The organism is Elstera cyanobacteriorum (assembly GCF_002251735.1).
Taxonomy (GTDB): Bacteria; Pseudomonadota; Alphaproteobacteria; order Elsterales; family Elsteraceae; genus Elstera; species Elstera cyanobacteriorum.
Genome location: NZ_NOXS01000033.1, coordinates 52900 through 277437, shown reverse-complemented (window position 1 = coordinate 277437; position 224538 = coordinate 52900). Strand labels below are relative to the sequence as shown.

Here is a 224538-nt window from a genome sequence, read left to right as displayed (position 1 = left end):
GCCCTCGCCATTAAAATCAACGGCGAAGTGAAGGACCTGACCACTACTCTCACTACCGACGTTAAGCTTGAGATCATTACGCTCAAGTCGCCCGACGCTTTGGAGCTGATCCGCCACGACTGCAGCCACATCATGGCGCAGGCGGTGCAGGAACTGTTCCCCGGCACGCAGGTGACCTTTGGCCCGGCGACGGAAACCGGCTTCTATTACGATTTCCATCGGAAAGAGCCGTTTTCGACCGAAGACCTCGCCGGGATCGAAGCCCGCATGCGCGAGATCGTGAAGCGCGATTTGCCCTTCGTCCGCGAAGTTTGGAGCCGCGATAAGGCCGTCGCTTACTTCACCGAGAAGGGCGAGAGCTTTAAGGCCGAATGGATCGGCGAGATCGACGCCAACGAAGATATCTCCATCTATCGCCAAGGCGATGCGTGGCTGGATCTCTGTTACGGCCCGCATCTCCCGTCCACCGGCAAGATCGGCCAGGCCTTCAAGCTGACCAAAGTGTCGGGCGCCTATTGGCGCGGCGACGCCAGCAAGCCGCAGTTGCAGCGCATCTATGGCACGGCGTGGCGCACTCAGGATGAGCTAGACCAATATTTGTTCCAGCTTGCCGAGGCCGAAAAGCGCGATCACCGCAAGCTTGGACGCGAAATGAACCTCTTCCATCAGCAGGAAGAGGCGGCGGGCATGGTCTTCTGGCACCCCAAGGGCTGGACGCTGTTCCGCACGCTGGAAAACTTTATCCGCGGACGGCTCGACCAGAACGGTTATGTGGAGGTGAAAACCCCGCAGCTTGTCGATAGCTCGCTGTTCAAGGCTTCCGGCCATTGGGACATGTACGGCGACAATATGTTCAAGGTCGAAGTCGATGCGGGCGAGCGCCTGTTCGGCATTAAACCGATGAACTGCCCGGCGCACGTGCAGGTCTTCCGGCAAGGGCTGAAGTCCTACCGCGATCTGCCGATCCGTATGGCGGAATTCGGCGCCTGCCATCGCAACGAATCCTCGGGCTCGCTGCACGGCATTATGCGCGTCCGCGCCTTCACCCAGGACGATGCGCATATCTTCTGCCGTGAAGACCAGATTACCTCGGAATCGCTTGAGTACTGCAAGCTCCAACTGGGCGTTTACCGCGATCTAGGCTTCGGTCTGGATCAGGTCAGCGTCAAGCTGGCCCTGCGCCCCGATGTGCGCGCTGGGACCGATGAGACCTGGGACCGGGCCGAACAAGGGCTGCGCGACGCGCTGAACGCCGCCGGTCTGCCGTTCGAAGAACTGCCGAACGAAGGCGCCTTCTACGGCCCGAAGGTGGAATTCCACCTGACCGACGCCATCGGGCGAACGTGGCAGTGCGGCACCTTGCAGCTCGATTTCGTGCTGCCGGAGCGGCTGGACGCCACCTATATCGGCGAGGATAGCGCCCGGCACCGCCCCGTGATGCTGCACCGGGCGATCTTGGGCAGCCTGGAGCGCTTCATCGGCATTCTGATCGAACATTATGCCGGTAAGCTGCCGCTGTGGCTGGCCCCCCTCCAAGTCGTCGTCGCCAATATCACCGGCGATGCCGAACCCTATGCCCAGGAAGTCGCCGACGCCTGCCGCAAGGCGGGGCTGAAGGTCGAACTCGACGCGCGCAACGAAAAGATCAACTACAAGGTGCGCGAACATTCGCTGGCGAAAGTGCCGGTGATGCTGGTCGTTGGGCGGCGCGAGGCGGAAAATCGGACCGTTGCCATTCGGCGCATGGATGGGGAGACGCAGGAAGTTCTTGAACTTGCGGCAGCCCTGACTAGACTAACAGAAGAAGCCCAGGTTCCGGCGGCGTAAGCCGCCGGGGCCTTTTCGGCTATCACATCGATGGCGTTTACAGGAGTGAGTCATAGCTAGGATACCTCAAGACATGGTGCCGACCCGCGACGGGCCCCGCATCAATGACGAAATCAACTCGATGCAGGTGCGCCTCGTTGCCGCCGATGGCGAGATGGTTGGCGTTGTATCGCTGCGCGAGGCGCTGGAACGGGCCGAAGACGCCGGGATGGACCTGGTGGAAGTCGCGGCGCAAGCCGTGCCGCCCGTCTGTAAGATTCTGGACTACGGCAAGTTTAAGTTCGAAGAACAGAAGCGTAAGGCCGAAGCCCGCAAGAAGCAGAAGATCATCGAAGTGAAGGAAATTAAACTTCGCCCGATGATCGACGACAATGATTACGCCGTCAAAATGCGGGCGATGGTAAAATTCATCGAGGAAGGCGACAAGGTAAAGGTTACCCTGCGCTTCCGCGGCCGTGAATTGGCGCATCAGGAACTGGGGATGCAAGTCCTTATCCGTGTGCGCGACGATCTTGAGGCCATCGCCAAGGTAGAACAGATGCCCAAGATGGAAGGCCGTCAGATGATTATGGTAATGGCGCCGCGGTAACGGCGCCTTTTCCTTTTATGCTGACCGCTTATGGTCTTGTCGGGAACCGGCTTGCCGCGCTTCCCGACCTTCCCGCCGACAGCCGCCTAGCCCGCTGGATCGACCTTCGCACTCCCACGCTGGAGGAGGAACAGGCGGTCGAAGCCTTGGTCGGCGTCGCCATTCCCACCGCCGAAGACCGCCGCCCGGTGGAAGAATCCGCCCGGCTGTACCGCGACAATGGCGCGCTGGTCATGACCGCCGTGGTCATTACCGGCGTTAGCGAGGGGCGGCCTATCCGCTCCCGCGTGACCTTCGTGTTGACCGCGACCACCTTGGTCAGCGTCCGCTATATCGATCCGCTGCCCTTCCGCCAATTCATCGACCGCGCCCAACATCTGCCGACCGACGAAGCGGCGGCGGACACTTTGCTCGTTGGGCTGCTCGAAGCCATTCTGGAACGCGCCGCCGATGTGTTGGAACAGGTGGCTGCCGATCTCGATGATGTCTCGCTGCGGCTGTTCTTTAAGGACGAAGATACGAACCGCCGCCGCCCATCCGAAGAGCAGATGCAAGCCCTGCTGCGCCGCCTGGGGCGCAAACGCCGCATCGGCACCCTGCTGCGCGAAAGCTTGCTGAGCTTTGAGCGGCTGATCCCTTTCCTGGCCGAACATACCGGCCCGCGCCTGACCACCGACTGCCACACGCGCCTTAATTTAGTGCTGCGCGATATTCGGTCCCTCACGACCTTCGAAGGGCAGATGTCGGAAGAAATCACCTATCTGCACGAAGCGACCCTGGGGCTAATTACCCTGGCGCAAAACCAGATCGTGAAGGTCTTTTCCATCGTCGCCGTGCTGTTCCTGCCGCCGACGCTTGTGGGGGCGATCTACGGCATGAACTTCGACGGCATGCCGGAGCTTAAATGGGCCTGGGGCTATCCCTTCTCGCTGCTGCTGATGTTGATTTCGGCCCTCGTCCCCTATTGGTGGTTGCGCCGCAAAGGGTGGCTGTAGCGGCGTTTTAGGCTATGGTGGGGGCCTCCTTCGCCCTAATGGTGCCGTCATGCCCTTTGATCTGAACCCCGCGCTCGTCATTCCGCTGGTGCTGCTGATCCTTCTGCTGCCGATGATGATCTTCCAAGTGCCGCAGAACGAAGTGCGGACCATCGCGCGCTTTGGCAAATTCGTGCGCACCGCCCAGGCGGGGCTGAACATCAAACTGCCGCCCCCTTTCGAAGTGGTCGATCGAAAGATCAACTTCCGCGTCTATTCCATCGCCGTCGAACAGCAGATCCGCTCGAAGGATAATCTGTTCATGACCCTGGCTGCGAACGTGCAGACCGCCGTTACCAATAAACCCGAAGCCATCGTCGCGGCGGCCTATACGGTCGATCGGGTCGAAGAGATGCTGGCGGGCTTCGTGATGGATGCCATGCGCTCCGTCACCGGCAATAAGACCAGCGCTGAACTGTACGAAGAAAGCCACGGATTGGGCCAGCAGATCGAAGCCCAAGTAGCGGAACGGTTTGCGAGCTTCGGTTATCAGATTCAGAACATCACCGTCGGCGCGCCCCATGTGTCGGAGGAGGTGCAGCGGTCCTTCGATAAGGTCGCCAGCGCCGCGCGGGAACAGGAAGCCGCCCAGTTCGAAGCCCATGCTACGCTGATCCGCCGCCGGGGCGAGGCAGAGGCAGACGCCGCTTATATGATCCGCCAAGCCCAAGGGATTTCCGAAGCGCGCGCCCTCATCTTCAACGGCTATGTCGCCCTGCTGCGCGACAATGCCGAAACCCTACATGCGGCCCGCGTGAACCCAGAAAAACTGATGGAGCAATTGGTCGAGTTCAACCGGCTGGATGCTATCGTCCATGCCGCTGGCAAAGGCAAGCTGGTGGTGATGGACGTTGCTGCCCCCAGCCGGGTCGCGAGCCAAATTGCCGCCCAGGAAGTGACGGCAACCGAGAAGCCAAGCCGGGTGCCGTCGGCGGGGTGATCACACCCCGCGGTCAGCAAAAACCTCCTTCGCTGCGAACATGCCGTTGAGCGCAGCGGGGAAACCGGCATAAAGCGCCATTTGGAAGATCACCTCGGTAATCTCCGCGCGGCTTAGTCCGACGTTCAAGCCGCCGTGCAAATGCACTTTAAGCTGCGGCGTGGCCGTGCCCATCGCGGTCAGCGCGGCGATGGTCGCAATCTCCCGATCTCGCAGGCTTAGGCCGGGGCGGCTGTAGATTTCGCCAAAGCCGAACTGGATGATGGCCGTCGCCAAATCCGGGGCAATATCGGCCAGCGCGGCGATAACAGCCTCTCCGGCGGCGCCGTCAATTTCGGTCAACCGGGCGAGGCCGAGGGGATAGCGATAGTCCTGGGCATGGGTCGGGGTCATGGCCGATCTCCTGTTCGGCAAGCGCGGCGGTATAATCCGCGATCTTGCGGTCCAGAACGGTCAGGCAGTCGGTAAGATCGGCGATCTTGGCCGCAACCTCGGCGCGGTGCGCGATCAGCATCTCCCGCCGCGCCGCCGAGGTTCCCGGCCCCGCCGCCCGCAGGCGGGCATAGGCCAGCATCTTCTGGATCGACATCCCAGTGGTCTTCAACCGCCCGAGGAACCCGAGCCAGACCAAGATGCCGCTATCATAATCGCGCCGCTGGCCGCTGTCCCGATCTGCGCGGGGCAGTAGGCCGATGCGTTCATAATAGCGCAGGGTATGCACCGACAGACCACAGCGCGCGGCAAGTTCCCCGATTTTCATCGACCGTCCTTCCGTTCAACGCTGCTGTCGATAGCGCTTAGAGCGCGCTCTAGATCAAGCGCTTTATGCGGCAGCGGGCGATAAAGGTCTGGCCCGCTCGATCCGCGCCCGCTCCTCCGGGGAATGCAGCGCTAACCAAAGGTCGGTGCGGCGCTGAACATTCAGCCAGAAGTCGGCCGAATTGCCGAAGACCCGTGCGAGGATGAGAGCGGTCGGCGCCGTTACGCTGCGACGATTATGGCATAATTCGTTCACATGCTTGCGGGGCACGCCCATTGCCGCAGCCAAGGCGGTTTGCGTCAGCCCGAGGGGCACCATACACTCTTCCACCAGAATTTCGCCGACCGATGCCGGCTTGCGCGCTGTCGTCAGCATGGCCCTTCACCGATAGCTATGATTGTCTAAGTAGAGGTCCGAAGCCTCGCCCCTGTCGCTGTTCCATCGAAAGATCAGCCGCCATTGCTGATTCACCCGAATGGAGTGATCGCCGTCGAGGATTCCCCTCAGTCTCTCGAAATGATTAATCGGCGGCACCCGCAGATCCTGATCGGTTGTCGCATCGTCAATCATCTGAAGCTTGCGAAACAGCCGGTTCTCAAGGTCGGATGGAATGGCACGCACGCGGATATCTTCCACAAAGAATGCCCGCAGCCACCCATCCCGAAATCCGACAATCATCTAACGCCCCACTAGATAGCCTATTGTACCACCCAATGGGACACACCCCAATTACTTCTTCTTCCGCGCCTTCAGTAGGCTTTCCAGAATTTGCACAGCGTTCAGCCCGCCGCCCTTGCGGGTATTGTCGGTGACGCACCAGAAGCTGATGCCATGCGGCACGGTTTTATCGTCGCGAATGCGGGAGACGAAGACCAAATCATCGCCCGCCGATTCGACCGGGGTGACATAGCCTTCGTCGGCCCGGTGGTCGATGACCGAGAGGCCCGGGGTTTTCTTCCAGAGATCGCGCGCGGCGGTCGCCGTTAGGGCCCCCTCGAACTCCACCGTCACTGCGGCGGCCTGCCCGATGAACACCGGCACGCGGACGCAGGTGGCCGTTAGGGCGATGTCGGGGCCAACGAGCTTGCGGGTTTCCCCCGCCAGGGTCGCCTCTTCCTCGGTATACCCATCGCTTTCGAAGGCCCCGACCTGGGGAATGACGTTGAAGGCGATCTGCTTCGGAAAATGTTCCTTGGTCGGAAGATCATTCACATAAACGCCGCGCGTTTGGGTGAACAGCTCGTCCATCGCTTGCCGCCCCGCGCCGGAAACCGGCTGGTAGGAGGAGACGACAACGCGCTTGATCGGCACCGCTGCCTGTAGGGGCTTCAGCACACAGGCAAGCAGAATGGCGAGGGCGGAGGGATTAGCGCAGATATTCTTTTTCATCTGCCCCAGGGCGGCGTCATTCACCCCCGGCACCACCAGCGGCACGCCGGGTTCCAGGCGGAAAGCGTCGGAACAATCGATCACCATCGCCCCGGCCTCCACCGCGCGCTTCACTTCCTTCTTCGCCGTGCGGGCGTCGATGGCGAAAAACGCATAATCGATCCCAGCAAAGTCGAAGCCATTCAACGCCTGGACGGTCAGATCATCATCCTCGCCGAAGGAAACCTCGCTACCGACCGATCGGTCGGAGGCCAGCGCGACGACATTAGCAGCGGGCACCAGATCGGCTTCCGCCAAGCTGACCAAAATTTCCCGCCCCACCGATCCGGTCGCCCCGACCACGGCCAGTTTCACGCTCATCGCATTTTCCTTTCGGCTACTCTTGGCGACAGGAGGTAAGCCGATTAGGGGGGAAATACAAGACGGACTGCCAGCCGACAGCCGAGCGACCGATGAGCATTAACCGCTTCCCTCTTGCCCCGCCGTCACGTCATCGCCACAGTGTGACCCTAAACTGAAGGAAGTGTTACGCTTCGTTCACGGCAGCAACAGAGAGAAAACCCCCCGATGCGCTCTGCCCACGGTATTTTCGTGTTTCTGCGGTCTATGGTCGATAATCCCACGCGGATCGGCGCCGTTCTCCCCTCCTCCTCCGCGCTCGCCCGCTTGATGGCAAAGCAGATTCGCCTGTCGCCCGGCGAGGCGATTGTGGAAATTGGCGCGGGTACCGGCGTCGTGACGGCGGCGCTGCTGGAAGCCGGGGTGCCGCGCGACGCGCTTTATGTCGTCGAACTCGACCCACGCCTCGCCGAGTATCTGCGCAAGCGCTTCCCCGGCGTCGAAATCCTCCAGGGCGATGCCGCAAAACTACCCGAGCTGCTGCCCGCCCACCGCGTTGGGCGTATCGCCTCGGTCGTCTCCAGCCTGCCGATCCGCCCGATGCCGAAAAGCGTGCAGAAATCCATCGTGGAAGCCGCTTTCGCGGTCATGAAGCCGCAGGGCAACTTCATTCAATATACCTATCCGCCGTTCAGCCCGCTGCGCGACCCCAGCCTGAACATTCGCGGCACGCGCCTTGGGCGTATTTGGGCGAATGTTCCGCCCGCCGCCGTCTGGCGGTTTCAGAAGACCCACTGATTTTTCAGAGGATTATCCGAAGGGGGACCGCTAGGGTCGGCCCCCCTTCAGATACTGTGACGCAGGATAAGGCGTCGTAGAGACTTCACGTTAACTTTGGTTGATTTCAGAAAAGTTAACGTTCTGCCGAAATCTGTGACGAATTCGAGGCAAAGGCCGGACGGGGCAGCATGCAGGTTCTCATTACCGGCGGAACGGGGTTTCTGGGGTTGACCCTGGCGGAACGCTTGGCTGGGCAGGGGGTGCGGACCGTGCTGCTCGGCCTTAGCCCGCCGCCGCCGGGGGCGATTGCCCGGTTGGCCACCCTGCCCGGGCCGGTGGTGCCGCTGCCCGGCGATATTCGGGACGAGGCACGCCTTGGCAGTCTGTTGCGCGATTACGGCATCACCCACATCGTCCATATGGCCGCCATCTCTGCTGGGCCAGAGCGCGAACGCCATGATGCGCGCGAGATCCTGGATGTCGCCGTCCTGGGGGCACTGGCCGTCCTAACGGCAGCGCAGCGGCATCTGGTGCGCCGGGTGGTGCTGGTCAGTAGCGCCAACGTGTTCGGCGCCCTGGCCTATGGCAGCACCCCCCTGCGGGAAGATGGGTTCCTGCGCCCCGATACGCTGTCCGCCATCGGCAAGGCGGCGCAGGAAGCGATGCTGGAGCGGTTGGCGCAACTCTCCGGCCTCGATGCGGTCACGGCGCGGCTCAGCGATCTGTTCGGCCCGTTGGAATATGATACCGGCCACCGCGATGCCCTCTCCGCCCCCTGGCAGTGCTGGGCCGCCGCCCGGGCGGGCAAGCCGATCCTGCTGCCGCGCCCCGGCCTTAACGACTGGCTCTATGCCCCCGATGCGGCCGTGGCGTTGGAAGCGCTACTGACGGCCCCGCGCCTCACCCATCGGCTGTACCATGTGGCCCCCGGCGCGCGCTGGAGCCTTGCCGACTGGTGCGCCCGCCTTGCCCCGGCCTTCCCAGGCCTGACTTGGGATTTGACCGCCGATCCTGCCGCCGAGACCATCCGTCTGCCCTTGCTGGCTGACCGGGCGCCGCTCGACGCGCGGCGGTTGACGCAGGAAACCGGCTTCCGCCCCACCTTCGACCTGGAGGCCGCCGCCGAGGATTTCCTCGCGCGCGTCTCGGTGGGGGGCTAGGCATGCTGCGGCTCTTCGTCGCCCTACCGCTGCCGCCGGAAGTTCGGATGCGCCTCTCGCTTCTATCCGGCGGTATTCCGGGCGCGCGGTGGATGCCGCCGGAGAGCTATCACATCACCTTGCGCTTTATTGGCGAGGTAGATGGCGGCACCGCCCAGGATATTGCGACGGCCCTGGCGCGGATCAGCGCCGATCCCCTCGACCTTGGCTTGAGCGGTCTTGAGACCTTCGGCCAGGGGGAGGCAGCGCGCGTGCTGTGGGTAGGGGTAGAGCGGCATCCGGCGCTGCTGGACCTTCGCGACCGGGTGGAGGCGGCCTTGCGCCTTGTCGGCATTGCCCCCGATCCGCAGAAATATATTCCGCACGTTACCCTGGCGCGGTTGAAGAAACCGCCGGTCGGCGCACTAATGCGCCAGATCGCTGCCCAATCGCCGCTTCGGCTGCCGCCAGTGGCCTTCCGCCGCTTCATCCTCTATTCCAGTTGGTCGCAGGCCGAGGGGCCTTTCTATCGCGAAGAGGCCGTCTATCCGTTGGGGGAAACCGAAGATGATTTCTGATTGGCGCTTCCGGCGGGGCGATCCCATCGTGGTTCTAACCGGGGCGGGTATTTCGCGCGAAAGCGGCCTCGATACTTTCCGCGATATCGGCGGGGTATGGAGCAAGGTAAAGCTGGAAGACGTGGCAACCCCCGAAGGCTATGCCCGCGATCCGCAGCAGGTGCAGGATTTCTACAACGCCCGCCGCGCCCAACTGACCGAGGCTGCCATTCAGCCCAACGCCGCCCACCGCGCCCTCGCCGCGCTGGAAGCCGAGTGGCGCGGCCCGGTGTTTTTGGTAACACAGAATATCGACGATCTGCACGAACGGGCGGGCAGCCGCAGCCTTCTGCATATGCACGGCGAACTGCGCCGGGTGCGCTGCACCGCCTGCGGTGATAATCGGGAGGAGGCGGGCGCGGTGACGATTGCCGACGTTTGCCCGAAATGTAGCGCCATCGGCACCCGGCGGCCCGATATCGTCTGGTTCGGCGAAATGCCCTATGGCATGGACCGGATTTATGAAGCCTTGGTTGACTGCGAGCTGTTCATCTCGATCGGCACCTCTGGCACTGTCTACCCAGCGGCGGGCTTTGTTACCGAAGCGCGCGCCCACGGGGCCTATTGCCTGGAATTGAACCTAGAGCCGTCCCACGGCGCCAGCATGTTCCATCGCGTGCTGAACGGCCCGGCGACCGAGCTTGTGCCGCGCCTGGTCGAGGCGCTGCTTGACCGCCAGTGACCTTCCGGGTCTGCTGGCCGCCGTGCGCGGCTGCGCGGCCTGTGCCGATTTGCCCCTGGGGCCGCGCCCCGTCGTGCAGCTTGGCCCGGCGGCGCGGCTGCTGATCATCGGACAAGCCCCCGGCACCAAGGTTCATGCCACCGGTCTGCCCTTCAACGATCCCAGCGGCGACACACTGCGCCGCTGGCTGGGGATGGACCGCGCGACCTTCTATGACCCGGCCCAAGTGGCGCTGACGCCGATGGGCTTCTGCTACCCCGGCAAGCTCGGCAGCGGCGACGCCCCGCCGCGCACGGCTTGCGCGCCGCTATGGCACGCGCGGCTGCACGCTCATTTGACCGATCTGCGGGTAACGATCCTGCTCGGGCGCTATGCCCTCTCGGCCTATCTGCCGGAGCGCGCCAAACTGTCCGTCACCGAAGCAGTGCGCACCGGGCCGCAGCCTCATCCACACTATGGGTTACTCTGGCCGCTGCCGCACCCCAGTCCACGCAACCGGCGTTGGCTGCGGGAGAACCCGTGGGTGGAGGCGACGGTGATCCCCGCCCTACGCGCTGCGCTGGGCCGAAACGCCTAAGGCTTTAGAGCAAATCCCGAGCGGGTGGACCACCCGCGACGACGTATTTGCCGAAAAAACAGAAGTTTAGAGCGTTTGACGTGAGCCGTAGCGAACGAAAAACGCTCTAAACAAAAACCCCGGCACCGTGCGGCACCGGGGTTAATCATTCGACCGGATCGGCTGTTTAGTTCAACCGGCTCGGCAGATCGGCAATCGCTTGATCGATCAAGCGGGTCGCGCCAGCGCCGCCCGCATTGTTCCACAGCAGCTTGCCCGTGGCTTCAATCGCGATGCGGATGGTTTCAGCCTTCACTTCCGCCAAGGCCGAGGCTTCGGCCTGGGCGATCTTTTCCAGCGCAGCCTTTTGGCGACGCGCCAGGGTCGCTTCCAGTTCCGACTGAAGCTCGGCGCGCAGCCGCTCCGCCCCTGCCTGGGCATCCGCCGTCAAGCGGGTCGCTTCGGCCTTGGCCTTTTCCGATTCGCTTTTGGCTTTTGCCAGCAGGTCTTCGGCTTCTTTGCGCAGGCTTGCGGCTTCGTCGATCTGGCGCTTCACGGCCTCGGCATGCTTATCCAGCATGCTCGACAGCGCGCCCCACATCTTCTTACCCGCGAGGGCGACGAAAACGACGAAACCGATTGCAACCCAATTCGAAGGGTCCGCCAGGAACCCGCCGTGATGTTCGGTGGCCATTAGGCGTGACCTCCCTGCGTTCCGGCAACTGCCGCCTGGGCGTCACTGTCCGAAACCGGCACGTTCAGCAGCTTCGCCGCCGCCGCTTGCGCAACTTCGGTCGCGACCGAGCGGACATTGGCGAGCGCTGCCGCCTTTGCCGATGCGATCCGCGCTTCCGCTGCCGCCGTTTCCGCCGACAGTTTCTGCACCAACTCGCTTTCGCGCTGCTTGGCTTCCGCCGAAACGGTATCCTGCACCGCTTTCAGCTGCGCGGCAGCCGAGGCTTTGACCTCGGCAAATTGTTTTTCGACAGCGGCCTGAAGCTCTTCGGCGCTCGCCCGGGCTGCCTTGGCAGCGGCGATGTCACCGTCGATGCGGCTGCTGCGGGCGTCCAGAATGCGGCTAAGCCGGGGCAGAGCCACTTTCGCCATCAGCACAAGCAGAAGGCCGAAAGTGATCGCCAGCCAGAAAAGCTGCATCGGGAAAACGCCGGGGTTCAGTTGTGGCATTGGAGCCCCCGAAGTTGGGTTTCCCGATCAAGAAATCTCGATCTTGGATAGACAGACGGGGCGCGCCGCAGACGACACGCCCCGACCAGCAACGATTAGGCTTACGAGAACAGGATCAGGAAGGCGATCAGCAGCGCGAACAGCGCCACGGCTTCCGTCAGCGCGAAGCCAAGGATACCGACGCCGCGCAGGTTCGATTCCACCGCCGGGTTGCGGGCGATCGAAGCAATCAGCGTCGAGAAGATGTTGCCAAGGCCGATGCCGACGCCGAACAGGGCGATAACGGCCAGACCGGCACCGATGAACTTGGCGGCTTGAGCGTCCATGTTAGGTTCCTTCGCGGTAACTTTAGGTGGTGGTGATTGAACAGCGTCTCGAGATCGGGACCGGGCTTAGTGCAGCTCGATCGCGTCCTTGAGATAGAGGCAGGTCAGGATGCTGAAGACATAGGCTTGCAGCAGCGCAACCAGAATTTCGAACCCGGTCAGGGCGACGATCAGCGCGAGCGGCGCCAAACCGCCGATGATGCCCAGCGACACGGCGAACCCGCCGAACACCTTCAGCATCGTGTGACCCGCCATCATGTTGGCGAAAAGACGGATCGACAGGCTGACCGGACGGGCGAAGTACGACAAAACTTCGATGGGGATGACGATGGGGGCCATCCACCAGGGCGTTCCGGCGGGCAAGAAGAAGGCGAAGAAGTGCAGCCCGTGGCGGGCCAGGGCGATGATGGTCACGGTCACAAACACCGTCGCCGCCAGCCCGAAGGTGACGATGATATGGCTGGTGTAGGTGAAGGTGAACGGCACCATGCCGATCAGGTTGCCGAGCAGCACGAATAGAAACAGCGAGAAGACGAAGGGGAAATATTTCATCCCTTCATGCCCAGCGTTTTCACGCACCATATTGGCGACGAAGCCGTGCACCATTTCCGCCAGCGCCTGAAGGCGGCCGGGGATCAGGGACTGGCGCGCGGTCGCGGCGATCATCAGGCCGGTGGCGAGGATCACGGCCACGACCATGAACAGCGCCGAATTGTTGAACGGCACATTGAAGCCGGCCAGCGAGAGATCTGGACCGATCGGATGGACTTCAAACTGCGCCAGCGGGCCTGCCATGCTGCCTATTCCTCTCGCTTCGGCGGCGTCTGCGAAGCCTTGCTGCGGTAACCGACCGCCGCATCCTGCCCTTGCAGAAACCGATACACATTCAAAAACCCAGCCGCCGCGCCCATCATGAAGCAGACGATCAAGCCCCAGGGTTTGGTGCCGAACCAAATGTCGATCCCATACCCAAGACCGGCCCCGACCAGCACGCCAGACACAAGATCGACCCCGACCCGCGCCCCAACGCCTAAGTCGGCCCTACCTTTCCGTTTTCCGGCGGGTTTCCCCTGCCGTTCAGCTTCCAGCGATGCGAGGCGCTGCGCGAAATCATCGTCGCGCTTGCCTCCCCCCTCTGTCGGCCCGGTCATAGGCACGGCCCTTCTTGATCGCCCGTCCAACGTGAACCGGCAAATTGCGGCGCACCATAAAAAGGCCCCTGCCCCCTGTCAAGAATTAGGGGCACGGATTCCGGCGGTTTGATTAAGATTTTGGCCAGCGGCGATGAAACCACAGCCATTGCGCCGGATTGGCACGGATCCAGCTTTCCAGTAGCCCATTGATCCGGGTCATAAATTGCACCTGCGGGCTGTCGGTCGCGGCGGGATTGACCAAACTGCTCGGTTCGATCAACGGCATGATCATCAAGCGAAAGCGCGCCCCGCCCAGGCGAACCGGTTGGGCCGCCAGCAGCACCGCGTCGAACTTCAGCGCCAGATCGGCAACGGCGGAGGCGGTCATGGCCGGACGGCCGAAGAAGGGCACGGCAATGCCGTCATTCATCTTCTGATCGACCAGCAGGCCCAAATGCCCGCCCTTCTTCAGCGCTTTCAGCAGCAGCCGCGCCCCCGCCGCGCCCTTCGGCACCAGATCCGGCCCGGCAAGGCGGCGGGCGTGACGAATGACCGCATCCACTCGGGGATTGTTCGGCGCGCGATACACATTGGTCAGCGGCACCCCCGCCCATCCGGCAGCGGCGGGCATGATTTCCCAATTGGCGATATGGCCGGAAAAGGCGATGCCGCAGCGGCCATCGTCGCGGAAGGCTTCGAGATGCGCCATCCCGACAATCTCCACCCGCTCGTTCAGAATACGGTCGAGATGGGGATATTCGAACAGGGTCCGCCCAAGATTATCCCAGGCGGCGCGCAGCACGCGGCGGCGCTCCCCGGCGGGCATCTCAGGAAAGGCCAAGCGCAGATTGGCATCGCCGACGCGGTTCACCGGCAATAGCGGCCCGATACGGCGGGCAAGAAACCCACCGAGGCCGGAGGCGACATCGAGCGGCAGCGCCCGCAGCAGTCCAAACAGCCCCCAGGCGATCCCGGCTTCCAGCGGGTCGCGCAGCCAGCGGCGCAGCAAGGGGCGGCTCATCGCAACCGCTCCAGTACCGGGGCCAGCACGCTGTCGAGCGCGTCGGGCGCCTCGAAGACCAGCCGAACCGGCAGAACCTCTATCCCGCTCCGGTCTTCCGGCAGCAAGCGGGCGAAATCCTTGGCCGTTGTCACTAATGCGGCCCCCGCAGCGGCGGCATCCCGGCGCAGGGCATCAAGGTCGGTTGCCGCATAGGGGCGATGATCAGCGAAGGCGCGGGTTCCAGCAATCTCCACCCCGATCCCGGCCAGCGTGTCGAAAAACTTCTGCGGGCGCCCGATCCCAGCAAAGGCGAAGACCCGCCGCCCGCGCCACGCCAGTGCCCCGTCGGGCACGAGCTGCGCCGTCAGCAGGGGTATCCCCACAGGGAGATGGGCGGCCAGGCCGCAGCGATCGGCCCCAATGCGGATCACGGCTTGCGCCCGCGCCACCCCCGCCGCCACCGGCTCGCGCAACGGCCCGGCTGGCAACACCCGGCCATTGCCGAAGCCCGCCCCGCCATCGACGACGATTAAGGAGACGTGTTTGCGCACGGCGGGGTTCTGAAAGCCATCGTCCATCACGATCACCTGGGCCCCCGCCGCCCGCGCGGCCTGCGCCCCCGCCGCCCGGTCCTTGGCAACGATGGTTGGCGCGGTCGCCGCCAGCAGCAGAGGTTCGTCCCCCACCTCGGCGGCGGAATGTTCCGCTGGATCGACCCAGACCGGCCCCGGCAGACTGCCGCCATAGCCGCGCGTCAGGGCAAAGGCCGTAAGGCCCTTCGCTTGAAGGTACGCCAGGATCGCCAACACAACCGGGGTTTTGCCCTGACCGCCGACCGTCAGATTGCCGACGCAGATCACCGGGCACCCAGGATCAACCCCCTCGGTCGCGGCCAAGCGTCGCGCCGTGACCGTCGCGACCCGGCTCGCAACCGGCTGTAAGAGGCGCGGTAACAGCCCATCGCGCAACCAAAAGCGGGGGGCGTTCACGCCTCCTCCTCCGTCCCCGTCAACGGGGCGCCGGGCGGCGTTGCAGGGAGGCCGAAATGAGCGTCGGCAGCCGCCATCTGGTCATTCATCGCCACCTCCAGCGCCGCACTGGCCGCCTCCACCGTCAGATCGGTCACATCCAGCGGCTGGCCAACCGTCAGATAAATCCGGTTGAACGGCAAAGCGATGACGAACCGGTCCCACGATCCAGCCACCCAGCGGCGTTTGACGGCATAGGTCACCGGAAGGATCGGCACCCGCCCGAGTTTAGCGACATGGATGATGCCCGGCTTCACCCGCTGGCGCGGCCCCTTCGGCCCATCCGGGGTGATGCCGATGGTATCGCCCCCGCGCAGCAGCCGGATCATCGCATAAAGCGCTTCCTTCCCGCCGCGCCGCGACGATCCCGGCACCCATTCCACCCCGAAGGGCCGAACGGCGCGGGCGATCAACTCGCCGTCATTATGCTGGGAAATCAGCATATGGATTTTCCGCCCGGTCGGCACCCAATGGTAGGGCATCAGCAGAATGCGGCTATGCCAGAACGCCAAAATAAAGGGGCGGGCTTCTGTGAAAAACGGCTCGGATTCGGTCGGACAAATCCGTTCGACCCGGCTGGTCGCCCAAACGAAGCGGATATAAGTATAGGCGATGAAGACGATCAGCCGCTTCCCGAAGTCAGACTTGATGAGCTTCTTCAGCATGGCGGCAGCTCCCGGAAAAACGCGCGACTCGGGCTGTGAATGAGAGTGTGCAGGCTCATTCGTCGCTCGGTGTTGAGGGCGGGGCCGGACGCGGTTCAAACTCAAGCGGCGGTCCCGGTGGCGGGGCGAGATGACCGAAATAGCCATCCGCCGCGGTCAACTGCGCAATCATTGCGGCCTCAATCCGTTCGCGCGCCGTCTCGATGCTGAGATCGGTCACCGAAACGGGCGCCCCGGCGTGCAGCAGAATCCGATTAAACGGCAGCGGCACGACAAACCGGTCCCAGGAACCGAGAATTTTGCGATGTTTCACCGCGTAGGTGATCGGCACCACCGGCACCCGCGCCGTAATCGCGGCATAAGCCACGCCGAATTTCGCCCGCTGACGCGGCCCCTTCGGCCCATCCGGGGTGATGGCGACGATCTTACCGGCCTGGAGTAGCCGCACCATCTCCTGCAAAGCCTCGCGCCCGCCGCGACGGGACGAGCCGGCAATGGCTTCGATCCCAAAGGGCCGCACGATCCTGGCCGCGATTTCGCCGTCGCGATGCTGCGAGACCATCACATAGACCCAGGCCCCCGTCTGCGGCCAATGGTAGGGCATCAACAGAATGCGCCCGTGCCAGAAGGCCGCAATGAAGGGGCGCCCAGCGGTCAGTAGCGCTTCGGCCGCCGGGTCCATCTGCCGTTCGACCCGGCTGGTCAGCCAGACGAGGCGGATATAGGCAATCGCCAGCAGCGCGGCGAACTGCTGGGACCAAACGGATCGGACGAGCCGCCCCAAACTCATGCCGGGGCTTCCGCAAATTGCAGGGCGTGTAGCCGGGCATATAGACCATCCTGAGTCAACAGCCCGGCATGGGCGCCATATTCGGCCACCTTACCCTTATCCAGCACATAGATGAGGTCGGCATCGACCACGGTCGAGAGACGATGGGCGATCACCAGCACGGTGCGCCCGTGCATCAGCCGGTCAAGCGCCGCCTGCACCAGCCGTTCGGATTCGGTATCGAGGGCGCTGGTCGCCTCGTCGAGCAGCAGGATCGGCGCGTTCTTCAGCATCGCCCGGGCGATGGACAGGCGTTGGCGCTGCCCGCCGGAGAGTTTTACCCCGAACTCGCCCACGACCGTATCGTACCCCTGGGGCAGATCGAGAATGAACTCATGGGCCGCCGCATCCTTGGCGGCTTGGATAATCTCGGCCTCGCTGGCGTCCGGGCGGCCATAGGCGATATTGGCGCGCACGCTATCGTCGAACAGGCTAACTTCCTGGCTAACAAGCCCGACGGCCCCGCGCAACGACGCCAGCGTGACATCGCGGATCGGTTGACCGTCGATGCGGATATCGCCCGCCGTCACCTCGTAAAAACGCGGAATAAGATTGAGGACCGTCGATTTCCCCGCGCCGGACGGGCCGACCAGCGCCACCTTCTTGCCTGCCGGGATCAATAGATCAAGACCGTCGAGCTGCGGCGCCTCGGGGTCAGTGTAATGGAAGCGCACGCCGGTAAAGCGAATCTCGCCCTGGGTTACCTGCAAGGGCTTGGCGCCGGGCGCATCGGCAATCGCCGGGGGCGTGTCGATCAGCGCAAAAACGCGGTCCGCCGCCGCCAGGCCTTCCTGCATCGCCACATTCAGATTGGCGAGGCGCTTAATCGGCTCATAGGCCAGCAGCAGCGCCGTAATGAAGCTGAAGAAGGTGCCAGTCGTACGCGTCCCGTCAATCACCTGACTGCCGCCGTAGAGGATGACGGCGACGATGGCGACCCCGCCGAAGGTTTCCATCACCGGGCTGGAAATCGCGCGCACGCGCGAGGCTTTGGCGATCAGCCGGTGCAGCCGGTCGATCAGGCTTTGGGCGCGCCCCGTCTCATAGCCTTCCATCGCGTAGGATTTAACGTGGCGGGCGCCCATGAACACTTGTTCCAACAGGGTCGTGAACTGCCCCATTTCCGTTTGGGTATTGGCCGAAACCTTGCGCATGCGCTTCCCAAGGCGCGCAATCGGCAGAATTGCGGTGGGAAAGCCGACGAAGGCCACCAGTGTCAGTACCCAATCCTGCCGGATCATCACCGCGACCAGAAAGATCACCCCCAGCGCATCCTTACCCAAACCGGTGAGGGTGGAGGAAACGAGGTTGCGCATCAGCCCAACATCGTTGGTAAACCGGCTGACCAGCGTGCCGGTCGGATGGGCGTGGAAAAACGCCAGATCGGCATGGACGAGGTGGGCGAACAGCCGCTGCTGGATATCGGAGATGATCCGCTGGCCCGTGGTATTCATCACCACCGATTCGCCGTAGCTCGCCACCCCTTTGATCAGGAAGGTCGCCAAGATCAACCCGCCGATCTGCCACAGCAGGCCTCGGTCTTTATCCGTGAAAACCCCATCCAGCACCGGGCGGATGAGTTCCGCCAAGGCCGCCGTTGTGGCCGCCACCAGCGCCATCATCAGCCCAGCCAGCAGGAACCGCGGCCAATAGGGGCGGACATGCTCGCGCATCAAACGCATCAGCAGCGCGCGGCTGGGGGGCGGCACGGATCGGTCGGCGGACATCACAACTCACTTTTAAAAGCCCGGCAGGCTTACCATAGTTTGCCGAAAGCGCAAAACCGGCAGCTTTTGCCTTGAAAGCCGGGGTTTCCCGGCAGAAATAGCCCCTGTGCCGGAATGGGTATTGCGCCGAGATTTGCAAGAGGCTAAAGGCTGCCCCCAAGCGTTACAACCATTCGCCTACAAACAAATTGCATCAATTCATGACATTAAAAGAAATAAATGCTATGCATTTAGGCCTGTCTGCCGCAGGGAGGGTCGCCATGCGTCCTGCATCACTTGCCGCAATGGGCCTAACCGGCGCGCTGATGCTGCTTCTACCCCTCTCGGCAATTGCCCGGGATGTTGCGGTTGGCCTGCGCCTAGCCCCACCCTATGTTCAAGCGACGGCTAACGGTATTCTTGGGATCGAGCACGACATCATCGCCGCCGCCCTGGCCGAGCGGGGGCATCGCTTGGTGCCAAAGCTCTATCCCTTCGCCCGGCTGGTCATGACCTTTAATCAAAACGAAGCCATTGACGCTGCTGCCCCCGTGATTGCCAGCCTGCCGGTCAAGGGAACGCTAAGCGCCTCTTACCTGACCTACCACAATATCGGCCTGTCCCTTGCCAATGCGACGGTTCGGGCCGATCAGATTGCCGATCTTAGCAGGCCATCAATCGTGGCTTTCCAAAATGCCCGCGTGCTGTTGGGGCCAGAGTTTGCGGCGGTCGTCGCCCAGAACCCGATGTATCGGGAGGAGGCGAACCAGCAGAACCAAGTGCGGGTGCTGTTCAACGCGCGGACCGATCTGATTATCGGCGAGCGGCGCATCTTACAGTATTTCATTGCTAATCCCGAACCGGACGTGGACACAAAGCTGCCTGTGCGCGAGCACCTGCTGTTCACGCCCATCAACTATAGCGTCGTCTTCCGCGATCCGGCGCTGGCCCAGGATTTTAACGAAGGGCTGGCGGCGATCAAAGCCTCGGGCCTGTATGACGCGATTCTCCAGAAATACTGAACCGCCCCCCTTGAGCCGACCCGGCGCCCCCCTATAGTGTCGCGCCATGCGTATTCTTTTCGTCTCCAGCGGGCTTGATCCGCGCACCGGGGGAACGGCCACGGCGGCGGTTTCCGTTTGTCTTGCCGCCCGCCGGGCAGGGCTGGAGGTCGATCTTCTCTACCCGGTCGAACGGGGGGTGGAGCCGCTGATCGGCGCCACCGTTGCCCAGCTTGCCGGGGCGGGGGTGACGGTGCGGGCGTTCCCCTTCGCCGGATCGCGCCGCGCCGTGCGCTGGGGCATCAGCCCCGAACTCAACGCTTGGCTGTTCAAACACGCGGGCTATTACGATTTGATCCACACCCATTCCTGCTGGGTCTGGACCTCGGTAGCCGCCGTGCGCGCCGCCAAAGCGGTCGGCAAGCCCGTGGTGCTGATGCCGCACGAAAGCCTAACGCGCTTCGACATTAACAACGCCTCCTCCACCCTGTTGCGCTGGGCGAAATGGCTGCTGCGCGACTGGTATGTGCGCAAGGCCGACCGGATTATCGTCTCCTCCGACCTCGAGGCGCGCGATTCGCTGCTGGCCGACTATCCGCGCACGGAGATCGTGCCCCATCCGGTGTTCGACGAGACCGACCCGCAGCCGCTGCGCCGCCTGCAAGGGCCGGAGCCGGATTGGTCGCCGCTGACGGTCGGGTTCCTCGGGCGCTTCCACCCCAAAAAGAACCTGTCGCTGCTGATCGATGCCGTCGCCGAAGCCCCCGGCGTGCGCCTGCACATCGCGGGCGGCGGCGCGCTTGAAGACGAATTACGCGCCCGCGTTGCCCGCCGCAAGATCGAGGATCGCGTCAGCTTCCTGGGATTTATTGGCGGGGAGGAGAAAGCGACCTTCCTGCGCACCATCGACCTGCTGGCCGTGCCCTCGCAGTTCGAATGTTTCGGCCTCGTCGCCACCGAAGCCTTGGTGCAGGGCACGCCGGTGCTGCTCTCCCCCACCGTTGGCGTGGCGGATGATATTGCCGCTGCCGGTGCCGGAATCATCATCCCCCCCCGCCCAGACGCCATCGCCACCGCCCTGCGCGACCTCGACCAAAACCGCGAACGGCTGCACGCGATGGCGGGAAAAGCCTTTGAAACGGCGCTGGGGCTGTATTCGTTCGCGGCGCATGGGGCGCGGTTGCGGGCGGTGTATGAGGATGTCACCTGATTGATTTTTAGCGAAAGTTTCTCTACCGCTTTTTAAAACCATCGGTGGTGGAGGAAGCGGATGCGGTGTGCAGTCATGGGGGCCTTTCTTGCGGCCCTGCTTACTGGGTCCGCCGCCGCTGATTCGCTAGACGATGCTTGGCAGCGCTATCTGAGTGCTGTCGGGCAAGAGCGGTTGCGCGGGGCCGCCGAGCAAACCAAACTGCAAGAGTTTGTCGCCCAAAACTATGGCCCTGCACTGCAGAGAGTCGCTGAGACGATTGAGGCGACGGCGGGCGCAACCGAATTGCGGCGGCGGGACGAGCTCGCCCGTGCGGCCATCGCCTGGGCCCGCCCGCGCGAGGATGCCCTGGGCGATCTCGTTCTTTCCCGCGCCTACCGCCAAGGCTTGGGGGTGGAGGCTAATCTCTTTGAAAGCCTGCGCCTGCTGCGCCGCCCGTATCAGGCCCAGCTTCCCGAGGGGCTGGACATCCTGATCGTCGCCCTCGACCAAGGGACGGGCCTGCCCCAGAATACAGCCGGGGCAATGGCTGCTGCGGCCCGGTTCCTTCCGGCCTTCCGCAAGGCGGATCAGCCGCCGGTGGCGCTGTCGTTCCAACTCCTCATGAAACCGATTGAAACGCTGCGGAGCTTTGGCGTTCCTGCCTTTCTCGATTTTAAGAACGTCGGCTGGATTGGTTCTCCATCCCTGCGTTCACTGTATGGAAAGATTCTCATTATCAATCAGGGAATCGCACCCGGTTTTGTGGATTTTGCTGGTTTTCTTGTTGATGCCACCCTTTTGCAAAACTCTATGGCGCAGGTCAGGGTCGATACGACCTCTATCGGCGGCGATTTCGGTTTAATCATCCGTACATATGCCGCCACCCGCTGTATGACCGGCCTTGCGGCCGACGAAGCAGCATTATTTGCCCCGAACAATAGCTCGAGTTTCCACCCAATCCAGAGTGCAGGCTTTATCAGTTGCAGCCTGACCGGCAAGCTCCCCATGCGCCCGCCGACGGAAGGGCTGGCAATGCTGGAGACCCATAAGAAGGCTCTCGGCAGCGATTACGATCTTCTGGCCGCTGGGGCGGCCCGCTTTGGGTATGGGCGCGCCATCGACCTTAAAGCCGCCCTCGATCATCTTGACCAAGCCATTCTCAAAAGTCCGGGCGATGCGTCGCCGAAGGCCCTACGCGGGCAGATCTTCGATCTCCCCAGCCCGCTGCAAGACCGTGACCGAGCACGCGCCGATTTAGCTCAAGGTGGCGCTGCCTGCCTGGATAAATTCCTTCAACATCAGAAGGACATGGATGCCAAATACGCTCAAGATCGGCTGAAGTGGCAAACGAAAATCTCGATAAATCCCCGACTTTTCTACAAAATCGGCTGGTCTCCGCTGACCGGGGTGATTGATGGCGACCTCCGCAGCGCAATGGCCGAATGCGCGCAAACCGCCCTGCTGCGCGCCGCCGAGCTTGGATCGGCGGAAGCCGCCTATGCCGTCACCCGCCTGCCCGACGATGCGCCAGGGATAACGCCGCTTACCAAGGAAAAGCGCCAAGCCCTATTGGAACAGGCCGTCGATGGGGATGTGGCGGAGGCCTATGCCGATTTGGCCAATTTTTACCAAAACCGGGTCGTTGTCTTCGCGATGGTTACCTCGAAAGCGGGGGAGCCGCCGCCATCGCGGGAGACGATTTGTTCTTATTGGCAGGTGCCTGAATATTGCCTGCCCCGCCCTATTCTTCCGCTGCTGGAAAAAGGTGCCGAGCGCGGCAGCCCAACCGCCCAAGCCACGCTCGGCGCCCATCTCCTCAAAGGCTCCCCCGAAGAAATCGAGCTTGGCTGGCGCTTACTGCAACAGGCCGCCGAAACCCGCGATCCACTGCTCCTCTATGCCTTTGCGTATCAAGCCCTCTCTCCCAAAGCCCCCGAATCCGTGCGAGCGGCAGGCCTCGACGCGCTGACCGCCGCCGCTGATCTCAATGTCTCCTATGCTCAATTCGATCTTGCGAAGCGCGAACTGGCCCGCGATCAAACCCCCGCCGAACAGCGGCGCAGCCTGATGCGCCTTTATGCCGCCGCCCAAGCCGGGCATTCGACCGCCCGCACCACCTTGGCCGACGCCTTCGATAAAGGCATCGGCATCGGCGCCCCTAGCGCCTGGCTGGGAACCCTGTGGCGGAAGGGAGAGTTGCCCTAGGTAATGTAGCGGCAGTGTCCCATCGACTTCGGGAGTAGGGGCCCTTTTTTGCCAAACCTAACGGTAGATAGAGTATGAAGGAGCATTCAAAATATGAAAAAGAACACAAAAAGAACAAACGTCATCAGCAAAGTATTTAAAAATAAATCCATTCCATTTCTTTTTTTCCTGCTGCCATTTTCAATACAAACTTACAACCATGAATCTCAAGCACAATCTGAGGCAGATACTGACCTGATTTGGATGAACTTGCAGGGAAAGTACCGTGATCCAGCAAATGATCGAATTAAGATGATTACCGAAATAGAAAATCTTGTTGAAAATGGCTATGCGCCAGCGACAATATTTCTTGCACGTATTTACGGCCAGAAAAAGGATGGCAGACTTTCTGGTAAACTCAATGATCTAATTGCGAAAGCACTACCAAAAATCCGTGAGGGTATCCGGCAAGGTAATCATCAAGCTCATTTGGCGCTGTCATTAGCCTATCGATTTGGATATGGCGTTGAGAAAAACGATCTTGAGAAAACAAGATTGTTGGAGGTTCCGCTCAAAGTAGGTAACCCACAAGCACTTGAATGGCTTATATCTGATTTCGCTAAAGGGAGTGGCGTACCTCAATCTCTAAGCCTCGCTCTTGACATCACGTATCAATATCTAGAATATTTGACAAAATATGACTTCGATCCACAACTTGGACTTCTATCATTGCTGTTCCGCGATTTTCCCGCGTGGGATGATGCCGATAAAGAAAAAATATATTATATTATGGATAATTACGATCCAAAAGAAAGAACCATCTACTCTATAAAGAAATTTATCCACGCAAAAAAAAATAACCACTCAAGCGCAGTCATTTACAATAACATAGATTTATCTGTTTTTACCATCTTATCAGGAGGTGATCTTAGTAATTATCCATCAGAGGGCTTCTCAGAATTCAACAAAATAGAAACCCATCAGTTTGAGATATATAACTGCGGGAAAAAATTTCCCCTCAGCTTGCATCACTATATGAGAGAAATACCAATTGATACGAAAGACAAACAACTTTTAGCCGCTCGCATATCATGCCATCTTGACGCAGATAGCCCGTTATTCTCTCCAGATGAATTCGAATTCCACTTCAACAGACACAAACAACAGCTTGCCCATTATGCCCATTGGGTAAGAGGTTTACAAAAATTATATCATCCACAAAATGATGAAGACAAAAAACTGGCTCACCAGCATCTAAAACAAGGCATTTTAAATGAAGATAATCCAATCGAGAAAATTAAATATTATTTGATCGCAAAGATTTTAGATGACTCAGGCGAGCTAGAGGAGGCAAAAACGTATTATCTTAAAAGTGGAGAAGCCTGCTTCACGAACGTAATTGCTGCAAAAGATGGGAAGTACAGGATTAGGCTGGGAGCCGCTGCGGATCCCTCAGAGGGAGTGATTGAATATTACTATGAGCCAGGACTGAACCCTATGACTGGCTTTTTTACAATGGACACCGATATAGCAGCAGCGCAATGTGCAGAAATGGCCTTATCCCGCGCCCTCGAACTCGGCGAAGCTAAAGCAGGTCTATATTTAGCGCTTCTCCCGACAGAGGCCAAAGGCACATTAAAAAGAACACCTGAACAAAAAATGAAACTCTTGGAGAAAGCTGTCAATGCAGGTGTCATGGAAGCCTATGCTCCTTTCGCTCTTATAAAAATTAAATCTGGTGATATGTCGTTGTCTGAACGTTTGACATTATACGATCAGCTGAAATTTTCAGCGGAGGCCGGTGACTTACCCTCAAAACATGCTCTGTATTCCCTTATCTCAGATTCTGATGTGTTCGACGCTGGCAAGAGTGGGCTTGCGATATTGCGGGAGGCAGCCGAAAAAAGGCATAGGCAAAGCCAATTATTGCTGGGCAAAAAATTAGTCTCGGAAGAAAATAAAATAATGCAAGAAGAAGGCCTGCATTGGCTCGAAAAATCTCTGGCCAATGGAGATGTAGAGGCCGGTTTTGAAATAGCAGTTTTTGAAAGAAATAATAATGCCAACAGAAACGAAGCTCAGATCCTTCAGAGATTATACCTGGCGGCTCAGCAGGGTGTGCTAGGAGCCCGCCAGGCCCTGGCGGAAGCTATTGAGAACGGAGATGGGCTTGAAGCGCCCAGCCCGTGGTTGGCATCCATATGGCGCACGGGGAAGCTCCCCTAACCCTTACCAAGTTTTCACCCCCGCCTTGGCGCGCCTGTGCTAGACAGCGGTTCTTAGGTCTGACTTTCAGGTGACAGCGCCATGCGCGTTCTGGTGTTTTTGCATGATGCCTTTGGCGGTCGGGGCGGCATTGCCAAGTTCAACCGCGATCTGCTGGGCGCGCTCTGTGCCCATCCGGCGGTGACGGAAGTGGTGGCCCTGCCGCGCGTCATCGTCGATCCGGTCGGCCCGCTGCCGGAAAAACTGACCTATTGGACCTGGACGCGCCACGGTAAGGCGACCTTTTTGGCGGGCGAACTGCTGGCGCTGACCGATCCGCGCTGGTTCGATCTCGTCATCTGCGGCCATGTGAATCTCCTGCCGCTGATGCGGTTGCTGGAGGTGCGCAAGCGCGCGCCGATGGGCCTGATCCTGCACGGTGTCGAGGCGTGGCAGCCGGTCGGCGGCGCGGAAACGCGGCGGCAGATTGGGCGGCTCGATTGGTTCTTGGCCGTCAGCCAGTTCACCAAAGATAAGTTTCTGGACTGGACCGGCCTGCCCGAGCCGAAAGGGCTGGTGGTGCCGAATGCGGTCGATATTGCCGCCTTCACCCCCGGCCCGAAGCGTGCCGATCTGCTGACCCGCTATGGCCTCGCCAATAAGCGCGTGCTGATGGGTATGGGGCGGCTTGAGGCGCGGGAACGCTATAAGGGCTTCGATGAGGTCATGGAGGCGATGCCCGATCTGCTGACCCGCCACCCCGATCTGGCCTATCTGATCTGCGGCGAAGGCACCGACCGCCCCCGGCTGGAGCAAAAGGCCCGCGACCTTGGCATTGCCGATAAGGTCGTCTTCGCGGGCTATGTGCCGGAGGAGGAGAAGGTCGATACCTACCGGCTGGCCGATGTCTTCCTGCTGGCGGGTTGGGGCGAGGGCTTTGGGATTGTGATTATCGAGGCGCTGGCCTGCGGGATTCCGGCTATCGCCTCCAACCTCGACGCCAGTGCGGAAGCGGTGCTGGACGGGCAGTTCGGCCCGGTAGTGAACCCGAAAGACCCGGCGGATTTGATCCGGGGGATCGAAACCGCGCTGGCGCAAGGCCGGGGCGAACCGCCGCAGGGACTCGAAACCTTCTCGGCAGAGGCGTATAACCAGCGCGTGCATCAGATGATTCTCGATCCGCTGGCCCGCCGCCTGGGAGAGTCGCTATGAGCCTAAAGCTCGCCTATTTCGTTACGCATCCGATCCAATACCAAGCCCCGTTGCTGCGCCGCGTCGCGGCACTGCCGGGGCTCGACTTTAAAGTGTTCTTTGGGTCGGATTTTTCGGCGCGCGCCTTCGTCGATCCCGACTTTGGTCGGGCGATCCAGTGGGACGTGCCGTTGCTGGACGGCTATGCCCATGAGGTGCTGGACCAATGGGGCGCGCCGCTGGCCGCCAATGAAATTCCCACCGTCTGGCGGCCTTTCTCCAAGGGGCTTGCCCAGAAACTTCGGGCTGGAAAGTTCGACGCCCTGTGGATTCATGGCTATAACCGCGCCTCGCACTGGGTCGCGGCGGCAACGGCCAAGATGCTGGGCATCAAAGTGCTGATGCGCGACGAATCCACCGAAATTTCGGCGGAACGGTCGGCGGTCAAGCAGATCGTGAAGCAGGTTTTCTTCACCAGCATCGATAAGGTGGTGGATCGCTGGCTGACAATTGGCGACCTGAATGCCGCCTATTATCGCGGTTTCGGCATTGCGCCGCATAAGCTGATCCCCGTGCCCTATGCGGTGGATAACGCCTATTTCCAAAGCAAAATCGCTGCCCTCTCCCCGCAGCGCGAGGTACTGCGCGCGAGCTTGGGGTTAGAGCCGGGCCGCCCGATCATTCTGTTCGCCGCGAAACTGATCGACCGCAAGCAGCCGCTGCCGCTGCTGGGGGCTTTCGCCGAACTGGTGCATGACGATGACGCGCGCAAACCCTATCTGCTGTACGCGGGCGATGGGCCGCAGCGCGGCGCGCTGGAAAAGACCATCGCGCTCTCGGGTCTCGGCGAATCGGTAAAAGTCCTGGGCTTCAAGGGGCAGGCCGATCTCGCCGCCCTCTATGATCTCTGCGATATTTTCGTTCTGCCCTCGGAACGGGAAGCCTGGGGGTTGGTGGTGAACGAGGCGATGAACGCCGGGCGCGCCATCGTCTGTTCCGACCGGATCGGCGCGGCACCCGATTTGGTAGTGCCGGGCCTCAACGGCCATATCTACCCCTTCGGCAATGATACCGCGCTGACGGCGGCCCTGCGCGACTGTCTGGTTGATCCTGAACGGCTGGCGGCGATGGGGCAGGCCAGCCTCGACCGCATCAATCAGTGGAGCTTCGATCAGGATCTCGACGGCCTGTGCCGCGCCCTGCGCGAAACCACCGGCGTGGAGATTCGCCCGTGAGCATCCCGGTTCTGGTGACGGGCGGTGCCGGGTATATCGGCAGCCATACGTGCAAGGCGCTGGCCCAAGCGGGCTATCTGCCGATCAGCTACGATAATCTGTCGCGCGGCTTCCGCGATGCCGTGCGCTATGGGCCGCTGGTGGTGGGCGATATCGCCGACCGGGCGACGCTCGACGCGGCTTTGGCCGAGCATAAGCCTATCGCCATTCTGCATTTCGCCGCCGTCGCCTATGTCGGCGAAAGCATGGCCGATCCGGTGCTATATTATCGCAACAATACCGCTGGCGCCTTGAGCCTGATCGAAGCCGCCCTGGCGGCGGGGATCGATAAGCTGGTGTTTTCCTCCACCTGCGCCACCTATGGCGTGCCGAAGACCCTGCCGATCGACGAGGACACGCCGCAACAGCCGATCAACCCCTATGGGCGGTCGAAGCGGATGGTGGAGCAGATGTTGCAGGATATTGGTGCGGTCTCGCCGCTGCGCTCGGTTGCGCTGCGCTATTTCAACGCCTGCGGCACCGATCCTGACGGCGAGATTGGCGAAAACCACGACCCGGAAACCCATTTGCTGCCGCTGGCGATCAATGCCGCCCTGGGCCTAGGCCCGCAGTTGCAGGTTTTCGGCACGGATTACCCGACGCCGGACGGCACCTGCATCCGCGACTATATCCATGTGACCGATCTTGCCGATGCCCATCTGCGGGCGCTGACCTATCTGGAAAACGGCGGCGCGACGACGGCGATTAACCTTGGAACCGGGTCGGGCTTTTCGATTCGGGAGATTCTGACGGCGGTGGAACGGGTGCTCGGCAGCCCCGTGCCGCATCAGGTTTCCCCCCGCCGTCCCGGCGACCCGCCAAGCCTAGTGGCCTTGGCGGAGAAAGCGCGCGACGTGTTGGGCTGGGAAGCCAAACATTCTGATATCGAAACTATCGTGCGCACGGCAGCGGCTTGGGCGCGCCGCCAGCATAATCGGTGATCCGCATGCGCGACCAGCAATCGGTGTTGATCGGCCATCCCGGCGCGGCCCATTTCATTTACGAACTCGTCGCGGCGGTTGAAGGCCTGGGGTTTAATTCCCGCTTCGAAACCGGCTTCTACTACGATCCCCAGGGGTTTTGGGGCAAACTGCTGGCCGTGGTCCCGGACAGCTACCGCAGCAAGATCGAGCGGGAGTTGAAGCGCCGCAGCTTCCAGGGCATCGACCCAGCCCGCGTGCTGACCCACGCCTTCCCCGAACTCGCCTATGTCGCCGCCGCGCGCCTCGCCAACCATCGGCCCGCCGTACCGAAGGCGGTGATGGCGTGGCGCAATGGCTGCATCGACGAAGCGATTGCCAATCGCATCCGCCGGGAAAAACCGCGCCTCTTTATCGGGCACGATACGTCTGCCTTGCGCAGCTTCGAAGCGGCGCGGCAGGTCGGCACCGTGACGGTGCTCAATCAGATGATCGGCCACCTCGCGGTCGGCGACCGGATTTTGAAGGAAGAAGCCGCCCTCCATCCCGATTGGGCCGACTCGCTGCACGCAGGCGCCCCGCAGGCCGAAATCGAGCAATGTCTGGCCGAAGCGCGGCTGGCCGACGCGATCCTCTCGCCGTCGGATTATGTAACCCAGACGCTGATCGAGGTCGGAGTCGCGCCAGAGCGCATTCACCTGCAGCCCTTCGGCGTGCGGGTGGACCGTTTCAAACCCGCCGACACCCCGCGCACCGATGGCATCTTCCGGCTGATTTACGTCGGCCAGATCAGCCAGCGCAAAGGGCTGAAGTATGTGCTGGAGGCGGTGAAGCAGATCGGCGACCGCTCCATCGAACTCGTGCTCGTCGGCGGTCTCGTCGGCGAAGGGCGCGGGCTGAAGCCCTATGAGAGCTGGTTCCGCCACGTCCGCAATGTACCGCATCACGAAGTTGAACGGCTGTTCCAGTCGGCGGACGTGTTCGTCTACCCCAGCCTGCACGAAGGCTCGGCCCTGGCGATTTTCGAAGGCATGGCAACGGGCTTGCCGGTCATCACCACGGTCAATTCCGGTTCGATGGTCCGCGACGGGATCGAAGGCAAGATCGTCCCGATCCGCTCGGTCGAGGCGATTGCCGAGGCGATCCTAGCACTAAAGCAAGACGCCGACCTGCGCGGCGCCCTAGGGCGCGCCGCCCGCGTCCGTGCCCTGGGGTTCACCTGGGGCCATTATCGCGACCGGCTGGGGCCTGTGCTGGATCGGCTGTTGGGAATCGCCTAATCGCGCTCTATTCCAGCGGCGTAATGCTTTGAACGATGAACCCGGCGCTGGTTGGAAATTTTGCGGCAGCGCGCAGATGGGCTTCGTTCACGCTGGGGGCGTTGATTTCGACATAGCGGGTTTCCGCCCACCCATCGTCATAGCGCTTATGCCGCTCGCCGCGATTCACGGCTTCGGCAACTTCGGCATTATAAACGGCGATCTCGAAACGGGGCATGGTGAGTGTCCTAGTATGATCGTGCCTGGATTACGCCCGCGCCGGGCGGGTAGCGGTCAGCATATAATTAACGGCGAGCGAGGGGGTCAGCGCCCAATCGCCGGTGAGCGGGCGGTAGGCAACCCCAGCAACATCGGTAACGGTCAAGCCCGATGCGCGCAGCGGCGCCGCCAGTTCCGAGGGTTTACGGAACTTGCGCCAGGAATGGGTGCCGCGCGGCAGCATCCGCAGCAGATATTCCGCCCCCAGGATGGCAAGGCCAAAGGCCTGCGGCGTGCGGTTGAGGGTGGAGAGGATCAGCAGCCCCCCCGGCGCGACCAGCCCTGCGCAGGTGGCAAGGAAAGCCGCCGGGTCGGCCACATGCTCCACAATTTCAAGCGCTGTTACGATATCGAATTGATGCCCTTCGGCCAGCAGGTCTTCCGCCGTGGTCGCGCGGTAATCGATGCTCAGCCCTGCCGCCGCCGCATGGGTACGCGCCACCGCGATGCTCGGCGCGGCCGCATCAATCGCGGTCACGGTGCCGCCGAGCCGCGCCAAAGGTTCCGCAACCAACCCGCCGCCACAGCCGATATCCAGCATCTGGCGCCCCGCAAACGGGCGCAAACTATTCGTTTCTACACCGAAATGAGCGAGAAATTGTGTACGGATATAGCCGACGCGGACCGGGTTTAAGGCGTGCAGGGGGCGCATCGGCCCATCGGTGTCCCACCAGCTCTCCGCCAAAGCGGCGAACTGCGCCACCTCCTGCGGATCGACACTCGAGGCGGCACTGGGGCCAGAGGGGCGGGCGGGGTTCATCCTAAAATTCCTCTTGACGATGGGGGGACAGCGCTTGGCCTCGCTCCCGTCCCAGAGTATGTATAGCCGCCCTGGCGCTGGCAACCCCGCCGCCCGGTTTCGGCAGCGGGGTCGGCAGCCCTCAAGAAGAAAGGAAACAGGCGGCGATGGCCCGTATCGTCATGAAGTTCGGCGGCACGTCGGTGGCCGATCTCGATCGTATCCGCAATGTGGCCCAGCGCGTGAAGCGCGAGGTCGAGGCTGGCAATCAGGTTGCCGTCGTCGTGTCGGCGATGGCAGGCACAACCAACCAGCTCGTTGCCTGGGTCAATGGCATCGCCAAACTGCACGATACGAAGGAATATGACGCCGTTGTTGCGTCTGGCGAACAAGTGACCGCCGGTCTAACCGCGCTGGCCTTGCAAGAAATCGGCGTGCCCGCCCGCTCCTGGCTGGGGTGGCAGATTCCCATTCATACCGACGATACCCACGGCAAAGCGCGCATCACCGATATTCCGGGCGATAATCTGAATGCCGCCTTCGACCGGGGCGAAGTGGCCGTAATCGCCGGCTTCCAGGGCGTAACCGAGGATGGGCGCATCACGACGCTCGGGCGCGGCGGGTCCGATACCTCGGCGGTCGCGATTGCCGCCGCCGTGAAGGCCGACCGCTGCGACATTTATACGGATGTGGACGGTGTCTATACGACCGATCCCCGGATCGTGACGAAGGCGCGGAAGCTGGATAAGATCAGCTACGAAGAAATGTTCGAAATGGCGTCGCTGGGGGCGAAGGTGCTCCAGCCGCGCTCGGTCGAAATGGCGATGAAACATCGGGTGCGCGTGCAAGTTCTGTCGAGCTTCGCCGACCTGCCCGGAACCCTTGTTGTAGATGAGGACGAGATCGTGGAACAGCATCTGGTCAGCGGTATTGCCTATAGCCGGGACGAAGCGAAGATCACTCTGGCCAAGGTTGCGGACCGTCCGGGCGTCGCGGCGGCGATTTTCGGCCCGCTGGCGGATGCGGCGGTGAACGTCGATATGATCGTCCAGAACGTCTCGGCGGACGGCAAAACCACCGATCTGACCTTCACCATCGGCCGCACCGATCTGGAGCGCGCGCTGCAAGTGCTGCGCGATGCAAAGGAAGCCATTCAATATTCCGAACTCATTCCCGATCCCGCCGTGGCAAAAGTATCGGTGGTCGGCGTCGGCATGCGCAGCCATGCTGGCGTGGCGCTGAAGATGTTCGAAACCCTGGCGACCAAAAATATCAACATCCAGGTCATCAGCACCTCGGAAATCAAAGTGTCGGTGCTGATTTCCGAAGAATATACCGAACTCGCGCTACGGGCGCTGCATACCGCTTTCGGGCTTGATGCGGCTGCGTAACAAGCTACGGTTGACGGAATGCAGGACGGTCGTGCCCCTTCGCTAAGCCTCCCCTCCCCAGCGCTTGCGGCGCTGTGGGAACGGGGCTGTGCATTCCTGGGCACGCCGTTTGCCATTTTGGGCGGGGCAATGACCTGGGTGTCGGAACGCACCCTGGTCGCCGCGATTTCGGAAGCAGGGGGCTTTGGGGTTCTTGCCTCCGGTTCGATGCCGCCGGAGGTTCTGCGCGCCGAAATCCGGGCAACCCGGGCGCGGACCGGCCAGCCCTTCGGCGTTAATCTAATCGTTATGCATCCGCAACTATCGGCCTTGGCCGATGTGTGCTTAGACGAGAAAGTGTCGCATATCGTGCTGGCGGGGGGGATTCCGCCCGCCGATGTGATTCGCCAAATCAAGGCGGGCGGGGCCAAGGTTATGGCCTTTTCCCCCACGCAGCCGCTGGGGCGCAAGCTGGTGCGGCAGGGGGTCGATGCGCTGATCATCGAAGGGTCGGAGGCCGGGGGCCATATCGGCGCCGTCTCGACCTCGGTGCTAGCGCAGGAGATTTTGCCCTTCATTACCGATGTGCCGGTCTTTGTCGCGGGCGGCATCGGGCGCGGCGAATCGATGCTGGCCTACCTCGAGATGGGCGCGGCAGGGGTGCAGCTTGGCACCCGTTTTGTTTGCGCAACGGAAAGCGTTGCCCATCCCAACTTCAAAAAAGCCTTTCTGCGCGCCGCCGCGCGTGACGCGCAGCCATCGGTGCAGGTCGATCCGCGCTTTCCGGTGATCCCCGTGCGCGCCATCGTCAATCACGCCACGCGGGCCTTCCAAGAGCGGCAGCGGCAAGTGATCGCCGAGGTCGATGCCGGGCGGCTCGACCAGAAGCAAGCCCAGCTCGACATTGAACATTTCTGGGCCGGGGCTTTGCGCCGGGCCGTGGTGGACGGCGATATCGAAACCGGGTCGCTGATGGCCGGGCAAAGCGTTGGTTTCGTTACGCAGGAACAGCCGACCGCGACAATCATCGCCGATCTGATCGCGCAAGCCGACGCGGCCTTAGCCGCCCGGTCCCAGCGCCGCGCGGTGGGAGGCTAAGCCATGCAGACGCCCCCATCCGCTGGCTGGAGTGGGGCGCGCCGCCTGTTGCGGCGCCTGCGCGATCTGATGGCCGCTGGCACGACGGCGGAAGAGCGGCTGAACCAAACCGTCCGCCTGATCGCTTCCGACATGGTGGCCGAAGTTTGCTCGGTCTACGTCATGCGCGCGGGCGAAGTGCTGGAGCTTTTTGCCACCGAAGGCTTGAACCCCGAGGCAGTGCATAACACCCGCATGCGGGTCGGCGAAGGGCTGATCGGCGATATTGCCGCCCATGCCCGCGCGATTGCCGCGTCGGATGCTTGGGCGCATCCCAACTTCTCCTACCGGCCCGAAACCGGCGAAGACCTGTTCCGCTCGCTGATGGGCGTGCCGATCATGCGCGGCGGCCGCGTCGCCGGGGTGCTGGCCGTCCAGAACAAGGCCCAGCGGCTTTATACCGATGAAGAGCTGGAGACGCTGGAAACCGTGGCGATGGTTCTGGCGGAACTCATTGCCTCCGGCGATCTCATTAACCCGTCCGAACCGATCCTGGCCGATGCTACCGCCATTGTGCCGCGCCGCCTGGATGGGTTGCGGTTGAATGCGGGCCTTGCCATCGGCACCGCCCTATTGCACGCCCCGCGCGTCACCATCCGCCAGATGGTCGCAGAAAACCCGGCGGAGGAACTGGAGCGGCTGAAAACCGCCGTTGCGGCCATGCACAGCCAGCTCGATACGCTAATGACGACGACCGACATCAGCGGCGAACTGCAAGACGTGATGGAAAGCTACCGCATGTTCGCCCAGGATCGAGGCTGGCTGGCCCGTATCCGCGAGGCGATCAACAGCGGGCTAACGGCAGAAGCGGCGGTCCAGAAGGTCCAGAACGATATGCGCGCCCGCATGCGCGAAGTGACGGACCCTTATTTGCGCGAACGGCTACTGGATCTTGAAGACCTGACCGCGCGGCTGCTGACGCATCTCTCTGGGGCGGTGTTCGACTCATCCGAAATGCCCGCCGATGCCATCGTCTTTGCCCGCGCGATGGGACCGGCGGAACTGCTGGACTATGACCGCACGAAGCTGAAGGGGCTGGTGCTGGAAGAAGGCTCCGCCACCTCCCACGTCGCGATCGTCGCCCGCGCGCTCGATATTCCCGTGCTGGGGCGCGTTACGGAAGTGCTCGACCGGGTGGAAACCGGCGATCAAGTCGTCGTCGATGGCGACAATGGTCAGGTTTTCCTGCGACCGGGGCAGGATGTTCTGGATGCCGTGCGCCATTCGATGCAGGTCAAGGCCGACCTGCGCCAGCGCTACGCCGCCATTCGGCATATGCCGTCAATGACCCATGACGGTCAGCAGGTCAGCCTGCTGCTGAATGCCGGGCTGCTGATCGATTTGCAGCATCTCGACGAGACCGGGGCGGATGGCATCGGCCTCTATCGCACCGAAATCCCCTTTATGGTCCGCTCCTCCTATCCGGATGTCGCGACGCAGACCGAGCTTTATAAGAAAATCCTCGACGCTGCCGATGGGCGCCCCGTCACCTTCCGCACGCTCGATATCGGCGGCGATAAAACGCTGCCCTATTTCGACGCGGGCGAGGACGAGAACCCGGCGATGGGCTGGCGCGCCATCCGCATCGGTCTTGATCGCCCGCTGATGCTGCGCCAGCAGCTCCGCGCGATGATTCTGGCGGCGGCGGGGCGCGAATTGCGGGTGATGTTCCCGATGATCGCGACCATCGCCGAATTTCGCGCCGCCCGCGCCCTGCTGGACCAAGAGTTGACCCGTGCGGAAGATCGCGGCGAGCCTTTGCCCGACCGGGTGAAGGTTGGCGCCATGCTGGAAGTACCAAGCCTGATGTGGCAGATGCCGCAACTCTTGGCCCGGGTCGATTTCCTATCGGTTGGCTCCAACGATATGATGCAGTTCCTGTTCGCCTGGGATCGCGGCAGCCCGCGCCTGTCGGACCGCTACGACACGCTGGCGCCGGGGGCATTGGCCTTCTTTGACGATCTGGTGCGCAAAGCGCGGAGTGCGTCGGTTCCGCTCACTCTATGCGGCGAGATGGCCGGGCGGCCGCTGGAAGCGATGGCACTGATCGGTCTTGGCTTCCGCGCTCTGTCGATGAGCGCCGGGTCGATCGGTCCCGTGAAGATGATGACCCGCTCGCTCGACGTGCGGCAGTTCCGCCCCTTGCTCGATCAGACCATGCATCGGCCAGTCGAAACGTTACGCACGGTCCTGCGCAGCTACGCCCGGGATCGCGGCGTCGCCCTTTAACCCAACCCCGCTGTGGCAGATTGGACTCAATCCGCCTGAACAGCGTTAACAGCACGTGTTAAATTCTCCCCCGCCGCGCCTGCTGCTGATACAGTCGGCGGTGCATAAGTCGCTGAACAGGACTACGGTACCATCGTGTCGCCCCAATCTTCCTCCCCCGCGCCCCACGCGGGCGAAAGCCATAGCTCGCTAGGTCAGGCCCTGCGCGTCGCCCGCGAAGCGCACGGCGTTAGCCTGGACGAAGCCGCCGCCGCGCTGCGCATTAAGGCTGCCTATTTGCACGGGCTGGAAACCGGCCAGTATGACCAGCTTCCCGGCACCGCCTATGCCATCGGCTTTGTGCGGACCTACGCCGATTACCTGGGCCTCAACGGGGCCGATCTCGTCCAGCGTTTCAAAGCCGAAACGACCGGGGGCCAGGGACCGCGCACGACGCTGACCTTCCCCTCCCCCGCGCCGCGCGGTCGGGTGCCGGGCATCGGGCCGCTGCTGATCGCCCTGATCGTCGCCGCGCTGATTGCCGGGGTCTGGTTCTTCTGGCGCACCGAAGCGCAAAACCTGCTCTCCAGCGTGCCGGAAGTCCCGGAGCGGCTGAGAAGCCTGGTCCAAGGCAGCCCGGCCCCCGAGGCCCCGACCCCACCGCAGACGGCAACGAGCGCCCAAATTCTGCCGCCGCCCGTCGCGGGCAGCCCGGCCCCGGCTGCCGGAAGCACGATTACCATGCCGCCGACCGTGACCGCCGCCCCTGCGCCGCAGGTTGCCGCCGCCGTTCCAGCGCCCCCCGTGCCGCCGCAACCGCCCCTCCCGGCCCCGGCGGAACCCGTTCGGCATCTGGCGCCAATCCCGCCCCCGCCCGTTGCCGCGGCGCCGGAAGATCAGCCGCCGCCGCCGCCCGAAGATACGAAGCCCGCCGCCAGCGGCCCGATTGCCGCGCCGCCTGCCCCACCACCCGTGGCCGCCCCGCCCGCCGATGGCCGCGTGTTCGGCGCCGTTAATGATCCCGTTCGGGTGATCATCCGCTCGAAGGGCGAAAGCTGGGTGCAGGTGCGCGATGGCGACAATCAAGCGGTCATGACCCGGGTGTTGCGCGCGGGCGATCAGTACCGCGTGCCGAACCGTCCCGGCCTGACGCTGATGACCGGCAATGCCGGGGCGTTGGAAGTGACCGTAGACGGCGCGCCCGCCCCCGCCCTCGGCCCCATCGGCATGGTGCGCCGCGCCGTTCCGCTCGACCCGGAACGGTTAAAGCAAGGCACGCTGGAATAGCTGAATTCCGGCATCCGATCTGGACCTTGGCGGGCGGCAGGACTATCTGTCGCCCATCTGCTTTCTGAAACGAGACGATCATGAGCCACCGCCCCTATCGCGACATTCACCGCCGCAAGTCCCGCACGGTCATGGTCGGATCGGTCGCCGTCGGCGGCGACGCGCCAATTTCCGTGCAGACGATGACCAATACGCTGACGGCAGACGCCGCCGCGACAATCGCCCAGATCCGCCGGGTGGAGGAAGCTGGCGCCGATATCGTCCGCGTCTCCTGCCCCGATGTGGAATCGACCGCTGCGCTGAAAGAGATTGTGACAGCGGCGCGCATCCCCATCGTTGCCGATATTCACTTTCACTATAAGCGCGCCATCGAAGCCGCCGAAGCCGGGGCCGCTTGCCTGCGCATCAACCCCGGCAATATCGGCAGCGAGGAGAAAGTGCGCGAGGTGATTCGCGCCGCCAAGGATCACGGCTGTTCGATGCGGATTGGCGTGAACGCTGGCAGTCTCGAAAAAGACCTGCTGGAGCGCTATGGCGAGCCCTGCCCGGAAGCGATGGTGGAAAGCGCGCTGAACCACGCCCGCATTCTGGAAGACAATGACTTCACCAACTTCAAAATCAGCGTCAAAGCGTCGGACGTGTTCCTGGCCGTCGCTGCCTATCAGGCGCTGGCGGAAGCTTGCGATTACCCGCTGCACGTCGGCGTGACCGAGGCGGGGGGCTTGCGCGCCGGGACGGTCAAATCCTCCATCGGGATGGGAATGCTCCTGTGGTCCGGCATCGGCGATACCATCCGCGTCTCGCTGTCGGCGGAGCCGGAGGAAGAGGTGAAGGTCGGCTTCGAGATGCTGAAGTCGCTCAACCTGCGGCACCGGGGCGTCAATATCATTTCCTGCCCGTCCTGCGCCCGGCAGCAGTTCAACGTTATCGAGACGGTGGCGGCGCTGGAAGCGCGCGTCGCCCATATCACCACACCGATGAGCGTTTCGGTGATCGGCTGCGTCGTCAACGGCCCCGGCGAAGCGCGGGAAACCGATATCGGCTTCACCGGCGGCGGTTCCGGCACCCATCAGGTCTATCTGGCCGGGGTGCCGCATCACCGCTTCAAAGACCCGGATATCATCGAGCATCTGGCCGAGTTGATCGAACGCAAAGCGGCGGAGATCGAAGCGGCAAAGACGGCACAAGCCGCCAGCTAACCGCCCATGCCCGCGCCGGATAGTCTGCCCACCAGCGTGATGGTTGCAGTCGGCGGCACGGAATACCCGGTTGCCCTGCGCCGTAACGCCCGCGCCCGGCGGGTATCGCTGCGCTTTGACGCCGCCGCCGTCCGCTTTGCCCTAACGCTGCCGCCGCGCCTGCCACTGCCGCGCGCTTTGGCCTTCCTCGACGCCCATCACGGCTGGATGCAGGCCTGCCTCACAAAGGCCGCTGCACGCCAGCAGAGCGGGCTGGTGGCCTTAGCCCCGGGGGCGGAGTTTCCGTTACGCGGCGTGCCGCACGTCATTCACCACGACCCGAAAGGCCTGCGCCAGCCCCGAGCGGCGGATGGCATTCTGTGGGTCGGCGGCCCTCAGGAGCGGGTAACGGCCCGGGTTGGCGCCTGGCTGCGCGCCGAGGCCGCGCGCGATCTAACCCAAGCCGCCACCGCCTTTGCTTTTCAGCTTGGCAAAAGCGTAACATCAGTTACAGTTCGCGATACCAGAAGCCGGTGGGGCAGTTGCACGGCGCGGGGCGGCCTGAATTTTTCATGGCGGCTGATCTTCGCACCGGAAACCGTTCTCAGCTATGTCGCGGCCCATGAGGCGGCGCATCTGGTGGAAATGAACCATAGCCCCCGCTTTTGGGCGCTCGTCGCCCAGCTTCACCCCGACCCCGCCTCGGCCCGGCAGTGGCTGAAGACCTACGGAACAGGATTACACCGTTATGGATAGGCCCGCCGCGTCCGATTGGACGCTTCCCCTCAGCCGCCGCGCGATGACGATCTTGGTGACGATCCTGGCCGCCATGGGCGCCGTTTCGACCTCGATTTATGTGCCATCGCTGCCCGACCTCGCCCCGGCGCTGAACACCGATCCGGCCTTGGTGCAGGTGACGATGACCGCCTTCCTGATGGGCTTTGCGATCATGCAGCTCGTCTATGGGCCGCTGTCGGACGTGAAAGGGCGGCGACTGGCACTGCTGATCGGCCTGAGCGTCTTCGTGGTCGGCAACCTTATCTGTGCGACGGCAAGCAGCATCGAACAATTGATCCTGGGCCGGGTGGTCCAGGCCTTAGGCGCCTGCGTCGGCCCCGTCGTCTCCCGCGCAGTCGTGCGCGACGCCTTTGGGATTGCGGGCGCGGCCACGGTCATGGCGAGCGTTGCCGCCGGGATTTCCCTGGCCCCCGCCATCGGACCGACCTTGGGCGGCATTCTTCACACCGCCTTCGGCTGGCAGGCGAATTTTGCGCTGCTAACCCTACTGGGGACCGGGCTGCTCTACACGATCTGGCGCTATCTGCCGGAAACCAACCAGCAGAAGGGCGTCCACGTCTTCAATCTCGGCGTCATGCGCAGCAGCTATCGGGCGCTGTTGGGGAACCGGGTCTTCATGACCTATAACCTCGCCATCTCGCTCGGCTTTGCCGCGATGTTCGCCTATATCACCGGCTCCCCCTTTCTGTTCATTCAGCATTTCCATCTGTCCCCGGCGGAGTTTGGGTTGCTGACGATGTTCAACGCCGTCGGTTTCATGTCTGGCAGCTTGATCGCCCGGCGCAAGGCCGAGGTTTGGAGCAATATCCGGCTGGCGCAACTCGGGACCATGATCTCGGTTCTCGGCGGCGGCTGGCTGTTGGCTCAGGCGGTGACGGAGATTCTGACCGTGCCCGGCGTGATCAGCGGTATCTTCACCTTCCTGCTGGGGTTGGGGATTCTGATTCCCGCCGCTTTTGCCGGGTCGATTGCCGCCGCGCCCCATCTGGCCGGGGCCGGATCGGGCTTGGTCGGCTTTTGCCAGATGGGTGCTTCAGCCGTGCTGTCCTACCTCGTCGCCCACGTCAACCGGGCCGATCAAGTGCCGCTGATGACGATTATTGCGGTTGCGGCCTTGATCAGCCTGTTCGCCGCGCTCGCCCTTGGGCGCGAAGAGGCGCCGGTGCCGGTGCCGAAATCCGGCGCGTAACACAGGATTATCCCTTGTTTCCCGCGTCTGTCGGTCGCTAAGTCTATCCATCATGCGTCTTGTCCTAGGGATTGAAAGCAGTTGCGACGAAACCGCCGCCGCCGTGGTGGCGGAGGATCGGCGCATTCTGTCCAATATCGTTCTGTCGCAGCTTGAGGATCACCGCGCTTATGGCGGCGTGGTGCCGGAGATTGCGGCGCGCGCCCACCTCGATCATATCGAGCGGGTGGTGTCGGAGGCGATGGCGACCGCCGAGGTTGGCTTTGCCGATCTCGCCGGGGTGGCCGCGACGACCGGGCCGGGGCTGATCGGCGGCGTCATCGTCGGTGCGACGGTCGGCAAGAGCCTGGCCCTGGTCCACGACAAGCCATTTATCGCCGTCAATCATCTGGAAGGCCATGCGCTGACGTGTCGGCTGACCGATAACGTGCCCTTCCCCTTCCTGCTGCTGTTGGTCTCCGGCGGGCACAGCCAGTTTCTGTCGGTCGCGGGCGTCGGCCAGTATCGGCGCCTCGGCGGCACCATCGACGATGCCGTGGGCGAGGCCTTCGACAAGACCGCCAAAATGCTCGGCCTCGGTTTCCCCGGTGGTCCCGCCGTCGAACAGGCGGCCCTCAGCGGCGATGCCGCGCGCTTTGCGCTGCCGCGCCCACTACTCGGTCGCCCGGGGGCCGATCTCTCGCTCTCCGGCCTCAAGACCGCCGTGCGCCTTGCTGCGGAAAAATTACCCGCCCCCGTCAGCGCGCAGGATTTATCCGACCTCGCCGCCAGTTTCCAAGCGGCGGTGGGGGATCTGCTGGCCGACCGGCTGAAGCATGCGCTGGCCGATTTTTTGGCGGAGCACCCTGGCGGCAAGCATGTGGTGATCGCGGGCGGTGTCGCGGCGAATAAAGCGCTGCGGGCGCGCCTTCAAACAACCGTTGCAACCGCGGGACTAGAGCTTGTGGCACCGCCGCTGAAACTCTGCACCGATAATGGCGCGATGATCGCATGGGCTGGGCTGGAGCGGCTGCGGCGCGGCGAAAGCCACGGGTTCGACGCCCCCTGCCGTCCGCGCTGGCCACTGGACGCTGCCGCATGACCGACGCCCCCGCTTTTGGCGTTGTCGGTGCCGGTGCCTGGGGCACCGCCCTAGCCCAAACCCTTGCCCGCACGGGCCGCCCCGTCCGCCTCTGGGCGCGCGATCTGACGATGGTGAAAATCCTGACGGCGCGGCGGGAGAATACCCGCTACCTACCGGGGATTCCGCTGCTGGAGGGGATCGAATTCACCGACCGCCTGTCGGAAGTGGCGGAGGCGACGGACGCGATCCTCCTCGTCACCCCATCGCACGGCCTAGCGTCGGTCTGCCGCCATCTGTCGCCATTCCTAGACCCGCACCACGGCGTGCCGCTGGTGGTGGCGGCAAAGGGGCTGGATGCCGAGTCTGACCGCCCGCTGTCCGATCTGGTGAAAGACCTGATCCCGGCCCATCCGGTCGCCGTTCTCTCCGGGCCGAATTTCGCGAAGGAAGTCGCGGTGGGCCTGCCCGCCGCCACGGTGATCGCCGCCCGCGATGTCGCCCTGGCGTCCCGCCTTGCCGATCTGTTCAGCACGGCGAACTTCCGGCCCTATGCCTCCTCCGACCCCTTGGGCGTCGAACTCTGCGGCGCCTTCAAGAATGTGCTGGCGATTGCCTGCGGCATCGCCCAGGGTCGGCACTTGGGCGACAATGCCCGCGCCGCCTTGATCACGCGCGGTATGGCGGAACTTACCCGCCTCGGCAAGGTGATGGAGGTCCAGACGGAAACGCTGATCGGCCTATCTGGCCTCGGCGACATCGTCCTGACCTGTAACGGTTTACAGTCGCGCAATTATACACTGGGCATCGCCTTGGGCGAGGGGTTGAAGCTTCAGGATATTCTGGCGCAACGCCGCTCGGTCGCCGAGGGGGTCTATGCCGCCGCCGCCCTACACCGCATGGCGCTGAAGGCCGGGGTTGACATGCCAATCGTCGCTGCGGTCGATTCGATCCTAACGGGCCATGCTGGGGTAGAAGATGTGATCGCCGGACTGCTGGCCCGCCCATTGCGCCGCGAGACCTAAGGAAGAGAGCGATGGCCCATTGGCTGATGAAATCCGAACCTTTCAAATATTCCTGGGATCAAATGCAGGCCGATGGTCGCACCCATTGGGATGGTGTGCGCAATTATCAGGCCAGCAATAACCTCAAAGCCATGCGCCTTGGCGACGAATGCTTCTTTTATCATTCGAACGAGGGGTTGGCGATTGTCGGTATCGTCGAGATTGTGAAAGAATATTATCCCGACCCGTCCGATGCCAGCGGGCGGTTCGGCATGGTCGATGTCGCCCCGAGGCGGAGCGTGCCGCATCCGGTTACCCTGGCGGCGATCAAGGCCGAACCCGCTTTGGCCGATCTGCCGCTGGTGCGCCAGTCGCGCCTATCGGTCAGCCCGGTACCTGACGACGCCTGGGCGCTATTGTGCAAAATGGGCGGGCTGTAAAGCCTTTGTTGCGGTGCGGTCATACCTTTGTCATGAGTCGGTGATAAGCATGCCTCGCTATTGTCGCAGAGCCGTCGCGGGCTGTCGCAAGGTGAGGGTTGAACCATGCAGAAGCTGCACTCCTTTATCGGTCTTGTGGGCCGCGTTCGGGATCGGGCGCGCCATGTCAGCGATAGCCGCCGGTTCCGCCAGTGGCATCGCGAACGCCAAACGCGCCGCGCCGCCTAAAGCCGTTCGCCGCGCCCCCGCTTGGGGAACGACGGCGTGAGCTATTGCGCCATCGCGAACGGCCACCCGGTCCACGGGCCATTCCATGATCAGGACCACGGCGTCCCCGTCACCGACGAGCGGGCGTTGTTCGAACGCCTTTGCCTCGAAATCGCCCAAGCAGGCCTATCGTGGGAAACCGCGCTGAAGCGCCGCGACGGGATGCGGGCGGCCTTTGACGGTTATGATGTGGATGTGATCGCCGCCTATGGCCCCGCCGATGTTGCCCGACTGATGGGCGATGCCCGCATTATCCGCAACCGTCTGAAAATCGACGCTACTATCCACAACGCCCGCACCGTCCAAACCTTCCGGGCCGAGGGCGGTTTTGCCGCGTGGTTGGGGCGCCACGCCTGCGCCCCAGACGGGCCAACAGATCGGGCCGGCTGGGTTAAGCTGTTCAAACGGCATTTCCGCTTTACCGGCGGCGAAATCGTCAGTGAATTCCTAATGGGCCTGTCGATCTTGCCCGGCGCCCATGCCCCCGGTTGCCCGATTGGCGACGCGCTGTACGCCGAACTCGCCACCCTCCCCCCCGGTCATCCCCGTCTTCCGCCCTGGCCCATTAAGCGGGTCGATAGCTAAAAAGCTCGGTAAACCAAAGGCTTGCCCCTTGACGGGGGATCGTAACACGGGCACGGTAAAACCGCAGCGAGGGCACGGGCCCAAAGGGAGAGACCCGGGTGACAAAATCAGAATTAATCCTGCGACTGGCAGCCCTCAATCCGCATCTCTATCAGCGGGACGTGGAGAGGATCGTTTCGACGATTTTCGACGAGATTACCGAGGCGCTGGCCAATGGCCATCGTGTGGAACTGCGCGGCTTCGGCGCTTTTTCGGTGAAGCGGCGCGACGCCCGCATTGGCCGCAACCCGCGCACCGGCACGGCGGTGGAGGTGGCGGAAAAATATGTTCCGTTCTTTAAGACCGGCAAACAGTTACGCGATCGGCTGAATGGCGGCGTCGATACCCCCGAAGACGATGACGACGAGGATTAAGCCCCGCGCAGGCGGGATATACAGGGCGGCGCCATGCCGCGCCTGATCCGCCTGCTGTCGCTTGGCATTACACTGCCGGTCACGCTGGCTGTGGTGATTTTCGCCATTGCCAATCGCGGCCCTGTGAGCGTGGATTTCTGGCCCTTCGCCCTGGCCGTTGATGTGCCGGTCTATGGGCTGGCGCTCGGCACGCTGGCCATCGGCTGCCTGCTGGGGGCGCTCTTGACCTGGGTGCCGCTGCTGTTAACCCGCCGCGCGCTGGCGGCGTCGCGGCAGAAGCTTGTGAAACTAGAAGCCGATTTAGCCCAAGCATCGGCGGAGAAAGCCTGATCGTGACTGCCCCCCAGTGGTTTGACGCCGATGCCGTTCGCGCCCGCCTGACCTTCCCCGCCCTGGTTGACCGTTTGGCGGAGGCGTTCGCCGATCCGGCGATGACCGTTCCCATGCGGCACCATCACACGGTTCCCGTGCCGGACGCGCCGGACGCGACGCTGCTGCTTATGCCCGCGTGGCGCCACGGCAAGCACCTGGGGCTAAAGTCGGTCACGGTTTTCCCAGGCAACGGGCGCCGCAGCCTGCCTGCCATCATGGGCGTTTATCTGCTGATGTCGGGCGAAACCGGCGCGCCGATTGCGCTGTTGGACGGGCCGATGCTGACCGTGCGCCGCACGGCGGCAGCCTCCGCCCTCGCCGCACGGTTCCTGGCCCGTAAGGATGCGCACCGCCTGACCGTCATCGGCACCGGCGCGCTGGCCCCGCATCTGGCCGAAGCCCATGCCAGCGTGCGCCCGATCCGTCATATTACCATTGCGGGACGGACGCTCGATAAGGCGCAGCAGGTCGCGGCCCAGCTTGCGCCGCTTGGCCTGACAGTCGAGGCCACCACCGATATCGCCGACGCCGTGCGCCGGGCCGACGTCATTTCGTGCGCGACCTTGGCGCAAGAGCCGGTGGTGCGGGGCGATTGGCTCTCCCCCGGCGCCCATCTCGACCTCGTTGGCGGCTTCACCCCGACGATGCGCGAGACCGACGACCGCGCCATTACGCGGGCGGAACTCTATTGCGATACCCGCGCTGGGGCGCTGCACGAGGCGGGCGATCTGGTTCAGCCGCTAAAATCTGGCCTGATCAGCGAAGCCTCGGTACGCGGCGATCTGTTCGAATTGGTGCGCGGCCAGGCGCTTGGCCGCCGCGATGACACGGCGATCACCCTGTTCAAATCGGTCGGCACGGCGATTGAAGATTTGGCCGCCGCCGAACTGGCGGTCGGGCCTTAGGGTTCGGGGCGTAACCGCCCCGACCTGTGTCACTCAATCCAACTGCAACAGAATTGCCTTGAGATAGGCCGATTCCGGCAAGAACGGATGCACGGGATGATCCGCCCCTGCGCCCGCCTGCCGCAGAATGCGCCCGGAGCGCCCGGCTTTCGCCAGCCCCGCACGCATTTCATTGGTGAAGGCTTCCATATCGACGGCATGGGAGCAGGAGGCAACCAGCAGGCTGCCCCCGGGCGCGACGACCGAAGCCGCCGCCCGGATCATCTTACGATAACCGCGCAGCCCGACGTTGAGATCCTTCTTGGATTTCACGAAGGCGGGCGGATCGGCGATGACCAGATCGAAGCGTTCCTTATCCCCGGCGAGTTGATCCATGACGAAGACGCCGTCGCCCTGCATGGCAGAGACATTCTTCACGCCGTTGAGTTCAGCCGCCGCCAGCCCCCGGTCCAACGCTGGGCGGGAACGATCGACCAACACAATCTGCGTCGCCCCGGCCAGCCCCGCTTGCACGCCGAAGCCGCCCGCATAGGTGTAAACGTCCAGCACACGCCCGCCCCCGGCCATCCGCGCGGCGGCGGCGCGATTATCGCGCTGATCGTAGAACCAGCCGGTCTTTTGCCCTTCCAGCACATCGACCAGGAAGCGCCCGCCGTTTTCGAGAATCTCGACCGGCTGGGTCAGATCGACCCCATCCTCGGCAAAGGCGGTTTCGGAGCCAAGCTCCAGCCCTTCCAAAGTCCGGGACGGGCTGTCATTCCGCAGCACGATGGCGCGCGGCTGCACAACCTCGCGCAACGCCGCCAGCAGCGGGGCGCGCAGCGCTTCCATCATCGCGGTATTGAGCTGCACCGACAGAATATCGCCGTAGCGGTCGACCACAAGGCCGGGGAACCCGTCCGCTTCGGCATGGATCAGCCGATAATGCGGCGTCGGGAACAGGCGCTGGCGCAGGTCGAGCGCCCGGCGCAACCGGGTTGCCAGCAAACCGGTATCGACCGTCACGCGCGGGTCGCGGCTCATCACCCGCGCCGCAATCAGCGTATGCGGGTTAAAGCCGAAGGTGCCAAGGGCCGTCCCCTGGGCATCTTCCACGCGCACCAAGCCGCCGGGCGGCAGGGCTTTAACGGCCGGGGTCATCTGGATTTCATTGGAGTAAATCCAAGGATGGCCGTTGCGCACGCGGCGCTCGCGCCCCTCTTGCAGCCGGACCAGCGGCAGATCGGTCATGCCGGTCACCCGCGACGCTGCGAGGCGAGCGGCTGGGCGAACTGCGGCTCAACGTCCCAGGGGAAGAAAATCCAGGTATCCTGGCTCACTTCCGTCACATAGGTATCGACCATCGGACGGCCCGAGGGCTTGGCGTAAACGGTGGCGAAATGCGCCTTCGGCATCAGTTCGCGCACGGCTTTCGCCGTATAGCCGGTATCGACCAGATCATCGATGATCAGCCAGCCTTCGCCATCGCCAATATCGGCCTGGGCGATATTCTTCAGAATGCGGATCTCGCCGCGCGTGTGATCGTCCGAATAGCTTTTGATGCAGATGGTATCGACGACGCGCAGGTCAAGCTCGCGGGCGATAATCGCCGCCGGAACCAGACCGCCGCGGGCGATGGCGATAATGCCCTTCCAGCTATGGCCGTCGATCAGGCGCCAGGCCAGCGCCTTGGCATTGCGATGCAGTTCTTCCCAGGAAACGGGGAAGGTTTTGGCGGGCGTCTTCGCGTCGGCCATAGACAGGCTCCTTCGGCGGTGATCACAGCGTCCTAGTTCCGGCACAAGGCCAATAGGACCACGAAAATGAAGGCGCCTCTCTACCCGATTCCGCCCGCGCCGACAATCACCCGCGCCCGCAGCCGCCGCAGATCAGCTATCGAGGCCGGGATCTTTCAGCAATCGGCACCCGGCGATGCGCCAGCTACCATCTTTCTGCCGTTCCATAAAATAGACCGCCAGGACTGAATCGCCCTTGCGGTCGGTCAAATGAACGAATTGGGCTACAGTTCCTTCGACCGTCTTCAGCGCCCCGAACCAGACCGATCCGGGCCGATAGACCGGCGCATAGGCTTCGCGCACCGCCGCCAGAAACCGGCTGGCCGAGCCAAATTGGGTTTGCAGGCTAGGGGTGGCAAAGCCAAAAGCCGTCGCCGCATCATCCTTGGCGAAAGCATCGAGCTGCGCCTGAATAATGCCGCGAATGGCGTCGCGATCACCGTCGATCAAGGATTGCGCACGGCTTGCCGGGCTGATGGCCAGCCCAAGCAAAAACACCAGGGCCGCCACCAGCGGCCGGAGAGGCGAGACAACCATAGCAGCCTCCTCATGAGGGCTCAGGACTCATGAGGATAGCGCGTTTTCCGCCGCCCGCCAGGGGCAAAGCGGTTAGCGAACGAAAAGCTGAACTTCGTTGCTGTCTGCGGTCGCCGAATTGCTGGACGAGAGCGACAGGCGGTTCGGCGGCAGCCCCATATCGGTCAGCGAGCGCATAACTTGTTCGGCACTGCGCCGGGCCTGGCTGGCCGCCAAAGCCGCAGGACCCGCGCCGCCGCGCGTCGGGCTGACGGCGACGAGATCAAAGGCCACATCCGGGCGGCGTTCCAGCGCCTGCGACACGGCATTGTACAGCGCTTGTTCGTACGCAACATTCGGGCGATCAAAGCGGATCACCACCAGCGGGCGGCGACCGTCCGGGCGGGTCACGGCAGAAGCGGGCGAGGTCAGCCCCGAGGGCGAGGGCGCGGCGACCGGGGCGCCGAGGCCTGCCTGCTGAATGCGGCCCGACAAGGCGCCGCCAATCGGCTGACCGTTTTTCACCGCAACCGACAGCGCAGTGAGATTGCGCCGTTCGTTGGCGATATAGGTGGTCTGGCGGGCCACATCGTCCGAAATATCGGACAGCAGCCGGTCCAGTGCCACCTGGGAGCGGTTGGCATCGTCGAGTAGCTTGGCCAGCGACTGATGGTCTTCATCCAGTGCCCCGGAGATGCCGAAGGCCGCGCGCGTCGCATCGATGATGAAGGACGCCCGGCTGGCATCGCCCGCGACGAGGCCGGACAGCGTATTGAGCCGCCCAACATCCTCGTTCAAGCGGTCCAGCGTCGTCTGCGCTTGCTCAAGCTGCTGGGTCAGGATCGGATTGCCCGGCGTCGTCCCCACCTGCAAGCGCGCATTCATCGCGGCGACCAGCGCGTAATAGAGTTGGCCGTTTTCCATATTGCCGTTGCGGATGGCGGTCAGAACCGACTGTCGATCATCGAGCTGGCCGGTCAGGCGGGTTAGATCGGCCCGCAGTTGCGCCGCCTTTTCCCCAACGGGGGTGGAGGCGGGAACGGCCACCGTCGGCGCGGGCGGCAGAGTCGCGGGAACCCGGCTGCTCGTCTGCACCGATACCGGCTGAGACGCGCCCGACGGGCCGCCCAGGCTGCTACAGCCGGAAACAGCGGTGATGAGCGTGACGGAAAGCAACGCAAACGCGGCTTTGCGGAACGGATGAGCAGCCAGAAACACGGGCATGTGGTCGGAGCACCTTCCCCGGACAGATACACACAGTGCCCCCTAAACGATCCTGACCCTCTTCCGCCCCACACCCGAAACCGGCATGCGCAAACGGAAAAGGCACCAAATTCGATAAGACGGAAGGCACCTTAATGGCTGGCGATACTATCGGAAGGTTTTGCCTATTCCAAGCCCCCGTCGCGCTGCAACGGGCGGAATCCGCCCGGATTCGGCGGTTTTACGGCATAGGCCCCGGCGGCGCGTCACAGATTTGAAACGATTGGCAGAACCATTCATTTTCCGCTTGCACACCCTGCAGCCTATCGCTAAGTTCCGCCACCTCAGCGCGACGCGCCCGTAGCTCAACTGGATAGAGCACCAGACTACGAATCTGGGGGTTGGAGGTTCAAGTCCTTCCGGGCGCGCCATCTGAGCTTCTAAAAAACCCGCCCTTCGGCGGGTTTTTTCGGTTTAGCGCTTCAGTCGCTCGGGGAAATACAGCATCAGCTTTTCGACTTTCGGGGTCGAAACATGCGCGATATAGGGGCTGTGCGGATTGCGCGCTGCATAGTCATGGTGTTCCGGTTCAGCCTCGTAAAAAGCTTCGAGCGGCTCCAGGCTGGTCATAATCGGACCGGAGTAGATCTTCGCCGCATCAAGCTGGCGGATATAGGCGCGCGCCACCGCCTGTTCCTCAGGCGTATGATAGAAAATCGCCGACCGGTACTGGCGCCCGACGTCATTGCCCTGGCGGTCCTTCTGGGTCGGATCGTGGGCGACGCCGAAGAACAGCTTCAAAAGCTGACCATAGGAAAGCTTCGCCGCGTCATAGGTGATTTTAATCACTTCGGCGTGATTGGTGCGGCCGGAGCAAACGGTCCGGTAATCGGCCGTCAGCGAACTATCGCCCGCATAGCCCGGCTTGACGTCCGTCACCCCATCAAGCGCCGTAAAGACGGCTTCCGTACACCAAAAGCAACCGCCCGCCAGCACGGCGACGCGCACCCCCTCCGAGGGGGCGCAGTCCTGGACCGGGTCGGGCAGGGACCAGGGATCAATCAGCAAGGGCATTCGTCTCTCCAGCTATCGTGCTTAGAAGATGGGCGCCCGCGCGCCCCCCGTAAAGGGGCGGGGACGGGCGCAATTTCCCTGCCCCGATCCCGGCAATTCTAGTGTAAGCTTTGGGTTAAATGTTTCGCATATATGGACCGCCATGACCGCGACTGTCCCGCCTCCGCCGCTTCTTTTCGACCAGCAGGACACAAGCGACATTCCTTTCGTCGGCGCGTTGCTCGATTCGATGGAAACCGCTGCCTGCCTGATCGACACGGACGAGCGGATCATCGGCTGGAACCGCTGCTACGAGGCGTTTTTTCCCGAGCATGAAGGCCAACTGAAGCGCGGCTGGTCCTATATCGACAATATGCGCAACTATTTTCGCGCCAATGCCGAGATTACCGACGCCAAACTTTTCGAAGAAACCGTCGAGGCTGGGGTGGTGCGCCACCGCAATATGCGCGACCCGTCCCTGTTCCAAAAGCGCAATGGCCGCTGGCTGAACAGCCGGATCTATTGGTTCGCCGACGGGTCATGCCTAAAGACTTGGCAGGACGTGACGCGCCAGCATAACCGGACGGCGACCGATCTGTTTATGGAGGGCACCGACCGGGGGGTCGTTCTCTTCGATGCGAACGGCAATTTTGAAAAAGCCAACCGGGTAATGGGCGATATTTTCCCGCGCGCGGTCGATCTCTTTCACCCCGGCACCACCTATCTCGATCATCTGCGCACCTATGCCGAAACCACCTTGGCGCCGCACGAGGCTGAAACGGTGGCCCGGCTGATCAACCGGCCGTTTCCGATCCGCACCCCCGTCGCCCGCCCGCTGCAACTGCGCCGCTTAGACGGCGGCTGGCTGGAGTTGCGCGAACGGGTGCTGTTCGACGGCAGCCTGCAAACCCTATGGCTCGATATCACGACGGCCAAGGCCCTGGAAAAGAGCAACGCCGACCTTGACCGCTTAGTGCATGAACTACGTGAAGCCCGGCAGACGGCGGAAGCGGCGAGCGCCGCCAAATCGGCCTTTCTTGCGACGATGAGCCACGAGATCCGCACGCCGATGAACGGGGTCTTGGGCATGCTCGGGCTGCTGCGCACGGTGCCGCTACCCGCCGAAGCGCTGGATTATGCCGAAACCGCCCATCAATCGGCCACGGCGCTGCTGGCGATTATCGACGATGTGCTCGACATCACCAAACTGGAAGCCGGGCGCATTACGCTGGAGCCGCTGCCGTTTCGCCCCAGTGAGTTGCTGCGCTCCATCGTCGCGCTCTTCGCCCCGCGCGTGGCGGAACGCGGCGTCACTCTGCGCTTGCAGACCGATGCCTCGCTGGAACTGGTCTACCAGAGCGACCCGACGCGCCTGCGGCAGATTCTGGTGAACCTGCTCGGCAATGCGGTCAAATTCACCCCCTCGGGCGAAATCACGATTTGCGGCTATACCGAACCCGCCGCCGATCCCGCCGCAACGCCCGATCTGGTCCGGCTGGTCTTGGAAGTGCGCGATACCGGCATCGGCATTCCGCTGGAACAGCAGGCGCTGATCTTCGACCGGTTCACCCAATCCGACCAATCGATCACCCGGCGGTTCGGCGGCACGGGCCTCGGCCTCGCCATCTCCCGCGAGTTGGCGCAATTGATGGGCGGCTATATCAGCCTCGCCAGCGCGCCCGGCGAAGGCAGCACCTTCACCGTGTCGCTTCCCGTGCCGAAGATTGATGCCGCCGCACTCGAAGCCCTGACCAACAGCCGGAAACCGGCGCCCGCCAGCGCGCTTGATCGGCCCCTGTCGATCCTGCTGGCGGAAGATAATGAGATCAACCAGCGCGTCGTGATCGCGCTGCTGCGCAAGGCGGGCCATCAGGTCTATTGCGTCGCCTCGGGCCGCGATGCCTTGGAAGCCCTGCCCGAACACGCCTTCGATCTGGTGCTCATGGATATCCATATGCCGGAGATGGATGGCTTACAGGCTACCCGGCTAATCCGGGCCAGCGGCAAGCCCTGGGCGCGCATTCCGATCATTGCGCTGACCGCCGATGCGCTGGACGAATCGCGCCAGACCCATCTAGCCGCCGGGATGAACGATACGCTGGCCAAGCCCATCGACCGCGACAAATTACTGCAAACGCTGCAACGCTGGGGCGGCAAGCCAGAGGCGCCTGCGGCCCAGGGAGCCGACGCGAAACCGGAACCGGCCCGCCCGCGCTTCGATCAGGCCCGGTTTGCCGAACTGGTCGATACCATTGGGCGCGATGCCCTGCCCGATCTGATCGACAGCGTGATCGCGGCTGTGACGGAGCGGGTGACGGATATCGCGCTCCACCGCCATACCGCCGACGTGCGCGACCTGCACGCCCCCGCCCATCAGTTGATCTCGCTGTTCGGGAATTTCGCCCTTACCCGCCTGCACGATCTCTCCCGCCGTCTTGCCAGCGCCTGCTTGGCGGGCAACCGGCTGGAGGTCGCGCAGTTGATCGGCGAGCTGGAAGCCCAGACCGCCGCCGATCTGCCGCTGCTCAGCGAGGCCGCGCAAGCGGTGACGGCTTAGGGCGGTTCCTGCTAGGAATTCAGCGGCACCACGGCGACGGCATTATAGGGCGACCCGTCGATCAGCTTGGTCGACCAGACCAGATAGACCAGCGACTGTTTTTCGGCATCGAAGAAGCGGGTGACGCGCATCGATTTGAAGATGAAGGACGTGCGTTCGCTGAACACTTCCTCCCCCTTTTTGCCGCGATCAATCTCGCCCTTGATCCGCACTGCGCCGACCGCCCGGCAGGCGATGGAAAAACGGCTGGGGTCTTCCGCTAGCCCGACCGCGCCCGACAGGCCGCCGGTATCCGCGCGCGACACATAGCAGGACACGCCGTCCACCTTTGGATCGTCGTAACGTTCGACCAGCACCTTATCGTTCGGGCCAACGAGGCGGAAGGTGGTCGAAACCTCGCCGATGCGGGTTTGGGCTTGGGCAACGCCAGAGAGCAGCAAAGCCAGGGCAACGGCGGTAAACTTGACCATAACGGTTGGACTCCATACCTTAAAATTTACGTGACCCTCGGTATAGCCGCACAGGATGGCAAAAATGCCGCTTTCCGTAACAGATGCCGAAGTTGAACGGTTGACAGAAGAATTGGCAAGTCGCCCAGGCATCAGCAAGACCGAGGTGATCCGCAAAGCGTTTCAGCATGAGACGGCGCGGGAAACCACCGCTCAGCAGGAGCAGCATTCGGACTATGTGGAACGTGTGTTGGCGTTTGCGCGGGCGCTTCGAGCGGAAGGTGATCCTGAGAACGGGCTTCCCATTACGAAGGAGTGGCGCGACTCGCTGTACGAGTAACCAGAATGTTTATCGATGCGTCGGCACTCACCGCTATTCTCGCTAAGGAACTGGGGGCTGCTTTCGTTCTTCTTTATAACGGTCGAGATTTCACTCAGACGGATCCTGTGTCTAAATAAAAAATAAAACGCTAACAGAGAGAAAGGGGGCCAAGCACCTCAATAAGGTCGAAAATGAAATGAAATTCTACATACAATACACCAGAACTTTCGTAAAAATATCGCCAATCAATAAAAGTTTCATCATGAAGGGATATTTTTTTAATTAATCCCTCTAAATCAATATGAAAATTAACCTCACTCGATTCATCAATAATGGTGCTTTTTTTATTTTTTAAAAAACGCTCATTTAATTTATTAATAATATCATCCTTCGTATCGCTATCTAAAGAAAGAAACAACTCACTTAATTTGTGCGTTTTTTTAATCTCACCAGTTTTTTTAAAAACCAAAAGCTTTAAAAGAAGCTCTGCCGAAAATGATAAACAGACTATGAAGGGGACAAGATATTGACCTTTTTCTGTATTAAGAGCTTTCTCATAAGAATGAATACCAGCATCACGAAAAGCTTCAGCAGCCCCTCGCATTGAGCCAGCTACGTCATTCGGTATATCGCCATCATTCAATCTAGACATTAATTCACGAATATTCTCAGGAACTTCCCTCATAAACTCTCCAGTTAATTTGAAAACGGGCTTTCAGAATGTACTGAAAGCCCGCCTAAAATCAACCTGTGCGTGTTCTACGACGCCAAGCTCCGCAGCACATACGGCAGAATGCCGCCGTGGCGGTAGTATTCCACCTCATCGAGTGTGTCGATCCGGCACAGGGCCTGGATCGTTTCCACCGTGCCATTGGCGCGGGTGATGGTCACGGTCAGGTCCATGCGCGGCTTCAGGCCCGCTTCGACGCCGGTGATGTCGAAGACTTCGGTACCGTCGAGGCCGAGGGTCTGGCGGCTCATGCCGTCCTTGAACTGCAGCGGCAGGATGCCCATGCCGACGAGGTTCGAGCGGTGGATACGCTCGAAGCTTTCGGCGATGACCGCCTTCACACCCAGCAGCAGGGTGCCCTTGGCCGCCCAGTCGCGGCTGGAGCCGGTGCCATATTCCTTACCGGCAACGATGACCAGCGGCGTGCCTTCGGCCTTATACTTCTGCGCGGCATCATAGATGAACATGCCTTCGCCGCTCGGCTGATAGACCGTCACGCCGCCGCTGGTGCCGGGGGCCATTTCGTTCTTCAAGCGGATATTGGCGAACGTCCCGCGCATCATGACTTCGTGGTTACCGCGACGAGCGCCGTAGCTGTTGAAGTCGATGGGACGGACCTGATGTTCCAGCAGGTAAGAACCGCCGGGGCTGTCTTTCTTAATCGACCCGGCCGGGGAGATATGGTCGGTCGTGATCGAATCGCCGAGGATCGCCAGCGGGCGCGCCTTGCGGATGTCCGACACCGCGCCGGGTTCCTTGGCCATGCCGACGAAGTAGGGCGGGTTCTGCACATAGGTGCTGCCGCCGTCCCACACATAGGTTTCGCCCGTGGTGGTTTCGATGGCGCGCCATTCGTCCGGCCCGTGGAAGACGTTGCCGTACCGCGACTTGAACATATCCGAGGTCAGGCTGGCTTCGAGCGCCGCCTGGATTTCGGCGTTCGACGGCCAAATGTCCTTGAGGTAGACCGGCTTGCCGTCCTTGCCGGTGCCGATGGCATCGGTCGTCAGGTCCAGCGTCATCGTACCGGCGAGGGCATAGGCGACGACCAGCGGCGGCGAGGCGAGGTAATTCGCCTTCACGTGCGGGCTGATGCGGCCTTCGAAGTTGCGGTTACCCGACAGAACGGCGGCGACGGTCAGATCGCCCTTTTCCACCGCCGCAGCAATCGGATCGGCCAGCGGGCCGGAGTTGCCGATACAGGTGGTGCAGCCATAGCCGACGAGGTTGAAGCCGAGCTTATCGAGATACGGGGTCAGCCCCGCTTTTTCGAGATAGTCGGTCACGACTTGGCTGCCGGGGGCGAGCGAGGATTTCACCCAGGGCTTGCGCTCCAGACCGAGTTCCACCGCCTTCTTCGCTACCAGACCGGCGGCGATCAGCACGCTCGGGTTCGAGGTATTGGTGCAGGAGGTGATGGCGGTAATCACCACATCGCCATCGGTCAGTTCGTAGTTGGAGCCTTCGACTGCCACCTTGCGCGGCGCAGGCACGCCCGCATCGGCCAGGGTCTTGCTGAAGCTGCCCTTGGCGTCGGACAGCAGCACGCGGTCCTGCGGGCGCTTCGGCCCGGCCATCGACGGCACGACGGTGCCGAGATCAAGCGCGAGGGTCGTGGTGAAGACCGGATCGGGGCTACCGGCATCGCGCCACATGCCCTGGGCCTTGGCATAGGCTTCCACCAGTTGCACGCGGGCGGGATCGCGGCCCGTGAACTCCAGGTAGCGGATGGTTTCGGCATCAATCGGGAAGAAGCCGCAGGTGGCGCCATATTCCGGGGCCATATTGGCGATGGTCGAACGGTCGGCCAGCGACAGATTATCGAGGCCAGGGCCGTAGAATTCGACGAACTTGCCGACAACGCCGAGCTTGCGCAGCATCTGGGTGACGGTCAGCACCAGATCGGTTGCCGTCGCGCCTTCCGGCAGCTTGCCGGTCAGCTTGAAGCCGACGACATCCGGCACCAGCATCGAGACCGGCTGGCCGAGCATGGCCGCTTCGGCTTCGATCCCGCCGACGCCCCACCCCAACACCGCAAGGCCATTGACCATCGTGGTGTGCGAATCGGTGCCGACGCAGGTGTCCGGGTAGGCCACGGTCTTGCCGTCTTCCGTCGCGGTCCAAACGACCTGCGCCAGATATTCGACGTTCACCTGATGGCAAATGCCGGTGCCGGGCGGCACGACGCGGAAGTTGTTGAAGGCCGACTGACCCCAGCGCAGGAAGGCATAGCGTTCGTGATTGCGCTCGAACTCCAGCTTCACGTTATCGGTAAACGCCTGCGGAGTGCCGAAATGATCGACCATCACCGAATGGTCGATGACCAGATCGACCGGCGACAGCGGGTTGATCTTCTGCGGGTCACCGCCGAGAGCCACCATCGCATCACGCATTGCCGCCAGATCGACCACGGCGGGCACGCCGGTGAAATCCTGCATCAGCACGCGCGCCGGGCGATAAGCGATTTCCTTTTCGTCGCCGGCGGGCTGCCAATCGGCCAGCGCTTTGACGTCGGCGACCGAAACGGTCCGCTCGTCCTGATAGCGCAGCAGATTTTCCAGCAGCACCTTCAGCGACATCGGCAGACGGGCCACATTGCTGTGACCGGCATCGATGAGCGCCTGGAGGCTGAAATAATCGTAGGAGGCGCCGCCGACACTAAGCGTGCGGCGGGTTTTGAGCGTGTCGATTCCGACGGCCACGGGATTTCTCCGTATTTGTTGTGGGGGCCCAGATGAACCCAACCCTTCCGAGGCCCGAGTGTACGCCGGAATGGTGACAGAACAAGACGGAAGAACTGGGGAATTCCCCTAGATTTTCTTATGAAGCCGCTGCTGACGCCAGGTCATGGCCGCCGCGAAACTCGCTAAAGTCAGGATTCCCGCGCCCGTCGCAAAAATCGCTTCATAAGCCTGCGTAGCGGCAAAAAGGGCGGCGAAGGCCTGCCCGGCGAGGGCTTGGAAGGTCGAAAAGATCAGGGTCAATTTCCGCCAAACGCCGCGATGCGCCTCCGGCCCCACAAAATCCAGGGCAACGCCAGAGGCGAGCAGCGCCGCCCCAGGGGTCGCTGCCCCAACGATCAGGCTGGAGATCACGAGCGCCGGGATCGTGTGAGAGACGAGCGGCAGGGCGACGCAGATGGCTTTCGCCGCCAGCATCAGCGTTAGGGCCGCGCCGGTGCCGATCTTATCGGCGAGCCGCCCGAGCAGCAGCGTCCCCAAGGCCGCGCCGATGCCGAACAGTACCCAAAACAGGCTGCCTACGGCAACGCCATGCCCCAAGCCGCGCGCGATAAAATCGACCCAGAAAACCGTATGGGGGATAAAGCCCATCGCATCGCCGAGATAGGCCAGGGCGAGACAATAGAGCGGCAGCGTCCAGCGCGGTCCCGGGCCGCTGGGCATGGCCGACACCGGCGGCTTTTGCGGCCAGCCCGCCCAGGCGAAGGGCCACAGCAGCAGGGCGAGCGCCGCCAGTCCCAGCCACGCAGCAACAATATCGATGCGGGTCAGCCAGGGCACCAGCGTTCCCGCCAGCACGATTCCGATGCCAATACCGCAGAAAATTAGCCCGCCGACCGTGCCGCGCCGGGAAATGGCGACTTGGCTCAAAACCGCCGACGGGCCGAGAATAAGGATCAATGCCCCAGCGATGCCGGTCAGCAAGCGCCACGGCGCCAGCCACGCGAACCCCCACTCGGGCACCCCCGCCAGCGTCGCCAGCAGCACGGCGCCGACCGCCGCGCGCATTACCGCGCGCACGCCGAACCGATCCGCCAGCCAGAGGGCCGACAGCGAGCCGATGAAATATCCGATAAGATTGGCAGCGCCGAGCCAGACGGCCTGCGGCCCGGTGAACAGGCCCGCCGCCACAAGGGCCGGGATAAGGGGGGTGAAAGCAAATCGCCCGATGCCGTGACCGACAATCAAAGCGGCAGCACCCGGCAAAGCCTGCCGGAAGGCGGAGGGGGGCGGGGTCATCGCGGCACAGATCGCGCGGGCGGGCGCGATCCGCAGGCCTTAGGCCGACGATGCGTCGTCCTTTTCCACTTTCTCAAGGAAACGCGCGGCGCGCGTTAGGGCTTCCTGGAAATGGGTAGTGCGAACGGGGGCTGCAACAGTCGAACGGGCGTGCATCAGCAGATAGCCCAGTTGATGCTTCATCATGTCGGCATTTTCCAAATGCCGCGCCAGGGTCATCAGGTAATCATAAAGTTCCTGATCCTGGTATTTTTCGTAAACCGCCGACGCCTTGCTATAGAGGTCTTCGAGCGCCTTGTTCATTATTGTTACCCTCCCAAAAAGACCGAACCGACCGGCGGCCCGGCGTAGAAGCAGGCTACTTGTGCAGCGCAGCACAAAAAGCCTGCCGCAATCCCCGCCCCCTGGCAAGGGGCTTTGACGGGCGCGTCATCCTTTCGGGTTACCCGCCGCATACCCGATTTTCGGGCGGGTCCAGCCCCCAGAATGCCCGTAAGACGTGAATAAACCATGACCGCAGGATAGAAAAACGCGCCCTAGGCTGATAGGCTTCCCAGCATGAACCGAGGATTAACCTTTGTCATGCGGGGGCTCTGGGGACTTGCCGGTGTGATCGGTGGGGCCGCCATTGGGCTTATTGCTGCCGACCGCATGGGCGCCTTCGAGCCGCCGGTCCCCGTCGCTGTCAGCCCGACCAGCTTTATCTTGCCACCCGCTGAAATCGAAGCGGCTTTTCCCTTAACCGCGCTTGCCGTTCCGCCCGTCGCCATTCCGCTAGAGTTTGGACCGACGCCGCGCCCCTTCGCCGCGCCCGAACCGCCGCCCCTGCGGGCGCCGCAGCCTGCCCCGCTCCCCGAGGCGCCAAAGCCAATTGTTGCGAAACCGGCCCCAGTGCCGAAGCCCGCCCCGGAGACGGAGAGAGTGGTCGCCGTGCCAAAAGCCGCGCCGCCCCCACCATCTCCTGCCGAAACCATTCTGATTTCTGTCGCCGACCGGCGCCTGCGCGTCACGCTGGCCGATGGCAGCGCCCGCAGTTTCCCCATCGCCGTCGGCCGGTCGCGCGATTTGATTCCCATCGGCACGACCGAAATCGTCCGCAAGCGCCGCAACCCGACTTGGGTACCGACCCCCAGCATGCGCCGCAAAGACCCGACGCTTCCCGCCGCCGTTCCGCCCGGGCCGCGCAATCCGATGGGGCTTTACGCCCTCGATCTCGGCTGGACCTATTACCGCATCCACGGCACCAACGAGCCGCAGTCGATTGGCCGGGCGGCGTCTTCCGGCTGTTTCCGCATGCTGCCGAAAGATATCGAGGCCGTCTTCGGGCTGGTCAGTACCGGCACAAAAGTGACGGTGATCGAAGGCCGCCTGCCGACCCTGCCCGATCCGGCCCCCGCCGCCCCCGTGCTGCCGGAAACCAAAGCGCTCTAAATCGAACTCAGCAGCAAGCTGGTTTCGCTGTTCGACACGCCGTCGATCTCGCGGATCTGCCGCAGCACCCGGTCGAAATCGGGTAAGGACGCTGTGCGGATTTCTGCAATCAGGTCCCAATTCCCATTGGTCGTGTGCAGCGCATAGAGTTCCGGCAATCCACGCAGGCTTTTGATGACGGCCCCGGTCGATTTCCCCACCACCTCGATCATCATAACCGCACGGATCTGATTGATATCGTGTTCGGCCCGCACCCGCAGGGTAAAGCCCAGAATCACGCCGCTATCGACCAAGCGGTCGAGCCGTTTTTGCACCGTATTCCGCGATAGGCCGAGAATGGTTGCAAGCTTCGCTACCGGGGCACGGGCATCGGCATGCAGGGCCGCGATCAAGCGATGGTCGAGGGCATCAAGCGGAATCATCAGATAAACAGTTCGCTGAAATGGCTAAAGCAATTTGCTCAAACTTTGAATATTTTGTCATCAGTCTGCGCATTGTGCGTGGATAGGGGGGCTTTCTACCCTGGGGCATCGTTCCTTGTCGGAGGCCGCCATGCCCAACGCCCAATCGCCCGCCGCCGTCGTGATGATCCGCCCCCATCACTTCACCCCCAATCCAGCGACCGCCGCCGACAATGCCTTTCAATCCGCCGGTCGCCTAGGCGATGCCGAGGCTGCCTATCGGGAAGTCTCCGCCGTCGCCGCAGCGCTGACGGCTGCCGGGGTAAAGGTGCATCTGTTCGAAGACGACACCACGGCAACGCCGGATTCGGTCTTCCCCAACAATTGGTTTTCGACCCACGCAGGCGGGCATATCGCCGTCTATCCAATGGTCGCCGAGAACCGACGGCGGGAGCGGCGCTGGGATATCATCGAGTTTCTGAAGCAGGCCTACCGCGTGCAGGATGTGATCGACTATTCCGGCCTTGCAGCGGATGGGGTGTTTCTGGAAGGCACGGGCGCGATGGTGCTGGATCACAGCGAACATGTCGCCTATGCCGCGCGTTCCCCCCGCATGTCGCCGCTGATGCTGGAACGGTTCTGCACCCATTTTCGCTTCGAACCGCTGGTGTTCGATGCCATCGACCCTAAGGGCATACCGGTCTATCACACGAATGTGCTGATGAGCATCGGCACCGGCTTTGCGCTGGTCGGCTTGGACATGATCCCCGATGATGCCCGCCGACAGGAGGTTGCCGAGCGGCTGACCGCGCGCGACCGTACTCTCATTCCGCTGACCGCCGCCCAGGTGGGCAATTTCGCCGGGAATGCGCTGGAACTGCAAACGCCGGGCGGCCCCATTCTTGCCCTCTCCGCCCGCGCCTGGGAAAGCCTGACGCCCCCGCAGCGGCACACCATAGAACGGCATGCCCGCCCGCTCCCGCTGGCAATCCCGACGCTGGAGAAGGCGGGCGGATCCATCCGTTGCATGCTGGCGGGCATTCACCTCAGCCCACGGCCTTAATCTGGCGGTGCCACCGCCTGTTTGAGCAGCCCCAGCAGTGCCGCCGCCGGTTCCGACCCTAACGACGCAACAAGGGCGCTATGCGCCTCCGTCCAGATCGCACAGCCGGAGACGAATAAAGCCCGCCCCGCTTCGGTTGCCTGGGGCTGCTTCACACGCTTGTCCGCCGGGTCGGCAACGAATGCCATCAATCCGCGCCGGGCGAGCGGCTGTAGCGCGCGCGTCAGGCTGCTGGCGTCCATCGCCAAAGCTTCCGCCAACCGCTGAACCGACCAGGATTTTCCCCGATCCCGCGCCCAACAGAGATGGCCGAGAATGGCGAATTGCGTTGCCGTCAGGTCGAGCGGCTCCAGCGCATGATCGAGCGTCTGGGTCATCCGCCGCGCCGCTTTGCGCAGATGCAGGACCAAACAATCGTTGAGGCTGCGGTAATCGGGATCAGTCATGGCCGCAGTCTGCCGCAGGATTGACGGGAAGGGAAAGCATCCGCATGATAACTGCATATACATCCAATTGCGAGTCCCGCCATGACCAGCCCCGTCTTCGCCCCGCTGCCGCCCGATGTCACCCAGTTCAGCGGCATCGAAATTCTGCAAAAGATGATGACAGGCGAACTGCCGATGCCGCCGATGGCCGAGGTGATGGGCCTGCGCGGGGTGCATGCCGAAGCGGGGCGGGTGATCTTCACCTCCACCCCGCGCGCCGAGTTTTTGAACCCGATGGGCACCGTCCACGGCGGCTATGCCATGACCCTGCTGGATACTGTCTTGGCCTGCACGGTCCATTCGACGCTTGCTGCCGGACAGAGCTATACGACCCTGGAAGTAAAAGCGAATTTCGTCCGTGCCATTCTACCCGACGCGGGCGAATTGACCATCGAGGGGACTATTCTCTCCGCCGGGCGGCGCATTGGCACGTCGGACGCCAAGATTACCGACGGCAAAGGGCGCCTGCTGGCGCATGGCAGCACCACCTGCATGATCTTTTCGGGGGAATGATCAAAAACCGTGACAAGCCCGCCGCCTGCGTATCACACAGCTTCCCGTCCGATTGCCTAACCTTTACTCTTATTTTAAGGAATCGGGGCAAGATGAGTGAATGATGGCAGGCTTCTGGCACCGGTTGGTGAACTTCTTTATGATCGAGGAGCGCGTGGCCCCGCCGCCGCGCCCGCGACCCGTCAATAATTGCTCGGCCTGCCGCCACTGGGTAGCCCCGGATAAGATTACGTCCCGCGAAGTGCCGTCGACCCGCGCCATCCAATGGGCGAAGGAAAATGGCTACGGTCGCTGCACCGCCAAAGCCACGAAGGATCAGCAGCGCGAGCGCGGTGAAACCAAGCGTTTCACCATGCCCACCGATGGCTGCGGCCAGTTCCAAAAAACCGCCGGATCGGTGATGTAGGCGCCCCCAGCCTGCAAAAAACTTTTTGCTGTTGCGCTGTCACAACAGTCGAATTTCAGCCATGATCGGCGGCAAGAGTGCAGAAGACACAGCCGAAGGGGCTTTACCGGGCGCCCGCCGCCCCTTATCTCCCCCCAAGGCGCTTCAACGACAAACAACGGTTAAAGCCATGACGAAACCCCTGCCGTCCCTTTCCCGCTCCCCTTCCCCTCTGCGGCGCGCGGTTGCCGTGGCGGGTCTGGCGCTGGCCGTTACCGGCGCGCCGATGCTGGTGCCCGCGCTGACGTCGCCCGCCTATGCGCGCAGCGCGCCGGAAAGTTTCGCCGATATGGCGGAAAAGCTGCTGCCGTCGGTGGTGAACGTCTATTCAACCCAAATCAGCAAACCCAATGCCCGCCCCGGCGGCAATGGCGCCGAACCGGATTTCCAGCTTCCCCCCGGCTCGCCCTTCGAACAATTTTTCCGCGATTTCATGAACCGCCAGCGCGGCCCGAATCAGGCGCCGCGCCGTCAGACCTCGCTGGGGTCGGGCTTCATCATCGATCCGACCGGTTATATCGTCACCAATAACCATGTGATCGACGGCGCCGACGAAATCAGCGTGAAGCTGCACGATAATACCGAACTGCCTGCCAAGCTGATTGGCCGCGATCCGAAGACCGACCTTGCCCTGCTGAAGGTCGAAACCAGCAAGCCGCTACCCGCCGTTGCCTTCGGCGATAGCGATAAGGCCCGCATCGGCGATTGGGTGATGGCGATTGGCAATCCCTTCGGCCTCGGCGGCACGGTAACGGCGGGGATTTTGTCGGCGCGCAACCGCTCGACCGGCGGCGCCTATGATGATTTCCTGCAAACCGACGCCTCGATCAATCGTGGCAACTCCGGCGGCCCGATGTTCGATATGGACGGTAAGGTTATCGGCGTAAATTCGGCCATTCTATCGCCGAACGGCGGCAGCGTCGGCATCGGCTTCGCCATCTCCTCCAACCTCGCCCGCCCGGTGATCGAGCAGATCAAGAACGGCGGCGCGGTCAAACGCGGTTGGTTGGGCGTCAAGATCCAGCGGATCGACGAGGATGTCGCCAGCGGCTTCGGTCTCGATAAGGCGCGCGGCGCGTTGGTTAGCGCCGTGACGGAGAATAGCCCGGCGGCGAAGGCCCAGTTGAAGCAGGGCGACGTTATCCTGAAGTTCGATGGGAAGGACGTGCCGGAATCCGACCGGCTGCCGCGCATCGTCGCCGATACCCCCATCGGCAAGCCCGTCGATGTCACCGTCTGGCGCAATAAGAAAGAAGTGACCCTGAAGGTTACCGTCGGCGAACTGAAAGACGATGAGGTCGCGACCGCAACCGATCCGAAGGAACCGTCGAATGCCGGTCCCGCCGTCGCCGTGCGCGGCCTCGGCCTGTCGGTTCAGGGCATCGATACCGCCGCCCGTGAAAAATTCGGGCTGTCGGAAAGCGCCAGCGGTCTTGTGATTACGGAGGTTGCGGGCGACAGCAACGCCTTTGAAAAGGGCCTGCGCCCCGGCGATTTGGTGACCGAGGTCAATCAGGAGGAAGTGAAGTCCCCAGCCGATCTGACCGCAAAAGTAACGGCGGCGCGCGACGCAAAGAAGAAGACTGTGCTGCTGACCCTGGTCAGCAAGGGCGATACCCGCTTCGTTGCCGTGCGTATCGACTGACCGTAACGCCCTTTCCGGCAAAAAAAGAGCGCGGCGGTTTCCCGTCGCGCTCTTCGCTTTTGCGCCAGCGGACTTATTTGGCCCGGTAAGCGTCGTGGCAGGCGCCGCAGGCCTTCGCCGCGTCGCCAAAGGCGGCCTTAATGCCATCGAGGTTCTTGGCATTTGCCGCGACCAGCAGCGCGCCCGATGCGGTTTCCAGCGCCTTGGCCTTGGCATCGAAGCCAGCGGCATCGGTCCAGATCGACGGCAGGGCCTTGGTATCGCCCTTATCGCTCCCGGCGGGGAAATTGGTCTTAGCAACGATGCGCTTAGCGACATCGGCAATCGCCTGCGCCGGGACGGCAGCGGTTTCCGGCCCAGCCTTCCCATCGACGACGTTTTTCACCTCGCCGAAGTTCTTGCGCAGGGTCTGGAAGTCGTTCTTACGGTTGGCGATCGCATCGCCCTGGGCCAAAGCCGCGACCGGGGCCAGCACCGCCAGCGAGACAATCGCCGCCGCAACCCGAGTAAAACCCTTCCCCATCTGCCTTTTCTCCTCAATGATCAGCACGAACCCGTCGAGCCCGCTCTCCGGCGGCTCGGTTAACAGTGTATCAGAAAATACGGCATAAATGCGCCGCCTTCCCGCTCCTTACTATCGGCCCGAAAGCCTTACAGAGGCGCTGACCCTGTGGCAGCGCCTGCCCCATGCGCAGTTTCTAGCCGGTGGAACCCTGCTCATGGCCGGGGAGGGGCCGGGGGAAGCCCCGCTGATCGACCTGCTCGACCTGCCGGAAATCCAGGCCTTTTCCCCCGTAACCCTGCCAGGGGGGCAGGCCGGATGGCGCTTCGGCGCCGGGGTAACCTGGGGGGCTATGGTCGCCGCCGATCTGCCGGATGGGCTTGCCCTGTGGCGAACTGTCGCAGATGGGTTTGTGTCAGCCCCGGTTCGCGCCGTCGCGACGCTCGGCGGTTCGCTGCAATCGGCTGCGGGCGATGCGCGGCTGGCGCTGAGGGTCTGCGGCGGGACCGTAACCTATCGCACGCGCGATGGTGCCGAACATACGGCGGCGGCGCCCCCAACGGACGCGCTTATCCTGCACCTTGACGTGCCGATACCGGATTGGTCGGCCTGGGCGGCAATTGGGGAGCGCGGCGGGCAGCGCGACCGGGCAGGCTTGGCGCTCTGGCAGGCGGGCGGGCGCTGCACCCGCCTCCGCGTCGGTCGCCGTCTCGGCCTAACCCCGCCACAGCGGCTGACGGCCTTGGAAGCGGCCTGCTTAGGGGCTGACCTTGCCGCGCTCCCGGCCCAACTGACGGCGGCGGCGGACGGCTGCCCGCTGATCACCCTTCTGGCCCGGCAGGGGGCCATGGCGCTGCCATGATCGACTTTCGCCTGAACGGCACCGCCATCACCGCGACCGCCGCCGCCGCAACCCCAGCAGCGCAGCTCTTGCGCGATCAGTTCGGCCTAACCGGGCTGAAGATCGGCTGCGGCAGCGGCGATTGCGGCGCCTGTACGATCCTGATCGACGGCGCCCCCCGGCTCGCCTGCCTCACCCCTACCGCCCGGCTGGCCGCACGCGAGGTGACGACCGTCGAGGGGCTGCCGCCCGCGCTGCTGGCGCGCATTACGGAGGCCTTGGCGCGGGCAGGCGCGATCCAATGTGGATTTTGTCTTCCGGGCCTTATGATTACCCTCGCCGCGCTGCTGCTGCAAACCCCGCCGCCGAACCCCGAGGAACGCACCGCCGCCCTCGCCGGGCATCTTTGCCGCTGTACCGGCTATACCGCCCTCGCGCAGACGGTCGCTACGCTGTTCGACGGGGAGGCCCTGCCGGAGAACCGGGAGGGCATCGGCAACACCCCCGCCCGCCGCGATGGGGCGGCGAAGGTGGCCGGGACAGCCGAGTTTGCCGCCGATACCGCCCCGCCCGGGGCCTGGGGCCTGCGCGTCCTGCGCGCGCCCGATGCCCCGGCCCGGTTTACGCTGGGCGATCTCTCGGCGTTTCGGGCGGCCCATCCGGCGCTGCTTGTGCTGACGGCGGCGGATATTCCCGGGCGCAATGGGCACGGCGTTCACCCCGACCACCGGGTCCAACCCGTTCTTGCCACAGAAACCGCCGCCTTTCCCGGGGAAGCGGTGCTGGCACTGGTCGGGCCGGAGGACGCCCTGGCGCGTGTTGCCGACGCTGATCTGCCGATCACCTGGACCCCGCTGCCCGCGCCACCGCCCGAAGTCTTCGTGGAACGGCGTGTGCATCGCGGCGATATGGGCGCGGCCCTTGCCGTCGCCCCGGTATCCATCACCCGCACCGCCACAACTAGCGCCGTCGCCCAGGCGGCGCTGGAACCAGAGGCTGGGTGGGCCGAACCCTGGGGCGACGGCGGCGTGGCGATCACCGCCACCACCCAGGCGCCTACCCTCGACCGGGAACAGCTCGCCGCTATCCTGGGATTGCCCGAGGCGAAAATCCAAATCGTCACGCCGTTCATTGGGGGCGGCTTTGGCGGCAAACTGGATCTTTCGGTACAACCCCTCCTAGCCCTCGCCGCCGTGAAAACGGGTCGGGCGGTGCGCTGGACCTATTCCCGGGCAGAAAGCCTGGCGGTCACGCCAAAGCGCCACCCCAGCCAGGGCCGCGTCCAGATCGCCGCGACCCGTGATGGCGATCTTCTCGCCATCGATCTTGCGATGGATCTGATCGGTGGCGCCTATGCCTCCTGGGGGCGGACGGTGGTGGACCGGGTGCCAATCCACGGCGGCGGCCCCTATCGCCTGCCCGCCTATCGCGGGGTCGCGCGCGGCTGGCGGACGGCGAGCGCCCCAAAAGGCGCGTTTCGCGGTTTCGGTGTGCCGCAGGCGGCCCTGTTGCTGGAACCGGCCCTAGACCAGCTCGCCGCCCGGCTGCGGATCGACCCGCTGGAGCTGCGCCGCCGCAACGCCCTCCGCCTGGGCGATACCACCGTCACCGACCAAAGGCTTACGGCGAGCGTCGGCCTTCTCGCGTGCTTGGACGCCCTGGCGCCCGCGTGGCACTACGCGCGGGCGAAGGCGGCGACGGGCCGGGCCGGGCTGCTCAAGCACGGCGTCGGCCTAGCCTGCCTGTGGTACGGCATCGGCAATACCAGCCAGTCGAACCCGTCGCACGCCACAGTGCGCCGAACTCCAGAGGGGCATTGGGAGGTGCTGACCGGCGCCGTCGATATCGGTCAGGGCAGCGATCTTGTGCTGGCGCAAATCGCCGCCGAAACCCTGGGCGTGGCGCTGGACCGCATCCGGCTGATCACTGGACCGAGCGAGGCGGTGCCGGACGGCGGCAAAACCTCCGCCTCGCGCCAGAGTTTCATCACGGGGGAAGCGGTGCGACGGGCCGCTATCGCCGCCCTGGCCAATCCTGACGGGGTGGGAGACGGCGTTTTCGATCCGCCGACTACGCCGCTCGACGCCGATGGCCAGGGCAGCCCCTATGCCGCCTATGCCTTCGGTGCGCAAATGGCCGAAGTGACGGTCGATAGCGAAACCGGCGTCGTCCGCGTGACCCGCGTCACCGCCGCCCATGACGTTGGGCGCGTGTTGAACCGCCAGGGCGTCGAGGGGCAAATCGCGGGAGGGATCCTCCAAGGCCTCGGGATGGCGTTGTTCGAGGCGTTCGACCCGGAAACCACACGAAGTTTCGGGGATTACCGGCTGCCGCGCCTGACCGACGCGCCGGAGATCGTCTGCCACCTTATCGAAAGCCCGCATCCCCTGGGGCCTTTTGGTGCCAAGGGGATCGGCGAACCGGCGCTGATCGCCACGGCCCCCGCCATTCTCAACGCCATCGGCCATGCCTGTGGGGTTTGGCCCGATCAGGTTCCGGTGACCCCCGATATCCTGCGAAAGCTGCTATACCCATAAATGCAATGTTATTTGTGAAATTAGATTGACTCCCCACGGGGAAAGCCCTACCTGTGGATAAGTTAATTCGCAATTCCGCGAAGGGATTGTAAAAAAAGGAAGGGTCGATGCACAGCCTGCCGATTTTCCTATCGCTGAACCAGCGCGAGGCCTTGATCGTCGGGGGGGGCGAGGCGGCAACGCAGAAGCTGCGCCTGCTGAAGCGCACCGGGGCGCGCATCACCGTCATTGCCAAGAACCCTTCCGCCGAAATCGAAGCGGCGGCGGTGACCGACGAAATCCTGCTGCTGCGCCGGGCCTTTCGGCTCGATGATATCCGCAATCAGGCAGTGATTTTCGCGGCGACCGGCGACGAGGCTGAAGACGCCGAAATTTCCCGCCGCGCCCAAGATGTTGGCGTGCCGGTGAATATCGTCGATGGGCCGGACCTTTCTTCTTTTCTGATGCCCGCGATTGTCGACCGCGATCCGGTGCTGGTAGCCATCGGCACGGGCGGAGCCGCGCCGATCCTCGCCCGCCGCCTCCGGGAACAGTTCGAACGGCTGCTGCCCGCCCGCCTCGGTCTGCTCGCGCGGTTTCTCGATAAATGGAAGCACCCCATCCGGGGGCGAGTGAGCGACCCGGCAACCCGCCGCCGGGTGATGGAACAGCTTTCTGACGGGCCGATTGCCGATCTCCTGCTCGCGGGCGATGATACCGCCGCCGACGCCGCTGCCGCACACTTGCTGGCGGAGGGGGCGGTTGAGCGTGGGTCGGTCGCCCTCGTCGGCGCGGGGCCGGGCGATCCCGAGCTTTTGACGCTGAAGGCCCTGCGCGCCCTGTCGGATGCGGATGTCGTTTTCTATGATGAACTGGTCGCCCCGGCGATCCTGGACCGCATTCGCCGCGATGCCGAACGGGTGCCGGTCGGCAAGCGCCGTGCCCAGCATTCGGTTCCCCAGGCCGAGATTGCCGAACGCTTGATTGCCGCCGCCCGGGCCGGTAAGCGCGTCGTGCGCCTTAAGGGCGGCGATCCCTTTATCTTCGGGCGCGGCGGCGAGGAAGTGCAGGCCGTGCGCGCTGCTGGGATTGCCCTAACCATTGTGCCGGGCATTTCCGCAGCCCTCGGCTGCGCCGCCAGTGCCGAAATTCCGCTGACGCACCGCGATCATGCCTCCGCCCTGGTTCTCGCGACCGGGCACGGGCAGGACGGCACGCCGTTTTCCAACGCCGGGGTTCCAGCGCCGGGCCATAAGACGATTGCGATTTACATGGGCCTCGCCCAAGCACCGCGCCTGACGGATGCGTTGATCGCGGCGGGGCATGCGACCGATACGCCGGTCGCGCTGATCGAAAATGGTACCCGCCCCGATCAGAAGATTACCACGGGCCGTCTGGCCGATCTGCCGCGTCTCGCGCTGCATCATACCGCCGGACCGACCTTGCTGATCGTCGGCGAGACGGTGCGCCTGTCGCGCTATTGGGGCGAAACCGATGCGCCCGCCGAAACCCCCTCTGCTCTTGCTGCTGAATAGGGTCAGCTTATGTCCGCCAAACCCATCAAAGCCGGGTCCGACGCCCCCCGCCTGCTCACCGCCAACCGCCTGCGCGACGGCGCGGTGATCTTCTATACCGGCCTGCCGCTCGGCGCCGGGGAAGACGGGTTCGGCCCGGCCTGGACGCTGCATCTCGCCGACGCCAAGCTGCTGACGGCGGCAGAGGGCGATGCCGCTTTCGCTGCCGTTGCCCCGGCGATTGAGATCGTCGCCCCCTATTTGATCGAGGCAGAAGCAACCGATGCCGGGCCGCGCCCGGTGCAGCAGCGCGAGCGCATTCGCGGCTCCGGCCCGACCGTGGCGCTGCCCGCCAACCCCGCGACGCTTGTTTCCATAAAGGCCGCCTAAGATGGCTCAACTCTACCGCTACGATGATTTCGATAAAGCCTTTCTGGCCGAACGGGTTGCCCAGTTCCGTGATCAGGTGAACCGCCGTTTGGCGGGCGACATCACTGAAGATCAATTCAAGCCGTTGCGTCTACAAAACGGCCTCTATCTTCAGCTTCACGCCTATATGCTGCGCGTCGCCATTCCCTATGGCACGCTGGATGCGCGGCAGATGCGGGCGCTGGCGCAGGTGGCGCGGCGGTTCGATAAGGGCTACGGCCATTTCACCACGCGCCAGAACATCCAGTTCAACTGGATCAAACTGGAAGACGCCGCTGATGCCTTGGCGCTGTTGGCCGAAGTCGATGTGCACGCCATCCAGACCAGCGGGAACTGCATCCGCAATGTAACGTCCGACCAATTCGCGGGCGTCGCGGCGGACGAGGTGGAAGACCCGCGCCCGTGGGGCGAGATCATTCGCCAATGGTCCACCCTGCACCCGGAATTCGGCTTCCTGCCGCGTAAGTTTAAAATCGCCATCACTGGCGGCGCGCAGGACCGGGGTGCCGTGAAGATTCACGATATCGGCCTACGGTTGGTGAAGAACGATAGCGGCGAGATCGGCTTTCAGGTGCTGGTCGGTGGCGGCCTGGGACGCACCCCCTTGATTGCCAAAGTCATTCGCGACTTTCTACCGAAGCCCGATCTGCTGCGCTATCTCGAAGCGATCCTGCGCGTTTATAACCGCTACGGGCGGCGGGACAATATCTACAAGGCCCGCATCAAGATTCTGGTGCAGGAAATCGGCATCGACCGCATGCGCGACGAGGTGGAAGCCGAGTTCGCCGCCACGCCGCCCGCTCCGCTGACCCTGCCCGACGCGTTGGTCGCTGCTATCCGCGCCCATTTCGCCCCGGTCGCCTATCGCGCTGAACCGGAGGAAACGGAGGCGTATGCCACGGCCCGCGCCAAGGATAAGGCCTTCGCCGCCTGGGCGGCGGTGAATGTCGCCGCGCACCGCCAGCCGGGCTATGGCATCGTCACCATCACCTTAAAACCGGCAGGCGGCATTCCGGGCGATGCGACGGCGGAGCAGATGGAGGCGATTGCCGACCTCGCCGAACGCTATAGCCACAATGAAATCCGCGTCAGCCATGCGCAGAATTTGGTTTTGCCCCATGTGCGCAAAGCCGACCTGCCGGTACTCTTCGCCGAATTGCAGCGCATTGGCTTTGCGGAAGGGCATTTGAACACGGCAGCGGATATTATCGCCTGCCCCGGTCTTGATTATTGCGCGCTGGCCAACGCCCGCTCAATCCCCGTGGCGCAAGAAATTTCGGAACAGGTGACGGCGGGGGGACGCCTGAGCGAGATCGGCCCAGTGCAGATCAAGATTTCAGGCTGCATCAACGCCTGCGGTCACCATCACGTCGGCCATATCGGCCTGTTGGGCGTCGATAAGGGCGGTGAGGAATTCTATCAGATCACCCTCGGCGGTCACGCTGGGGACGATGCGGAAGGGTCAGCGGCCGTCGGCACCATCCTGGGGCCGTCGCTGCCCATCGCCGAAACCGCCGCCGGGATCGACCGGGTGTTCGACGCCTATCTCGCCCTGCGCACGTCGCCAGAAGAAACCTTCATCGAAACTGTGCGCCGTCTTGGCGTTGGCCCGTTCAAGGAGCGCGTCTATGCCGCTGGTTAATGCTGAAGGCCTGCTGGCCGATCCGTTTCAGCCGCTGGCGGATGGGGAGGCCCCGTTGCCGGGCCAGGCGGTTCTCGTCAGCCTCGACCAATGGGACACGGTCGCCGATCACACTGGCCCCCTGGGGTTGCGCGTGCCGAATACGCTCGATCCGGCCTTGATCGCCGATAAGCTGCCGCGCCTTGCCCTGATTGTGCTGGACTTCCCCAAGTTCACCGATGGCCGTGCCTATAGCCAAGCCCGCTTGCTGCGCGACCGCTATGGGTTTACCGGCGAGATTCGCGCCACGGGGGCGGTCTTGCGCGATCAGATCCTCTATATGGCCCGCTGCGGCTTTTCGAGCTTCGAGATCGACCGCGCCGATGCTGCAGACCGGGTGAAAGCGGCGTTGAAGGATTATAGCATCGTCTATCAGCCTGCCGCCGACCGGGCGGGGCTGGCGCCCCTATTGGGGCAGAAGTGGCGCCGGGCAGCCAGTTAGACCGCGGCTTTTTTAACTCTCCCCCAGGGCTGAGGATTGGGTCTTCAGCCCTTTCTTTTTGCCTAAAACGGATCGGCAACTGCCCAACCCGAGGCGCTGCGGATGAAGCGCAGATCAAGGGTCGGGTGCAGGGTAACCAGCACCGCCTTCACCTCCAGCGTCACGGTGCAGATATAGCCGGACCGTTTTACATCCTCGGTGGCGGCGCAGCGCTGTTTGCGGACCCCGCGCAGGTCGGCAAAGCCGCTGATCGCCTCCAGCCCCTTGATGCTGGTCACCATCCCCCGGATCTCCTGGAATTGGGCGGCGATGGCCGCTTCAATCTGGTCTTCGCTGGGTTCCGGCTCCAGCGTTGCGCACGCCGCGAGCGCCAGTATGAGCGCCGCCGACGCCCCGTGACGGTACTTGACCATAAGCCTCCCTCCCCGTTTTTTGCCGTTATTTCCGGTTAAGCATACAGGGGTTAGGCGCATTAAAAACAGAAAACCCCGCCGAAGCGGGGTTTTCCATTGGTCGGGAGAGAGGCGAACCTCTCTCCAATCCCATATCGCGGTGAAGCGATATTAGAAGTCGACGCGGGTACGGAAGGTGAACAGCGTACCATCGTTCTTCGTCTTACCAGCCTTCAGACCGGTGGTCTGCGATTCGGCTTCGAACTTCACGACGTCAGCCTGCAACGACAGGCCCGGAGCGAGCTGGTACGCAGCGCCGAGACCGACCATGTAATCGCTGTCGTCACGACGACCGCGAGCAGCGTAATCGGTTTCGGTGCGGGCATAGTTGATGCCAACGCCCCACGGACCGGTCGAGTAGGTCAGACCCAGCTGCCAGCCGATCTGATCATCACCCTTGGCCAACTGGCCGCCGTTGCCCTGACCCTGGTTGTCATAATAATGACCACCGAAGGTGAAGCCAGCGTAGCTCAGCTGAGCGCCGAGGTGCCAAACGACGTAATCGTCAACATTGGCACGAACGGTCGCGCTGACATCCTTGGCTTCGCCGAACTGGACGCCGCCGCCCAGCTTCACGCCGACGCCGCTGAACGAGCCGGTGTAGGCCGCGCCAAGCGAGATCAGGTCTTTGTAGTTGTTCGAACCGCTGGCGATCTTGGTGCGAGCATTGTCACGACCAGCCGAACCCTTTTCCGGGGTGTAGCTGATACCAGCCTGGAAACCCGAGAACACCGGGGTGTAGTAGACGAGCTTCGTGTGGAACTCGCCTTCGTTGGCGTGATAGAAGCTGTACTGATTGACCGACGGGCCAAAGGCATAGTCGGCCTGACCGATACCGACCGTCGGGGCCTGGACTTCGAAGTTGCTGTCAACGGCGAGCGTATCGCCGAGCTGCACCTGACCCCACGAGCCGCCCATGTAGACGAACTTGCGGTCGGCGCCAACGACATCCTGGCCAACGCCATTCTGGTTGTTACGCAGACGGGCATCGAAACCGTAGGTCAGACCATTTTCGGCCTTCGCTTCGGCCTTCAGGTGCAGACGATAGTCGAGGCGGGCTTCGCGCGACGAAACGTTAGCAGCATTGTCGTTCAGGATGATGAAGTCCGAACGAACCGAGCCGCCGAGCGTCACGGTGAACGGCGCCTTCGTGGTAACCTGCTGAGCAGCAGCGGCACCAGCCAGCAAAACCAGGGCGGAGGTGCCCAGAAGAATCTTTTTCATTGTCAATACCCCTTGGTGGTACTCAACCCAAATGAACCCTTTCGGGGGACCATGAAGTGACCCTCCCCGCTCGGGACGCCGCTATAAAACCTCATAGCTGCCCCCCCTCGCAAGCCTGCTGTGCACCAGAAGGGTGGCTTTTCAGCGCAATGTGGCGAAAAAACAACACCTGTGGCGCTTGGCAAATTGTTTTTTAAACCAGGGCCTTACACCACGATGCTGGGGTAATACCTTGATTCTCAATTTATTTTACCGGACTGATTTTGCCTAAGTGATACGGGTAAACCGCCCAGCGCCGCAGCAATCTGGTTAAAAAATTGGCGCCTTTTCCATCTTTGGAAGGCGCTCACATCCGACTAACGGCACCCCAAAAACAAAACCGCGCCCCCAAGGCTGGGGACGCGGTTTCGGGCAGCGGTGAAACCAGCAGGGCGCTTAGGCACGCCAGAACGGCTTGCTGATTTCGGTCAGAACATCGCCGCGGCTGAGGCCGATATCATCCAGGGCGCGCTGGTCGAGCGAGGCGAGTTCGCGGCGTTCCTGCCAGCGCACATACCAAGCGTTCAGCGTTTCCATCAACGACGGGGTAGCAGCAGCCGTAGCAAAACCGGCGTTCAGAGCAATGCGAGCCATGATGTAGCTCCTTTCAGATCAGGGAGGGTGTTTGTTCGTTTTGTTGAAGCTAAGCTACATCGCCTCTGACCCATTGTGCAGCGCAATAAGCCTGCGCCAGCCTTGCATTCGCCGCATGGAATGACAGGCCCCCTGTGACTGCATAGTGATAAATCAAAGCACTAGCGAGCGATCTTCAGCATTCTTTTGGCACGGTCGCGCAAGAATCCAACGCTGTCTCGGGGCGGTACGACAAAAAACTGCGTGCAGGCGCAAAAAGCCTGTCAACCCCCTGCGACAGGATGCGCGGGCACCAGACTTACCGTTAACCAAAAATAAGCTGACGGCAGGTCTAGCGGTCCCGATCATAAGGTGAGAACGGGGCAAGGGCGCGGTTTGTGCGGGATTTTTGTGAAGCCTCCCCGTTCAACCTGCCGTGCGGTCCTGGTCCGTCTATCGCGGAAGAGGATCCCTGTTCGATCCCCTTACCAGTGAAGCCGACCCTTGCCCCGACTGCGGAATTAAATCAGCAACATCCGTGCCAGATCCGAATCGACGGGAAACTGCGCCGCAAAAGCAGGCACCTTGCAATGCAACGATGAATTTTGCGGCGCAATGCTCATTTCGCAGGCGCACATTTCTGGGCAGATGGGGGCAGCCTCATTCTGATAAAGTATGAGCGCGCAGGGCAGGTCTGCACCGCTCATAGGCGCCCCGCGCTTGCCAAGCCCGGCGCCGGGCCGCAGGCTCTCGTTTCCGTACACGTTAACTCTGCGAGCCGCCGCCCATGCCCCTGTCGCCCGCCAGTCCGCGCGACCATTTCCATACGCGGGATATTAGCCTAAAGGGCTATTACCGCGCCGATGGCCTGTGGGACATCGAAGCCCATCTGACCGACGTGAAAACCTATGCGTTCGAAAACGCTTGGCGCGGTCACATGCCCCCCGGCACGCCGATCCATGATATGTGGATTCGCCTGACGGTGGATAATGATCTGACCGTGCAGGCTATCGAAGCGGTGACTGACGGGTCGCCGTTTGAAATATGCCCAGCGATTACGGGGAATTTCCAGCGCATTGTCGGCCTGCGCATCGCTGCGGGGTGGACCCAGGCCATTAAAGAACGGCTTGGCGGCACCGAGGGCTGCACTCACCTTGTCGAACTGCTCGGGCCGGTCGCGACCGTGGCCTTCCAGACGGTTTCGACCGGCAAAGCCCGCGCCCGGGCGCTGAAGGAAGCGGCAGAGGGCGTGGACCGTAGCGGCCCGCCCGCCATGCCACGCGCCACCGGGGGACGCCGCCCGCCGATCATCGATACGTGCCACGCGCTGGCATCCGATGGGCCGGTCGTCGCACAATTCTACCCGGACTATTATACGGGCAAGCCTGCGGCTCCCGAAAACTGACCTAACAAAAAGGCCTTGCCGCACCGGATGCAGCAAGGCCTTTTCAAGCGCCCGGGATCATCGGGTGGGTCACAGACCCTTTTGCCCCATTTCCAAGAATTTTTCGCGGCGCTGCTGCTTCAGCGTCGCCCCATCCAGCAGCAGTAACGGCTGCAACTGGGCTTCGATGGCATTGCCGACATCAGTGATCGTTACGCCCGCATCGCGGTGGGCGCCGCCCAAGGGTTCGGGGATGATCTGATCGATCACACCGAGCTTTTCCAAATCTTGCGCGGTGATGCGCAGGGCTTCCGCCGCGTCCTGGGCATTGTCGGCACTGCGCCACAGGATCGACGCGCAGCCTTCCGGGCTGATGACCGAATAGACTGAGTGTTCCAGCATGTTCACGCGGTTGCCGGTCGCAATCGCAATCGCCCCGCCGGACCCGCCTTCGCCGATGATCGTCGCGACAATCGGCACCGGCGCCGCTAAGCACGCCTCAATCGCCACGGCAATCGCTTCGGCTTGGCCGCGCGCTTCGGCTTCAATCCCCGGGAAAGCCCCCGCCGTATCGACCAGGGTGATCACCGGCAGGTTGAACCGCCCGGCGAGCTCCAGCAGGCGCACCGCCTTGCGGTAGCCTTCCGGCTTCGGCATGCCGAAATTATGCTTAAGCCGGGTCGCCATATCGTGACCCTTTTCCTGGGCCAGCACGACGCAGCTTTGCCCGCGAAACCGCCCGAGGCCGCCGATGATCGCCGCATCCTCGCCGAAGCTACGGTCGCCCGCCAGCGGGGTGAAATCGTCGATCAGCGCGGCGATATAATCGACGCCATGCGGGCGCTGCGGATGGCGCGCCACCTGCACCTTCTGCCAGGCGGTCAGCTTGGCATAGGTCTGGCGCAGCAGCTTATCCACTTTGAGTTCCAGCCGTCCGACTTCTTCGGCGATATTCACCGTGTCGTCGCTGGTCAGATGCCGCAGTTCTTCGATCTTGGCTTCAAGATCGGCAATTGGCTTCTCGAAATCGAGAAAAGTCCGCATTGACGAGTATTCCCCGAGCTTTTCAGGCGGGCGGACCCTGCCTGCGTTCGACCCGCTTGTCAATCATCGCGGGCCGCAGTGCTAAGACCAACACGACAGCCGTCTTTCCATATCCCGATCTCGGGGGCGCTGCCAAGCCAGTGTTTCGGCTTAATTCCCGCCCTCGGCCCAGCGGATGAACCGGCCCAAGTGCAAGAAGCGAGAGAAGGTAACAGAAATATCGGTGCGGGACAGCCGGGCTAAACCCTCGGGTGTGTCGCTTTGCTCTAAAATCGCCCGCAGGCGTGGCAGATCGAGCATGGCCTGCGCCGTTGCCGACCGTTCCACCGCCTCTAAATCCGCCTGCAATTGGTCGCGGCGCCGGGCGAAATCGGCGCGAAACTCAGGGAACTGCGCCCCGGTCCGCCGCTCGGCGCATTGGACGGCGGGCAAATAGGGCGCCGCCACCCGCCGCGCCAGCCAGCGCGTAACCCCTTTGCGCAAGAACTGATCGACCGGCAGCGCCAGACAGAAATCGATGAAACGCGGATCATTCATCGGGTGGCGCATTTCGACCCCCGTATAGTCGCGCAGGGCGCTGAACTGGTCGGAAATCGCCTGTCTGACGTCGAACAACCCGGCGCGGACGGCGCGGGAACTGCCGGGATAGCGGAAGTCCGACGTATAACCCCGCGCCGCAATGCGCCCATCGATCCCTGCCTCGGCCGCGAACTCAGGGCGCAGCGGCGCGAAATCCAGCCAGGGCTGCCCCGTGCCGCCCCGGCGCCGGTGCCGCCAGCGCGCCCAGGCTTCGGGCAACATTTGCCGCCCGCTATTGAGCCAGAGCGCTTCGAGACCAAAAGACCGCGCATCGCGCCACAGCGGCCACACGCGCCCGGCGCGCAGATGATCGCCAATCCCCTCCAGCCCGTCCCAGGAGAGGCTGAGATTGCCCGACAGACCGGTCAGCACCACCCGTCCCCCGGCGGCTTTGACGGCGGCATAGGTCGGCTGCAACCAGCCGATGTTATGACCAGGTCGCAGCGGCATGCCGGTCAGGGTAAAGAAACGCTCGTCGTCCAACACCCGGTCTGCGGGATCGGTGGAAACGGGTAGGGCAACCAGCCCCGGGGCATGCCGGTGTAGGGCAGCGACGGCATCGGCTTCACTCGCATAAGCGTTAGCCGCGACGGTCAAGGGATCGCCGGGGGTCGGTAGGGCCGTCACCGTTCCCAAATGAGCCGGGGCGATGACTTGGGCGGCCAGAACCGCCACCAGGGCTGAATCGAGCCCCCCAGTAACGTCTGCGGCTAAGGGGCCGCTGGCGCGCGTGCGCGGGGCAATCACCGTCTTCAACAGATCGGTCGCCGCTGCCACATAGGCATCGTCCGTCTTCAGGCGCATGCGCCGGGTCGGGTCGGCGCGCCAACCGATGTGGGTTTGATCCCCCGAGGCGGTAAACGCAATCGTCTCGCCCGCCGGAACGCGCTGGATGGCCTGCCAGGCCGTCCGCCGGTCATTCAGCTTGGTTTCGACCGCCCAATCGGCCAGCCGTTCCAGGTTCAAATCGCGCGGGATCGCCGGTTGCGCCAAAAGATCCCGGAGGCTGGACGCCGCGAAGAACCCGTGCCGCCCCCGGTGCCAAAACACCGCCCGCTTGCCCAAGGCATCGCGGCCCAGCAGCAGGCGGCGCGTCGCCGCATCCCAAAAGCCGAAGGCGAAGTCGCCGATCATGCGCGCCGTAGCCGCCACATCCCAGCGGATCAGCGCGGCCAACATTAGGGCGCTATCGGCTTCGCCGCGCGGATCGATGCCCAAGGCGTCGGCCAGATCGGCGCGATTATCCAGCCGTCCGTCGCAAACCAGGGTAAAGCGCCCCGCCGCCGCCTGACGCGGTTGCACGTCCCACGCATCTTCCGGCGTTATGCGGCGCTGGCGATGGTGAAAGATCGCCGTTTCGGTCTCGACCGAACCCAGCGACTGAAGATCGGGCAGCGCCAGCCCGGGTCGTAAGCTGGGCGCAGTGCCGCCCTCAAAATCGACGGCAAGAGCGAAACAACTCATGATACCCGGCGCGTTTCAGGCAAAGGGGGGCGTTGCGGGGCAACCGAGACCTGCGACGCCGATGGCTCCTGACGCGCGCCCAGGGAGCCGATTATTCGAGGATCACGATTTCCCCGTCGTGGTGATCCCATCGTTAAAGACGGACCCCTTCCCCCGCGTGATGTCAGCAATCGTCAGGGGCTCAACCGTGGGAACAATCCAGCGTTTTAGGACGGTCGACGGTGATACATCGGGCGTGAACTCTGGCGGCTCGGCATCCATGCTAAAGGCTCCCCTGCGCGTATCGTCATACTATAAGCAGGATACGCGAGGTGTGAAAGCACGATCAGCGTGCCGGGTCCGAAGGGGCGCGCGGCACACTAGGACGAAGTTCGCGTTGTCGCGCCTTCGGTGATCGTCGTGCCCTTCGCCTGGGTCACCTGGCCAATCGTCACGATCTCGATCCTGGGCGTCTGCCACAGCCCGCGCCCCTTGGGGGCTGCGCCTGCCTGCTCCGCGATGTCTGGAAGCGAGTGGACGCCCTGCACGTCGGATTTCATCGTCTGTCCCTTATCAAGCCCGCATAAGAAAGCACTGCGCTCTGGTCCCAGAAAGGGACAGGCCAAAAGGACCGGCCCGATCCCTATGAAATCAGCGTTGAAGGACCATCCGTTGCGCTGCCGCCTTTTATTAAGGTTATCTGGGCAATCTCCAGAATGTCAATTTCTGGTTTTTGCCAAGTCCGCAGCGGTTTATCGATCTCTCCTGTCTCATTAGGGGAGATATTTTCGGTTTTTTCCACCATTTTACGCCTCGTCGTAAATTTTGCATTTGATTGAATTTATATTAGGTATTTCATATGAATAATAAAATATCAGTTTGCGCAGTGACTGAATGATCTCACGCCTAGGCCGACGCGCCGAAAAACGCACCTCTTGCAGTTAAGAATCGTTTGCATTCGCAAAGTGATCCCGCTAGGCTCCCTGGGTCTTTTGCGAGAGGTGCCGCCATGTCTAACCTTGCCCCCGCCCCATCCTCGGCCCCATCCGCCCGGCCGGTTCCGGGCGATTTGCCGATGCTGAATAGCCGCGATCTGTTTACGACCCAGCGTGAAGTGCTGATCCAACATGGCACCGAGCATTACCGCCTGCGCCTGACCTCCACGAATAAGCTGATCCTGACCAAGTAACCCCTACGCGGGCGTCCCTCCCCCCGCGTTTTGCCCCGCCAGCCGCGACTGCCAGCATCGGGCCTTCCTATTGATCCCTGATGGTGGTGAGTTTCCATGCCGATCCTCGATCGCTCGCGGCTGCGGGCGTTATCCTTTTCCGTTGCCCTGCCCGCCCTGCTGCTGCCGGGCCTCGCGGGCGCCCAGACCGCCCCGGTCACGCAGCTCGACGCCGTATCGATCACCGGCACCCGGTCGGAAAAACCGATTGGCGAGGAAACCGGCACCGTCACCGTCATTCAGGAAAAGGACTTGCAACGCCGCAGCGTTCACCGTCCGCAGGATGCCGTGCGCTACGAGCCGGGGGTGAATGTCGGCAATCAGCCGACCCGTGCCGGTCAAGGCGCCTACACTATTCGCGGCATCGGCGGTAACCGCGTCCGCGTGCAGGTGGATGGCGTGAAACTGCCCGATTATCCGGCGTCCAACCCCGCCTATACCCGTGACACGGTGGATTTCGACAGTTTGAAGCGGCTTGAAATCCTGCGCGGCCCTGGCTCTGCCCTCTACGGATCGGATGCGTTGGGCGGTGTCGTCTCCTACGTCACCAAAGACCCGAGCGACTATCTGAACGAGGTTGGTCGCGACTGGTACGTTGGCGGCCGGGCCAATTACGACAGTGCCGATAAGAGTTTCGGCGAGGGTGCCACTGCCGCCGGGCGCGTCGGCGCGGTCGAAGGGCTGCTAAACTACACCCGCCGCGACGGGCATGAGGTAAAGAACAAGGGCGCGCTGAAGGCCAATCCGCAGGATTATTCCAGCGATAATCTGCTAGGGAAACTTCAGGTCGGCCCGAAGGACAACCGCTTTCGCCTGACCGGCGAATATCTTCAGCGCGAGACCGATACGAATGTGGTGACCGACCGCAGCGCCACGGTTCTCGACTCGAAGGGCGAAGATCTCACCCGCCGCTTCCGCATTAGCCTCGATCATACCTACGCCCGCCCGCTGGGCTTCATCGACCAGATCGACTGGAAAGCCTATTACACCCGCGCCAGCCGCGAAGAGGTGACCAAGCAGCAGCGCCTGACCTCCGGCGTTCCGGCCTATCGCTTCTCCGATCTCGACTTTACCCAGGATATTTACGGCGGCGAGGTACAGGCCAAATCCTCCGCCACCTGGTTCGGCATGAAGCATGCCTTCACCTATGGCGTTTCCTTGGACGAAACCAAGACCGAACGGCCCCGCAATCGCTACGAGCGCAACCTGCGCACCGGGGCGGTCACGCAAAGCTTCTCTGGTGGGCCGGGCGTGCCGCCGGAACTCTTCCCGAACAAGACCTTCCCGGATACGAAAACCGTGCAGGCCGGGGCCTATGTCCAGGATGAAATCACGACCGGCGCCTGGACCATCCTGCCCGCCGTGCGCTTCGACTATTACAAGCTTACCCCGTCGCCGGATCAGGCCTACGCCAACACGAATTATCAGAACTTCGTCGTGCGCGAGTTTTCGGATACCGCCGTGTCGCCAAAGCTGGGGGCGACCTATAAGATTGACGACCGCTTTACCCTGTTCGGCCAATATGCCCACGGCTTCCGCGCCCCACCCTATGACGATGCCAATATCGGCTTCACCAATGGCCCGTCGCGCTACGAAATCCTGCCCAACGCCAACCTGAAGCCCGAAGAAAGCGACGGGGTGGAAGCCGGGTTGCGCGGCAAGTTCAAGGACGGCAGCAGCTTTGCCGTCTCCGGCTTCTACAATGCCTATACCGACTTCATCGAAAGCACGATGATCGGCACCCGCCAAGGGATTACGCAGTATCAATCGCGCAATGTCTCGAAAGCCACCATCTGGGGCTTTGAAGCGCGCGGCGAATACCGCTTCCTGCCCGATTGGGGCCTAATTGGCAGCCTTGCCTATGCCCACGGCACCAACGACGATACCGACCGTCCGTTGGATAATGTCGCGCCACTGATCCTGCGCGCCGGGCTGACCTATGATCACCCGACGCAGAATTGGGGCGCCAGCGTTACGGCCACCCATTATGCGGAAAAGAGCCGGGTCAGCGATCCCAGCTACTTCAAGGTTCCATCGGCGACCACGCTCGACCTCGCGGGTTATTGGGATGTCAGCGAGCAGATCGGCTTTACCGCGGGTGTGTATAATCTGTTCGATAAGAAATATTACAACTATCTCGACGTGTCCGGCTTCCAGTCGAACCGCGCCGATATGGAACGCTACACCCAGCCGGGCCGCACCTTCATGGTCGGTCTGACCGCCCGCTGGTAGTCCAATGACCGGGTTGCGGATCGAAGAGCCGAAGCGCGGCGGGGGCTTTGCCCTGTCGCTGCTGGCGCATGGCGCGGTGATCGCGGGCTTTGCCGCCTTCGCCGCCCCGCGCCCCGGTTTGCCGCAGCCCGAGATTCAACCGATCGCCCTGGTGATGGTTCCGGCGCCGGTCGAGGCGCCTACGCCTCGAGCACCAGCGATGGAACCGGTTCAGGCCGCCCCGGCCCCGGCAGAACCGGTCGCGGAAGCCCCCGAGCCACCGTCCCTTGCCGCGCTGGCCCCACCCGTGGCAGAGGCTTTACCGCTGCCCGAACCGCCCCCGCCGGTTAAGGCCGAACCCGCTAAAATCGACCCGAAACCAGTCCCCAAGCCTGCCCCGCGCCCGGCTCCAAAACCCGCCGTTGCCAAAGCCCCAGCACCGATTGCACCCTCCCCGGTTGCCGTCAGCCCCCTTCCGGCCGTGCCCGAGACGAATGCCCCCGCCGTCGCCAGTCCGCCCCCCGCCGCCCCCGTGCCGGAAATTGCGGCAGGACCGCCGCTGATCACCGAACCGCGCTTCCGCGAACCGCCCACCAAGCCCGCCTATCCCCCGCGCGCCGCCGCGCTCGACCAACAGGGGGAAGCCTTGGTCCGCGTTCTCGTGACACCCGAGGGCGAGCAGGAGGAGGTGCAGCTATGGCGCAGTTCGGGCTTCGACCTGCTGGACCGCGCGGCCCTCGCCGCCGTCCGCCGCTGGCGCTTTGAACCCTATCGCCGCAACGGCACAGCCCAGGCCGCCTGGGTGCAGGTGCCCGTTCGCTTCACGTTGAATTGACCCCCCAAAGGAACCCGCCATGACGAGCATTCAATCCCCCGCCGCCAGCCCCACCGCGCGCCTTTCCGGGTTCGAGGATTTGGCGGCCCGCCATCGCGCCCTTTTGGCCGACGAGCCGAACCTGCGCCGCCGCAACGCTGCCGAACGCTTGGGTGTGTCGGAACTTGATCTGCTGCTCGCGGGCGGTGATGGCGCCGTCAGTCAGCGCCTCCGCCCGGAGTTCAAGGACATCCTGGCGCGGGTGCCAACCCTTGGCCCGGTGATGGTGCTGACGCGCAACGATAGCATCGTCCACGAAAAGACCGGCCCCTATAACGCCCCGTCCTTCGATGGGATGGTCGGGCTGGTGTTGGGCGAAGCGATCGACCTGCGCATCTTCCTATGGCACTGGGCGCATGCCGTCGCCGCGACCGAAACCAGCCCGCGCGGCGCCCGCCGGTCGCTGCATTTCTTCGATAAGGCGGGCGGCGCCCTGCATAAAATCTATCTGGTGGAAGGCAGCGATCCGGGTGCTTTCGACGCGCTGACTGCCGCCTTCCTGCTGCACGATCCTGCCCCGCTGGCGTTGGAAGCCTTGGCCCCGGCGAAAGTGCCTTTGCCCGATAGTGACATTGACCAAGCTGGGTTCATCGCGGGCTGGGATGCCTTGCAAGATACCCACGAGTTCCACGGGCTGCTGACCAAGTTCAAGCTGGCCCGCCAGCAGGCGCTGCGCCTTGCCGGGGAAGCCCGTGCCCGCCCGGTGGCCCCGACGGCCCTGCGCACCGTGCTAACCGCCGCCGCCGAGGCCGAAACGCCGATCATGGTCTTCGTCGGCAATCCGGGGATCATCCAAATCCATACCGGCCCCGTGAAAAAGCTGTTGGAAATGGGGCCGTGGTTCAACGTCATGGACCCCGATTTCAACCTGCATATTTTCGAGCCGACGATTACCCACGCCTGGGTCGTCTATAAGCCCACCGCCGATGGGGTTGTGACCTCGCTGGAACTGTTCGACGCGCAAGAAACCCTCGTCGCGTCGTTGTTCGGTAAGCGCAAGCCCGGTCAGGCGGAAGACTCCGCTTGGCGCGCGCTGGTCGCCGCCCTGCCGACCTTGGGCGCCCAATGAGACGCGCGCTTTTTCCGCTGCTGATGGCGCTCCTCGCGCTGCCGGTGCAGGCGGCAGACCCCCGCTTGGTTGCAGCGGGCGGGACGGCCACGGAAATCATCTATGCCTTGGGCGCCGAAAAGGGGTTGGTCGGGGTCGATACCACCAGCCTGTATCCGCGCGAGGCGATGAAACTGCCGAATATCGGCTATGTGCGGGCGTTATCCGCAGAAGGCATTCTGGCGCTCACCCCCACCCTGGTCATCGCCGCCGCCGAAGCCGGACCGCCGCCGATCTTGGGCCAGATCGCCGCCGCCGGGATTCCGATCCTGCCGCTCGCCGATGGGTTCAGCGAGGCCGCCGTGCTAGCGCGCATCGGGCAAATCGGGGCGGCGCTGGGGAAGACGGAGGAAGCAGGGAAGCTGCAAGCCGCCGTCCGCCGCGATCTGGCTACCGCCCGCGCCGCCGTGGCCCCACTACCGGACAAGCCGAAAGTTCTCTTCGTGCTCTCCGCCCAACGCGGGCTTGTCGCCGCCGGGGACGATACCGCCGCCGCCGTGATGATCGAGCTTGCGGGCGGACGGAACGCCGTCAGCGGCTATACCGGCTATAAACCGGTGACGCCGGAAGCCGCCTTCGCCGCCGCCCCGGACATTATCCTGACCGGTAGCCATGTGATCGACGCGCTGGGCGGCGTTGACGTGCTGCGCCATCATCCCGACCTGATCGGCACCCCGGCGGCGCGCGAGGGGCGGATTATCGTCCGCGACGCCATGTTCATGCTCGGGTTCGGACCGCGCCTCGGGGCCGCCGTGCTCGATCTGGCGCAAGCCCTCCACCCCGGTGTCACCCTGCCGACCCTCGCAGCGAAACCATGAGCGACGCGAGCCTACTCCTGCCGATGAGCCTTAGCCCCCTGCGCCGCCCCTTGGTTCTGGCAGGGCTTGGCGCCCTCGTCCTGCTGCTCGCGGTTCTCTCGCTCGGCATTGGCGCGGTGAAACTTTCCCCCGCGCAAGTGCTGACAGCACTGATTGATCCGGCTGCGGACCCGAGCGCGGCGCTGGTGCTGAAGGCTATCCGCCTGCCGCGCCTGCTGCTGGCGGCCCTGGTCGGGGCCTGTTTAGCCGGGGCGGGGGCGGCGATGCAGGGGCTGTTTCGCAATCCTTTGGCCGATCCGGGATTGATCGGCGTCTCCAGCGGCGCCGCCCTGGCCGCCGTCGCGGCGATCGTCTTCGGCGGACGGGTGCCCTATCTAGCGGGACCGGCGCTGGTGCCGTTCGCGGCCTTCGTCGGCAGCGGACTTGCCACCGGGGCGACCCTGCTGCTCGCGCAGCACTTGCAGCGCGGCGTCGGGCGCGCCTCGGGCGTTGCGGGGCTGCTACTGGCGGGACTTGCCATCACAACGATCACGATGGCCGGAGTCGGTTTCATGACCTATCTGTCCGACGACCGCCAGATGCGCGACATTAGCTATTGGACCCTGGGGTCGATGGCGAACGGCGGCTGGCGCGGTGTCTCCTGGGTCTTTCCCGCCGCGCTGATCGCCCTCGGCGGATTACTATTCCATGCCCGCAGCCTGGATGCCCTGGCCCTGGGGGAGCGGGAGGCCGCGCACCTTGGCGTGCCGGTCGCCCGGCTGCGGTTGATCCTGGTGATCCTCGCCGCCCTTGGCGTCGGCGCCGCGACGGCCTTCTGCGGTGTCATCGGCTTTCTCGGGCTGCTCGGCCCGCATCTCGCCCGGCTGCTGCTCGGCGCCGGACACCGCTTCGTGCTGCCGGGGGCCATGCTGCTCGGCGCGGCCCTCCTAATGCTGGCCGACATCGGCGCCCGCACCCTCGCCGCCCCCGCCGAACTGCCGGTCGGGCTGCTGACTAACCTCATCGGCGGCAGCTTCTTCCTGTGGATGCTGGCGCGGCAAAGCAAAGGCGGGGCGCTATGATCCGCGCGGAAAGCCTGAGCCTAACCCTTGGCGGTAAATCGATCCTGCGGGATGTCAGCTTCGCCCTCGCCCCCAGCAGCGTGACCGTGATCCTCGGGGCGAACGGCGCGGGGAAATCATCGCTGCTCGGGCTGCTCGCCGGGGATCGGCCCGCCAGCGCCGGCAGCCTCTCCTGGTTCGGGCGGCCCATTGGCGCATGGACGGCCCGCGATCTCGCCCGCCACCGCGCCGTCGTCCCGCAGGCGAGCCAACTGGCCTTTCCCTTCACCGTTGCCGAGGTAGTGGCCCTCGGGCGCTTGCCCCATGCCGACCCGCGCCGCGATGCCGAAGCCCTCGCCGCCGTCAGGCACCGTCTGTCGCTGGAAACCTTGTGGTCGCGCAGTTTCGCCAGCCTTTCGGGCGGCGAGCAACAGCGGGTGCAGTTCGCCCGCGCCCTCGCGCAACTCTGGCATCCGCCGGGCGACGCCCCGCCGCGTGCTCTGCTACTGGATGAACCAACGGCGGCACTCGATCTGAAGCATCAGGTGCTGATTTTGGAAGAAGCCCGTTCCTTGGCCCAGCGCGACGGGGTGACCGTGGTGGCGATTTTGCACGATCTGACCCTCGCCGCCCGCATCGCCGACCGGGCCTTGCTGCTGCATCGCGGCGCCTTGCTGCGTGCCGGGCCGATTGAAAGCGTGCTGGAAGCCGACCCGCTCTCTACCGCTTACGAAACCCCCGTCAGCGTCCTCCGGCATCCTGATAGCGGACGCCTGCTGGTTTCGGCAGCGTGATCTTGCCGCAATCCAGGCACAGGATTAAGTAAAGCAAGCTGCGACTGCGGCTTTAGGGAGAAAGATCATGATCGGCTTCGTCGGGCGCGGCGCCTTGGTGCTATCCCTGATCGGGCTCACGGCCTGCACGCCGCCCCAGCCGCGCTTTCGTGCCCTCGAGGCGGCATTGCTGGGGAAAGACGGGCGGCAGGGCGAGCGGTTTACCCTGTCCGCCAGCTATTATCCCGGCGATGGGGCGGTGCAACTCTCCGGCATTCTGCCCGGCGGCGAGAAGTTTACGGGCAATCTGATCCAAGAAAGCCGAACAGTCTATACGCGGCCACCGGTGTATCGCCCGCCGGTCCTTTGGCGTGGGCGCGTCTATTATCCCGACGATGATTACTATGATTACGGCCCACGCACCGAATATAGCTCACGCGGGCAGGCGATGCTGCTGGGCAGTCAGGCGCGCACGCTGAACTGCCAGTTCACCTTTGCCGATGCGGGGTCGGGCGTCTTTGGCGGCGGGTTCGGCGAATGCAGCCTGTCGGACGGGCAAAAGGTCACTCTGACCTTCTGACACCCCTAAAATTTCACCGACCTGAGCAATACAGCGGTTGCATATTTCGATACGATATAGAATATGGAGATATGAGTGATCGTGCTTCTTCCCGTCCCTCTGGCTTTACCGACTCGAGCCTGCGCTGCCAAACGGTTCGCGTCGGCGCCCGGCGAACGTCGGTGCGCCTGGAGCCCGAGATGTGGGACGCGCTGGAGACGATTACCCGCCTCAGCGGGCTGACCCTGCCGAAAATCCTCAGTGATGTGGATTTGTATCGGCAACAATCCTCGCTGACCTCGGCCGTGCGCGTGTTCCTTCTCCACTTCTACCGCGCCGCCGCACAGCATCCGGGTGAAGCGCCCAAAGCTTGGGTGGAGATTGCAATCCACGGCGGCAAGCGGGCCGCCACCCGGCGACAGGCTTAACCGGCCTTCTTCTCCTTCGCCCAGATCAGCCCGCCGACGATCAAAACGCCGCCGAGCAGATGTTCCTGGGTGATCGGCTCGCTATAGATCGCCCAGCCGACGATCCCGGTAAAAATCAACGACAGGTGACTGCCCATCGCCGCAAAGGCGGCGGGGAGCCGTTGCAGGGCATAGGCAAAGGTCAGTTGCGCGACGCCGCCGAAGACGGCCAGCCCCAGCACGGGCCAGAGTGACCGCCAATCGCTGATCGCCGTCGCCTCCCCGGAGATCAGAGTGACGGCGAAGAGCAGCGGAATGGCAATCAGATTGGTCCAGAAGGTCGCCGTCGTGCTGCCAAGCTCCACCGTCACCCGGCTGGTAACGACGGTATAGCCCGCGTACACGAAAGCGGCGCAGAGCGTCAGGATCGCCCCGACATAGGCCTCCGCCGCCTGGGCCGCGCCGCCCGCCGCTTGGGGGCGCAGGGCAACGATGGCGCCGCCGATCAGGGTGAGCGCCAGCCCGGTGGTCAGGCGCCGCGTTGGCTTTTCCCCCAGCAGCGGCCAGGCGAGCAGGGCGACAATCGCAGGATAGATATTGATGATCAGCGTCGCGCTCATCAGGCTGGTGCGGATAATCGCCGCGTACCAAAGCGCAAGGTCTGCCGCGTAAAATAGCCCCGCCAGCCCCATCCAGGTCCATAGGGCGCGCGGCGGTAGGCTGCGAATGCGCCAGCCGGTCAACAGCAGCGAGAACACAAGCCGCCACCCGGCGGTCGCGGCCGGGCCGAGCATGGTGGCGCGGTTGAAGATCAGGCCAACCGCCCCCAGCGCCGGACCGGCGACGAGCGCGGCGAAAGCATCAAGGGAGGCAGTCTTTTGGGTCGGCAGCGGCACGGCCATCGGGGGCGTCTCTTTCCCCGGTTGGTTCCGTCACCGGGTTAGCGTCAGCAAGGCAATAATTGCACCTGTTATGATTATCGTGCCCGACGCTTCACGGAACCCGAATTTTTCACGCAGCAGCAATGTGGAGGCGAGGACCGTGAACACCAGTTCCGCCTGCCCGAGCGCCCGCACATAAGCCGCTTTCTGCAAAGTGAAGGCCAAGAACCAGCAGGCCGATCCAAGGGCGGAGAGCACGGCGACCGGCACCGCCGCCCGCCACGTCTGGAAGACCTTAGAGATCATCCCCGGCTCGCGCAGCAGCAGCCAGCCCCCCAGCATCAAGGTTTGCGTGCAGGTTGCCGCCGACAAAGTGACGAGCGCCGCGAGGACCGGCAGCGGCGACGCCAGCGCCAAGGAGGCATCGCGAAAAAACATCGCCGACCAGCCGAAGAAAAAACCGGACAGCAGCCCATAAGCGCCGCCCCGGCCCAGCAGATCGCGCAGGTTCAGGCTCTTGAGGGTCAGCAGTGCAACGCCGCCGAAGCCCGCAAGAATGGCCAGCGCCCCGCCCCAGCCCACGTGTTCGCCGAAGAACAGCGCCGCAATCACAGCGGCTTGCAGGGCTTCGGTCTTCGACAGGGCGGTGCCAACGGCAAAACTATCGCGCGTGATCGCCAGTAGCAGGGCAGAGGTTGCGAGAATTTGCGCAAGGCCGCCCAGGATCACCGAAACCCAAAAGTCGCCGGGCATCGCTGGCAACGGCTGGCCACTAACGGCGACAACGGCGGCCAATCCTGCCAGCGCCAGCGGCGCGCCATAGATGTAGCGCACAAAATTCGCGCCATTGGTGCTAAGACGGCCCTTCAGACCGCGCTGCTGGAAGGTGCGCACACATTGGAAAAACGCGGCGGCGAGCGTGACGATGATCCACATGCCGCCAGCATGGCCCCCAACGCAGGGCCGGTCACGCGCGGTTTTGGCGAGGGGCGGTGGAGTTTTCCTCAACCGCGCCCAAGCACCCCTTAGTTCGCGGGCGGCAGGAAGCTGCCCGGTGCCGGGGCGACCTGCTTGTGTTGGCCGCGCTGGATTTCCCATACGGCGAGGCCCCGTTCGGAACTGCCGTCCATATTCAAGCGAAACAGCCCTTCGACCCCGGCAAAACCATTTGGATTGGTCAGGGTTGAGTCTGAGAAGTTCGGCCCACCCGTCAGCTTGCCGATCACCGCCGTCAGGGCGACAGCATCATAGGCCAGCGAGGCAATCCGGTTCGGCGTTGCGCCGAAGGCAGCCTTGAATTTCTCTTCAAACGGCCCGCGCGCGGCGGGATCGGGCGCCGCATACCAGCCACCGACCAAGCCCGGTTCGGCCCCCAGCGTCGTATCGTCCCAGGCGGGCGGGCCGACGAGGCGAACGTCCTTCACATCGATGTCATAATAGGGGATCCACGGCCCCATCTGCTTCAGGCGTGCCCCGGCTTCGGCCAGGACCAACACTTGATAGGATGGCGGCGGGGTGGGTTGTGCGCGGCGGCGATCGTATTCTGCCGTGCGGCGCACGATGCCTTGGAAATCGGTAGCCGCCGCCGGATAGGTATCGGCGCGCACCACCGTACTTCCCAGTTGCGGCACGGCTTTTTCAAGCGCGGCAAGCGTTTGACGGCCAATCGCCGAGTCCGGCACCAAGGCCGCATAGCGCGTCGCGCCCTTTTCGTGCGTGATCGCCAGCACCCGTTGCAGCGCCTGCACTGGCGATAGGCCGAGCGTATACACCCCCGTTTGGGCGACGCTACGGTCGTTGGAGAAGCTAATGACCGACAGGCCCGCCGCTTTGGCGATCGGCGCCACCTCGCTCACCTGATTGGAGAACAGCGGCCCGAGAATGATATGCGCACCTGCCGCCACGGCGGCATTCGCGGCGGCGGTTGCCCCGTCTTTTTCCGTATCGAAGGGCAGCAGCTTAAAGCCTTCCGACGCATGGTCGAAGACGGCGATCTGCGCCGCTTCCAGCAAATTTTGGCCCACCGCCTGCGCCCGGCCCGACAGCGGCACCAGCAGCGCCACGCGGATCGCCGGTTTCGGCGCCGGGGCGGACAGCCCAGGCGTCGGCACCGCCCCGACCGGCGCGGAGGGGATCGCATTGCCCGGCGCGGGACCGCCACTCGGCGGTAGCGGCGCCGTTTCAACCGGCGCGGGCGGGGTGGGGCGGGTGTTCCAGGCCGGTTTCGCCGGTTCCTGCGCCGTGACCGGCGGCTTGGCTTGCGGCGCTGGCTCCGTTACGGTCGGACGGCTGCCGGGCATTTGCCCACAGGCCGCGACCAGAAGCCCCAATGCCAGGATCGCCGAGCGCGTGACAGCCGACATCGAAAACCCTTCCCCTCGCCGGAACAAAAACCGCCTTGACCCTACCGGGGAGGCCCCGACAAATCCAGCCCAATCAGAGGGTTCGGAGACCGTGGGGAGTGGTTTGTCGCCGGGCCTCTACCTTGTCGCGACCCCGATTGGCAATGCCGAGGACATCACTTTGCGCGCGTTGACGGTGCTAAAGCGCGCCGCCGTGATCGCCTGCGAGGATACGCGCGTTACCGGCCCGCTCATGAAGCGCTATGGCATCAAAACGCCGCTGGTGGCCTATCACGACCATAACGGCGCCGTGATGCGCCCAAAACTGCTGGCCCGCGTGCGCGCGGGGGAGGCCGTCGCCCTCGTCTCCGACGCCGGAATGCCGCTGATTTCCGATCCCGGGTATAAGCTGGTGCGGGACGCGCAGGCCGAAGGGCTGGCGATCACCAGCGCCCCCGGCGCCTCGGCGGTTCTGACGGCCCTGCAACTCTCTGGCCTGCCATCCGACCGCTTCCTCTTCGCGGGCTTCCCCGATCATAAAAGCGGCGCGCGGCAAACGCTGTTCCGTTCCCTTGCCACCGTCCCGGCAACGCTGATCTTCTTTGAAGGACCGTCGCGCGTTGCCGATAGTTTGGCCGACATGGCCGCCGTTTTCGGTCCGCGTGAAGCCGCCCTGGTGCGTGAGATTACCAAACTCTACGAGGAAGTGCGTCGTGCCCCCCTGCCCGACCTCGCCCGCCATTTCGCCGAGGCCGGTCCGCCGCGCGGTGAAATCGTCATTGTCGTTGCCCCGCCGGGGGAGGAGGCCGCCACCGCCGAGGCTGATCTCGATACGATGCTACGCGAGGCGCTTGCCAGCCATTCGGTGCGCGACGCCGCCGATCTAGTCGCCACCGCCACCGGCCAGCCGCGCCGGGCGGTCTATAGCCGGGCGCTGGAGATCGCCAAGGAAAAATAGGAGTACTGTCCAGATTTTTCCGCCCCCATGTCACAAACAGCGGGGGCGGCGGCGTCATAGGCGCGTCACCCCTTCATCGGAAAGGAAGCCGATCATGACGCCCCAACGCCTGAACCCCTATCACGCCAACCCAAAGGCCTATGAGGCCCTGATTGCGTTGGAAACCTACCTTAAGACCTGCGGGCTAGAGTATTCTCTGATCGAATTGATCAAAACCCGCGCCTCGCAGATCAACGGCTGCGCCTTCTGCCTGCATATGCACACGACCGACGCCCGCAAGGCCGGGGAGAGCGAGCTGCGCTTGCATTTGCTGGCCGCGTGGCGCGAATCGAGCCTCTATACCCCGCGCGAGCGTGCCGCCCTGGGGTGGACCGAGGCGCTGACCCTGCTGTCGCAGACCGGCGCGCCAGAGGCGGAGTATGCGGCTTTTCAGGCCGAGTTCACCCCGGCGGAGCAGGTGGATGTGACGGCGCTGATCGGCATGATCAACCTGTGGAACCGGCTGGCCGTCGGCTTCCGCCTCGCCCATCCTAAAGCTGCCTAAGTATGAGCACTGCCCGTGCCGCCGCCCAATTCGAAGCGCATCGCCCGTTTCTAAAACGGCTGGCGGCGCGGCTACTTGGCTCCCGCGCCGATGCCGACGATGTTGTGCAAGACGCCTACCTGCGCTGGCACCGCGTGGCGGCGGCGCAAACAGTGGAAACGCCGCGCGCCTATCTGGTACGGATCGTCACCCGCCTGTGCCTCGACCGCATGCGCGCGCTGCGGCGCCAGCGCCTCGCCTATGACGGCCCCTGGCTGCCGGAGCCGGAGTTGGAGCCGGAGCAGGATTTGACGCTAACCCTGCTGCTCGCCCTCGAACGCCTCTCGCCATTGGAACGGGCGGCCTTCTTGTTGCACGATGTCTTCGGAACGCCCTTCGCCGATCTGGCCGTAATCCTAAAACGCAGCGAGGCGGCCTGCCGCCAATTGGCCGCCCGCGCCCGCGCCCATATCCAAGCTGCCCAACCCCGCTATCCCGTCGATGCCCGCGAGGCAGAGGCGATAACGGAGGCGTTTTTCAAAGCCAGTCACCTCGGTGATATGGCCGCACTCACCCAATTGCTCGCCGCCGATGCCGTGCTGCTGGCCGATGGCGGCGGCGTGCGCTTGGCCGTGCGCAATCCGATCCTGGGGCGCGACAAGGTTGCCCGCTTCTTTGCCGGGCTGGCCCGTAAGCGCGGCCCCTCGGCGCCCAACCGTCCCCACCTCGGCCCGATCAACGGGCTGCCCGGCTATGTAACCTTGGAAAGCGACGGGCTTCCGCAAAGCACCGCCTTTAAAATCGAGAATGGCCAGATCGCCGCCATTTACATTGTCCGCAACCCGCATAAGCTGCGGATGATGAAATTTCTTCCCCTGTCCCGATGAGTACCCGCCAAGAGCGCGGCCAGACCGCCTATCGCCGGGGGCGCTTTGGCGAGGGCGTGGCCGTGCTGTGGCTGGGGCTGAAGGGCTATCGGCTGCTGGGGCGCAATCTGCGCACGCCGTTCGGGGAAATCGACCTGCTGGCGCGGCGCGGACGCTGGTTGATTGCCGTCGAAGTCAAGGCGCGCGGCGATATGGCGACGGCGCGGGCCGCCATTCATCCCAGCCAGCGCGACCGGTTGCTCAGGGCGTTAGCGTGGCTGGTGTCGCGCCGTCCCGATTTCAAGGACTTGCAACCGCGCTGCGACGCGCTTTTGATAGCGCCCGGACAGTGGCCCCGGCATGTGCTGAACGCCTTCGGGGATGAATAAGGAAAGATACCGCGATGACCCTGACGGTTGCCCTGCAAATGGACCCTATCCACAGCATCGACGTTCAGGGCGACAGTACCCTGATGCTCGGGCTGGAGGCGCAACGGCGGGGGCATAAGCTCTATCACTACCTGCCGCAGAACCTATCGCTGAAGAATGGCGCCGTGGTCGCCACCGGCCACGGGCTGACCCTGCGACACGAGGCAGGCAATCACTTCGATCTGGGGGCGGAGGAGGAATTCAACCTCGCCGACCTCGACGTGATCCTGCTGCGCCAAGACCCACCCTTCGATCTCGCCTATCTGACGACGACCTGGCTGCTGGAAAAAATCCACCCGAGCACGCTGGTCGTCAACGATCCGTCCTGGGTGCGGGCGATGCCGGAGAAAATCTTCGTCACCGAATTCCCTGACCTGATGCCGCCGACGCTGATCACCTCCGACCCCAAGCAGGCCGTAGCCTTCCGGGAGGAGCATAAGGACATTATCGTGAAGCCGCTCTACGGCAACGGCGGCGCGGGGGTCTTCCACCTGCGCCCGGACGATGAAAACCTATCGGCGCTGATCGAACTCTATCAAAAACTGGGGCGCGAGCCGTTCATGGTGCAACGCTACCTGCCGGAGGTTCGGGCGGGCGATAAGCGCATCATTCTGATCGACGGCCACCCGGCGGGCGCCGTGCTGCGCGTTCCCGCCGATGGCGAGGCGCGCGCCAATATGCACGTGGGCGGCCGCGCGGTGAAAACCGATCTTTCACCGCGCGACCTTGAAATCTGCGCCCGCATCGGCCCGACCCTGCGGGAGCGCGGGCAGATTTTCGTTGGGATCGATGTGATCGGCGACTATCTGACCGAAATCAACGTCACCTCCCCCACCGGCATCCAGCAAATCAATCGCCTCAACGGCGTGCATCTGGAACGGGACATTTGGGACGCGATTGAGCGGCGGCTTTAGCCGCTATCAAGCGGCGTGGATGGTCGGAATGCTCGAAACATCCACGTCCCGCTCGGCATGCCACGCATCGTAGGCTGCCTGCATGCGTAGCCAGACCGCCGCACCGTCGCCGAAGAGCTTGCCTAATCGGGCGGCAACGTTCGGCGAAACAGGCTTCCGTTCCGCCAGAATATCGTAAAGCTGCTGCCGGGAAATACCGAGCAAACGGGCGATCTCCGCCTTGCTACGCCCGGTTGCCGGGATGATATCCTCCAACAGCGCACCGGGATGGGATGGGCAGCGGACAGGCGGCGGGGAAAGCGTGTCGGTCATGGCCGTCTCCTCAGTGATATTGTTCGAGATCGACTTGGGCCGCATCATCCCCGTCGAACTCGAAGGTCACGCACCAAGGCCCATTCACATGCACGGTATAGCGCTTGGGGGTGAAGCCGAGCAGCGCATGGAAATTGAAACCCGGTAGGTTCATTTCTTCCGGCTGCCGCGCCATCGCGAGACGGTCCAGCCTAACCAAGAGCCGTTTGTGCAGCGCCGCGTCTATCTTCGCCGACTTCCCGGTTTCAAACAGAGCCGCCAGGGGCTTGCTGCGGAAGGACTTGATCATCAGTCACTGTAAGCGATTTGCTGACACACCGCAATCCTGGATGCGTCAGGCAACCCCCCTACGCCATAATCCCGCTTGACGCCGCACCAATCCCCCGGCTGCAATGCCGGGGCAGATTTAGTCAGGAAAGCTCCCGTTTTGCAGGATCGAAACGGGAACGGAACGGGATGGAAGCGATTATGACCTCGACGCAGACGGTTACCGGCCAGGGCGCCCACAGCCTGAACGCCCCCGATATCACAGTGAAGGCGCGCGACGTCTTCGGCATCGATATCGATATGGACGTACCGGCCTTTTCCGTCGGCTCGGCCTATGTTCCCGATATCGATCCCAGCTATAAGTTCGACCCTGATACAACGCTGGCCATTCTGGCGGGCTTTGCCTTTAACCGCCGCGTCATGATCCAGGGGTATCACGGTACCGGGAAATCCACCCATATCGAACAGGTGGCGGCGCGCCTCAATTGGCCGTGTATCCGCGTCAACCTCGATAGCCATATCAGTCGCATCGACCTGATTGGCAAGGACGCGATTGTGCTGGAAGACGGCAAGCAGGTCACCGCCTTCCGCGAGGGGATTCTGCCCTGGGCGCTACAGGCGCCGGTCGCCATTGTGTTCGACGAATATGACGCGGGGCGCCCGGATGTGATGTTCGTCATTCAGCGCGTGCTGGAAGTCGAAGGCAAGCTGACCCTGCTGGATCAGAATAAGGTTATCCGCCCGCACCCGTTCTTCCGCCTATTCGCGACGGCCAATACCATCGGCCTTGGCGATACCACCGGCCTCTATCACGGCACGCAGCAGATCAACCAGGGCCAGATGGACCGCTGGAACATCGTCTGCACACTCAACTATCTGCCGGCGGATACCGAAACTGCCATCGTGCTGGCGAAGCTGCCGGACTATCAGACCGACGCGGGCAAGAAGACCGTCGAAGCGATGGTCGCCCTGGCCGATCTCACGCGTGCGGGCTTTATCGCCGGGGATATTTCCACCGTCATGTCGCCACGCACCGTCATTACCTGGGCAGAGAACGCCCGGATTTTCGGTAATGATGTCGGCTTTGCCTTCCGCCTCAGCTTCCTCAATAAGTGCGACGAAGCCGAACGCCCGCTGATTCTGGAATATTATCAGCGCTGCTTTGGCCGCGATCTCGCGGGCCGGATCGTCGAAACCAAGGTTGCGCGCGCCACGGGCCGCGTGGCCTAAGCCTGACGGGGTTTGAGTGCTGGCATGGCCGATGCGGAAACGCCGTTAGAGCAGTTTAAACGCGCCACCACGGCGGCGGTGCGCGCCATCGCCGAAAATGGCGAAGTGGAAGTTGGGTTCGGGGCGGAAGCCGCCGGGGTCGTCGGCAAGCGCGCGCGCCTGCCCGCCCCCTCGCGCGCGCTACCGCCGGAAGAAGTGGCGCGCCTGCGCGGGGAGGCGGATGCCGTCGCCCTGCGCCTGCGGTATCACGACGCCGGAACCCATCTCAAGCGCCAGCCAATCACCCCGACCGGGCGCGCGATCTTCGAAGCGCTGGAACAAGCGCGCTGCGAGGCGTTGGGCGCCAACCGCATGGCGGGGGTCGCCCAGAATCTCACCGGCGTGCTGGAGCATAAATACCGCCGCCTCGGTTTCGACCGGGTGACCGAACCAACCGAGGCCACCCTACCGGAAGCCGTGCGCATGCTGGCGCGCGAGGCGATGACCGGCGCGCCGCCGCCCGCCGCCATCGCGCCGCTGATCGACCAGTGGCGGGATAAGATCGCCGACCGCATTGGCGCCGATCTGACCGATCTGCGCGACACAATGGCCGACCAGGACGCCTTCGCCCGCACCGTCCGGCAATTATTGGCCGATCTCGACGTCGAGGCGCAGGAAGCCCCCGACCCGCAGGAACCGAGCGAAGAGGATGGGTCCGACGAGGGCGACGACCAGCCCGGATCCGAACAGATCCAGGGCGAGGCTGGGGAAAACGACAGCGAGGACGAACAGGATAGCAAGGCCGAAAAGCGCCCCGATCCACGCCCGGGCATGGAGTCGGACTCCGATACCGATAGCGACGACCGCGACGAGGAATTCGGCGAAGGCGAGGAAGAAACCGGCGATAGCCCACCGCCGCAGGGCGAGCGCCCGCTGTCGAAAGAGAAAGATACCTCGGCCTATCGCGCTTATACGCAGCAGTTCGACGAAGAAGTGACGGCGGACGATCTCTGTGACGCGGAGGAACTGACCCGCCTGCGCGTAATGCTGGACCAACAGTTGCAATCCTTGCAGGGCGTCATCTCCCGCCTCGCCAACCGGCTGCAACGGCGCCTGCTGGCCAAGCAAACGCGCAGTTGGAACTTCGATCTGGAAGAAGGGATTCTGGATGCCGGGCGCTTGGCGCGCGTTATCGCCAATCCCACGCAGCCGCTGTCCTACAAGCAGGAAAAAGATACGGATTTCCGCGATACGGTGGTGACGCTGCTGATCGATAATTCCGGCTCTATGCGCGGGCGTCCGATCACGATTGCCGCGATGAGCGCCGATATTCTGGCGCGTACGCTGGAGCGCTGCAACGTGAAGGTCGAAATCCTCGGCTTCACCACGCGCGCCTGGAAGGGCGGTCAGTCGCGCGAACGCTGGATCACCGACGGTAAACCCGCCACGCCGGGGCGCCTCAATGATCTGCGGCATATCGTGTATAAGGCTGCCGATGCGCCGTGGCGGCGGGTGCGCAAGTCGCTCGGCCTCATGCTGCGTGAAGGTCTGTTGAAGGAAAATATCGACGGCGAGGCGCTGGATTGGGCGCATAACCGGCTGTTGGGGCGGCCCGAACAACGCCGCATTCTGATGGTGATTTCCGACGGGGCGCCGGTCGATGATTCGACACTCTCGGTCAACCCGGGCAATTACTTGGAAAACCACCTGCGCAGTGTGATCCAGAAAATCGAAACCCGTTCGCCGGTGGAGTTGATCGCCATCGGGATTGGCCATGACGTGACCCGTTATTACAGCCGGGCCGTCACCATCGTTGACGCTGAACAATTGGGCGGGACAATGATGGATAAATTGGCCGAACTATTCGATGAAGCGCCTAAAATTCCGGGAAAACGCGGAATACGTCGCAGTGCAGCATAAAGAGTATGGCTCTTTTGTGGTCTTTTGCCAAAGCGTTCATCATTTGGCAAAAAGACCCTGCTTTGATCAATTTGGGCCGTGCGTCGGAGAAACTTCCTGCGTATAGTGGCTTTGATAGTTTGACCTGAAGTTAGGCAATGAGCGACCTCGACGCACAGGCTCTTGCGAGCGAATTGGCCGACCTCCGCGAGCAACTGGAGTTGATCCAGTCTGAAGTTGCGGCGATCCGGCACCCGCGTTCGACGGAAGACCGTATCTCTAATGCGGTTTCGGAACTGCGCGCTATCGTTCACGCCACGGAAACTGCGACCAACGGCATTCTCGCTGTTGCCGAGGCTATCGACTCCGCCGCCGAATCGATCCCCCGCGCCGCCAGCGAGGGCGGGGTGGATATGGCGGTCGAACAAATCCATTCGCTCGTCGCCAGCCTGTTTACCGAATGCGCCTTCCAGGACATTACCGGCCAGCGCGTGTCGAAAGTGGTGACGACGCTAGAATTCGTTGAACAGCGCATTGGGACGATCATTCAAGTGCTGGGTGATGGGTTCGACGGTCTGACCCCGCCGACCCACGGCCCTGCTGGTGGTGATGACGGGCTGCTGCACGGCCCCGCCCGCGGCGGCGGGGGCGTCAGCCAGGCCGATATCGATAGTCTGTTCGGTTAAACCTCCCTCAAGGTCGCGACCAGCCGGTCGATATCCACATCGGTCGTTGGCAGATGGACCGAGGCGCGCAGCAGCGCCGCTTTGCCAAGATGGGCGAAGAAATAAGGCGCATAGGCCGCCAGATTGGCCGCGACATTAATCCCCTGCGCCTGCAAGGCTTTTTGCACCGTCTGCGGGTCGCGCCCCGCGATCTCGAAGGCAACCAGCGGCGTGATCGCCGGACTGGCCCCCGCGCCAGGGCGGATCAACTGCACCCCTGGCACCTGCCGAAGCGCGGCCTCGAGCCGGGTCGCCCGGGCCAACAGTTCGGCCCCAAGGGCTTCAACCCCGAAAGCTAACACCTGATCCAACGCCGCGCCGAAGCCGAGCCGGGTGGCATAGGAATATTCCGCCGTCTCCCACCGCAACGCATCGCTTTGGCGCACGGCATAATCGTCGGGCGGCGGCGGGATCAGCGCCGCTTGGGCGCGCGCCGAGAGACCGAGCAAGGCCACCCCGCGCGGGCCGCGCAGATATTTCCGCCCGCTCGCCGTTAGAATGTCGATGCCGTGCGCCGCCATCGCGACGGGGCGCCAGCCGACCGATTGGCTGGCATCGACCGCCAGCAAAGCCCCTGTCGTCCTTGCCAGATCGGCGATTGCCGCAATCGGCTGTATCGCCGTGCCGCTGACCGATACCTCCGTGACGGAGATCAGCCGCACCCGCCCGTCCAACATTCTGCGCATGGCGTCAAGATCGGTCGTATGGTTGGGTAGCATCGGCACGGGCACAACGCTTGCCCCTGCGCGCTGGGCGACCGCTGTGAGGGCCGATAGGGTTCCGCCCCATTCCGATGGCGCGCAGAGAATCCGGTCACCGGGCTGTAAGCGCAACCCAGCGGCAACCAGCGCCATCGCGCGGCCCTGGCCTTCGGTGAGCGCCACGGTGCCGGGGCCGGTGCCGAGTAGCCGTTCGGCGGCGCGGTGAATCTCCGCCAATCGGGGCGCGACGGCGATCGCGGCTTCAACCGGGCCAATCGCCGCTTCAAGATCGTAATGCGCCGCCATCGCCTGCCGGGTTTCCGGCGTGATCGGCGCGGCGGCGGAATAGTTGAAATGTAGACGCGGCGTCATCGGGCGATCTCGAAGGTCGCATCCACCTCCACCATCACGCCGCGCGGCAAGGCTGCCACGCCGACCGAGGTGCGGGCGTGCCGCCCCGGTTCGCCGAAGACGTTCAGCATCAGATCGGACGCGCCGTTCATCACCTGGCTTTGCTGAGTGAACTCCGGCGTGCAGGCGATGAAGCCATTGAGCTTAAGGCATTGCTTCACCCGGCCCCAGTCACCGCCGAGCGCCGCTTCGACCTGCGCCAGAATGTTGAGCGCGCAGAGTTGCGCCGCCGCTTGCCCCTGCTCGACGGTCGCGCTCTCCCCCAGGCGCCCAAAGAATTGCGCGTCTCCGGCAATTTGCGGAATTTGCCCGGCGATATAGAGCGTGCCGCTCGGGCTCAGGACGAAGGGCGCATAGGCGCCGCCGGGGCCGGAGGCCTGGGGAAGCTGAAGGCCAAGGGCGGCGAGACGATCACGGACCATGCGGGTTCTCCCAAAAAAAGACGGCCCAGCCTGCCGCAGTTTCTGGGAGGACGCGACTCAAGTTCCTTCCGGGTTAACATGAGTGTCACTCATACTAGCCGCGTGCAGCCACGACCGAACGGCGGCAATCGCCGCGTCCCCCGCCCGCGCCGGGTCGATCACCGCCCAATGGCCGAAGACGCCGGACAAAGCGGGATAGGGCAGGCGCACCAAATCCCCCCGCGCCAGCAGCGGCCCGACCAGGGCCAACCGCCCCAAGGCAATCCCCAGCCCGTCGCGGGCGGCCTGCAGGGTGATATTGTAATCGCCAAGCCGCTGTTGATGCGGAAAACTCTCTAACGCGAGGCCTTGCGCCGCCAACCACTCCCGCCATTCCCAGATATCACTGGGGTGCAACAACCGATGCTGGGGTAGGTCGGCCAAGGCGGGCGCCGCATAGCCCGGCGCGGCAACAGGGACCAGCGTTTCCGGCAAGAAACACTCGGCCAGCCCCCCCGGCCAACCGCCTTTGCCGTACCGAATGGCAAGATCGGTCTGGCCTGCAAGCGGATCGATCAGCCGCACATCGGGGGTCAGGACAAGCTGCACCCCCGGATGCGCCGCTTCAAAGGCGGGCAGGCGCGGCATCAACCAAAGGGCGGCGAAAGAGGCGAGAAGCGTGACCCGAACGGGATGGCGCAGGCTCTGCGCCTCACGCCGCGCGGTGCGAGTCGCGGCGATTAATCCCGCGAAGGCCTGGCGCACGGCGGCGTGATAGGCCGCGCCTGTGGGGGTCAGGGTCAGCGGGCGGGTGCGGTCGAACAGGCTGGCGCCCAGCTCGGCTTCCAGCGCCTGCACGTGGCGGCTGATCGCGCCCTGGGTAACATGAAGTTCCGCCGCCGCCGCCGAAAAATTCAAATGCCGCCCCGCCGCTTCGAAAGCGCGCAGGGCGGCAAGATTGGGCAGCGGGCGGGGGCTGTGGCCCCCACCCAAAGGCTTAACGTTCGACTGTAAGCGCGACACCCATGCCACCGCCGATGCAGAGGGTGGCGAGGCCGCGCTTGGCGTCGCGCTTCTGCATTTCATACAGCAGCGTGGTCAGCACGCGCGCGCCCGAAGCACCGATGGGATGCCCGAGGGCGATGGCCCCGCCGTTGACATTGACCTTGCTGGTATCCCAACCAAGGTCTTTATTCACGGCCAACGCTTGGGCGGCGAAGGCTTCGTTGGCTTCGATCAGATCGAGGCTGTCGATCGCCCACCCGGCTTTGGCCAGGGCGGCACGGCTGGCCGGGATCGGCCCAGTGCCCATGATCGCCGGATCAACGCCCGCCGTGGCCCAGGAAACGATGCGAGCGAGCGGGGTAATGCCGCGCTTGGCGGCATCTTCCGCGCTCATCAACACCAGGGCTGCGGCACCATCGTTGATGCCGGAGGCGTTCCCGGCGGTCACCGTGCCCTCTTTATTGAAAGCCGGGCGCAGCTTGGCGAGGGTTTCGAGCGTCGTGCCATGCTTCGGATATTCATCGGCATCGACGACCACATCACCCTTGCGGCCCGAAATGGTCACCGGGGCGATTTCGTCGGCAAAGCGGCCCGCCTTCTGCGCGGCTTCGGCCTTATTTTGTGAGGCGGCGGCAAACGCATCCTGCTCGTCGCGGCTAAGCTGCCAGCGCTGGGCGATATTTTCGGCGGTCACGCCCATGTGATAGCCGTGGAAAGCATCCAGCAGCCCATCGCGCAGCATCGTATCCTGCATTTCCGCCGCGCCCATCTTGGTGCCGGAGCGCAGATAGAGCGTGTGCGGGGCCAAGCTCATGCTTTCCTGACCGCCCGCGACGATGATGCTGGCATCGCCATTGCGGATGGCCTGGAAGCCGAGGGCAACGGCGCGCAGGCCCGACCCGCAAAGCTGGTTGATGGCGAAAGCGGTCTTTTCCTGCGGGATACCGGCGGCCATCGCGGCCTGACGGGCGGCGTTCTGGCCGGTCCCGGCGGTCAGAACTTGACCGAGAATGGCTTCATCGACCTCCGCGCCGTCAACCTTAGCGCGCGACAGGGCGGCTTTGATGGCGACTTCGCCGAGCTTATGGGCGGGCACGCCCGACAGCGCCCCATTGAACGACCCAATGGGCGTGCGGGCGGCGGCGGCGATAACGACTTCGGTCATGGTGACTCTCCCTCTCCTGCGGCTTTAGCCGATTGTGGGCAGAGCTTACGGTGCCGCGCGGAACGGGTAAACTATTTCCCCATCAGAAAGGCGCGGATCGGCTCCCACACCTGCGCAGGGGCGCGGCCACCGACCATCATGCCGATATGACCGAGCGGAACCATATGCATCGCCGCCCCTGGGACCGCCTCCACCAAAGCGCGGGCGCTCGCGGGGGGGACGATGCGGTCGCCTTCGGGGATCAACGCCAGCGTCGGCACGGTCACTGCCTCCGCCCGCACCGCCCGGCCCGCAATGCGCCAGCGCCCGAGCGGCGGGGCATTGTCGCGATACCAGCCCGACAAGCACTCGCGCGCCACCGGCGCCGCCAGCGGCACCCCATCGTTCAGCCAATCTTCCAGCGCAACGAAAGCCCGTGCCGCTGCACTGTCTGGGGCCAACCGGGAAAAGGCTTCGAACTTGCGCGCAATCTGCAACGGGTCGAGCGCGGCGAACAATGTTTGAATAACATCGATGGGCAGGCCGTTCTGCCGGTCAATCACCTGCAGCAGGCTCGGCAGCCCCGCCGCCAACCGCCGCGCCTGGGCGGCATCGCTGTGGAAATCCCAGGGCGTCGCCAGCAGCAGCAGATGCGAGACCAGCGTCGGATGCCGTTGCGCCGCCGCCAGCGCCAGCAGCCCGCCCATGCAATAGCCGAGCAACCCCACCGCCCCACCCGACCGCGCCGAGGCCAGGGCCAGCGCGTCGAACAGCGGCCCTTCGATATAATCCGTCAGGGTGAAATCGGCGGCCTCGCCGACCGGCGCACCCCAATCCAGCAGTAGGGGCCGCACGCCTTGGCCCGCTAGCCACCGCAGAAAACTGCGCTCATGGGTCAGGTCGAGAATATAGGCGCGGTTGATGAGGGAGGGAACGCAGAGCAGCACCGGCCCCTCCGCCGCGCCGGGGGCGCCGTAGTCGAGCAACCGGACATCGCCCCACCGGGCAATCACCGGCGGATCGGGCAAATCGCGGCGATAATCATGGCCCTGATAACGCTGCACCCCGATCAGGAACGCCGAGAGCCGCCGCCGCCCCGCCTGCTCCACCGCTTGCACGAAGGCAAGCGGGTCAAGTGCCTCAGACGCGCCCGCGCCGGGGGTAAGCCCGCCCAGGGGATTTGGGAAGGGGACCAAGGGGGGCGGGGCTGGGGGCAGTAGACCCTTCAAGATCGGCCAACCGTTGCTCCACAGCAGCGAGGCGGGCAGCGAGCTTAAGTAGAAGTTCCAGCAGCTCAGGAGATGCAGCGGCAGCGGGCGCGGCCCCAAACGGGACGGCGGAACAGGCAGGGGCGCGGCCATGATCGGGTTCCGAAGCCGAGGAAGAGGGGGCGGAGGGGGGCACGGGCGGCGGGGTTATCCCCCACAGCGCCCAGAGTTTCCCCATCGATTCCGCCGTCGCCGGATCGCTGACCCAGGCCGCAACCTGCCCTTGCCACAGATCGAGGAACTGTTCGGCGAGTTGGGTTAGGTCGGGCGGCGGCCCAGGCGGAGTCCGGTTAGACATGGCCAGAGTATACCGCACCGCAACGGTGCCGTCGCCCTCCGTGACGCACCAGGCCTTAATCCCCCGTGACGATCCGTTCAATCAATTGGCGTACCGTCGGCACGAACCCATTGGCATAGAACGGATCTTGCGCAAACCGATAAGCATTATGCCCGGCAAACATCAACTGATGGTCGATATCGTCGGAATGGCTGATTTCCTGCAAGGTCTTTTGAATGCAGAAGCTGCGCGGATCGGGCGATTTGCCGGTCGTCCCTTCCTCGTTCTGCGCCCAGTTGGAGAAATTGCAGTGGGACAGGCAGCCCATGCAATCCACCTGATCCTTGCGGATTTCAAGGCTTTCCGCCGGGGTCACGAAGACCAGCGTGCTTTCGGGCGTGCGCAACCCTTCCGTATAGCCCGCCGCCATCCATTGTTCGGCATGGGCCTTATCGGTGGCGGTCACGAAGACGGAGCGGCCGCGCGCACCGACCTTCAACTCCGTATCATGTTCGCCATGCGGGTGCGGCGTATAGGCGATCTGCCGGGCGGAACGGCCCTTGAGATTCTCAAGGAAGGCATTCTGCACGGCGGACGAATAGAAACCGGTCGGGGAGAAGCGGTTGAGATAAACGTCGCCCGGCTTTAGGTCTAACAGGCGCTTGCGCCACGCGTCGGAAATCGGGCTTTCCTGGGTCAGCAGCGGGCGCGTGCCGAACTGAAAACCGACCGGCCCAAGATCGGGGTTATCGATAAACTCCTGCCATTCGCGCAGGAACCAGACGCCGCCCGCCATAATGATCGGCGTTTGATGCAGGCCGAATTCCCGCATCACCTTGCGCAGCTCGATCAAGCGCGGCAACGGGTCTTCCGGCTTATTCGGATCTTCGGAGTTCGAGAGACCGTTATGACCGCCCGCCAACCACGGGTCTTCATAGACCACCGCGCCCAAAAGATCGGGGAAACGGTGATAGGCGCGCTTCCACAGCGCCCGGAAGGCGCGGGCCGAGGAGACGATGGGATAATAGTAAACGCCGTACTGGGCGCAGATTTCGGCAACCTTATAGGGCATGCCCGCGCCGCAGGTAACGCCGTGAATGAGGCCCTTCGAGCCTTCGAGCACGCCGTTGAGGATGATCTCCGACGCGGCCATTTCCCACAGGATGTTCATATGCACCCGGCCCTGACCGCCCGCCGTTTCATGGGCGATGCGGGCCTGGGCGATGCCGCCTTGGATCGAATAGCCGATCAGTTCCTCGTGCCGTTCGCGGCGGGTCTTACCGTGGTAGACCATGGGGATAACCTTGCCGTCCGCATCATATTGGTCGGCATTCACCCCAGAAAACGTCCCAATCCCCCCGGCAGCCGCCCAGGCGCCAGAGCTTTGACCGTTCGATACGGCGATCCCCTTACCGCCTTCCACCAGCGGCAGAACTTCCCGTCCCGACATTACGATCGGATTCAACGCTTTCACCCGGCCCCTCCATCCCTTCATCCGGTTTCGGCGCACGGGCCGAACCCCAGTCGGTCAAGCACCCGGGTCGAACGCCCGAGTGTCATGCTTGGTTCATGCTGCCCTTCCTATCGGGTTTTTCGCTCCGTTACTAGGCCGAAGGCTGGGTTGACGAGAACGACAGCAGCAGGTTGGGTAATTTCCTTGCAGTGCCGACGCGCCTCGGCTTTGCTCTTGCCCATAGTTTTTCTCCTAGACGTGGAAGGACGCGGGCGATGGCCTTGACCCTGTTCATCGGCAACAAGAATTACTCTTCCTGGTCGTTGCGCCCGTGGCTGGCACTGAAGCTGGCGCGGCTTCCCTTCGAAGAGGTGCTGATCCCGCTGTATCAGACCACATCTAAGCAAGATATTTTACGCCACTCGCCGACCGGCAAGGTGCCCGCGCTAAAATTAGACGATGGCACGGTGATTTTCGAAAGCCTGGCCATCTGCGAATGGGTCGCCGAGCAAGCGCCCGACCTTTGGCCCGCCGACCCAACGGCCCGCGCCGTCGCCCGCGCCGTTTCCTGCGAAATGCACGCGGGCTTTGTCGGTCTGCGCTCGGCCCTGCCGATGAACATTCGCCGCGCAGCCCCGCCGCGCAACCTGACCCCGGCGGCGCAGGAAGATATCAATCGCGTCACCGCCCTATGGCGCGACTGCCGCAAGCGCTTCGGCGCAGGCGGACCGTTCCTCTTCGGCGCCCCGAGCATCGCGGATGCCATGTTCGCCCCAGTGGTGACGCGCTTCGCCAGCTATCTGGTCGATGTCGATGAAGATAGCCGCGCCTATATGGCCGCCGTCTTCGCCCTGCCCGCCATGCAGGAATGGGTTGAAGCGGGTAAGCGCGAACCGTGGATCATCGAGGATAGCGAAGCGGCGTAGGGTTAATCCCGAGCGGGCGGAAATCCCCACACCAACGCCTTTCCTAAGCCACCGCCTCCAGCTTTTTGAGTTGGAGGCGGAGGTTAAGACGGGCAGTTTCGGCGGCCAGATCGGCCAGCGACGGCGGCAAATCCCAAAGTTTTTCCCGCTGCACCCAACGGACGATATCCAAGAGACGCCATAAGGGGGGCGCGGTGGACACCAGCGGCAGCGGGAAGGCGCCCCGTTTCTCGCCACTTCCCGAGGCGTATTTCTGCATATTCTGGCGGCTACATCCGAAAAGCGCCGCCATATCGGAAAGATTGACGAGATCGGGACCGGCTTCGGTCAAGACCGCTGACGGCAGTGCCGACACGACATCCCGTTCCGCCGAGGTTAGCGCCGCACTTGCCGTCTCCGCCGCACGGGTGAAATCGAACGCCAGACAGCCGGGGCGCCCAAAGCCGATCATCGCATCGTCGCAACCAGCTTCGAAGAAAGCATCGGTTAAGGCGTCGGTCAGCAGGGTTCCGACCGGGACGGCGAAACTTAGCGTAAACTGAAACTCATTCATGCGTCCCTCCCGGGTCGTAATGACGGCAATGGTTGACGTGATGGCGAATCTTTCGCGCCTCATGTTCTGGTACACGCGGTGTGGACCAAACCGAGAATTGACAGAAACGATACCCCTGGCAGGTCGGATCGTTCAGCGGGCACAGCAGTCGCCCGAACGCATGGCCCTCGCTCGGTACAAAGCGCCAGCCCGCTGCCTCGGCGAAGGCTATCGCCGCCTCGATATGCTTGTTCGGATGGGTCTTGCGCAGGCTCATACCTGCTTTAGGAGAGCCTCAAGCCGATTGGTTGTCAAGCGTCAACCGCTACAACATCGTCCGTAACTGCGCCACCAACGGCACATCGGCGGGCGGCATCGGGTAATCGTGCAGGCGCTGCGGGCGGACCCAAGCTAGGGCTTGGCCTTCCTTGCCCTGCGGTTCCCCGTCCCACACGCGGCAGAGGTAGAGCGGCATCATCAGGTGAAACTGCGGGTAGGTATGGGAAGCAAACGCAAAGGGCGCGAGGCAGGAAGGGCGGACGGTCACCCCCAATTCCTCCTGAAGCTCGCGCACCAGCGCCGCTTCCGGCGTTTCGCCGGGGCTGACCTTACCGCCAGGAAACTCCCACAGCCCGGCCAAGGCTTTGCCTTCCGGGCGCTGGGCCAGCAGAATGCGACCATCGCCGTCGATCAGCGCCGCCGCCACAACGAACAGGGTTTTCGGCACCGGCTGCGCCGCCAGGAAATCGGCGCGCGCGATCCGGCGCCCCAGGGCTGGGCGGCATTGGTCTTCGACTGGAATGCCGTCGGTCGCACACGGCTCGAACCCCAGTTTTGCCAAAACACCGAAGGAGGCCGCGTTCCCCGGAATCACCAAGGCATAGGCCGAGACGCGATCAAGATCGGTAAAGGCGAAATGCAGCACCCGGCGCACGGCTTCCGTCGCCAGCCCCTGGCCCCAGGACGCGCGGCCCAGCCAGTAGCCGAGAATCACGCCCTTCTCCGCCCCCGCCATGAGGGTGAGGGAAACGCCGCCGAGAAACGCATCGGTTTCCCGGTCGGCAATCGCATAGGTCACCGCCTCGCCACGCTCCCGCTCAGCCCGGCTATTGGTCAGCCAATATTCGGCGTGATGGGGCTTATAGGGATGCGGGATCGCAGCGGTGCGCGCGGCAATCTCCGCATCATCGGCCAACGCGGTGATGCGCGCCAAATCCCCCGGCCGCAGGGGCCGCAGGCGCAAACGCTCGGTCTCGAGGATCGGCTGCGGCAGCAGCGGGTTAGCTCCGATAGCTGCCATTGATGTCGATATAGCCGTGGGTCAGATCGCAGGTCCAAACGCGGGCGGTGCCGGTCCCAAGGCCGAGATCGACCTTCAGGTGAACCTCTGTGCCCTTCATATGGGCGGCAATCGGGGTTTCGTCATAGCCTTCGACGCGCTGACCATCCTTCGCCACAATATACCCACCAAACCAGATGGCGAGCTTATCGCGGTCCGCCGGTTGCCCCGCCTTACCCACGGCCATAACAACGCGGCCCCAATTAGCGTCTTCCCCGGCAATCGCCGTCTTGACCAGCGGCGAATTGGCAATGGCGAGCGCGACGACTTTGGCCGAGGCATCCGACACCGCACCCGCCACATCGACGGTCACGAACTTCTGCGCCCCCTCGCCGTCGCGGGCGAGCTGCTGCGCCAGATCGGTACAGACCGCGTCGAGCGCCGCCCGGAACCCTGCCGCGCGCGGGTCGCTTGCCGTGGTGATCGGCGCGTTCCCAGCTTGGCCGGTCGCACACAGGACGACCGTATCGGAGGTGGAGGTATCGCTATCCACCGTAATGCAGTTGAAGCTGGCATCGGACGCCGGGGACAGCAACGCCTGCAAAGCCTCGGCGCTGATCGCGGCATCGGTGAATAGGAAGCCCAGCATGGTCGCCATATCCGGCGCAATCATGCCCGAGCCTTTGCAAATCCCGTTGATCCGCACAGTCACGCCGTCGATTTCCGCCGTCGCCGTCGCGGCTTTCGGGAAGGTATCGGTGGTCATAATGGCTTCCGCCGCCGCCTGCCACGCATCTGCCGTCAGGCTCTCGGCAATCGCGGGCAAACCATCGGTGATCTTATGATCGGGCAGCGGTTCGCCGATCACCCCCGTCGAGGCGATGAAGACTTCGGACGGTTTGCAGCCGAGCAGCGCCGCCGCAGCCGTCGCCGTGCGTTCGACCGACGCCCAGCCCGCCTTCCCCGTGAAGGCATTGGAATTGCCGGAATTCACGACGATGGCGCGCGCCGTCCCGCCCTTTTGCGCCTCGCGGCACCAATCCACCGGGGCGGAGCGGGTGAGCGACTTGGTATAGACCCCGGCGACGGTGGCTCCCGGCGCCAGCTCTGCCAAGAACACATCGGTTCGGCCTTGGTAGCGCACCCCGACCGCGCCGGAGGCGAGGCGGACCCCGGCAATCGGCGGCAGCACGGGGAAAGAGGCGGGGGCGAGCGGGGAGACGGTCTTTGCCATCGGTCGGGGCCTTTTGTGCGCGGGATTACTGAGCGGCGGGCAGCGGCTTGCCGTCGATATCGAACTTTTCGATCTTGGCGCCCTTGCGCAGGTCATCGACGATCTTGGTGATCATTTCCTGCGACATTTCCGACGTCAGTTGTTCCTTCATATCGGCCAAGCTGGGGGCTGCCGTTTCGCGGCGCTGTTCCAGCTTAATCACGTGCCAGCCGAACTGGCTCTTCACGGGGGCCTGGGTAAACTCCCCAGCCTTTAGCGCAAAGGCGGCCTCGGAGAATTCCGGCACCATGTCTTCCTTAGTGAAGAAGCCGAGATCGCCGCCTTCCTTGGCGCTGCCATCGGTCGATTTTGCCTTGGCAATCGTCGCGAAATCGCCGCCCTTCTTCAATTCGGCGATAATATCCTTCGCAGCGGCTTCGCTGGCGACCAGGATATGACGGGCGCGGACTTCTTCCTGCGGCGGATTGGCCTTCAGGAACTGGTCGTAGCGGTCCTTCAGCGCCTTATCATCGACCTTCGCCGCCACCGCGCGGTTCAGATAGACTTCCTGCACGACACGATCTTCGTAATCGGCCAAGCGGCGCTTCACTTCCGCATCCTCGTTCAGCTTTTGGCCGCGGGCGGCGTTGGTGATCAGCTTGCCATCGATCAGCCGGTCAAGGATCAAGGGATAAACCGTCTGCAACGGCATCTGCTGCACCTGCGGCGGCAGCCCGTCGAGCGAGCGCACAAGGTCCGACCGCTTCACATCGATTGCCCCGACGCGGGCGATCACCGGATCTTCTTTCGGCGCGGGCTGCTTCAGAAGCTCGCCGATAGTCTGGGCCGACGCGGGGGCCGAGGCGAAGGCCGCCGCCGACAGCATCAAACCGGCGAAAAACGGAGTGCGGAAAGAAGCGAAGCGCATGGTCCATTGATCCTTTGGATCGACAAGGGGCTGGCCGGATAAACGGCGTCATCCGGCATACTGCACAAGGGATTGCGGCAAACAAGAGGCAAAACAGGGACGCCCCCGGCAACTTCTGCTATGCTGGTCGGTATGAATGCGCCGCTGCCGGGTCTTGCCGCCGTCCTGCCGCCCCATCGGGGCAAAACGGCCCCTCAGGAATCCTTCCCGGTTGCCTTGCGCTGGCTGGCCGGGGGGCATCGGGCGGCGATCCTGCGCTTTTACGGCTATGTCCGCGCTGCCGACGATTGGGCCGATATGCCTGATCCAGGAATGAGCGTCGCGGATCGTTTGGCCGGGCTGCACCGGCTGGCGACCGCCGCCGAACGGGATCTTACGGCGATCCCCGCCGCGCTGGCGGCCTTTAAGGCGCTGCTGCCCGCTTTCGAGGCGGATGCGCGCGGCGATTTGCCGACCGACCTGGCAACCGCCCTCGCGACGTGCCGCGCGTCGTCAGTGCCCGTTGGGCGATTTCTGCTCGATCTGCATGGCGAATCGCCGCTGACCTATCCGGCAGCAGACGCGCTGTGCCTGAGCCTGCAACTGCTCAATCATCTCGACGACGCACCCGCCGACCGGGCGCGCTGGGGCCGGGCCTATTTGCCGACGGCGGCGCTGCCAGCAATCCACGCCGCGCTGCCGAGGCTATTGGCTGAAGCGGCGCCGCTCCCGCAACTCCTGCGCGCACCGGGCCTGCGGCGGCAGGCGGCGGCGACGGTGATGGCGGCCCAACGGCAGGCGGCAGCGCTGGCCGACGGGCGGCCCTTCGGCCTCCGCGACCGGCTGGCCTGTGCCCGCGCCGCCCTGGTCCCCGCCCGACCGCCGCGCCCGCGCCTCAGCGGCTCGTTCCGGCTGGCCTTGCCCCTCCTACCGGCAGAAGCCCGCGCCGCCATTGCCGGGGTCTATGCCTATGCCCGCGCCTGGGATGCGTTGGCCGACGAGGCGGGCGATCTTGCCGCCCTGCACGCCTGGCACGACCGGCTGACGGGGCTGGCCGAGGGGCGATTTCCCGCCGATTTACCGCCAGATTTCCTCGCGCTGCTCACCCGCTACCGTTTGCCGCGGCCGCCCTTTCTCGCGCTACTGGACGGGCTGATCTCCGACCTCACCGCGCCGCCACAGGCGCCGGACCGCGCGGCATTGCTGCTCTATTGCGACCGGGTGGCGGGGGCGGTCGGCACGCTGATTCTCGCCGCCCTGGGGATCGAGGACGACGCCCTGGCCCGTAGCGCCGGGCGCGCACTGCAACTGACCAATATTCTACGCGATCTTGATGCCGATGCGGCGACGGGCCGGGTCTATCTGACGCGCGCCGACCTACCCACCCTCGTGCCGGAGGTTGAGGCGCTCTATGCCGATTGCACCGCTCGGCTGGCAGCACGCCGCTTCCGGGGGCGCTGGGGGGTTGCGGTGATGATCGGCCTTTATCGTCGCCTGTTCCGCCGCCTTCAAGCCCAGGCCTTTGCCCCCGGGGGGCGGCTAACCGGGGCGGATCGGCTGGCGGTTCTGCTGCGCGCGGGGCGAGGCTGATGGCGCGCACAACGGTCATCGTCGGCGCCGGGGTCGCGGGACTGGCCGCCGCCGTGATGGCCGTCAGCAAGGGCGATAAGGTTATTATCCTCGAAGCCGCGCCACACCCTGGCGGGCGCTGCCGCGCGTGGCCGCTGGCGGGCGAAGACCTACCGTTGGTCGATCTCGGCACGCACTTGATCCTGCGCGGCAACCGCGCCCTACACGCCTATCTGGACCGGATCGGCGCCAAAGACGGGTTTATCGCCCCCGGACCAACCCCCGGCGCGCTCACGCTGATCGGCGGCACGGACCGCCTAACCCTGCCGCTCGGCCCCGGTCTGCTGCTAAAGCCGCCCGCCCCCCTGACCCGCCGGGCTTTGCTGGCCGCCCATCGGCTGATGCGCGGCGGCAGGGTCGGCGACCGGCTCGACCTCGACAGCCCAACCGGGCGCTGGCTGTGGCACCCGCTGGTGCGAGCCGCCCTGAATATCGACCCCGCCGAGGGCGATGCGCGGCTGCTAAGCGCCGTGCTGCGCCAGGGCCTGCTGCGCGGCACGGCCGCCGCCTGCCCGCTTGTACCGCGCGACAGCCTCGACACCGCCTTAATCCGCCCGGCAATCGCCTATCTGACCGCGCGGGGGGCTATACTGCGGACCACAACCCCCCTGCGCCGCCTCGACCGAACGGACGATCGAATCACGGCGCTGCACGTCGGCAATGGCGATACCATCCCCATTACCCCGATGAGCCGGATTGTTTTGGCCGTGCCGCCGCAGGCCGCGCACCGGCTGTTGCCCGATCTGGACGTGCCGACCGAAAGCCGCGCCATTCTGAACCTCCATGCCACGCTTCCCGTTCCGCCAGCGGGCGACGCGCCGGAGTTGCTGGGGCTCATCGATGGGACGGGGGAATGGTTTTTACGGCGCGGGGCACGGGTGGCGGTCACCCTTTCTGCCGCCGACCGGCTGCGCGATACCCCCGCCACGGAAATTGAGGCCGCCATAAAGGCCGACCTCTTGCGGCTCTACGGCTGCGCGCCCGATCAGGTGCGGCTGATTTGGGAAAAGCGCGCAACCTTCGCCGCAACCCCCGCACAAAACGCCCGTCGCCCCGGCCCGAACGTCCCGGGGCTGCTCAACCTGCGCCTTGCCGGGGATTGGACCGCGACCGGCCTGCCCGCGACCCTTGAAGGGGCGATCCGCTCCGGCCTGCGCGCCGTGGAGAGTTTTGGGCGGCGCTAGGCAGGCCCTGAAGCTCAAACCCTTCCTGGTCCGAGTTCGTACCGTGTCCCTATTGTCATTGTTCCTGGGCCGCCGCGCCCGGGCGGCGCGCGCCTTTCCCTACCGCATTTATCTCGCCCCAACCCCGCCCGCACGACGGCCGCGCGACCGTGTCCCAGGCCGTAGCGGACGGGCGCGGCTTCATTCTGTCCGAAACCTAAATCCCTGCGGCAGCAAGCAGGGCTTTCGTATACTCGGCCTGGGGCTGACGGAGCACGAGCTCCGCCGGGCCGCTTTCGACGATCCTGCCATCCTTGAGCACCATCACCCGATGGCTGAGGGCGCGCACGACCGCGAGATCGTGGCTGATAAACAGGTAAGCAAGCCCCCGCTCTGCCTGAAGCTGGCGCAGCAGGTCGATCAACTGGCCCTGCAGGGACCGGTCGAGCGCGCTGGTCGGCTCGTCCAAGATTAGCACTTGCGGGCGCAGGATCAGCGCGCGGGCCAGGGCGATGCGCTGGCGTTGCCCGCCGGAAAATTCATGCGGGTAGCGGTCGGCCATCGCCGGATCGAGGCCAACGTCGCGCAGGGCGTCTGCCACCGCCGCCACCGGGTCGCGGCCATCGGGGTGCACCGTCAGCCCTTCGCCGATAATCTCCCCAACCGAGAGGCGCGGCGAGAGCGAGCCGAATGGGTCTTGAAACACCACCTGCATCTGCCGCCGCGCCGTCCGCAGGGCCGGGCGAGAGAGGCGATCGAGGTTCTGCCCGAGCAGGCTGACCTGCCCGCCCCCCGCCAGAAGACGCAGCAGCCGAAGCCCTAGGGTGGATTTCCCCGACCCACTCTCGCCGACGACCCCCAGGGTTTCCCCGGCGCGCAGCGTGACGGAAATCTCGTTGAGCGCCAGAAACCCCGGCTTGGCCCCGCCCCACCAATGCCGCCCGCCGAAGCGTACCGACAAGGCCTCGCCGCGCAGCACCTCGGGCGCGCTGTTGGGCACCGGCGCCGGGCGGCCCGAAGGTTCGGCGGCCAGCAGTTCTTTCGTATAATCAGCGTGCGGGCGGGTCAGCACCTCCGCCGCATTGCCATATTCTACACACTCGCCATAACGCAGCACGGCAATGCGGTCGGCCATGCGGCGCACCACGCCGAAATCATGGGTGATGAACAGAATGCCAAGGCCGCGTTCGGCCTGAAGCCGCTTGAGCAGGGTCAGGATTTGCGCTTGCAGCGTCACGTCGAGCGCGGTTGTTGGCTCGTCGGCGATCAGCAGATCGGGATCGCAGGCCAGTGCCGCCGCGATCATCACCCGCTGCCGCTGTCCGCCGGAAAGCTGATGCGGGAAAGCGTCGATCCGCTCTTCGGCGCGGTCGATACCAACCTCGGCCAATAGGGCCAGCACCTTGGCGCGGGCGGCGGCGTTCGACAGGCCCCGGTGCAGGCGCAGGGTTTCGCCGATCTGATCGCCGACCCGATGCAGCGGGTTCAGCGCCGTCATCGGTTCCTGGAAAATCATGCCGATGCGATTGCCGCGCAGGGCGCGCAACTCCGCCTCGGGCCGCTGGGTCAGATCGTCCCCCGCAAAGCGGATCGCGCCGGAAATGCCGGTCCCCTTCGGCAGCAACCCCGGAATAGCGAGGGCGGAGGCCGATTTGCCGGAACCGCTCTCCCCCACCAACACCAGGGTTTCCCCCCGGTCGAGCCGAAAGCTGAGGCCCTTCACCGCCGCAACCGGCGTGCCGCCGAGCGGGTTGAAGGTAATGCTGAGGCTCTGAACCTCCAGCAGCGGCGCGCTCATCGCAGCCCCCGGCGCGGGTCGAAAGCGTCGCGCACCGCTTCGCCGATAAAGACCAGCAGCGTCATCAGCGCCGCCAGCGTCACGAAGGCGGTAATCCCCAGCCAGGGCGCGTGCAGATTATTCTTCCCCTGCGCCAGCATTTCCCCCAAGGACGGCGAGCCGGGCGGCAGACCGAAGCCTAGGAAATCGAGACTGGTCAGCACGCCGATGGCGCTATTCAGCAGAAACGGCAGAAAGGTAATCGTCGCCACCATCGCATTCGGCAGCACATGGCGGCGCAGGATCGCCCCATCGCCCACCCCCAGGGCGCGGGCGGCGCGGACGTAATCGAAGTTGCGTGTGCGCAGAACCTCCGCCCGCACCACGCCGACCAGGGCGATCCAACTGAACAGCACCATCGTCCCCAGCAGCCACCAGAAGCCCGGCTGCACCAGACTGGACAGAAGGATGAGGAGGTAGAGCACCGGCAGGCCGCTCCAAACCTCAATGAAGCGCTGGGCCAGCAGATCGACCATGCCGCCGTAATAGCCCTGCGCGGCCCCCGCCGCGATGCCGATCACCGCCGACAGGCTGGCGAGGATGAGACCGAACAGCAGCGACACCCGCATGCCATAGATCAGCCGCGCCAGCACATCGCGCGCCTTATCGTCGGTGCCAAGCCAATGGGCCGCATCGGGCGGCGTCGGCGCCGGGCTAGGAAGGTTCTTCACCACCGTATCGTAGCGATAGGGGATCAGCGGCCAGACCATCCAGCCTTTCGCCTGGATCAGCGCCTGCACTTCCGGGTCGCGGTAGTCCGCCTCAGTCGGGAAATCGCCGCCGAAGGTGGTTTCCGGGTAGACCGTGAAGACCGGTAGATAGAAGCCGCCGTCATAGCGCACCAGCAACGGCTTATCGTTGGCGATCAGATCGGCGCCGAGGGTGAGGCAAAAGACCACCAGAAAAATCCAGAAGGACCAGAAGCCCCGGCGATTGCTGCAAAAGGCGGTTAGGCGACGGCGGGTTAACGGGCGCATCTCACCCCTCCCGCCGGTTAAAGTCGATGCGCGGATCGACCCAGGTAAAGACGATATCGCCGAGCAATTGCAGCAGCAGCCCGATCAGCGTGAACACATAGAGCGTGCCGAACATCACCGGATAATCGCGGCTGGTCGTCGCCTCGAACCCCAGCAGCCCCAGCCCATCGAGCGAGAAAATCACTTCGATCAGCAGGGAGGAGGTGAAGAGCGTCGCAATGAAGGCTGCCGGAAACCCGGCAATCACCAGCAGCATGGCGTTGCGGAAGACATGGCCGTAGAGCACCTGCCGTTCCCCCAGCCCCTTGGCACGGGCGGTCAGCACATAAGCTTTGCCGATTTCGTCGATAAAACTGTTCTTGGTCAGCAGCGTCAGGCTCGCGAAGCCGCCGATCAGCATGGCGGTGAGCGGCAAGGCGAGGTGCCAGAAGTAATCGGCGATCTTACCCATCAGACTCAGGCTCTCCCACCCATCGGACGTCAGCCCGCGCAGGGGGAAGATCGACAGGAAAGAGCCGCCTGCAAACAGCACGATCAGCAGCACCGCGAACAGGAAAGCGGGCACGGCATAGCCAACGATCACCGCCACACTGGTCGCCACGTCGAACCGGCTGCCGTCCCGCATCGCCTTGGCAATACCGAGGGGGATGGAGACGCCATAGGTCAGCAGCAGGGTCCACAGCCCAAGCGACAGGGACACCGGCAGTTTTTCCGCCACCAGATCGACAACGCTGCGGTCGCGGAAGAAACTCTTGCCGAAATCGAAGCGCAAGTAATTGCCGATCATCGTCACGAACCGTTCGACCGGCGGTTTATCGAACCCATAGAGGGCATTAATCTCCGCCAACAGTTCCGGCGTGATATTGGTGCCGCGCTTTTGCGGGTCGGAATTTAGGGTTTCCGAGCCGCCGCCGCCCAGCCGGTCCATATCGCCGCCGCCGCGCCCCTGGAAGGCGGCAATCGTCCGTTCCACCGGGCCGCCAGGGGCGGCTTGAATGACGATGAAATTGACCAGCAGAATCCCGAACAGCGTCGGGATCATCAGCGCAAGGCGGCGAAGGATATAGCCCAGCATCCGCCGGTCAGGCCGCCAAGGCCGGAGTTTCGGTCATGCGCAGGGCGGCTTCCACCACCTCCGGTCCCGCGCCGGGGCGATGGGCCACTTCCGACAAATAGCGCCGCCACGCCCGCCCGCCCGGCTGCCCACGATAGAGCGTGAGCATATGGCGGGTGATCGCTTTCAGCGGCACGCCTTCGGCAAGACGCCGCTCGATATAGGGCAGCATAGCCTGTACCACCGCTGCCCGGCTTTCGGGGCCGGGGCCGCCGCCATAGAAACGGGCGTCGGCTTCGGCAAAAATCCACGGGTCTTCATAGGCCGCTCGCCCGATCATCACCCCATCGAGATGCGGCAAATGCTCCGTCGCCGCATCAAGGCTACGAATGCCGCCGTTCAAAGTTAGGTCGAGATCGGGGAATCGGTCTTTCAGCGCATGCACCAACTCGTAGCGCAGTGGCGGGATTTCGCGGTTTTCCTTCGGGCTGAGGCCCTTCAACCACGCCTTACGCGCGTGAACGATAAAACGCTTGCAGCCCGCATCGCGCACGGTCTCGACAAAGCGGAAGACGGTTTCCGCCTCGTCCATCTCATCAATCGCCAGCCGGTGCTTGACCGTCACCGGCAGCGGCACGGCGCGGGCCATCGCCTCGACGCAGCGGGCGACCAGATCGGGTTCCGCCATCAGGCAGGCGCCGAACTTCCCCGATTGCACCCGGTCGGACGGGCAGCCGACGTTGAGGTTGATTTCGTCATAGCCCCAGTCGGCGCCAAGCTTCGCCGCCTCCGCCAATTCTTGCGGATCGGCCCCGCCGAGTTGCAGGGCGATCGAATGTTCCGCCGGATCGAAATCCAAATGCCGCGCCTTATCGCCATACTTCAGCGCCGCGCTGGTGATCATTTCCGTATAGAGGCGCGAGCGCTTGGTGATCAGGCGCAGAAAGAAGCGGAAATGCCGGTCGGTCCAGTCGATCATCGGCGCCACGCTCAAGAGCGCGCGGGAGTCGGGAATGGCAAGGGGCGTTACAGTCGTCATGCTTCCTGTATGCCACGAGCGTTAACGGATTGGGAAGAGGATGCCCATAGGAACGCTTCGCGTTAGTATCGCGATGTGGTAGGGTTTTGGCTTGTGATCAAGAGCTTTGCGGATAAGACCACCCTCGCCATCGCTTTGGGCCAACGTCCCCGGCGGATTGCCGAACCTTTGTATGAGGCTGTCCGCGATAAGCTGACGCTGATCGAAAGTGTGGATGCCGTTGAAGACTTGCGCCTGCCGCCCTCCAATCGCTTAGAGAAACTGATTGGGGATCGCGCGGGACAATGGAGCATTCGGGTTAACCGGCAGTGGCGGCTTTGTTTTGATTGGCAGGATGGCGCCGCCTGGAATGTCGAACTTGTCGATTATCACTGAGGGAGGGACGCCGTGGCTTATACCTATGAAGATGCCAAGCATCTCGATTTCAGCGAAATTGTCGATCCCGATACTCCCATCGACGCGCCTATTCACCCCGGCCGTATCCTGCAGAACGAATTCCTGACCCCGCTGGGGATGAGCCAGTACCGCCTAGCCAAATCCATCGGCGTTCCGCAGCGGCGGATTGGCGAGATCATCGCCAAGAAGCGACGGATGACGGCCGATACAGCCCTGCGGCTGGAGAAATTCTTCGGGCTGCGGGCCAGTTTCTGGCTTGGTTTGCAGGAGCGGTACGATTTAGCGCTGACCGAACGCGCCCTTGCCCCCGTGCTGGCCACCATCACGCCGCTGCGGCGCGACCCGCTGGCGGCTGAGTAGCTACTCCCCCGCCACCAACCGGGCGAGATCGACCGCCGTTTTCGCACCCATCTTCTCGAAAACCCGCGCCCGGTGGACTTCGACCGTCCGCATGCTGATGCCCAACCGGTCGGCGATGACCTTATTCATCAGCCCTTCCAGGATGAGATCCATCACCTGCCGCTCGCGGGCCGAGAGGGAGGCAAGGCGGGAGGCGCGGTCGGCCTTGCTGGCCAAACGGGCATAGGCTTCCGCTTCCGCCGCCAGCGCTTCGAGTAAACGATCCACCAGATCATTGTCGTTGAAGGGTTTTTCGACAAAATCCCGCGCACCGCGCTTTAGTGCCGCGACCGCCATCGGCACATCGGCGTGCCCCGTCAGAAAGATCACCGGCAGGGTGCAGCCCTGCGCCAGAAGCCGGTCGAACAGCTCCATCCCGCTCATGCCGCCCATGCGGATATCCAGCAGCAGGCAGCCGCGCAGATCGGCGCGCCAAGCGGCGAGGAAGGTTTCCGCCGATTCCCAGGTGCGCGCCGCGACACCCCGCGATTCCAGCAGCCAGGACAGGGCGTCGCGAATCGCCTCATCGTCGTCAATGATGTGAACGCAGCTCATGCTCGTCCTCGGTTGCACGCGGAATGGTGAAGCTAAAAACCCCGCCGCCGTCCGCCGCCGTCTCGTACCACAGCCGCCCGTGATGAAACTCGATCAGCGAGCGGCAAATGTTCAACCCCATCCCCATACCATCGGGCTTGGTGCTGAAAAAGGCATTGAACAGATTTTCCTGTTGGGCGGCAGGGATGCCCGGTCCGCTATCCTGCACCCGCACTTCCACCCGGTCGGCTTGGGCCGTCGCGGTGACGGACAATACCCGCCGCCCGCGCGGCACGGCGGTCATCGCTTCGATGGCATTGCGGGCGAGGTTGACGATGACCTGTTCGATCAAAATGCGGTCAGCGCGGATCGGCGGTAGATCGTCAGGCAGATCGGTATGCAGAATGACCCCCAGCTTGCGGGCGTCGGGCGCCAGAAAGCTCAAGGCATCTTGCGCGATCTCCGGCAGGGTACAGGCGGTGAGGCGCGGTTCGCGCTTGCGGACGAAATCGTGAATCCGGCGGATAATCGCCCCGGCCCGCCGCGCTTGCAGGCTGAGTTTGGTCAGCGCCTTTTCAAGCTCTGGGTCACCGCCCGCCGCTTGTAGCCGGTTCAGGCTGCCCGTGGCGTAGGAGGTAATCGCCGATAGCGGTTGGTTCAGTTCATGGGCGAGGGTCGAGGCCATTTCCCCCATCGTCACGAGGCGGGAGGTTTGTTGCAGCTTTTCCTGCTGCTGGCGTTGCCCTTCTTCGGCCCGCTTGCGGTCGGTGATATCGACGAAGGACCCCATCCAGCCGGTATGCTTGCCGTCGGCGTCGATCAGGGGCGCCTCGTAGATCAGCGCATCGAATTTCTCGCCGTCGCGGCGCTGAAACCTTAGCTCGAACCCCGAGGGATAGGGCGTGCCGACCAGCACGGCGTCATGTACCTCCCGCGTGCGGTCGTAATCCTCCGGCACCCAATAGGGCATTGGCGGTTCCTGGCCGATCAACTCGTCGGGCGAATAACCGGTCATGGCGCAGAAAGCGGGATTGACGTAGGTGATCCGGCCCGCCAGATCGCGGGCGCGCATGCCGACGGTCAACGAATCTTCCATCGCCTTACGGAAAGCATGCTCGGCGCGCAGGGCTTGTTCGGCGCGCTTGCGCCCGCGCATCTGCCGCCGCGCCGTCAGTAGGCTGGCCCCGGCGACCAGGGCGAGAATGGAGATGGCGGCGACGATGCCTGCCTGCGCCTCCCACGGGCCGGAACGGTAGAGCGTGACCAGCAACGTCACCCCCTGCCCCGGCGGGTCGAGCGGCATGCGATGGGTCGGCAGTTCGCGCGTCGGGATCAGCGGATCGGGCAGAACCTCGGGCTTGGCCGCCAATTGGGCGTTATTGGCATCGAGCAAAACCAACCGGTAACGCTCGGTAAACCACCAGGGCACATGCTGGCTAATCAGCGCTTGCAGGGATATATCGACAACCAGCGCCCCGCTATAGCGCCCATCGCGAAAAATCGGCGTTACCAGCGGCAGATGCGGCGCATCACGGGCGCCCCGACCCGCCGCCAAGGACACGAGGCCGTAGGCGGGCCGCCCGAGTGCCCTAACCTCGTTCAGCGGCAGTTGGGCCGGATCATGCTCGGCCAAGGAGGGCAACGGCGGCAGCGCGGCGCGCAAAGCACCATCGGCTTCCAGCCAGCGCAAGCGGGTAAACTCCGGGTTGCCCGCCATCATCTGCCGCGCCTTGCCCTCAAAGCCGAGCGGCCCCAGCATGCCGCGCCCTAGATCTTCAGCCAGCAGGCGCAGTTTTTCTTCGTCGGACCCAAGCTGGAACCGCAGCGTCTGTTCGGCCCACAGCGTATCCATGATCAGCGTATGGCGTTCATTCTCGCGCTCATGGGCCTGATACAGCCAGAGCAGCACGCCCATGAGCAGGGCGATCAGCGCCAGGGAAATCGTGGGCAGCGCCAGAATCAAATCCCGGCGCGGGATGCTGAGCCGCATTATCCTCCTCCCGCCACGCCTGTTGGCGGCGCTTGCGGATGTCCACAATAGAGCGAAAGCGCCGGAGCGTCATAGTAAATAGACACAAGAAAAGCGCTGACCTAAACAGTGCCCAAAGAAATCCAGGGGAGAGAAACATGAAGTTCCGTCAGACGGCGCTTGCGCTGTCGGCTGTGCTGGCGGTCGCCAGCCTGTCGCAGACCGCTCGGGCGCAAACCGATAAGCCGATCATTATCAATTTCAGCCATGTCGTGGCCGACGATACGCCGAAGGGCAAGGCCGCCCTGCGCTTTAAAGAATTGGCGGAGCGCAGCACGCAAAACCGCGTCCACGTCGAAATCTACCCCAACAGCACTCTCTATAAGGATAAGGAAGAGCTGGAGGCGCTTCAGCTTGGCGCCGTGCAAATGCTCGCGCCGTCGCTGGCCAAATTCGCCCCGCTCGGGGTTGGCGAGTTCGAAGTGTTCGATATTCCCTACATGTTTCCCAGCAAAGCCGCCCTGCGCAAGATCACCGATGGTAAAATCGGGGCGGAACTTTTGGCAAAACTAGAGCCGAAGGGCATCAAGGGCCTCGCCTATTGGGACAATGGTTTTAAGCTGATGAGCGCAACCAAGCCGTTGATCCAGCCGGAGGATATGAAGGGGCTGAAAATGCGCATTCAAGCCTCCCGCGTGCTGGATGCCCAGATGCGGGCCTTGGGGGCGTTTCCGCAGGTGTTGGCCTTTTCCGATGTCTTCCAAGCCCTGCAAACCGGCGTGGTCGATGGCACGGAAAACCCGCCGTCGAACATGGTCACGCAGAATATGCACGCGGTGCAGCCCTATGCGACGCTGACCAATCACGGCTATCTCGGCTATGCCGTGATCGTGAATAAGCGCTTCTGGGACAGTCTACCATCCGACCTGCGCAGTGCACTCGATGGGGCGCTGAAAGAAGCCACGCGCTACGGTAACGATATCGCCCAGAAGGAAAACGACACTGCCATCGCCACGATGGCGGCCAGCGGCAAGACCCAGTTCCACACCCAAACGCCGGAGGAGCGCAAGGCGTGGCGCACCGCCCTGGCCCCAGTCGCGCAATCGATGGAAGCGCGCGTCGGCAAGGGGCTGATCGACGCCATCCGCCGCGAGACCGAAAGCCTGCCATCGGATTGATTTTCTTCTTTGGCATTGTCCCGGATCATTTCCCCCGTCGGGGATTTGCTCTAGCTTCCTCACAAAACCGACCGAGGAGCCGCCTCCTCGTAGGGCAAACCGAGGAGGGGACCTCATGACCATCGAGAAAGCCGCGTTCGACTGGGCCGATCCGTTTGATCTCAATAGCCAATTGACAGCGGAAGAGCGCCAAGTGCGCGAAACGGCGGCGGCCTATGCCCAGGATAAGCTGGCGCCGCGCGTGCTGAACGCCTTCCGCAACGAAGCGACCGACCCAGCGATCTTCCGCGAAATGGGCGAGCTTGGCTTGCTGGGGCCGACGCTGCCGCCGGAGTATGGCTGTGCCGGCCTCGGCTATGTCGCCTATGGTTTGGTCGCGCGGGAAGTGGAGCGGATCGACAGCGGCTATCGGTCGATGATGTCGGTCCAATCCTCGCTGGTCATGCTGCCGATCTATGAGTTTGGCAGCGAGGCGCAGCGGCAGAAGTATTTGCCGAAACTGGCGTCCGGCGACTGGATCGGCTGCTTCGGCCTGACCGAACCCGACCACGGGTCGGACCCCGGCAGTATGGCCACCCGCGCAAGATCGGTGCCGGGCGGCTATCGGCTGACTGGGTCGAAGACGTGGATCACCAATTCCCCCATCGCCGATGTCTTCGTGGTCTGGGCTAAAACCGACGACGGCGTGATCCGGGGCTTTGTGCTGGAGCGCGGGACGGAGGGGCTTAGCACCCCCACCTTGCACGGCAAGGTCGGCCTGCGCGCCTCCATCACCGGGCAGATCGTGCTGGACGAGGCTTTCGTGCCGGAAGACGCGATCTTGCCGAACGTGAAGGGCCTGAAAGGGCCGTTCACCTGCCTGAATTCGGCGCGCTTCGGCATTGCCTGGGGCGCCCTGGGGGCGGCGGAAGCCTGTTTTAGCACCGCACGCCAATATGTGCTCGACCGCAAACAATTCGGGCGCCCGCTGGCGGCCAATCAGCTTATCCAGAAGAAGCTGGCCGATATGCTGACCGATATTAGCCTGGGCCTGCAAGGCTGCCTGCGGCTGGGGCGGATGAAGGAGGAAGGGGCGCCGCCGGTAGAGCTAACCTCGATCCTGAAGCGCAATTCCTGCGGCAAGGCGTTGGACATCGCCCGCACCGCCCGCGATATGCTGGGCGGGAACGGGATTTCCGACGAATTCGGCGTCGCCCGCCATCTGGTTAATCTTGAGGTGGTGAATACCTACGAAGGCACCCACGATATCCACGCCCTGATTCTGGGCCGGGCGATCACTGGGCTGCAAGCCTTTAGCTAAATGAAGGACCGGGGCAGCGTGCCGCCCCGGCTTTCATAGCGCCGCGATCACCTGGATTTCTACCCGATACTCCGGCTTCGCCATCCGCGCTTCCACACAGGCGCGCGCTGGGGCGCAGCCGGGGGGCAGCCACGCATCCCACACGGCGTTCATCTCGGCATAATCGGCCATATGGGCGAGGTAGACCGTGGCGGTGAGCAGTTTCGATTTATCGGACCCCGCCGCCGCCAGCACCTGATCGATCGCGGCGAGTACTTCTTGCGTCTGTACCGTCGCCGATCCGCTGAGGGTTTCCGGCACCTGCCCCGCCAGATAGACGGTGCCATTGTGAACCGTAGCATCGCTATAGCGGGTTTCGGGATGAATGCGGCGAATCTCGGTCATCACAGGTCTCAAGTCAGCGGGATGTGTTGAACGGCCAAGGCGCGTAGCGCGTCCGGCTCCAGCGGCGCCACCGAGGCAACGGCCCAAAGGTCGAAGAACGGCCCGGGGCGCGAGCGGCTGGCGACCGACGCGAAGCCCGCCGCCTGCAAGGTGCCCACCAGCACTTTTTCGGTAAAACCGCAGCGATGCGCCATATAGAGGTTGCCCGCCGCCATCGCCGGACGGTGTCCGTAGAGAATATCCAGCGGCGCGATCCCCCCGGCGGGCGAGTCGTAAGCCGGTTCCAGCAGCTTATCCTCGGCAATCAGTGCGCAGACGCTTTTCAGGTCGGGGCAGGTGATAACGGCAAACCCATCCTCCGCCAACACCCGGCGAAACTCCGCCAGCGCCACCGGCACTTCATGGGGGTAGAGATGTTCGATGTTATGGCTGGAAAACAGCGCGTTCATCGACCCGCTCGGCACCGCCGCCATATCGGTCATCGTCCCTAAAATATCGGGCTGGACGTTGACGTCGATATCGAACCGCACCTCCTCCCACGCGGGCTGATTGAACCCTGGGGTGGTGCGATCCTTACGCTTCTGGCCGCAGCCGACATGGATAAATTTAGGCACGCGCGTCTCCCTCTTACCTGCCGAGAGCTAACCCGGAGTGCCGCGAAAGATCAAGCCCGCCGCAGATCGGCGGGGCGCGAAGACCGGGGGAGGGGTGTTGAGTCCGCATAGAGGGTTTCGGGAGCGATATCGATATTGCCGGGCCAGACCACTGTGCCGTAATCGACGGTTGCTTTTTCAAAATGCGCTGGGGAGGCAATGCGGTCCCAGGGGGACATTTGAAGAAGGGGCTTCATGTCGAACTGGCGCTGCTCGCCGTTGGCATAGTCCAACCGCAACAGGAAATCCGGCAAAACGGAAACGTGAACGACATCCATCACCAAGCCTCCTATTGCAAGGGCGGAATACGGAAGGGTTCTTGCCCCTCTACGGCGAGAGCCCAGTCGATCATAAGCTCTTCTTCATGAAGCGCAATCCAGGCCAACAGAAGTTTGGTTTGCTTCGGGGGTAAGGTCCCCTGAAGGAATTGACCGTCCGGGATACTGACAACCGCTTCGCTGCCCTGATATCGCACATGGATATGGGGCAGATTATGTTGCCGATTATCGCGGTAGAACATCAAGATAAGCATTCCATAAAACATACTGATCGTCGGCATGATCCCCCCTTTTCCGCGCCGAGACAGACGAGCACAGCCCGCCACCCCCATAAAGAAACCGCCCCAGGGTTTCCCCTGGGGCGGCTCTTTAGGCGTTAATCCTTTGGCCCGAAGGCCGGGGGATTAGGCGATCACAAGGTTACCGCTGACGATGTTGAAGGCGCCAGCAGCGATATTCTGACCAACCAAGGTGATCTGGATATCGCCGACGCTGTAGATGTTGTTACCGTCAACGTCGAACAGAAGAGTGGTGTTCGCACCGGCGGTGACAATCACCTGACGTGCAACGCTTGCACCCGTCGCACCAATACCGACAACGTCCAGGTTGAAGTCGAACACGTCGCCCGAAGCAAGATCAGCCGTCGTTGCAGCGAAATTCAGCGACGTCGTGGCCGTTGCAGTGTTGGTAGCCTTGAACGTGAAGATACCAGTACCATTTGCGGCGATATCGGTGATCGTCGCGTTGCCTGCACCAAAGTCGATGGTAAGGTTGTTATTACCGCCGTTAGTGATGCTGGTCGCCAACGTGTCATTGCCCGAACCGAGGGTAACAGTGGTGGCACCGTTAGCCGTGGTCAGACCAGAGATATCCACAGTCATGTTTGCGGTAATCGTGCTAGCATTGACCGTATTAGCAGTCGCCGAGAAGTTACCGTTGATCAGGGTAAGAGTACCAGACGTATACCCGGTAACGTTGATGGTTTCGAAGTTGGAGACCATCGCAGCAGTCAGCGCAGTGTTAGCTGCCATGCTGGTGATGTTCAGGGTATCCGTACCGGTCCCAGCATTGAAGCCACCACCCGTACCAGCGAGCAACTGAGCAGCCGTACCGCTAATCGTATCGGCATCGGTACCACCGGTAACGGCGGTCGTGCCAGTCGACAGCGTGACACTGTTAGCGAAGTTACCCAGCACGTAATTTTCGACAGTGCCCGACGTGGTGAACGACGCGGCATCCGAGATAGTTACAGTGTTGGCACCCGAACCATTAATGGCGACAAAACCACCATGTTGGGCAGAGGTCATCGTCGTGTTACCGGTCAGATCGAGCAGCTCAACGTTCTGGATGGTACCAGCATTGAGCGTCGAACCACCGCTAACAGTCAGGGTATCAGTACCAGCACCACCTTCGATGGTCGAGGCCGCAACCAAGTTAACGCCCCCCGTGAGGGTGATTGCGTCATTACCAGCACCGGCGTCAACGGCATCGTTGGTCGTACCAGTGATGGTAATAGTATCATTACCAGCGGTGCCGGTAACTTCGAAGGACGCTGCGGCCGCACCAGTGGCAAACGCTGCCGAGCTGAGCAGACCCGCGCGGCCAGTTGCATCGGTCTTCAGGACCAAGTCACGCTGAGCAGTCGTGGCGGTAGCACCATCAACGACATAATTGATCGTAACGCCAGCGGCGGTCAGCGACGACACGTCGATACCACGCCCCGTGATGCTGGTCGCCAACCCATTACGGGTAGCATTCAGCAGACCCGAGATGTCGATGGTAACAGTATCGCCAGCATTCAGAGCCGTACCATCAGCGGCACCAACAGTACCGATCTGGAACACGGTGTCATCGATCGAGGTCGACGTGCTGTTCGACGCCTGGGTGTTGTTCAACAGGAAATCGCTGGTCAGTTCGATATTGAACTGCGAGGCACCCGTGACGTTCTCAACCAGGATCAGACCTTCAAGGCCCTTGACGTTGGCAAGATCGGTACGATCCAGAACCGCCGAATTCACGACAGTCAGGGTATCGTAACGGCCAGCAGTACCAGCATTGGTGCCAGCATCAATGATGGTAGCGGCGTTGATCGTCGCATTGTTACCGACGATGCGATCCGAACCCGAACCACCGACGATGCTAATGCCCTGACCGGCATTCAGCTGGGTGATGTTGATCGTGTTCGTGCTGGCATCTTCCTGCGAACCGGTGCCCGCCGCATTGGCCGAGTTGGTGGTCGAGGTCTGCACGATACGGTCGGTACGGACCGTGAAGGTGCCTGCATCGGCGGCAGCAACAACCGCCGAGGAGAGAGTGACGGTATTGGTCGCGCCACGCAGATCAAGAACGTCAACACCGGTGGTGTTGGCAAACTCGGTCGTGCTGAGCGTGTAGGTACCCGAACCGTTCAAGCCGAGCTGCAGCGCATCGGAACCTGCACCGCCGGTAACGGTATCGCCCGAACCGTAGGTGCTGTTGGTCACACCCGAAGCCGTCGTGATGAAAGCGAACGTATCGGCACCGGCACCGCCCGTAGCGCTGACATTACCAAGTTCGAATTCAACGTAGTCGTCACCCGAACCACCCTTGAAGGTAACATTGTCACCGGTTGTCTTAGTGGTGTTTTGGGTAAAGCGAATGTCTACAGCGCCGGTAGCTGCCGAAGCATCAACTTCGGTAACACTGGAAGCAACCGAGATCAGGTTCGAGGCCGTGCTACCTGCGGTGATACCACCGTCAACACCCGCAGTGCGGTCCGTCAAACCGGTGGAGCCGATAACGCCAGCCTTCTTACCGAATTCCTGAGCACCATTGATAACAACGGTCTTCAGCGAGCTGGAGGCGCTATTATTTGCGCTGACACCGCTGGTCAGATCGACCGTGCCGCCCGTCGCATTGTTCAGCGTGTTCGCAGTCGTCCCATCGGAGGTGATGGTGAACTTCTCCATCCCGGAGGCAATGTTCATGACGCCATTGACGCCGCCGCCAGCACCAGCCGAAACATTCTTCAGAACGATAGCTTGGTTATCAGCGGTGCCCTGAATGGAGGCCTGACGGTAGGTCGCGGCGATCGTACCAGCGGCAGAACCGGCTTCGTTTTCCCACGACAGAGTCGGGGTAACGGTGCCCGTTGCGGTCGGGACGATGTTGTTAACCGTCAGGGTTTCGCCAGTCGTGATCTGATCGTAGACAACTTTGTTCACGCCAGTGACTTCGTACGAACCGGCGTTAACATTGTAATCAAAGGTGGCCGCAGCAAGATTCGAACCGATTTGCAGCGTTTCGATATTCTTAATCGTTGCACCGCCCTGGTAGGCGCCGCCACCGGTCATGTTTACGACCAGGGCATCTTCACCCTTGCCGCCATCGAGAACGTCAGACGAATTCAGCGTGGTCTGATCTTGCGCACCGACAGCTGCACCAGCAACACCACGGATGATGTCAGCAGCGTCCGAACCAGTGATACTGTCCTGAGCGGTGGTCAGGGTAACGGTCTGGCCCGTCGAGCTGCTGGTGCCCGAGCGGCCTTCAGCGGCGCCGTACAGAACGTAATGCGAGACGGCGGTCTTTTCGGTGAAACCGGCGGCCTTCACGTCAGCATTTGCGGCGAGGTACTTGGCACCGTCGAACGAAGCCAGCGCAGCGCTCGGCACGCGGCCTTCGGTGCCACCATTCTTAATATAATGGTCGTAAGCGCTGGCGAACGTGCCCGCAGCAACGGCCTGCAGCACATCCTGATTCTGCGCCAGATAGTACTTCGAGTCGAAGAAGGCGTTCGGATTACGGCCTTCCTTGGCGCCAAACTTCGTGAAGTGCTCTTCAGCAGTCTTGAAAACGCCCTGCGAGATCGCGAGCAGAACGTCCGGGTACTGCTGGACATAATAAGTCGAATTAAAACCGGCAATAGCCATTGGAATGACCTCCTAAATGATCCGCGTGCTTGCCACGCCGACACCAACCATCCGCCCCCGCAGGGGCGGGAAGCAACCTGTGGGTGCCGGGCAAGGGGCTTTCGAACCGCCCTTTGCCGAGCAACCACCGCGAACCATCTGACGGAAAGCCCATCACACAATCCGCTGCGACTTTTGCCCTCATCATACACAGAAGGCAATGGATGGATGACAAATGACAAGCCGTCCTATTGGCTTCTCAAACAACATCCAACCGGCCCAAAATCGCGTAAGACGATTTTAAACCGTAGCGTAACTACCATACGAACACCCCCATCGCAAGGGGGGATGCCGTTTTTTTTAGTTAATAGAAGCTATTGGCGTCCAACCTTAAGAGAGTCAAAACCCGGAAGCGCCGAGTCGACATCATCGAACAGACATTCGTATGTCATCGGGTCATAATGGCGCATCAAAACCCGCACGAAGGGTTTTAGCTCAACCCCCAGCGCGCCCGCCCAGGCGGCGTAGCGATCTGGCGGAATCCGGCCCCGGCCCGATTCGACCTGCGAGATAAAGGTGTAATAGTCAATTCCCAGCGCCACCGCGAGCTGACGCTGGGAAAGACCCCGGGCCTCCCGCAAAGTTTGCAGCCAGACGCCGACGCGCTTGCGCAGCTCTGCGGTTTCTGGCGACCTACCTTGTTGGGGATGGCTATACATGACGCACCATTGGGTTGGAGTACGCCCCTGCGGTTGATCGCGGCCGTTTCTGGCCCCGCCCCAGGGGGTATGTAAGTTGATGTATAGCCCGGTTTGGGCGGAGCGTCAAGCGGTTGATCGCACCGCCGTCCCCGGGCGTGTCCGGCAACGGCGGTGCGACTGATCAGCGTTCCGTCAAGGCCCGGAAGATATGATCCGTCAAGGGCTGGACCATATATTCAAGGGCCGAGCGCGGCGCGACCTTGACCATCGCATCGACCGGCAACCCGGCTTGCAGCTTTAGATCGCCCAGCTTCTCTTCCTGGCCGGGCACGACTTCGAGCTTGACCATGAAGTAGGGGGCGCCCGAGCGTTCGTCGATCAACCGATCCGGCGTTGCCGTAATCACCTTGGCATCGATCACCGGCGTATGGCGGGCATTCAGCGTGCTGAACCGCAGTTCCGCCGCCTGACCGAGATGAATGGCTTCGATATCGTTCGGCGTCACCTGGGCTTCGACGATCAGACGATCATCGACCGGCACGATTTCCATCAACGCCTGGCCGGGCTGAATGACCCCGCCGACGGTGGAGAACTTCATATTTTGGACGACGCCGGACTGCGGCGCGATCACATCGAGGCGCGTTAAAACATCCTGCGCGGCAACCACCCGCTGACGCAGATCGGCAATCTGGTTCTGCGTGTCGCGCAATTGCGCCAGCACGTCTTCGGTAAATTTCTGCCGAAGCTGGGCTGTCTGCAGTTTGGTTTCGCCGATGGCCATTTCTGACCGCGCCATCGACTGGATGTCGTTGCCGCGATCCCCTTTAATCCGGGCGAGGTCGCGTTCCATTTCCAGCAGGCGCGATTTGGGGAAGAAGCCCTTCTTTTCGAGATCGCGCAGACCGACAAGCTGGCCTTCGTAAAGCTGAATCTGCTCGAGCTTGCTTTGCTCCAGCACCCGGAAACCCTGGATCTGCGCCCGAAGCTGTTCGATGCGCTGCTCGTTGATCGCCATTTGATTGTCGAGCGACAGGCGCCGTTCGACAAACTGACGGCGCTGCACATCCATCAACTGCTTAACCTGCGGTTCGGCGGCGCGGCTCAGCAGCTCCTGCGGGAAGGCGATCTCTTTCGCGCGGTCGCGCTCGGCGACCAGACGCGCATCGAGCGCCATCGCGGCGTCAAGCTGGCCTTGAGCAAGCGTGAGGTTCGCCTGGGCCCGGGTTGGGTCGAGCCGGATGACCGGCTGGCCTTCCGTGACCGCCTGACCGTCGCGCACCAAAAGGTCCTTAATGATCCCGCCTTCGAGATGCTGAACCGTCTTGCGCTTGCTTTCGACGACCAAGGTGCCGTGTGCCACAACGGCAGCATCGAGCGGCGCTAAGGATGCCCAAACCCCGAAGACGCCAACCCCCAGCACAATCGCCGCCAGACCGAACCGCATGGGTTTGCGGTAGTTGATCGGCGTTGTATGGTCGGCAACCTCCTGAAACTCGACCCCTTGCAACGTGACGACGGGATTATTGCGATCCGTCGGCACCGGCTCCCCCGACGCAGGGCGAGGGGCTAGCGTTCCGTTGCTCATGTCGTTTTCCTTTCCTGACCGTCCGTAGCGGCCGGACCATTGCCCGGTGCGGGCGGCGTCCCAGCCGCCGCTGCGGGTTGCAGGGGGGTCACCGTCGGCGGCGCCGCCGGACGGGGTTGCTGTTGGGCTTGCGGTTGCGGCGGGGGGACCGGCCGGGTCAATTGGCTGATCACCTGATCGCGCGGCCCAAACTGCGCCACCTGACCTTCCGTTAGCAGCATGATCTTATCGACACCGGTGAGGATATTCATGCGGTGAGAAATCACCACGACCGTGGTTTTTTCCTGGCGCATCTGGTGGATGGCGCGCATCAGCGCCTCTTCGCCGGTACTGTCGAGGTTCGAGTTCGGCTCGTCGAGCAGCACAAAGGCGGGGCGCCCGTAGAGGGCACGGGCCAACCCGATCCGCTGACGCTGACCACCGGACAGCACATGGCCACCATCCCCAATGATCGTATCGTAGCCATTGGGGAACCCGAGGATCATCTCGTGCACACCCGCTTTTTGGGCCGCCTCGATGACGGCGAGCGAGTCAACCGTGCCAAAGCGGGCGATATTTTCGGCAATCGTCCCGTCGAATAGCGCCACATCCTGCGGCAGATACCCGAGATGCGGCCCCACTTCTTCACGCGACCATTGATGGATATCCACCCCGTCCAAGCGCACCGCCCCAGCAACGACCGGCCAAATCCCGATCAGAACCCGCGCTAAGGTCGATTTCCCGGCAGCACTCGGGCCGATAACGCCCAGCACTTCACCCGGCTCGAGCGCGAAAGAGACACCCTTCAAGATGGCAACCTGCGTCCCCGGCTGCATCGCAACCGCGCGTTCCACCGTCAAGCGGCCTTCCGGGCGCGGCAGCGGCATGCTGTTGTGATCTTGCGGCGCCGCGCTAAGCATATCGTTGAGTCGACCATAGGCGGCGCGGGCATTCACCAGGAATTTCCACTGGCCGATCACCATTTCCACCGGCTGCAGCGCGCGGCCAAGGATGATGGAACAGGCGATAATCATCCCGCCGGTGATCAGATTTTCGATCGACAAATAGGCCCCCAACCCCAGCACCATCACCTGCACGAAGATGCGGGTGAACTTGCTGAGACCGACGATCACCCCGGCGCGATCACTAGCCAAGGCTTGCAGTTCCAGCATTCGGCCATGCTTGCGCGACCAGCGCGCAGCAATCCCCGGCATCATGCCCATCGCCTGAAGGGCCTCGGCACTTCGCATGCTGTTTTGGGCATACTGGCTGGCCGCCATCGACATTTTCCCGGCGTCTTGAAGTGTCTTCCGGGTCGAAATTTCGTTCAAGACTGCCAGGAAAACGAGAATGAGCATCGATACGACGCTGAGAACGCCGAGCCAGGGATGAATGAGAAAGGCGATGACCAAAAAGATCGGAGCCCACGGTGCATCGCAGAAGGAGATAAAACCGGACCCCGTGAGAAATTCCCGGACCGTATTGAGATCCCCGAGCGCCTGGGCGCCACCGCTCGGGCGGCTTCCGGGAGTAAAGACAGCGCGAAAAACCTTATGGCTTAACTGTCGGTCCAAATGGGCCCCGACACGAACCAGCACGCGAGAGCGAACCAGCTCGAGCAGTGCCATCATCAGCAGCATGGCACCGGCGATAATCGTGAGGAACACCAGCGTCGATTCGCTGCGGCTGACCAGCACCCGGTCGTAAACCTGCAACATGTACAGCGGTTGCACGAACATGAGCAGATTGATGACGAAGCTGAACCCCGCCGTGGCCCAAAAAGCCCCGCGGCAGGTACGCAACGCGCGCTTCAGCGCGCTGACCTTCGCCGTATCGTTTTTACCTTGAGACACCTAGGCGCACTCCTTCTCGCCTTGCCTGCAACGACGAGCGACGCCCCTGCAATAGGCAGCGCGGCAGACCGTTAACAAGTTACTGTATATTGTGCGGCGCGTAAGACTTAATCGACAAAGCGAATGGGGTCAACCTGACATGGCGAACAGCCGTGCGCAAGCAGAACCCTTTCGGTCACCTGTTGAATAAGGCAGGCGTATAGATGGGAAAAACTGCCCTTAATACAAGGCTTTGCCTGAGTAATTGCCCGCATGGCGCCTGCGCGAAAACGCGGGTTTATCTGCGGGTCTTTGCCGCGACCGCACGAACGAGCTCGATTTGAGCCGGAAGACACACGGTGTTAAGATCATATTTTTCAATGATCTTGCGCCGCGCCGCTTGGCGCATTGGCCGATAGAAATCGGGCCGCGCCAATCCATCCAGAACGGCGGCGGCCAAGGCTTGCGGATCGAAAAAATCAACGAGCACGCCGGTCTGACCGTCTTCGACCACTTCCATCACTGGGGCCGTGCGCGAACCGATGATCAGGCATTCGCAAGCCATCGCCTCCATCAGCGACCAGGAAAGAACGAACGGGTAGGTGAGATAGACGTGAACCGCCGAGAGTTGCAGCAGGCCGATAAAGGTATTGTAAGGAAGATTGCCGAGAAAATGCACCCGGTTCCGGTCAATCCGATCCGCAACCTCGTTTAAGAAGCGTTGCTTCCACGAGGGGCCGCCCGGCGGCGGCGGCGCGCCATAGCTGACCCCATCGCCGCCAACGATCAGCACATGCGCCGTCGGGTGCTTTTCCAGAATCTCCGGCAGCGCCCGCATGAAAATATGGTAACCGCGATAGGGTTCGAGGTTGCGATTGACGAAGGTGATCACCGGATCGCCCGCCTTAAGGGCGATCCCCTTCTCCTGAAGCGTAAGACGAATCTCCGGGTTCGCCCTGATAGTGTGCGTATCGACGCCATCATGGATCACGGTCATGCGCGGCCACTCGCGCTCCGGGTAGGTTTGCTTTTGCCACTCGGTCGGCGATAGGCCCCAATCCATTTGATGCAAGGCCCACAGCGGCGCGGGCTGCTTGCTGACGATGCGAATGTAATTATCGAGACTCGGGTTGCTGAATTCGGGATCGAACTCGGTATCCCCACCCCGGCTGTGGTAAAAAAACTCAAGGAAGTGCAGTTGCCGGGCGTTCGGCCAAACCTCACCCAGCAAGAGGGTCTCCCCCCACCCGGGATGGCCGATGATCACATCGGGCGTAAACCCGTCTTTTTGCATCGCCTGTGCCATGCGCGCAGCAGAGGTTGCCCGCAGCATCTTGGCTTCAAAATCGCTGACAGAAGGGGGAAGATTCGGGGTCGACCCATGCGACGGCGCATGCGCAAAAGCCGCGATGCCCGGAAACTGCTTGCCCGCCTGCATCGACAGCGCCGCGACGGAAACACCGCTCATAGAAGCCAGGGCCGGTGCCAGCGCTTTAAACTGGCCCGGGAAATTCTGATGAACGAACAAAAGTTTCATAAGATGGTCAACCGCCCCGCCCAATGGGGCGGCAGCCCTTAGATGCTGTCAACCGACGCGACACCGGCGACCATTTGCGACGGTTGGAACACGCCCAACAGCACAACCCGCGTCGTTTCGTTGAATTGAATGATGATATCGCCCGCCGTAGTGAAGATCACATCCGGCTGCTTTACCAGCAACGTCGGATCGTTGATCACCAAAAGATCGACACCAAAATCGAAATTCTTGATCCGGGTATCCCCCGTTTCGACCAGCACATTTTCTTGCGCAGTGGTCAAGACGATATTTTTGACGGCCGGAACCACCACCGCAGGACCACCTAGCGTTATCACGCCCGATTGGTCAACAACCTCAGCCTGATCCAGTTGCGTTGCAACCACATCGATCAATCGCAGATCCACGTTATTTTGATGGAACTGGAGGGCGCCGCCTTCAAGAGTGATATCTAGGCTGGTTGCCGCCGTCACGGTCGTCGGCGCAACAGCCGTCGCGGGCTTCGCCCCGGCTGTCGCTGCAGGGGCGTTTGCAACCGGCGTTGACGTCACCACCGGAACGATTTCTGGTAGGGAAACATGATCCTGGCCCGACGATAGTAGTGCGGGCGCACCAACCGAGCTATCAGCCTGTAGAACGAGCAAGGGAGCTGCTGGCGCCATAAGGGCATTCGACACGCCCCCGGTCGGTACAGTTTGACTGTTCCAACCGACCGCATCCGCCCCCAGCAAGGGTGTAATCGTATCGGAATAGCTATGATTTTCGGGTTGTGATGGTGCCGTCGTTCCCTGAGAGGCCGTCAGAATACCAAGATCATCTGACCCCGCAGCATCCACTACGGCAACATCAGCCACTAGCTTATGCGCTTCCGGCGCGATTTTCAAATCGGGTCCAGCGTCGAGGCCCAGCCCATCCTCGGACGAAAAAACGTCCGCCTGCGCCTGAGAGATCGCGGCCGCCAGCATAACCAGGGCCATCGAATGTTGGAGCGTATCGCCGGCGACCATCTTGCGCGACGACGGCAAATCCATCCCACCATCGCCCCGATCCTTCGCCTTGCTGTAGAGCAAGGTCATGGCCCGGTCGATCCAGTCGGCTTTGGCCTTGGCCGCTGCATCACCTGCCGCCTCGGCCTTCGCCGCAGTTTTTTCGACCGGGGTCGCCGCTTGACTTTCCTCAGTCGCTAGGAAGGAAGCCGCAACAAAAGCGACAAGCAGCATAAACGGATGCAGCACCACGGACCGATCCGTCTGCGACGTCTGCTGACGTTCCATCGTCTGCACGGGCTGCAACTGGCGCACGACATCATGGAGATTGACGCCGCTGACCACGCCACCGGACGATAGGCCATGCACTACGATCTCGCCATTGATGCGGGCGAAATGGGCAATCACATCTTCCGACTGGACGCTGTAGAAAACGAACCAGGGATCGCCCTCGTCCGATAGGCCCATATCGGTCTCGATCGTCATCCCTGATTGGCGCAACACATGCGCAACCCGAAACAGCTCGCCAAGCTCAGTCGTCGTCCAGGGCGGACCAACGCGAACCTGCGGGCGCGGCGTAAAGGGAATGATTTTGGCCAGACCGTTATAGTTCACGGATCAACGAGCCTCCATTGTCAGGGCCGTAAGCCTAACAGAGATTAGGAAGTCGAGACAACTCTCTGCCGAACGGATTTGTGACAGGTGGCGTATTTTTGCCACGCGCCTCAACCGATCAACGTTATATCGCCCCCGGCAATCGTTATGCCGCTGCCAGCGGTTACCCCGGTGAGCTTGATCACCACATCGTTGGTGGAGAGGCCTGCTGTACCGTCGCTAATGAACACGAAGGCATCACCGCCCTCCTGCCAAATCACGGTCGCATTCGCCGTACTATACGCATCGGCAACGGCCGCGATATGCTGCGCGAGGGTGGTATCGCCAGCATTGAAAGTGACGAGACCCTTCGCAGAGACTGAGGCAACTTCGCCCGCCACGTCTGGCGTCGTCTTGATGATCAGGTCTGCCGAAAAATCGAGGCGATTATCCGTCCCCGCCCGCCAATCGGTGATCGTATCGAACTTCGTGGCCGAAGCATCCTTCGTCGCCGAATTATTGAAGACGAAGACATTACTCCCCGCCCCGCCGGTAATCGTATCGAAGCCCTCACCACCCGTGATCGTATCGGAGTAACGGGTCGCGATAATCACATTATCGCTGGCGTTCCCGACAATTTTCGATCCGAAGCTCAAAACACCAGACAGGTCGATATTATTCGATGGATTGCCGCCGATGTCTGCTCCGCTGATCTTCTGGGTTCCCAAATCAGCTTCCACCAGGGCGGTCGCAACGCCCGTGGCGACGATCTGACCACCGGTATTGGTGATGGTGAAATTCGTCCCGGTGCTAAAGTTCAGCGTCGTCGTGTCGGAAATCCCGGCAAAATTATTACCGTCCTTATCCTTCACAAACCCGGCGTCCATTTTAACGTAATAAGAACCGTTCGCCGCGAGATCATCGGTCGGATTGATCGTTAGCTTCGTCGTCGCCACTTTGACCGCCGACGATTTGACCGTGAAAACCTCCACCAGCGTTCCATCGGCTTTATAAAGGTAGAGAGACCCGCTCGCCCCCAACGACACTTCCTTATTAAAGGTAATCGTCAGATCGGCCTTCGGGTCTGCACCGCTAGCATTGTCTGCCGGAACCGAGGACGCGATTTTCGGCGAATTTGCGCTGACGTAGTAGGCAGGAATGGTCTTACCCGTCGTATCCAGACCGACGGGAATATACAAAAGCGCCCCCGCCACGGGCGTGAAATCCGTCGGAATCGTCAACTTCGACACATCGACCCCCGAGTCCGAGGGCAGGGTAAACGTCCCGAGAAACGGCGCCATCTGTACAACGCGCGCATAGGCCGCTGAAAATTTTCCGGCGAAAATCGCATCGGTGAAGGTTTTATCGGCTTTAAAGGAGGCTAAGTTGATGCCATTGCCCAAGCTGCGCCCTTCAGCAATCCCGTAATTGACGAAATGGTCATAGGCGCTGATAAAACTACCGCGCGCGACCGCCGCCTGAACATCGGGATTGGCCGCTAGGTAAGACGTTTGCTCGAAGTAGGGGCTGGGTGTCCGCCCGATTACAGTGCCAGCGCGGGCAAAATGCTCGAACGGCGTAATTTCGTTGCGATACACGAGGACCGCAACATCGGGATTATGCTTCAAATAATAGTTCGTATCGAAGAACGCACTTGGATCACGCGCCTCCTTGATACCAAAATTGATAAAATGATCATAGGCGGTCATTTTTTTTGCACTGACAGACGTTGCCACGTCAGAATATTTCGACAAATAGAAATTTGCGTCGAAATAGCCGTTCGGATTGCGCTTTTCTGCCGCGCCAAACTTTTGGAAATGCTCTTCGGCCGTCGTCGCGCCCCGGGCAACTGCCGCCGCGACATCCTTATTCATGCGCAGGTAATACGCTTCATCGAAAAAGGGGATGGCCATTGTCACAAATCCCTCAGCAAGACCGAACCACCAGCCGCCCCTGTCATACAAAACACTTGCGGACTGGCCTATCTCGTGTCAGTAAGACAGGCACGTCTTAGTGTGTACTGCCCTGACACCTGCCGGTAAGGTAGTCGGTACGCCGTCCAATTGGAACGGGAAAAAAATGCCGCCCCTGGGGTTTTCCGCTTAATCCTATTGTTTTGTTAAGACTCACCCCCTATGATGAAAAAACCTGCTAAGCGACATTGCCTCTGTCCTATCAGGGCCGGTCATGCGATCTGACCGGAGGACCGCCTTAGATCCTGCTTGCAAACATGAATAACCCCCGGGTTGCGCCTCGGGGGTTATTTATTTCTGGGTCTGGATCAGGCGGGTTGGATCGTCAGTTGAATATCGCCCAAACCGTCAATGCCGCCCGTCACCACATCGCCCGGCACCAGCGGGCCAACCCCGGCAGGCGTACCGGTCATGATCAGATCGCCCGGCGCCAAGGTGACGGAGCGGGAGAGGAAGGCGATCACATCGGCCACCGGCCAGATCATATCCACGAGATCACCACTTTGCTTTTCAACGCCATTCACCGCCAGCCAAATCCGACCTTTGGCCCCTTGTGCCCCAGCGGCAACCGGCGTGATCGGCCCGACCGGCGCCGAGAGATCGAAACCCTTGGCGAGATCCCAGGGCCGCCCCGCCGCCTTGGCGACGCCTTGCAGGTCGCGACGGGTTAGATCGATGCCGACGCCATAGCCGTAGACATGATCCAGGGCCGTTTCTGCCGGAATAGCCGCCCCGCCGTGACCGATGGCGACCACAAGCTCGATTTCATGGTGCAGATTCCGGGTTTCCGGCGGATAGGGGATGCTTGCCCCGCTCTCGACGACTGCATCGGCGGGCTTGGAGAAGAAGAAGGGCGCTTCCCGCTCTGGGTTATGCCCCATCTCGCGGGCGTGCTCGGCGTAATTGCGGCCGACGCAGAAAATACGGCGCACCGGAAAACGCGCGGTTTCGCCAGTCACGGCCACCGAGGGCTGGGGCGCCGGGGGGAAAATATAGGCCGTCATGCTGTGCTCGCTTGTCAGTCAACTTGGGGAAAACATGGTCGGCAAGCCCCCGCGCTTTGGCAAGCCCCGCGCGCGCACCTCAGCCCAGCGGCGGCAGGCGGCGCGGCACGGGGGAGGCTTTGACGATGGCACTGCTGGTTTCCGCCCGCTCGCTTAGCCCCTCCAAAATCTCGTCGAGTTGCTCGATATCGCGCAGCACGATGCGCACGATGAAACAATCGTCGCCCGTCACCTTATCGCATTCGATCACATAGGGTTGCTCCTCCAGCGCGCGCTGAACCATGTGAAGCTGCCCCGGTAGCGGCTTGACGCGGACAATGGCTTGCAGCCGATACCCAAGGGCTTTTTGATCGAGATCGACCGTATAGCCCCGGATTACCCCGGCCCCCTCCAGCCGTTTCAGCCGGTCGGAAACGCTGGGCGCCGATAGGCCGACCTGCTTCGCCAAAGCGTTCAACGGCTGGCGGGCATCCGCCGCCAGGGCTTCGACCAGCGCCCGATCCACCGCATCAAGCGCGGAAACTATGAATGAAGGCATTTTTGCTTAATCTCCTTTCTATCAAAGGAACTAACGGATAATAGCCTATTTTCACCCATAGAGACCAGCCCCCGCCCCTGTCATTCTATCAATAGTTTTTACCTGAGGGGGTGTCTCATGGACCGCTTCGACCGTCGCGGCACCGGCGAAATGATCGCCGCGATGCTGATTTCCGGCACCATCGGCTGGCTGGTGCTGCTGTCGGATCAGCCGCCGCTGACCGTAGTGTTTTTCCGCTGCCTGATCGGCGCGCTCGTTCTGTCGCTGATGTTGCGCCGGGTGCCGCCCGCGGTCTGGACCCACGCGAGCCTGCTGCTGGCGCTGCTTGGCGGGTTGGCGCTGGTGGGGAATTGGCTGCTGCTGTTTGCCTCCTTCAGCCGCGCCTCCATCTCGATGGCGACCGCCGCTTATAATGTGCAGCCGTTTTTGCTGGTCGGACTGGCAGCCCTGGTGCGGCGCGAGCGCCTGCCGCTCTGGAAACTTCTGTGGCTGGTCACCGCCTTCGCCGGGCTGCTGCTGGTCGTGCAGGTGGAACCGGACGTTCTGATCGAACCCGGCGCCTATCTGTCCGGTATCGCGTTGGCCTTGGGCGCGGCGTTTCTCTATGCCGTTTTCAGCCTGATCACCAAGCAGTTGACCGGCATCCCGCCGCAGCACCTAGCGCGCGTGCAACTAGTCCTCGGCACGCTCGTTCTGGCGCCGCTGCTGGCCTGGGATAAGCTGCCGACGACGCCGCTGCCCTGGGGTTTGCTGATCACGCTCGGCGTCGTCCACACCGGCATTATGTACACATTGCTCTATAGCGCCTTACAGCGCCTGCCGACCAGCGCCACCGCCGCTTTATCCTTCATCTATCCCATCGCGGCGATCCTGGTGGATTATTGGGCCTTCGGCCAGAAGCTGCACCCCAGCCAGTTTTTGGGGGGCGGGCTGATCCTACTGGCGGTCGCTGGGGTTTCGTTCGGGTGGCGGCTCAAGCGCGCGGCCCCGCTTGAGGCCTAGGGAGAATTTGTTAATCTAACGGGTATGAAACCCGCCACTGCTCCGACTGCCCTGCGCGTGCAAGCGCTGCTCGGCCCCGCCTTCACCGTTTATGAGTTCGATCAGCCGACGCGCACGGCCCAGGAAGCCGCCGAGGCCCTGGGCTGCGCCGTCGCGGCGATTGCCAAATCGGTGATTTTCCGCGCCCCGACGTCCGACAGGTCGGTGCTAGTCGTCACCTCCGGTGCCAATCGGGTCGATGAAGCCAAGGTGACGGCCGTGATCGGCGAACCCATCGCCCGCGCCGACGCCGCCTTTGTGCGGGAGCATACGGGCTATGCCATCGGCGGCGTCTCGCCGGTCGGCCATGCCAAGCCGGGGTTGGTACTGATCGATGCAGATCTTATGGCGATGACTGAGTTTTGGGCTGCCGCCGGAACGCCGACCAGCATCTTCCGCCTTACCCCCGTCGATCTGACGGCGCTGACCGGCGGGACGGTGGCCGAGGTCAAGCAGACCGTTTAACCGGGGGCCGAAGCCCCCGGACTAAGGCTTACGGGCAGGGATAGGGGTGGATCTGATGCGCCGCCTCAATCTCTGCCAAGACCTCATCCGACAACGTCACGGCGGCGCTGGCGATGTTGGTTTCAAGCTGTTCCAGCGTGGTTGCGCCGATGATATTGCTGGTCACAAACGGGCGGCTATTGACATAGGCCAGCGCCAAATGGGCCGGATCAATGCCATGACGGCGGGCAATATCGACATAGAGTTTCGCCGCCGGTTCCGCCTGGGGGGTGAAATAGCGGGTAAACCGGTCGAACAGCGTCAGCCGTGCCCCGGCGGGGCGGGCGCCATCGAAATATTTCCCGGCCAGCACGCCCATCGCTAGCGGCGAATAGGCCAGCAGCCCAACGTCTTCCTGAATGGCCATTTCGGCAAGCCCGACCTCGAAGGACCGGTTCAGCAAGCTATAGGGGTTCTGGATCGAGACGACGCGCGGCAGGTTCAGCGTTTCTGCCGCACGCAGAAAGCGATGCACGCCCCACGGGGTTTCGTTCGACAGGCCAATCGCGCGGATTTTCCCAGCCGTCACCAAATCGGCCAGCGCCGCCAAGGTATCTTCAATCGGCACGGCGTCGGGCGACGGGGTATGCACATAGCCCAATTGCCCGAACATATTGGTCGCCCGATCCGGCCAGTGGATTTGATAGAGATCGACGTAATCGGTGTGCAGCCGCTTCAGGCTGGCGTCGATGGCGGCATTGATATTGGCGCGGTCGAGCTTGCGGTTTTCCCCACGCACATGGGGCATGGCCCGCCCGCCGCCCGCAACCTTGGTCGCCAGCACGATTTTATCACGCACGGCAGGCCGCTTCGCGAGCCAGGTGCCGATAAAGGCTTCCGTCCGCCCCTGGGTTTCGGCGCGCGGCGGCACCGGGTACATTTCCGCCGTATCGATGAAATTGATGCCCCGATCCAGGGCGAAGTCGAGCTGCGCGTGGGCTTCGGCTTCGGTATTCTGTTCGCCCCAGGTCATCGTGCCCAGGCAAATCAGGCTGACCTGCACATCGGTGCGGCCTAAGCGTCGGAGTTCCATAAACGCCTCGTTTTGAGAGCAAAACAATCAAGATGAAGCCAAAAGGCTTAGAACCGAGGGTAAAATACGTTCAATAACGGTGTTTACGCCGGTCTCGTTCGGGTGAATCCCGTCCGCTTGGTTAAGCTGAGGATTGGCGGCCACCCCGTCAAGAAAGAAGGGATAAAAAGCGACCTTGTGCCGCTCCGCGAGGCGCGGGAAGACCGCATCGAAACTCTGCGTATAGGCCGCGCCGAAGTTCGGCGGCGCGCGCATGCCGGTCAACAGCACTTTCACCCCGGCGTCTTTCAGCTTGGTGAGAATCGCGTCGAGGTTTTTCTCCATCTGCCCGGGATCGAGACCGCGCAGCCCATCGTTGGCGCCGAGTTCGACGATGGCGTGGGTCGGCTTATCGGCCAGCATCCAATCGATCCGGCCCAACCCGCCCGCGCTGGTATCGCCCGACACGCCGCCGTTGATCACCGTCGCGGCGATACCCTTGGCCCGCAAAGCGGCTTCCAGCTTAACCGTAAAGCCCTGGGCGGCGGGCAGGCCATAGCCTGCGGTTAAACTATCGCCGAGCGCGAGAATCTTCACCTCCGCCGCCTCTGCCTTGGGCAGCCCGGCGGCGAGCAGCGATAGGCCGAGCATCCCCATCAAGAAACCCCGCCGCGCCTGTTGTTTCGCCCAGGTTTTGCCCCATTTGTAGGGATCGTTACTGTTTTCCGATTTTACGCCGCGAGTGCTGCCGTCCATGATCCAACTCCGCAATGTTCAGGTGAAGCTGGCGAGCGCCGCCGGCGAGGTCAATATCCTGCGCGGGGTCAATCTCGCCATAACACCCGGCGAAAGCGTCGGCATCGTCGGCCCATCGGGCGCCGGGAAATCGACCTTGATGATGGTCGTCGGCGGGCTGGAACGGGCAACCAGCGGCGAGGTGGTCGTCGCCGGGGTTGAACTGGGCGGCCTCAGCGAAGACGATCTCGCCCTCTGGCGGCGCGAAACCGTGGGGATCGTCTTCCAAGCCTTCCGCCTGATCCCGACGATGACGGCGCTGGAGAATGTCGCCGTGCCGCTGGAACTGGCGGGCAAGCCAAAAGCCTTCGAGCGGGCAAAAGCCGCGCTGGAGCAGGTCGGCCTCGGCCACCGCCTGACCCATTACCCCGATCAGCTTTCCGGCGGGGAACAACAGCGCGTCGCCCTGGCGCGGGCCTTCGTCATCGAACCGAAGCTGCTGATCGCCGACGAGCCGACCGGCAATCTCGACGGCACCACCGGCACGGCGATCATGGATTTGCTGTTCAGCCTGCGCGACCGTTTCGGGACCACGTTGCTGCTGGTGACCCATGATCAAAGCCTCGCCCAGCGCTGCGACCGGGTGGTGCGGGTGCGCGATGGTCAGATTGATCTGGGAGCGGCGGCATGACCCCCGCCCTCAGGTTCGCCCTGCGCGAGATGCGTGGGGGCCTCGCTGGGTTTCGCATTTTCCTCGCCTGCCTCACTCTCGGGGTGGCGGTGATCGCTGCCGTCGGCAGCCTATCCGCCGCCATCGTCGGCGGGCTGGAGCGCGACGCGCGCAGTTTGCTCGGCGGCGATGTAACCCTGCGGCAGGTCCATCGTCCGGTTTCGGTGGAGCAACGAGATTGGTTGGCGGGCCAAAGCACGCGGCTGACCGAGACGATTGAAATGCGCGCAATGGCGGTGCGGCCCGATGGGGCGAAACGCTCGCTGGTGCAGTTGAAAGCGGCGGATGCCGTCTATCCCCTGTTCGGGACGATCGAAACCGCCCCGGCGGAACCAATGCCGGGGCTTCTGGCCGAGGCCGATGGGCTGCCGGGCGCGGTGATCGATCCGGCCTTGTTGGCCCGCCTCGGCCTTTCGGTCGGTGAGACGATCCAGATCGGCGAGGGGAAGTTCCGCATCGCCGCCGCCCTGAAAAGCGAACCCGACCGCGCCAGCGGCCCGCTCGACATCGGCCCGCGCGTGCTGATCGCCCTACCCGATATGGCGCGCACCCAATTGCTGCAACCGGGCAGCCTTGCGGAGTTTCACTATAAGCTTGAACTGAAACCGGGCACGACGGCGGAGGCGTTCCGCACGGCCTTAGCCGTCCGCTTCCCCGGCGAAGGCTGGCGCGTCCGCGACCCGTCGCAGGCGTCGCCCCAGGTGGAACGTTTCGTTGAACGGCTGGCGCTCTTCCTCACCCTCGTTGGGCTCACCGCCCTGCTGGTTGGCGGGGTGGGCGTCGGCAATGCCGTCCGCGCCTATCTTGACGGCAAAAGCGTGACGATTGCGACGCTGAAGGCCGTAGGGGCACCGTCTGGCTTCATTTTCCGGCTGTATCTGATGCTGATCGGTCTGATGGCGGGCGGCGGTACGCTGATCGGGGTGATCCTGGGCGCCGGGGCGCCCTGGCTGGCGGCGGGGGCCTTGGGCGATCTGCTACCGGTACCGCTAGCGGTTGGTCTCTATCCCGCCCCCTTGGCCCTGGCGGCAATCTTTGGTCTGCTGACCGCCCTGACCTTCAGCCTATGGCCGCTGGGGCGGGCGCAGCGGGTTTCGGCGGCCAGCCTGTTCCGCGATGCCGGATCGTCGCGCGGTCAGGCGCCCGGCCCGCGCATTCTGGCGGCGATGGGGCTGTCCGCCCTCCTCCTGGCCGCCTTGGCCATCGGCACGGCACAACAGCCGCTGCTGGCGGGCTGGTTCGTCGGCGGCGCTATCGTCAGCTTCGGCGTCTTCCGGGTGGCGGCGAGTGGTTTGAAGCGCCTTGCCCGCACGCTTGCCAGCGCGGCTTGGGCGGGGGGGCGCAGCCCGCGCCTGCGCCTCGCACTCGCCAATATCGACCGGCCCGGCGCGCCGACCGCCAGCGTCGTGCTGTCGCTCGGCCTGGGTCTTGCCGTACTGGTCACGGTGACGCTGATCGAAGGCAATCTGAACCGCCAAGTGGTGGAAAGATTGCCCGATCAAGCGCCGGCCTTCTTCTTCGTCGATATTCCGTCTACCCAAACCGCCGCGTTTGACGCGCTGGCCCTGTCGATCCCCGGCGCCAGCGACTTGCGGCGCGTCCCCTCCTTGCGCGGGCGGATCACCGCTATCAAGGGCGTGCCGGTTGAAAAAGCCTTCGTCGATCCCGAGGTTTCCTGGGCCGTCGATAGCGACCGGGGCCTAACCTATGCCGCGACGCCGCCGGAGGGTAGCAAAGTGGTGCAGGGTGACTGGTGGCCCGCCGACTATAAAGGCCCGGTGCTGGTCTCGCTCGATGCGCGCTTCCGCCAGGGGTTCGGGGTCGAGATCGGCGATGTCATTACGGTCAATGTGCTGGGGCGAAACCTTGACGCCAAGATCGCCAATTTCCGCCAAATCCAGTGGGAGAGTTTCAACCTCAACTTCGTGCTGATCTTCTCCCCCGGTCTCTTGGAGTCGGCACCGCATACCCATCTCGCCACCATTCATGTGCCCCCGGCGCAGGAAGAAGCGATGCTGCGGCAGGTGGGCGACGCTTTCCCCAATGTCTCTGCCGTGCGGGTGCGCGAGGCGTTGGATACGGTAACGGCGATTCTCGGCGCTATCGGGGCTGCCGCCCGCGCCGTGACGGGGCTGACCCTCGTGGTCGGAACGCTGGTTCTGGCGGGCGCCGTCATCGCCGGGCATCACCGGCGGGTCTATGACGCCATCGTGCTGAAAGTCCTCGGCGCCACGCGCCGCGACCTGCTGGGGGCCTATGCGCTGGAATATGGCGTGCTGGGCTTTGCCACCGCCGTCATCGCTATTCTGATCGGCACGCTGGCAAGCTGGGGCGTTGTGACCTTCCTGATGCGGGCCGATTGGGTTTTCCTGCCGCTACCGGTCGGCGCGATTACCCTGCTCAGCCTTGGCATTACCCTCGCGCTCGGCTTTGCTGGCACCTGGGTTGCCCTGGGGCAGAAGGCCGCGCCGCTGCTGCGGCAGGGTTAATCGGCTTCGGGCTCGCTCGGATCATGGCGCAGAATATCGCCCGGCTGGCACCCCAGCAGCGTGCAGAGCTTATCGAGCGTGCCGAAGCGCATGCCCTTCACATGGCCGTTCTTCAGCAGGGAGAAATTGGCCTCGGTGATGCCCAGCGCTTCGGCAACGTCTTTCGACTTCAGTTTGCGTTCGACCATCAACCGGTCGATGGTCACGCGGATCGCCACCGCTTAGACGATACCGCGCGCGTCATCGGCCAGCGCGACGATACTACGGGCAATCGCCGCCAGCGCCAGCACGGCAATACCGATCAGCGCGAAGCCAAGATCGTCGGAACTGAACGACAGGGTGGTCGCGCGCGGGATCGCGACGCTCTGCGACAGGTGATAGGTCACGAAGGCCGTCAGCCCCATGCCCGCCAGCGGGCGGCTGACGAGGGTAAGGACCAGCGCCCAGCCGATGCGGCGCAAGCGGCGCGGCAAGGCGGGCGAAAACCCCTGCCCCGCCGCCATCAGCCGGGCGATCTGCGCCGCCTCGACCAAGGCCCACAGGAAGGGCGCGGCGCTGATCAACAGGATCACGAACAGCAGTCCCCGCGCGGTCAAGGGCATCGCGGCCAAGGCCGTGCGCACCTCGGCGCTACCCGGCACCAGCGGCGCAATCTGCGGATGGTTCAGCAGGAACGTCGGCAACTCAAGGCTCACGAGGCCGACCAACACACACAGCAGCGCCACGCAGCCCCAAATCACCCAGCGCGCCCGACGCCCGACGCGCGCCATCACCGCCAGCCCTTCATCGACAGCACTCATCCCAGCCTCCCTGATTGGTATTTCTGTTTAACAGAAAAATATTATTGTTAAACAGAAATTTTTTCGACCCGGAAGCGATTGCCTAGTGCGTGGGCAATTGACCTTTCAAGCCCAGGCGGCGCATAGTGCGGGCAAGGCGCGGCCCGCGCATGCAAAAGCCCGGCCAACCCTTTCCCAGCGGCGCCTTGCGCCCCTCCTAGGCAGTTTACCGTGACCGATCTTTCGACCCTCGCCCCGACCGTTACCGCCGCCGAAACCAACCGCGCCGTCGCCCGGCGGGTGTTCGCACTGGCGCAAGAAGGGCTGCAGACCCTGATCGACGGATTGGCGGGGGCGGGGGGCGACCGGCTGGACGCGGCGGTCGATCTGCTGGAAGGCGCCGCCGGGCGCATCATCGTCACCGGTATGGGCAAGAGCGGCCATATCGGCCGCAAGATTGCGGCCACCCTCGCCTCGACCGGCACGCCTGCCTTTTTTGTACACCCGGGGGAAGCCAGCCACGGCGACCTTGGCATGATCACCCGCAGCGATGTGGTGTTGGCACTGTCCAACTCCGGCGAGACGCACGAGCTTTTGGACATTATCGCCTATAGCAAGCGCTTTTCGATCCCGCTGATCGCCATCACCCGGCAGGACGGTAGCACCTTGGGCGAGTCGGCGGATGTGGTCCTGCCACTCCCGAAAACGGCGGAAGCCTGTCCGAATGGTTTGGCCCCCACCACCTCCACCACGCTGGCACTGGCGATTGGCGACGCGCTGGCGGTGGCTTTGCTGGAACGGCGCAACTTCAGCGCCCATGATTTCAAGGTCTTTCACCCCGGCGGCGCGCTGGGGCAGAAAGTGCGCCGGGTGGCGGACCTGATGCACAGCGGCGAGGCGCTGCCGCTGGTAACACCCGAGACCAGCCTGCGCGCCGCCATTCTGGAAATGACCTCCAAACGCTTCGGCTGTACCGGGGTTGCCGGCGCCGATGGCCGCCTGCTGGGCATTGTTACCGATGGCGATTTGCGCCGCCATATCGAGAATATCGACCGGCCCGTTGCCGAGGTGATGACCCGCAACCCCGTCACCATCCGCCCCCAGGCCTTGGCGGCGGAAGCGGTGGCGATCCTGAACAGCAAATCGATCACCAGCCTGTTCGTTGTCGAAAGCGGCGTGGCGGTTGGGTTGCTGCATATTCACGACTGCCTGCGCGCCGGGGTGCATTGATGAGCGCGGCGGCGACCGTTCGGCGGGTTCAAACGCGCTCGCGCTGGGTCGCGGCGGCGCGGCTGCTGCTGCCTGCGGTCGCGTTAACGCTGCTGGCGGGCCTGCTGGCCTGGCCGACGCTGTTCCCCGATGAAAAGCGCTTCCGCTTATCGAAACTGCCGGTCTCGCGGGAAGAGGAAGCGACGGTGCGCATGCTCAACCCGCGCTTTGTCGGCACCGATGAAGGCGGGCGGCCCTATACGCTGACCGCGACGGAAGCGACGCAACTGGCTATCCCCGGCGCCGTCACTAAAGATTCGCAACTGCTGCTGACCCAGCCGAAAGCCGACCTGAGCGGCGATAAGGGCGATTGGGTTCAGCTTTCCGCCCATGAAGGGCGCTACGATAAAGATCATCGGATGCTGACCATGAGCGGCGCCGTGACGATGTTTCATGATAGCGGCTATGAAATGCATACTGAACAAGCGCAGGCCGATTTAGCCCGCAAGCGCGTCGCCGGAATTTTGCCCGTGACCGGCCAAGGGCCGCAGGGCGATCTAAGCGCCGAAGACGGGTTCGAAATTCTCGATAAGGGTCAGCGGGTGTTTTTGATTGGCAAATCACGGGTGGTGCTGCGCGATACGCGGGGCGCCTCGTGATGCGCTGGCCTATCGTTTCCATATTAGTCAGCGCGCTCCTCAGCGCTTCGGCCCTCGCCCAACTTCCGACGACCAGCGGCAGCGGCCCCGTTTCCATCGATGCGGAAAAGGGCATCGAATGGCGCCGGGACGAGAAAGTCTATATCGCCACCGGCGGCGCTCGGGTGCAGCGCGGCGGCCTGACCGTCACCGCCCAAACCCTGCGCGCCTATTATCGGGAAATGCCCGATGGGCAGACGCAGATCACCAAGGTCGAGGCCGATAAGGATGTGGTTATCGTCACGGCCAGCGAGCGGGTGGTCGGCGACAAGGGCACCTATGACCTTGACCGGCAATTGATGGTCGTGACCGGGAAAGCGCTGAAGCTGACAACGCCGACCCAGGTGATCACAGCGCGCGATAGTCTTGAGTATTGGGACGGGCGCAAAGTGGCCGTCGCGCGCGGCGATGCTGTAGCGGTGGAGGCCGACCGCCGCATTGCCGCCGACGTGCTAACCGCCCATCTGGCCCAAGACGCCAGCGGCAAAGCCAATCGAATTTCGAAAGTCGATGGGTTCGGCAATCTTCAAATCGCCACCCCCGCCGAAGCCGCCTCGGCGGACAAGGGTGTCTATGACATGGACCGGCAGATCGCGACCCTGCTGGGCGGGGTCAAAGTGACGCAGGGTAAAAACCAACTGAATGGCGATTATGCCGAAGTGAATATGAAAACCGGCGTTAGCCGTATCCTGCGCGGCCCCGCCGCCGGACGGGAAGGGGCGCCGGTGCGCGGGCTGCTGGTGCCGGGAGAGGCGCAAGCGCCGACCAATCGGGCAGGCGCCGCCGGGAAGGGGCCGTAATGGCAGGGACACATGATGATCGACGCTGGTGGCAAAAATTGACCGGACAAACCCCGCCGTCCCCCGAAACCCCTGCCGCAACGCCGCGTTTGGTGGCAACCGGTGGCAGCGGCCTTGCCGCCCATAGCCTAGGGAAACGCTATAAGAAACGCCCGGTAGTCCGCGACGTGTCGCTCTCGGTCGCGCGCGGCGAGGCGGTCGGGCTGCTGGGGCCAAATGGGGCCGGGAAGACCACCTGCTTCTATATGATCACGGGGCTGATTCGCGCCGATTCGGGGCGCATCACGCTCGATGGCCATGATATCACCACGCTTCCTATGTACCGCCGCGCGCGCCTCGGCGTCGGCTATCTGCCGCAGGAGGCCTCGATCTTCCGGGGCATGAGCGTGGAGCAGAATATCCGCGCCGTGCTGGAAGTGGTGGAAAGCGATCGCGATAAGCGCGAAGCGATGCTGGATGCGCTGCTGGCCGAATTTTCCATCGATCATCTGCGGCGCACGCCCGCCCTCGCCCTGTCGGGGGGGGAGCGGCGACGCACGGAAATCGCCCGCGCCCTCGCGTCCCAGCCCGATTTCGTGCTGCTCGACGAGCCCTTGGCCGGGATCGACCCCATCGCCGTTTCCGATATCCGTGATCTCGTAAAACATCTGAAAGATCGCGGCATCGGCGTGTTGATCACCGACCATAATGTGCGCGAGACGCTCGATATCGTGGATCGCGCCTATATTCTGCACGATGGCGTGGTGCTGATGCACGGCACCCCGCGCGAGATTGTGGCCCATCAAGACGTGCGCCGGGTCTATCTCGGCGACCGGTTTAGCCTTTAGGGTTCGCGGGCTTTATGGTGCTGGCGCCCCGTCTCGATCTACGGCAGTCGCAATCGCTGGTGATGACGCCGCAGTTGCAGCAGGCGATCAAGCTGCTGCAACTGTCGAATCTCGAACTCACCGCCTTTGTCGAAGCCGAATTGGAGCGGAACCCGCTGCTGGAGCGGGAAGATACCAGCGAAGCCGCCGCCCCGCCGGTGGAAGCGCCGCGCGATGCCGCCGAAGCCCTTACCGCCGACCTACCCGCCAGCAACGACAGCCCACTCGATACCGACTGGGCCGATACCGATAGCCTAACCCCCGGCCGCGTCACCGAAAGCGACGGGACCGACCTTGGCATGGTCGAAGCGGGCCTGAGCATGACCGGCGGCGGCAGCGGCTCGGGCAGCGGCGGGTCGTTCGACGATGATCTGCGCGGGCTGGAAGAAACCCTGAGCGAAACCCCGACCCTGCGCCAACATCTGATGGCGCAAGTCGGACTGACCTTTGCCCAATCGACCGACCGGATGATTGCCGCCGCCCTGGTCGAAAGCATCGACGACGCGGGCTATCTGCCCGAACCGCTCGAAACTTTTGCCGCGCAATTCGGCTGCGATCTGGCACGGATTGAAAGCGTGCTGGCGCAGGTGCAGCGCTTCGACCCGACCGGGGTCGGCGCCCGCTCGCTCGCCGAATGCCTTGCGCTGCAACTGGCGGAGAAAAACCGGCTGGATCCGGCGATGCAGGCGCTGCTGAACAACCTCCCCCTGCTCGCCCACCGCGACCTTGCCGGGCTGCAACGGGTTTGCGGCGTCGATGCCGCCGATATTGCCGATATGATCGGGGAAATCCGCGCCCTGAACCCCAAGCCGGGCCTAGCGTTCGAACGCAGCGCCGCCGATCCGGTGACGCCGGATATTCTCATGCAGGCGCTGCCAGACGGAACTTGGCACCTGGAACTCAACCCAGAAACCCTGCCGCGCGTGCTGGTCAATAACCGCTATCACACGCGCGTGCGCCGCCAATCGCTGAACAAAGCCGACCGCGACTATATTTCCGAACAGTTCCAAACGGCCAATTGGCTGGTAAAAGCCCTGCACCAGCGCGCCACCACGATCCTAAGGGTCGCCAGCGAGATCGTGCGCCAGCAGGATGGCTTCTTCCGCCACGGCATCACCCACCTGCGCCCGCTGATCCTGCGCGACATTGCCGAAGGGGTCAGCCTGCACGAAAGCACGGTCAGCCGCGTCACCACCGCCAAATATATCGCCACCCCGCGCGGGATGCTGGAGCTGAAATATTTCTTCACCTCCGCCATTCAATCGGCGGATGGGTCGGCGGCCCATTCGGCGGAAGCCGTGCGCTATCGCATCAAAGCCCTGATCGACGCCGAAAAGCCCGACGAGATCCTGTCGGACGACAAGATTGTGGAAATTTTAAGGGCCGACGGCGTCGATATCGCCCGCCGGACGGTGGCAAAATATCGGGAGGCCATGCGAATTCCCTCTTCCGTTCAGCGCCGTCGCGAAAAGGCTTTCGGAATTTAAAAAAACCTGTAACGCTATCTTCCAGACAAATAGGGAGATGCGCCGACAAGAGTTAGAACCGGCAACACTGTTGCATTTTAGCGACGGTTTAGGGGGTTAACTCGACGCGGGACCGAAAAAAGATCGGTGTCAACCGAGTAACGAGACGGCGACCATTGTCGCCGAACTGCCAGGACCGTTGCCTAGCCCAGTCTTATCACAGAAATAAGGGTAGGTTGCCATGCAGGTTACTGTTAAAGGCAAGCAAATGGATGTCGGCGATGCGCTGCGCACCCACATCACTGAAACCCTGACCAATGCTGTCAGCAAATATTTCGCCCGTCCCTTAGATGCGACCTTGGTCCTCACGCCCGACGCGCACCTGATCCGGGCTGATGTCACCGTCCATGTGGCGCGCAATCTGACCGTTCAAGCGAAAGCCAGCGCGACCGATCCGTATCGCGCCGCCGATGAAGCCATCGAACATGCCGAAAAGCGTATTCGTCGCTATAAGCGCCGCCTGAAGGAAGATCACCATCGCGGCGGCCCGCTGCCGGACGTCGAATCCGCACCCTCCTATGTGCTGGCGCCCGAACAGGAAGAGGCGCCCCCCAGCGCCCAGCCAATGGTTGTGGCCGAAATGCAGGTGGCGATCGAAACCCTGGCTGTCCCCGATGCGGTAATGCGGCTTGACCTTGGCGATCTGCCTGTGCTCATGTTCCGCCACGCAACCCATGGCGGGTTGAACGTGATTTATCGCCGGGCCGACGGCCATATCGGCTGGATCGATCCGCAGGGAAATAGTCAGACCGTGCGGGGCGAACCAAAGGGCGAACTGTCCGCCGCGCAATGATCGTCTTAACCGGCGGTCGGCACGGCCCCGCTGATCTTCGGCGGAAGGGTGCTGAAAAGGCACCCTTCCGCTGTTTTTGTGCGGGCGGACGGCGGCGCTAAAACGTGTCAGAGCAGGAACCGATGGATATTGCAGACCTCATCTCCCCGGACGCGGTAGTCGTCAATCTGCGGGCAGGAACCAAAAAGCAGGCCCTGCAAGAACTGGCCAAGCGCGCCGCCGATCTGATGGGGCCGGACGGCGCCGGGGAACGCGAAATTTTCGAAGTGCTGCTGGAACGCGAACGCTTGGGAACCACTGGTGTCGGCGCCGGGATCGCCATCCCGCACGGCAAGCTGCCTAGCCTGCCGCGCCTGCGCGGCCTGTTCGCTAAGCTCGATAAGCCCGTGGATTTCGAAGCCATCGACGAACAGCCGGTCGATTTGATTTTCCTGCTGCTCGCGCCGGAAGCTGCGGGGGCCGACCATCTGAAGGCGCTCGCCCGCGTGTCCCGCCTGCTGCGCGATAAGGGTACCTGCGAAAAGCTGCGCGGTGCCGAAACCGCCGATGCCCTCTACCTGATCCTGACCGCCCATTCGGCCAATAGCCACGCGGCTTAAGGCAGCTAGAGCTTTTTCTCGACACTCCCCAGCGCCGCCGCGAGGCGGCTTTTAGCGCTGCCCGGGCGCAAGGGGCGCGGTTGGCTGGCGTCCGGCGCCCAACCGGTCAGGAAAATCACCTCGAACTTCGCCTCCACCCGCCCATCGGGCGTGCCAAAGCGGTCGGCGTAATCCGCCGCAGCCCGCGCCAAGGTCGCCCGGCGCCACGGACGGCGGGGGCGGGCCGCGAGGGCATTTGCTTCCCCCATCTGGCGCAGGTCGCGCATCAGCGCCAGCGCATCGGGGTAGGACACCGTCAGCACGTCGCTATCGACCACCGGCAGGGCAAAGCCCGCGCGCTGCAACAGCCGCCCCGCATCGCGAATATCGACCGTCGGGGAGGCACGGGGCACCAAGGTTCCGGTTTCGGCGATTTCGGCTGCCGCAAGGCTGGCCTTCAATTCCTGCAAGGTCTCGCCGCCGAGGATCGCCGCCAGAAATAGCCCATCGGGCTTTAACGCGCGATTGGCCTGGATCAGAGCGCCGGGCAGGTCATTGACCCAATGCAAGGATAAGCAAGAGAGCACGAGATCGAGGCTATTATCAGCGAAGGGCAACCATTCCTCGTCCGCCACCAAGCGTGGCCCCGGCGCGCGGGCGATCATCGCGGGGGAGAGATCGGCGGTGATCAGTGTTTCGATCCCGCCACGCCCAGCGCAGAGCCGCGCCAAGGCCCCCGTATGGCCACCAAGATCGAGCGCGACCGGAAAGCGCCGCCGAATATCTTCCAGCCGGTCCAGCAACCGGTCGCCGATTTCCTGCACCAGAAAATCATGGCGCCCGTCGAAGCCCGCCGCCGCGCGGTCGCGGTTCCGGCGCAGGGCGCGGCGGTCGAAGATCATCGTCTCGGAATTTGTCTCAGGCATTCCCCCGTCCTTTCGGGTTAAGCCTGTAGCAGACCCCGCCATTCTCGCCTATACCCACAGGATGATGACACGGTTGCGCCTCCCAGCTCTCTTGCTCGGTCTGCTCGCGCTTGCGGGGTGTGCCGAGATGAATTTCAGTCTCGACGGTCGCCCGACGCCGCTCGCCTGCCCCGTCGAAGACAGCCCCGCCGCCCGCCGCCTGCGCCTCATCGCAACGGCGCAGGCCGAATGGCAAACCTTCGGCGGCGCCGTCATCGATTGGTCCAACGGGCGCAAGGAAATCTTGGCCGAAGGCATCAAGGAAACCGATGATCGGGTCGCCAGCGACCTGCGGCGCTATTGGCGCGCGGTGCCGACCGTCTTCGGGGAAAATGCCGCCGCCAGCGATGGCAAAGCTGCGGCCACCGATGCCCCCTTCTCCATCGCTTGGTCGGCCGCGTTCATCTCGTATCTCGCCTGCGCCGCCGGGGTTCCGGCAAGCGATTTACCGCGTGCCGAGGCCCATTTCACCTATCTTGATGCCGCCCTGATCGGCACGCCGGGCTTTGTCGCCCAACCGCCGGAAGAAGATACGCCGCAGCCCGGGGATTTGATCTGTGGCGACCGCTCGCCGCCGGAAAAACGGCTGGCGAGTTTGCTCGACCGGCGGGCTGAAATCGGCAGCCCGCGCCCCATGCACTGCGATATCGTCGTCGATGTTCGCCCGCGCCAACTGCGCGCCATCGGCGGTAATGTTAATGACACGATCAGCCTTAGCCTCTACCCGATCGACGCCGATGGCCGCTTGATCCGCCTGACCGATCCCGAGGCACTAAGCTGGCTCGCCGTGCTTCGCTCCACCTATCCCGCCGCCCCCGAAATGGTGTCGCAGAAATGATCTTCGCCAAAACCCCCGCCCCGCCCTATTGGGCCGTGATCTTCACCAATCAGCTAAGCGACGATACCGGCGGTTACGCCGCGATGGCCGACACCATCGAAGAGCTTGCATCCCGTCAACCCGGCTGCCTGGGGGCCGAATCGGTGCGCAACGCCGACGGCACCGGCATCACAGTTTCCTATTGGCAGACCGAGCAAGATATGGTGGCGTGGAAGTCTGTCGCCGCGCATGTCGTCGCCCAGCGGCTGGGGAAAGAACGCTGGTACAAAGGCTATGTCACCCGGGTTGCACAGGTGACGCGCGATTACGCGCATGGGTCAGCCTTAGAGGGTTGATCGGCACACTTGTGCCTTTTCCGCCACAGCCTGATAGAAATCTGAGGATGCGACATTCCGGACCAGAAGTTCCCTTCCCCATAACGTAAAGGTCATGGTACTTAGGAAAGAACAAAAAGAACTCTGGGAGGAAAGATAATGAAGCGTTTTCCGATCAGCCGTACTGCCGTGCTGCTGGCTTTTTCTGGCCTCGCCGTTGCCCCGGCAGCCCTTGCCGGGTCGTTCTATATCCAGGAACAAAGCGTTAGCAGCCTGGGCGCTGCCAATGCCGGTCAGAATGCCGTCGGCTTCGATGCGACGACGGTCTATACCAATCCCGCCGGCATGACGAACCTCACGCGCTCGCAGTTTTCCGCGGGCGGGAATCTGTTGCTGCTCAGCTCCAAGCTGAAGAACGACGGTTCCTATGCCCAACTGCCAACGGCCCTCGGCGGGGCGCGCGTGCCGGTCACCGGCAAGGATAATGAAGATAGTTTTGATCCGGCCATTGTGCCGAACCTCTATGGCGTCTGGGTCGTCAACGACGATGTTCGCCTGGGGATGGGGATCAATGCCCCCTTCGGCCTCGTGAATAAATACGATAATGGTTTCTTCGGTCGCTACGATTCGCAAAAGTCGAAGCTCGAAACCCTGAATATCAGCCTGACCGGCGCGTATAAGGTCTCGTCGAAATTCTCCATTGGCGGCGGTATCGACATTCAGCGGGCAGGAACCACACTGTCTACTGCGGTTCCGGCGGTCGCGGGCCTCTCGGGGTTGAGCGCGGCGCAAAGCCAAGCCTATCTTGCTTCCATCGGGGGCGTGGCCGGTCTCTATAACGTCAATACCGATAGCCTGTTCACCGTGAAGGCCGATGGCTGGGCCGTTGGCGCCAACCTGGGCCTGACCTGGAAGCCGGTAGACGAGTTGACCATCGGCTTGACCTACCGCAGCCGTATTAAGCATACGGTCGAAGGCGATCTGACGATTGCGCGCGGCGCCTCCATCTCCCGCTCTGGCCCGGCCGAAATCTCCGTCACCACGCCGGATATCGTCGGCCTTGGGGCAGCCTGGCAGGTCAATCCGAAGTGGACCCTGCTGGCCCAGGCGAATTATTTCCACTGGAGCAACTTCGATAAGATCGACGTGAAGTCGAACGGCACGACCTTCTCGGTCGAACAGCAAGACTATCGCAACAGCTACTCCGTTGCGCTGGGCGTGAACTACAAATGGTCCGATGCGCTGACCTTACGCGCCGGTACCCAGTTCGACCGTACCCCGACCGTCGATAAGCATCGCTCGACCCGCGTGCCGGATAACGACCGCGTGTGGCTGGCCTTGGGCGCGAGCTACGACCTGACCGATAATATCTCGGTCGATGCCGCCTATGCCCATGTTTTCGTCGATGATGTGAAGGTCGATGTGACGAAGAGCACCGGCGCCCGCGTCAAGGCGACGCTGACCGATGGGTCGGTCGATATTATGTCGGTTGCCCTGCGCTATAAGTTCTAACCTCTTCCTCCCCACCCTTGGGCACCCCTTCCGGTTCAGGCTGGAAGGGGTTTTTTGTGTTTACCGGACGGTAGGGCGGAATTGGCCGGGGGTGACACCCCGAAATTTCTTAAACGCGCGCGTTAAATGCGCCTGATCGGCAAAACCACAGTCTGCCGCCACTGCTGCGATCGGCACGCCGCGCCGTAACGCCGCCTCCGCCCGGTGCAGGCGGGCAAGCTTCTGGAAGGCGTGGGGCGGCAAGCCATAGGCGGCCCGGAAGGCGCGGATCAATTGAAAAGGGCCAAGCCCCGTATCGGTCGCTAGCTCCTCCAGGGAAACCGGGGTTGCCGGATCGTCACGCAAACGGTCTGCCGCGCGCTGGATGTGCCCTGGCGCCGCTGGTTCGTCCTGGCGCCGGGCCGGGACGCACGCGTGGCGCTGGACCAGCGCCGCAACACCGGAATAGAGCGCCACTTCGCGCGCCAAGCGGTCGTCTTGGGCCAGCGCCTCGAAAAGGGCCGAACATTGGGCCGCCAGCGCCGGATCCTGCATCACCGACACCGCAAAGCGCGGCAACCCATCCGAGGGGCGATACCCCTGCGCCGCCGCCGCGCGCTGCACGAACGCCGGATCGAGATAGAGCATCCGATAGGCCCAACCCTCTGCCACCGCCGCATAACCGTCGTGGACCTCGCCGGGATGCAGAACGGCCAGACTGCCGACGGTCGCGTAATGATGCTCCCGCCCGGAATGAAACGCCTCAACCCCGCCGGTAATAACGCCAAACACATAACGGTCATGGGTATGGGGCGCGAAACGATGGCGGCGGAAGCGCGCCATCAGCACTTCCGTATCCCCTTCCGGCACGCGCCAGAAGCGCGCGGCTTCCCCCGGGCCTAGTTGGCTTGCGAGACTATCGTGACCATCATGCGGCATGGGCGGCCAGCGGTTCGTACCAATCGCCGGTAAAGCCTGCCGAGGCGCGGGCATCGTCGTTGAACGGCGGCTTCAGCGGCCCCCGGAAATGCTGCCGCACCAACGCCTGCCACGCCGCGCGCGGCTCGCCAACGCCGCGCTGCGCCGCCAACCACAGGAACCAACGGTTGCCGATGGTAACATGGCCAATTTCATCGCGGTAAATCACTTCCAGTGCCGCAGCCGACGCCTCGTCTTCCACCTCGCGCAGCTTAGCGATCATCACCGGTGTAACGTCGAGGCCGCGCGCCTCCAGCACCATGGGCACGACGGCAAGGCGGGCGAGCGCGTCGCCAGCGGTTTCTTGCGCGGCTTGCCACAGACCGTCGTGGGCGGGCAGATCGCCATAGGCCGCGCCCAAGGCCGCCAGCCGCCCGGCCAGCAAGGCAAAATGCTCCGCCTCTTCCGCCGCGACCCGCAACCAATCGGCGGCGAAGCCTGGGGGAAAGTCTGGCGCGAAGCGGGCCAGAATATCCCAGGCGAGATCGATGGCATTCAACTCGATATGGGCGAGGGCGTGCAGCAGCGTCACCCGCCCGCGCACCCCGCGCGTCAGGCGGCGATGCGGCATCTTATTGGGTGGCAGAAGATCGGGTCTTTCGGGGCGGGCGGGCCGTTCCGGCACCATCGGCACGGCCCCAATCGGCAGCGCGCCGGCGGCCCATTCTGCCGCCGCCATCCGGGTCAAGCGGACCTTTTCCGCCGGATCGGCGGCCGTTAGAACGGCCAGCGCCGCCGCCGTTAGGCTGGCGAAAGGCGGCGCGGCGTCCATCAGGTGATCGAAAAGCGGGACAGCGCTTCGGCGAGATCATCGCCGAAATGGCTGCCCTTGCGGATAATGGCAGCGCGCGGCGGCAGCCCTTCCAGCGACGGATCGCCCCAACCGAAGCTGGTCAGCAGGGCAAAGGGAATATCCTGGGTGGTCGGCATCGACAGCACGGCACACGCGAGATCGATCCCGGTTAGCTCGTCCAGCATGGCGGAGGCAATGATCATGTCCGGCTTCAGGCGCACGGCCATTTCGAGGGCTTCGAAGCTCTTAGTGACATTAACGACGCGGTACCCGCAGGCCATCAACTCCCGCTCCACGATCCGCCCGGCGGACCGCTGCGGCGAGACCAGCAGAATAACGATATCGAGCAGTTTGATATCATTAACATCGAAGGTGCGCGCGGCAGGCATCTGCCGCACCACTTCGCGCAAGGACGGTGCCGGGGTTTCGTCTTCTTCCGTATCGAGGGTGACGCGCAGCAGGTCGGTGAAGGCCTGCAAACCATCCAACTCGCGGTCGCCGAGTTCGGTCACGCCATCCACGTAATCGGCCATCTGGTGCAAGATCACGTCGGCGGCCATCAGCCCGACCGAGCGCGCCCCGATGCGCAGATTATGGAAATGGCGGCGCATCGCCTGAATGGCTTCGCCCTGCTGAACCAGCCCCGACCGGACATTGCCGAGCATCACGTCGAGCTCGTTGGTAATGTCGCGCGCTTCGTCGATAAATTCGGCGCGGATATGCTGTTCCAGGGTTTCGTCGATGGCCATGTCGCTGCCTAACGCTCGGAGATTCTTAACGGCGCACACACTAGCGCAACCCTAAGCGCTTGGCGATACCCTGAGGCGCGAGTCCGGCTTGTCACGAAACAATCAAACATCCGCCTGTTGCGCTGCACTCCCCCGTTGATTAGACTCGGTCCTGTTGTTTCCCACCAACAACCGAAAGGAGGTGATCCTGTGTCTACCCACCAAGGGACTGTCAGGATGGCAGGATCGTTTTATCTGACGCCTGCCCGCTTTGACCGGGGCGCCTGTTGCTTTCGGAGGTCGGGAGCAGTCTAAATCGCCCCATCCCATCGGACGGGAAAGGGCCGCTCGCACGCCGAGCGGCCCATTCTTTTTTAGGGGGCCTGCGTCTAGCGACGCGGTGCTAGATCAGCGGGGGTCAAGCCCTCGCCCAGAATATCCGCCGGGACCGGCTGGCCCAGGACCAGCGCCGCCGACAACCGCGCCAAGGCACTGGCGGTCTGAATCCCATAACCGCCCTGGCCGACCAACCAGAAGAAGCCGGGCGCGTCGGGATCGAAACCAACCACCGGCACCCCATCGGCCACGAAGCTGCGTAAGCCCGCCCATTTATGGCGAATGCGCTTAACCTGAAGGGTCGTCGCTGTTTCGATCCGGTCAACGCAGATGGCGATATCCATTTCGTCGGGCTGGGCGTCCTGCGGCGGCACCGGGGTTTCATCGGCGGGGGAGGCCAGCAGCAACCCGGCGTCGGGCTTCAAATACCAGGCTTCGGCAATATCGATCACCATCGGCCAGCCCTGCGGGTCGCTGGGCGCCTCGATCAAGATGGCCGTGCGCCGTTTCGGCACCAGCCCGACCGGGGCAATCCCAGCGAGCGCCGCCACCGGGTCGCCCCAGGCGCCGGCCGCATTGACAACGACATCGGCGGATAGATCCCCGTGGGGGGTGCTGACGCGCCAACCAGCGTCTGTGCGGACGAGAGCGGTGACCGGCGCTTCGCAAATCAATCGCCCGCCGCGCGCTTTGACCCCGCGCAGATAGGCTTGCAGCAGCGCATCGACATCCATAGCCCGCGCCCCCGGTTCGGCAACCGCCCCGGCCAGCCGCTCCCCGCGCAAAATCGGCACTTGCGCCTCGGCTTCAGCGGCTGTGAGCGCCTGGGTGGCACCGCTCACCAGCACATCTGGAATCAACCCTGCCCGATCCGGTTCCGCCGTCAGCAGCACGCCGCGCGGCGTTAAGATCGGCGTGGCGGTAAACCCCTCCGGCGGGGTTTCGTAGAAGGCACGGGAGGCGCGGGTCAGCGCCCGGATTGGCCCCGGGCCATAGGTTTCGGTAAACATCGCCGCCGAACGCCCGGTGGTGTGATAGCCGGGGTGACTTTCGCGCTCCAGCAGGGTCACCTCCGCCTCGGTTGCCAGTTCATAGGCCAGCGACGCACCCGCCATGCCAGCGCCGATAATGATAACGGTGGGACGGGCCATGATGCGCTCCAAACCAAAAATTCACCCCCTGCCGGTAACGGCCTTGCCATCGGGGGCGAAGCGGCTAACAGTGTCAATCCCTTCCTGGGAGGAAAGTCGGAATGTCCAATAGTTTCACGCTCTATTACGCCCCCGGGGCCTGTTCTTTCGTCACCCACGCGGTGCTGAAGGCACTGGGCCTGCCCCATAGCCTGGCCCCGGTTGCCCTGGCCGATGGGCAGCAGCGCACGGCGGACTATCTCGCCCTAAACCCCAAGGGCCGCGTGCCGGTGCTCGCGGGCGGCAGCTTGCCTGCCGGAGAGGTTTTGACCGAAGCCCCGGCCATTTGCCGCTACCTCTGCGCCCACAAGCCGGAGGCGGGCCTGTGGCCGACCGATCCGCTGGCCGAAGCCCGGCTGATGGAATGGCTGAACTATCTGTCGGGCCATTTCCATGCCTTCGCCTGGGCCTTATTCGCCCGCCCGGCGCGCTTTAGCCCGGATGAAAGCCATTACGCGACGTTCCGCGAGCAATCGTTCAAACTGCTCGACGAGATCATCGCCTATATTGAAGCCCGCTTGGGCGATGGCCGCGCCTTCGCCGTTCCCGCCACGGGGCCGGACGCGCCAAGCCATCTGACCCCCGCCGATTTCTATCTGCTGATCCAATACCGCTGGATCGTCGCGCGGCTCGGTTGGCCGATGCGCGAGAAAGCCCCCCATTGGACCGCTTTGGTCGAACGGTTGCTGGCGCTGCCCGCCGTACAGGAAACCCTGGCGGCGGAAAATCTCGACTATTGGCCCAAGGCGGCCTGAGCCACCAAGACGGCTTCCACCGGCGCGGCCTTGCCCTTGAGCGGCAAGGCCCCAAGGCGGCGGTAGCTATAGGCGCTCGGCCAGCCTCCCGCTGCCGCCGCCAATCGGTCGAGGGCAGCGGCGGAGGCGATGAAGAAGCCCTGATAGTCGCGCGCCACGCCTTCCAGCCGGGCTGTGGCGTTCAACACATCGCCGTGAAAGGCGATATCGCGCTTGGCATCGCCGATTTCGCCGACCACCACTTCGCCGTAGTGCAGCGCCGCGCGCACGGCGGGCGCCTCGCGATACTCTTTCAGATAGGCCGGACCGAGGGCCGTAATCGCGTCTTTCAGCGCGAAAACACAGTCCAAGGGTCGGCAGGCGCCGCGCTTGCCGCCGGTACCGGCTTTTTCCGTCCAGGTGACGACCATTTGATCGCCGACATATTGATAGATTTCGCCCTGATGGTCCGAAATCGGGTCGGACGCGGCCTGAAACACCCCATTCAGAAAGCGCTGATAGGCCAGCGGCCCCAGGCTTTCCGCCAAGCGGGTCGACCCCAGCAAATCGACGAAGAGAAAGAAGCGATGTTCAAGGCGGGGGCGATGATAATAGCCGAAGACGAAGCGCGTTAAGGTCCCCGGCCCCATAATCTGATTGATCTGCATCGTTTCGATGAAGACGACGATGAAGAACAGCGAAAAAACGATGGAGAGCACCATCAACGGGTTTGATAGATCGACCGGTTCGACCGCTTGGATCACCCCAAAGGCGGCGGCGACCACCTCCCCCAGGCGGAAATATTCGATCACCAAGATGAGCCCGCAATATAGCGGCACCTTGATCGCCAAGGTCACCGCGAAGGACGCCCGGCGCAGCGCGCGGCCCCAGGCGGTCAGCGGGAAAAACATCTCGAAGCCGCCGATGCTCGCGGTAATCAGCGCCCCGTGCACGATGCCGATGAAGGGGCCGATAAACAGCGTGGTGGCGAGATCTTGCCGATAGGTCTGGCCAATCAGGCTGCCAAAAACGGCGCCCACGAAAGCGCCAATCACCAGCACCCGCAGGAACCGTTTGATCCGCCGCCAATCCGCTTCCCGCATCGCGCGTCCTCCCCCTTAGTCTCTTGTGGGGTTCTAGGCGTCTTCGGTCGTCGTAATCCCCAAGAGCGATTGGGCGAATTTCTCCGCCGCGAAGGGGCGTAGGTCTTCGGCCTTTTCGCCAACGCCGATGGCATGGACGGGCAGACCGAATTTTTCCGCCAGCGCCACCAGCACGCCGCCCTTCGCGGTGCCGTCGAGCTTGGTCAGCACGAGGCCGGAGACTTTCACGAGGTTGCGGAAAACTTCCACTTGGCTATGGGCGTTCTGGCCGACCGTGGCATCGAGCACCAGCACGGTATCGTGCGGGGCGGTCGGTTCGATCTTCTGCATAACGCGCAGCACTTTGGCGAGTTCGTCCATCAACTGCGCCTTATTGTGCAGCCGCCCAGCGGTATCGATCAACAAGAGATCGGCGCCCGCGGCGCGCGCTTCGGCAATCGCGTCATAGGCGAGCGCGGCGGCATCCGCGCCTTCCGGGCGATGGATAACCGGGCAGCCGGTGCGGTCGCCCCAGATGCGCAATTGTTCGACGGCGGCGGCGCGGAAGGTATCGCCCGCCGCCAGCATGACCTTGAGGCCTTGTTCGCGGTAGAATTGGGCCAGCTTGCCGATGGTGGTGGTCTTGCCGGACCCGTTGACGCCGACGACCAGCACCACATGCGGCCCCCGGCTGGGGTCGATGGCCAGCGGTTTGGCGACGGGTTCGAGAATCCGGGCGATTTCGGCGGCAAACACCTCCCGCACTTCCTGATCGGTCACATCCTTACCGAAACGGGTTTTGCGCAGGTGCTTGATGAGGTCGGCGGAGGTTTTAACCCCTAGATCGGCGGCGATCAGGAGTTCTTCCAACTCCTCCAGCACCTCGTCGTCCAGCTTACGCTTGGTGAAGATGGCGGAAATACCTTCCGTCAGCTTCGCCGAGGAGCGGGAGAGGCCTTGGGTTAAGCGCCGGAACCAGCCCTTTTTTTCGTCACTCATGCCACCTCTCCGCGCATCTGCTCGCCGATCCGATCGATCAGCCGCACCTTTTGGCGCGTGCCGGGGGTGCCGGTCAATCCCGTTACGGGAACGAAATGAGGCGTGCGCCCCAGCGTCTCTTCCTCGAACAGAATTTCTTCAACCCGGCCCGCTTGGGTGTCGAGATAGCGGGTTAACGCCGCCTGCCCTGCCGCGCGCAGTGCCGCCGCGCGCGCTTTGATCGTGCTGCCAGGAAGCTGGGGCATTTTTGCCGCTGGCGTGCCAGGGCGCGGGGAATAGGGGAAAACGTGCAGATAGGTTAAATTCGCTTCCGAAACGATACGCAGAGAATCGTTGAAATGCTCGTCCGTCTCGGTGGGGAACCCGGCGATTAGATCGGCCCCGAAGACGGTATCCGGGCGCAGGCGCAGGGCCTTTTCGGCAACGGCGATGGCATCGGCGCGCAAATGGCGGCGCTTCATGCGCTTCAAGATCAGATCGGCCCCAGCCTGGACTGACAGATGCAGATGCGGCATCAACCGCTCTTCTTCGGCCAAGGCCGCCCACAGATCATCGTCGATTTCAACGGGGTCAAGGGACGAGAGGCGCAGGCGCGGCAGGTCCGGCACCAGTTTCAGCACCCGGCGCACCAGCATCCCTAGCGTCGGCTTGCCCGGCAGATCGTGGCCATAGGAGGTCACATCGACGCCGGTCAGCACGACTTCGGCATAGCCATTCTCGACCAGCTTGCGCACTTGCTCCACCACCGCGCCCGCCGGGACGGAGCGGGAGTTACCGCGCCCATAGGGGATGATGCAGAAGGTACAACGATGGTCGCAGCCCTGCTGGACCTGCACGAAGGCGCGCGCCCGCCCGTCAAACCCTTCAATCAAATGCTGGGCGGTTTCGCGCACCTGCATAATGTCGTTCACTTCGACGCGCGCTTCGTCGGGCGTCACACCCCAGGCTTCGGGCTTCAGTTTCAGATCATTGCCAATGATCCGGTCGATCTCCGGCATTTCGGCGAATTTGGCCGTGCTGACCTGGGCGGCGCAGCCGGTAACGATGATGCGCGCGTTCGGATTATCGCGGCGGGCCTTGCGGATGGCCTGCCGCGCTTGGCGTTCGGCTTCCGAGGTGACGGCGCAGGTATTGAAGATGATCGCCTCGCCCTCGCCCGCCTTGGTGGCGAGATCGCGCATCACTTCCGATTCATAGGTATTGAGGCGGCACCCGAAGGTGACGAGCTGCGGTCCGCTCACGAAAACCGCTCCAACGCCAGATCGCCCGCAAATTCGCCGACGAAACTGGTGGAAACGGGGCCGGTCATCAGCACATGCCCGTCGCTTTCGCGCCAGTCGAGCGTCAGATCGCCGCCGTCCATGCTCACTTTCAGACACCGGTCGGTTAGCCCGCGCCGGATTGAGGCGACGGCGGCAGCACACGCGCCCGAGCCACAAGCGCGCGTAATGCCCGCCCCACGCTCCCACACCCGAAAGCGGATATGATCGCGCGCCCGCACCGACACGAGGCCGATATTGGCGCGCCGTGGCAGCATCGGGTGATGTTCGGCAATCGGGCCAAGCGCCGCCAGATCGACCGCCTCGGCATCCGGCACAAAGAACGTGATGTGCGGATTGCCCATATTGGTGGCGACGCCATCGGACAGCGGGCCGACGGTCATCGGCACATGCAGCGTGTCGCAGGCTTCGGCGAGCGGGATTTGCGCCCAGTCCAGCCGCGCCGGTCCCATATCGACGGTGATCAACCCCGTCTCGCCGCGCACCGCCTCTAGCAACCCGGCCAAGGTTTCGATGGTCACGCTGCCGCGCCCTTCGGCCTGCATGGCAAGATGGGCGATACAGCGGGTGGCGTTCCCGCAGGCACCCGCTTCCGACCCATCGGGGTTAAAGATCCGCATGAACAGATCGGCCCGCCCGTCGCTTGGCGGTTCCATAACGATCAACTGATCAAACCCCACGCCGGTGCGCCGGTCCCCGACCGCGCGAATCCAGTCGCCCGGCAGTTCCAGCAGCGCGCGGCGGCCTTCGAGCACGACGAAATCGTTCCCCAGGCCATGCATCTTTAAAAACGGCAGTCCCATGCACATCACCTAATCGGAATGGCGGGGGGAATCAATGCGGAGTTCCGCAAGGGTGGGTTTCGAACTGCGGCGCCGCAGCACGATCATATCCTGCCCGCCCGCAAGCCCGCCGATACTGTCGAGAATGTCGAAATACTGACCCCAATGGCTAAAAATATACTCCTGTGAGTGTACGGCCTGCGGGTTTTCAGCGTCACCCTGACACAATAACCCAGCGCGCTGGGTTGCCTGCCACAAATCGGGCGGGCATCGGTAGAAGGAGGATTGGGCAAACCCGCGCACCGATAGCAGCAACAGCCCGCCGGGTTCGACAATCCGCTGCAATTCCACCAACCAAGCGTCCTGCGTTGCCGCATCCATCTCGGTCAGCACCGACAGACCGATCACGAGGTCAAACTGACCATCGGCGAAGTCGGTGGGGGGGGCGGCGCCGACTACGGTAAACCGAACCGCTTCCTGCACAGGACTGGATAGGGTGGCTTGGCATTGCGCAACCATGGCAGCGTCGGTATCGACACCGACGAGGCACGAGACAAAACGGGTCAAATAGCGGCTCAATTGACCCGCGCCGCAGTTCCAATCCAACACCGCCCGGAAAGAACTCAGCCCCCTGTCGAAGCGGTCTTGCAGATAGCGGTCGATGCGGTGAACGATCGTTGCCCCACCCATGCGGAACGCTAAGCTGTTTTCAGTGCCAATCAGGCGGGCAATCTGCGCGCTATCAGGAAGCGGGGCTTCTAACGCCGGATCAAGCAGGTACCAAGCCGTTCGGTAAGACCGGCGATGGTCACCGAAGGCCCCTGTCATGGCAACGCAGGCGACACCCTCGGGGAATGGGTTTTCACCGGGCTGCAACCGATAGCGACACCGGAAGCGGGCCGCGTCCGCATGGGGCAGAAAGCCGAAATAATCCTTAAGGTCAGGTGACGGCAACGGCCACTCGACCTCGGTGAAAACGGCCCCATTGATCGTAAACCGAGTTGCCTCGGGCGCATCCCACAGGGTCAGCGCCCAACCCTGAATCGTGATGTCATCATCTTCGACTGTGATGCTATCCGGTAACCAGCGCAGATCACGGGCGGCCGCGATCTGCAAATCGATCTGCCGGGCATCAATCGGTGCAGGGAGGGCTTCCGGGGCCACCGAAGCGGCCGGAAGCATCGGCTGATACCCGGCCGGTGCCGTGCGATGGGCAACGACGGTACACATCGGTACCTGCAGATTATCCTGCACGCGCAACTGGGTATGATAGGTAACCGTCGCATAAGGAAAGCCCAGGCATTCCAGCGCCCGCACCAGAAAAGCGGGGGAGAAGGACCACCAGGTATCGAGGGTCGGCGCATTGGCCCAGGGAATGAGCCGCATGACCGGCAGATCGCCCAAGGTCGGATCGAACAGATCCGTGACGATCATCGTCTCGCGCACCCGGGCCGCCACGCCCTCCAGAATGGAGAACGGCGACCGAGTATGCAGCAGAATAGCGCCGAGCAGGCCGATATCATACTCCCCCATCGCTTCCGGCAGGGTTTCCGGATCGGCCTCGACCAGCCGGACGGACGACCGGTTGAGATGGTGCAGATACCAAAAACTATTGCGCACACGGGTAATCTGCACCTCGTGATCGTCGCGCCATTGCGCCCGGTCAAAACCGCTGAGCGGGAAACAATCCCACAGCCGTTCCATCGAGGGTTCGACCGCCGTAACCGCCGCGCCCTGCCGCTCCATATGGAAGGACAGAAAACCGCTGGCCGGGCCAATTTCAAGAACGCTGCGCCCCGCTAGTGTGACGCCGCCGAAATAGGCATCGACATTCGGGCGCAAATCCCACTCGCCTTCCGACGGGCCGCCTGGAAGATCGACCCGATGGTAAAAGCGGCACTCCTCGCGCTGCGGTGCAGGCTTCTGAATAATTTTAAAATTGCCGCGCCCGCCAGACCGCCGGGCCGGAAGCGCATCGGCCTGTTTCCGCCAAGCAACCCCCGTCCAGTCGATCTTTTCGAGCGGATCATTGATGCCCCGCCGCGCCCGAAACTCGTCAATGGCCTGACGGCAGGGCGGCAGCGCGCCGTAATCGTCGGCAATGATAAAACCGCCAGGGACAACCTTATCGTATAGCGCCTCCAACGCATCCATCGTCGACTCGTAGAGGTCGCCGTCGAGCCGTAAAAGAGCGAGGCGCTCGATGGGGGCCGCCGCCAGCGTGTCCCGAAACCAGCCCGGCAGAAAGCGGACCTGATCATCCAGCAGGTCATACCGGGCAAACAGCGCGCGCACCCGCTCTTCGCTGATTGCCAGGATCGGCTGGTGTCGCTTGCTCAGATCGTAACCGCTGTCCTGCGTGATCGACGGTTCCGGCAACCCGTCGAAGGAATCGGCAACCCAGACCCGCCGCCCCGTTTCATCATAAGCGGCCAAGTGGGCGCGCATGAAGATTGTCGCCCCCCCGCGCCAGACGCCGGTTTCAATCAAGTCACCGGGAATGCCTTGGGTATAAAGCGTATCGAGACAGGCATGCAAATGATCCAGCCGCTTCCGCCCGATCATCGTATGGCTTTGTTCGGCCAGATTGCGCGGATCGTACAATTGGCCGTCCGGCCCCGGCCAATAGACCATCTGCCCAACCTCGCGCTGCGCCGACAGATGGGCCAGAATTTCCGGGCGATGGGCGGCGACATCGCGAACGATCTCGGGGTCGGGTTCCTGCCCAGCCCGCTGGCAGAGCAGCAGATAATGCAGCGCCGCTTCCAACTCGAGATAAAGATCATTCACCAGCGACCGTTTGACCATCCCAAGGTAACGATCGGCAGCAGTACGGGCAGCGGGAAGGGTCATAATCGTTAGGCTTCCGGGGCACGGGGGAGGGTCGGGAGACGCCACGCCAACAGTTGATCCAGCGCGGCCCCCGTATTGGGAACCAGCGCCAGTTCCCGCTCTACGGCGGCACCGTAGGGCAGGCGGGCATAGGTCTCAAGGATGGACTGATACCGCTGGTGCAGTAAGCGCGAGGCGGGATCGAGCCGGGTCACGAAGGTCAGCCCGGTCGGCGATGTCGCAACTGTCATCACGCGCAGATCAGGGCGTAGAGCACGCAGGCAGGGTACGAGCTTCCATCCGTCGCCACTGTAAAAACCGGTCTGACGCAGGGGGGAGGCCGTATGGGCGTTCAGCGGCCAAGTATCATGCAGTGCGATCACCCCGCCGGGGGCCATCCGCGCCTCAAGATCGATGAAATCCTGCAAAACCGTCTCGAAGCGATGGTCGCCGTCGATAAAGGCGAAATCAATCGCGCGCAACGCAGCAGCAAGCGGCGGGGGCTGCGCATCGGCGGTAGCAAAAAAAGTGCGACTGGTCATGGCAAACAGATGCAGGCCGGGGCGGGTTGCCTCTGCTGGTGGCACCCGGGGCACAGGGTCGATGCCGATAACCAGCGTCTCCCGCCCAGCAAGACGCAAGGAAAGCCCGGTTTCGACGCCGATTTCCACATAAACGCGCGGCTTTAGCGCTGTCTGCACACGGGCTAACCAAGCGCGATAGTCCGGGCCTGGACGGCGGGCAAGCGCCAGCCCAACATGGGCTTCGGGAATATTCGGCTCCAGTGCCAAAGCACTCAGAAACGCCCGTTCTGCCTCGGCCCGGCGGTCTTGGTCCAGCGCCCGCCGCCCGTCCAGCAGCAGGCGACGGAGCGGCAGAGGCCAGGGCAGGCTGAGCGCCAACCCGTCCCTCATTCGATCCCCTCCACGCCGATAACGCCGCGCAGGGTGCGGGTGAACACCTCGGGGTCATGATCGGTTTCCGCCCGCCGCAGGGCCGCCTCCCGCACCGCCTGCCAGCGGGCCGGATCGTGGTAAAGCCGGGCCATCGCCGCCGCAAAGCCCTCGGCATCCCGTCCTTCCAGCAGTTCCACCCCGGTTTTCCAACCGAGTTGGCGAACCAGTAGGCGCGTTGCGACAACGGGAATGCCCGCGCAGGCCGCTTCGATCACCTTCAACGGTACCCCTGCCCCAAAGCGGGTGGGGGCAATGAAGACACGCGCGGCATCATAAGCGGGACCAAGATCATCCACCCGCCCGACCAATCGGATCTGATCCGAGGCCAGGGCCGCAATACGGCTAGACCTGCATTCCCCGACGATGGTGACCGGTAGCGCCCGGCCAAGCTGGGCGTTCAAGTGGGGCAGCACCGCTTCGCTAAGCCAGACCAGACTATCTTCGTTCGGGCTTCCGGGGGTTAAGGCCCCGATGAACAAAAACCCCTCGCGCGCCGCGAAGGGCGGCGAGGCGGCGGGGCGGGGCATCGCGTGACTGAGCACCTGAACCGCTGGGGCGCCGCCCGCCTTAAACAGCCGCGCTTCCCGCGCCGAAACCGTCAGCACGCAGTCGGCAGCGGCGGCCAGATCAAGCTCGGCCTTCAGCAACCCCTTGGCTTCGGCGCGGGGCAGCGGCGTCCCGCGCAGGGCGGCAAAGCCGATATCGCGCAGGGCGAACAGGGCTTCGGCATCATAAATCACCCGCACCCCCTCGAACAAAAACGGGCGACGGCGGCGAATCTCGGCCACGAGGTCCATATTCGGCGGGCGGCTGACGATCATCAGATCGTAGAGGCCCTGGCGCTGTTCCAGAAAGCGTTCGAGGGTGGTGGCGTGCTGCCCCAGCATAACCTCGATGGTCTCCGGCAGGGTGGCGTAAACCTCCTCCCAGGTTTCTTCCCCGCCCCACAGCGGAAAATAGGTAACGTGGCAGCCGGTCAACGATTGCAGCATCAGCCGCGCCCGGGGATTGCCCGCGCCGACCGCCTGATGCGGCACGACATTATCGAGCACCAGCACGCGTGGCGCGGGGGCGGAGACCCAGCGGTCGTGCAAGGGTTTGGCATTGGCGGGGGTCGCGCGCTGGGCAAGCTCGTCGCAGTGCGCCGCCAAGAACCGGCCCTGGTTGGCGCGCATCATCGCCCCCGCCGCATCGGCAGTCACGGCGCTACCGCCCTCGAGATGGGTCAGCGTGACAGCGGGATCATAGACAACCCGGAACCCGGCCCGCCGCACCCGGAAACAAAGGTCCGTATCCTCGTAATAGGCCGGGGCAAAGGCGGGATCGAAGCCGCCTAGGCTGCTCCACAGGGGGCGCGGCAACATGAGGAAGGCGCCCGAGACGAAATCGGCATCGCGGACGAAGCGGAACTCTGGCAGGTCCGGGGGGGCGCCCCGCCCGTATCCAGCAGCCGACCCATCGGCATAGGCCATGCACCCGGCTTCTTGCAGCGTGCCATCGACCAGCAGGATCCGCCCGCCGACCACCCCGATAGACGGGTCCGTCTTAAGCCGGTGCAGGGCGGCAGCCAAAGCCCCCGGATGGGGCAGGGCATCGTTATTGAGGAACAGGATATACCGGCCCGTCGCCCGCGCCGCGCCTTGGTTGGCGGCCCGCAAAAACCCCTCGTTCTTGGCATTGCGCAGGAGTGTCGCCCCGTCGATCCGGTCGAGCAGGTCCGCCGTTTCATCGGTCGAGGCATTATCGACGATGATCGTCTCAAAACTCAGCCCCGTCTGATCGGCCAAGGCGGTCAGCGTCTGCAAGGTTAGGCCCGCTTGATTGAACAGCACCAGCACGACCGAAACGTCGGGCACGCCCGCCGGTACCGGCAGGGTCAAGCGTCCATGATCGGCAAGCCATCCGGCGATCGCGTGCCGGGCCAGCGCGCGGCAGCGGGATTTCAGATCGGGCGCCTCGGCTACCGCGCGCAGGGCATCGCGGCGGTCCACCCAGGTTTGTTCGAGCTGTGCCGCAACCCGCCGGGCATCCAGCAGCGGGGCGGCCCGTAGCCGGTCGCGCAGAGTTTGGCGGATTTCTGCCAACGCGGCGGGATCGGCGGCTAGGGTACAGGCGATGCGAATATAGTCGGCGGGTGTCGTGGCGATCCAAGCCTCGGCCCCGGCGGCGGTCAGCAGCGCCGCGCCCTGGCGGGCCGCTAAGCCCTCGCCGGTCAGGGTCACGACGGGCACCCCCATCCACAGCGCATCAATCAGCCCAAGACCGCCATTGGCCGGAAAACTATCAAGGCCGATATCAATATCGTCGAACAGGTGGAAATGGTCGCCATAGGGGCGGTGCAGGCGGTAGACGATGCGGTCCGCCGCAACACCGCGCGCGGCCAGGATGGTCGCGAACCGCTGACGGAATTCCCAATCCCGCCCGTGCCGCCCCAGCAGCACCAAGCGCGATCCGGGCACCGCTGCCAGCAGATCGGCCCAGGTTTCAAGGCACAGCGGGCTAAGCCGGAAACCGCGCACCGCACACCCGAAGGTGATCCCCCCCGTCGTTTGCGCGGGCAGCGGCGCGACCGGCGGCGCCCCGGCAGGCGGTGACCAGCCCCATTGCCCGCCCGATAGCCGCAGGACGGGTTCGGTATAGAGCGCCCGGTCAGCGGGCGGCAGGGCGACCGCATCGGTGATGAGCAGATCATAGAGACCGGCCCCGCTCCCCCAAGCCCCCAGCCAGCCGCACTGCAAAGGCGCAATGCGGCGGCGCAAGGCCCGCAAGACCGCCGCCTGCCCATGAAACGGGTGCAGGCCGACGGTATCGACCACCACGTCAATGCGATTGGCGATGCAGGAGGCTTCGAAATCCGCCCCGCTCAGCGGATGCACTGCGACGCGCTGGTGCAGGCTGGCGGGCAGCGGCGCCGGATCATCGGTATAGAGATGCAGGCCAACCACCTGCGGATCGTGGGCAGCCAGCACATCCACCAGCAAGGCTTGGTGAAAATGCGACGCGAGATAAGCCACCTGCAGGCGCGAATCGGAGGATGGTGCGGGCGACGGACGGCACGCCGTGCGCCCGCTGGCGGCGCCGTGTATCAGGCCCCACTGCCGCAGATGCCGCGCGCTGGTTTCAGCCGAAACCGCCCCGGCCATCCGCAGCAAGTAGAGGCTGGCAATCGCTATATCCGCATCGCGGGGAAAGGCGGCCTGCGCGGCGGCCGCCACTCGGGCCGCTTCCTCGGCGCTGCCATAGGCGGCAAGCCATTCGAGAATTTCGAGATAGAGCGAGCGGCGGGCATCCAGCGGGATAAGCCGCAGCAGGTCAGCCGCAGGCGCATAGCCCGCCGCGTGCAGCCGCAGAACGGTCAGCCCCGCGTCATGGTGCCGCCGATCCCGGTAGAGCAAAATCGCCGCGCGGCGCGCAGCCTCCTGCCAAACCAGGACCGGGGAGCCGCCCGCAGCCTGCTGCACCGTCCCCTCAACCGCGAGCAAACGCGCCGCCAGCGACAGGGCGGCGGGCGGTGGCGGGATGAGGGCCGGGGTGTCGTCAAGGCAGGCGAGGGCCTCAGCCGCCTCGCCAGTCAATGCCAGGATTTCAGCCAACTCTAACCAACGTTCGGGCTTTTTCGGCGTTAGGTCCGCCGCTTCCCGGCTCACGGCTAGCGCCTCGGGCAGCCGGTCATCGGTCGCAAGAACCCACGCCAATTGCCCCAGCGCGTCGCTGTTTTTCGGTGCCAGCGCCTGGGCCTGTCGCAGTGCCGCTTCCGCCGCGTCCAGCCGGTGCTGGCGATGGCGCAGTTGCGCCAGACAGCGCCAAGTTTCCGCCGCTTCAGGGGCTAGTAGAATAGCCCGCTCCGCATGATGTTCGGCTTCGATCAACCGTCCCTGCGCTTGCAGAGCGAAGCTGGTCAACACCCGAACCTGCGCCTGATCGGGCGCAAGCTGGAGCAAACGACCGCAGAGAGCCTCGGTTTCCGCAAAATCGCCCGCCTCCAACGCCAACCCCGCGCAATGGCGCAGAATATCGGGCGTGTCCGGGGCTATCCGCCGGGCACGCCGGGCGATCAGCCGCGCGCTGGTCAGCCGCCCAAGTTGATGCAGGGCAACGGACAGAAACAGCAAAAGCTCTTCATTCCGGCGGTCGCCGCGCAGTAACCGGTGCAGGTGCGGGCGGGCGTCGCGGCCCCTGTTCTGCCCGATCAGCGCCCAGGCCAATTGGCGGCGGGCGGCGGGATGATCGGGCGCGTCGGCCAAGACCGCATCCATCAGCGTGGCAGCTTCCTCCGCCGCGCCGAAGTGCAGCAAGACCTGGGACCGGGCGATGGCCGCGGCCACCAAGGCCGGATTATGCTGCTGCGCCCGACCGTAACAGTGCAAGGCCTCCTGCATCGCCCCGGCGGCACGCTTAATCTCGCCCAGTAAGTACCAGCCGTCCGCCCAATCGGGCCAGCGACGCACGATGTCATGGGCGGCGATCTCGGCCTGAGCGGGCGCCCCGGCGGTCCGCAACCATAGGGCCTTGCCGAGATGCAGACCCCGATCCTCCGGGGCCAGAGCCAGACCCGCATCGAGCAGCGGGCCAGCTTCCACCGCCTGTCCCGCCCGGCACAGGGCGGTGACCAAATGGCGGCGAATATCGGGATCGGCGGGAGTCGCAGTGAGCGCTTGGCGCAGCAACAGAATGGCGGCGTCGAAAAAGCCCTTCTCGCTGAGAAAATGCCCAAGCTGCGCCAAGCGGTGTGGCTGCGGCGCCCGTTGCACAACCTTGTACGATAGGTCCAGCGCGGCATCGAGCCGCCCCATATCGGCATAAACCCAAGCCAGCGCGACCGCCGCTTCGTCGAGACCGGGGTTGATCTCGAGCGCCCGGGTCAGAAGCCGCGCCGCCGCCGCCAACAGCCCCGTGCGGGCGCGGATATGACCGAGATACCAGAGGAGGACCGGATGATCGGGATGCTGCGTGAGCGCGGTTTCGAGGGTTTCAACCGCCTCAGGCCGCCCAGCGTCCCACTGCATCCACCCAAACGCCGCCGCCGCCTCGGCCGACCCCGGATGCCCTTGCCGGGCCAGCTCGGCGTGATGAAGCGCGGCGGCTCGGTCGCCCAGGCGGAACGCCTCCCAAGCAACCGCGAGCCGGGCGGCGAGATGGCGGTCATCCAGCGCTAAAACTGCCCGATAAAGGGCATCGGCCACGCCGAGACGCCGCCCTGCCGCCGCTTCCCGTGCGCGCGCCAGTAACCGGTCGATAACCGCTGGCGCCTGACGCAAGAAGGCGCGCAGATCATCATCGGGAACCACATCGTCCGCCGAAAAATCGGGCAAGGACTGCGCATGCCCCGCCGCCAAGGCCCGCAGCAGGCCTGCAGCGGTCCCGGTTTCCCGCTCGGCCAGGGATGCAAGTTGCGACCAGTCACCGGCCTTTAGGAGGGAAAGAAGGGTCGCGCGTGTCATAAAGCCTGATCTGCCGCTTGAGAAATTCCGTGCCTCCCAGAACTAAGGGGAAGCGGGGGCCACGTCTAGCGACCGTGGGTTATCCACCGGAAGGATCGGGGCTGCGGCGCCGGGCGATTTCCGCCGCGACCAACTGGGCCACGATCTGCGGCATTCGTGCTTCCGCCCGCCAGTTTAGCAAGCGGTGGGCCTTTTCCGGGTTTCCGGCACTATAGCTAATATCGGACGGGCGCAGCAGGGCACGGTCGCTATCCACATGGTCGCGCCAGTTAAGGCCGAATTGGGCAAAAACCTCGGCCACGAACGCCTCGAGCGTATGGGTTTCCCCGGTCGCGATCACAAAATCTTCCGGCCTATCATGGCGGAGCATGCGGGCCATCGCCTCGACGTAATCGGGCGCCCACCCCCAATCGCGAGCGACATCGAGGGCCCCGAGGATGAGGCGGTCACGCTTTTTGTCGGCAATATCGGCAGCGCCGCGCACAACCTTCTGGGTTACATAGCGCGCCGGGCGCAGCGGCGATTCGTGATTGAAGAGAATGCCGGAACAAGCGAAGAGCCCATAGGCTTCGCGATAATTGGCCACCGCCCAGAAAGCCGCAGCCTTGCCAACGCCGTAGGGGCTGCGAGGATGAAAGGGTGTGGTTTCATCAGCAGGCGTGGCACCGGTGTTGCCATAGCATTCGCTGGACGCTGCACTGTAAAACCGCGTTTTTAATTTTAGAAAGCGGATCGCTTCCAAAATATTCAGTGTACCGATTAGGCAACCGTTCACCGTTTCCGCCGGTTGGTCGAAGGACAGGCCGACCGAAGATTGAGCGGCGAGATTATAAATCTCGTCTGGGCGCACCCGGTCGATCACCTCGATCACACTGCGGAAGTCGGTCAAGACGGCGGAATGCAGCCCGACCTGCGCCTTCAGGCCAAGCTGGACCAAATTGGCAAACCCCGACATTTCCCGGTCGCGCGACGTCCCATGCACCCGGTACCCGTCTGCCAGAAGAAGCCGGGCCAGATAGGCGCCGTCCTGGCCCGAGATGCCAAAGATCAGGGCAGTTTTACAGGGGGAATCCGGGTGCGCATCCATCGTAGGGCGCATTCCATCACCGACGTTCGGGCAGTTCAAGCCCACTCGCAGCCTGCAAAGGCTTTTTACCCAACGCGGTGCGCCACCGCCTGACAAGCCGAACATAGTCGGTTAGACTTCTTATTATGACGTTTTCTGCCCGCGACCCCGCCCCCATTTTTGCCGATGTCGTCGATGCGGCCTGGGGCGATCCAGCCACCTGGACCGCCGAAGGTCAGCATTGGACCCACCTTGCCCAGGTGCAGCAAACCATCAATCGACGGGTGACCGGGGACGCCAACCTGCCCGCCTTAACCTGGTTTTTTCAGCGCGTCGCCCGCGACCGCCCCCTGCCCCTGGGGCGGGTTCTTATTGTGGGCTGTGGGTCGGCAGGTATCGAAAACTCGATCGTTCAATCGGGATGGGCGGCTGAAGCCGTCGGTCTTGATTTATCGCCGCGGGCCTTGGCCTTGGCTGCCGAACAGGCCGCCGCCGCAGGCCTAAGGGGGGTTAAGCATCAGGTCGCCGATATGAACGCGCTACCCGTCGGTAGCGCCGATTTGCAACCGGGCAGCTTCGACGCGGTTTTCGGGATCGCGGGGGTGCATCATTGCGCCAATCTTGAGGGGCTTTACTCCGCCGTCTCGCATCTCCTGAAGCCCGGCGGCTGGTTTTATCTCGACGAGTTTATTGGCCCCAGCCGGTTCCAATGGCCCGATGTGCAGACGGGCTTGATCAGCGGCTTTCTCAGCGCCTTGCCCGATGATCTGGTGCGCACCGGGGCAGGGCACTTGCGGCGCGGCTACATCCGCCCCACGGTCCAGCAGGTGATCGCCGTTGACCCCAGCGAAGCCGTTCGCTCTGCCGAAATCGTCCCGTTGCTGCCGACTTGGTTTACGGTCGAGGGGCTTTTTGGCTACGGCGGCAATCTTCTGCATCTGGCGCTGGCCCAAATCGCTCAGCATTTCCATACGGATGCCGGGGGGCACCTTGCCCGCCTGATCGCGCTCGAAGATTGGTGCCTCAGCGAGGGCCTGCTGACCGATGATTTCGCGGTGATTCTGGCCCGGAAACCCGCCTGAACGATCTTGCGGTATCGCAGCGGCGCGGCATGGGGTACACCTGCCGCAGCATCCCGTTTGTTGTGAGGGAGGCCGCATGGTCAATCTCGTCGTCTCCAACCGCCGCCGCCGGTTTTATCTTTGGCTCGATCCGCGCTTGCCCACAGTGCGCAAGCAGGTGAGCCTGTTCGGGCGCGTGGAGACGGGGGATGTGCTGGAGCCGCCGCCCGTGGCCTTGACCGTCGTCGGGGCACCCCAGGCCGCCGAGGCGCTGGGGATCGAACAGCCCGCCCAGCGCCGGGTGCAACGGGCCGAGATCGTGCTGGAGAATTACCGCGCCACCCATCTGGCGGGCTATCCGGCACGCGGACGGGCGGCCTTGGTCTTCGACCGGCTAGAAGATGCTTGGCTTTATCACGATACCAACCGCGACGCGCTGACGGGCCATGTGCTGAAGGTCGCCGAGACCCGGGGGCTCTTTGCCGTCTCTTTGCATGATTCGCTGTGGACGGAAATTCTCGCCGCTTACGATAGCGAGACGGTGGATGACTATGTCGCGCGCGCCTATTGGGCGGGGGAAACCACGACCGGGCGCATCCCCGAGGGGGTTGTTTTTAATCGCTTGCGACGGCCAGAGCGGATCCCGGCGCTGGAAGGCCTGTTCTATGGCGCCTTGCGCTTTCCCGATCAGCAGTTGGAACGCCACGATCTGCCGCGCCCCGCCGCCGTGCGGGCGCGTTTGGCCGCCTGGGGCGTTGGCGATTGGAACCTGACGCGCGAGCCGGGCGAAGAGAGTGAAACCATCGCCCTCGACCCTGGCGAAGAAGACGCCGCAACCGAAACGACCTTCCCCGACAGTGCCGAACGGATCGACGACGCTGACGCTGCGACGGACCGACATCCTTTAGACACGAAAGACGCGCCCTAATCCCTCACGCGGCACAGCAGGCGGAACGGATAAGCACCGAATCGATAACGAAAAATTTAGAAACAGCGTCTCGACAGCGGGAGGCGGCTTTGCTACGATCGTGTTACTGAAATGTCAGATGGGTGTCGGTGAGCTACCCTCCGGGGAGGGTGGTCACGCGGCCCCGGTCGGGATTGACCATGTGCCGTTGGCTCGCCTACTCCGGTTCTCCCCTGCGTTTGCACGCGTTGCTGTTCGAAACGCAGAACTCGCTGATCAATCAGTCGCTCGCCTGCCAGCGCGCTAGCGTGGCGACCAATGGCGATGGCTTCGGCGTGGGCTGGTACGGCACGCAGAAGAAGCCCGGCCTGTACCGCGACATTCGCCCCGCCTGGAACGACGATAATCTGCGCAGCTTGGCTGAACAGATCGAATCGCCGCTGTTTTTCGCCCACGTCCGCGCCTCCACCGGCACCGCAACAACGCGGCAGAACTGCCACCCGTTCCGCCACGACAATTGGCTGTTCATGCACAATGGTCGCATCGGCGGCTACGATAAGGTCCGCCGCTGCCTGGAGTTTCAGATTCCAGAAGCGCTGTATAACGAGCGGATTGGCACCACCGACAGCGAAATCATCTTTATGCTGCTGATCGGCAACGGCCTGCTGTCGGACCCGGCCGATGCCTACCGGAAAACCATCGCCGATATCGAAACCGCGATGCAGGCCCAGGGCGTGACCGAACCGCTGCGCCTCACCGCTTGCGCCACCGATGGCGAACGGCTCTATGCTATTCGCTATTCCTCCGACCAAGCCGCGCCGACGCTGTTCTATGCGCAGGGCCAGCAGGTTCAGGTTGAAAACGGCACCTGCGCTTTCACCGAAGGGGCGGGATCGGTCTTGGTCCTCTCTGAACCGCTCGACCGCAGCGATGCGTGCTGGAACGAAGTGCCGGAAGGCTATTTCCTAACGGCGATTGGCGACCGGGTGACACTGCAACCGGTGGTGCCCGCTGAACCTATTAGCGCCGTCGCCTGATCGGGACACTCTTTTTAGACCAAAAAATATCCCCTTTGCGCCGCTAGAAGCTGCCGTTTCTGGCGGCGTTGTGATTTTTACGTGTCTTTTATAAAATTAACAAAACCATCTCTTGAGATGGGTAAACCGTTTTGATATAAAATAAATAGATTGAAAAAAAATGGGAAATATATTTTGAATAACATCAAAATAGACTCATGAATTTCATTGTGATGATCGAAATTTCTTGAGTGAAATATCGCACGCACATGAAATTGCGAACATAAATCTACCCATGGAGAGAGCATGACAACGCCGGCGAACCCTTATGGCGCTTTCATTAATGTCATGGATTATGGAGCCTTACCGGACGGCAGCGATAGCACGACGGCCTTTACGCAAGCTCTGGCAGCGGCGAACGGTCGGCCCGTCTTTGTACCGGCAGGCACGTTCCGTCTCGACGGCCCCTTAACAGTCACTGCCCCTGTAAATAATCACGCCCCCGGCCCGCAGCTTTTTGGCGAGGGCAAGGACATTAGTATTCTCGATTATCGGGGAACCGGCACTCTCCTAACCTGTACCCAGGCCGTCGGGTACCGCTTCCTTAAGAATGGCTCGATTGCCAGCATGACCCTGACGGGGAAATCCGATATCCCCGGACAATCGGCCCTAAGTCTGACGGGGGCTTTCGATTGGTATCTCAGCGATCTCGTCATCAAGAATTTCGGCGGTGATGCTGTTAAATCTCCGCTGGTCTCGACCGTCTATACGGAGATCACCGACGTTAGCAAGACCGCCGGCAGTAACGAGCTTAACCGGGCGGCGGGCGGGTTCTTGACACGGCTGGTCGTGGGCAACGGGGTTTTCGGCCCGGGCATTCCAATCGGCGCCCTGGTGACGCAGGTGGTGAGCGATTTTCAGGTTAAAATTTCTCAACCCTGTACGCTGACCGAGGTTAGCTCGATCTTTGCCATTGGTACGACCGATGCCATCCAAAGTATCGTTCATATCCGCGATACGGAAATCATTCAAAATGGTGGGTATGGGATCGCCGGATATTGCGGTTTAGGGTTTATACTCTATTGGCAGAACACTAAGGTTCAGGCAAATGGCGGCGGGGTTCTTATTGGGGCAGGCGCCGACATCGACGGCGGCATTATTGCCGGCAACGGAGCCGGAGCGTCCGGTGATCTGGCCGCAGGCTTGCGCGTTACCCGCATCAACAGTTCTGCGCAAAATCTCTCGGTTCGCAAGATTGAATTCGACAGTAATGTTGGCGCTCAGATCCGGTTAGAGTATCTAACAAACGGGATTATCGAGCAATGCCGCTTCATAAGTCATCTCGATCCCCAAAATAATCAGGTGATGATTCCCAATAAAGGCGTCGTTTTTGGCGGAACACTGGGATCAGCGTCTGTCAATAGCATTGATATGCAGCAATGCGCCTTCCGGGCCGACGCCCAAGGCGGCATTCCTTTTGACGGTATCTATCTTGGCGATACTGGAACTTACAATAACATCACTGTCGATAGTCCTTTGTGGATTACACTGACGGCACCGAACCAGAAGAAGATTAATAAAGCCCCACATCCCGATGCCGCCTTTCAAATGATCGAGGCGGGCAAGCTGACGGTCGGAAACCCGGTCAATAACGGCTTCGTCTTCGCCCGCCGCACCGATGTTCTGGACGTACCGGCCACGACGGAAATCACGGTTCCTTACCCGCAGGTTCTGCGCGGCGATGCGACCATTCTGACGACAGGCATTCCCAATAGCGGCCTGTGGCAATTCGACGTGACCATCGCTTTGGCGAACCTCGGGACGACCGAAACCGGAACCTTCTCGGTCGTCGCCAATGGTGCGGTAAAAACCCTATCATGGGCCGCGAATGGGCAAACGGCGATCACGATCAATGGTTCGTTCCCGATGATCTTGAACCAAAGCACGACACCGCCAGTTATCAAGCTGCGTCGAAACGGCGGGACGGGGATTGCACAGATCACCGCCGCCGCCAATGCAACCGTTCTGTTCGTAACGTTCATCGGGTAGACCTTCCGTCGCAGGCGTGCCGCTGCCAACCGGGGCGGCACGCCTGCCCGGCCTTTCGGGTCAGGGGTCAATTGACAGAGATGATCGGTATGCCTATTGTCCTCGCCCTCTTTAGCGAAGCGACAATGACCATGCCCCGCCCGTCCCATCCCGCCTCTTCCGGTACACTTTCCTCCTCCGCAGGCCGGGCGCCGTCGCCGCGTCAGTTGCGCGTGGGGGAAGAGGTGCGGCATGTGCTCACCCAGGTTTTTACCCGCGATGGGCTGCGCGATCCCGATCTTGCCGGGGCGTCGGTGATGGTGACGGAAGTGCGCATGAGCCCCGACCTGCGCCACGCCACCGCCTTCGTGATCAAACTGGGCGGCGAGGATACGCCGGAGGCGCAAAAGGCGCTGGTCCGTGCCTGCCGCCGGGCATCGCCCTATTTGCGCGGTCAGATGGCGAAAGAATTGCGCCTGCAATTCGTGCCGGAACTGGCGTTCCAGCCGGATACGTCCTTCGGCGAGGCGGCGCGCATCGGGTCACTGCTCAACCGCCCGGAAGTGCAGCGCGATCTTGCCGCGCACCAGGATGATGAAGGCACCGAGGAGGCATGAGCCGCAAGCGCCGGGGCCAGCCCATCCACGGCTGGCTGGTGGTCGATAAGCCGCTCGGCGTCACCTCGGCAGCGGTGGTCGGCAAAGCCAAGCGCCTGCTGAATGCCGAAAAGGTTGGGCACGGCGGCACGCTCGATCCGCTGGCTTCCGGCATCCTACCGCTGGCCTTCGGCGAGGCGACCAAGACGGTTTCCCTGGTGATGGACGGGCGCAAAAGCTACCGCTTTACCCTGCGCTGGGGCATCGCCCGGTCAACCGAGGATGCGGAGGGGGAGATTACCGCCACCTCCGACGTTCGCCCCGACCGCGCCGCCATTGATGCGGTGCTACCGCGCTTCCTCGGCACCATCCTTCAGCAGCCGCCCGCCTATTCGGCCCTCAAGATCGACGGCCAGCGCGCCTATGATCTCGCCCGCGCCGGGGAAGCGGTGGAACTGGCGGCGCGCCCGGTGGAGATTTTCGATCTGCGCCTGCGTGAGATGCCTGACGCCGATCATGCGGTGTTCGAGGTCGATTGCGGCAAAGGCACCTATGTGCGCTCCTTGGGACGTGACATTGCCTTGGCTTTGGGCACTGTTGGGCATCTGTCGGCCCTACGGCGCACGAAAGTTGGGGTTTTTAGCGAGGCGGACGCGATTCTTCTGGATTCAGCCGGGGAATCTGATCATAGTCCGCCGCTGTCGGATCGACTGCTACCGATCCTGACCGTGCTGGACGACATCCCGGCTCTGGCCATTCCGGTAGCATCGGCGCAGCGCCTCCGCCATGGACAAACCCTGCCGCTCCCCGCGAGCGACTGGGGCGTTTTGGTGGATTGCTCCCCGGAAACGGTATTGGTCGCGATTGCGGAGGGAACTCCGGTCGCGCTCTGTCACCGCGAGGGGGAAAACCTGCGCCCGAGCCGCGTTTTCAACCTCTGATTTTGGGAGCCCCCGATGTCGATCACTGCCGAGCGCAAGACTGCGCTCATTCAAGAATATGCCACCAAGCAAGGCGATACCGGTTCGCCGGAAGTCCAGGTTGCGATCCTGTCGGAACGCATCCGCAATCTGACCGACCATCTGTCGGGCCATAAGAAGGACTTCCACTCGCGTCGCGGTCTGCTGGTCCTCGTCGGTCAGCGCCGCCGCCTGCTGGATTACCTGAAGCGCAACGATCACGGCCGCTATGCGACCCTGATCCAACGCCTCGGCCTGCGTCGCTAATCGCGCCGCCTGGGATGGCAGACTAAAAGCGATCCGCCCTTCGCCCCGAAGGGCGGATCGTTTGCTTTTGCGCTACAGTCAGCGCGGTACAGCCGGATCGAAAGCCTGATTTTCGACAGGTCCGGCGCAGGGTGGGGCGGGCTGCATCCTGAGGGAAACCCAGCCCGCGCGGCGGCGATGGTGAAAGCACCCCCGACGCACGAACGATGGAAGGAACGACGATGTTCAATGTGTTCAAGAAAGAAATTCAATGGGGCGGTCGCACCCTGACGCTGGAGACGGGCCGCATCGCCCGCCAGGCCGATGGCGCCGTGCTGGCCACCTATGGCGAAACCACCGTGCTCTGCACCGTGGTCTATGCCAAAGCCGCGAAGCCGGGCGTGGACTTCTTCCCGCTGACGGTGAACTACCAGGAAAAGACCTTCGCCGCCGGTAAGATTCCGGGCGGCTTCTTTAAGCGCGAAGGCCGCCCGTCCGAAAAGGAAACGCTGGTGTCGCGCCTGGTGGATCGTCCGATCCGCCCGCTGTTCGCCGATGGGTTCCGCAATGAGACCCAGGTGATCTGCACTGTGCTAAGCCACGATATGGAAAATGATCCCGATATCGTGTCGATGGTCGGCGCGTCCGCCGCTCTCACGATTTCGGGCGCCCCCTTCCTTGGCCCGATCGGCGCGGCGCGCGTTGCCTATATCAATGGCGAATACGTGCTGAACCCGACCCCCGCCCAGGTGAAGGAAAGCGCGCTCGACCTCGTGGTCGCCGGGACCAACGATGGCGTGCTGATGGTCGAATCGGAAGCCAAGGAGCTTTCCGAAGAAATTATGCTGGGCGCCGTGGCCTTTGGTCACGATAGCTTCCAGCCGGTGATCGATGCGATCATCGACCTCGCCAATGCCGCCGCCAAGGAACCCTTCGACCTGCCGGCCCCGCCGGAAGCCGAAACCGCCGTGGCCAAGCGCCTGAAGGAAGTTGCCGCCACCGCGCTGACCGCCGCCTATTCGGAAGTGCAGAAGCAGGTGCGCTACGAAAAGGTCGGTGCCGCTAAGGCCGAAGCCGTCACCAAGCTGGTCGAAGAAGGCTTCGCCGCCGATCTCGTCGCCGCGAAGTTCAAGGATCTGGAAGCGGACATCGTTCGCGGCAATATCCTGTCCACGAAGCGCCGCATCGACGGCCGCGACCTTGTGACCGTTCGCCCGATCGTCGCCGAAGTCGGCGTGCTGCCGCGCGCCCACGGTTCGACCCTGTTCACCCGTGGGGAAACCCAGGCCCTCGTCGTCGCCACGCTCGGCACCGGCCAGGATGAACAGATCATCGACGCGCTGGACGGCGAATACCGCGAAAACTTCATGCTGCACTATAATTTCCCGCCGTATTCGGTCGGGGAAGCGGGCCGCATGGGCTCGCCGGGTCGCCGCGAAATCGGCCACGGCAAGCTTGCCTGGCGCGCGGTGCATCCGGTGCTGCCGGAGAAGGAAAAGTTCCCGTACACGATCCGCGTCGTGTCGGAAATCACCGAATCCAACGGCTCCTCGTCGATGGCTTCCGTCTGCGGCGCTTCGCTGTCGATGATGGATGCGGGCGTGCCGCTGCTGCGCCCGGTCGCCGGGATCGCCATGGGTCTGATCAAGGAAGGCGACCAATTCGCCGTTCTGTCGGACATTCTGGGCGATGAAGATCACCTGGGCGATATGGACTTCAAGGTCGCCGGGACGGAAAGCGGCATCACCGCTTTGCAGATGGACATTAAGATCACCTCGATCACCCGCGAGATCATGAAGATCGCGCTGGAACAGGCGAAAGCCGGCCGTCTGCACATCCTGGGCGAAATGGCCAAGGGTCTGTCGGCTCCGCGCGGTCAGGTGTCCAGCAACGCCCCGCGCGTCACCACCTTCCAGATCCCGAAGGATAAGATCCGCGAAGTCATCGGCTCCGGCGGTAAGGTCATCCGCGAGATCACCGAAACCACCGGCACCAAGATCGACATCGAGGACGATGGCACCATTAAGGTCGCCGCCACCGATACCACGAAGGCGCAAGCCGCCATCGACTGGATCAAAGGCATCGTCGCGGAACCGGAAGTCGGCGTGATCTACACGGGTAAGGTGGTGAAGACCGTCGATTTCGGCGCCTTCGTCAACTTCCTCGGCAGCCGCGACGGCCTCGTCCACATCTCGGAACTGGCGCCGAAGCGCGTCGCCAAGACCGAAGACGTGGTGAAGGTCGGCGATGCCGTGAAGGTGAAGTGCCTCGGCTTCGACGATCGCGGCAAGATCCGCCTGTCGATGAAGGTTGTCGACCAGGAAACGGGCGAAGACCTGAGCAAGAAGGACGCGCCGGCAGAGGCGTAAGCTTCGGCTGTCTGGGATAGGGATGCAGAGGCGCTGCCTCTGCACTCCGCTTAAGGGGCTGCGGCCCCTTAACAATCCCGATGTTCTTAAGAACGCTCCGAGGACACTCGGGGCGTTTTTTTATGCGCGGAAACACTGCCCAGCAATATACGGGCTAGCGCCTTTAAGGAATGGGATCGCCAAGGGACTCGCCCCTTGGCCTGGGGTTCGGGGACGGCGTCCCCGAGTATCACGCTCCCTCGTACCTCCACAGCCGCCAGAATCCTTTTTCCGCCACCAGCTTCCAACCATGCTTTGCTGGATCGGGGCCGAGGTATTTTTCCACATAGTTCGGCCAGTCGCAGAACCAGACGATCTTATTCTCGCGCAGGTAATCCCACATGTGGGTTTGGTAAGGAACGGCGGTACGGTTGACCTTGCCGTCCACATTCACTGAGTTGGGGCGGAAGTAACCCAGCGTACCCGACTGTCCAGCGGCGACGCGGGCATCGTCGGGAACATGTTCCTTAATCAGCGCCAATTGTTCGAAATAGACGGTTTCGACGTGCAGGGTCTTGCCGGTCTGCGCGAGGAGGGCGGAGGCCAGCGTCGGCGCGGCCAGCACCCACAGGCCGAGCGCGGCGAGTTTTCCGCGCCGGGTATCCGCCGCCACCCAGGGCGCCAGCAGCCAGGCGATGCCCAGGGTCGCGAGCAGGACGAAGAAGAAGAGATAGCGGTAGTAGAACCAATAGGCGATGAAGCTGAAGCCGTAATAGAGGCAGAGGACGGTCAGGGCGGCGGCCAGCAAGGCGGCGAATTCCCAGGTGCGGCGTTGGGCGGCATCCTTGGCCGCGAGCGGTTTGCGGGTTTTCACCGCCCGCCAGAAGCCCCACAGCAAGCCGCCGCCAACCCCGGCCCGCAGGATCGACAAAACGATCCCATCGCCGAACATCTCATCCAACTGCCCAAGCCAAAGCTGCGGCAGCCCGGCGACGCCCAAGGCCCAAAAGATCCAGCGCAGGCGCCGCTCATCCACCGCCCATTCCTGCTGCGCCGTGCCGCTGGTCGGCATGAAACTACCGAATTCCAGATAATTATAGGCCCACCAGGGGGACGAAATAGCCAGCGCCGCCAGCCCCATCGGCACGGTGCGCGTCAACGCGGCAACCAGCCCAAAGCGCCGGGTTTCGCGGACCAGCAACCAAAGGCCGAAGAGTGCCGTGAAAATGGCAGCGTCGATGCGGGTGAGCACCAGCAGCCCCAGCAGCAAGCCGATTTTGAGCGGCCCGCCGCGCTGCTCGTAAACCCCCGCCTGCCACGCCCGCCACAGGATGGCATAGCCCAGCATCAGCAGGCCGGTTTCCAGCCCGTTGAAGTGGTGCATGAAGGTCAGGAACCCGGCGAGATACAGCAGGGTGGCCAGCCAGCCGCGCGCGCTCTTCTCCGCTGCCGAACCGCTCGCGCCATCAACCGCGATGCGCCCGAGGGTGAGGGCCGTCGCCAGCCAGATCACCCAAGAGAGACCGAGGGTAAAGCGGATCGCCAGTGTCTCATTCCCGCCTGCAAGGGCGAACGCCCCGGCTTCGAGGAAGGTAAACAGCGGCTGAAACCCATTGGTCGGCAGGCTGCCGTCAATCGTCACACCGCGCCCCGCTGCGATATTGCGGGCGGCGGACAGGCTGTAATAAGCGTCCTCGGTCAGCGGCGTCGTGAAAACCACGGCATCGGGTCGGAAAGCCAGCACCCCCGCCACCGCAATCAGCATCAGGGCGAGAATGCGGGCCGCGCGGGGCCAGGAGGGGGAGAGAAAGGCCATAACAGCGGCTCACCAGACACTAGCAGGATAGGAACAAAGGGGCTACTCTCGCGGCCACTTAGAGAGGCGACTTATCCCAGATGCAGCCGCTTCTGTCTATGAAGGGACGTTGGATGGACGGGAACGGCAGTATCATTGCGGCGGCGCTGCTCGCCCTGTTTTTGGGGGCAGCGCTCGGCTGGCTGATCGCCCGCAGCCGTCAAGCCGTGCTGGCCGCGCAATTGACCGAACGGACGGAGCGGCTGACCCGGCTGGAAACCGATCTTGCCGACGCCAGCACCTCCATCCTGGACCTGCGTGCCGAAAATGCCGAATTGCGCGTGCTGCTGGATACCGAGAAGCACCGGACGGAGGAAAACCTCGCGCTGCTCGACGATGCGCGGCGGGCGCTATCGGACCAGTTCCGGGCGCTATCGACAGAGGCATTGGAAAAATCCAACGCCAGCTTCCTGCAATTGGCCGAGGAGAATTTCGGCAAGCTGCACCAAGCCGCCAAAAGCGACCTTGATCAGCGTAGTCAAGCCATGGCGGCGCAGCTTACGCCTGTGGTGGAGCATCTCAACAAGCTCGACGTGAACCTGCGCGAAATCGAAAAGACCCGCGAGGGCGCCTATCACGGTCTGCGGGAACAGACGGCGCTGATGCGCCAGCTTTACCAGGAATTGAAGTCCGAAACCGGCAATCTCACCCGCGCCCTGCGCGCGCCGACCGTGCGCGGGCGCTGGGGGGAAATCCAGCTAAAGCGCGTCGTGGAACTCGCCGGGATGGTCGATCACTGCGACTTCCAGGAACAAGTGCAGACGCCGGAAGATAAGCGCCTGCGCCCCGATCTGGTCGTGCGCCTGCCGGGCGGCAAGAGCGTCATCGTCGATGCCAAAGCGCCGCTGGAAGCCTATCTGGCCGCCGTCGAAGCGCCCGATGACGATGCCCGCCGCGCCCATCTAGCCCATCACGCCCGCCAGATCCGCACCCATATCAAGGCGCTTTCCGAAAAAACCTATTGGGAGCAGTTCAAGGGCGATACGCCGGAATTCGTCGTGCTGTTCCTGCCCGGCGAACATTTCTTCGCGGCCGCGCTGGAGCATGATCCGGGCTTGATCGAAGCGGGGGTGGAGCAAAGCGTGATCCTGGCGACGCCGACGACGCTGATTTCGCTCTTGCGCGCGGTCGCCTATGGCTGGCGGCAGGAGCGCTTGGCCCAAAATGCCCGCGAAATCGCCGGGCTGGGACGGGAGATGCATAAGCGACTTTCGACGTTCAGCGATCATCTCGCCAAGATCGGCAAGGGCTTGGAGACCGCCGCCGGAGCCTACAATAGTGCCGTTGGCGCCTTCGACAGCCGCGTGCTGGTGCAGGCCCGCAAGCTCGCCGACTTCGATACCGCCGGGCTGGGGGACGCGCTGGAGCCGCCGCCGCCCGTCGAAACCGCGCTGCGCCGCAGTGCCTCTGTCGCGTCCCTGCCGGGACCGGGATTATTTTCCAATGGATGAAGCCGCGCTCGCCACTTTTTTCGCCCAACAACGGTTGGCGCTGACTGAAGCCTATCTGAAGGCCGGGCGCAGCTTCGCGGCCCTATCGCCCGAAGATTTACAAAACCAGTGGCGCGACTGTTTTACCGCCCTGGCGGATGACCCAAGCTATCGGCCAGTGTTGGAATTAATCGTGCAGTTGGAAGCGGAATTTTCCTTGCGCGGCGGCTTTCCCGATTTTACCGGCATGGACGACATCATGCACCAGCTCAACCGCAACGTGGCGGCGCAATACCAACGGGAAGCCGACGCCGACCCGGAAATGTTCGCGGAATTCACGGCCAATCTTGAAGCGGAGATCGAAGCCACTGCAATCCCGGTGCCGAGGTTGCAGCAGAACTGACGGGCTGTTACCGCGTCGGCACCGGTTTATCGCCGCGATAATCGTAGAAGCCGCGCCCGGCTTTGCGGCCCAGCCACCCGGCTTCGACATATTTCACCAGCAGCGGGCAGGGGCGGTATTTGGTGTCCGACAGACCGTCGTGCAGCACTTGCATGATCGCCAAGCAGGTATCGAGACCGATGAAATCCGCCAGTTCCAGCGGCCCCATCGGGTGATTGGCCCCCAGCTTCATCGCGGTATCGATGGCCACCACGGAACCGACGCCTTCGTACAGCGTATAGATCGCCTCGTTGATCATCGGCAGCAGAATGCGATTGACGATGAAGGCCGGGAAATCTTCCGACACGGCAACCGTCTTCCCCAGGGATTCCGCCAAGGTGCGCACGGTCGCGAACGTGTCTTCATCGGTCGCGATGCCGCGGATCAGTTCCACCAACTGCATCACCGGCACCGGGTTCATAAAATGCATGCCGATGAACTTGCCGGGCCGGTCAGTGGCCGCCGCAAGCCGGGTGATGGAAATCGACGAGGTGTTGGACGCCACCAGCGCCTCGGGCTTCAGGTGCGGCACCAGCGTCTTGAAAATCTCGCGCTTCAGCGCTTCATTTTCGGTCGCAGCTTCAATCACGAGATCGGAGGCGCCGAACCCGGCATAGTCGGTGCCGGTGGTGATGCGACCGAGCGTCGCAACCTTCTCCGCCTCCGTCAGCTTGCCCTTGGCGATCTGACGGTCGAGGTTCTTGCTGACCGTCGCGACGCCCGCCGTCAAGCGGTCGGCGGTAACATCCAGCAGATGCACGGGGTATCCGGCCGCCGCGAAGACCTGGGCAATGCCGGTGCCCATTTGACCCGCGCCGATGATCCCGATGGTGTGCATATGGAAGTCCCCCGAGCGTTCTAACAAACCAGCCCTTCGCGGGTGCGAAGGGCTGGCAGCTTACCTAGGCTTTTAGCGCTTAGTCTAGCGCCTCTTTCAATTCCGGCACCGCCTTAAACAGGTCGGCGACCAAGCCATAGTCGGCGACCTGGAAGATCGGTGCCTCTTCGTCCTTATTGATGGCAACGATGACCTTGCTGTCCTTCATCCCGGCGAGATGCTGGATCGCGCCCGAAATCCCGACGGCGATATAAAGGTCCGGCGCCACGATCTTGCCGGTCTGGCCGACCTGATAATCGTTCGGCACGAACCCGGCATCGACCGCCGCGCGCGACGCGCCAACGGCGGCGCCCAGCTTATCGGCCACGGCTTCCAACAGGGCGAAGTTTTCGCCATTCTGCATCCCGCGCCCGCCGGAAATGACGATGCGGGCGGAGGTGAGTTCCGGCCGTTCGGACTTGGAAAGTTCCTGACCAATAAAGGCCGACTTGCCCGACCCGGCGACCGCCGCGACGCTTTCGACCGCTGCCGAGCCGCCCGTGGCGGGGGCCGCATCGAAGGCGGTACCGCGTACGGTCAAAACCTTGATCGCATCGGCGGATTTCACCGTGGCGAGCGCGTTCCCGGCATAGATCGGGCGCACGAAGGTATCAGCGCTTTCAATCGCGGTGACTTCGGAAATCTGTTGCACATCGAGCAGCGCCGCAACGCGCGGCAGCAGGTTCTTGCCGAAAGTGGTGGCCGTGGCGACCACAGCGGCATAGGACTTGGCGACCGAAACCACAAGCGGGGTCAGCGCTTCGGCAAGGCCGTTGGCATACTCGGCGCTGTCGGCGTGCAGAACCTTGGCAACGCCCGCAATGCCCTTCGCGGCATCGGCGGCGCCAGCGGCGCCCGACCCGGCAACGAGGACATGAACCTCCCCCAGCTTCGCAGCGGCGGTAACGGCATTCAGGGTGGCAGGCTTCAGCGCGCCCGCATCCACTTCGGCGATAACGAGAACGGCCATAATCAGATCACCTTCGCTTCAGTGCGCAGCTTCGCCACCAGATCGGCAACGGACGCGACCTTCACGCCGCCCTGGCGCTTCGGCGGCTCGGTCACTTTCAGAGTGGCGAGGCGCGGGGCGATATCAACGCCGAGCGCCGCCGGATCGACGGTATCGAGCGGCTTCTTCTTCGCCTTCATGATATTTGGCAGCGACGCATAGCGCGGCTCGTTGAGGCGTAGGTCGGTCGTGATGATCGCCGGCAGCGTCAGCGCCAGGGTTTCCAAACCGCCATCGATTTCACGGGTGACGGTGGCTTTGCCGTCGGCGACCGCGACCTTCGAGGCGAAGGTGGCCTGCGGCCAATCCAGCAACGCCGCCAGCATCTGGCCGGTTTGGTTGCTATCGTCGTCGATGGCCTGCTTGCCGAGAATGATCAGACCGGGGCCTTCCTTCTCCGCCACCGCTTTCAGCAGTTTGGCGACGGCAAGCGGCTGCACTTCGGCATCGGTTTGGACCAGAATGCCGCGATCGGCGCCCATCGCGAGGGCGGTGCGCAGGGTTTCCTGGGCTTGAGTTGGGCCGATGCTGACGACGACCACCTCGGTCGCAATCCCGGCTTCCTTCAGGCGAACCGCTTCTTCGACGGCGATTTCATCGAACGGGTTCATCGACATTTTGACATTGGCGAGATCAACGCCCGTCTGGTCGGCCTTCACCCGAACCTTGACGTTATAGTCAATCACGCGCTTCACCGCGACGAGTAGCTTCATGAGTGCGACTTCCTCCGCCCATAGTCGTTTTTCTGGTTCGGACCCCTGTTGTGCGGCGCGAACCAAGACAAGTCAAGACTGACGTTGACGTATTCGTTACGTAACTTCCCAATACGTCAGATACACTGGAATAATCGGGTTACCCCGCCCGGTTCTGACCGGGCACCCAGAGAATATCCGCCGTGCCCTTATCGTTCACCCAGCGCGCGGCAACGAACAGGAGATCGGACAGACGATTGAGGTAGCGCAGCACAGCGGAATTGACGTTGGCGTCATCCCGCATCAGCGTCACGCACTGCCGTTCAGCCCGGCGGGCGATGGTGCGCGCCAGATGCAAGTATGCGGCGCAGGGGGTGCCGCCGGGCAGAATGAAACTATCGAGCGGCTTTAGGTGATCGTTCATCCCGTCTAGCGTCGCTTCCAGCCAATCGACCTGGGCTTGGGTCACGCGCAGCGTCCAGGGTTGATCGACCGGGCAGGCCAAATCGGCCCCCAGGTCGAAGAGATCGTTCTGAATGCGGGCCAGGACCGCTTCCAAAGCGGGGTCGGCATGCAAGCGCGCAATACCGAGGGCGGAGGAACATTCGTCCACCGTGCCATAGGTTTCGACGCGCAGATCGTCTTTCGCAACGCGCGTACCGTCGGACAGCGAGGTTTCGCCTTTATCGCCACCGCGCGTGTAAATCTTGGTCAAACGGACCATCGGTCAGGCCTGACTGGAGATCAGGGCCAACACGAACAAAACCAGGGCCAAGGCCTGAAAGCCGACGCGCATTTGCATCAGCTTATTTTGCTTGGCGCCGGTGCCCGTGCCGCCGCGTGCCATCGCGAACAGGCCCATGAAAAGGGTCGCCAGGACCGCCAGCATCGCCGCGCCTAGCAGAACGAGGAAGATCGTGCTCATGGGCAGCAAGATTAGGGCGGTTCGGGGGCTTTGGCTAGGGCGTCGGCGTCACGCGGTCGGTATTAACCTATTCGCGGGCGGCATGAAGTGCGCCAGGCGGAAAGAGAGATTTTCGCCGATCCCCTGGGCCGTCAGGGCGCAACCGCCGAGATTTCCGCCACCGTGGCGCGGGCATCGTGCAGCAAGGCCAGCGCCGCATCGCGGGCGCCCTCGGCGTCACGGGCCAGAATGCGGGCCAGCACCTGCCCGTGGAACGGCAGACCGCGCCGGGGCGCGACTGCCCGTTTCGCGGTAAAATCGAAACTGGCGGTTAGGGCGAGATCGATCAAACCGCCGAGCGAGGCGACGAACTCATTGCCCGTCGCCGCCATTAGCGCCTGATGGAACCGCACGTCGGCAGCGTTCCAAGCGTCGATATCCGGGGCGGCGGCCATTGCATCGAAGGCTTCTTGCATGGCTTTCGCCTGATCGGGCGTATGGTTGCGGGCCGCCAGCGCCGCCGCGCCGGGCTCCACCATCTCGCGCAGTTCAAGGAACTTGCCGACAAACTCCAGCGCCGGACGGGTGGCGAGCGACCAGGCGAGAATATCCGGGTCCAGCAGGTTCCACACTTTTGCCGGGCGCACCCGCGTGCCGATCTTCGGGCGGCTTTCGATCAGCCCTTTCGACGCCAGCACCTTGATCGCTTCGCGCAAGGCCGTGCGGCTGACGCCCAGTTCGGCGGACAGGGTTTCTTCGTTCGGAAGCAGGGCGCCCGGGGCATAGCCCCCGCTCAAAATCCGAGTGCCCAGCATATGCGCGACTTTTCCGTGCAGGCTGCGCCGCGAATAAGTGCGTTTGCCCCGATCGGCCATGTGACTGCGTTCCTCTCTGGCGGGATGGCGACGGCTGCCCCGCTTTTGGCGCAACCCTTACATTCCGGTCGCGCAATGACAAGAGGGGTCAGACCCGAAAACGGCAAAAAGATTAATTTGTGTGATAATTATCTTCCCTCTATTTATCATACAATAATCTGCTACCTTAGAACCACGCTGAGGCGCCGTAAGAGCGTTCGGCGGTGGAGGAGTGATCGTGAGCGGTACCATCATTGCCCTCGATTGGGGCACCAGCAGTCTGCGCGCCTTCCGGCTGGCGCGGGATGGCGTGATTTTAGCCCAGCGCGCGGCGCCCAAGGGCATTCTTGCCGTACCACCGGGCGGGTTCGAAGCGGTTCTGCGCGAAACTGCCGGCGATTGGCTGGCCGCCGATCCGACAGCGCCGCTGCTGCTCTCCGGCATGGTCGGCAGCCGCCAAGGCTGGATCGAAGTCCCCTATGCCGAAGCGCCTGCCGATGCGGCGGCGCTGCTGGCCAAAGCGGTTCGCCATTCCCTGAGCGACGGGCGGCAAGCGGTGTTCCTGCCGGGCGTGTCTTGCCAGCGCGGCGATGTGCCGGATGTGATGCGCGGCGAGGAAACCCAGATCATCGGCGCCCTCGCCCTGGCAGGCCTTGCCGATGGCACCGTCTGCACCCCGGGCACCCATAGCAAATGGGTAACGGTCGCGGGCGGCGCGATTCGCGCGTTTGCCACCTTTATGACGGGTGAACTCTTTGCCGTGTTGCGTGACCATTCGCTGCTCGGGCGCGGATTTCCGCGCGCGGCGGATGGCAGTTTTGAGACGGCCCCCGCCGATCTGGCCGCCGAAGGCTTTCGGCGCGGCGTGGCGCACGCCTTTGCCGACCCGGCCCTGCTGCGCAGCCTGTTTTCCACCCGCACGCTCGGACTATTCGACCGGCTGCCCGCCGTGGCCTTGCCCGACTATCTCTCCGGTCTCCTGATCGGGGCGGAAATCGCGGCGGCGCTGCCGGAGGGCGGAAACCGCGACATTCCCGTGATCGCCACCGCTGGGCTGGCCGACCGCTATCGCCTCGCCCTCGCCCAACGCGGTTACACCGCCCGCCTGATTGCCGGGGAGGATGCCGCCGCCGCCGGGCTGGCCGCTTTCGCCGCGCTGCTGCCCGAAGGAACCCCTGCATGAGCCTCTGGTCTCAAATTGCCGATTTGCCGCTGGTCGCTATTCTGCGCGGGCTGAGGCCCGAGGATGCCGAGGCGACGGGCGCAGCATTGATTGACGCCGGGTTCCGCGCCATCGAAGTACCGCTAAACTCCCCCGATCCCTTCACCTCGATTGCCCGGCTTGTCCAGCGCTTCGGCGACCGGGCCGTGATCGGCGCTGGAACGGTGTTGACGGTGGGGGATGTAGAACGCCTCGCCGAAACTGGGGCCAAACTGATGGTCTCGCCCAATACCGACCCCGCGGTCATCGTTGCTGCCAAAGCGGCGGGGCTATACGCCCTGCCCGGCTTCTTCACCGCGACGGAAGCTTTCGCCGCCCTGCACGCCGGGGCCGATGGGCTGAAGCTGTTTCCCGCCGAAACCACCACCCCTTCCCATGTGAAGGCGCTGAAGGCGGTTCTGCCGCCCGAGGTGCCGGTCTTTGCCGTTGGCGGCGTCACGCCGGAGACGATGACCCCGTGGATCGACGCGGGGGCACAAGGGTTCGGCCTGGGATCGGCCCTGTTCAAGCCGGGCATGGCCCCCGGCGCCGTTGGCGATAAAGCCCGCGCCTTTGCGGCGGCCTGGGTAGCTCTTGCGAGGACATAAGAATGAAAAAGCTCCGCAGCCGGGAATGGTTCGATAATCCCGAAAACCCCGATATGACCGCGCTCTATCTGGAACGCTACCTGAATTACGGCATCACGCGCGACGAGTTGCAGTCCGGTAAGCCGATCATCGGGATCGCGCAAACCGGGTCGGACCTATCGCCGTGCAACCGCCACCACCTCGATCTCGCCAAGCGCGTGCGCGACGGCATCCGCGACGCGGGCGGCATTCCCATCGAGTTTCCCGTCCATCCAATCCAGGAAACCGGGCGGCGCCCGACGGCGGCGATTGACCGCAACCTCGCCTATCTCGGCCTTGTCGAAGTGCTACACGGCTACCCGCTCGACGGCGTGGTGCTGACCACCGGCTGCGATAAAACCACCCCCGCCTGCCTAATGGCGGCGGGTACGGTCGATATTCCTGCCATCGTGCTCTCGGGCGGGCCGATGCTGGATGGGCATTGGCAGGGCCGCCTTGCCGGGTCTGGCACGATTATCTGGGACTCGCGCAAGCGCCTCGCCGCCGGGGAAATCGACTACGAACAGTTTATGCAGGCCGCCGCCGCCTCGGCCCCCTCGGTCGGCCATTGCAATACGATGGGCACCGCCCTATCGATGAATTCGGTCGCCGAGGCCTTGGGCATGTCCCTGCCCTATTGCGGCTCGATCCCCGCCCCCTATGCCGAACGCGGCCATATGGCCTATGAAACCGGGCGGCGGATTGTGGCGATGGTGGCGGAAGACCTGACGCCGCGCAAAGTGATGACGCGCCCGGCCTTCCTGAACGCCATTCGCACCGCCTCCGCCATCGGCGCCTCGACCAATTGCCCGCCGCATCTGATCGCCATCGCCCGCCATGCCGGGGTCGATCTGACGCTGGAGGATTGGCAGACCCATGGGCACGACATTCCCTTGCTGGTCGATTGCCAGCCGGCGGGCCGCTTCCTGGGCGAAAGCTTCCACCGCGCCGGGGCAGTGCCCGCCGTCATGGCCGAACTGCTGAAGGCCGGGAAACTAGACGGCGATGCGATCACCGTCACCGGCAAGCCCATCGGCCCGATTCTGGAAAAGGTTCCGGAACCGAACCGCGAGGTGATCCGCGCCTATGCGGCCCCGCTAAAACCTTCGGCAGGTTTCCTCGTGCTCAGCGGCAATCTTTTTGACAGCGCCCTGCTGAAAACCAGCGTGATCGACGCCGATTTCCGCGCGCGCTACCTGTCGAACCCGAACGATCCCGACGCCTTCGAGGCGCGCGCCATCGTCTTCGACGGGCCGGAGGATTATCACCATCGGCTGAACGATCCGGCGCTGAATATTGACGAAAACTGCATCCTGGTCATTCGCGGCTGCGGCCCGATTGGCTATCCCGGCTCGGCGGAAGTCGTGAACATGCAGCCGCCCGATGCGCTGATCCAGCGTGGCATTCTCGCCCTGCCGACGATGGGGGACGGGCGGCAATCCGGCACCTCCGGCAGCCCATCGATCCTGAATGTCTCGCCGGAAGCGGCGGCGGGTGGCGGCCTTGCGTGGCTGAAGACGGGGGATACAGTCCGCGTCGATCTCAAGACCCGCCGGGTCGATGTGCTGCTGCCCGCAGGCGAATGGGAGGCACGCAAAGCGTCCGAACTGCCGCAGCCAAGCATCCCCGCCGATCAAACGCCGTGGCAGCAACTCTATCGCCAGACGGTCGGCCAGCTTCAGACCGGCGGTTGCCTTGAAGCCGCGACCGCCTTCCACCGCGTCGCCGCCAAGGGCGGCCTGCGCCACTCCCACTAAGCGAGTGCCCGATGTCCGAACCGGTTTTGACGCAACTGACCGATTTTTCCTGCCGCTTGGGCGAAGGCCCGGTTTGGCATGACGGGGCGATCTGGTGGGTGGATATCAAGAACCCCGCCCTACACCGGCTCAACGGTGGCCGAAAGGACGGGGCGCATACCCGCTTCCCTCTGCCGGAACCGGTTGGCGCGGCGGTGCCGACCAAGCGGGGCGATTGGCTGGTCGGGCTGAAATCGGGCGTCTACCGGTTCGTGCCGGAGACGGGAACGCTAACGCCCTTCGCCGTGCTGGAGCCGGAGATGCCGGGCAACCGGCTGAACGACGGTAAGGTCGATGCGGCGGGGCGCCTCTGGATCGGCAGCATGGACGATGCCGAAAACGCCCCGACCGGGCATTTCTACTGCTTGACGGGCAGCAGGCCGGAGGTAAGGCCCTATCCGGTGAATTTCACCGTGACCAATGGGATCGGCTGGTCGGGCGACGGGCGCACCCTCTATCTGACCGATAGCGCCAATCGGTGCATCTATACCGCCCCCTACGACCCCGAAACCGGAACGGCGGGGGAAAAGCGCGTTTTTGCCCAATTGGCGCCGGACGAAGGGTTCCCGGATGGGCTGTGCCTCGATGCTGATGATCATATCTGGTCCTGCCATTGGGACGGCGCGCGGATCACCCGCTACCGGCCGGACGGTAGCCGCGAGCGGGTGATCGCCTTACCGGTCAATCGCCCGACCTCTTGTTGTTTTGGGGGAAACAATCTTGACGTTTTATTTATCACCTCGGCGCAAGATGGAGCCGGAAAAGGCGGGCAACTTTGGGCACTTACCGGAGTTAAGCAACAAAATAATCTTACGTTTGCGTCAATTCACGGGGTTAAATCGACTCTTTTCGGCGGATAATACTTTTGTCTTCCTTCCGCCCGGGTGTAGCATCGTCGTAATGAAGCGTCAAAAGGTCGCATAACGACCAGCTTCAGGGGGAGGAATGAAATGCGGCTAACGATCAAGACAAAGCTGTTCGTGGCTTTGGCGGGTTTGGCATCCCTTGCTGCCGTTGGCGGCGGGGCCGCCCTGTGGGGATATGATCGGATGGGCGCGGCCTTTGCCGTCGTTCAGACCGAAAAACTACCGGCGGTCGCCGTTGCGGGCGACCTTAAGGCCGAAGCCAATGCCATTGCCGCGCTGGCGCCAACGCTAGGGGATGCGCCGGACCTCGCGAACCTCGAGTCGAGCAAGCTGTCGCTTGATAATCGCATCGAAAAGCTATGGACCTTAACCCGCCAGCTTAAGAACAATGAAAAGCTGAGTGAAATGGTCACCGCGTTCAATGAACAGGTAACCCAGGTTCATAAAGCGCGCGAAGCCTATCTGAATACCGAAGAAGATTTACGGGCGCGACTGGCAAATATCTCCGTCACCTCGCGCATTTTGAACGACCGGGTAGCGCCACTGGCCGAACGCGCGCGCTTCAGCCTTTCCCTGACCCTGACCGAAGTGCCGTTGGAACTGTCGAATAATTACGACAAGGGCCTGGAAATGCTCCAGGCGATGGCGGAACTGCATTTCCCAGTCTACGAAGAAGCCTCCGCCGTGCTGCTCGATGTCGAACGCGCGTCCCTGCTGGCCCGGCAGGCGGCGCAGGCGACCAGCAACGACCAGCTTACGCGCAGCAAGACGCAGACCCAAACGATCCTGCGCCATCTCGAAACCCGCCTCGTCACCCTGTCGAAAGATTCGCAGGACGTTGATCTGGTCGGGCCGGTGCAACGCTTGCTAGGACTGGCGACCGATACGGGAAGCGGCGTTTTCGTCATTGCCGAGCGGCGGATCGCCGCGCAAACCAATGTTCTGCAAACCCTGAAGAAAATCAGCGCCCAGGCGCAGATGCTGTCGGCCCAGATCGACGAGATGGCCCAAAGCGTTCAGGCTGAAGCCCATGCAGAGGGGGTTCGCACGCAGGAACTGGTCGAACAGGCCGGGGGCATGCAGATGGCCCTGACGGGGGCCAGCCTGTTGATCGCGCTCGCGGTCGGCTGGGGGATCGGCCATCGCACCATCGCCCGCCGTCTGACCCTGCTGTCAGATGGCATGGAAGCCGTGCGCCAGGGGCGTCTGAATGAAACCTTGCGCGTTTCTGGGGACGATGAAATCGGCACGATGGCGCGGGCACTCGATGTCTTCCGCCAGACGGCGATGGAAGTTGAAACCACACGGGCTGAAGCCGAGGCCGAGCGTCAGCGTTCGGCAGAGGAACGGCGCCAATCCCTCAATGAAATGGCCAGCCAGTTCGAACAAAGCGTGGCGCGCATCGTAACTACCGTCCGGCGGGCGGCGGATGAAATGCGCAATGCCTCCGGCTCGATGGCGACCCTGGCCGATGGCGCGACGGCACAGACCTCGGAGGTTGCGGCAGCGGCCGCGCAGGCCATCGGCAATGTTGATGCCGTGGCAGCGGCATCGGCGCAATTGACTGTTTCGATCAGCGAAATTTCCCGCCAGGTTGTGCATTCCAACACGATCGCCGATCAGGCCGTGGCGGAAGCGCGGCGGGCGGGCGATACGGTGCGCGGGCTGGCTGAAGCGGTGGAACGCATCGGCGAGGTTGCGCGCCTGATCGATGGGATCGCGTCGCAGACCAATCTTCTGGCCCTCAACGCCACTATCGAGGCGGCGCGGGCCGGGGAAGCCGGGCGCGGCTTTGCCGTGGTCGCGGGTGAGGTGAAGAATTTGGCGGCGCAGACGGCAAAAGCGACAGAAGAAATCGGCTCGCAAATCGGCTCGATCACCCAGGGCGCCCGGGCCGCCATCGGCGCGATCACGCAGATCGATACGATCATCGGCGATATCAGCGGCATCGCCGCCACCATCGCCGCTGCCGTGGAAGAACAGGGTGCCGCCACGGGCGAAATCGCCCGCAGTGCCGATCAAGCCGCCCAAGGAACCCAGGGCGTCGCCCATATCATCGAACGGGTGCGCGGGGCCACCACCTCCACCGGCGAAGCGGCGAAGGGCGTGCTGCACGCGGCGGAGCTGCTGGCGGGCGAAGCGGGCGACCTTGACCGGGAGGTTAACGGCTTCCTGGGGGCAATTCGCACCGGCACAGCCTAGCGGCCAAGATATAAACCAATCCCCCAGACGGGCTTTCTGACAGGGGCGTCAGGAAGCCCGTCTTGTTTTTAGAATTAGACTAGGAAATACTTAGTCCATATAGCGCACTATTTTATGTCTCTTAGCATATATTTAGCATTCCCTTAGCAAATTATTATAAAATAGTGATTCGATAAAATCTGTATAACGCCTCCCTCGTTTTTAACCTTATCGGGGGAAGGTCGAATGTCTACACCGCAGCGCTATGATTTATACGGTCCGATTCACAAGGCTTTACGGGCTTGGTCTACGGATATTCTGGTCAAACTCGGTCGCGCCGATTGGCAGCACGAGGATAACACCCGTAAAACCTTGACCGACCTGCGCGACCATTTGGCGGTCCATTGGCTGCATATTGCGCACGAAGATCGCTTCATCCATCCGGTCCTGGCGCGCCTTGTGCCGGGCAGCGAGGCCGCCGCCGTCGCCGAGCACGACCGCCATGCGGAAGCGCTGCGCCAGCTTGAGGCCGCGGCTGAAGCGCTCAGCCTCGCCCGCCCGGACGCGCGGGAAGGGCTGGGCTATGCGCTTTATCTTCAATTTGCCCAGTTCCTCGCCATCGATTTCGAGCATATGCACGACGAGGAAACGCGCCATATGCAGATCCTGTGGGCGCATTTAAGCGATGCAGAAATCGCCGCCATCGAACATCAGATCGTCGCCAGCCAAAGCCCGCAGGAAGCGATGCAGGTGCTGCAATGGATGCTACCAAACCTGACCGCCGCCCAACGCGCAGAGAAATTCGCCGGGCTGCGGGCCGCTGCACCGCCGCCGGTGGTCGCCGCCGTGACCGACCTATTGACGGCCCGCTTGACAGAGTTCGAGATGAAAAGACTATGGGAAAACATAGCAGCCTAGCGGCGAGGGATAATGGCGGCCCAGGTTTACCCCAGTCCTGATCTTGCGCGATTCTTGGAAGGACCGATCACGGCTGTTCTGGCCGTTGCCGGTCCTGGCGGCATTCCTGTCATCACGCGCGGGATTGCCTGCCAATGGCGCGGGGACGAGGTTGGTATTTTTCTGAATGGTCTCGATCGAACGATGATCGACCCGGTGCCGCCCCTCGGGGCCTCGGTCGCGGGCGTCATGTGCCGCCCGACGAGCTTGCAAACCTATCAGATCAAAGGCCGGTTTCTAGGCCTGCGCGACGCCGATGCCGGGGAACAGCACTGGCTGCTGGGGGCGGTTGAGCGCATGGTGGTGGAGTTTCAGAAGGTGGATTATCCCGAACCACAGTCGCGCGCCTATCTGGGGTACGATCCTGCACTGCTCACCGTTTTCCGGTACCGGCCCGAGGCGATTTTCGATCAAACCCCGGGACCGCAGGCCGGACGGCAGATTGCGGGGGCGGCATGAGCTTACACCTCAGCGCCTTTCGCGACGCGCTGGACGGGATTCTACCGTCCGCCATCGCCACCACCTCGGCCTCGGGGGAGGTGAATGTCTCCTACCTTTCGGACATTCTGTATCTCGACGAGTCGCACCTCGCCCTCAGCTTTCAGTTCTTCAATAAAACTCGGCAGAATATTCTCGAGAACCCCTATGCCCAGGTGCTGGTGCTGCATCCGGGCAGTTCGGAGAAATATCGAATTAGTGTGCAATATCTGCGCACCGAAACCCACGGCCCTTTGTTCGAGCGGATGCGCGCCAAGCTGGCCGGAATCGCCTCCCATCACGGAATGGCGGAGGTGTTCCAACTGCGCGGGGCCGATATTTACCGCGTCATTGCTATCGAAAAGGTCAATAGCGCCGCCCGACCGTTACCGGCGCAGCCCAGCTTAATGCCTGCTTTGCGGCGGGTTCAGGACACCCTGAGCCGCTGCCGCAGCGGGGACGCCCTGATTTCTGCCTTATTCCCCACCTTAGCGCGGGAATTGGGAATCGAGCATGGTATGGTGCTCGCGCTGGATCGCGGCAGTGGGCGGCTCTATACCCTCGCCAGTCATGGCTATGCAACCTCCGGGGTCGGATCGGAGGTAGCGCTGGGCGATGGCGTCATCGGGGTTTGCGCCGAGGTTAGCGCCCCGATCCGCATCAATCATATGCTGCACGAAAATGCCTATACCCGCGCCATCCGCCGCACGGCGGGCGATGCCTATGACCTTGCCCCCGAAATCCCCTTACCGGGCCTGATCGACCCACAAAGCCAGCTCGCCGTTCCGATTGCAATTGGCGGCACGCTAAAGGGCGTTCTGTTTGTAGAAAGCCCGCGCAATCACGCCTTCACGTATGAGATTGAAGACGCGCTATCGGTCATCGGGCTGAGTTTCGGTGCGCTGCTGATGCAGTTCCAAGACGGCGACTGTTCGGAGTTCGACGCGGACCTTCCGGAGGAAACCCCGCCCTGCGACTGCCCTGTCAGCGGATCGGCCTTGCGGGTGCGCTATTACTCGGGCACAGCGACGGTGTTTTTGAACGATGATTATCTGATCAAAGGGGTTGCCGGGGCGATCTTATGGAAGCTGCTGCGCGAATTCGCCGCCAATGGCCGCACGCGCTTTTCCAGTCGGGAATTGCGGCTCGATCCACAGCTTGGCCTGCCGCACCTCTCCGATAATCTCGCCACCCGCCTCATTTTGCTGAAACGGCGGCTGGAGGAGCGCGATAATGGCATTCGGCTGACCCAGGGCGGGCGCGGGCAATTGTTGCTGGAAGTGCTGCACCCGCTCGATCTGATCGAAGCGGGCGCCGCCTAATAGTGTAACCTTCTGTGTTATAGGCACATGCCTCGTCGCGGGTGTGGCCACCCGCTTGGGATTTGCTCTAGTCGTTCGGCAGCATGGAGCCAAGCGCCCGCCCGCCGATAAGATGCAAATGAAAATGCGGCACTTCCTGATGGCCGTGGGCGCCGGTATTGGCAATCAGACGGTAACCGCTGTCGGCGATCCCGAACTGTTGGGCGATGGCGCCGATGGCATCGAAGAAAGCGGCTTTTTCCGCCGGGCTGGCTTTTTCGCTGAAATCCTGAGCGCTGACGTAGGCGCCTTTCGGGATGATCAGCACATGCACCGGGGCGCGCGGTGCAATATCTGGAAACGCCAGAACATGGTCGCTTTCATAAACCGGCTTTGACGGAATTTCGCCCCGGAGAATTTTGGCAAAGATATTGGACGGATCGTAGGACACGCGGCTCTCCCCACAAGGACCGGGGCAGGGCCGCCCCGGGGTCAATCTTCGTCGTCGCTCTCGTTTTCGCGGCCAAGATGGGCATAGCCCGACACGCCTTCGCGGCGGGCCAGTTCGCGCCACACGTCGCCAGGCTCTACATCCGACGCCGCCCAGAGCAGGGTGAGATGATACAGAAGGTCGGCGCTTTCCGAAACCAGGCGCTTGCGCTTACCGCGAATGGCTTCGATCACCGTTTCCACCGCCTCTTCCCCCACTTTTTGCGCAATCTTATGGGTGCCGCGCGCAAACATTTTGGCGGTATAGGAGGTTTCTGGATCAGCCTTTCGTTTGCTTTCGATTCGGCTATACAGGTTATCCAGAATATGCGCCGTCGGGGCGGTCATGGGGGGCTCCGTCATATCAACTCTCCGGTCGACGGTTGTGCGCATCTTACAAGCTTTTGTCTAGACATATGTGAGCAGAGACTACACATTTTCGCTCTGCTTAAAGTCTAGGCAGCGTAGTTAATCATCTTAGGATTGCACGGCCAGCGGGCGCATCGGAAGCCCGGCGGCGGCCATATGGGCTTTCGCTTGCCCAATGGTGAAAGTGCCGAAATGAAAAATCGATGCCGCCAGCACAGCCGCCGCATGCCCGTCGCGCACGCCATCGACAAGATGATCGAGCGTCCCAACGCCGCCCGAAGCGATCACCGGCACCGGCACCGCATCGGCCACAGCGCGCGTTAGCGCCAGATCGAAACCGCTTTTGGTGCCGTCGCGGTCCATCGAGGTCAGCAGCAGTTCGCCCGCCCCATACTCCGCCATGCGCTGTGCCCAAGAAATCGCCTCCAGCCCGGTCGGATTGCGTCCGCCGTGGGTGAAGATTTCCCAGCGCCCCGGCGCAACCTGCTTCGCGTCCACCGCCACGACGATGCACTGGCTGCCGAATTTCTCCGCCGCTTCGCGCACGAACTCCGGGCGATGAATGGCGGCGGTATTGATGGAGACTTTATCGGCACCGGCCAGAAGCAGCTTGCGGATATCCTCGACCGCGCGCACGCCGCCGCCGACGGTCAGCGGCATAAAACATTCCGCCGCCGTGCGGGCCACCACGTCCAGGATCGTCGCGCGATTGTCGGAAGACGCGGTGATATCAAGGAACGTCAGCTCGTCGGCGCCCGCCGCATCATAGAAGCGCGCCTGTTCGACCGGATCGCCCGCATCGACGAGATCGACGAAGTTGACGCCTTTGACGACGCGCCCGTCCTTCACGTCAAGGCAGGGGATAAGGCGGATTTTCAGCATCAACGATCCCCTTACGCGGCCAGAAGCGCCAGGGCTTCGGCAAGGTCGATGCGCCCATCATAGAGCGCCCGCCCGGTGATCACCCCGGCAAGCCCCGGCGCATTGGCCGCTTTCAGCGCCTTAAGATCGTCAATCGACCCGACCCCGCCGGACGCGATGACCGGAATGCACACCGCTTCCGATAGGGCGACGGTTGCTTCGACATTGACGCCGCTGAGCGTGCCATCGCGGTCGATATCGGTGTAGATAATCGCGGCAACGCCCGCATCTTCGAACAGGCGGGCGAGATCCACGGCTTGCAGTTCCGAGGTTTCGGCCCAGCCTTCGACGGCGACAAACCCTTTGCGCGCGTCAATCCCGACCGCGACCTGACCGGGGAACAGGCGGCAGGCATCTTTCACCAACGCCGGATTGCGGACAGCGGCGGTGCCCAGAATGACGCGGCGTACCCCGGCACTCAGCCAACCTTCGATAGTGGCGATATCGCGGATGCCGCCGCCCAACTGCACCGGCAGCGCAGTTGCCGCCAGGATCGCTTCCACGGCGCTGCGATTGGCGGGGCGCCCGGCAAAAGCGCCGTCGAGATCGACCACATGGATCCACTGGCACCCGGCTTTGGCGAACTGCCCGGCCTGATCGCCGGGGTCCGTATTGAAGACGGTAGCCTGCGCCATATCGCCCTTTACCAGACGAACGCAGGCGCCTTCCTTCAAATCAATCGCGGGAAACAGGATCATGCGGGGTCACTCAGCAGCTTGGTAAAATAATGACCGGCGATCATCGTGCCATCGACGACCGCATAATGCGGATGGGTCGCCCAACGGTGATAACCGAGGGATTCGTAGAGTTTAATCGCGTTCACCTGGGTTTCGCGGATGTCGAGATTGATCACCTTGAACCCCGCCTCCCGCGCGGCGGCTTCGATCGCCAGCACAATCGCGCGCGCCATGCCGCGCCCGCGCGCCCAGGGGGCAACGAAGAGACCGGTGAGGGTCGCGATATGGGCCTGGGCTTCATTATTGCGGGGCGGGCGCTGTAGTTGCGCGGCGCCACCAATGGTTCCATCCAGCCGACCGACGAACAAGGTGCGTTCCGGCACCAGCACGACACCGCCCCAATACCGCTCAAACACCTCGCGGCGCGGCGCCGTCAGCCAGCCGAACCCGCCGCCATCGTCAATCGCAGCCGCGGCGGCGTCGCAGAGATCGTGCAGATCGGTGCCGGTGAAGGCTTCCAGTTTTTCGGCAGTGATCACCCCGGTGGCGGGGGGCTTGGGCACGCTCTGGTCCATCGCAGTATCCTCCGGCACGGGGCGCGGGTGGGTCAGGGCCGCCAGGTTAGAAAATTACCGAGCAACCGCAACCCGGCGCTTTGGCTCTTTTCGGCATGGAATTGGGTGCCCACCATCGTCTCGCGCCCGATGATCGCAACAACCGGGCCACCATACTCGGCCTCGGCCAGCACGTCGGCAGGCGCAATATCGGTAATATGGTAGGAGTGAACGAAATAAACATGCTCCTCCGCCCCCAAACCGGCGAGCACCGGATGCTGGGGCTGGGTGAGGCGTAGGTTGTTCCACCCCATATGCGGGATCTTCAGGGCGGGATCGGTCGGCGTCAGCCGTTGGCAGGTGCCGGGGATCCAATCCAGCCCGGCGTGATTGCCGTGCTCGATGCCGCGTGTCACCATCAACTGCATGCCGACGCAGATGCCGAAGAAGGGTTTCGCCTTCACGCGCACCGCCTCGGTCAAGGCCTCCAGCAACCCAGGCACCGCCAGCAGCCCCCGGCGGCAATCCCCGAAGGCGCCCTGGCCCGGCAGCACCAGCCGGTCGGCCTTGGCGACCGCTTCGGCGTCACCCGTAACGATGACCTTGGCGGACAGGCCGATATCGCGCGCTGCCCGTTCTAAGGCTTTCGCGGCCGAGGTGAGATTGCCCGATCCGTAGTCAATGACCGCTATGGTTTCCATCACAGCGACCCACCCAGCACCCCTTTGGTGGAGGGGATCGCGGCGGCGGCGCGCGGGTCGATTTCCATCGACTGACGCAGGGCGCGGGCCAGTGCCTTGTAGCAGCTTTCGACGATGTGATGGTTATTCTCGCCGTAGAGGTTTTCCACATGCAGGGTCAGCCCGGCAGCCTGGGCGAAGGCCTGGAACCATTCCTTGAACAGTTCGGTATCCATCTCGCCCAGCTTGTCGCGGGTGAAAGCGACCTTCCAGATCAGATAGGGCCGGTTGGAGGCATCGAGCGCCACGCGAGTCAGCGTTTCATCCATCGGGATCAGGGCCGACCCATAGCGGGTGATGCCCTTGCGGTCGCCCAAGGCTTTGCTAACGGCTTCGCCGATAGCGATGCCCGAGTCTTCGGTGGTGTGGTGAAAGTCGATATGCAGATCGCCTTCGGCCCGCACATAGAGGTCCATCAGACTATGGCGGGAGAGCTGCTCCAGCATGTGATCGAGAAAACCGATCCCGGTTTTCACGTCATAAACCCCCGTGCCGTCGAGGTTCACCCGAACTTCGATGCTGGTTTCTTTCGTGCTGCGCCGAACTTCCCCGTGCCGCATGGACCTGATTAACCCCCGGGCCTAAATAGCGTTACGTTCTTGTAACAGGCGTCGGGGGTGGGGGAAAGACCAGGGACGCCCCCCGCCCGCAAGGCACCCTTGCGTTACTCGGCCGCAGCGGAGATCAGGACCGGTTGAGCGGGGGCATCGTCGCTATCGTTGGCGGGCGGCGCCAGTTCCACCGCATCGCCATCGGCGGTATCGCGCAACTGGCGCACGAAGCCTTCAATGGTTTCGAGAAGATCGGTCGATTCTTCGTTCAGCTTGCCCGCAATCGCCAGCACGTGCACCGCCGCATCCCCCGTATCAATGGCCGCCTGGGTGACGCCCCCGATGGAGCCGGAGACCGTATTCGTCGAGGCCGCCGCCGATTGGATGGAGGAGGCAATGTCGGAGGTCGCGCGGTCCTGCTGGTCAATCGCGCCCGCGATCTCGCCATTAATCTGATCGAGCCGCCGAATGATCGTTGCGATCCCGGCCATGCCATCGACGGCCTGTTTGGTGGTCGCCTGAATCATTTGCACTTGCGCGGCAATATCGCCCGTCGCCTGAGCTGTCTGGGTCGCGAGTTGCTTCACCTCGCCCGCCACAACGGCAAAGCCTTTCCCGGCTTCCCCCGCCCGGGCGGCTTCGATGGTCGCATTCAGTGCCAACAAATTCGTCTGCCCGGCGATCCCGTTAATAAGATCGACGACTTGGCCGATGCGCTGGGCGGCTTCGGACAGGGTGCGCATCGTATCGGTGATCACATCGGCATTCTGCACCGCATCGCCGGCAACCCGCCCGGCTTCCTGTACCTGACCGGTGATATTGGTAATGGAGCGGCTGAGTTGATCGGCGGCGCTGGCGACATTCTGTACAAATTCGGCCGCATGCTGGGCAGCATCGGACACATGGCCCGATTGGCGGCTGGTCTCTTCCGCCGTGCGCGTCATGCCGAGCGCGGTCGATTCCATATCATCGGCCAAGCCCGACACTTCCTGGACGACGTGATTGACGCTCGTCTCAAGGCTCTGCGCCAGTTCGTTCAGCGTCCGGCGTTTGACTTCGGCGGCGCGTTCTTCCAACGCCTCTTGCTCGCGGGCCAGCCGGTCATTGTCGATGGCCTGCTGTTTGAACACGTCGAAGGCGGTCGCCATCTTGCCGATTTCATCGCTGCGCTTGCGACCCGGAATTGTGACATTCAGATCGCCCGACGCGAGCCGGTTCATCGCTTGGGTGATCGCGCTGAGCGGGCGGGCGATACCACGCGCAGTGATAATGCCAAGCCCTGCCAGAATAGCCAGCAGCGCCGTCCCGGTCAGTAGAAGCGTGGTGCGCAAGCTCTCGATATCGGCAAACACTTCTGCGGCGTCAATTTCCCCGATCAGCGCCCAGCGGATGCCAAAAACATCGACGGGCCGATAGGAGGAAATCACCTCGGTCTTCCGATAATTTTCGATTTCATGCACGCCATTGCGGCCTTCCAGCGCCGCTTTGACCGAGTCACTTTCCACATGGGTGGACAGGATCGCATCCGCGCCCGAAAAGCGCGAGACGGAGCGCATCATCAAGTCGGAACCGACGAGGTAGGTTTCACCGGTCTGGCCCATCCCCTCGGTTCGACCCAGCACGCGGTTCATGCCATCGACAGGCAATTGCACGGCCAGAACCCCCGAAAACGCGCCATCCGGCTGGAAAACCGCCGTGCCGAGGAAGCTCGTTGGCTTATCGCCGTTCGGCTTATACGGGGCGAAATCGGCCATCACGATTTTGCCCGCTTCGGGATTATCGCGAATGGCCTTCACCAGCTTCGCCAGATGGGTTTCCTTGAATGGCCCCGCCCGGAAGCTGGTGGCGAAATCATCGTTCTTGGCGACCGTGTAAATCAGATTGGCGCTGGCATCGAATAGCATCAGATCGCCATAGCCCGATTCCTGGCGCACGCTGCGCAGCCACGGATGATGCTGGATATGAGCCGGGCTATAGAAATTGCCGGTTTTCGCGTCATCCAGCTTCGAGCGATCTTCTTTATCGGGATTATTGGTGATGAAGGCGGCTTGTAGCGCCTCGGTACGCTCAAAGCCGAAGCTTTGCCACCCAATCGTCAGGTCGTTCACCGCGCCGCGCACGGCCGGGCTGGTCGCCAGCACGCGCAGATTGGTGGCCACACCTTCGAAATAGGCCGACACCGCCGACCGGCGGGTTTCCAGCAAAGAATCCAGCTTGTTTTCAGTGGCGGTGCGCAGTTGCTGCTCGGCGGTCACGAAGGAAACGACGCCGGTTACGATACCCGCCACCAAAGCCGCACCAACAATCAACACGGGCAGTTTCAGAGAAATGGACAACTCAGGCAAACGCATAGCCTCGCCCCCGGCGCAGTAGAACCAACGGCGCACTGAAAAATTATCTATCCGGGCACCCTAATTTACCTGTGTTACTGCACGGTGACAGGTTTGTGACTGCGGCAGGACTCATCGGCAGCCAGCTATGCGAATAGCTCATGCCCGAGTGTGTAGGCTGCAACGGTTTCATGCCCGTTCTGCGTAAAAAACCATATGGGGATTGATGATTTCGCCGTTGCAGCCGGGCGCGCCCCGCCCTACATACAGCGTCGACAGGATCGAACGGCCACGGCGAATGCTGGGGGCGATGGTTCGATCAAGACCACGGGGACCGAAGGCGGTGCCGTGGCGAGGCAGAGACGAGCCTTAGGGCCCGCCGCTCCCTCCAGGGCCGCCGAAGCGTCTGCTAGACAGAAGGAAGAGTTTGATGAGCAAAGTTATCGGGATCGACCTGGGCACGACCAACTCCTGCATTGCCATTATGGATGGCAAGTCGGCCCGGGTTGTCGAGAATGCCGAAGGCGCGCGCACGACGCCGTCGATGGTTGCTTTCGCCGACAATGGCGACCGACTGGTCGGTCAGGCCGCGAAGCGCCAGGCAGTAACGAACCCGGAAAACACCCTGTTCGCCGTAAAGCGCCTGCTGGGCCGCCGCTTCGACGATAAGCTGGTGCAGAAAGAAGTCGGCCTCGTCCCCTATAAGATCATCAGCGGCGACAATGGCGACGCTTGGGTCGAAAGCCGCTCCAAGAAGTATGCGCCGTCGCAGATCAGCGCGTTCATTCTGCAAAAGATGAAGGAAACGGCGGAAGCCTTCCTGGGCGAAACCGTAACGCAAGCCGTGATCACCGTTCCGGCTTACTTCAACGACGCGCAGCGCCAGGCGACCCGCGACGCGGGCAAGATCGCGGGGCTTGAAGTCCTGCGCATCATCAACGAACCGACCGCCGCCGCGCTCGCCTACGGGCTTGAGAAGAAGGGCAGCGGGACCATCGCCGTCTACGATCTGGGCGGCGGCACCTTCGACGTGTCCGTGCTGGAAATCGGCGATGGCGTGTTCGAAGTGAAGTCCACCAACGGCGATACGTTCCTGGGCGGTGAAGACTTCGATAAACGCATCATCGATTACTTGGCCGACGAGTTCAAAAAGGAACAAGGCATCGACCTGCGCTCCGATAAGCTGGCGCTGCAACGCCTGAAGGAAGCGGCGGAAAAGGCTAAGATCGAACTGTCGTCGGCGACGCAGACCGAAGTGAACCTGCCGTTCATCACGGCGGACGCCTCGGGTCCGAAGCATCTCAACGTCAAGCTAACCCGCGCTAAGCTGGAAGCCCTAGTCGATGATCTGATCGAACGCACCGTCGAGCCTTGCAAGGCGGCGCTGAAGGATGCCGGTCTGACCGCGTCCGATATCGATGAAGTGATCCTGGTCGGCGGGATGACCCGCATGCCGAAGATCATCGAAACGGTGAAGCGTTTCTTCGGCAAGGAACCGCATCGCGGCGTGAACCCGGATGAAGTGGTGGCCGTCGGCGCTGCCATCCAGGGCGGCGTGCTGAAGGGCGAAGTGAAGGACGTTCTGCTGCTCGACGTGACCCCGCTGTCGCTGGGCATCGAAACCCTGGGCGGCGTCTTCACTCGCCTGATCGATCGCAACACGACGATCCCGACCCGCAAGAGCCAGACTTTCTCGACCGCCGACGACAATCAGACGGCCGTGACCATCCGCGTTGCCCAGGGCGAGCGCGAAATGGCGGCGGATAATAAGATGCTGGGCCAATTCGATCTGGTCGGCATTCCGCCCGCCCCGCGCGGCATTCCGCAGATCGAAGTGACCTTCGATATCGACGCCAACGGTATCGTCAATGTCTCGGCCAAGGATAAGGCAACGGGTAAGGAACAGCAGATCCGCATCCAGGCCTCCGGCGGGCTGTCGGACTCCGAGATCGAAAAGATGGTCAAGGATGCCGAAGCCAATGCCGCCGAAGACAAGCGGAAGAAGGAAGTGGCCGAAGCGCGCAATAGCGCCGACAGCCTGATCCATTCGACCGAAAAGAGCTTGGCCGAACATGGCGATAAGGTCTCTGGGGCCGAAAAATCGGCGATCGAAGAAGAAGTGAAGGCGCTGAAGGCGGTGCTCGATAGCGGCGATGCTGCGTCGATCAAGGCGAAGACCGAAGCCCTGGCAAAAGCCTCGATGAAGCTCGGCGAAGCCATCTACAAGGCCCAGGAAACCGAAAATCCGGGGTCGGGCGCTGGGGCTTCCGCTGGCAAGGCCGACGAAGCGGGCGATAGCACCGTGGTTGATGCCGACTTCGAAGAAGTCGATGACCGTAAGAAGGGCCGCTCCGCCTAAGGCGGGCCCTCTTCTCGCTCCCGTGCCGGTCGGCAGTCTCCCTTCCTGGGGGCTGCCGACCGTGCCGTCTTAAGCCGACACCCGTCTGAGGGACAGCGACCGCAGCATGGCCAAGCAGGATTATTACGAGCTGCTCGGTGTCTCGCGCACAGCCAGCGCCGACGACCTGAAAAAAGCCTATCGCAAGCTCGCGATGCAGTATCACCCGGACCGCAATCCGGGCGATGCGGCGGCTGAACTGAAGTTCAAAGAAATTTCCGAAGCCTATGACGTGCTGCGCGACGATGATAAGCGCGCGGCCTACGACCGCTTTGGCCATGCCGCCTTCGAAGGCGGTGGGCGCGGTGGGGCCGGGGGCGCGGGGGGCGGCTTCGACTTCAACTTTGCCTCGGGCTTTGCCGATATTTTCGATGAAGTCTTCGGCGAGTTCATGGGCGGCGGTCGCCGGGGCGGCGGCGCCACCAGCGGGCGCGGGTCCGACCTGCGCTATAATCTCGAAATCAGCCTTGAGGATGCGTTCGCCGGGACCACGGCGAAAATCCAAGTGGCGTCCAGCATCGTCTGCGAGGCCTGCGACGGTTCGGGGGCCGAGGCTGGATCGAAGCCCGTGAGCTGCCCAACCTGCTCCGGCATGGGCAAAGTCCGGGCACAGCAGGGCTTTTTCACTATCGAACGCCCCTGCCCGACCTGTGGCGGGGCAGGCCGGGTGATCGAAAAACCCTGCAAGGTTTGCGCGGGCGCGGGCCGGACACGGCAGGAAAAGACCCTCTCCGTCACCATCCCGGCGGGGGTTGAGGATGGCACGCGCATCCGCCTGACCGGCGAAGGCGAGGCGGGGGTACGCGGCGCCCCGGCGGGCGATCTCTATATTTTCCTGTCGATCCGACCGCATCGGATTTTCCAGCGCGACGGCGCCAATATCTTCTACCGCGTGCCGATCCCGATGACGACGGCGGCGCTGGGGGGCCAGATCGAAGTGCCGTCCATCGACGGGTCGCGCGTCAAGATCGTTATCCCGGCGGGCACGCAGACGGGCCATCAGTTCCGCCTGCGCGGCAAGGGCATGTCGGTCCTGCGCTCCAACCAGCGCGGCGATATGTATGTGGAAACTTCCGTGGAAACGCCGGTCAATCTAACCCCACGCCAGCAGGAATTGCTGCGCGAGTTCGATACCGCCGGGGAAGCCGACCAGACGCATCCGCAGTCGTCGGGCTTTTTCCAGCGCGTGAAGGAATTTTTCGCCGGGTCCACCCCCAGCGAGTAAGGTTTAGGGAGTAGAGACGATGACCACCGCTTTCCGCCGCCCCTCGGGCCGCGCTGCCGATCAGTTGCGCGCCGTTAGCCTGGAGCCGGGTTTTGCCAAATATGCGGAAGGCTCCTGCCTGGTCCGGTTCGGCGATACGCATGTTCTGTGTACGGCTTCGGTCGATGAAAAGGTGCCGCCCTTCCTGCGCAATACCGGCAAGGGTTGGGTGACGGCGGAATATGGCATGCTGCCGCGCTCGACCCATACCCGTACCGACCGCGAAGCCGCCAAGGGCAAGCAAAGCGGCCGCACGCAGGAAATCCAGCGCCTGATCGGGCGGGCCCTGCGCGCCGTCACCGATCTGACTGCCCTCGGCGAACGGCAGATCAAGATCGACTGCGACGTGCTGCAAGCCGACGGCGGCACCCGCACCGCGTCGATCACCGGCGCTTATGTCGCTCTGCATCTCGCCCTGCGCAAGCTGGTGGACGGTAAGGCAATTGCTGCCCTGCCGCTGAAAGCGGAAGTCGCGGCGATTTCCTGCGGTCTTTACAATGGCGTGCCGGTGCTGGACCTCGATTATGCCGAAGATTCGAACGCCCAGGCCGATGCGAACTTCGTGCTGACCGGGCGCGGCGGCTTGGTCGAAATCCAGGGCACGGCGGAGCAAGACCCGTTCAGCGAAGAACAATTCAGTGAACTACTGCGCCTTGCCAAACTCGGCATCGGGCAGTTGGTCTCGCTGCAGCGCAAAGCGGTGATGGGCTAAGCCCTAAGGCATTGCCCAAAAAGCGATGCCTTCATCGTGGAAATCCTTCTGGCCGACCAGCAGCGCCTGCTTCTCGGCCAGCGAGTCCGTATAAAAATGGGTGCCGGTCTTGCTGTGAAACAGCCGATAGACCGGCTCCTGCGAGCCAAGATCGGCGCCATAGGCTTTGAACGCCACGCCTTCATCGACATAGCCGTTTTTTTTGTTCGCCAGCAGCCCCGCCCGTTCTTGGGCCGAAGCGGTGTAGAAATGCCGCCCGGATTCCTTGTGGAACAGCCGGTAGATATCGACCGTCCCGCTGTCCCCCGCCGCTGCGGCCTGAAACACCGCGCCTTCATCGACGTAGCCGCCGCCCTTGGCTTTCAGCGCGGCGATTTCTGCGGGCGAGGCGGTCCAGAAGTGTAGCCCCTGGTCCTTATAATAGAACCGATGCACGGCGGGACCGGCCGCCGCCATCAGCGTCAGCGATTGATCGGTAAAATCGATAACTTCAATCGACTGCAACCGATCAGTCCCGTCTTTGCCGCGCACCGTCCAACTGCCATCGCTATTCGCGGTCACACTATAATCGGCTCGGGCGCCGCTAAGGCTGACGTGATCGGTGCCACCACCCCCGATCAACACATCATCACCATTGCCGCCGATTAGCTTGTCGTTCCCAGCACCGCCCGTCAGCGTATCGGCGCCCGTGGTTCCGGCCAGCAGGCGTGACCCATCGCTAAAGCCGATTTGATCGGGGCGGAGGTTTTCGAGCGCCAGCGGAAGCTGCACGCGGCTGGTCCCATAGGCGAGGGTGACGCCCGCGCCAGAGGCGCTGACGCCAAGGTCGGCGGCGCTGATGCCGACCAGGGTCAGCGTATCGGCCGCGGTCAAACCGGTAACGCCGCTTTTCTGTCCGGTCAGGGCCAAATCCGCCAGGGCATTCAGGGTCAGCCCGTGGGTATCGGTCTTGCCGTCCGGCACGCGGTCGCGGTTTTCCACCGTCGAGACGATGCTGCCGGTCGCCGCTGAATATTAGGTTGCCGATTGGTTGGTCGCCTCGCCACCGGAAAACCCGTGGACCGTATCGCCCGCAAAACGGAAGCTGCTCATCCCCAGGCCAAAGGTGACCGTACCGCCGTCGAGTTTACCGATGACCGTCACCGGCTGCGTCATGCGCGCAAGGTCGGCGTCGGACAATAAAATCTTGCGGGTGAACAGCGCGTCGAGAAAGCGCGTCAGGTCGGCGGTGGTCGTGATCAAACCGCCGTCGCCGCCGATATCGACGGGCAAGCCCGTGGCATCCATCAAGCTGCCGTCGCCATTCACGACATAACCGTGGCTGCGGTCTGCCGTCAGCGGCCAACCTTGTGTCGTTGTTTGGGTCAAGCCCGCCGGTTGGAAGACGCGGGTTTGGCAGAGGGTTTCGAGCGACTGGCCGGTCACGCTTTCGGCGATGCGGCCCAGCAGTTCGAAATTGGTGTTGGAATATTTGAACGCCTCGCCGGGCTTGCTGGTCGCGGCCAGACCGCGCACCAGATCGAAAGCATCGGCGGTGCCATGAACGCGCGACGGGTCTTTCAGCGCGTCGGTGAGAAACTTCTGATTGCCGTCGGCGTCCAGCACGTCGAGATAGTCGGGAATGCCCGACCGCATCGACAGCAGGTTTTCCAAGGTTGCGGTTCCGGCATTGGCGATACCCTTGAGTTCCGCCGCGCTCAGATAGCTAGCGGCGGTTTTACTCAGATCGAGCTTCCCCTCGTGGGCCAATTGCAGCACCACGGTTGCCGTGACCATCTTCATTTGTGATCCGGCATTGAACGTATGACTGGGCAGCATTGGGCTGCCATCGGCGATATCGGACGCTCCCGCAGCCGCCGTGCTCAGCACCGGGCCGGTTAGACGACTGACCTGAATGCCCGGCGCGCCGGAGGCGGTCAGCAAATTTTGGGCGAACGACTGGGTTTCGGTCTGCGCCGTGCGCAGATCGAGGGTATAGGCCGTCATGATTAACTCTTGAAAAAGGGTGGGTTAGCGCAGTCGGTCGTAGGTATTGCGGGCGAGGCCGCTGGTCTCGTCCTCATCCTCGCCCCAAAAGAAATAGCTGGTCTCGCCGAGGCGCCAGGCATCGGAGCAGCTTTTGTAGAACCAGCCGAGGCGGATGCAGAGTTGATCGGTCTCGATGCTCCACTTGCCGTCCAAAACCTCCTTCCCCTGGTTAAGATAGACGGTCAGCGTGCCGTCCGGGCGCAGGCTATAGGTGGTGGGGTCGGCACTATCGCGGTTGCGGTAGCTGGCGGGATGGGCGGTTAGCACTTTCAGTTCCGCCTCCGTCATGCGCTGCGCGTCAGAGGGCAGGAGCGGGCGCGGCGGCGACGCGGCGCGCGCGCTTCCGACGAGGGCGAGGGTCATCAAGAGCAGCCCGGCGCCCAGGAGCATCAGCGGGCGATACTCCCGCGTCCGGGCGCGGAACGGCTGAAGGCGCGCGTTCGGTTTCAGAATAAGCGCGACCGTCTCGCCGCGACGAAGCCGTGGCAAAGGCATGGATCAAACTCCAAAACATGAAGGTCTCCGGGGGCGGCTTAGGCCCCGTCGGGTGGGTCCGCCCCGTCGTCCGGGGCATCGGGGTCGAAGGCCAGCAGATCGCCCGGCTGGCACTCAAGGGCGCGACACAGGGCGGCAAGCGTCGAAAAGCGCACCGCTTTGGCCTTGCCGGTTTTGAGGATCGACAGATTCTGTAAGGAGATGCCGACTTTCTCCGCAAGGTCGCCCAGGCGCATCTTGCGTTTCGCCAGCATCACATCGAGATGCACCAGGATCCCCATTAAATCGTCAGCCTCTGGTCCTCTGCCACGTGGACCGCTTCCCCCATAATGCGACCGAGAACGTAGAGCAAAAGGCCGAATAGCAAAAAGATAAAATCGGGTTCAGTACTCAGGTCATCAATCGGTAGCTCCCCGATAGCCCAGAGCATGAGGTGCAAGAGCACTTCGGACAATGGGTTACCAATCGACCAGAGCAGGACGAGCTTACCAATCCAGGTCAACTGCCGGGCCGCGCACGCTTCGAACACGCGCCCTGCCCGATATTCAGCCAACAGAACCCGCACCTGCCCCAGGGAATAGAACAACGCCAAAGCGGTAAGCAGCATCCCTGCGCCAACGAAGCTCTTTCCAACCCAGCTTAGAACCGGCAGTACCCCAGGCGAACATTTGTCCTGAAGGTCCGGCAATCGATGTTCCACGACCCAATAGGTGTAGCCGATCATCCAAGTCGGCCACCCCCACATGAGCAGCGTGACGACACGATGGGCATGGCCCGCGAGGCGGGTAACACTCTCGGGAGGAGAAGAACTCATAGTTAGGATACCTTGTTTCAACGACATCACGTTAGAGACGATATTCTCGTTTATCAATCTTTTTTTCATGAAAAACATGAAATGTTGTCGCGATGGCCGGTAGCCCTGCGCAGTCGGTTGCGGGTAACCGCGCTTTCCTGCCGCCGCCGCTTGTGGTTTCCTGAAAGCGACGGGTGCTACGTCAAGGCACACGGAATAATGGCAAAGGGAGACGGTCAATGGCGCGAGTGGCATTGGTAACGGGCGGCACCCGAGGGATTGGGGCGGCGATTGCAAAAACGTTGAAGGACGCAGGCTATAGCGTCGCCGTCACCTATAGCGGCAACGACGAGGCCGCGCAGAAATTCACGGCAGAAACCGGCATTCTGGCCGAAAAATGGAACGCTGCCGATTTCGAAGCCTGCAAGGCGGGCGTGGCGCGGGTCGAAGCGGCGCTCGGCCCGATCGACGTGCTGGTCAATAACGCCGGGATTACCCGCGATACGACTTTTCACCGTATGACCGAAGCGCAGTGGGATGATGTTATCACCACCAACCTAAAGTCGTGCTTCACCATGACCCGGTCGGTTTACGAGGGCATGCGGGAGCGCGGCTTCGGGCGCATCGTGCAAATCAGCTCGGTCAACGGGCAGCGCGGCCAATATGGTCAGGTGAACTATTGCGCGGCGAAGGCCGGGATGATCGGCTTCACCAAAGCCTTGGCCTTTGAAGGCGCCGCGAAGGGCATTACCGCCAACTGCGTCGCGCCGGGCTATGTCGATACCGATATGGTCGCCGCCGTGCCGGAAGACGTGCTGAAGAAGATTATCGCCACCATCCCGGTCGGTCGCCTCGGCTATGCCCAGGATATCGCCCGCACGGTGCTCTTCCTGGTGGGCGACGATGCCAGCTTCATCACCGGCGCGACCATCTCGGTCAACGGTGGTCAATATATGGTGGCGTAAGCCAGAAAAACCTGCTGAAACACCGGCAGGGCACGGGGGAAGGCGCGGCCTTCCCCCATTTCTTTTGAATGGGTGAACGGATTATGGCGGGGTCTTCGGTTGGGGCGGCAACGCTGCTCGGCAGCGTGGCGATTCTTCTCTGGGGCAGTCTCGCCGTTCTCACGACGCTCGCAGGACCGGTGCCGCCGTTTCTACTAACGGCGATCACGTTCGGATTGGCGGGGCTGGTCGGCACGCTGATCATCCTGGCGCGCGGGGCGCCGGGCCGGGCTGCCGTTACCGCCTGGGGACGGCAGAAGCCGCTGGCCTGGGCCATCGGCGTCGGCGGGTTGTTCGGCTATCATCTGTTGTTTTTCATCGCCTTGCAGACGGCCCCCGCCGTGCAGGCGAATTTGATCAACTATCTGTGGCCGCTGCTGATCGTTATCTTCTCGACCTTCCTGCCGGGCGAGCGGCTGCGCTGGTTCCATGCGGTCGGCGGTCTGCTGGGCCTTGGCGGCACGGTGCTCCTCGTCGGCGGCCCCGCGATGGAGGTGCGCGTCGAATACCTACCGGGCTATCTGGCCGCCGCTGGGGCCGCCGTCGCTTGGGGCGGATATTCGGTGCTATCCCGCCGCTTCTGTTCGACCGTGCCGACCGATTTCGTCGCGGCGCTCTGCCTGGTGACCGCTGGGCTGGCTGGTCTGTGTCATCTGCTGCTGGAAGCCCGCTTCGTTCCCAGCGGCAGCGACTGGCTGGTGATGGCCGTGATGGGCGCCGGGCCGCTGGGCGCCGCCTTCTTCTTTTGGGATATTGGCATTAAGCGCGGGCTGCTGCGGGCCTTGGGCGCCGCTTCCTACGCAACCCCACTGCTGTCCACCTGCGCGCTGTGGCTGGGCGGGCGCGCGCAGATCACGGCAGAAGTGCTGCTGGCCGCCGTGCTGATCGTTGGCGGTGCCATTCTGGCGGGCAGCGATGCGCTGCGCGGCCAGCGCGGGCGCTAAAGCAAATCCCGAGCGGGTGGAATCACCCACGACGACGTATTTTCTTATAAAACAATGGATTAGAGCGCTTATAGTGAGCTAAAGCGAACGCAAAGCGCTCTAAAACCCAATACGCGGGATGGGGGGCACAGCGGGACGGCGCACGTGCCCCCCCTCCGTCTGGAGCAACTGGCGCACGTCGGTCACCAGACGGTCCATCGAACTGTCGCGAATGCCGAGCGTCGAAAGATGCGCGGCGGTATTTTCAAGATAGGCTTGATTGCTTCCCCGCTCGCCCCGGCTGCTGGCGATCAAGCGCGCTGTCAGGTCGGCGGCGAGGCGCCCGGCATATTGCGGATGGCCGGGAACGGTCACGAAGGTTTGCGCCATCACCCGCCGCCCGTCCGCCAGCCGCGCCGGGGCCATGACCGGGCGATAGGCGTTGCTGCTCATCTCCCGCGCCCACAGATAAGCGCGCACATCGGCGGTTTTCTCGGGCGCGACGGCATAGGCGACACCGTGGCAGCTCCCGCCCCGATCTAGGCCCAGTACCAGCCCCGGCTCCTCCGGCGTGCCCCGGTAGCGGTGCGAGTAGAGGCAGAAGCGCCGGTGATAGCCGTGGATCACGGCGCGCTGCTGTTCGATATAGGGAAAGCCCGGATCCCAGATCAAAGACCCATAGGCGAAAACCCAATAAAGCTCGGTCGACATTGCGCGCTTAGCCTATCAAGCCTCGCGGGGGGCGGGAAGAGGCGCGGGCCGGGCCGGGCGGTTGACCAGCGCCACGGCGGCGGCGGTCACGGCCATGCCGAGCAGGGCCAGCGGGCCGAGATGCTCGCCAAAGAGACCCCAGGCGACAAGCGCGGTCAGCGGTGGCACGAGGTACATCAGGCTCGCGACCCCTGCGGCGGACCCGCGCTGAATGAGCGTGAAAAACAGCAGGATGGCGCCGACCGACAAGACGAGAACCAACCAGGCCAGGGCGAAGATGAACTCGCCGGTCCACTCGACGTGCATTGGCTCGAGCCACGGCACCACCAAGGCATACGCAACCGTACAAACGGCATATTGCCACGCCGCCGCGCTGCGCAAATCCCCCGGCGCCACATAGCGTTTCTGGTAGATCGTGCCAAAGGTGATGGCGAGCAGCCCCAAAAAGGCCAGCGCGATCCCCAGCGGCGGCAGCCCGGTTTGCGACGCCAGCTTTTCCCACAGCACGAGGATGACGCCGACCAGCCCAAGCGCCAGTCCCGCCCATTGGAGCGGGCGGACGGGCACCCCCAGCAACCAGCCGCTCATCGCGCCGGTCAGCAGCGGTTGCAGGCCCGCGATCAGGGCGACCAGCCCCGCCGAAACCCCGAGCGAAATCGCAATGAAGATACCGCCAAGGTAGACGCCATGCACGAGCAGGCCGGAGACCGCCAGATGCAGCGCCGCTTTCCCGCGCGGCCATGTGCTGCCCGCCGCCAGCGCCAGCCCGGCCAGCAGCACGGCGGCAATGGCAAAACGGATCCACAGGAAGGTCAAAGGATCGGCATGGGGTGTGCCGAGACGCCCGCCGATGAAGCCGGTGCTCCACAGGCAAACGAATGTCACAGCGGGCAATAATTGGGTCAAACCATTCATTCCGGCAGCCTAACACGGTCATTTCCTGCGTTAACCCGGCACGGCTGCACCGGTGCCCCGCAAAAAACGCCGAGGACGCCGAGCCTGCGTCCTTAAAACCGCTTGGCGGAAGCGGAAACCGCAGGTTAACTGGCCAAAATGCTTCCAAGGTCCGGCATCACCCCAGACCTATGGGGCGAGGATTTGGGGTTTGTCCTGCGGGGACGCATGACCTTACGACCGTTGCTGCGCCGCCCGGGTGTTATCGCCCTTGCCCTTCTCCTGCTGCTGGCGGCGGGGATGGCGCTGTTCTGGGGGATGGCGCGGGGCCGCGTGCTCGATACGCTGGCTGCCGAAGCCGATGCCTTACGCGCCCAAGGCTGGCAGATCGCCTATCGCGTCGGCGATACGGGCGGTTTTCCCTTAGCGGTCGAAACCGAACTAACCGAGGTGCAGATCCTGCGCCCCGGCCCGCGCGGCGATCTCGCCTGGCGCGGCGACCGGGTGACCTTGACCTGGAGCCCGCTGCGCCCCAACAGCACCAGCGTGGGCCTACCGCAAGACTCGACCCTGAAACTCGCCACCCCCCACGGTCCCCTGACCGGGCGGTTGCGATTGGAGGATGGGGAAATCCGCCTGACCGGTCCCCGCGCCGGTGGGCGGCTGACCGTAACGCTCGCCCAACCGCTGCTGACGCTGGAAACCCCGCATCCTATTATTCTGCGGGCCGAACGCCTCGCGCTCGATCTTCAGGATTTGGGCGCGCGCGGGCGTGATCATCTGGTCGCGACGGTCCAAGGCAGCCTGATGCTCGAGCGTTTTACGGCGCCGCAGGTCACGCCCCTCTTGGCCGAACCGCTGACGGCCTCGGTCGGGCTGACCGTGATGGGCGATGCCCCGGCTGCGGTGACCGGATCGGCCTTTGCCGACTGGCGCGACGCAGGCGGTACGGTGGAAATACGCCCTCTATCGCTCGCCCTGGGCGGCTTCGCGCTGGAGGGCGAAGGGACGCTGACGCTCGACCGTTTGATGCGACCGCTGGCGGCGGGCACGGCCAAAGTCCGCGGCTTCGTCGAGGGGATCGACCGACTGATCGCCGTTGGTCTTGTTACAGAACGGGATGGACGTCTCGCCCGGCTGCTGCTATCGGCGGTTGCAACGACCGATCCACAAACCGGCCAACCTAGCCTGTCTGTTCCGGTCACCGTGCAGGACGGATGGCTGCTGCTCGGCCCGTCCCGGCTGGTTCCCGTCCCACCGCTACCCTTGCCCGATCCGGCCTAACAGCACAACCGCGTCGACGGACTGTCAAAAATCCGTCATTCTATTGCGCTTGAGCCGCTTTCATCGCCCTGGCACTCTGGCCTCAGGCGGGTGCGGATATTTTGCCAAAGGTCGAAGGAAACTGTGATTACTCCCATCGTCACACGCCGTCGCATGCTCGTTCAGGGCGGGGGTCTTTTGCTTGCTGCTGCCACCCTTGGCAGCCTTGCAGGCTGCGCCGATCCGGCAAAGCCAATGCCCGCACCAACCCTGCCGCAGGGGCAAGTCTGGAACCTGCTGGTTGACCGGCTGGAGGTCGAGGTGGCCTATGTCGCGCCCCGCGCCGCGCCGAATATCGATCATGCTCTATCGCCGACGCCGACCCAGGCGGCAGAAGTTTGGGCGCGGCAAAAGCTGATCGCCAAGGGGGCGCAAACGCCGGGCGTCACTGCCCGCTTCATCATCCGCCGCGCTAGCATCATCGAAGTGGCCTTGGCCACCCCGGGCGGCATTCGCGGCCTCGTCGCCGACGATCCCGCCTTCCGCTACGACGCTATTTTGGAAGCCGATCTCGAAATCCGCAATGCGACCGGTTTCCGCGACCGCCAGATCGCCGTCCGTCAGGACGCGAGCCGCACGGTCAAAGAACGCGCAACCTACGACGAACGCCGCGCCGTTTGGGCGGAGCTTGTCAACGATCTCGTCGATCAGATGGGACGGAGTTTCGATCAGGCCATTCCAGCGAATTTCGGTCCCGTTCTCACCTATTGAGGATGTCATGGCAAAACTGCGTAAGCTGGTGAAAAGCCTAGAGGCGGCAGGGTGGGTCGAAGTCACCCGCCGCGATGGGTTCGGGCAATGGCGGCATGCGGGCAGCGGGCGCCGCGTGACGCTACCGCTCGGAAAGGCAACGCTGCCGCCCTCGGTGGCAGATGGTCTGCTGGTTTACTGCGGTTTGCCGACGAAGGAAGCTTAAGTCATGGCCCGTTATCCTGCGTGGTTGCACCGTCCCGCCGAACCGGGCGATGCCCTGGTTGTGAGCTTTCCCGACCTGCCCGGCTGCCTTGCCATCGGCGAGACGGAGGAAGAGGCGCTGGCTCAGGCCGAAGCGGCCTTGACCCTGCATCTCGAAGGCTTCACCCAGGATGGGATTGCCGCCCCGTCGCCGCAGGCGCTGGCCGCCCATCTCTCCAGCGCCCCGGCGCAGGCGGTCCTGATGCTCGTAACCGCCCGCCCGCCAAAGGCCCCGGCGGTGCGCGTAAATATCACCGTCGATAAAAACCTTTTGGCGGAAATCGACGCGGCGGCGGCCGATAGCGGCCATACCCGGTCGGGCTTCCTCGCCGAAGCTGCCCGGCGGATGATGCGGGCCTAACCCCCCATCAGCCCCAATTCCCGCGGCGGAAAACCGAAGCTGCGGCGGAACATCGTCGTAAAAGAAGCGGGGTTGCGGTACCCGAGGTCGAGCGCGACCGTCGTGACCGGCTCCCCGCTCACCAGCCTCGGTAAGGCGGCCAAAAGGCAGGCCTGTTGCCGCCATTCAACGAAACTCAAACCGGTTTCTTGCCGAAACAGGCGGGTAAAGGCGCGGCGGCTCATGTGCAGGGCCGCCGCCCATCCATCGATGGTTTCCTGCGAATCGGGTTCCGCCAGAAACGCTTGGCAGCGGGCGGCCAGCCCGGCATGGGCCGGGAAGGGTAAGGCCAGCGGCAAAGACGCCATGCGCGGCAGTTCGTGCAATAGCAGCGCCACCAAGGCGCCGTCGCGGCCCGCCAGGTCATAATCCAACGGAATATCCACGGCGGCCGCCAACAGATGGCGCAGCAACGGCGAAATCGCCAAGACCTGACAGGCCCCCGGCATATCGGGGATGGCGGCGGGGTCGATATAGACGCTGCGCATGCGCACCGCCCCCACCATCCGCACGCTATGGACCTCCCCCGCCGGAATCCACAGGCCGCGCTGCGGCGGCATCACCAGGGTGCCGGTCGGCGTGGTCACCATCACCACACCAGAAAACCCATAGAGCACTTGGCCGCGGGCGTGCGTATGGGGCGGAATGAGATGCCCATCCGGGTAATCGTTCCCCAGGGCAACGATTGGGCGCGGCGTGTCGATGATCGGGGTAATCGAGGTGTTTCTAACCATCCTGGCCCAATCGCGTAAGAAATCGGCCTGCCGGGAGTGGCGGGCACGGCAAGACTGGCGTAGCAGAGAGGTTCCCGCGACGGAAGGACCGAGAATGACCCAGATTTCCGCCAGCCCGCAGACGGTGCCGACGCTAATGCCGGTCTTGGCAGTCGTTAGCGTGGCGCATTTCATCAATGATGTGACGCAAGCGCTGCTGCAAGCCAGTTTCCCGGTGCTGAAAAGCGAATTTCTGCTGTCGTTTTCGCAATTGGGCCTGCTGACCTTGGTCTATCAAATGACCGCCTGTATTTTTCAGCCCGCCATCGGCTGGTTCACCGATAAAAACCCCAAGCCCTATTCGCTGCCGGTCGGGATGGGGTTTTCCTGCACGGGCATGATGATCCTCGGCCTTGCCCCCAGCTATACGGTGCTGCTAATCGGCGCCGCAGTGCTGGGGATGGGCTCGTCTATCTTTCACCCCGAAGCCTCGCGCCTCGCGCGGCTCGCGTCGGGCGGGCGGCATGGTTTTGCGCAGTCGCTGTTCCAAGTCGGCGGCAATCTTGGCTCTGCCCTCGGGCCGCTGGTCGCGGCCTTCCTGATCCTGCCTTATGGTCAGCG

226 protein-coding genes, 1 tRNA gene and 1 pseudogene (2 of these 228 cut by a window edge) are annotated in these 224538 nt (G+C 63.2%); 114 read left to right on the top strand and 114 right to left on the bottom strand.

Annotated features, from left to right (window positions below):
- The 4 genes from thrS to CHR90_RS13485 form a co-directional block, all read left to right on the top strand.
- Positions 1-1827 carry the 3' portion of a threonine--tRNA ligase gene (thrS, locus tag CHR90_RS13500; protein ID WP_094409803.1) on the top strand. 102 nt of this gene lie to the left of the window's left edge, so the window shows 1827 of its 1929 coding nt (coding positions 103-1929); its start codon lies beyond the left edge, outside the window; its stop codon occupies positions 1825-1827.
- Between the two features lie 73 nt (positions 1828-1900).
- Positions 1901-2416, top strand: a complete 516-nt coding sequence (infC, locus tag CHR90_RS13495) for a translation initiation factor IF-3 (protein ID WP_094409540.1) — start codon at positions 1901-1903, stop codon at positions 2414-2416.
- A 17-nt stretch (positions 2417-2433) separates the two neighbouring features.
- Positions 2434-3411 carry a magnesium transporter CorA family protein gene (locus tag CHR90_RS13490; protein ID WP_094409539.1) on the top strand — a complete coding sequence of 326 codons (978 nt, stop codon included), beginning with the start codon at positions 2434-2436 and terminating at the stop codon, positions 3409-3411.
- A 49-nt stretch (positions 3412-3460) separates the two neighbouring features.
- The gene (locus CHR90_RS13485; RefSeq protein ID WP_094409538.1) at positions 3461-4390 is read left to right on the top strand and encodes an SPFH domain-containing protein; all 930 of its coding nucleotides are present in this window, start codon (positions 3461-3463) and stop codon (positions 4388-4390) included.
- Here the strand turns inward: CHR90_RS13485 and CHR90_RS13480 are convergent, their stop codons facing one another.
- From CHR90_RS13480 to CHR90_RS13460, 5 genes are all read right to left on the bottom strand, one after another.
- A complete protein-coding gene (locus tag CHR90_RS13480; RefSeq protein WP_094409537.1) occupies positions 4391-4783 on the bottom strand; it encodes a carboxymuconolactone decarboxylase family protein in 393 nt (130 codons plus the stop codon).
- Entirely contained in the window at positions 4719-5150 is a 432-nt protein-coding gene (locus tag CHR90_RS13475) for a MerR family transcriptional regulator (protein WP_094409536.1), read from the bottom strand. Before CHR90_RS13475 ends, CHR90_RS13480 begins: the two co-directional genes overlap by 65 nt.
- A gap of 63 nt (positions 5151-5213) precedes the next feature.
- Positions 5214-5525: a HigA family addiction module antitoxin gene (locus CHR90_RS13470; RefSeq protein WP_094409535.1), complete on the bottom strand. Its 312-nt coding sequence runs from the start codon at positions 5523-5525 to the stop codon at positions 5214-5216.
- Positions 5526-5531: 6 nt separating this feature from the next.
- On the bottom strand, positions 5532-5828 hold the full coding sequence (locus tag CHR90_RS13465; protein WP_094409534.1) for a type II toxin-antitoxin system RelE/ParE family toxin: 297 nt from the start codon (positions 5826-5828) through the stop codon (positions 5532-5534).
- A 51-nt stretch (positions 5829-5879) separates the two neighbouring features.
- The gene (locus CHR90_RS13460) at positions 5880-6899 is read right to left on the bottom strand and encodes an aspartate-semialdehyde dehydrogenase (RefSeq protein WP_094409533.1); all 1020 of its coding nucleotides are present in this window, start codon (positions 6897-6899) and stop codon (positions 5880-5882) included.
- Between the two features lie 207 nt (positions 6900-7106).
- Between CHR90_RS13460 and CHR90_RS13455 the strand changes: the two genes are divergently transcribed.
- The 5 genes from CHR90_RS13455 (at position 7107) to CHR90_RS13435 (ending at position 10673) form a co-directional block, all read left to right on the top strand.
- On the top strand, positions 7107-7676 hold the full coding sequence (locus CHR90_RS13455; RefSeq protein WP_094409532.1) for a class I SAM-dependent methyltransferase: 570 nt from the start codon (positions 7107-7109) through the stop codon (positions 7674-7676).
- A gap of 170 nt (positions 7677-7846) precedes the next feature.
- Positions 7847-8818 (top strand): NAD-dependent epimerase/dehydratase family protein, encoded by a 972-nt coding sequence (locus CHR90_RS13450; RefSeq protein ID WP_094409531.1) that lies wholly within the window; start codon positions 7847-7849, stop codon positions 8816-8818.
- Between the two features lie 2 nt (positions 8819-8820).
- Complete coding sequence (gene thpR, locus CHR90_RS13445) at positions 8821-9375, top strand: RNA 2',3'-cyclic phosphodiesterase (protein WP_094409530.1); 555 nt, start codon at positions 8821-8823, stop codon at positions 9373-9375.
- Positions 9365-10096 carry an NAD-dependent deacylase gene (locus CHR90_RS13440; RefSeq protein ID WP_094409529.1) on the top strand — a complete coding sequence of 244 codons (732 nt, stop codon included), beginning with the start codon at positions 9365-9367 and terminating at the stop codon, positions 10094-10096. The genes thpR and CHR90_RS13440 overlap by 11 nt, the downstream gene beginning before the upstream one ends.
- The gene (locus tag CHR90_RS13435) at positions 10083-10673 is read left to right on the top strand and encodes a uracil-DNA glycosylase family protein (protein WP_094409528.1); all 591 of its coding nucleotides are present in this window, start codon (positions 10083-10085) and stop codon (positions 10671-10673) included. The genes CHR90_RS13440 and CHR90_RS13435 overlap by 14 nt, the downstream gene beginning before the upstream one ends.
- Positions 10674-10839: 166 nt before the next feature.
- On the opposite strand, the gene CHR90_RS13430 is transcribed toward CHR90_RS13435, so the two are convergent.
- From CHR90_RS13430 to msbA, 10 genes are all read right to left on the bottom strand, one after another.
- Positions 10840-11346 carry a F0F1 ATP synthase subunit B family protein gene (locus CHR90_RS13430; RefSeq protein ID WP_094409527.1) on the bottom strand — a complete coding sequence of 169 codons (507 nt, stop codon included), beginning with the start codon at positions 11344-11346 and terminating at the stop codon, positions 10840-10842.
- Positions 11346-11837 (bottom strand): F0F1 ATP synthase subunit B family protein, encoded by a 492-nt coding sequence (locus CHR90_RS13425; protein ID WP_094409526.1) that lies wholly within the window; start codon positions 11835-11837, stop codon positions 11346-11348. The genes CHR90_RS13430 and CHR90_RS13425 overlap by 1 nt, the downstream gene beginning before the upstream one ends.
- A gap of 101 nt (positions 11838-11938) precedes the next feature.
- The gene (locus CHR90_RS13420; RefSeq protein WP_094409525.1) at positions 11939-12163 is read right to left on the bottom strand and encodes an ATP synthase subunit C family protein; all 225 of its coding nucleotides are present in this window, start codon (positions 12161-12163) and stop codon (positions 11939-11941) included.
- 66 nt (positions 12164-12229) lie between these two features.
- The gene (locus CHR90_RS13415; protein WP_094409524.1) at positions 12230-12958 is read right to left on the bottom strand and encodes a F0F1 ATP synthase subunit A; all 729 of its coding nucleotides are present in this window, start codon (positions 12956-12958) and stop codon (positions 12230-12232) included.
- 5 nt (positions 12959-12963) lie between these two features.
- Positions 12964-13314 (bottom strand): AtpZ/AtpI family protein, encoded by a 351-nt coding sequence (locus CHR90_RS13410; protein ID WP_094409523.1) that lies wholly within the window; start codon positions 13312-13314, stop codon positions 12964-12966.
- 112 nt (positions 13315-13426) lie between these two features.
- Positions 13427-14317 (bottom strand): lysophospholipid acyltransferase family protein, encoded by an 891-nt coding sequence (locus CHR90_RS13405; protein WP_094409522.1) that lies wholly within the window; start codon positions 14315-14317, stop codon positions 13427-13429.
- Positions 14314-15288 (bottom strand): tetraacyldisaccharide 4'-kinase, encoded by a 975-nt coding sequence (lpxK, locus tag CHR90_RS13400; RefSeq protein WP_094409521.1) that lies wholly within the window; start codon positions 15286-15288, stop codon positions 14314-14316. The genes CHR90_RS13405 and lpxK overlap by 4 nt, the downstream gene beginning before the upstream one ends.
- Positions 15285-15992, bottom strand: a complete 708-nt coding sequence (locus CHR90_RS13395) for a lysophospholipid acyltransferase family protein (protein WP_094409520.1) — start codon at positions 15990-15992, stop codon at positions 15285-15287. Before CHR90_RS13395 ends, lpxK begins: the two co-directional genes overlap by 4 nt.
- 55 nt (positions 15993-16047) lie before the next feature.
- Positions 16048-16782: a lysophospholipid acyltransferase family protein gene (locus tag CHR90_RS13390; protein ID WP_094409519.1), complete on the bottom strand. Its 735-nt coding sequence runs from the start codon at positions 16780-16782 to the stop codon at positions 16048-16050.
- The gene (gene msbA, locus CHR90_RS13385) at positions 16779-18548 is read right to left on the bottom strand and encodes a lipid A export permease/ATP-binding protein MsbA (protein WP_094409518.1); all 1770 of its coding nucleotides are present in this window, start codon (positions 18546-18548) and stop codon (positions 16779-16781) included. The genes CHR90_RS13390 and msbA overlap by 4 nt, the downstream gene beginning before the upstream one ends.
- A 260-nt stretch (positions 18549-18808) precedes the next feature.
- Between msbA and CHR90_RS13380 the strand changes: the two genes are divergently transcribed.
- From CHR90_RS13380 to CHR90_RS13345, 8 genes are all read left to right on the top strand, one after another.
- Positions 18809-19549, top strand: coding sequence for a substrate-binding periplasmic protein (locus CHR90_RS13380; RefSeq protein WP_170941408.1), 741 nt, complete (start codon positions 18809-18811; stop codon positions 19547-19549).
- A gap of 46 nt (positions 19550-19595) precedes the next feature.
- Entirely contained in the window at positions 19596-20738 is a 1143-nt protein-coding gene (locus CHR90_RS13375) for a glycosyltransferase family 4 protein (RefSeq protein ID WP_094409516.1), read from the top strand.
- A 75-nt stretch (positions 20739-20813) separates the two neighbouring features.
- A complete protein-coding gene (locus CHR90_RS13370) occupies positions 20814-22925 on the top strand; it encodes an SEL1-like repeat protein (protein ID WP_141210956.1) in 2112 nt (703 codons plus the stop codon).
- Between the two features lie 93 nt (positions 22926-23018).
- Positions 23019-25130, top strand: a complete 2112-nt coding sequence (locus CHR90_RS19270) for an SEL1-like repeat protein (RefSeq protein ID WP_141210955.1) — start codon at positions 23019-23021, stop codon at positions 25128-25130.
- A gap of 81 nt (positions 25131-25211) precedes the next feature.
- Positions 25212-26321: a glycosyltransferase family 4 protein gene (locus tag CHR90_RS13360; protein WP_094409513.1), complete on the top strand. Its 1110-nt coding sequence runs from the start codon at positions 25212-25214 to the stop codon at positions 26319-26321.
- Positions 26318-27535 carry a glycosyltransferase family 4 protein gene (locus CHR90_RS13355; RefSeq protein ID WP_094409512.1) on the top strand — a complete coding sequence of 406 codons (1218 nt, stop codon included), beginning with the start codon at positions 26318-26320 and terminating at the stop codon, positions 27533-27535. The genes CHR90_RS13360 and CHR90_RS13355 overlap by 4 nt, the downstream gene beginning before the upstream one ends.
- Positions 27532-28515: a UDP-glucose 4-epimerase GalE gene (galE, locus tag CHR90_RS13350; RefSeq protein WP_094409511.1), complete on the top strand. Its 984-nt coding sequence runs from the start codon at positions 27532-27534 to the stop codon at positions 28513-28515. Before CHR90_RS13355 ends, galE begins: the two co-directional genes overlap by 4 nt.
- Positions 28516-28520: 5 nt before the next feature.
- Entirely contained in the window at positions 28521-29774 is a 1254-nt protein-coding gene (locus tag CHR90_RS13345) for a glycosyltransferase family 4 protein (protein ID WP_094409510.1), read from the top strand.
- Between the two features lie 7 nt (positions 29775-29781).
- On the opposite strand, the gene CHR90_RS13340 is transcribed toward CHR90_RS13345, so the two are convergent.
- Both CHR90_RS13340 and ubiG read right to left on the bottom strand, forming a co-directional pair.
- A complete protein-coding gene (locus CHR90_RS13340; RefSeq protein WP_094409509.1) occupies positions 29782-29991 on the bottom strand; it encodes a hypothetical protein in 210 nt (69 codons plus the stop codon).
- Positions 29992-30021: 30 nt separating this feature from the next.
- On the bottom strand, positions 30022-30792 hold the full coding sequence (gene ubiG, locus CHR90_RS13335) for a bifunctional 2-polyprenyl-6-hydroxyphenol methylase/3-demethylubiquinol 3-O-methyltransferase UbiG (RefSeq protein ID WP_094409508.1): 771 nt from the start codon (positions 30790-30792) through the stop codon (positions 30022-30024).
- 146 nt (positions 30793-30938) lie between these two features.
- Here ubiG and CHR90_RS13330 point away from each other — a divergent pair, with 146 nt between their 5' ends.
- From CHR90_RS13330 to lhpI, 15 genes are all read left to right on the top strand, one after another.
- Complete coding sequence (locus CHR90_RS13330; RefSeq protein ID WP_094409507.1) at positions 30939-32162, top strand: aspartate kinase; 1224 nt, start codon at positions 30939-30941, stop codon at positions 32160-32162.
- Between the two features lie 18 nt (positions 32163-32180).
- On the top strand, positions 32181-33239 hold the full coding sequence (locus CHR90_RS13325; protein WP_094409506.1) for an NAD(P)H-dependent flavin oxidoreductase: 1059 nt from the start codon (positions 32181-32183) through the stop codon (positions 33237-33239).
- Between the two features lie 3 nt (positions 33240-33242).
- Positions 33243-35507, top strand: coding sequence for a phosphoenolpyruvate--protein phosphotransferase (gene ptsP, locus CHR90_RS13320; RefSeq protein ID WP_094409505.1), 2265 nt, complete (start codon positions 33243-33245; stop codon positions 35505-35507).
- A 135-nt stretch (positions 35508-35642) separates the two neighbouring features.
- On the top strand, positions 35643-36773 hold the full coding sequence (locus tag CHR90_RS13315) for a helix-turn-helix domain-containing protein (protein WP_094409504.1): 1131 nt from the start codon (positions 35643-35645) through the stop codon (positions 36771-36773).
- Positions 36774-36853: 80 nt separating this feature from the next.
- Complete coding sequence (gene ispG, locus CHR90_RS13310) at positions 36854-37972, top strand: flavodoxin-dependent (E)-4-hydroxy-3-methylbut-2-enyl-diphosphate synthase (protein WP_094409503.1); 1119 nt, start codon at positions 36854-36856, stop codon at positions 37970-37972.
- A gap of 6 nt (positions 37973-37978) precedes the next feature.
- The gene (locus CHR90_RS13305; RefSeq protein WP_094409502.1) at positions 37979-38707 is read left to right on the top strand and encodes a M48 family metallopeptidase; all 729 of its coding nucleotides are present in this window, start codon (positions 37979-37981) and stop codon (positions 38705-38707) included.
- Entirely contained in the window at positions 38700-39938 is a 1239-nt protein-coding gene (locus tag CHR90_RS13300) for a multidrug effflux MFS transporter (protein WP_094409501.1), read from the top strand. The genes CHR90_RS13305 and CHR90_RS13300 overlap by 8 nt, the downstream gene beginning before the upstream one ends.
- Before the next feature lie 52 nt (positions 39939-39990).
- Positions 39991-41019 carry a tRNA (adenosine(37)-N6)-threonylcarbamoyltransferase complex transferase subunit TsaD gene (gene tsaD / locus CHR90_RS13295; RefSeq protein WP_094409500.1) on the top strand — a complete coding sequence of 343 codons (1029 nt, stop codon included), beginning with the start codon at positions 39991-39993 and terminating at the stop codon, positions 41017-41019.
- A complete protein-coding gene (locus tag CHR90_RS13290) occupies positions 41016-42023 on the top strand; it encodes an NAD(P)H-dependent glycerol-3-phosphate dehydrogenase (RefSeq protein WP_094409499.1) in 1008 nt (335 codons plus the stop codon). The genes tsaD and CHR90_RS13290 overlap by 4 nt, the downstream gene beginning before the upstream one ends.
- A gap of 11 nt (positions 42024-42034) precedes the next feature.
- Positions 42035-42442: an EVE domain-containing protein gene (locus tag CHR90_RS13285; RefSeq protein WP_094409498.1), complete on the top strand. Its 408-nt coding sequence runs from the start codon at positions 42035-42037 to the stop codon at positions 42440-42442.
- Between the two features lie 105 nt (positions 42443-42547).
- A complete protein-coding gene (locus tag CHR90_RS19790) occupies positions 42548-42670 on the top strand; it encodes a hypothetical protein (protein WP_267890180.1) in 123 nt (40 codons plus the stop codon).
- 36 nt (positions 42671-42706) lie between these two features.
- The gene (locus CHR90_RS13280) at positions 42707-43294 is read left to right on the top strand and encodes a DNA-3-methyladenine glycosylase I (RefSeq protein WP_094409497.1); all 588 of its coding nucleotides are present in this window, start codon (positions 42707-42709) and stop codon (positions 43292-43294) included.
- A 98-nt stretch (positions 43295-43392) separates the two neighbouring features.
- Positions 43393-43707, top strand: coding sequence for an integration host factor subunit beta (ihfB, locus tag CHR90_RS13275; protein ID WP_094409496.1), 315 nt, complete (start codon positions 43393-43395; stop codon positions 43705-43707).
- Between the two features lie 33 nt (positions 43708-43740).
- Positions 43741-44037, top strand: a complete 297-nt coding sequence (locus tag CHR90_RS13270) for a lipopolysaccharide assembly protein LapA domain-containing protein (protein ID WP_094409495.1) — start codon at positions 43741-43743, stop codon at positions 44035-44037.
- 2 nt (positions 44038-44039) lie between these two features.
- The gene (gene lhpI, locus CHR90_RS13265; RefSeq protein ID WP_094409494.1) at positions 44040-44984 is read left to right on the top strand and encodes a bifunctional Delta(1)-pyrroline-2-carboxylate/Delta(1)-piperideine-2-carboxylate reductase; all 945 of its coding nucleotides are present in this window, start codon (positions 44040-44042) and stop codon (positions 44982-44984) included.
- Positions 44985-45017: 33 nt separating this feature from the next.
- Here lhpI and CHR90_RS13260 read toward each other — a convergent pair whose 3' ends face one another.
- The 4 genes from CHR90_RS13260 to CHR90_RS13245 form a co-directional block, all read right to left on the bottom strand.
- A complete protein-coding gene (locus tag CHR90_RS13260) occupies positions 45018-46214 on the bottom strand; it encodes a class I SAM-dependent rRNA methyltransferase (RefSeq protein ID WP_094409802.1) in 1197 nt (398 codons plus the stop codon).
- 5 nt (positions 46215-46219) lie between these two features.
- Positions 46220-46720 carry a xanthine phosphoribosyltransferase gene (gene gpt, locus CHR90_RS13255; protein WP_094409493.1) on the bottom strand — a complete coding sequence of 167 codons (501 nt, stop codon included), beginning with the start codon at positions 46718-46720 and terminating at the stop codon, positions 46220-46222.
- A gap of 132 nt (positions 46721-46852) precedes the next feature.
- The gene (locus CHR90_RS13250; protein WP_094409492.1) at positions 46853-47296 is read right to left on the bottom strand and encodes a DUF4864 domain-containing protein; all 444 of its coding nucleotides are present in this window, start codon (positions 47294-47296) and stop codon (positions 46853-46855) included.
- Between the two features lie 72 nt (positions 47297-47368).
- On the bottom strand, positions 47369-48499 hold the full coding sequence (locus tag CHR90_RS13245) for a hypothetical protein (RefSeq protein ID WP_094409491.1): 1131 nt from the start codon (positions 48497-48499) through the stop codon (positions 47369-47371).
- A 333-nt stretch (positions 48500-48832) separates the two neighbouring features.
- Here CHR90_RS13245 and CHR90_RS13240 point away from each other — a divergent pair.
- Positions 48833-48909, top strand: a tRNA-Arg gene (locus tag CHR90_RS13240).
- A 43-nt stretch (positions 48910-48952) separates the two neighbouring features.
- On the opposite strand, the gene msrA is transcribed toward CHR90_RS13240, so the two are convergent.
- Positions 48953-49552: a peptide-methionine (S)-S-oxide reductase MsrA gene (gene msrA, locus CHR90_RS13235; protein WP_094409490.1), complete on the bottom strand. Its 600-nt coding sequence runs from the start codon at positions 49550-49552 to the stop codon at positions 48953-48955.
- A 142-nt stretch (positions 49553-49694) separates the two neighbouring features.
- On the opposite strand from msrA, the gene CHR90_RS13230 reads away from it, so the two are divergent.
- The gene (locus tag CHR90_RS13230) at positions 49695-52088 is read left to right on the top strand and encodes an ATP-binding protein (RefSeq protein ID WP_170941407.1); all 2394 of its coding nucleotides are present in this window, start codon (positions 49695-49697) and stop codon (positions 52086-52088) included.
- An 11-nt stretch (positions 52089-52099) separates the two neighbouring features.
- On the opposite strand, the gene CHR90_RS13225 is transcribed toward CHR90_RS13230, so the two are convergent.
- A complete protein-coding gene (locus CHR90_RS13225) occupies positions 52100-52558 on the bottom strand; it encodes a CreA family protein (RefSeq protein WP_094409488.1) in 459 nt (152 codons plus the stop codon).
- Positions 52559-52622: 64 nt separating this feature from the next.
- On the opposite strand from CHR90_RS13225, the gene CHR90_RS13220 reads away from it, so the two are divergent.
- On the top strand, positions 52623-52877 hold the full coding sequence (locus CHR90_RS13220) for a type II toxin-antitoxin system VapB family antitoxin (RefSeq protein WP_170941406.1): 255 nt from the start codon (positions 52623-52625) through the stop codon (positions 52875-52877).
- Positions 52878-53007: 130 nt separating this feature from the next.
- On the opposite strand, the gene CHR90_RS19265 is transcribed toward CHR90_RS13220, so the two are convergent.
- The 4 genes from CHR90_RS19265 to CHR90_RS13200 form a co-directional block, all read right to left on the bottom strand.
- Positions 53008-53544, bottom strand: coding sequence for a hypothetical protein (locus tag CHR90_RS19265; RefSeq protein WP_141210954.1), 537 nt, complete (start codon positions 53542-53544; stop codon positions 53008-53010).
- A gap of 74 nt (positions 53545-53618) precedes the next feature.
- Positions 53619-56291: an aconitate hydratase AcnA gene (acnA, locus tag CHR90_RS13210; RefSeq protein ID WP_094409485.1), complete on the bottom strand. Its 2673-nt coding sequence runs from the start codon at positions 56289-56291 to the stop codon at positions 53619-53621.
- Positions 56292-56399: 108 nt separating this feature from the next.
- Positions 56400-57569: a YbfB/YjiJ family MFS transporter gene (locus CHR90_RS13205; RefSeq protein ID WP_094409484.1), complete on the bottom strand. Its 1170-nt coding sequence runs from the start codon at positions 57567-57569 to the stop codon at positions 56400-56402.
- A 39-nt stretch (positions 57570-57608) separates the two neighbouring features.
- Positions 57609-57872, bottom strand: coding sequence for a hypothetical protein (locus tag CHR90_RS13200; RefSeq protein ID WP_094409483.1), 264 nt, complete (start codon positions 57870-57872; stop codon positions 57609-57611).
- 279 nt (positions 57873-58151) lie between these two features.
- Here CHR90_RS13200 and CHR90_RS19785 point away from each other — a divergent pair, with 279 nt between their 5' ends.
- A complete protein-coding gene (locus CHR90_RS19785) occupies positions 58152-59000 on the top strand; it encodes a L,D-transpeptidase (protein WP_267890178.1) in 849 nt (282 codons plus the stop codon).
- Here CHR90_RS19785 and CHR90_RS13190 read toward each other — a convergent pair.
- Entirely contained in the window at positions 58997-59422 is a 426-nt protein-coding gene (locus CHR90_RS13190) for an Lrp/AsnC family transcriptional regulator (protein WP_094409482.1), read from the bottom strand. The genes CHR90_RS19785 and CHR90_RS13190 overlap by 4 nt on opposite strands.
- A gap of 130 nt (positions 59423-59552) precedes the next feature.
- Between CHR90_RS13190 and ctlX the strand changes: the two genes are divergently transcribed.
- The gene (ctlX, locus tag CHR90_RS13185; protein ID WP_094409481.1) at positions 59553-60464 is read left to right on the top strand and encodes a citrulline utilization hydrolase CtlX; all 912 of its coding nucleotides are present in this window, start codon (positions 59553-59555) and stop codon (positions 60462-60464) included.
- Here ctlX and CHR90_RS13180 read toward each other — a convergent pair.
- Positions 60461-60910: a MarR family winged helix-turn-helix transcriptional regulator gene (locus CHR90_RS13180; protein WP_170941405.1), complete on the bottom strand. Its 450-nt coding sequence runs from the start codon at positions 60908-60910 to the stop codon at positions 60461-60463. The genes ctlX and CHR90_RS13180 overlap by 4 nt on opposite strands.
- Positions 60911-60991: 81 nt before the next feature.
- Between CHR90_RS13180 and CHR90_RS13175 the strand changes: the two genes are divergently transcribed.
- The 3 genes from CHR90_RS13175 to CHR90_RS13165 all read left to right on the top strand — a co-directional run bounded on the left by CHR90_RS13175 (position 60992) and on the right by CHR90_RS13165 (position 63552).
- Positions 60992-61462 carry a PaaI family thioesterase gene (locus CHR90_RS13175; protein ID WP_094409479.1) on the top strand — a complete coding sequence of 157 codons (471 nt, stop codon included), beginning with the start codon at positions 60992-60994 and terminating at the stop codon, positions 61460-61462.
- A 100-nt stretch (positions 61463-61562) separates the two neighbouring features.
- Complete coding sequence (locus CHR90_RS13170) at positions 61563-61868, top strand: hypothetical protein (RefSeq protein WP_094409478.1); 306 nt, start codon at positions 61563-61565, stop codon at positions 61866-61868.
- 169 nt (positions 61869-62037) lie between these two features.
- Positions 62038-63552, top strand: a complete 1515-nt coding sequence (locus CHR90_RS13165; RefSeq protein WP_094409800.1) for a DegQ family serine endoprotease — start codon at positions 62038-62040, stop codon at positions 63550-63552.
- Positions 63553-63625: 73 nt separating this feature from the next.
- Here CHR90_RS13165 and CHR90_RS13160 read toward each other — a convergent pair whose 3' ends face one another.
- The gene (locus CHR90_RS13160; protein ID WP_094409477.1) at positions 63626-64075 is read right to left on the bottom strand and encodes a c-type cytochrome; all 450 of its coding nucleotides are present in this window, start codon (positions 64073-64075) and stop codon (positions 63626-63628) included.
- Positions 64076-64163: 88 nt separating this feature from the next.
- Here CHR90_RS13160 and CHR90_RS13155 point away from each other — a divergent pair, with 88 nt between their 5' ends.
- The 6 genes from CHR90_RS13155 (at position 64164) to CHR90_RS13130 (ending at position 71477) form a co-directional block, all read left to right on the top strand.
- Entirely contained in the window at positions 64164-64916 is a 753-nt protein-coding gene (locus CHR90_RS13155; protein ID WP_094409476.1) for an FAD binding domain-containing protein, read from the top strand.
- Complete coding sequence (locus CHR90_RS13150; protein WP_094409475.1) at positions 64913-67432, top strand: molybdopterin-dependent oxidoreductase; 2520 nt, start codon at positions 64913-64915, stop codon at positions 67430-67432. Before CHR90_RS13155 ends, CHR90_RS13150 begins: the two co-directional genes overlap by 4 nt.
- Before the next feature lie 107 nt (positions 67433-67539).
- Positions 67540-68946 carry a siroheme synthase CysG gene (gene cysG / locus CHR90_RS13145; RefSeq protein ID WP_094409474.1) on the top strand — a complete coding sequence of 469 codons (1407 nt, stop codon included), beginning with the start codon at positions 67540-67542 and terminating at the stop codon, positions 68944-68946.
- 9 nt (positions 68947-68955) lie between these two features.
- Positions 68956-69315 carry a DUF2849 domain-containing protein gene (locus CHR90_RS13140; protein WP_094409473.1) on the top strand — a complete coding sequence of 120 codons (360 nt, stop codon included), beginning with the start codon at positions 68956-68958 and terminating at the stop codon, positions 69313-69315.
- 1 nt (position 69316) lies between these two features.
- Complete coding sequence (locus CHR90_RS13135; RefSeq protein WP_094409472.1) at positions 69317-70996, top strand: nitrite/sulfite reductase; 1680 nt, start codon at positions 69317-69319, stop codon at positions 70994-70996.
- Entirely contained in the window at positions 70983-71477 is a 495-nt protein-coding gene (locus CHR90_RS13130) for a DUF934 domain-containing protein (protein ID WP_094409471.1), read from the top strand. Before CHR90_RS13135 ends, CHR90_RS13130 begins: the two co-directional genes overlap by 14 nt.
- Positions 71478-71539: 62 nt before the next feature.
- Here CHR90_RS13130 and CHR90_RS13125 read toward each other — a convergent pair whose 3' ends face one another.
- From CHR90_RS13125 to CHR90_RS19260, 4 genes are all read right to left on the bottom strand, one after another.
- Positions 71540-71890, bottom strand: a complete 351-nt coding sequence (locus tag CHR90_RS13125; RefSeq protein ID WP_094409470.1) for a hypothetical protein — start codon at positions 71888-71890, stop codon at positions 71540-71542.
- A gap of 150 nt (positions 71891-72040) precedes the next feature.
- Positions 72041-73153 (bottom strand): porin, encoded by a 1113-nt coding sequence (locus CHR90_RS13120; protein WP_094409469.1) that lies wholly within the window; start codon positions 73151-73153, stop codon positions 72041-72043.
- 435 nt (positions 73154-73588) lie between these two features.
- Complete coding sequence (locus CHR90_RS13115; RefSeq protein ID WP_094409468.1) at positions 73589-73786, bottom strand: DUF1127 domain-containing protein; 198 nt, start codon at positions 73784-73786, stop codon at positions 73589-73591.
- Positions 73787-74286: 500 nt separating this feature from the next.
- Positions 74287-74472, bottom strand: a complete 186-nt coding sequence (locus tag CHR90_RS19260; RefSeq protein WP_141210953.1) for a hypothetical protein — start codon at positions 74470-74472, stop codon at positions 74287-74289.
- Between the two features lie 80 nt (positions 74473-74552).
- Between CHR90_RS19260 and CHR90_RS13110 the strand changes: the two genes are divergently transcribed.
- Positions 74553-75170 (top strand): DUF2889 domain-containing protein, encoded by a 618-nt coding sequence (locus CHR90_RS13110; protein WP_094409467.1) that lies wholly within the window; start codon positions 74553-74555, stop codon positions 75168-75170.
- Positions 75171-75239: 69 nt separating this feature from the next.
- Here CHR90_RS13110 and CHR90_RS13105 read toward each other — a convergent pair whose 3' ends face one another.
- The 4 genes from CHR90_RS13105 to CHR90_RS19450 all read right to left on the bottom strand — a co-directional run bounded on the left by CHR90_RS13105 (position 75240) and on the right by CHR90_RS19450 (position 79020).
- A complete protein-coding gene (locus CHR90_RS13105) occupies positions 75240-76193 on the bottom strand; it encodes an acetyl-CoA carboxylase carboxyltransferase subunit alpha (protein WP_094409466.1) in 954 nt (317 codons plus the stop codon).
- Positions 76194-76343: 150 nt separating this feature from the next.
- A complete protein-coding gene (locus CHR90_RS13100; protein WP_094409465.1) occupies positions 76344-78236 on the bottom strand; it encodes an asparagine synthase-related protein in 1893 nt (630 codons plus the stop codon).
- A gap of 359 nt (positions 78237-78595) precedes the next feature.
- Entirely contained in the window at positions 78596-78775 is a 180-nt protein-coding gene (locus CHR90_RS13095; RefSeq protein WP_094409464.1) for a hypothetical protein, read from the bottom strand.
- A gap of 83 nt (positions 78776-78858) precedes the next feature.
- A complete protein-coding gene (locus tag CHR90_RS19450; protein ID WP_170941404.1) occupies positions 78859-79020 on the bottom strand; it encodes a hypothetical protein in 162 nt (53 codons plus the stop codon).
- Positions 79021-79224: 204 nt separating this feature from the next.
- Between CHR90_RS19450 and hemP the strand changes: the two genes are divergently transcribed.
- The 9 genes from hemP (at position 79225) to CHR90_RS13050 (ending at position 87254) form a co-directional block, all read left to right on the top strand.
- On the top strand, positions 79225-79404 hold the full coding sequence (gene hemP / locus CHR90_RS19780) for a hemin uptake protein HemP (protein WP_094409463.1): 180 nt from the start codon (positions 79225-79227) through the stop codon (positions 79402-79404).
- A 96-nt stretch (positions 79405-79500) separates the two neighbouring features.
- A complete protein-coding gene (locus tag CHR90_RS13085; protein WP_094409462.1) occupies positions 79501-81675 on the top strand; it encodes a TonB-dependent hemoglobin/transferrin/lactoferrin family receptor in 2175 nt (724 codons plus the stop codon).
- A gap of 4 nt (positions 81676-81679) precedes the next feature.
- Positions 81680-82489 (top strand): energy transducer TonB, encoded by an 810-nt coding sequence (locus CHR90_RS19775; RefSeq protein ID WP_094409461.1) that lies wholly within the window; start codon positions 81680-81682, stop codon positions 82487-82489.
- Between the two features lie 19 nt (positions 82490-82508).
- Positions 82509-83597 (top strand): hemin-degrading factor, encoded by a 1089-nt coding sequence (locus CHR90_RS13075; RefSeq protein ID WP_094409460.1) that lies wholly within the window; start codon positions 82509-82511, stop codon positions 83595-83597.
- Positions 83594-84454: a heme/hemin ABC transporter substrate-binding protein gene (locus CHR90_RS13070; RefSeq protein WP_094409459.1), complete on the top strand. Its 861-nt coding sequence runs from the start codon at positions 83594-83596 to the stop codon at positions 84452-84454. The genes CHR90_RS13075 and CHR90_RS13070 overlap by 4 nt, the downstream gene beginning before the upstream one ends.
- A complete protein-coding gene (locus tag CHR90_RS13065) occupies positions 84451-85515 on the top strand; it encodes a FecCD family ABC transporter permease (protein ID WP_094409458.1) in 1065 nt (354 codons plus the stop codon). The genes CHR90_RS13070 and CHR90_RS13065 overlap by 4 nt, the downstream gene beginning before the upstream one ends.
- Positions 85512-86288 (top strand): heme ABC transporter ATP-binding protein, encoded by a 777-nt coding sequence (locus CHR90_RS13060; protein ID WP_094409457.1) that lies wholly within the window; start codon positions 85512-85514, stop codon positions 86286-86288. The genes CHR90_RS13065 and CHR90_RS13060 overlap by 4 nt, the downstream gene beginning before the upstream one ends.
- Positions 86289-86355: 67 nt before the next feature.
- Complete coding sequence (locus CHR90_RS13055; RefSeq protein WP_094409456.1) at positions 86356-86847, top strand: hypothetical protein; 492 nt, start codon at positions 86356-86358, stop codon at positions 86845-86847.
- Positions 86848-86918: 71 nt separating this feature from the next.
- Positions 86919-87254 carry a ribbon-helix-helix domain-containing protein gene (locus tag CHR90_RS13050; protein WP_170941403.1) on the top strand — a complete coding sequence of 112 codons (336 nt, stop codon included), beginning with the start codon at positions 86919-86921 and terminating at the stop codon, positions 87252-87254.
- Here the strand turns inward: CHR90_RS13050 and CHR90_RS13045 are convergent.
- The 3 genes from CHR90_RS13045 to CHR90_RS13035 form a co-directional block, all read right to left on the bottom strand.
- Complete coding sequence (locus CHR90_RS13045) at positions 87251-88135, bottom strand: DMT family transporter (RefSeq protein ID WP_094409454.1); 885 nt, start codon at positions 88133-88135, stop codon at positions 87251-87253. The genes CHR90_RS13050 and CHR90_RS13045 overlap by 4 nt on opposite strands.
- 30 nt (positions 88136-88165) lie before the next feature.
- Positions 88166-89050, bottom strand: a complete 885-nt coding sequence (locus tag CHR90_RS13040) for a DMT family transporter (RefSeq protein WP_170941402.1) — start codon at positions 89048-89050, stop codon at positions 88166-88168.
- Positions 89051-89139: 89 nt separating this feature from the next.
- On the bottom strand, positions 89140-90477 hold the full coding sequence (locus CHR90_RS13035; RefSeq protein ID WP_094409452.1) for a penicillin-binding protein activator: 1338 nt from the start codon (positions 90475-90477) through the stop codon (positions 89140-89142).
- Positions 90478-90580: 103 nt separating this feature from the next.
- Here CHR90_RS13035 and rsmI point away from each other — a divergent pair, with 103 nt between their 5' ends.
- The 5 genes from rsmI to gshB all read left to right on the top strand — a co-directional run bounded on the left by rsmI (position 90581) and on the right by gshB (position 94145).
- Positions 90581-91414: a 16S rRNA (cytidine(1402)-2'-O)-methyltransferase gene (gene rsmI / locus CHR90_RS13030; RefSeq protein WP_308421752.1), complete on the top strand. Its 834-nt coding sequence runs from the start codon at positions 90581-90583 to the stop codon at positions 91412-91414.
- Between the two features lie 94 nt (positions 91415-91508).
- Positions 91509-91958 carry a carboxymuconolactone decarboxylase family protein gene (locus tag CHR90_RS13025; RefSeq protein WP_094409451.1) on the top strand — a complete coding sequence of 150 codons (450 nt, stop codon included), beginning with the start codon at positions 91509-91511 and terminating at the stop codon, positions 91956-91958.
- Positions 91959-91960: 2 nt separating this feature from the next.
- Positions 91961-92824, top strand: a complete 864-nt coding sequence (gene sigJ / locus CHR90_RS13020) for an RNA polymerase sigma factor SigJ (protein ID WP_094409450.1) — start codon at positions 91961-91963, stop codon at positions 92822-92824.
- The gene (locus CHR90_RS13015; RefSeq protein WP_094409449.1) at positions 92821-93192 is read left to right on the top strand and encodes a YraN family protein; all 372 of its coding nucleotides are present in this window, start codon (positions 92821-92823) and stop codon (positions 93190-93192) included. Before sigJ ends, CHR90_RS13015 begins: the two co-directional genes overlap by 4 nt.
- A gap of 14 nt (positions 93193-93206) precedes the next feature.
- Positions 93207-94145: a glutathione synthase gene (gene gshB, locus CHR90_RS13010; protein WP_094409448.1), complete on the top strand. Its 939-nt coding sequence runs from the start codon at positions 93207-93209 to the stop codon at positions 94143-94145.
- Between the two features lie 6 nt (positions 94146-94151).
- On the opposite strand, the gene CHR90_RS13005 is transcribed toward gshB, so the two are convergent.
- Together CHR90_RS13005 and CHR90_RS13000 are read right to left on the bottom strand one after the other, a co-directional pair.
- Positions 94152-94457: a HigA family addiction module antitoxin gene (locus CHR90_RS13005; protein WP_094409447.1), complete on the bottom strand. Its 306-nt coding sequence runs from the start codon at positions 94455-94457 to the stop codon at positions 94152-94154.
- Positions 94458-94467: 10 nt separating this feature from the next.
- Positions 94468-94746, bottom strand: coding sequence for a type II toxin-antitoxin system RelE/ParE family toxin (locus CHR90_RS13000; protein WP_094409446.1), 279 nt, complete (start codon positions 94744-94746; stop codon positions 94468-94470).
- 179 nt (positions 94747-94925) lie between these two features.
- On the opposite strand from CHR90_RS13000, the gene cobS reads away from it, so the two are divergent.
- The 3 genes from cobS to CHR90_RS12985 all read left to right on the top strand — a co-directional run bounded on the left by cobS (position 94926) and on the right by CHR90_RS12985 (position 98518).
- A complete protein-coding gene (cobS, locus tag CHR90_RS12995) occupies positions 94926-95954 on the top strand; it encodes a cobaltochelatase subunit CobS (RefSeq protein ID WP_094409798.1) in 1029 nt (342 codons plus the stop codon).
- A gap of 24 nt (positions 95955-95978) precedes the next feature.
- Complete coding sequence (gene cobT / locus CHR90_RS12990) at positions 95979-97853, top strand: cobaltochelatase subunit CobT (RefSeq protein ID WP_094409445.1); 1875 nt, start codon at positions 95979-95981, stop codon at positions 97851-97853.
- A gap of 137 nt (positions 97854-97990) precedes the next feature.
- The gene (locus tag CHR90_RS12985; RefSeq protein WP_094409444.1) at positions 97991-98518 is read left to right on the top strand and encodes a hypothetical protein; all 528 of its coding nucleotides are present in this window, start codon (positions 97991-97993) and stop codon (positions 98516-98518) included.
- Here the strand turns inward: CHR90_RS12985 and CHR90_RS12980 are convergent.
- The 6 genes from CHR90_RS12980 to CHR90_RS12955 form a co-directional block, all read right to left on the bottom strand.
- Positions 98515-99630 (bottom strand): aminotransferase class V-fold PLP-dependent enzyme, encoded by a 1116-nt coding sequence (locus CHR90_RS12980; RefSeq protein ID WP_094409443.1) that lies wholly within the window; start codon positions 99628-99630, stop codon positions 98515-98517. The genes CHR90_RS12985 and CHR90_RS12980 overlap by 4 nt on opposite strands.
- Positions 99627-100091 carry a RidA family protein gene (locus CHR90_RS12975; RefSeq protein ID WP_094409442.1) on the bottom strand — a complete coding sequence of 155 codons (465 nt, stop codon included), beginning with the start codon at positions 100089-100091 and terminating at the stop codon, positions 99627-99629. The genes CHR90_RS12980 and CHR90_RS12975 overlap by 4 nt, the downstream gene beginning before the upstream one ends.
- A 57-nt stretch (positions 100092-100148) precedes the next feature.
- Positions 100149-101093 (bottom strand): LysR substrate-binding domain-containing protein, encoded by a 945-nt coding sequence (locus tag CHR90_RS12970; RefSeq protein WP_170941401.1) that lies wholly within the window; start codon positions 101091-101093, stop codon positions 100149-100151.
- Positions 101068-102240, bottom strand: coding sequence for an acetyl-CoA C-acetyltransferase (locus CHR90_RS12965; protein WP_094409440.1), 1173 nt, complete (start codon positions 102238-102240; stop codon positions 101068-101070). Before CHR90_RS12965 ends, CHR90_RS12970 begins: the two co-directional genes overlap by 26 nt.
- Before the next feature lie 71 nt (positions 102241-102311).
- On the bottom strand, positions 102312-103580 hold the full coding sequence (locus CHR90_RS12960; RefSeq protein WP_094409439.1) for an alpha/beta fold hydrolase: 1269 nt from the start codon (positions 103578-103580) through the stop codon (positions 102312-102314).
- 260 nt (positions 103581-103840) lie between these two features.
- Positions 103841-105238: an NAD(P)H-dependent flavin oxidoreductase gene (locus tag CHR90_RS12955; RefSeq protein WP_229671500.1), complete on the bottom strand. Its 1398-nt coding sequence runs from the start codon at positions 105236-105238 to the stop codon at positions 103841-103843.
- 254 nt (positions 105239-105492) lie between these two features.
- On the opposite strand from CHR90_RS12955, the gene CHR90_RS12950 reads away from it, so the two are divergent.
- Entirely contained in the window at positions 105493-106143 is a 651-nt protein-coding gene (locus CHR90_RS12950) for a glutathione S-transferase family protein (protein WP_094409437.1), read from the top strand.
- A gap of 43 nt (positions 106144-106186) precedes the next feature.
- Here CHR90_RS12950 and CHR90_RS12945 read toward each other — a convergent pair whose 3' ends face one another.
- The 6 genes and pseudogenes from CHR90_RS12945 to CHR90_RS12925 form a co-directional block, all read right to left on the bottom strand.
- On the bottom strand, positions 106187-106696 hold the full coding sequence (locus tag CHR90_RS12945) for a hypothetical protein (RefSeq protein ID WP_094409436.1): 510 nt from the start codon (positions 106694-106696) through the stop codon (positions 106187-106189).
- Positions 106689-106952: a hypothetical protein gene (locus CHR90_RS12940; RefSeq protein WP_094409435.1), complete on the bottom strand. Its 264-nt coding sequence runs from the start codon at positions 106950-106952 to the stop codon at positions 106689-106691. Before CHR90_RS12940 ends, CHR90_RS12945 begins: the two co-directional genes overlap by 8 nt.
- 48 nt (positions 106953-107000) lie before the next feature.
- Entirely contained in the window at positions 107001-107435 is a 435-nt protein-coding gene (gene mutT, locus CHR90_RS19955) for an 8-oxo-dGTP diphosphatase MutT (protein WP_420866596.1), read from the bottom strand.
- A 72-nt stretch (positions 107436-107507) separates the two neighbouring features.
- Positions 107508-107975, bottom strand: a pseudogene (locus CHR90_RS19950) (GNAT family N-acetyltransferase); the annotation flags it as partial.
- Entirely contained in the window at positions 107956-109188 is a 1233-nt protein-coding gene (gene argJ / locus CHR90_RS12930) for a bifunctional glutamate N-acetyltransferase/amino-acid acetyltransferase ArgJ (protein ID WP_094409433.1), read from the bottom strand. The gene argJ and the pseudogene CHR90_RS19950, both read right to left, overlap by 20 nt.
- A 25-nt stretch (positions 109189-109213) precedes the next feature.
- The gene (locus CHR90_RS12925) at positions 109214-110095 is read right to left on the bottom strand and encodes a peptidylprolyl isomerase (RefSeq protein ID WP_094409432.1); all 882 of its coding nucleotides are present in this window, start codon (positions 110093-110095) and stop codon (positions 109214-109216) included.
- A 120-nt stretch (positions 110096-110215) separates the two neighbouring features.
- On the opposite strand from CHR90_RS12925, the gene CHR90_RS12920 reads away from it, so the two are divergent.
- Both CHR90_RS12920 and CHR90_RS12915 read left to right on the top strand, forming a co-directional pair.
- A complete protein-coding gene (locus CHR90_RS12920) occupies positions 110216-111664 on the top strand; it encodes a squalene/phytoene synthase family protein (RefSeq protein WP_094409431.1) in 1449 nt (482 codons plus the stop codon).
- The gene (locus tag CHR90_RS12915; protein ID WP_094409430.1) at positions 111664-112887 is read left to right on the top strand and encodes a hydroxysqualene dehydroxylase; all 1224 of its coding nucleotides are present in this window, start codon (positions 111664-111666) and stop codon (positions 112885-112887) included. The genes CHR90_RS12920 and CHR90_RS12915 overlap by 1 nt, the downstream gene beginning before the upstream one ends.
- Positions 112888-113083: 196 nt before the next feature.
- On the opposite strand, the gene CHR90_RS12910 is transcribed toward CHR90_RS12915, so the two are convergent.
- Genes CHR90_RS12910 through dusA form a run of 4 tightly spaced genes read right to left on the bottom strand, consistent with a single transcriptional unit; the run spans position 113084 to position 117773 of the window.
- Entirely contained in the window at positions 113084-114664 is a 1581-nt protein-coding gene (locus CHR90_RS12910) for an ABC transporter ATP-binding protein (protein WP_094409429.1), read from the bottom strand.
- Positions 114661-115680, bottom strand: a complete 1020-nt coding sequence (locus tag CHR90_RS12905) for an ABC transporter permease (protein ID WP_094409428.1) — start codon at positions 115678-115680, stop codon at positions 114661-114663. The genes CHR90_RS12910 and CHR90_RS12905 overlap by 4 nt, the downstream gene beginning before the upstream one ends.
- Before the next feature lies 1 nt (position 115681).
- A complete protein-coding gene (locus CHR90_RS12900) occupies positions 115682-116755 on the bottom strand; it encodes a microcin C ABC transporter permease YejB (protein WP_094409427.1) in 1074 nt (357 codons plus the stop codon).
- Between the two features lie 7 nt (positions 116756-116762).
- Entirely contained in the window at positions 116763-117773 is a 1011-nt protein-coding gene (gene dusA / locus CHR90_RS12895; RefSeq protein ID WP_094409426.1) for a tRNA dihydrouridine(20/20a) synthase DusA, read from the bottom strand.
- Positions 117774-117866: 93 nt separating this feature from the next.
- Between dusA and CHR90_RS12890 the strand changes: the two genes are divergently transcribed.
- Together CHR90_RS12890 and CHR90_RS12885 are read left to right on the top strand one after the other, a co-directional pair.
- Complete coding sequence (locus CHR90_RS12890; RefSeq protein ID WP_094409425.1) at positions 117867-118148, top strand: type II toxin-antitoxin system RelE/ParE family toxin; 282 nt, start codon at positions 117867-117869, stop codon at positions 118146-118148.
- A 12-nt stretch (positions 118149-118160) separates the two neighbouring features.
- A complete protein-coding gene (locus tag CHR90_RS12885) occupies positions 118161-118529 on the top strand; it encodes a HigA family addiction module antitoxin (protein ID WP_094409424.1) in 369 nt (122 codons plus the stop codon).
- On the opposite strand, the gene CHR90_RS12880 is transcribed toward CHR90_RS12885, so the two are convergent.
- Both CHR90_RS12880 and CHR90_RS12875 read right to left on the bottom strand, forming a co-directional pair.
- On the bottom strand, positions 118530-119123 hold the full coding sequence (locus tag CHR90_RS12880) for a response regulator transcription factor (protein WP_094409423.1): 594 nt from the start codon (positions 119121-119123) through the stop codon (positions 118530-118532).
- Complete coding sequence (locus CHR90_RS12875) at positions 119101-121092, bottom strand: sensor histidine kinase (protein ID WP_094409422.1); 1992 nt, start codon at positions 121090-121092, stop codon at positions 119101-119103. The genes CHR90_RS12880 and CHR90_RS12875 overlap by 23 nt, the downstream gene beginning before the upstream one ends.
- A 137-nt stretch (positions 121093-121229) precedes the next feature.
- On the opposite strand from CHR90_RS12875, the gene CHR90_RS12870 reads away from it, so the two are divergent.
- Both CHR90_RS12870 and CHR90_RS12865 read left to right on the top strand, forming a co-directional pair.
- Entirely contained in the window at positions 121230-122249 is a 1020-nt protein-coding gene (locus CHR90_RS12870) for a TRAP transporter substrate-binding protein (RefSeq protein ID WP_094409421.1), read from the top strand.
- A 115-nt stretch (positions 122250-122364) separates the two neighbouring features.
- Complete coding sequence (locus tag CHR90_RS12865; RefSeq protein WP_094409420.1) at positions 122365-123549, top strand: acyl-CoA dehydrogenase; 1185 nt, start codon at positions 122365-122367, stop codon at positions 123547-123549.
- Between the two features lie 33 nt (positions 123550-123582).
- Here the strand turns inward: CHR90_RS12865 and CHR90_RS12860 are convergent, their stop codons facing one another.
- The 13 genes from CHR90_RS12860 to CHR90_RS12800 form a co-directional block, all read right to left on the bottom strand.
- Positions 123583-123933 (bottom strand): RidA family protein, encoded by a 351-nt coding sequence (locus tag CHR90_RS12860; RefSeq protein WP_094409419.1) that lies wholly within the window; start codon positions 123931-123933, stop codon positions 123583-123585.
- 8 nt (positions 123934-123941) lie between these two features.
- A complete protein-coding gene (locus tag CHR90_RS12855) occupies positions 123942-124547 on the bottom strand; it encodes a class I SAM-dependent methyltransferase (RefSeq protein WP_094409418.1) in 606 nt (201 codons plus the stop codon).
- A 50-nt stretch (positions 124548-124597) separates the two neighbouring features.
- On the bottom strand, positions 124598-124864 hold the full coding sequence (locus tag CHR90_RS12850) for a DUF2442 domain-containing protein (RefSeq protein WP_170941400.1): 267 nt from the start codon (positions 124862-124864) through the stop codon (positions 124598-124600).
- An 11-nt stretch (positions 124865-124875) separates the two neighbouring features.
- Positions 124876-125145, bottom strand: coding sequence for a DUF4160 domain-containing protein (locus CHR90_RS12845; protein ID WP_094409416.1), 270 nt, complete (start codon positions 125143-125145; stop codon positions 124876-124878).
- 123 nt (positions 125146-125268) lie between these two features.
- The gene (locus tag CHR90_RS12840) at positions 125269-128775 is read right to left on the bottom strand and encodes a beta strand repeat-containing protein (RefSeq protein ID WP_094409415.1); all 3507 of its coding nucleotides are present in this window, start codon (positions 128773-128775) and stop codon (positions 125269-125271) included.
- A 353-nt stretch (positions 128776-129128) separates the two neighbouring features.
- Positions 129129-129473: a helix-turn-helix domain-containing protein gene (locus tag CHR90_RS12835; protein WP_094409414.1), complete on the bottom strand. Its 345-nt coding sequence runs from the start codon at positions 129471-129473 to the stop codon at positions 129129-129131.
- A 163-nt stretch (positions 129474-129636) separates the two neighbouring features.
- Positions 129637-131040 (bottom strand): HlyD family type I secretion periplasmic adaptor subunit, encoded by a 1404-nt coding sequence (locus CHR90_RS12830; protein ID WP_094409413.1) that lies wholly within the window; start codon positions 131038-131040, stop codon positions 129637-129639.
- Positions 131037-132872, bottom strand: coding sequence for a type I secretion system permease/ATPase (locus CHR90_RS12825; RefSeq protein WP_094409412.1), 1836 nt, complete (start codon positions 132870-132872; stop codon positions 131037-131039). Before CHR90_RS12825 ends, CHR90_RS12830 begins: the two co-directional genes overlap by 4 nt.
- Positions 132873-133149: 277 nt before the next feature.
- Positions 133150-134388 (bottom strand): glycosyltransferase, encoded by a 1239-nt coding sequence (locus CHR90_RS12820; RefSeq protein ID WP_094409411.1) that lies wholly within the window; start codon positions 134386-134388, stop codon positions 133150-133152.
- Positions 134389-134426: 38 nt separating this feature from the next.
- The gene (locus tag CHR90_RS12815) at positions 134427-135986 is read right to left on the bottom strand and encodes a hypothetical protein (protein ID WP_094409410.1); all 1560 of its coding nucleotides are present in this window, start codon (positions 135984-135986) and stop codon (positions 134427-134429) included.
- A 110-nt stretch (positions 135987-136096) separates the two neighbouring features.
- Positions 136097-137878 carry an Ig-like domain-containing protein gene (locus tag CHR90_RS12810; RefSeq protein WP_094409409.1) on the bottom strand — a complete coding sequence of 594 codons (1782 nt, stop codon included), beginning with the start codon at positions 137876-137878 and terminating at the stop codon, positions 136097-136099.
- A gap of 368 nt (positions 137879-138246) precedes the next feature.
- Positions 138247-138942, bottom strand: a complete 696-nt coding sequence (locus CHR90_RS12805) for a fumarylacetoacetate hydrolase family protein (protein ID WP_094409408.1) — start codon at positions 138940-138942, stop codon at positions 138247-138249.
- 79 nt (positions 138943-139021) lie between these two features.
- On the bottom strand, positions 139022-139480 hold the full coding sequence (locus CHR90_RS12800; protein WP_094409407.1) for an Lrp/AsnC family transcriptional regulator: 459 nt from the start codon (positions 139478-139480) through the stop codon (positions 139022-139024).
- A gap of 117 nt (positions 139481-139597) precedes the next feature.
- Here CHR90_RS12800 and CHR90_RS12795 point away from each other — a divergent pair, with 117 nt between their 5' ends.
- Positions 139598-140482, top strand: coding sequence for a DMT family transporter (locus tag CHR90_RS12795; protein ID WP_094409406.1), 885 nt, complete (start codon positions 139598-139600; stop codon positions 140480-140482).
- A gap of 24 nt (positions 140483-140506) precedes the next feature.
- Positions 140507-140986 carry a YbaK/EbsC family protein gene (locus CHR90_RS12790; protein WP_094409405.1) on the top strand — a complete coding sequence of 160 codons (480 nt, stop codon included), beginning with the start codon at positions 140507-140509 and terminating at the stop codon, positions 140984-140986.
- 28 nt (positions 140987-141014) lie between these two features.
- Here the strand turns inward: CHR90_RS12790 and CHR90_RS12785 are convergent, their stop codons facing one another.
- Together CHR90_RS12785 and CHR90_RS12780 are read right to left on the bottom strand one after the other, a co-directional pair.
- Positions 141015-142058, bottom strand: a complete 1044-nt coding sequence (locus tag CHR90_RS12785; RefSeq protein ID WP_094409404.1) for an NADP(H)-dependent aldo-keto reductase — start codon at positions 142056-142058, stop codon at positions 141015-141017.
- Positions 142059-142085: 27 nt separating this feature from the next.
- The gene (locus CHR90_RS12780) at positions 142086-142793 is read right to left on the bottom strand and encodes an arylesterase (protein WP_308421753.1); all 708 of its coding nucleotides are present in this window, start codon (positions 142791-142793) and stop codon (positions 142086-142088) included.
- Between CHR90_RS12780 and CHR90_RS12775 the strand changes: the two genes are divergently transcribed.
- Together CHR90_RS12775 and CHR90_RS12770 are read left to right on the top strand one after the other, a co-directional pair.
- Positions 142792-143463, top strand: a complete 672-nt coding sequence (locus CHR90_RS12775) for an ABC transporter ATP-binding protein (protein ID WP_094409403.1) — start codon at positions 142792-142794, stop codon at positions 143461-143463. The genes CHR90_RS12780 and CHR90_RS12775 overlap by 2 nt on opposite strands.
- A complete protein-coding gene (locus CHR90_RS12770; protein ID WP_094409402.1) occupies positions 143460-145991 on the top strand; it encodes an ABC transporter permease in 2532 nt (843 codons plus the stop codon). The genes CHR90_RS12775 and CHR90_RS12770 overlap by 4 nt, the downstream gene beginning before the upstream one ends.
- Here CHR90_RS12770 and CHR90_RS12765 read toward each other — a convergent pair.
- On the bottom strand, positions 145988-146197 hold the full coding sequence (locus tag CHR90_RS12765) for a helix-turn-helix domain-containing protein (protein ID WP_267890176.1): 210 nt from the start codon (positions 146195-146197) through the stop codon (positions 145988-145990). The two genes, CHR90_RS12770 and CHR90_RS12765, sit on opposite strands and share 4 nt — an antisense overlap.
- Positions 146198-146212: 15 nt before the next feature.
- On the bottom strand, positions 146213-146791 hold the full coding sequence (locus CHR90_RS12760; protein WP_094409400.1) for a DUF2975 domain-containing protein: 579 nt from the start codon (positions 146789-146791) through the stop codon (positions 146213-146215).
- Between the two features lie 210 nt (positions 146792-147001).
- Between CHR90_RS12760 and CHR90_RS12755 the strand changes: the two genes are divergently transcribed.
- The 7 genes from CHR90_RS12755 (at position 147002) to ptsN (ending at position 153261) form a co-directional block, all read left to right on the top strand.
- Positions 147002-148000 carry a KpsF/GutQ family sugar-phosphate isomerase gene (locus CHR90_RS12755; protein WP_094409399.1) on the top strand — a complete coding sequence of 333 codons (999 nt, stop codon included), beginning with the start codon at positions 147002-147004 and terminating at the stop codon, positions 147998-148000.
- The gene (lptC, locus tag CHR90_RS12750; RefSeq protein WP_094409398.1) at positions 148000-148638 is read left to right on the top strand and encodes an LPS export ABC transporter periplasmic protein LptC; all 639 of its coding nucleotides are present in this window, start codon (positions 148000-148002) and stop codon (positions 148636-148638) included. The genes CHR90_RS12755 and lptC overlap by 1 nt, the downstream gene beginning before the upstream one ends.
- On the top strand, positions 148638-149477 hold the full coding sequence (locus CHR90_RS12745; protein ID WP_094409397.1) for an LptA/OstA family protein: 840 nt from the start codon (positions 148638-148640) through the stop codon (positions 149475-149477). Before lptC ends, CHR90_RS12745 begins: the two co-directional genes overlap by 1 nt.
- Positions 149477-150304, top strand: coding sequence for an LPS export ABC transporter ATP-binding protein (gene lptB, locus CHR90_RS12740; RefSeq protein WP_094409396.1), 828 nt, complete (start codon positions 149477-149479; stop codon positions 150302-150304). Before CHR90_RS12745 ends, lptB begins: the two co-directional genes overlap by 1 nt.
- A gap of 14 nt (positions 150305-150318) precedes the next feature.
- Positions 150319-151830, top strand: a complete 1512-nt coding sequence (gene rpoN, locus CHR90_RS12735; RefSeq protein ID WP_094409395.1) for an RNA polymerase factor sigma-54 — start codon at positions 150319-150321, stop codon at positions 151828-151830.
- A gap of 220 nt (positions 151831-152050) precedes the next feature.
- Positions 152051-152662 (top strand): ribosome hibernation-promoting factor, HPF/YfiA family, encoded by a 612-nt coding sequence (gene hpf, locus CHR90_RS12730; protein WP_094409394.1) that lies wholly within the window; start codon positions 152051-152053, stop codon positions 152660-152662.
- A 122-nt stretch (positions 152663-152784) separates the two neighbouring features.
- On the top strand, positions 152785-153261 hold the full coding sequence (gene ptsN, locus CHR90_RS12725) for a PTS IIA-like nitrogen regulatory protein PtsN (RefSeq protein ID WP_094409796.1): 477 nt from the start codon (positions 152785-152787) through the stop codon (positions 153259-153261).
- A gap of 5 nt (positions 153262-153266) precedes the next feature.
- Here the strand turns inward: ptsN and CHR90_RS12720 are convergent, their stop codons facing one another.
- A complete protein-coding gene (locus CHR90_RS12720) occupies positions 153267-154166 on the bottom strand; it encodes a methyltransferase domain-containing protein (protein WP_094409393.1) in 900 nt (299 codons plus the stop codon).
- Between the two features lie 127 nt (positions 154167-154293).
- Here CHR90_RS12720 and CHR90_RS12715 point away from each other — a divergent pair, with 127 nt between their 5' ends.
- The 3 genes from CHR90_RS12715 to CHR90_RS12705 all read left to right on the top strand — a co-directional run bounded on the left by CHR90_RS12715 (position 154294) and on the right by CHR90_RS12705 (position 156869).
- Positions 154294-155043: a DUF2272 domain-containing protein gene (locus CHR90_RS12715; protein WP_170941399.1), complete on the top strand. Its 750-nt coding sequence runs from the start codon at positions 154294-154296 to the stop codon at positions 155041-155043.
- Positions 155040-155378, top strand: a complete 339-nt coding sequence (locus tag CHR90_RS12710; RefSeq protein WP_094409391.1) for an antibiotic biosynthesis monooxygenase family protein — start codon at positions 155040-155042, stop codon at positions 155376-155378. Before CHR90_RS12715 ends, CHR90_RS12710 begins: the two co-directional genes overlap by 4 nt.
- Positions 155379-155516: 138 nt before the next feature.
- On the top strand, positions 155517-156869 hold the full coding sequence (locus CHR90_RS12705; RefSeq protein ID WP_094409390.1) for an OmpP1/FadL family transporter: 1353 nt from the start codon (positions 155517-155519) through the stop codon (positions 156867-156869).
- Positions 156870-156929: 60 nt separating this feature from the next.
- On the opposite strand, the gene CHR90_RS12700 is transcribed toward CHR90_RS12705, so the two are convergent.
- From CHR90_RS12700 to CHR90_RS12685, 4 genes are all read right to left on the bottom strand, one after another.
- The gene (locus CHR90_RS12700) at positions 156930-157841 is read right to left on the bottom strand and encodes an AraC family transcriptional regulator (RefSeq protein ID WP_094409389.1); all 912 of its coding nucleotides are present in this window, start codon (positions 157839-157841) and stop codon (positions 156930-156932) included.
- Complete coding sequence (locus tag CHR90_RS12695) at positions 157777-158598, bottom strand: ferritin-like domain-containing protein (RefSeq protein ID WP_094409388.1); 822 nt, start codon at positions 158596-158598, stop codon at positions 157777-157779. The genes CHR90_RS12700 and CHR90_RS12695 overlap by 65 nt, the downstream gene beginning before the upstream one ends.
- On the bottom strand, positions 158598-159368 hold the full coding sequence (locus CHR90_RS12690) for a response regulator (RefSeq protein WP_094409387.1): 771 nt from the start codon (positions 159366-159368) through the stop codon (positions 158598-158600). The genes CHR90_RS12695 and CHR90_RS12690 overlap by 1 nt, the downstream gene beginning before the upstream one ends.
- A 368-nt stretch (positions 159369-159736) precedes the next feature.
- Complete coding sequence (locus CHR90_RS12685) at positions 159737-160834, bottom strand: NAD(P)/FAD-dependent oxidoreductase (RefSeq protein WP_094409386.1); 1098 nt, start codon at positions 160832-160834, stop codon at positions 159737-159739.
- A gap of 101 nt (positions 160835-160935) precedes the next feature.
- Here CHR90_RS12685 and CHR90_RS12680 point away from each other — a divergent pair, with 101 nt between their 5' ends.
- Entirely contained in the window at positions 160936-161628 is a 693-nt protein-coding gene (locus CHR90_RS12680; RefSeq protein WP_094409385.1) for a glutathione S-transferase family protein, read from the top strand.
- Here the strand turns inward: CHR90_RS12680 and CHR90_RS12675 are convergent.
- The 8 genes from CHR90_RS12675 to CHR90_RS12635 form a co-directional block, all read right to left on the bottom strand.
- On the bottom strand, positions 161607-162710 hold the full coding sequence (locus tag CHR90_RS12675) for an adenylate/guanylate cyclase domain-containing protein (protein ID WP_094409384.1): 1104 nt from the start codon (positions 162708-162710) through the stop codon (positions 161607-161609). The two genes, CHR90_RS12680 and CHR90_RS12675, sit on opposite strands and share 22 nt — an antisense overlap.
- Positions 162711-162743: 33 nt before the next feature.
- Positions 162744-163688, bottom strand: a complete 945-nt coding sequence (ftsY, locus tag CHR90_RS12670; protein ID WP_141210951.1) for a signal recognition particle-docking protein FtsY — start codon at positions 163686-163688, stop codon at positions 162744-162746.
- Positions 163685-164929, bottom strand: a complete 1245-nt coding sequence (mtaB, locus tag CHR90_RS12665; protein WP_170941398.1) for a tRNA (N(6)-L-threonylcarbamoyladenosine(37)-C(2))-methylthiotransferase MtaB — start codon at positions 164927-164929, stop codon at positions 163685-163687. The genes ftsY and mtaB overlap by 4 nt, the downstream gene beginning before the upstream one ends.
- Positions 164926-165771 carry a diaminopimelate epimerase gene (dapF, locus tag CHR90_RS12660; protein ID WP_094409382.1) on the bottom strand — a complete coding sequence of 282 codons (846 nt, stop codon included), beginning with the start codon at positions 165769-165771 and terminating at the stop codon, positions 164926-164928. The genes mtaB and dapF overlap by 4 nt, the downstream gene beginning before the upstream one ends.
- Positions 165772-165780: 9 nt before the next feature.
- On the bottom strand, positions 165781-168603 hold the full coding sequence (locus CHR90_RS19555) for a class I SAM-dependent methyltransferase (RefSeq protein WP_212668685.1): 2823 nt from the start codon (positions 168601-168603) through the stop codon (positions 165781-165783).
- 5 nt (positions 168604-168608) lie between these two features.
- Positions 168609-169496 carry a class I SAM-dependent methyltransferase gene (locus CHR90_RS12645; protein ID WP_094409381.1) on the bottom strand — a complete coding sequence of 296 codons (888 nt, stop codon included), beginning with the start codon at positions 169494-169496 and terminating at the stop codon, positions 168609-168611.
- Entirely contained in the window at positions 169493-174979 is a 5487-nt protein-coding gene (locus tag CHR90_RS12640) for a tetratricopeptide repeat protein (protein ID WP_094409380.1), read from the bottom strand. The genes CHR90_RS12645 and CHR90_RS12640 overlap by 4 nt, the downstream gene beginning before the upstream one ends.
- Positions 174980-175058: 79 nt before the next feature.
- Positions 175059-176066 (bottom strand): GDP-mannose 4,6-dehydratase, encoded by a 1008-nt coding sequence (locus CHR90_RS12635; RefSeq protein ID WP_094409379.1) that lies wholly within the window; start codon positions 176064-176066, stop codon positions 175059-175061.
- A gap of 125 nt (positions 176067-176191) precedes the next feature.
- Between CHR90_RS12635 and CHR90_RS12630 the strand changes: the two genes are divergently transcribed.
- From CHR90_RS12630 to pnp, 8 genes are all read left to right on the top strand, one after another.
- Positions 176192-177127: a class I SAM-dependent methyltransferase gene (locus tag CHR90_RS12630; protein ID WP_094409378.1), complete on the top strand. Its 936-nt coding sequence runs from the start codon at positions 176192-176194 to the stop codon at positions 177125-177127.
- A gap of 76 nt (positions 177128-177203) precedes the next feature.
- On the top strand, positions 177204-178034 hold the full coding sequence (locus CHR90_RS12625; RefSeq protein WP_094409377.1) for a hypothetical protein: 831 nt from the start codon (positions 177204-177206) through the stop codon (positions 178032-178034).
- A 179-nt stretch (positions 178035-178213) separates the two neighbouring features.
- Entirely contained in the window at positions 178214-179050 is an 837-nt protein-coding gene (locus CHR90_RS12620; protein WP_094409376.1) for a class II glutamine amidotransferase, read from the top strand.
- A 285-nt stretch (positions 179051-179335) separates the two neighbouring features.
- The gene (locus tag CHR90_RS12615) at positions 179336-181078 is read left to right on the top strand and encodes a glycosyl hydrolase family 28-related protein (RefSeq protein WP_094409375.1); all 1743 of its coding nucleotides are present in this window, start codon (positions 179336-179338) and stop codon (positions 181076-181078) included.
- Positions 181079-181203: 125 nt separating this feature from the next.
- Complete coding sequence (rbfA, locus tag CHR90_RS12610) at positions 181204-181674, top strand: 30S ribosome-binding factor RbfA (protein ID WP_229671502.1); 471 nt, start codon at positions 181204-181206, stop codon at positions 181672-181674.
- Positions 181671-182594 carry a tRNA pseudouridine(55) synthase TruB gene (gene truB / locus CHR90_RS12605; RefSeq protein ID WP_094409374.1) on the top strand — a complete coding sequence of 308 codons (924 nt, stop codon included), beginning with the start codon at positions 181671-181673 and terminating at the stop codon, positions 182592-182594. The genes rbfA and truB overlap by 4 nt, the downstream gene beginning before the upstream one ends.
- Before the next feature lie 15 nt (positions 182595-182609).
- Entirely contained in the window at positions 182610-182879 is a 270-nt protein-coding gene (gene rpsO, locus CHR90_RS12600; RefSeq protein WP_094409373.1) for a 30S ribosomal protein S15, read from the top strand.
- A gap of 206 nt (positions 182880-183085) precedes the next feature.
- The gene (gene pnp, locus CHR90_RS12595) at positions 183086-185227 is read left to right on the top strand and encodes a polyribonucleotide nucleotidyltransferase (RefSeq protein WP_229671503.1); all 2142 of its coding nucleotides are present in this window, start codon (positions 183086-183088) and stop codon (positions 185225-185227) included.
- 229 nt (positions 185228-185456) lie between these two features.
- On the opposite strand, the gene CHR90_RS12590 is transcribed toward pnp, so the two are convergent.
- Positions 185457-187022, bottom strand: a complete 1566-nt coding sequence (locus CHR90_RS12590) for a hypothetical protein (RefSeq protein WP_094409372.1) — start codon at positions 187020-187022, stop codon at positions 185457-185459.
- Positions 187023-187102: 80 nt separating this feature from the next.
- Here CHR90_RS12590 and CHR90_RS12585 point away from each other — a divergent pair, with 80 nt between their 5' ends.
- On the top strand, positions 187103-188512 hold the full coding sequence (locus tag CHR90_RS12585) for a DNA recombination protein RmuC (RefSeq protein WP_094409371.1): 1410 nt from the start codon (positions 187103-187105) through the stop codon (positions 188510-188512).
- The gene (locus CHR90_RS12580) at positions 188505-188894 is read left to right on the top strand and encodes a hypothetical protein (protein ID WP_094409370.1); all 390 of its coding nucleotides are present in this window, start codon (positions 188505-188507) and stop codon (positions 188892-188894) included. Before CHR90_RS12585 ends, CHR90_RS12580 begins: the two co-directional genes overlap by 8 nt.
- A gap of 7 nt (positions 188895-188901) precedes the next feature.
- On the opposite strand, the gene CHR90_RS12575 is transcribed toward CHR90_RS12580, so the two are convergent.
- From CHR90_RS12575 to CHR90_RS12550, 6 genes are all read right to left on the bottom strand, one after another.
- Positions 188902-189771 carry a 3-hydroxybutyryl-CoA dehydrogenase gene (locus tag CHR90_RS12575; protein ID WP_094409369.1) on the bottom strand — a complete coding sequence of 290 codons (870 nt, stop codon included), beginning with the start codon at positions 189769-189771 and terminating at the stop codon, positions 188902-188904.
- Positions 189772-189850: 79 nt separating this feature from the next.
- On the bottom strand, positions 189851-190780 hold the full coding sequence (locus CHR90_RS12570) for an electron transfer flavoprotein subunit alpha/FixB family protein (RefSeq protein WP_094409368.1): 930 nt from the start codon (positions 190778-190780) through the stop codon (positions 189851-189853).
- Between the two features lie 2 nt (positions 190781-190782).
- Positions 190783-191532, bottom strand: a complete 750-nt coding sequence (locus CHR90_RS12565; RefSeq protein ID WP_094409367.1) for an electron transfer flavoprotein subunit beta/FixA family protein — start codon at positions 191530-191532, stop codon at positions 190783-190785.
- 139 nt (positions 191533-191671) lie between these two features.
- Positions 191672-192235: a cob(I)yrinic acid a,c-diamide adenosyltransferase gene (locus CHR90_RS12560; protein WP_094409366.1), complete on the bottom strand. Its 564-nt coding sequence runs from the start codon at positions 192233-192235 to the stop codon at positions 191672-191674.
- Between the two features lie 3 nt (positions 192236-192238).
- Positions 192239-192436 (bottom strand): twin transmembrane helix small protein, encoded by a 198-nt coding sequence (locus CHR90_RS12555; protein WP_094409365.1) that lies wholly within the window; start codon positions 192434-192436, stop codon positions 192239-192241.
- Positions 192437-192567: 131 nt separating this feature from the next.
- Positions 192568-193290 (bottom strand): FadR/GntR family transcriptional regulator, encoded by a 723-nt coding sequence (locus CHR90_RS12550; protein ID WP_094409364.1) that lies wholly within the window; start codon positions 193288-193290, stop codon positions 192568-192570.
- Positions 193291-193507: 217 nt separating this feature from the next.
- Between CHR90_RS12550 and CHR90_RS12545 the strand changes: the two genes are divergently transcribed.
- The 8 genes from CHR90_RS12545 to CHR90_RS12510 all read left to right on the top strand — a co-directional run bounded on the left by CHR90_RS12545 (position 193508) and on the right by CHR90_RS12510 (position 202695).
- On the top strand, positions 193508-194452 hold the full coding sequence (locus CHR90_RS12545) for a 2-dehydro-3-deoxygalactonokinase (protein WP_212668684.1): 945 nt from the start codon (positions 193508-193510) through the stop codon (positions 194450-194452).
- Entirely contained in the window at positions 194449-195078 is a 630-nt protein-coding gene (locus tag CHR90_RS12540) for a 2-dehydro-3-deoxy-6-phosphogalactonate aldolase (RefSeq protein WP_094409363.1), read from the top strand. Before CHR90_RS12545 ends, CHR90_RS12540 begins: the two co-directional genes overlap by 4 nt.
- 2 nt (positions 195079-195080) lie before the next feature.
- Positions 195081-196853 carry an IlvD/Edd family dehydratase gene (locus tag CHR90_RS12535; protein WP_094409362.1) on the top strand — a complete coding sequence of 591 codons (1773 nt, stop codon included), beginning with the start codon at positions 195081-195083 and terminating at the stop codon, positions 196851-196853.
- Positions 196854-196864: 11 nt separating this feature from the next.
- A complete protein-coding gene (locus CHR90_RS12530; protein ID WP_094409361.1) occupies positions 196865-197752 on the top strand; it encodes an SMP-30/gluconolactonase/LRE family protein in 888 nt (295 codons plus the stop codon).
- A 90-nt stretch (positions 197753-197842) separates the two neighbouring features.
- Complete coding sequence (locus CHR90_RS19835) at positions 197843-199960, top strand: methyl-accepting chemotaxis protein (RefSeq protein WP_094409360.1); 2118 nt, start codon at positions 197843-197845, stop codon at positions 199958-199960.
- 225 nt (positions 199961-200185) lie between these two features.
- Positions 200186-200857, top strand: coding sequence for a hemerythrin domain-containing protein (locus tag CHR90_RS12520; RefSeq protein WP_094409359.1), 672 nt, complete (start codon positions 200186-200188; stop codon positions 200855-200857).
- Between the two features lie 12 nt (positions 200858-200869).
- The gene (locus CHR90_RS12515; protein WP_094409358.1) at positions 200870-201355 is read left to right on the top strand and encodes a hypothetical protein; all 486 of its coding nucleotides are present in this window, start codon (positions 200870-200872) and stop codon (positions 201353-201355) included.
- Positions 201352-202695: a GAF domain-containing protein gene (locus tag CHR90_RS12510; RefSeq protein ID WP_094409357.1), complete on the top strand. Its 1344-nt coding sequence runs from the start codon at positions 201352-201354 to the stop codon at positions 202693-202695. The genes CHR90_RS12515 and CHR90_RS12510 overlap by 4 nt, the downstream gene beginning before the upstream one ends.
- A gap of 67 nt (positions 202696-202762) precedes the next feature.
- Here the strand turns inward: CHR90_RS12510 and CHR90_RS12505 are convergent, their stop codons facing one another.
- From CHR90_RS12505 to CHR90_RS12470, 8 genes are all read right to left on the bottom strand, one after another.
- Positions 202763-203125: a histidine triad nucleotide-binding protein gene (locus CHR90_RS12505; protein WP_094409356.1), complete on the bottom strand. Its 363-nt coding sequence runs from the start codon at positions 203123-203125 to the stop codon at positions 202763-202765.
- A gap of 41 nt (positions 203126-203166) precedes the next feature.
- Positions 203167-203526 (bottom strand): phosphoribosyl-ATP diphosphatase, encoded by a 360-nt coding sequence (locus tag CHR90_RS12500; RefSeq protein ID WP_212668683.1) that lies wholly within the window; start codon positions 203524-203526, stop codon positions 203167-203169.
- 114 nt (positions 203527-203640) lie between these two features.
- The gene (gene hisF / locus CHR90_RS12495) at positions 203641-204414 is read right to left on the bottom strand and encodes an imidazole glycerol phosphate synthase subunit HisF (protein ID WP_094409354.1); all 774 of its coding nucleotides are present in this window, start codon (positions 204412-204414) and stop codon (positions 203641-203643) included.
- An 11-nt stretch (positions 204415-204425) separates the two neighbouring features.
- Positions 204426-205151 (bottom strand): 1-(5-phosphoribosyl)-5-[(5-phosphoribosylamino)methylideneamino]imidazole-4-carboxamide isomerase, encoded by a 726-nt coding sequence (gene hisA, locus CHR90_RS12490; RefSeq protein WP_094409353.1) that lies wholly within the window; start codon positions 205149-205151, stop codon positions 204426-204428.
- Positions 205148-205705, bottom strand: a complete 558-nt coding sequence (locus tag CHR90_RS12485) for a GNAT family N-acetyltransferase (RefSeq protein ID WP_094409790.1) — start codon at positions 205703-205705, stop codon at positions 205148-205150. Before CHR90_RS12485 ends, hisA begins: the two co-directional genes overlap by 4 nt.
- A gap of 32 nt (positions 205706-205737) precedes the next feature.
- Entirely contained in the window at positions 205738-206385 is a 648-nt protein-coding gene (hisH, locus tag CHR90_RS12480) for an imidazole glycerol phosphate synthase subunit HisH (protein ID WP_094409352.1), read from the bottom strand.
- Positions 206385-206984: an imidazoleglycerol-phosphate dehydratase HisB gene (gene hisB, locus CHR90_RS12475; RefSeq protein ID WP_094409351.1), complete on the bottom strand. Its 600-nt coding sequence runs from the start codon at positions 206982-206984 to the stop codon at positions 206385-206387. The genes hisH and hisB overlap by 1 nt, the downstream gene beginning before the upstream one ends.
- Before the next feature lie 104 nt (positions 206985-207088).
- The gene (locus tag CHR90_RS12470; protein WP_094409350.1) at positions 207089-209326 is read right to left on the bottom strand and encodes a methyl-accepting chemotaxis protein; all 2238 of its coding nucleotides are present in this window, start codon (positions 209324-209326) and stop codon (positions 207089-207091) included.
- 409 nt (positions 209327-209735) lie between these two features.
- Between CHR90_RS12470 and dnaK the strand changes: the two genes are divergently transcribed.
- From dnaK to rph, 3 genes are all read left to right on the top strand, one after another.
- Positions 209736-211664, top strand: coding sequence for a molecular chaperone DnaK (gene dnaK / locus CHR90_RS12465; protein WP_094409349.1), 1929 nt, complete (start codon positions 209736-209738; stop codon positions 211662-211664).
- 106 nt (positions 211665-211770) lie between these two features.
- Positions 211771-212928 carry a molecular chaperone DnaJ gene (dnaJ, locus tag CHR90_RS12460; protein WP_094409348.1) on the top strand — a complete coding sequence of 386 codons (1158 nt, stop codon included), beginning with the start codon at positions 211771-211773 and terminating at the stop codon, positions 212926-212928.
- A gap of 19 nt (positions 212929-212947) precedes the next feature.
- The gene (gene rph / locus CHR90_RS12455; protein ID WP_094409347.1) at positions 212948-213679 is read left to right on the top strand and encodes a ribonuclease PH; all 732 of its coding nucleotides are present in this window, start codon (positions 212948-212950) and stop codon (positions 213677-213679) included.
- A 3-nt stretch (positions 213680-213682) separates the two neighbouring features.
- Here rph and CHR90_RS12450 read toward each other — a convergent pair whose 3' ends face one another.
- Genes CHR90_RS12450 through CHR90_RS12430 form a run of 5 tightly spaced genes read right to left on the bottom strand, consistent with a single transcriptional unit; the run spans position 213683 to position 217016 of the window.
- Positions 213683-214660 (bottom strand): calcium-binding protein, encoded by a 978-nt coding sequence (locus tag CHR90_RS12450; RefSeq protein WP_094409346.1) that lies wholly within the window; start codon positions 214658-214660, stop codon positions 213683-213685.
- Positions 214661-214693: 33 nt separating this feature from the next.
- Complete coding sequence (locus tag CHR90_RS12445; RefSeq protein WP_094409345.1) at positions 214694-215665, bottom strand: serine hydrolase domain-containing protein; 972 nt, start codon at positions 215663-215665, stop codon at positions 214694-214696.
- A 24-nt stretch (positions 215666-215689) separates the two neighbouring features.
- Positions 215690-216202, bottom strand: coding sequence for a hypothetical protein (locus tag CHR90_RS12440; protein WP_094409344.1), 513 nt, complete (start codon positions 216200-216202; stop codon positions 215690-215692).
- Between the two features lie 38 nt (positions 216203-216240).
- Entirely contained in the window at positions 216241-216483 is a 243-nt protein-coding gene (locus tag CHR90_RS12435) for a helix-turn-helix domain-containing protein (RefSeq protein WP_094409343.1), read from the bottom strand.
- Positions 216483-217016 (bottom strand): DUF2975 domain-containing protein, encoded by a 534-nt coding sequence (locus CHR90_RS12430; RefSeq protein WP_170941397.1) that lies wholly within the window; start codon positions 217014-217016, stop codon positions 216483-216485. The genes CHR90_RS12435 and CHR90_RS12430 overlap by 1 nt, the downstream gene beginning before the upstream one ends.
- Positions 217017-217234: 218 nt before the next feature.
- Here CHR90_RS12430 and phbB point away from each other — a divergent pair, with 218 nt between their 5' ends.
- A complete protein-coding gene (gene phbB, locus CHR90_RS12425) occupies positions 217235-217960 on the top strand; it encodes an acetoacetyl-CoA reductase (RefSeq protein ID WP_094409342.1) in 726 nt (241 codons plus the stop codon).
- 83 nt (positions 217961-218043) lie between these two features.
- Positions 218044-218943 carry an aromatic amino acid exporter YddG gene (gene yddG, locus CHR90_RS12420; RefSeq protein WP_094409341.1) on the top strand — a complete coding sequence of 300 codons (900 nt, stop codon included), beginning with the start codon at positions 218044-218046 and terminating at the stop codon, positions 218941-218943.
- Between the two features lie 99 nt (positions 218944-219042).
- Here yddG and CHR90_RS12415 read toward each other — a convergent pair whose 3' ends face one another.
- Together CHR90_RS12415 and CHR90_RS12410 are read right to left on the bottom strand one after the other, a co-directional pair.
- Positions 219043-219633: a gamma-glutamylcyclotransferase gene (locus tag CHR90_RS12415; protein WP_094409340.1), complete on the bottom strand. Its 591-nt coding sequence runs from the start codon at positions 219631-219633 to the stop codon at positions 219043-219045.
- A gap of 15 nt (positions 219634-219648) precedes the next feature.
- Positions 219649-220548: a DMT family transporter gene (locus CHR90_RS12410; protein WP_094409339.1), complete on the bottom strand. Its 900-nt coding sequence runs from the start codon at positions 220546-220548 to the stop codon at positions 219649-219651.
- Positions 220549-220755: 207 nt separating this feature from the next.
- Between CHR90_RS12410 and CHR90_RS12405 the strand changes: the two genes are divergently transcribed.
- The 4 genes from CHR90_RS12405 (at position 220756) to CHR90_RS12390 (ending at position 223165) form a co-directional block, all read left to right on the top strand.
- Positions 220756-221811 (top strand): DUF2125 domain-containing protein, encoded by a 1056-nt coding sequence (locus CHR90_RS12405; RefSeq protein ID WP_170941396.1) that lies wholly within the window; start codon positions 220756-220758, stop codon positions 221809-221811.
- Positions 221812-221934: 123 nt separating this feature from the next.
- The gene (locus CHR90_RS12400; RefSeq protein ID WP_141210950.1) at positions 221935-222561 is read left to right on the top strand and encodes a hypothetical protein; all 627 of its coding nucleotides are present in this window, start codon (positions 221935-221937) and stop codon (positions 222559-222561) included.
- A 7-nt stretch (positions 222562-222568) separates the two neighbouring features.
- Complete coding sequence (locus CHR90_RS12395) at positions 222569-222766, top strand: type II toxin-antitoxin system HicA family toxin (protein ID WP_094409336.1); 198 nt, start codon at positions 222569-222571, stop codon at positions 222764-222766.
- A gap of 3 nt (positions 222767-222769) precedes the next feature.
- Positions 222770-223165, top strand: coding sequence for a type II toxin-antitoxin system HicB family antitoxin (locus CHR90_RS12390; RefSeq protein WP_094409335.1), 396 nt, complete (start codon positions 222770-222772; stop codon positions 223163-223165).
- Here the strand turns inward: CHR90_RS12390 and CHR90_RS12385 are convergent.
- Positions 223162-223938, bottom strand: coding sequence for an AraC family transcriptional regulator (locus CHR90_RS12385; RefSeq protein WP_094409334.1), 777 nt, complete (start codon positions 223936-223938; stop codon positions 223162-223164). The two genes, CHR90_RS12390 and CHR90_RS12385, sit on opposite strands and share 4 nt — an antisense overlap.
- Before the next feature lie 94 nt (positions 223939-224032).
- Between CHR90_RS12385 and CHR90_RS12380 the strand changes: the two genes are divergently transcribed.
- On the top strand, positions 224033-224538 hold the beginning of the coding sequence (locus CHR90_RS12380) for an MFS transporter (protein ID WP_094409333.1). 700 nt of this gene lie beyond the right edge of the window; only the first 506 of its 1206 coding nucleotides appear in the window; its start codon is at positions 224033-224035; the stop codon falls past the right edge of the window.

Coding starts and splice junctions, on each gene's coding strand:
- infC (WP_094409540.1), top strand. CDS start 1,901: ATGGTGCCGACCCGCGACGGGCCCCGCATCAATGACGAAATCAACTCG.
- CHR90_RS13490 (WP_094409539.1), top strand. CDS start 2,434: ATGCTGACCGCTTATGGTCTTGTCGGGAACCGGCTTGCCGCGCTTCCC.
- CHR90_RS13485 (WP_094409538.1), top strand. CDS start 3,461: ATGCCCTTTGATCTGAACCCCGCGCTCGTCATTCCGCTGGTGCTGCTG.
- CHR90_RS13480 (WP_094409537.1), bottom strand. CDS start 4,783: ATGACCCCGACCCATGCCCAGGACTATCGCTATCCCCTCGGCCTCGCC.
- CHR90_RS13475 (WP_094409536.1), bottom strand. CDS start 5,150: ATGAAAATCGGGGAACTTGCCGCGCGCTGTGGTCTGTCGGTGCATACC.
- CHR90_RS13470 (WP_094409535.1), bottom strand. CDS start 5,525: ATGCTGACGACAGCGCGCAAGCCGGCATCGGTCGGCGAAATTCTGGTG.
- CHR90_RS13465 (WP_094409534.1), bottom strand. CDS start 5,828: ATGATTGTCGGATTTCGGGATGGGTGGCTGCGGGCATTCTTTGTGGAA.
- CHR90_RS13460 (WP_094409533.1), bottom strand. CDS start 6,899: ATGAGCGTGAAACTGGCCGTGGTCGGGGCGACCGGATCGGTGGGGCGG.
- CHR90_RS13455 (WP_094409532.1), top strand. CDS start 7,107: ATGCGCTCTGCCCACGGTATTTTCGTGTTTCTGCGGTCTATGGTCGAT.
- CHR90_RS13450 (WP_094409531.1), top strand. CDS start 7,847: ATGCAGGTTCTCATTACCGGCGGAACGGGGTTTCTGGGGTTGACCCTG.
- thpR (WP_094409530.1), top strand. CDS start 8,821: ATGCTGCGGCTCTTCGTCGCCCTACCGCTGCCGCCGGAAGTTCGGATG.
- CHR90_RS13440 (WP_094409529.1), top strand. CDS start 9,365: ATGATTTCTGATTGGCGCTTCCGGCGGGGCGATCCCATCGTGGTTCTA.
- CHR90_RS13430 (WP_094409527.1), bottom strand. CDS start 11,346: ATGGCCACCGAACATCACGGCGGGTTCCTGGCGGACCCTTCGAATTGG.
- CHR90_RS13425 (WP_094409526.1), bottom strand. CDS start 11,837: ATGCCACAACTGAACCCCGGCGTTTTCCCGATGCAGCTTTTCTGGCTG.
- CHR90_RS13420 (WP_094409525.1), bottom strand. CDS start 12,163: ATGGACGCTCAAGCCGCCAAGTTCATCGGTGCCGGTCTGGCCGTTATC.
- CHR90_RS13415 (WP_094409524.1), bottom strand. CDS start 12,958: ATGGCAGGCCCGCTGGCGCAGTTTGAAGTCCATCCGATCGGTCCAGAT.
- CHR90_RS13410 (WP_094409523.1), bottom strand. CDS start 13,314: ATGACCGGGCCGACAGAGGGGGGAGGCAAGCGCGACGATGATTTCGCG.
- CHR90_RS13405 (WP_094409522.1), bottom strand. CDS start 14,317: ATGAGCCGCCCCTTGCTGCGCCGCTGGCTGCGCGACCCGCTGGAAGCC.
- CHR90_RS13395 (WP_094409520.1), bottom strand. CDS start 15,992: ATGCTGAAGAAGCTCATCAAGTCTGACTTCGGGAAGCGGCTGATCGTC.
- CHR90_RS13390 (WP_094409519.1), bottom strand. CDS start 16,782: ATGAGTTTGGGGCGGCTCGTCCGATCCGTTTGGTCCCAGCAGTTCGCC.
- msbA (WP_094409518.1), bottom strand. CDS start 18,548: ATGTCCGCCGACCGATCCGTGCCGCCCCCCAGCCGCGCGCTGCTGATG.
- CHR90_RS13380 (WP_170941408.1), top strand. CDS start 18,809: ATGCGTCCTGCATCACTTGCCGCAATGGGCCTAACCGGCGCGCTGATG.
- CHR90_RS13375 (WP_094409516.1), top strand. CDS start 19,596: ATGCGTATTCTTTTCGTCTCCAGCGGGCTTGATCCGCGCACCGGGGGA.
- CHR90_RS13370 (WP_141210956.1), top strand. CDS start 20,814: ATGGGGGCCTTTCTTGCGGCCCTGCTTACTGGGTCCGCCGCCGCTGAT.
- CHR90_RS19270 (WP_141210955.1), top strand. CDS start 23,019: ATGAAAAAGAACACAAAAAGAACAAACGTCATCAGCAAAGTATTTAAA.
- CHR90_RS13360 (WP_094409513.1), top strand. CDS start 25,212: ATGCGCGTTCTGGTGTTTTTGCATGATGCCTTTGGCGGTCGGGGCGGC.
- CHR90_RS13355 (WP_094409512.1), top strand. CDS start 26,318: ATGAGCCTAAAGCTCGCCTATTTCGTTACGCATCCGATCCAATACCAA.
- CHR90_RS13345 (WP_094409510.1), top strand. CDS start 28,521: ATGCGCGACCAGCAATCGGTGTTGATCGGCCATCCCGGCGCGGCCCAT.
- CHR90_RS13340 (WP_094409509.1), bottom strand. CDS start 29,991: ATGCCCCGTTTCGAGATCGCCGTTTATAATGCCGAAGTTGCCGAAGCC.
- ubiG (WP_094409508.1), bottom strand. CDS start 30,792: ATGAACCCCGCCCGCCCCTCTGGCCCCAGTGCCGCCTCGAGTGTCGAT.
- CHR90_RS13330 (WP_094409507.1), top strand. CDS start 30,939: ATGGCCCGTATCGTCATGAAGTTCGGCGGCACGTCGGTGGCCGATCTC.
- CHR90_RS13325 (WP_094409506.1), top strand. CDS start 32,181: ATGCAGGACGGTCGTGCCCCTTCGCTAAGCCTCCCCTCCCCAGCGCTT.
- ptsP (WP_094409505.1), top strand. CDS start 33,243: ATGCAGACGCCCCCATCCGCTGGCTGGAGTGGGGCGCGCCGCCTGTTG.
- ispG (WP_094409503.1), top strand. CDS start 36,854: ATGAGCCACCGCCCCTATCGCGACATTCACCGCCGCAAGTCCCGCACG.
- CHR90_RS13305 (WP_094409502.1), top strand. CDS start 37,979: ATGCCCGCGCCGGATAGTCTGCCCACCAGCGTGATGGTTGCAGTCGGC.
- CHR90_RS13300 (WP_094409501.1), top strand. CDS start 38,700: ATGGATAGGCCCGCCGCGTCCGATTGGACGCTTCCCCTCAGCCGCCGC.
- tsaD (WP_094409500.1), top strand. CDS start 39,991: ATGCGTCTTGTCCTAGGGATTGAAAGCAGTTGCGACGAAACCGCCGCC.
- CHR90_RS13290 (WP_094409499.1), top strand. CDS start 41,016: ATGACCGACGCCCCCGCTTTTGGCGTTGTCGGTGCCGGTGCCTGGGGC.
- CHR90_RS13285 (WP_094409498.1), top strand. CDS start 42,035: ATGGCCCATTGGCTGATGAAATCCGAACCTTTCAAATATTCCTGGGAT.
- CHR90_RS19790 (WP_267890180.1), top strand. CDS start 42,548: ATGCAGAAGCTGCACTCCTTTATCGGTCTTGTGGGCCGCGTTCGGGAT.
- CHR90_RS13270 (WP_094409495.1), top strand. CDS start 43,741: ATGCCGCGCCTGATCCGCCTGCTGTCGCTTGGCATTACACTGCCGGTC.
- CHR90_RS13260 (WP_094409802.1), bottom strand. CDS start 46,214: ATGACCGATCTGCCGCTGGTCCGGCTGCAAGAGGGGCGCGAGCGCCGC.
- gpt (WP_094409493.1), bottom strand. CDS start 46,720: ATGGCCGACGCGAAGACGCCCGCCAAAACCTTCCCCGTTTCCTGGGAA.
- CHR90_RS13250 (WP_094409492.1), bottom strand. CDS start 47,296: ATGGTTGTCTCGCCTCTCCGGCCGCTGGTGGCGGCCCTGGTGTTTTTG.
- CHR90_RS13245 (WP_094409491.1), bottom strand. CDS start 48,499: ATGCCCGTGTTTCTGGCTGCTCATCCGTTCCGCAAAGCCGCGTTTGCG.
- msrA (WP_094409490.1), bottom strand. CDS start 49,552: ATGCCCTTGCTGATTGATCCCTGGTCCCTGCCCGACCCGGTCCAGGAC.
- CHR90_RS13230 (WP_170941407.1), top strand. CDS start 49,695: ATGACCGCGACTGTCCCGCCTCCGCCGCTTCTTTTCGACCAGCAGGAC.
- CHR90_RS13225 (WP_094409488.1), bottom strand. CDS start 52,558: ATGGTCAAGTTTACCGCCGTTGCCCTGGCTTTGCTGCTCTCTGGCGTT.
- CHR90_RS13220 (WP_170941406.1), top strand. CDS start 52,623: ATGCCGCTTTCCGTAACAGATGCCGAAGTTGAACGGTTGACAGAAGAA.
- CHR90_RS19265 (WP_141210954.1), bottom strand. CDS start 53,544: ATGAGGGAAGTTCCTGAGAATATTCGTGAATTAATGTCTAGATTGAAT.
- CHR90_RS13205 (WP_094409484.1), bottom strand. CDS start 57,569: ATGACCCCGCCCCCCTCCGCCTTCCGGCAGGCTTTGCCGGGTGCTGCC.
- CHR90_RS13200 (WP_094409483.1), bottom strand. CDS start 57,872: ATGAACAAGGCGCTCGAAGACCTCTATAGCAAGGCGTCGGCGGTTTAC.
- CHR90_RS19785 (WP_267890178.1), top strand. CDS start 58,152: ATGCGGGGGCTCTGGGGACTTGCCGGTGTGATCGGTGGGGCCGCCATT.
- CHR90_RS13190 (WP_094409482.1), bottom strand. CDS start 59,422: ATGATTCCGCTTGATGCCCTCGACCATCGCTTGATCGCGGCCCTGCAT.
- ctlX (WP_094409481.1), top strand. CDS start 59,553: ATGCCCAACGCCCAATCGCCCGCCGCCGTCGTGATGATCCGCCCCCAT.
- CHR90_RS13180 (WP_170941405.1), bottom strand. CDS start 60,910: ATGACTGATCCCGATTACCGCAGCCTCAACGATTGTTTGGTCCTGCAT.
- CHR90_RS13175 (WP_094409479.1), top strand. CDS start 60,992: ATGACCAGCCCCGTCTTCGCCCCGCTGCCGCCCGATGTCACCCAGTTC.
- CHR90_RS13170 (WP_094409478.1), top strand. CDS start 61,563: ATGATGGCAGGCTTCTGGCACCGGTTGGTGAACTTCTTTATGATCGAG.
- CHR90_RS13165 (WP_094409800.1), top strand. CDS start 62,038: ATGACGAAACCCCTGCCGTCCCTTTCCCGCTCCCCTTCCCCTCTGCGG.
- CHR90_RS13160 (WP_094409477.1), bottom strand. CDS start 64,075: ATGGGGAAGGGTTTTACTCGGGTTGCGGCGGCGATTGTCTCGCTGGCG.
- CHR90_RS13155 (WP_094409476.1), top strand. CDS start 64,164: ATGCGCCGCCTTCCCGCTCCTTACTATCGGCCCGAAAGCCTTACAGAG.
- CHR90_RS13150 (WP_094409475.1), top strand. CDS start 64,913: ATGATCGACTTTCGCCTGAACGGCACCGCCATCACCGCGACCGCCGCC.
- cysG (WP_094409474.1), top strand. CDS start 67,540: ATGCACAGCCTGCCGATTTTCCTATCGCTGAACCAGCGCGAGGCCTTG.
- CHR90_RS13140 (WP_094409473.1), top strand. CDS start 68,956: ATGTCCGCCAAACCCATCAAAGCCGGGTCCGACGCCCCCCGCCTGCTC.
- CHR90_RS13135 (WP_094409472.1), top strand. CDS start 69,317: ATGGCTCAACTCTACCGCTACGATGATTTCGATAAAGCCTTTCTGGCC.
- CHR90_RS13130 (WP_094409471.1), top strand. CDS start 70,983: ATGCCGCTGGTTAATGCTGAAGGCCTGCTGGCCGATCCGTTTCAGCCG.
- CHR90_RS13125 (WP_094409470.1), bottom strand. CDS start 71,890: ATGGTCAAGTACCGTCACGGGGCGTCGGCGGCGCTCATACTGGCGCTC.
- CHR90_RS13120 (WP_094409469.1), bottom strand. CDS start 73,153: ATGAAAAAGATTCTTCTGGGCACCTCCGCCCTGGTTTTGCTGGCTGGT.
- CHR90_RS13115 (WP_094409468.1), bottom strand. CDS start 73,786: ATGGCTCGCATTGCTCTGAACGCCGGTTTTGCTACGGCTGCTGCTACC.
- CHR90_RS19260 (WP_141210953.1), bottom strand. CDS start 74,472: ATGAGCGGTGCAGACCTGCCCTGCGCGCTCATACTTTATCAGAATGAG.
- CHR90_RS13110 (WP_094409467.1), top strand. CDS start 74,553: ATGCCCCTGTCGCCCGCCAGTCCGCGCGACCATTTCCATACGCGGGAT.
- CHR90_RS13105 (WP_094409466.1), bottom strand. CDS start 76,193: ATGCGGACTTTTCTCGATTTCGAGAAGCCAATTGCCGATCTTGAAGCC.
- CHR90_RS13100 (WP_094409465.1), bottom strand. CDS start 78,236: ATGAGTTGTTTCGCTCTTGCCGTCGATTTTGAGGGCGGCACTGCGCCC.
- CHR90_RS13095 (WP_094409464.1), bottom strand. CDS start 78,775: ATGAAATCCGACGTGCAGGGCGTCCACTCGCTTCCAGACATCGCGGAG.
- CHR90_RS19450 (WP_170941404.1), bottom strand. CDS start 79,020: ATGGTGGAAAAAACCGAAAATATCTCCCCTAATGAGACAGGAGAGATC.
- hemP (WP_094409463.1), top strand. CDS start 79,225: ATGTCTAACCTTGCCCCCGCCCCATCCTCGGCCCCATCCGCCCGGCCG.
- CHR90_RS13085 (WP_094409462.1), top strand. CDS start 79,501: ATGCCGATCCTCGATCGCTCGCGGCTGCGGGCGTTATCCTTTTCCGTT.
- CHR90_RS19775 (WP_094409461.1), top strand. CDS start 81,680: ATGACCGGGTTGCGGATCGAAGAGCCGAAGCGCGGCGGGGGCTTTGCC.
- CHR90_RS13075 (WP_094409460.1), top strand. CDS start 82,509: ATGACGAGCATTCAATCCCCCGCCGCCAGCCCCACCGCGCGCCTTTCC.
- CHR90_RS13070 (WP_094409459.1), top strand. CDS start 83,594: ATGAGACGCGCGCTTTTTCCGCTGCTGATGGCGCTCCTCGCGCTGCCG.
- CHR90_RS13065 (WP_094409458.1), top strand. CDS start 84,451: ATGAGCGACGCGAGCCTACTCCTGCCGATGAGCCTTAGCCCCCTGCGC.
- CHR90_RS13060 (WP_094409457.1), top strand. CDS start 85,512: ATGATCCGCGCGGAAAGCCTGAGCCTAACCCTTGGCGGTAAATCGATC.
- CHR90_RS13055 (WP_094409456.1), top strand. CDS start 86,356: ATGATCGGCTTCGTCGGGCGCGGCGCCTTGGTGCTATCCCTGATCGGG.
- CHR90_RS13050 (WP_170941403.1), top strand. CDS start 86,919: ATGAGTGATCGTGCTTCTTCCCGTCCCTCTGGCTTTACCGACTCGAGC.
- CHR90_RS13045 (WP_094409454.1), bottom strand. CDS start 88,135: ATGGCCGTGCCGCTGCCGACCCAAAAGACTGCCTCCCTTGATGCTTTC.
- CHR90_RS13040 (WP_170941402.1), bottom strand. CDS start 89,050: ATGTGGATCATCGTCACGCTCGCCGCCGCGTTTTTCCAATGTGTGCGC.
- CHR90_RS13035 (WP_094409452.1), bottom strand. CDS start 90,477: ATGTCGGCTGTCACGCGCTCGGCGATCCTGGCATTGGGGCTTCTGGTC.
- CHR90_RS13025 (WP_094409451.1), top strand. CDS start 91,509: ATGACGCCCCAACGCCTGAACCCCTATCACGCCAACCCAAAGGCCTAT.
- sigJ (WP_094409450.1), top strand. CDS start 91,961: ATGAGCACTGCCCGTGCCGCCGCCCAATTCGAAGCGCATCGCCCGTTT.
- CHR90_RS13015 (WP_094409449.1), top strand. CDS start 92,821: ATGAGTACCCGCCAAGAGCGCGGCCAGACCGCCTATCGCCGGGGGCGC.
- gshB (WP_094409448.1), top strand. CDS start 93,207: ATGACCCTGACGGTTGCCCTGCAAATGGACCCTATCCACAGCATCGAC.
- CHR90_RS13005 (WP_094409447.1), bottom strand. CDS start 94,457: ATGACCGACACGCTTTCCCCGCCGCCTGTCCGCTGCCCATCCCATCCC.
- CHR90_RS13000 (WP_094409446.1), bottom strand. CDS start 94,746: ATGATCAAGTCCTTCCGCAGCAAGCCCCTGGCGGCTCTGTTTGAAACC.
- cobS (WP_094409798.1), top strand. CDS start 94,926: ATGACCTCGACGCAGACGGTTACCGGCCAGGGCGCCCACAGCCTGAAC.
- cobT (WP_094409445.1), top strand. CDS start 95,979: ATGGCCGATGCGGAAACGCCGTTAGAGCAGTTTAAACGCGCCACCACG.
- CHR90_RS12985 (WP_094409444.1), top strand. CDS start 97,991: ATGAGCGACCTCGACGCACAGGCTCTTGCGAGCGAATTGGCCGACCTC.
- CHR90_RS12980 (WP_094409443.1), bottom strand. CDS start 99,630: ATGACGCCGCGTCTACATTTCAACTATTCCGCCGCCGCGCCGATCACG.
- CHR90_RS12975 (WP_094409442.1), bottom strand. CDS start 100,091: ATGGTCCGTGATCGTCTCGCCGCCCTTGGCCTTCAGCTTCCCCAGGCC.
- CHR90_RS12965 (WP_094409440.1), bottom strand. CDS start 102,240: ATGACCGAAGTCGTTATCGCCGCCGCCGCCCGCACGCCCATTGGGTCG.
- CHR90_RS12960 (WP_094409439.1), bottom strand. CDS start 103,580: ATGGCCGCGCCCCTGCCTGTTCCGCCGTCCCGTTTGGGGCCGCGCCCG.
- CHR90_RS12950 (WP_094409437.1), top strand. CDS start 105,493: ATGGCCTTGACCCTGTTCATCGGCAACAAGAATTACTCTTCCTGGTCG.
- CHR90_RS12945 (WP_094409436.1), bottom strand. CDS start 106,696: ATGAATGAGTTTCAGTTTACGCTAAGTTTCGCCGTCCCGGTCGGAACC.
- CHR90_RS12940 (WP_094409435.1), bottom strand. CDS start 106,952: ATGAGCCTGCGCAAGACCCATCCGAACAAGCATATCGAGGCGGCGATA.
- argJ (WP_094409433.1), bottom strand. CDS start 109,188: ATGGCAAAGACCGTCTCCCCGCTCGCCCCCGCCTCTTTCCCCGTGCTG.
- CHR90_RS12925 (WP_094409432.1), bottom strand. CDS start 110,095: ATGCGCTTCGCTTCTTTCCGCACTCCGTTTTTCGCCGGTTTGATGCTG.
- CHR90_RS12920 (WP_094409431.1), top strand. CDS start 110,216: ATGCTGGTCGGTATGAATGCGCCGCTGCCGGGTCTTGCCGCCGTCCTG.
- CHR90_RS12915 (WP_094409430.1), top strand. CDS start 111,664: ATGGCGCGCACAACGGTCATCGTCGGCGCCGGGGTCGCGGGACTGGCC.
- CHR90_RS12910 (WP_094409429.1), bottom strand. CDS start 114,664: ATGAGCGCGCCGCTGCTGGAGGTTCAGAGCCTCAGCATTACCTTCAAC.
- CHR90_RS12905 (WP_094409428.1), bottom strand. CDS start 115,680: ATGCGCCCGTTAACCCGCCGTCGCCTAACCGCCTTTTGCAGCAATCGC.
- CHR90_RS12900 (WP_094409427.1), bottom strand. CDS start 116,755: ATGCTGGGCTATATCCTTCGCCGCCTTGCGCTGATGATCCCGACGCTG.
- dusA (WP_094409426.1), bottom strand. CDS start 117,773: ATGACGACTGTAACGCCCCTTGCCATTCCCGACTCCCGCGCGCTCTTG.
- CHR90_RS12880 (WP_094409423.1), bottom strand. CDS start 119,123: ATGAGCTGCGTTCACATCATTGACGACGATGAGGCGATTCGCGACGCC.
- CHR90_RS12875 (WP_094409422.1), bottom strand. CDS start 121,092: ATGCGGCTCAGCATCCCGCGCCGGGATTTGATTCTGGCGCTGCCCACG.
- CHR90_RS12870 (WP_094409421.1), top strand. CDS start 121,230: ATGAAGTTCCGTCAGACGGCGCTTGCGCTGTCGGCTGTGCTGGCGGTC.
- CHR90_RS12865 (WP_094409420.1), top strand. CDS start 122,365: ATGACCATCGAGAAAGCCGCGTTCGACTGGGCCGATCCGTTTGATCTC.
- CHR90_RS12860 (WP_094409419.1), bottom strand. CDS start 123,933: ATGACCGAGATTCGCCGCATTCATCCCGAAACCCGCTATAGCGATGCT.
- CHR90_RS12850 (WP_170941400.1), bottom strand. CDS start 124,864: ATGGATGTCGTTCACGTTTCCGTTTTGCCGGATTTCCTGTTGCGGTTG.
- CHR90_RS12845 (WP_094409416.1), bottom strand. CDS start 125,145: ATGCCGACGATCAGTATGTTTTATGGAATGCTTATCTTGATGTTCTAC.
- CHR90_RS12840 (WP_094409415.1), bottom strand. CDS start 128,775: ATGGCTATTGCCGGTTTTAATTCGACTTATTATGTCCAGCAGTACCCG.
- CHR90_RS12835 (WP_094409414.1), bottom strand. CDS start 129,473: ATGTATAGCCATCCCCAACAAGGTAGGTCGCCAGAAACCGCAGAGCTG.
- CHR90_RS12830 (WP_094409413.1), bottom strand. CDS start 131,040: ATGAGCAACGGAACGCTAGCCCCTCGCCCTGCGTCGGGGGAGCCGGTG.
- CHR90_RS12820 (WP_094409411.1), bottom strand. CDS start 134,388: ATGAAACTTTTGTTCGTTCATCAGAATTTCCCGGGCCAGTTTAAAGCG.
- CHR90_RS12810 (WP_094409409.1), bottom strand. CDS start 137,878: ATGGCCATCCCCTTTTTCGATGAAGCGTATTACCTGCGCATGAATAAG.
- CHR90_RS12805 (WP_094409408.1), bottom strand. CDS start 138,942: ATGACGGCCTATATTTTCCCCCCGGCGCCCCAGCCCTCGGTGGCCGTG.
- CHR90_RS12800 (WP_094409407.1), bottom strand. CDS start 139,480: ATGCCTTCATTCATAGTTTCCGCGCTTGATGCGGTGGATCGGGCGCTG.
- CHR90_RS12795 (WP_094409406.1), top strand. CDS start 139,598: ATGGACCGCTTCGACCGTCGCGGCACCGGCGAAATGATCGCCGCGATG.
- CHR90_RS12790 (WP_094409405.1), top strand. CDS start 140,507: ATGAAACCCGCCACTGCTCCGACTGCCCTGCGCGTGCAAGCGCTGCTC.
- CHR90_RS12785 (WP_094409404.1), bottom strand. CDS start 142,058: ATGGAACTCCGACGCTTAGGCCGCACCGATGTGCAGGTCAGCCTGATT.
- CHR90_RS12775 (WP_094409403.1), top strand. CDS start 142,792: ATGATCCAACTCCGCAATGTTCAGGTGAAGCTGGCGAGCGCCGCCGGC.
- CHR90_RS12780 (WP_308421753.1), bottom strand. CDS start 142,793: ATGGACGGCAGCACTCGCGGCGTAAAATCGGAAAACAGTAACGATCCC.
- CHR90_RS12770 (WP_094409402.1), top strand. CDS start 143,460: ATGACCCCCGCCCTCAGGTTCGCCCTGCGCGAGATGCGTGGGGGCCTC.
- CHR90_RS12760 (WP_094409400.1), bottom strand. CDS start 146,791: ATGAGTGCTGTCGATGAAGGGCTGGCGGTGATGGCGCGCGTCGGGCGT.
- lptC (WP_094409398.1), top strand. CDS start 148,000: ATGAGCGCGGCGGCGACCGTTCGGCGGGTTCAAACGCGCTCGCGCTGG.
- CHR90_RS12745 (WP_094409397.1), top strand. CDS start 148,638: ATGCGCTGGCCTATCGTTTCCATATTAGTCAGCGCGCTCCTCAGCGCT.
- lptB (WP_094409396.1), top strand. CDS start 149,477: ATGGCAGGGACACATGATGATCGACGCTGGTGGCAAAAATTGACCGGA.
- rpoN (WP_094409395.1), top strand. CDS start 150,319: ATGGTGCTGGCGCCCCGTCTCGATCTACGGCAGTCGCAATCGCTGGTG.
- hpf (WP_094409394.1), top strand. CDS start 152,051: ATGCAGGTTACTGTTAAAGGCAAGCAAATGGATGTCGGCGATGCGCTG.
- ptsN (WP_094409796.1), top strand. CDS start 152,785: ATGGATATTGCAGACCTCATCTCCCCGGACGCGGTAGTCGTCAATCTG.
- CHR90_RS12720 (WP_094409393.1), bottom strand. CDS start 154,166: ATGCCTGAGACAAATTCCGAGACGATGATCTTCGACCGCCGCGCCCTG.
- CHR90_RS12715 (WP_170941399.1), top strand. CDS start 154,294: ATGAATTTCAGTCTCGACGGTCGCCCGACGCCGCTCGCCTGCCCCGTC.
- CHR90_RS12710 (WP_094409391.1), top strand. CDS start 155,040: ATGATCTTCGCCAAAACCCCCGCCCCGCCCTATTGGGCCGTGATCTTC.
- CHR90_RS12705 (WP_094409390.1), top strand. CDS start 155,517: ATGAAGCGTTTTCCGATCAGCCGTACTGCCGTGCTGCTGGCTTTTTCT.
- CHR90_RS12700 (WP_094409389.1), bottom strand. CDS start 157,841: ATGCCCGCGCCTCGGCAGGCTTTACCGGCGATTGGTACGAACCGCTGG.
- CHR90_RS12695 (WP_094409388.1), bottom strand. CDS start 158,598: ATGGACGCCGCGCCGCCTTTCGCCAGCCTAACGGCGGCGGCGCTGGCC.
- CHR90_RS12690 (WP_094409387.1), bottom strand. CDS start 159,368: ATGGCCATCGACGAAACCCTGGAACAGCATATCCGCGCCGAATTTATC.
- CHR90_RS12685 (WP_094409386.1), bottom strand. CDS start 160,834: ATGGCCCGTCCCACCGTTATCATTATCGGCGCTGGCATGGCGGGTGCG.
- CHR90_RS12680 (WP_094409385.1), top strand. CDS start 160,936: ATGTCCAATAGTTTCACGCTCTATTACGCCCCCGGGGCCTGTTCTTTC.
- CHR90_RS12675 (WP_094409384.1), bottom strand. CDS start 162,710: ATGCGGGAAGCGGATTGGCGGCGGATCAAACGGTTCCTGCGGGTGCTG.
- ftsY (WP_141210951.1), bottom strand. CDS start 163,688: ATGAGTGACGAAAAAAAGGGCTGGTTCCGGCGCTTAACCCAAGGCCTC.
- dapF (WP_094409382.1), bottom strand. CDS start 165,771: ATGGGACTGCCGTTTTTAAAGATGCATGGCCTGGGGAACGATTTCGTC.
- CHR90_RS19555 (WP_212668685.1), bottom strand. CDS start 168,603: ATGACCCTTCCCGCTGCCCGTACTGCTGCCGATCGTTACCTTGGGATG.
- CHR90_RS12645 (WP_094409381.1), bottom strand. CDS start 169,496: ATGAGGGACGGGTTGGCGCTCAGCCTGCCCTGGCCTCTGCCGCTCCGT.
- CHR90_RS12640 (WP_094409380.1), bottom strand. CDS start 174,979: ATGACACGCGCGACCCTTCTTTCCCTCCTAAAGGCCGGTGACTGGTCG.
- CHR90_RS12635 (WP_094409379.1), bottom strand. CDS start 176,066: ATGGATGCGCACCCGGATTCCCCCTGTAAAACTGCCCTGATCTTTGGC.
- CHR90_RS12630 (WP_094409378.1), top strand. CDS start 176,192: ATGACGTTTTCTGCCCGCGACCCCGCCCCCATTTTTGCCGATGTCGTC.
- CHR90_RS12625 (WP_094409377.1), top strand. CDS start 177,204: ATGGTCAATCTCGTCGTCTCCAACCGCCGCCGCCGGTTTTATCTTTGG.
- CHR90_RS12620 (WP_094409376.1), top strand. CDS start 178,214: ATGTGCCGTTGGCTCGCCTACTCCGGTTCTCCCCTGCGTTTGCACGCG.
- CHR90_RS12615 (WP_094409375.1), top strand. CDS start 179,336: ATGACAACGCCGGCGAACCCTTATGGCGCTTTCATTAATGTCATGGAT.
- rbfA (WP_229671502.1), top strand. CDS start 181,204: ATGACCATGCCCCGCCCGTCCCATCCCGCCTCTTCCGGTACACTTTCC.
- truB (WP_094409374.1), top strand. CDS start 181,671: ATGAGCCGCAAGCGCCGGGGCCAGCCCATCCACGGCTGGCTGGTGGTC.
- rpsO (WP_094409373.1), top strand. CDS start 182,610: ATGTCGATCACTGCCGAGCGCAAGACTGCGCTCATTCAAGAATATGCC.
- pnp (WP_229671503.1), top strand. CDS start 183,086: ATGGAAGGAACGACGATGTTCAATGTGTTCAAGAAAGAAATTCAATGG.
- CHR90_RS12590 (WP_094409372.1), bottom strand. CDS start 187,022: ATGGCCTTTCTCTCCCCCTCCTGGCCCCGCGCGGCCCGCATTCTCGCC.
- CHR90_RS12585 (WP_094409371.1), top strand. CDS start 187,103: ATGCAGCCGCTTCTGTCTATGAAGGGACGTTGGATGGACGGGAACGGC.
- CHR90_RS12580 (WP_094409370.1), top strand. CDS start 188,505: ATGGATGAAGCCGCGCTCGCCACTTTTTTCGCCCAACAACGGTTGGCG.
- CHR90_RS12575 (WP_094409369.1), bottom strand. CDS start 189,771: ATGCACACCATCGGGATCATCGGCGCGGGTCAAATGGGCACCGGCATT.
- CHR90_RS12570 (WP_094409368.1), bottom strand. CDS start 190,780: ATGGCCGTTCTCGTTATCGCCGAAGTGGATGCGGGCGCGCTGAAGCCT.
- CHR90_RS12565 (WP_094409367.1), bottom strand. CDS start 191,532: ATGAAGCTACTCGTCGCGGTGAAGCGCGTGATTGACTATAACGTCAAG.
- CHR90_RS12560 (WP_094409366.1), bottom strand. CDS start 192,235: ATGGTCCGTTTGACCAAGATTTACACGCGCGGTGGCGATAAAGGCGAA.
- CHR90_RS12555 (WP_094409365.1), bottom strand. CDS start 192,436: ATGAGCACGATCTTCCTCGTTCTGCTAGGCGCGGCGATGCTGGCGGTC.
- CHR90_RS12550 (WP_094409364.1), bottom strand. CDS start 193,290: ATGGCCGATCGGGGCAAACGCACTTATTCGCGGCGCAGCCTGCACGGA.
- CHR90_RS12540 (WP_094409363.1), top strand. CDS start 194,449: ATGAGCCTCTGGTCTCAAATTGCCGATTTGCCGCTGGTCGCTATTCTG.
- CHR90_RS12535 (WP_094409362.1), top strand. CDS start 195,081: ATGAAAAAGCTCCGCAGCCGGGAATGGTTCGATAATCCCGAAAACCCC.
- CHR90_RS12530 (WP_094409361.1), top strand. CDS start 196,865: ATGTCCGAACCGGTTTTGACGCAACTGACCGATTTTTCCTGCCGCTTG.
- CHR90_RS19835 (WP_094409360.1), top strand. CDS start 197,843: ATGCGGCTAACGATCAAGACAAAGCTGTTCGTGGCTTTGGCGGGTTTG.
- CHR90_RS12520 (WP_094409359.1), top strand. CDS start 200,186: ATGTCTACACCGCAGCGCTATGATTTATACGGTCCGATTCACAAGGCT.
- CHR90_RS12515 (WP_094409358.1), top strand. CDS start 200,870: ATGGCGGCCCAGGTTTACCCCAGTCCTGATCTTGCGCGATTCTTGGAA.
- CHR90_RS12510 (WP_094409357.1), top strand. CDS start 201,352: ATGAGCTTACACCTCAGCGCCTTTCGCGACGCGCTGGACGGGATTCTA.
- CHR90_RS12500 (WP_212668683.1), bottom strand. CDS start 203,526: ATGACGGAGCCCCCCATGACCGCCCCGACGGCGCATATTCTGGATAAC.
- hisF (WP_094409354.1), bottom strand. CDS start 204,414: ATGCTGAAAATCCGCCTTATCCCCTGCCTTGACGTGAAGGACGGGCGC.
- hisA (WP_094409353.1), bottom strand. CDS start 205,151: ATGATCCTGTTTCCCGCGATTGATTTGAAGGAAGGCGCCTGCGTTCGT.
- CHR90_RS12485 (WP_094409790.1), bottom strand. CDS start 205,705: ATGGACCAGAGCGTGCCCAAGCCCCCCGCCACCGGGGTGATCACTGCC.
- hisH (WP_094409352.1), bottom strand. CDS start 206,385: ATGGAAACCATAGCGGTCATTGACTACGGATCGGGCAATCTCACCTCG.
- hisB (WP_094409351.1), bottom strand. CDS start 206,984: ATGCGGCACGGGGAAGTTCGGCGCAGCACGAAAGAAACCAGCATCGAA.
- CHR90_RS12470 (WP_094409350.1), bottom strand. CDS start 209,326: ATGCGTTTGCCTGAGTTGTCCATTTCTCTGAAACTGCCCGTGTTGATT.
- dnaK (WP_094409349.1), top strand. CDS start 209,736: ATGAGCAAAGTTATCGGGATCGACCTGGGCACGACCAACTCCTGCATT.
- dnaJ (WP_094409348.1), top strand. CDS start 211,771: ATGGCCAAGCAGGATTATTACGAGCTGCTCGGTGTCTCGCGCACAGCC.
- rph (WP_094409347.1), top strand. CDS start 212,948: ATGACCACCGCTTTCCGCCGCCCCTCGGGCCGCGCTGCCGATCAGTTG.
- CHR90_RS12445 (WP_094409345.1), bottom strand. CDS start 215,665: ATGACGGCCTATACCCTCGATCTGCGCACGGCGCAGACCGAAACCCAG.
- CHR90_RS12440 (WP_094409344.1), bottom strand. CDS start 216,202: ATGCCTTTGCCACGGCTTCGTCGCGGCGAGACGGTCGCGCTTATTCTG.
- CHR90_RS12435 (WP_094409343.1), bottom strand. CDS start 216,483: ATGGGGATCCTGGTGCATCTCGATGTGATGCTGGCGAAACGCAAGATG.
- CHR90_RS12430 (WP_170941397.1), bottom strand. CDS start 217,016: ATGAGTTCTTCTCCTCCCGAGAGTGTTACCCGCCTCGCGGGCCATGCC.
- phbB (WP_094409342.1), top strand. CDS start 217,235: ATGGCGCGAGTGGCATTGGTAACGGGCGGCACCCGAGGGATTGGGGCG.
- yddG (WP_094409341.1), top strand. CDS start 218,044: ATGGCGGGGTCTTCGGTTGGGGCGGCAACGCTGCTCGGCAGCGTGGCG.
- CHR90_RS12415 (WP_094409340.1), bottom strand. CDS start 219,633: ATGTCGACCGAGCTTTATTGGGTTTTCGCCTATGGGTCTTTGATCTGG.
- CHR90_RS12410 (WP_094409339.1), bottom strand. CDS start 220,548: ATGAATGGTTTGACCCAATTATTGCCCGCTGTGACATTCGTTTGCCTG.
- CHR90_RS12405 (WP_170941396.1), top strand. CDS start 220,756: ATGACCTTACGACCGTTGCTGCGCCGCCCGGGTGTTATCGCCCTTGCC.
- CHR90_RS12395 (WP_094409336.1), top strand. CDS start 222,569: ATGGCAAAACTGCGTAAGCTGGTGAAAAGCCTAGAGGCGGCAGGGTGG.
- CHR90_RS12390 (WP_094409335.1), top strand. CDS start 222,770: ATGGCCCGTTATCCTGCGTGGTTGCACCGTCCCGCCGAACCGGGCGAT.
- CHR90_RS12385 (WP_094409334.1), bottom strand. CDS start 223,938: ATGGTTAGAAACACCTCGATTACCCCGATCATCGACACGCCGCGCCCA.